Origin of the sequence: Nocardia sp. CY15, assembly GCF_009829295.1 — a bacterium.
Lineage (GTDB): Bacteria > Actinomycetota > Actinomycetes > Mycobacteriales > Mycobacteriaceae > Nocardia > Nocardia sputi.
In genome coordinates this window covers 1-163,707 of the sequence record NZ_VUOT01000019.1, presented here as the reverse complement: position 1 = coordinate 163,707, position 163,707 = coordinate 1, and the positions used below count along the sequence as shown (strand labels likewise).

Annotated in this window: 107 protein-coding genes, 1 pseudogene and 1 riboswitch; of the genes and pseudogenes, 57 read left to right on the top strand and 51 right to left on the bottom strand. The window is 67.1% G+C overall.

The features are described from left to right. From GVY39_RS20865 to GVY39_RS20850, 4 genes are all read right to left on the bottom strand, one after another. Nucleotides 1-8,266 (bottom strand): type I polyketide synthase (locus GVY39_RS20865; protein ID WP_159926906.1); only part of this gene is annotated, 8,266 nt, incomplete at its 3' end. A gap of 58 nt (nucleotides 8,267-8,324) precedes the next feature. Next, nucleotides 8,325-25,064, bottom strand: coding sequence for a type I polyketide synthase (locus tag GVY39_RS20860; protein WP_159927093.1), 16,740 nt, complete (start codon nucleotides 25,062-25,064; stop codon nucleotides 8,325-8,327). Nucleotides 25,065-26,816: 1,752 nt separating this feature from the next. Next, nucleotides 26,817-27,983, bottom strand: a complete 1,167-nt coding sequence (locus GVY39_RS20855) for an alpha/beta fold hydrolase (RefSeq protein ID WP_159926908.1) — start codon at nucleotides 27,981-27,983, stop codon at nucleotides 26,817-26,819. Nucleotides 27,984-28,031: 48 nt separating this feature from the next. After that, on the bottom strand, nucleotides 28,032-29,813 hold the full coding sequence (locus GVY39_RS20850; RefSeq protein WP_159926910.1) for a gamma-glutamyltransferase family protein: 1,782 nt from the start codon (nucleotides 29,811-29,813) through the stop codon (nucleotides 28,032-28,034). 373 nt (nucleotides 29,814-30,186) lie between these two features. Here GVY39_RS20850 and GVY39_RS35005 point away from each other — a divergent pair, with 373 nt between their 5' ends. Further along, a complete protein-coding gene (locus GVY39_RS35005) occupies nucleotides 30,187-30,321 on the top strand; it encodes a hypothetical protein (protein ID WP_255466234.1) in 135 nt (44 codons plus the stop codon). Nucleotides 30,322-30,468: 147 nt separating this feature from the next. On the opposite strand, the gene GVY39_RS35310 is transcribed toward GVY39_RS35005, so the two are convergent. Both GVY39_RS35310 and GVY39_RS20840 read right to left on the bottom strand, forming a co-directional pair. Then, nucleotides 30,469-30,741, bottom strand: coding sequence for a hypothetical protein (locus GVY39_RS35310; RefSeq protein ID WP_369412164.1), 273 nt, complete (start codon nucleotides 30,739-30,741; stop codon nucleotides 30,469-30,471). Further along, nucleotides 30,738-32,147 carry a serine/threonine-protein kinase gene (locus tag GVY39_RS20840; protein ID WP_369412165.1) on the bottom strand — a complete coding sequence of 470 codons (1,410 nt, stop codon included), beginning with the start codon at nucleotides 32,145-32,147 and terminating at the stop codon, nucleotides 30,738-30,740. Before GVY39_RS20840 ends, GVY39_RS35310 begins: the two co-directional genes overlap by 4 nt. Before the next feature lie 506 nt (nucleotides 32,148-32,653). Between GVY39_RS20840 and GVY39_RS20835 the strand changes: the two genes are divergently transcribed. Together GVY39_RS20835 and GVY39_RS20830 are read left to right on the top strand one after the other, a co-directional pair. Continuing rightward, nucleotides 32,654-33,256, top strand: coding sequence for a TetR/AcrR family transcriptional regulator (locus tag GVY39_RS20835; RefSeq protein WP_159926912.1), 603 nt, complete (start codon nucleotides 32,654-32,656; stop codon nucleotides 33,254-33,256). Next, nucleotides 33,253-34,125, top strand: a complete 873-nt coding sequence (locus GVY39_RS20830) for a phytanoyl-CoA dioxygenase family protein (protein WP_159926914.1) — start codon at nucleotides 33,253-33,255, stop codon at nucleotides 34,123-34,125. Before GVY39_RS20835 ends, GVY39_RS20830 begins: the two co-directional genes overlap by 4 nt. Nucleotides 34,126-34,264: 139 nt before the next feature. On the opposite strand, the gene GVY39_RS20825 is transcribed toward GVY39_RS20830, so the two are convergent. Continuing rightward, nucleotides 34,265-34,468 carry a hypothetical protein gene (locus tag GVY39_RS20825; protein WP_159926916.1) on the bottom strand — a complete coding sequence of 68 codons (204 nt, stop codon included), beginning with the start codon at nucleotides 34,466-34,468 and terminating at the stop codon, nucleotides 34,265-34,267. Between the two features lie 259 nt (nucleotides 34,469-34,727). After that, nucleotides 34,728-35,762 carry a DUF6492 family protein gene (locus GVY39_RS20820; RefSeq protein ID WP_159926918.1) on the bottom strand — a complete coding sequence of 345 codons (1,035 nt, stop codon included), beginning with the start codon at nucleotides 35,760-35,762 and terminating at the stop codon, nucleotides 34,728-34,730. A 452-nt stretch (nucleotides 35,763-36,214) separates the two neighbouring features. Here GVY39_RS20820 and GVY39_RS20815 point away from each other — a divergent pair, with 452 nt between their 5' ends. From GVY39_RS20815 to rfbD, 4 genes are all read left to right on the top strand, one after another. After that, nucleotides 36,215-37,519, top strand: coding sequence for a serine hydrolase (locus tag GVY39_RS20815; protein ID WP_159926920.1), 1,305 nt, complete (start codon nucleotides 36,215-36,217; stop codon nucleotides 37,517-37,519). 260 nt (nucleotides 37,520-37,779) lie between these two features. Then, complete coding sequence (locus GVY39_RS34505) at nucleotides 37,780-39,009, top strand: glycosyltransferase (RefSeq protein ID WP_159926922.1); 1,230 nt, start codon at nucleotides 37,780-37,782, stop codon at nucleotides 39,007-39,009. A gap of 1 nt (nucleotide 39,010) precedes the next feature. Then, the gene (rfbH, locus tag GVY39_RS20805) at nucleotides 39,011-40,354 is read left to right on the top strand and encodes a lipopolysaccharide biosynthesis protein RfbH (protein WP_223522041.1); all 1,344 of its coding nucleotides are present in this window, start codon (nucleotides 39,011-39,013) and stop codon (nucleotides 40,352-40,354) included. Beyond that, the gene (gene rfbD, locus GVY39_RS20800) at nucleotides 40,351-41,220 is read left to right on the top strand and encodes a dTDP-4-dehydrorhamnose reductase (RefSeq protein ID WP_159926926.1); all 870 of its coding nucleotides are present in this window, start codon (nucleotides 40,351-40,353) and stop codon (nucleotides 41,218-41,220) included. Before rfbH ends, rfbD begins: the two co-directional genes overlap by 4 nt. Before the next feature lie 20 nt (nucleotides 41,221-41,240). Here the strand turns inward: rfbD and GVY39_RS20795 are convergent, their stop codons facing one another. Next, a complete protein-coding gene (locus GVY39_RS20795; RefSeq protein ID WP_159926928.1) occupies nucleotides 41,241-42,941 on the bottom strand; it encodes a putative PEP-binding protein in 1,701 nt (566 codons plus the stop codon). Nucleotides 42,942-43,086: 145 nt separating this feature from the next. Here GVY39_RS20795 and GVY39_RS20790 point away from each other — a divergent pair, with 145 nt between their 5' ends. The 11 genes from GVY39_RS20790 (at nucleotide 43,087) to GVY39_RS20740 (ending at nucleotide 57,863) form a co-directional block, all read left to right on the top strand. Beyond that, a complete protein-coding gene (locus GVY39_RS20790) occupies nucleotides 43,087-43,854 on the top strand; it encodes a DeoR/GlpR family DNA-binding transcription regulator (protein WP_159926930.1) in 768 nt (255 codons plus the stop codon). Beyond that, on the top strand, nucleotides 43,851-44,801 hold the full coding sequence (pfkB, locus tag GVY39_RS20785) for a 1-phosphofructokinase (RefSeq protein WP_159926932.1): 951 nt from the start codon (nucleotides 43,851-43,853) through the stop codon (nucleotides 44,799-44,801). The genes GVY39_RS20790 and pfkB overlap by 4 nt, the downstream gene beginning before the upstream one ends. Before the next feature lie 11 nt (nucleotides 44,802-44,812). Continuing rightward, nucleotides 44,813-46,843, top strand: a complete 2,031-nt coding sequence (locus GVY39_RS20780; RefSeq protein WP_236565568.1) for a fructose-specific PTS transporter subunit EIIC — start codon at nucleotides 44,813-44,815, stop codon at nucleotides 46,841-46,843. Between the two features lie 26 nt (nucleotides 46,844-46,869). Continuing rightward, nucleotides 46,870-47,127 carry an HPr family phosphocarrier protein gene (locus GVY39_RS20775; RefSeq protein ID WP_159926936.1) on the top strand — a complete coding sequence of 86 codons (258 nt, stop codon included), beginning with the start codon at nucleotides 46,870-46,872 and terminating at the stop codon, nucleotides 47,125-47,127. A 370-nt stretch (nucleotides 47,128-47,497) separates the two neighbouring features. After that, complete coding sequence (locus tag GVY39_RS20770) at nucleotides 47,498-48,589, top strand: hypothetical protein (RefSeq protein WP_159926938.1); 1,092 nt, start codon at nucleotides 47,498-47,500, stop codon at nucleotides 48,587-48,589. Further along, nucleotides 48,583-51,720: a TIR domain-containing protein gene (locus GVY39_RS20765; protein WP_159926940.1), complete on the top strand. Its 3,138-nt coding sequence runs from the start codon at nucleotides 48,583-48,585 to the stop codon at nucleotides 51,718-51,720. Before GVY39_RS20770 ends, GVY39_RS20765 begins: the two co-directional genes overlap by 7 nt. 893 nt (nucleotides 51,721-52,613) lie before the next feature. Beyond that, nucleotides 52,614-53,174 carry a choice-of-anchor K domain-containing protein gene (locus GVY39_RS20760; protein ID WP_159926942.1) on the top strand — a complete coding sequence of 187 codons (561 nt, stop codon included), beginning with the start codon at nucleotides 52,614-52,616 and terminating at the stop codon, nucleotides 53,172-53,174. A 233-nt stretch (nucleotides 53,175-53,407) separates the two neighbouring features. Continuing rightward, nucleotides 53,408-53,627, top strand: a riboswitch (cobalamin riboswitch). A 109-nt stretch (nucleotides 53,628-53,736) separates the two neighbouring features. Further along, on the top strand, nucleotides 53,737-54,789 hold the full coding sequence (locus GVY39_RS20755) for an iron ABC transporter permease (RefSeq protein WP_159926944.1): 1,053 nt from the start codon (nucleotides 53,737-53,739) through the stop codon (nucleotides 54,787-54,789). Continuing rightward, nucleotides 54,789-55,559: an ABC transporter ATP-binding protein gene (locus GVY39_RS20750; RefSeq protein WP_159926946.1), complete on the top strand. Its 771-nt coding sequence runs from the start codon at nucleotides 54,789-54,791 to the stop codon at nucleotides 55,557-55,559. Before GVY39_RS20755 ends, GVY39_RS20750 begins: the two co-directional genes overlap by 1 nt. After that, entirely contained in the window at nucleotides 55,560-56,570 is a 1,011-nt protein-coding gene (locus GVY39_RS20745; protein WP_159926948.1) for an ABC transporter substrate-binding protein, read from the top strand. A gap of 378 nt (nucleotides 56,571-56,948) precedes the next feature. Next, nucleotides 56,949-57,863, top strand: coding sequence for a D-alanyl-D-alanine carboxypeptidase family protein (locus tag GVY39_RS20740; RefSeq protein ID WP_201295289.1), 915 nt, complete (start codon nucleotides 56,949-56,951; stop codon nucleotides 57,861-57,863). 211 nt (nucleotides 57,864-58,074) lie between these two features. On the opposite strand, the gene GVY39_RS20735 is transcribed toward GVY39_RS20740, so the two are convergent. Continuing rightward, nucleotides 58,075-58,797 carry a TetR/AcrR family transcriptional regulator gene (locus GVY39_RS20735; protein WP_159926950.1) on the bottom strand — a complete coding sequence of 241 codons (723 nt, stop codon included), beginning with the start codon at nucleotides 58,795-58,797 and terminating at the stop codon, nucleotides 58,075-58,077. Nucleotides 58,798-58,965: 168 nt separating this feature from the next. Here GVY39_RS20735 and GVY39_RS20730 point away from each other — a divergent pair, with 168 nt between their 5' ends. The 3 genes from GVY39_RS20730 to GVY39_RS20720 all read left to right on the top strand — a co-directional run bounded on the left by GVY39_RS20730 (nucleotide 58,966) and on the right by GVY39_RS20720 (nucleotide 61,406). Next, nucleotides 58,966-59,625, top strand: coding sequence for a DUF2306 domain-containing protein (locus GVY39_RS20730; protein WP_159926952.1), 660 nt, complete (start codon nucleotides 58,966-58,968; stop codon nucleotides 59,623-59,625). 293 nt (nucleotides 59,626-59,918) lie between these two features. Beyond that, the gene (locus GVY39_RS20725) at nucleotides 59,919-60,551 is read left to right on the top strand and encodes a TetR/AcrR family transcriptional regulator (protein ID WP_236565569.1); all 633 of its coding nucleotides are present in this window, start codon (nucleotides 59,919-59,921) and stop codon (nucleotides 60,549-60,551) included. Nucleotides 60,552-60,605: 54 nt separating this feature from the next. Next, complete coding sequence (locus GVY39_RS20720) at nucleotides 60,606-61,406, top strand: SDR family oxidoreductase (RefSeq protein ID WP_159926956.1); 801 nt, start codon at nucleotides 60,606-60,608, stop codon at nucleotides 61,404-61,406. A gap of 242 nt (nucleotides 61,407-61,648) precedes the next feature. Here GVY39_RS20720 and GVY39_RS20715 read toward each other — a convergent pair whose 3' ends face one another. After that, a complete protein-coding gene (locus GVY39_RS20715) occupies nucleotides 61,649-62,080 on the bottom strand; it encodes a DoxX family protein (protein ID WP_159926958.1) in 432 nt (143 codons plus the stop codon). 1,621 nt (nucleotides 62,081-63,701) lie between these two features. Between GVY39_RS20715 and GVY39_RS20705 the strand changes: the two genes are divergently transcribed. The 5 genes from GVY39_RS20705 (at nucleotide 63,702) to GVY39_RS20685 (ending at nucleotide 69,551) form a co-directional block, all read left to right on the top strand. Next, the gene (locus GVY39_RS20705; protein ID WP_159926962.1) at nucleotides 63,702-64,811 is read left to right on the top strand and encodes a hypothetical protein; all 1,110 of its coding nucleotides are present in this window, start codon (nucleotides 63,702-63,704) and stop codon (nucleotides 64,809-64,811) included. A gap of 382 nt (nucleotides 64,812-65,193) precedes the next feature. After that, complete coding sequence (locus GVY39_RS20700; RefSeq protein WP_159926964.1) at nucleotides 65,194-66,684, top strand: NAD(P)/FAD-dependent oxidoreductase; 1,491 nt, start codon at nucleotides 65,194-65,196, stop codon at nucleotides 66,682-66,684. 54 nt (nucleotides 66,685-66,738) lie between these two features. Continuing rightward, on the top strand, nucleotides 66,739-67,386 hold the full coding sequence (locus GVY39_RS20695) for a hypothetical protein (RefSeq protein ID WP_159926966.1): 648 nt from the start codon (nucleotides 66,739-66,741) through the stop codon (nucleotides 67,384-67,386). 432 nt (nucleotides 67,387-67,818) lie between these two features. Then, nucleotides 67,819-69,108, top strand: coding sequence for a cytochrome P450 (locus GVY39_RS20690; protein ID WP_159926968.1), 1,290 nt, complete (start codon nucleotides 67,819-67,821; stop codon nucleotides 69,106-69,108). Between the two features lie 80 nt (nucleotides 69,109-69,188). Then, nucleotides 69,189-69,551: a hypothetical protein gene (locus tag GVY39_RS20685; RefSeq protein WP_159926970.1), complete on the top strand. Its 363-nt coding sequence runs from the start codon at nucleotides 69,189-69,191 to the stop codon at nucleotides 69,549-69,551. 26 nt (nucleotides 69,552-69,577) lie between these two features. On the opposite strand, the gene GVY39_RS20680 is transcribed toward GVY39_RS20685, so the two are convergent. Beyond that, the gene (locus tag GVY39_RS20680; RefSeq protein WP_159926972.1) at nucleotides 69,578-70,576 is read right to left on the bottom strand and encodes a YafY family protein; all 999 of its coding nucleotides are present in this window, start codon (nucleotides 70,574-70,576) and stop codon (nucleotides 69,578-69,580) included. A gap of 111 nt (nucleotides 70,577-70,687) precedes the next feature. Here GVY39_RS20680 and GVY39_RS20675 point away from each other — a divergent pair, with 111 nt between their 5' ends. The 3 genes from GVY39_RS20675 (at nucleotide 70,688) to GVY39_RS20665 (ending at nucleotide 73,025) form a co-directional block, all read left to right on the top strand. Continuing rightward, nucleotides 70,688-71,155, top strand: a complete 468-nt coding sequence (locus GVY39_RS20675; RefSeq protein ID WP_159926974.1) for a VOC family protein — start codon at nucleotides 70,688-70,690, stop codon at nucleotides 71,153-71,155. Between the two features lie 432 nt (nucleotides 71,156-71,587). Further along, nucleotides 71,588-72,214, top strand: coding sequence for a hypothetical protein (locus GVY39_RS20670; RefSeq protein WP_159926976.1), 627 nt, complete (start codon nucleotides 71,588-71,590; stop codon nucleotides 72,212-72,214). A 109-nt stretch (nucleotides 72,215-72,323) separates the two neighbouring features. Next, the gene (locus tag GVY39_RS20665; RefSeq protein WP_159926978.1) at nucleotides 72,324-73,025 is read left to right on the top strand and encodes an alpha/beta fold hydrolase; all 702 of its coding nucleotides are present in this window, start codon (nucleotides 72,324-72,326) and stop codon (nucleotides 73,023-73,025) included. A gap of 14 nt (nucleotides 73,026-73,039) precedes the next feature. On the opposite strand, the gene GVY39_RS20660 is transcribed toward GVY39_RS20665, so the two are convergent. The 5 genes from GVY39_RS20660 to GVY39_RS20640 form a co-directional block, all read right to left on the bottom strand. Beyond that, nucleotides 73,040-73,519 carry a hypothetical protein gene (locus GVY39_RS20660; RefSeq protein ID WP_236565570.1) on the bottom strand — a complete coding sequence of 160 codons (480 nt, stop codon included), beginning with the start codon at nucleotides 73,517-73,519 and terminating at the stop codon, nucleotides 73,040-73,042. 36 nt (nucleotides 73,520-73,555) lie between these two features. Then, on the bottom strand, nucleotides 73,556-74,011 hold the full coding sequence (locus GVY39_RS20655) for a hypothetical protein (RefSeq protein ID WP_159926980.1): 456 nt from the start codon (nucleotides 74,009-74,011) through the stop codon (nucleotides 73,556-73,558). A gap of 272 nt (nucleotides 74,012-74,283) precedes the next feature. Beyond that, nucleotides 74,284-74,826 carry an HPP family protein gene (locus tag GVY39_RS20650; protein ID WP_159926991.1) on the bottom strand — a complete coding sequence of 181 codons (543 nt, stop codon included), beginning with the start codon at nucleotides 74,824-74,826 and terminating at the stop codon, nucleotides 74,284-74,286. Between the two features lie 220 nt (nucleotides 74,827-75,046). Next, complete coding sequence (locus GVY39_RS20645) at nucleotides 75,047-76,570, bottom strand: CdaR family transcriptional regulator (protein ID WP_159926993.1); 1,524 nt, start codon at nucleotides 76,568-76,570, stop codon at nucleotides 75,047-75,049. 151 nt (nucleotides 76,571-76,721) lie between these two features. After that, on the bottom strand, nucleotides 76,722-77,105 hold the full coding sequence (locus GVY39_RS20640; RefSeq protein WP_159927097.1) for a DUF488 domain-containing protein: 384 nt from the start codon (nucleotides 77,103-77,105) through the stop codon (nucleotides 76,722-76,724). 162 nt (nucleotides 77,106-77,267) lie between these two features. Between GVY39_RS20640 and GVY39_RS35000 the strand changes: the two genes are divergently transcribed. Further along, nucleotides 77,268-77,393 carry a hypothetical protein gene (locus tag GVY39_RS35000; protein WP_255466229.1) on the top strand — a complete coding sequence of 42 codons (126 nt, stop codon included), beginning with the start codon at nucleotides 77,268-77,270 and terminating at the stop codon, nucleotides 77,391-77,393. Between the two features lie 43 nt (nucleotides 77,394-77,436). Here the strand turns inward: GVY39_RS35000 and GVY39_RS20635 are convergent, their stop codons facing one another. Next, nucleotides 77,437-78,468, bottom strand: a complete 1,032-nt coding sequence (locus GVY39_RS20635) for an NADP-dependent oxidoreductase (protein ID WP_159926995.1) — start codon at nucleotides 78,466-78,468, stop codon at nucleotides 77,437-77,439. 9 nt (nucleotides 78,469-78,477) lie between these two features. Between GVY39_RS20635 and GVY39_RS35305 the strand changes: the two genes are divergently transcribed. Beyond that, a complete protein-coding gene (locus GVY39_RS35305; protein WP_370523809.1) occupies nucleotides 78,478-78,738 on the top strand; it encodes a cupin domain-containing protein in 261 nt (86 codons plus the stop codon). A 76-nt stretch (nucleotides 78,739-78,814) separates the two neighbouring features. On the opposite strand, the gene GVY39_RS20625 is transcribed toward GVY39_RS35305, so the two are convergent. Further along, entirely contained in the window at nucleotides 78,815-79,405 is a 591-nt protein-coding gene (locus GVY39_RS20625) for a TetR/AcrR family transcriptional regulator (protein ID WP_159926997.1), read from the bottom strand. Between the two features lie 182 nt (nucleotides 79,406-79,587). Here GVY39_RS20625 and GVY39_RS20620 point away from each other — a divergent pair, with 182 nt between their 5' ends. Further along, nucleotides 79,588-79,989 carry a DUF6463 family protein gene (locus tag GVY39_RS20620; protein WP_201295290.1) on the top strand — a complete coding sequence of 134 codons (402 nt, stop codon included), beginning with the start codon at nucleotides 79,588-79,590 and terminating at the stop codon, nucleotides 79,987-79,989. Between the two features lie 20 nt (nucleotides 79,990-80,009). Here the strand turns inward: GVY39_RS20620 and GVY39_RS20615 are convergent, their stop codons facing one another. Then, on the bottom strand, nucleotides 80,010-81,041 hold the full coding sequence (locus GVY39_RS20615) for an alpha/beta fold hydrolase (protein WP_159927001.1): 1,032 nt from the start codon (nucleotides 81,039-81,041) through the stop codon (nucleotides 80,010-80,012). Between GVY39_RS20615 and GVY39_RS20610 the strand changes: the two genes are divergently transcribed. Continuing rightward, nucleotides 81,021-81,713: a TetR/AcrR family transcriptional regulator gene (locus GVY39_RS20610; RefSeq protein WP_159927003.1), complete on the top strand. Its 693-nt coding sequence runs from the start codon at nucleotides 81,021-81,023 to the stop codon at nucleotides 81,711-81,713. The two genes, GVY39_RS20615 and GVY39_RS20610, sit on opposite strands and share 21 nt — an antisense overlap. 18 nt (nucleotides 81,714-81,731) lie before the next feature. Here the strand turns inward: GVY39_RS20610 and GVY39_RS20605 are convergent, their stop codons facing one another. Then, nucleotides 81,732-81,968: a hypothetical protein gene (locus tag GVY39_RS20605; protein ID WP_159927005.1), complete on the bottom strand. Its 237-nt coding sequence runs from the start codon at nucleotides 81,966-81,968 to the stop codon at nucleotides 81,732-81,734. Nucleotides 81,969-82,260: 292 nt separating this feature from the next. Between GVY39_RS20605 and GVY39_RS20595 the strand changes: the two genes are divergently transcribed. Then, nucleotides 82,261-82,491 (top strand): DUF6400 family protein, encoded by a 231-nt coding sequence (locus GVY39_RS20595; protein ID WP_159927009.1) that lies wholly within the window; start codon nucleotides 82,261-82,263, stop codon nucleotides 82,489-82,491. 217 nt (nucleotides 82,492-82,708) lie between these two features. Here GVY39_RS20595 and GVY39_RS20590 read toward each other — a convergent pair whose 3' ends face one another. Further along, nucleotides 82,709-82,987, bottom strand: a complete 279-nt coding sequence (locus tag GVY39_RS20590) for a hypothetical protein (protein WP_159927011.1) — start codon at nucleotides 82,985-82,987, stop codon at nucleotides 82,709-82,711. A 68-nt stretch (nucleotides 82,988-83,055) separates the two neighbouring features. Here GVY39_RS20590 and GVY39_RS20585 point away from each other — a divergent pair, with 68 nt between their 5' ends. Beyond that, nucleotides 83,056-83,460 carry a VOC family protein gene (locus GVY39_RS20585; protein WP_159927013.1) on the top strand — a complete coding sequence of 135 codons (405 nt, stop codon included), beginning with the start codon at nucleotides 83,056-83,058 and terminating at the stop codon, nucleotides 83,458-83,460. 62 nt (nucleotides 83,461-83,522) lie between these two features. On the opposite strand, the gene GVY39_RS20580 is transcribed toward GVY39_RS20585, so the two are convergent. Continuing rightward, the gene (locus GVY39_RS20580; RefSeq protein WP_159927015.1) at nucleotides 83,523-84,122 is read right to left on the bottom strand and encodes a TetR/AcrR family transcriptional regulator; all 600 of its coding nucleotides are present in this window, start codon (nucleotides 84,120-84,122) and stop codon (nucleotides 83,523-83,525) included. Between the two features lie 55 nt (nucleotides 84,123-84,177). On the opposite strand from GVY39_RS20580, the gene GVY39_RS20575 reads away from it, so the two are divergent. Next, on the top strand, nucleotides 84,178-85,539 hold the full coding sequence (locus tag GVY39_RS20575) for an FAD-dependent oxidoreductase (RefSeq protein WP_159927017.1): 1,362 nt from the start codon (nucleotides 84,178-84,180) through the stop codon (nucleotides 85,537-85,539). Between the two features lie 198 nt (nucleotides 85,540-85,737). Here GVY39_RS20575 and GVY39_RS20570 read toward each other — a convergent pair whose 3' ends face one another. Continuing rightward, nucleotides 85,738-86,139, bottom strand: a complete 402-nt coding sequence (locus tag GVY39_RS20570; RefSeq protein WP_159927019.1) for a nuclear transport factor 2 family protein — start codon at nucleotides 86,137-86,139, stop codon at nucleotides 85,738-85,740. Nucleotides 86,140-86,447: 308 nt separating this feature from the next. Here GVY39_RS20570 and GVY39_RS20565 point away from each other — a divergent pair, with 308 nt between their 5' ends. Both GVY39_RS20565 and GVY39_RS20560 read left to right on the top strand, forming a co-directional pair. Then, nucleotides 86,448-87,101, top strand: a complete 654-nt coding sequence (locus GVY39_RS20565; RefSeq protein WP_159927021.1) for a hypothetical protein — start codon at nucleotides 86,448-86,450, stop codon at nucleotides 87,099-87,101. Nucleotides 87,102-87,104: 3 nt separating this feature from the next. Further along, nucleotides 87,105-87,470: a hypothetical protein gene (locus GVY39_RS20560; RefSeq protein ID WP_159927023.1), complete on the top strand. Its 366-nt coding sequence runs from the start codon at nucleotides 87,105-87,107 to the stop codon at nucleotides 87,468-87,470. Nucleotides 87,471-87,631: 161 nt separating this feature from the next. Here the strand turns inward: GVY39_RS20560 and GVY39_RS20555 are convergent, their stop codons facing one another. From GVY39_RS20555 to GVY39_RS20545, 3 genes and pseudogenes are all read right to left on the bottom strand, one after another. Then, the gene (locus GVY39_RS20555) at nucleotides 87,632-87,835 is read right to left on the bottom strand and encodes a cold-shock protein (RefSeq protein ID WP_040871014.1); all 204 of its coding nucleotides are present in this window, start codon (nucleotides 87,833-87,835) and stop codon (nucleotides 87,632-87,634) included. Nucleotides 87,836-88,046: 211 nt separating this feature from the next. Further along, nucleotides 88,047-88,442: pseudogene (locus tag GVY39_RS20550) on the bottom strand (phosphotransferase family protein); the annotation flags it as partial. Between the two features lie 34 nt (nucleotides 88,443-88,476). After that, nucleotides 88,477-89,130, bottom strand: a complete 654-nt coding sequence (locus GVY39_RS20545; protein ID WP_159927025.1) for a TetR/AcrR family transcriptional regulator — start codon at nucleotides 89,128-89,130, stop codon at nucleotides 88,477-88,479. Nucleotides 89,131-89,275: 145 nt separating this feature from the next. Here GVY39_RS20545 and GVY39_RS20540 point away from each other — a divergent pair, with 145 nt between their 5' ends. The 3 genes from GVY39_RS20540 to GVY39_RS20530 all read left to right on the top strand — a co-directional run bounded on the left by GVY39_RS20540 (nucleotide 89,276) and on the right by GVY39_RS20530 (nucleotide 92,373). Then, nucleotides 89,276-89,704 carry a DUF4345 domain-containing protein gene (locus tag GVY39_RS20540; RefSeq protein ID WP_159927027.1) on the top strand — a complete coding sequence of 143 codons (429 nt, stop codon included), beginning with the start codon at nucleotides 89,276-89,278 and terminating at the stop codon, nucleotides 89,702-89,704. A 176-nt stretch (nucleotides 89,705-89,880) separates the two neighbouring features. After that, the gene (locus GVY39_RS20535; protein WP_159927029.1) at nucleotides 89,881-91,209 is read left to right on the top strand and encodes a cytochrome P450; all 1,329 of its coding nucleotides are present in this window, start codon (nucleotides 89,881-89,883) and stop codon (nucleotides 91,207-91,209) included. Nucleotides 91,210-91,542: 333 nt separating this feature from the next. Further along, nucleotides 91,543-92,373, top strand: a complete 831-nt coding sequence (locus tag GVY39_RS20530; protein ID WP_159927031.1) for an LLM class F420-dependent oxidoreductase — start codon at nucleotides 91,543-91,545, stop codon at nucleotides 92,371-92,373. A gap of 83 nt (nucleotides 92,374-92,456) precedes the next feature. On the opposite strand, the gene GVY39_RS20525 is transcribed toward GVY39_RS20530, so the two are convergent. From GVY39_RS20525 to GVY39_RS33970, 4 genes are all read right to left on the bottom strand, one after another. Then, nucleotides 92,457-93,182, bottom strand: a complete 726-nt coding sequence (locus GVY39_RS20525) for an aldehyde dehydrogenase family protein (RefSeq protein WP_236565571.1) — start codon at nucleotides 93,180-93,182, stop codon at nucleotides 92,457-92,459. Between the two features lie 82 nt (nucleotides 93,183-93,264). Further along, nucleotides 93,265-93,381 (bottom strand): aldehyde dehydrogenase family protein, encoded by a 117-nt coding sequence (locus GVY39_RS34495; protein ID WP_223514945.1) that lies wholly within the window; start codon nucleotides 93,379-93,381, stop codon nucleotides 93,265-93,267. A gap of 211 nt (nucleotides 93,382-93,592) precedes the next feature. Next, the gene (locus tag GVY39_RS20520) at nucleotides 93,593-93,868 is read right to left on the bottom strand and encodes an H-type lectin domain-containing protein (protein WP_159927033.1); all 276 of its coding nucleotides are present in this window, start codon (nucleotides 93,866-93,868) and stop codon (nucleotides 93,593-93,595) included. An 826-nt stretch (nucleotides 93,869-94,694) separates the two neighbouring features. Then, nucleotides 94,695-95,159 (bottom strand): hypothetical protein, encoded by a 465-nt coding sequence (locus GVY39_RS33970; RefSeq protein ID WP_201295291.1) that lies wholly within the window; start codon nucleotides 95,157-95,159, stop codon nucleotides 94,695-94,697. Between GVY39_RS33970 and GVY39_RS20515 the strand changes: the two genes are divergently transcribed. Beyond that, nucleotides 95,158-95,970, top strand: a complete 813-nt coding sequence (locus tag GVY39_RS20515; RefSeq protein WP_201295292.1) for an alpha/beta hydrolase — start codon at nucleotides 95,158-95,160, stop codon at nucleotides 95,968-95,970. The two genes, GVY39_RS33970 and GVY39_RS20515, sit on opposite strands and share 2 nt — an antisense overlap. A 1,029-nt stretch (nucleotides 95,971-96,999) precedes the next feature. Further along, nucleotides 97,000-97,377 (top strand): hypothetical protein, encoded by a 378-nt coding sequence (locus GVY39_RS20510; protein ID WP_159927037.1) that lies wholly within the window; start codon nucleotides 97,000-97,002, stop codon nucleotides 97,375-97,377. A gap of 561 nt (nucleotides 97,378-97,938) precedes the next feature. Here the strand turns inward: GVY39_RS20510 and GVY39_RS20505 are convergent. The 9 genes from GVY39_RS20505 to GVY39_RS20465 all read right to left on the bottom strand — a co-directional run bounded on the left by GVY39_RS20505 (nucleotide 97,939) and on the right by GVY39_RS20465 (nucleotide 116,480). Continuing rightward, the gene (locus GVY39_RS20505) at nucleotides 97,939-98,922 is read right to left on the bottom strand and encodes a fused (3R)-hydroxyacyl-ACP dehydratase subunits HadA/HadB (protein ID WP_159927039.1); all 984 of its coding nucleotides are present in this window, start codon (nucleotides 98,920-98,922) and stop codon (nucleotides 97,939-97,941) included. 17 nt (nucleotides 98,923-98,939) lie between these two features. Further along, complete coding sequence (locus GVY39_RS20500) at nucleotides 98,940-100,061, bottom strand: class I SAM-dependent methyltransferase (protein WP_159927041.1); 1,122 nt, start codon at nucleotides 100,059-100,061, stop codon at nucleotides 98,940-98,942. Beyond that, on the bottom strand, nucleotides 100,058-101,449 hold the full coding sequence (locus GVY39_RS20495) for an FAD-binding oxidoreductase (RefSeq protein ID WP_159927043.1): 1,392 nt from the start codon (nucleotides 101,447-101,449) through the stop codon (nucleotides 100,058-100,060). Before GVY39_RS20495 ends, GVY39_RS20500 begins: the two co-directional genes overlap by 4 nt. Further along, entirely contained in the window at nucleotides 101,446-102,789 is a 1,344-nt protein-coding gene (locus GVY39_RS20490; RefSeq protein WP_201295293.1) for a trans-aconitate 2-methyltransferase, read from the bottom strand. Before GVY39_RS20490 ends, GVY39_RS20495 begins: the two co-directional genes overlap by 4 nt. After that, nucleotides 102,786-103,991, bottom strand: coding sequence for a 3-hydroxy-9,10-secoandrosta-1,3,5(10)-triene-9,17-dione monooxygenase oxygenase subunit (gene hsaA / locus GVY39_RS20485; protein ID WP_159927045.1), 1,206 nt, complete (start codon nucleotides 103,989-103,991; stop codon nucleotides 102,786-102,788). The genes GVY39_RS20490 and hsaA overlap by 4 nt, the downstream gene beginning before the upstream one ends. Before the next feature lie 73 nt (nucleotides 103,992-104,064). Beyond that, nucleotides 104,065-104,787: a trans-aconitate 2-methyltransferase gene (locus GVY39_RS20480; RefSeq protein WP_159927047.1), complete on the bottom strand. Its 723-nt coding sequence runs from the start codon at nucleotides 104,785-104,787 to the stop codon at nucleotides 104,065-104,067. Next, nucleotides 104,784-112,082 (bottom strand): type I polyketide synthase, encoded by a 7,299-nt coding sequence (locus GVY39_RS20475; RefSeq protein WP_159927049.1) that lies wholly within the window; start codon nucleotides 112,080-112,082, stop codon nucleotides 104,784-104,786. Before GVY39_RS20475 ends, GVY39_RS20480 begins: the two co-directional genes overlap by 4 nt. Then, nucleotides 112,079-112,576: an OsmC family protein gene (locus tag GVY39_RS20470; RefSeq protein WP_159927051.1), complete on the bottom strand. Its 498-nt coding sequence runs from the start codon at nucleotides 112,574-112,576 to the stop codon at nucleotides 112,079-112,081. Before GVY39_RS20470 ends, GVY39_RS20475 begins: the two co-directional genes overlap by 4 nt. Continuing rightward, nucleotides 112,563-116,480 (bottom strand): non-ribosomal peptide synthetase, encoded by a 3,918-nt coding sequence (locus GVY39_RS20465; RefSeq protein WP_159927053.1) that lies wholly within the window; start codon nucleotides 116,478-116,480, stop codon nucleotides 112,563-112,565. Before GVY39_RS20465 ends, GVY39_RS20470 begins: the two co-directional genes overlap by 14 nt. Nucleotides 116,481-116,526: 46 nt before the next feature. Between GVY39_RS20465 and GVY39_RS20460 the strand changes: the two genes are divergently transcribed. The 5 genes from GVY39_RS20460 (at nucleotide 116,527) to GVY39_RS20440 (ending at nucleotide 122,060) form a co-directional block, all read left to right on the top strand. After that, complete coding sequence (locus GVY39_RS20460; protein WP_159927055.1) at nucleotides 116,527-117,618, top strand: aldo/keto reductase; 1,092 nt, start codon at nucleotides 116,527-116,529, stop codon at nucleotides 117,616-117,618. A gap of 57 nt (nucleotides 117,619-117,675) precedes the next feature. Next, nucleotides 117,676-118,290, top strand: a complete 615-nt coding sequence (locus tag GVY39_RS20455; protein WP_159927057.1) for a class I SAM-dependent methyltransferase — start codon at nucleotides 117,676-117,678, stop codon at nucleotides 118,288-118,290. A gap of 193 nt (nucleotides 118,291-118,483) precedes the next feature. Continuing rightward, a complete protein-coding gene (locus GVY39_RS20450; protein WP_370523808.1) occupies nucleotides 118,484-119,485 on the top strand; it encodes a permease in 1,002 nt (333 codons plus the stop codon). Further along, nucleotides 119,482-120,246, top strand: a complete 765-nt coding sequence (locus GVY39_RS20445; protein ID WP_159927059.1) for a TIGR03943 family protein — start codon at nucleotides 119,482-119,484, stop codon at nucleotides 120,244-120,246. Before GVY39_RS20450 ends, GVY39_RS20445 begins: the two co-directional genes overlap by 4 nt. A 209-nt stretch (nucleotides 120,247-120,455) precedes the next feature. After that, complete coding sequence (locus tag GVY39_RS20440) at nucleotides 120,456-122,060, top strand: phosphatase PAP2 family protein (RefSeq protein ID WP_159927061.1); 1,605 nt, start codon at nucleotides 120,456-120,458, stop codon at nucleotides 122,058-122,060. Between the two features lie 438 nt (nucleotides 122,061-122,498). Here GVY39_RS20440 and GVY39_RS20435 read toward each other — a convergent pair whose 3' ends face one another. The 4 genes from GVY39_RS20435 to GVY39_RS20420 all read right to left on the bottom strand — a co-directional run bounded on the left by GVY39_RS20435 (nucleotide 122,499) and on the right by GVY39_RS20420 (nucleotide 144,334). After that, nucleotides 122,499-123,767: a hypothetical protein gene (locus tag GVY39_RS20435; protein WP_159927063.1), complete on the bottom strand. Its 1,269-nt coding sequence runs from the start codon at nucleotides 123,765-123,767 to the stop codon at nucleotides 122,499-122,501. Nucleotides 123,768-124,016: 249 nt separating this feature from the next. Next, nucleotides 124,017-141,281 (bottom strand): helix-turn-helix domain-containing protein, encoded by a 17,265-nt coding sequence (locus GVY39_RS20430; RefSeq protein ID WP_159927065.1) that lies wholly within the window; start codon nucleotides 141,279-141,281, stop codon nucleotides 124,017-124,019. 9 nt (nucleotides 141,282-141,290) lie between these two features. Then, on the bottom strand, nucleotides 141,291-142,922 hold the full coding sequence (locus tag GVY39_RS20425) for a WXG100 family type VII secretion target (RefSeq protein WP_159927067.1): 1,632 nt from the start codon (nucleotides 142,920-142,922) through the stop codon (nucleotides 141,291-141,293). Between the two features lie 17 nt (nucleotides 142,923-142,939). Beyond that, nucleotides 142,940-144,334, bottom strand: a complete 1,395-nt coding sequence (locus tag GVY39_RS20420; RefSeq protein ID WP_236565572.1) for a hypothetical protein — start codon at nucleotides 144,332-144,334, stop codon at nucleotides 142,940-142,942. A 651-nt stretch (nucleotides 144,335-144,985) separates the two neighbouring features. On the opposite strand from GVY39_RS20420, the gene GVY39_RS20415 reads away from it, so the two are divergent. The 3 genes from GVY39_RS20415 to GVY39_RS20405 all read left to right on the top strand — a co-directional run bounded on the left by GVY39_RS20415 (nucleotide 144,986) and on the right by GVY39_RS20405 (nucleotide 148,035). Then, nucleotides 144,986-145,999 (top strand): acyl-CoA desaturase, encoded by a 1,014-nt coding sequence (locus tag GVY39_RS20415; protein ID WP_236565573.1) that lies wholly within the window; start codon nucleotides 144,986-144,988, stop codon nucleotides 145,997-145,999. A gap of 165 nt (nucleotides 146,000-146,164) precedes the next feature. Further along, nucleotides 146,165-146,620 (top strand): hypothetical protein, encoded by a 456-nt coding sequence (locus GVY39_RS20410; protein ID WP_159927071.1) that lies wholly within the window; start codon nucleotides 146,165-146,167, stop codon nucleotides 146,618-146,620. Further along, nucleotides 146,617-148,035, top strand: a complete 1,419-nt coding sequence (locus tag GVY39_RS20405; protein ID WP_159927073.1) for a M48 family metalloprotease — start codon at nucleotides 146,617-146,619, stop codon at nucleotides 148,033-148,035. Before GVY39_RS20410 ends, GVY39_RS20405 begins: the two co-directional genes overlap by 4 nt. Nucleotides 148,036-148,119: 84 nt before the next feature. On the opposite strand, the gene GVY39_RS20400 is transcribed toward GVY39_RS20405, so the two are convergent. The 4 genes from GVY39_RS20400 to GVY39_RS20385 form a co-directional block, all read right to left on the bottom strand. Continuing rightward, a complete protein-coding gene (locus GVY39_RS20400; protein WP_159927107.1) occupies nucleotides 148,120-149,652 on the bottom strand; it encodes an esterase-like activity of phytase family protein in 1,533 nt (510 codons plus the stop codon). A gap of 220 nt (nucleotides 149,653-149,872) precedes the next feature. Further along, nucleotides 149,873-151,294, bottom strand: coding sequence for a glyceraldehyde-3-phosphate dehydrogenase (locus tag GVY39_RS20395; protein WP_370523810.1), 1,422 nt, complete (start codon nucleotides 151,292-151,294; stop codon nucleotides 149,873-149,875). Between the two features lie 350 nt (nucleotides 151,295-151,644). Next, entirely contained in the window at nucleotides 151,645-152,724 is a 1,080-nt protein-coding gene (locus GVY39_RS20390) for a saccharopine dehydrogenase NADP-binding domain-containing protein (RefSeq protein WP_236565574.1), read from the bottom strand. A 96-nt stretch (nucleotides 152,725-152,820) separates the two neighbouring features. Next, entirely contained in the window at nucleotides 152,821-153,540 is a 720-nt protein-coding gene (locus tag GVY39_RS20385) for a MerR family transcriptional regulator (protein ID WP_159927109.1), read from the bottom strand. A gap of 113 nt (nucleotides 153,541-153,653) precedes the next feature. Here GVY39_RS20385 and GVY39_RS20380 point away from each other — a divergent pair, with 113 nt between their 5' ends. Beyond that, entirely contained in the window at nucleotides 153,654-154,871 is a 1,218-nt protein-coding gene (locus GVY39_RS20380; RefSeq protein ID WP_159927077.1) for an erythromycin esterase family protein, read from the top strand. A gap of 81 nt (nucleotides 154,872-154,952) precedes the next feature. Here GVY39_RS20380 and GVY39_RS20375 read toward each other — a convergent pair whose 3' ends face one another. Together GVY39_RS20375 and GVY39_RS20370 are read right to left on the bottom strand one after the other, a co-directional pair. Next, on the bottom strand, nucleotides 154,953-155,579 hold the full coding sequence (locus tag GVY39_RS20375; RefSeq protein ID WP_159927079.1) for a glyoxalase: 627 nt from the start codon (nucleotides 155,577-155,579) through the stop codon (nucleotides 154,953-154,955). 143 nt (nucleotides 155,580-155,722) lie between these two features. Beyond that, nucleotides 155,723-158,176, bottom strand: coding sequence for an FHA domain-containing protein (locus GVY39_RS20370; RefSeq protein ID WP_159927081.1), 2,454 nt, complete (start codon nucleotides 158,174-158,176; stop codon nucleotides 155,723-155,725). A 617-nt stretch (nucleotides 158,177-158,793) separates the two neighbouring features. Here GVY39_RS20370 and GVY39_RS20365 point away from each other — a divergent pair. The 5 genes from GVY39_RS20365 to GVY39_RS20345 all read left to right on the top strand — a co-directional run bounded on the left by GVY39_RS20365 (nucleotide 158,794) and on the right by GVY39_RS20345 (nucleotide 163,452). Then, nucleotides 158,794-159,711, top strand: a complete 918-nt coding sequence (locus GVY39_RS20365; protein ID WP_201295294.1) for a DMT family transporter — start codon at nucleotides 158,794-158,796, stop codon at nucleotides 159,709-159,711. A gap of 232 nt (nucleotides 159,712-159,943) precedes the next feature. Beyond that, nucleotides 159,944-161,134 (top strand): NAD(P)/FAD-dependent oxidoreductase, encoded by a 1,191-nt coding sequence (locus tag GVY39_RS20360; protein WP_159927083.1) that lies wholly within the window; start codon nucleotides 159,944-159,946, stop codon nucleotides 161,132-161,134. Nucleotides 161,135-161,144: 10 nt separating this feature from the next. Beyond that, the gene (locus tag GVY39_RS20355) at nucleotides 161,145-162,083 is read left to right on the top strand and encodes a sigma-70 family RNA polymerase sigma factor (RefSeq protein WP_159927085.1); all 939 of its coding nucleotides are present in this window, start codon (nucleotides 161,145-161,147) and stop codon (nucleotides 162,081-162,083) included. A 196-nt stretch (nucleotides 162,084-162,279) separates the two neighbouring features. Beyond that, on the top strand, nucleotides 162,280-162,978 hold the full coding sequence (locus tag GVY39_RS20350; protein ID WP_159927087.1) for a YafY family protein: 699 nt from the start codon (nucleotides 162,280-162,282) through the stop codon (nucleotides 162,976-162,978). 93 nt (nucleotides 162,979-163,071) lie between these two features. After that, the gene (locus GVY39_RS20345) at nucleotides 163,072-163,452 is read left to right on the top strand and encodes a VOC family protein (RefSeq protein ID WP_159927089.1); all 381 of its coding nucleotides are present in this window, start codon (nucleotides 163,072-163,074) and stop codon (nucleotides 163,450-163,452) included. 123 nt (nucleotides 163,453-163,575) lie between these two features. On the opposite strand, the gene GVY39_RS20340 is transcribed toward GVY39_RS20345, so the two are convergent. Beyond that, a partial coding sequence (locus tag GVY39_RS20340) for an integrase core domain-containing protein (RefSeq protein ID WP_159927091.1) occupies nucleotides 163,576-163,707 on the bottom strand: 132 nt, incomplete at its 5' end.

Below are 163,707 nucleotides of genomic sequence, written 5' to 3'. Positions count from 1 at the left end.
GATCGGCCACCACCACCGACCCCACACCCGTCACAAACCCGAAAACCCGATCACCAGGCACCAACCCCGACACACCCGCACCCACCTCCACCACCACACCAGCACCCTCCACACCCAACACAGCGTCGGGCTGCGGATACATGCCCAGGGCGATCAGGGCATCGCGGAAATTGAGACCGGCCGCCCGCAGGGCCACCCGGACCTCGCCGGGGGCCAGGGCCCGCAATGCCTCCGTCGTCTCGACCAGCGTCAGGTTGTCGCCGGTCAGGGTGCCCCTGCCATGGTGGGTCAGTGCCCACGCCGGAGCCCGCATCGCCACACTCGCGTTCCCGATGTCGTCGGCGGCCCGTCGCAGGCGCGGGACGTGCGCGATACCACGACGGACGGCGAACTGGGGTTCGGCGCTTGTAGTCATCGCGAGGCCGACACCGTGCCGGTAACCGGCCCAATCGTCGACGTCGACGAGGAGGATCCGGTCCGGATGCTCGCTCTGGGCGGTGCGCAGCAACCCCCACGCCGCACCCGCGGACAGATCCACCGGCTCGCCGGGATGCACCGCTACGGCCCGCCGGGTGACCACGACGATCGGGTCCTCCCGATCCAGCAGCCGCTGCACCCGCGTGGTCACCGCGGTCACCACATCACGTGCCACTCCCGGCAGAGCGCGGTCGGCGGCCTCATCGAGCCGGATCACCGTCGCCACCCGCCCCGCGATCGTCACTGTCTCGCCGTCCTCGGCTTCACCCCAGACCGCGTTGGCCGGGGCTGCATCTTCCGGCTCGGGCGACGCGACCCACTCCACCAGGTAGCCGAGTCCCTCGCTCCGCGGCCGGGAACGTCCGAGTGCCTCCACCGGGATCGGGCGCATAGTCAACGCGCCCACCTCGGCCACCGGCATGCCGGAGGTATCGGTGAGGGTCACCGCGATCCGAGGTCCTGCGCCCGTGGACCCGGACACAGCCGCGTGGACCCGCAGCGCGGTCGCTCCCGTCGCATACAACCTGACGTTCTCCCAGGAGAACGGCACCGCGACCGTCCCCTCCGGCGCGTCGGATGCGAGCCCACCAAGCAGAACCGAATGCAGCGCCGCGTCCAGCAGCGCCGGATGCAGTGCGAATTCGGCGATCCCGGCGCGGCCCGGTTCCGGCAGCGTCACTTCGGCGAAGACTTCGCCGTCACCGCGCCACAGGGCGGTCAGCCCCTGGAACACAGGGCCGTATTCGTAGCCACGCTCGGCCAGTTCCGCGTAAACACCGGCGATATCGACCGCGGCCACACCGGCCGGTGGGCGCACGGCCACGACCGAGGCCACAGCCGCATCCGTTTCGGCGGTGATCGTGGCGGCGGCGTGCCGGACCCACCGCGGTGAGTTCCCGTCCGAGATCCGGTCGGCCGGACCGCGCTCGGCGCGAGATGCGGCCTCCTCCGTTCGTGAGTACACCCACACCCGGCGGGTGCGTGACTCGTCCGGAGCGCCGGCCACCACCCGTAGCTCGACGGTCCCCGACGACGGCACCACCAGGGGCGCCTCGAGCACCAGTTCCGACAACCACATGCATTCGACCACCGCGCCGACATGCAGGACGAGTTCCACGAAGGCGGCGCCGGGAAGCAAGGCCACACCCGCGACAGCGTGATCGGACAGCCACGGATATGCCGCCCGCGACAGCCTGCCGGTGAACACCGCCTCGTCGGTGTCCGGCAACCGCACCATCGCCGCCAGCAACGGATGCGCCACCTCATCCAGGCCCGACTGCCGGATATCCGGCGCACCGCCGGGCACCAGCCAATGCCGCCTGTGCTCGAAGGCGTAACGCGGCAGATCCACCCGGGTCGCGACGGGCGCCAATACCGGCGCCGCCACGTCGATACCGGCACAATAGGCGCGCGCCAGCGCGAGCGAGAGCTGTTCCAGCCCCCCGTGTTCGCGTTTCAAGGTGCCGAGGACGGCCACACGGCCGGACCCGCCAAGGGCGTCCGCCGTCAGCTCGATCCCGACCGTCAGCACCGGGTGCGGGCTGACCTCGATGAAGGCGTTCACACCCGCGCGTTGCAGCGTTTCGACCGCCTCGGCGAACCGGACGGGCTCGCGCAGGCCGCGATACCAATAGGCGGCGTCCAGCATCGCGGTGTCGACGTAGTCCGCGGACACGGTCGAGAAGAACGGCACCGACCCGGGTACCGGCGCGACCGGAGCCAGCTCCGCCAGGACCCGATCGCGGATGGACTCCACCGCGGCCGAATGCGACGCGTAGTCCACCGGGATCCGTTTCGCCCACACGCCGTCGGTCGCGCAGGCCGCCAGGAATTCCTCCACGGCCGCCGTCTCCCCCGACACCACGGTTTGCCCCGGCCCGTTCACCGCCGCCACGGACAATCGGTCCCCGAACCGGGTCAACCGATCCGCGACCGCGTCCGCAGCCAACCCGACCGACACCATGCCGCCGGCTCCCGCCAGTTCCTCGGCCACGATCCGGGACCGGACGGCGACCACACGCGCACCGTCGGCGAGTGAAAGCCCGCCCGCGACCACGGCCGCCGCGATCTCACCCTGCGAGTGCCCCACGACCGCCGCGGGCTCCACCCCGCTCGCCCGCCACACTCGCGCCAGCGACACCAGCACCGCGAAAAGCGCGGGCTGCACCACATCCACCCGGTCCAACGATGCCGCGCCCGGCTCCCCCCGCAGCACCGAGGTCAACGACCAGTTCACGAACGGCGCCAGCGCCGCCTCGCATTCCGCGATCGAGCCGGCGAAAACCTGGTTCGCGGCGAGCAGTTCGGCGCCCATCGCAGGCCACTGGCTGCCCTGACCCGGGAACACGAACGCCACCCGCCGCGGCGCGGCCCGGCCGGTGACCACGAGATCGCTCTCGGCGGTCGCGGGTCCGGCCAAACTCGCGAGCCCGGACCGCAGATCATCGAGTTCGCGCCCGAGGACCGCGGCGCGATATTCCAGCTGCGCGCGGTGGCGCAGCAGTGTGTGCGCCACATCCGCCACGTTCACGTCGTCCCGCGCGGTCAGCCATTCGGTGAGCCGAACGGCCTGCGCTCGCAGGGCTGCCGGGGTGCGCGCGGATACGGTCCACGTCCGGACACCCCGATCACGATCACCCGGCTCGGCCGCGGGGCGGGGTCTTTCGGCCGGACCCGTCGGCGCCTCTTCCAGGATGAGGTGCGCGTTCGTCCCGCTCATCCCGAACGACGACACCCCGGCACGACGTACCCGGCCGCCGGCCGGCCAGGGCTCCGGCTCGCTCAACAGCCGCACCGAGCCCGCCGACCAGTCCACATGCGGGCTCGGCGCGGCGAGATGCAATGACTTCGGCAGGGTTTCGTGCCGCAACGCCTGCACCATCTTGATCACACCACCGACACCCGCGGCCGCGACGGCGTGACCGATATTGGATTTCACCGATCCGATGCGCAGCGGTTCCGCCCGCTCGGCGCCGTATGCGGCGATGAGCGCCTGCGCTTCGATCGGATCGCCCAGGGCGGTACCGGTGCCGTGCGCCTCGACCGCGTCCACATCCGTCGGCGTCAACCCCGCGTCGGCCAGCGCCGCCGCGATCACCCGTTCCTGCGACGGACCGTTCGGCGCGGTCAGGCCGTTGCTCGCACCGTCCTGGTTGATCGCGCTACCGCGCACGACCGCCAGTACCGGGTGCCCGAGGCGACGGGCGTCTGCGAGGCGTTCGACGACGAGCACGCCGACACCCTCGGACCAGGTCACGCCGTCGGCCGCGGCGGAGAACGGCTTGCACCGCGCATCCGCGGCCAAGCCCCGCTGGCGCGCGAAGTCGACGTACAGCGCCGGACTCGCCGAGATACTGACCCCACCGGCCAGCGCCAGGGAGGTCTCGCCCTGACGGAGTGCCTGACAGGCCAGATGGATGGCTACCAGCGAGGAGGAGCAGGCGGTATCGACCGTGACCGCCGGACCTTCCAGCCCGAAGGCGTAGGCCACGCGGCCGGAGATCACGCTGTGCGACGTCCCCGTCAGCCGGAAACCTTCGTACTCCCCCGTCACGCCCTCCGCGTAGCCCGAGGCGCAGGCGCCGACGTACACGCCGGTGTCCGTACCGCGTAGCGCGGCAGGGTCGAGGCCCGCGTCCTCCAGCGCCTCCCAGGCGACCTCCAGCATCAGCCGTTGCTGCGGATCCATCGCCGCCGCCTCACGCGGCCCGATCCCGAAGAACCCGGCGTCGAAATCCGCCGCGGCGGCCAGGAATCCGCCTTCCCGGATATAGACCGTGCCAGGCTCATCCGGATCGGGATGCAACAGCCGCTCCAGATCCCACCCCCGGTCCTCGGGAAACGGCGTGATCACGTCGCTTCCGGACGCGACGAGACGCCACATGTCCTCGGCCGACCCGACACCGCCGGGGAAACGGCAGCCGATCCCGACGATGGCGATCGGCTCGTCGGATCGAGCACGGCGCACGGTGCGCGGCCCGGCGAGATCCACCCCTTCGAGCCGGGCGCGCACCAGCCGCGCCACCGCGGTGGGCGTCGGGTAGTCGAACATCAGCGTCGCGGGCAGGGCCAGCCCGGTGGCAGTGACCAGCCGGTCGCGCAACTGAACTCCGCTCAGCGAGTCGAATCCGAACGCCGTGAACGGCAGATCGGCGGGAACGGCCTCGGCCGACTCGTAACCGAGTACCGCCGCGGCCTGCTCGGCGACGACTTTCAACACCAGCGCGTCGCGCTCCGGCTCCGGGACGGCGAACAGCCGCGGCGCCAGCGGCCCCTCCACCGCGGCACGCCTGCGGCGGGCGGGAACAACGGGCGCAGCCGCGGCCGCCGCCGACTGCGGCTCGTCCACCATCCGATCGACACTGCGAAGCCGCAGCGACCCGATCATGAGCACCGGGTCGCCGTCCGGGGACATTGCCGTCACGCGCATGGTGTCGTCACCGAGACGCTCGATCCGCACCCGTGCGGCGGCGACCCCGTTGCGGTACAGCCGAACGCCGCTGAACGACAACGGCATCGCGGTCCGGGTGGGCGAGTCGTCGGCCAGTAGATCCGTCGCGGCGTGCGCCATGGCGTCGAGCAGCGCGGGATGGATACCGAACCGGCCCTGATCGCCCACCGCCTCATCGAGCGACACCTCGGCGAACACTTCGCCGCCTCGCAGCCACGACGCCGTGACTCCCTGGAACGCCACGCCGTAGCCGAGCCCACGACCAGCCAGCCGGTCGTATAGTTCTTCGGCGGCCAACGGCTCGGCTCCGATGGGGGGCCACTCGACGCCCGGCGGGACGGGGAGCTCATCGCGGTCTCCGGCAAGCATCCCTTGCGCGCACCGCGACCATTCCACAGCGGCGTGGTCGTCCTCGGTGGCCGGGCGGGCGTGGACGGTGAACGCCCGCCGCCCGCTCTCGCCGGCCGCCGCCACGCGCAACTGGATCGCCCACGGCAGGTTAGCGGGCAGCGGCGTCTCGACCCGCAGTTCCTCGACCTCCGCGGCGCCCACCCAGACGCCCACGCTCAACGCGGCCTCGAGCCATACCGCCGCGGGGACCGCGGGCGCCCCGAAGACGACATGATCCGCCAGCCAGCGGTGTGTGTCGGGGGCCAGCAGCCCGGTGAACAGCCATTCGTCGCGCTCCGCCACCGCCACGGCGGCGCCCAGAATCGGATGGGCGGGCGCGATCAGCCCGGCGCGGCGCATATCCGCCGCACCCGCGCCGGAGCCGGCCTCCGGCGTCCAGCAACGGCGGCGCTGAAACGCGTAGACCGGCAGGTCCACTCGCGCGGCGGGCGGGGCCAACTCCGCCGCCAGCGCGTCGATACCCGCACAGTAGGCCCGGGCCCATGCCGCGGCGAACTCCTCGGGTCCACCGTGACCACGCCGCAGGGTCCCGCACACCGCCACCCGATCGGCCGCGCCCAGTGCCGCAGCCACCAGTTCGATCGCCGAGGCGACCACCGGATGCGGACTCGTCTCCACGAACGCGGTCATCTCCGCGCTCAGCAACGCCTCGATCGCCTCGGCGAAGCGCACCTGCTCGCGCAACCCGCGATACCAGTACGCCGCGTCCAGCCCGGCCGTGTCCACGAACTCGGCCGTCACCGTCGAGAGAAACGGAATATCGCCGGTTTTCGGCCGGATCGGAGCCAGATCGGCCAGCACCCGGCCGCGAATCCGTTCCACCGCCGCCGAGTGCGACGCATAGTCCACCGGAATACGTTTCGCCCAGATCCCCTCGGCCGCGCAATCGGCGAGGAATTGCTCGATCGCGTCGGCCGCCCCGGACACCACGGTCTGGCCGGGGGCATTCACCGCCGCCACCGACAACCGGCCACCGAAGGCCGCCAGCCGGTCCGCGACCGCGTCGCCAGGCAAGCCGACCGACGCCATACCGCCCGATCCCGCCAGCAGTTCCGCGACCGCGCGTGACCGCAAGGCCACCACGCGCGCCCCGTCCTCGAGCGACAATCCACCGGCCACCACCGCGGCGGCGATCTCGCCCTGGGAATGCCCCACCACGGCGGACGGTCGCACCCCGGCGGCCTGCCACCGCCGTGCCAGCGATACCAGCATCGCGAACAGGACCGGCTGCACCACATCCACGCGATCCAACGAGGCGGCGCCCGGTGTCCCCCGCAGCACCTCGGTCAACGACCAGTCCACGAACGGCGCCAGCGCCGCCTCGCAGTCCGCGATCGATGCCGCGAAGACCTCGTCCGACACCAGCAGTTCCGCGCCCATTCCCACCCATTGGCTGCCCTGGCCCGGGAACACGAACACCACCCGGCGCGCGGCGGCCCGGCCGGACATCACAGTTGGATCGCCGAGCGCCGGCGCCGGTTCGGTCAGGGCGGCGAGCCCTGCGCTCATCCGATCGGCGCCGGACCCCACGACCGCTGCCCGCCACTCCAACGGAGTCCGGGTATGGGCGAGCGAGTACGCCACCTCGGCGACACCGGCTTGCGGGCCGTCCGCCAGCCACTCGCGCAAACGAACAGCCTGCTCCCGCAAGGCTTCTCGGCTCCGAGCCGACAGAACCCACACTGCGGGCCGTGGCTCGCCGCTGGTGCCGGCCACCTCGACGGCAGCCGTGGCAGGCGCCTGCTCGAGGATTACGTGCGCGTTCGTTCCGCCCATGCCGAACGACGAGACACCGGCCCGGCGAGGCACATCGTCTGCCCATGGCTGCGTGCTGGTCTGCACCCGGAGCCTCAGGTCTTCCAGCGGGATCCGGGGATTGGGATTGCGGAAGTTCAAGCTGGGCGCCAGCTGTCCGTGCCGCAGGCACAGTGCGGTCTTGATCAAACCCGCGATTCCCGCGGCGCCTTCCAGATGCCCGATATTGGTTTTGACCGACCCCACGGCGAGCGGCTCACCCGCCGGACGGCCCGCCCCGTATGTTTCGCCCAGAGCTGCCGCCTCCACCGGGTCGCCCGCGGGCGTACCGGTGCCGTGCAGCTCCACGTACTGCACCGATGAGCCGTCGATCCGGGCCGCCGTCAGAGCGGCCCGGATGACGGCGGCCTGGGTAGCGGCGCTGGGTGCGCTCAACACCTGCCGCTCGTTGCCGTTGTTGACGGCGCTGCCGCGGATCACGGCGTAGATCCGGTGTCCCGCCGCGATCGCACGCGCCACCGGCTCGAGCACGATCATGCCGCCGCCTTCGCCGCGTACGGTGCCGTCGGCCCGGTCATCGAAGGTGTGGCATTTCCCCGTCGCCGAATGCGCGCCGAACTGTTCGTACCGTTCACCACTCAACGGAGACAGGATGAGATTCAACCCGCCTGCCACGGCCACATCGCAATCACCGGCGCGGACCGACTCGCAGGCCAGGTGCACCGCGACCAAGGACGAGGACTGCCCGCTGTCGACGACCAAGCTCGGTCCGGTGAACCCGTAGTAATTCGAGATTCGGTTAGCGGTAACTCCTCGACCGACCGCCCACAGCGAATGCCGACCGATGCTGGATTTTCCTCGTGACGCGACAATTTCGGCGAAATCGGTGCCGGTGCAACCCAAGAACACGCCTGCTCGCGTCCCCGCGCGGTCGCCGAATCCGGCGTCTTCCAACGCTTCCCAGCTCAGTTCGAGGCCGAGTAGCTGTTGGGGATCGAGCGAATGCGCTTCGTTCGGCGGCACGCCGAAGAAGTCGGCGTCGAATTCTGTTGCCGAATCGAGGAATCCCGCCGTCTCATCGATTCCGGGGCGGTCGGCGGGAGCCGATCCGACGGCATCGCGGCCCTCGCGCAGCAATCGCCAGAAGTGCTCGAGGTCGGAAGCTCCTGGCATCCTGCACGACATTCCGACAATGGCGATATCACTCGCTGGTTCAACCATGGGAATTCCTCTATCTCGCTTCTTCGATGCCAGGCGTCACGATCGTGCTCGACTCGGCGTCGCCGAGTTCGGCGAGCCAGTGCCGTATCTCGTCCGCCGCCGCGGACGACGCCGCTCCGATGATCGAGAAATGGTCCGCCTCGATTTCGACCGTCTTGCCGGCGTGCAGCCACGCGGGCGCCAGTTCGGCGATATCATCCAGCCCGGGCAGCGGTGTCGATGCCCGCAGATCGAACGTCGGCGCGGTGATCGACACGGGTTGCCGTTCGTCGAATATCTGCGCGTACTTCGCCATGGCGACCAAGCCATGATCACCGATCTCGGTGACCTCGTGGTCTAGGTCGAGCACGGAGCCGACCGCACTCGCGAGGACCCGATGGTTGTGCTCAGCATCGTCGGGCGAATAGGAGTCGAGCAAGATCACCCCCGCAGGCCCGCGCCCGCTCCGCTCGAGGCGATGTGCCAGCGCCTGCGCGATCACACCGCCCGCCGAATAGCCGACGAGAACGATCGGCTGCCGGTCGCCGACCTCTGCCACGGCCATCGCCAGACAGTCCAGCAACGCATCCCATGAGCCGGGCAGCGGTTCCCCAGGCTGGGTCCCGGGAAGGCGCAGCGCGGCAATCGTGCGGTCGGCACCGAGCTCGCGCGCCAGCCGACCGAACTGATGCGGTCCGGTACCGACCACGAACGACGGCACGCAGATCAGCGCGGGCCGGGATGTGCCCCTGCTCAATGGGATGAGAGTCGGCCGCACGAGCACCTCATCGGCGGTCGCGAACGTGTCGGCGAGCTTGGCGCTCTCCAGTAGCAGCGGTATCGCGGCGCCGACTCGACCGCGCCGGTGCGCTGCCAGAACCAGATCGGTGAGCGCACCCCGGATCCCGGAATCCATACGCGGCACGGTGTGTGTGCCCACCGTGGTGTGCATGGTTTCGGCTATCCGGGCGGAAAGATAGTCGGCCAGTGCCCGAGCGGTGGGGTGATCGAAGACAACGGCGGAAGGCAGCGACAAACCGGTGGACTTGGCGAGCCGGTTTCGGAACTCGACTCCCGCCAGCGAATCGAAACCCAACTCGGTGAACGGAGCCCCTGGATCGATCGCCTCGGCGGAGGCGTGCCCCAATACCGCGGCTGCCTGCTCACGCACCACCGCCAGCGCGACCTCATCGCGCTCGCCGACCGACGCCGACGCCAGCCGCCTCACCAGCGACCCGCTGTCCCCACGCGCGGGCTCCGGCACCGACACCAGCGAACTGAGCACCGTAGGCAGCACACCCATCTCCGCTTGCTCCGCCAATCCCGCCGCATCGAATTCGGCACCGACCACCAGGGCTGAGTCCGCGACCATTGCCGCGTCGAACATCGACAGCCCGGTCGCCTTGCCGAGCGGGCGAACGCCCAACCGCCGCAATCGCATCAATCCGGCCGCACCCAGGTCTCCGGTCATCCCGCTGCTCGCGTTCCACGGGCCCCAGGCCACCGACACACCCGGCATGCCCGCCGCCCGCCGGAGTTCAACCAGCGCGTCGGCGAACGCATTCGCCGCAGCGTAATTGCCTTGTCCCGGCGAACCGGTCACCCCGGCGACCGACGTGAACACTACGAACGCGGAGAGATCTGAATCGCCGGTCAATTCGTGCAACAACCACGCCCCGTCCGCTTTCGGACGGAACACCCGATCCACTTGCCCAGCGGTCAAGGTCTCGACGGTGCCGTCATCCACTACGCCCGCCGCATGGACGATTCCGGACAACGGGAATTCCGACGGGATTTCCGCCAGTACCGCCTCGAGGCCATCCCGATCCGCCACATCGCACGCCGCCACGTCGATCACAGCGTCAAGCGCCGACAGCTCCGCGACCAACTCTGCTACGCCCTCGGCGTCGCGGCCCCGCCGCGATACCAGCAACATCCGGCGCACTCCGTGTTCTGTCACCAAATGCCGCGCCACGAGCGCACCCAACCCGCCGGTGCCCCCGGTCACCATCACCGTCCCCGCCCCGAACGACATGCCGGCCGGAACCGGCTGTGTCGAGGCGCGACCGCTCGTATCGCTGAGTGCTGACCGCCGGCGCAACCGCGGCGCCAGCAAGCGAGCATTTCGTACCGCCACTTGGGGCTCTCTGGTGGCCATGACCGCCGACACCATCCCGGCGTCGATCTCGCTGTCGCGATCGAGGAGCACGATTCGGCCAGGGTGCTCCGCTTGCGCGCTGCGCAGCAACCCCGCCGCCGCCGCGGAGACCAGATCGGGCGACTCCCCTGACAGGCCTGACGCGTTCCGCGTCACCACGATCAGCCGTGTCTCGGCGAGCCGCGATTCCGACAGCCACGACCGCAGCAGCTCCAGGGTCTCTTGCACGATCCGCCGACTTGCCTGTGCGAGATTCCCGACGCCCGATTCGTCGCCGTCGATCACCCAGACGACTGATCCAGCACGGTCATCGGCAGCCGCCAGTTCGCGCACGCCGGCGAACCGATGATCGATCCCCGTCACGCTCCCGGCGCCGAGCACCGCCATCGATTCCACCGGCCCGGCAGGCCCTGGGGTCACCGGCACCCACTCGATGCCATACAGCGACGACGAATCACCACCCGGACGAATACGGTCCACTGTGCGCCGCTCGACGGGATGCACCACCACGGAGTCCGCGCTCACCACCAGTTCGCCGAACTCATCTACCACATCCATCCGAATCCGATGGCTGCCGAGCAGCGCGGCGCGAAGTCGGACCGGCCGAGAACCTGCCCGCGACAACCGCACACCGCTGAACGACACCGGCAACGGAACCCGGCCCGCGTGGACGTCCTCCATGATGAAGTCGACCCCAGGATGCAGGCACGCGTCGAACAACGCCGGATGGATCCCGAACCCTGTCGCCTGCCCAGCCGTCGCCTCGTCCAACGACACCTCGGCGAACATCTCCTCCCCTCGCCGCCACACCGTGCGCACACCACGGAACGCCGGACCGTATTCCATTCCCAAACTGGCGATCCGTCGATACAGAGCCTGCACATCGAGTTCCTCCGCACCCGCGGGCGGCCATACCGGCTCATCCCATTTCGACGCGGTGCCCGCTGTCGAGAGGGGAGCCAGCACACCGCGAGCGTGCGGTACCCACGCGTCGGCACCCTCGATTCGCTCGGCCCCGGAATAGATCGTGAAGCGTCGTCGCCCATCCGGGTCGGCCCCCCCGACGCCGACCTGCAGATCGACAGCGCGGTCCCCGATGCCCAGCGGAATGTCCAGCAGCAGTTCCTCGACGATTTCCACACCCAGCCGCGCACCAATCACCGATGCCAACTCCAGATATGTCGTCGCTGGCACCACCACGGTCCCGAACACGACATGATCGGCGATCCACCGATGACGGGCGTCCGACAGCTTTCCGGTGAACAGCCACTCGTCCTTGCCTGCCACCGGCACCGCATCGATCAGGATCGGATGCTCGACATTGCCCACCGCAATCGAACGGGGCGTGTCCAGCCAATAACGCTGACGCTGGAAGGCGTAGGACGGCAACGGAACTCGAGCAACAGAGCTGCCCGCGAACAACGACGCCCAGTCCACATCCATCCCGGCCATGTGAAGCTGAGCCAGAAACGTCACGAACCAGGCCGCCTCGTCGAACCCGCGCCGACCCGCCGGTGACACCAGCCATCCGGCCGTGCCATCGCCGTCGTCGCTCAGGCATTGGTGGGTCATGGCCGTCAGCACAGCGTCGGGTCCTACTTCGAGGATTCGGCGAACACCCAGGTCGGCGAGCGACCGGATTGCGGGTGCGAACCGCACCGCGGCACGAACCTGTCCGACCCAGTACGCGGAATCGGTGTACGCGTCGCCCACGGCGCCGGTCGTATTCGACACGATCGGCAGCAGCGGCTCCCGGTAGGTCATCTTGTCGGCGACCGCGCTGAACTCGGCCAGCATCGGGTCCATGCGCGCGGAATGAAACGCATGGCTCGTCCGCAACCGCGACGTCTTGACTCCCTCGTCGGACAACCGCCACTGTGCCTCCGCTACGGCGTCCGCGTCACCGGACAACACCACCGAGGACGGACCGTTCACGGCCGCCACCGACAACCGATCCCCATATGCCGCCGCGATCTCGACGGCGCGCTGCTCGGTTACGGCTGCTGCGAGCATTGCGCCGCCCTCCGGCAACGCCCCCATCAACCGACCCCGCGCCGCCACCAACACACACGCATCCGCAAGCGACCACACCCCCGCCACATACGCCGCCACCAGCTCACCGATCGAATGCCCAACCAACACATCCGGAGCGATCCCGAACGACTCCACCAACCGGAACAACGCCACCTCGAACGCGAACAACGCCGGCTGCGTGAACTCCGTCCGATCCAACACCCCCACCGGATCAGCGAACATCACTTCCCGCAGCGACCTGCCCAACAGCGGATCGAACTCCGCACACACCTCATCCAATGCCGCCGCGAAAACCGGAAATGCCCGATAGAGTCCCGCCCCCATCCCCACCCGCTGTGCACCCTGACCCGTGAAAAGAAACGCTGTTCGACCTTTGACCGGCACACCGGACACCACCGACGACGACACCGACCCTGACGCCAGATCCGCCAACCCGGCCAGCAACTGCTCCCGATCGCGGCCGACCACCGCGCCACGCCAGTCCAACTGCGCACGTGTGCCGACCAACGAACGCGCGACGGCGCGCGCATCAGCATCAGGACGCTCGATCAGCCAGGTCCGCAACCGAGCCGCCTGGGCCCGCAAGGCTGCCTCGGATTTCGCCGACACCAGCCAGGCCACCGGATCATCAGCCGCGGGCGCGGGGGCCTCTGGCGACGACTCTTCCTGCCGCGCGAGCGTCGGCGCTTCCTCCAAGATCACGTGCGCATTGGTGCCACTGATCCCGAACGACGACACCCCCGCCCGGCGCACCCGCTTCCCCGCAGGCCAGGGTTCCGCCGCGGTCAGCACCCGCACCGACCCCGCCGACCAATCCACATGTGGCGAGAGCGCATCCACATGCAACGTCTTCGGCAACATCTCATGCCGCAACGCCTGCACGACCTTGATCACGCCCCCGACACCCGAAGCCGCGACCGTGTGCCCGATGTTCGACTTCAACGACCCGATCCTCAGCGGCTCCGCACGCCCTTGCCCGTACGCGGAGATCAATGCCTGCGCCTCGATCGGATCACCCAGCGGCGTGCCTGTGCCGTGCGCCTCCACCGCGTCCACATCAGTCGGATCCAGCCCAGCCGCCGCCAGTGCCGCCGCGATCACACGCTCCTGCGACGGACCGTTCGGCGCGGTCAAACCGTTGCTGGCACCGTCCTGATTCACCGCCGAACCTCGAACAACAGCCAGCACATCATGATTCAACCGCCGCGCATCCGACAACCGCTCCAACACCAGCACACCCACACCCTCGGCCCACCCCACACCGTCCGCCGAGGCCGCGAACGCTTTGCACCGCCCATCGGGCGACAAACCCCTCTGGCGCGCAAAGTCCACGTACAGCTCCGGGCTACCCGAGATCGAGACACCGGCTGCCAGCGCAAGCGACGTCTCACCCTGGCGTAGCGCCTGGGCCGCCAGATGCAGCGCCACCAGTGAGGACGAGCATGCGGTGTCCACCGTCATCGCCGGTCCCTGCAAGCCGAACACGTAGGCGACACGGCCGGAGATCACGCTGTCCGAATTGCCGGTCATCCGAAAACCTTCGTGTTCGCCGACCACCCGCTCGACATACCCGGACGGAGTCGCACCGACGAACACACCGGTATCGCCGCCGCGCAGCGATACCGGATCGATACCCGCGTCTTCCAAGGCCTCCCATGCGGCCTCCAGCATCAGCCGCTGCTGCGGATCCATTGCCCTCGCCTCGCGGGGGCTGATGCCGAAGAAACCGGCGTCGAAAGCGCCCGCGTCGGTCAAGAATCCGCCTTCCCGGACGTACGTGGTTCCGGGCTTGTCCGGGTCCGGGTGGAACAGCCGCTCGAGGTCCCAGCCCCGGTCCGAGGGGAATGGTGTGATCGCATCCCTGCCGGACGCCACCAAATCCCACAGCTGGTCCGCGGATCCGACGCCGCCGGGATAACGACAGCTCATCCCGACGATGGCGATCGGCTCGTCGGTCCGTACTCGGCGCACGATCTTCGTCGTGCGTCGTTCGGCGCCGGGCGAGTTCCCGAGCTTGGAGACAATGAACGTCGCCACGGCCTTGGCAGTTGGATAGTCGAAGACAAGGGTGGACGGCAGTTGCAATCCCGTGGCCTTCGCGAGCCGATTACGGAACTCGACACCGGCCAACGAGTCGAAACCCAGTTCCGTGAACGGAATCTCCGCACTGATCATGTCCCCCGACTCGTGTCCGAGGCTGGCGGCGACGTGATTCCGAACAACGCCGAGCACGACGTCCGCGCGGTCGGAGTCGGGTGTGACAGCCAGCCGCTGCGCCAACGACGTCACGCTTGCGGACCGTTGCGGCACGGTGACCAGGGAGCTGAGCGTTCTGGGCAGTGCTCCGGAGGCCGCCTGTACGGTGAGTGCCGCCGTGTCGAAACGCACGCCCACAATCGTCGAGAGACCGGCGGACACGGCGGTTTCGAGCAGCGACATCCCGTAGGAGTCGTCGAGGGGGATCAGACCTTCCCGTCGAATTCGCGCGAAGTCCGCCTCCGTGAGGGTGCTCGTCATACCGCTGGTACCGCGCCAGGGCCCCCACGCAACGGAGGTCGCGGGCAGACCGATGCGGTGCCGATGCTGGGCCAGGGCGTCGAGGAATGTGTTCGCCGCCGCGTAGTTGGCCTGGCCCGGGCTCCCGATCGTGCCCGCGATCGAGGAGTAGAGCACGAACATCGACAGATCGAGATCCTTCGTGGCCTCGTGCAGATTCCATGCCGCGTCGACCTTGGGCCGCAACACTGTCGCCAACTGCCGCGGGGTCAGGTCGGCGAGCAGACCGTCGGCCAGTACGCCCGCTGCGTGGACAACGCCGGTCAGCGGATACTCCGCCGGGATCGCCGACAGCAGCCCGTCGAGCGCCACCCGGTCGGCCACGTCGCAGACGACTACGTCCACCTGTGCGCCGAGCGCGGTCAGTTCGGCCGCGAGATCGGCGATACCTGGCGCGGTCAGGCCGCGCCTACCTGCCAGCAGCAGCCTCCGCACGCCGTGCTCGACGACAAGATGCCGAGCCGCCACCGCCCCAAGCCCGCCGGTGCCGCCGGTGATCAACACCGTGCCATCGGACCGGACCCACGACGCGATGGTGGGTTCGTTTTTGCCGGTGTCTCGACCGCGACGGCTCAACCGCGGCGCATACGGCACGCCACCGCGCAGTGCCACCTGAGATTCGTCCGTGATGCCCAGAGCCGCGACGACGCCGTCGCGGTAGTCGTCCCAGAGGTCCACGTCGACGATCGTGATCCGGCCAGGGTTCTCGTTCTGGCCGCTCCGCAGCAGACCCCACACTGCCGCGCCGGCAAGATCCACCGGTTCACCGGCGTTGACAGCGACCGCATGCCTGGTCACCACGACGACCGATTCGTGCCGTGCCAGGAGTTCGGTCACCCGCGCCGCCGCATCGACAAGCCGGTCGTGAACCGAACCCGGCACGTCCGCATCCGCAGGAATGCCCTCGAGTCGGATGACGGCAAGCGACCTACCGCCGACCGTCACTGTCTCGCACTCGTCGGTGCTCACCCATTGCTCATCCGCTGTTCGATCGCCCGTGCCGAAATCACCGCGCTTCGGCACGGGCAACGAGACCCAGCGGAGTTGGTAGATCTCGCGGCCCGCGACGGCAGCACCAGAAGCGCCCAGCGTCCCGATCGGGATCGGACGCATGGTCAATGCCGAGACGTGACAGACCGGCACGCCGCCGGAGTCGGTGAGCGTCGCCGTGATCCGCTGATTGTCGTCTCCGGGAGAGCTCGACTCGGCCGCGGCCAACCGGACCCGCACCGACCTGGCTCCGACGGCGTGCATATCCACGTTCTCCCACGAATAGGGCACACGGATCTCGCCCGCACCGGGCGGCTCGATCAATCCGGATACGGCTACCGCATGCAGTGCCGCATCCAACAGCGCCGGGTGTATCCCGAACCGGTCCGACAAGTGCTCCAGCTCCGGTAGATTCGCCTCCGCGAACACCTCGTCGCCACGCCGCCACAGCGCGGTCAATCCTTGGAACCACGGCCCGTGCGCGTAGCCGCGTGCGGCCAGATCCGTGTAGATATCGCCGATATCCACCGGCAGGGCTCCGACCGGTGGCCAACTCTCCGTCATCACCGCCTGTCCGATCTCGGACGACGGTGATTGCGCGACAAGAGTTCCCGTCGCATGGCGAACCCACTCCGCCTGCCCCGGCCCGCTGTCACGTTGCGGGCGCGAATACACCGACACAACCCGTGCGCCCGCATCATCGTGCCCGGTCGCCATCACCCGCAGCTCGACCGCGCCGTCCGGCGGCACGGCCAGTGGCGCAGTCACCACCAGATCGGCCAGTCGCGGACTATCGGTCATCGCCCCGACGTGCAGCGCCAACTCGACGAACGCCGTACCGGGCAGCAGCACCGTCCCGCCGATCACGTGATCGGCCACCCACGGCTGACTCGACAACGACAACCGGCCCGTCAGCACGACCCCCGCGGAGTCCGGCAGCCAGACGGCCGCACTCAACAGCGGATGCTCCACGACATCCAGGCCCGAGGCCCGGACATCTCCCGCGCCTACGGCATCCAGCCAAAAACGTTGACGCTGAAAGGCATACGTTGGCAACGAGACCCGCATCGCATCCCGGCCTGCGAACAACGGCGCCCAGTCCACGTCTATCCCCGCGTTGTGTGCGTGCGCCAGGAATGCCAGGAAGTGCGTCACCTCATCGATACCGCGCCGGCTCGCCGCCGCCACGACGGACCGGGACCCGACCTCCTCGGGCAGGCACTGCCGGGTCATCGCTGTCAGCACCGCATCGGGGCCGACCTCGAAGAACTTTCGGACACCCAGGTCCACCAGCGTGTCGACCCCCGGCGCGTAGCGGACGGTGTCGCGGACGTGACCGGCCCAGTACAGGGAGTCGGCGAGCGCCTCGCCTCCGACGACACCGAACACGTTCGACACCACCGGCAACAGCGGGCTCCCGTACTCCAGGCCGGCGGCCATCGCCTCGAATTCCGGCAGCATCGGTTCCATCAATGCCGAGTGGAACGCGTGGCTGACCCGCAGCCGCGACGTCTTGATCCCCTCCCCGGCCAGCGCTGTTTCCAGCTCGGCGACGGCCGCTTCGGTACCGGAGATCACGATCGCCGCGGGCCCGTTCACCGCCGCGATAGACAGTCGGCCGCGATGTCCGGCGATGGCGGCGGCGGCCCGCTCCTCGGAGATCGCGGCGGCCAGCATGGCGCCCCCGGCCGGCAACGCGCCCATCAGCCTGCCGCGCGCGGCCACCACAGCGCACGCGTGGGCGGCCGACCACATCCCCGCCACATACGCGGCGACCAGTTCCCCGATCGAGTGCCCGATGAGCACATCCGGGGTGATCCCGAAGGACTCGATCAGCCGCACCATCGCCCCCTCGTAGGCGAACAACGCGGGCTGGGTGTACTCCGTGCGGTGCAGGAGATCCACGCCCGCGGCACCGAAGACGATGTCCTTCAGCGATATTCCGGGCGCCGGGAATTCCAGCAGGCCGTCGAACTCGGCGCACAGTTCGTCGAACGCCGACGCGAAGACCGGGAACGCCGCGTACAGCCCGGCGCCCATACCGACCCGCTGCGCCCCCTGCCCGGTGAACAAGAACGCGATCCTCCCGCCGACGGGGCGGCCCTCGGCCACTCCCGGCGACGCCGCACCGATCGCCAGATCCGCCAGCCCGGCCAGCATCGCCTCGCGGTCACCCGCGACCACCGCCGCGCGCCGATCGAATCGGGCCCGCGTCGTCAGTAGCGAATGGGCCACGTCCACCGGGTCGGCGTCGGGCCGGGCCTCGATCCACTCGTGCAATCGAGCCGCTTGTGCTCGCAGCCCCGTCTCGGTTTTCGCCGAAATCAGCAGTGGAATCCCCGGCGCGGCGGGCGGCGTGCCGACCGATTTCCGCGCCGACGCGCTCTGCGGGGCCGAAGGCGCTTCCTCCACGATGACATGGGCATTCGTGCCACTGATCCCGAACGCGGACACACCGGCCCGACGCACTCGCTCGACCGAGCCCGACCAGGGCCGCTGTTCGGTCAGCAACCGCACTGCCCCCGCCGACCAGTCCACGTGCGGCGATGGAGCGTCCACATGCAACGTCTTCGGCAGCATCTCGTGCCGCAACGCCTGCACCATCTTGATCACGCCACCGATGCCGGCGGCGGCCTGGGCATGCCCGATATTCGACTTCAACGACCCCACCCACAGCGGCTCGGTACGGCCCTGCCCGTAGGCGGCCATCAGCGCCTGCGCTTCGATCGGGTCACCCAGCGGTGTGCCCGTGCCGTGGGCCTCCACGGCGTCCACGTCCTCGGGAGCCAGCCCGGCGCCGGCCAGCGCCGCCGCGATCACCCGTTCCTGCGACGGACCGTTCGGGGCGGTGAGACCGTTCGACGCCCCGTCTTGATTCACCGCCGAACCCCGGATGACCGCGAGCACGTCGTGACCCAGCCGGCGCGCGTCCGACAGCCGCTCCAGCACCAGCACACCCACGCCTTCGGCCCAGCCGACACCATCGGCGGAAGCCGAGAAGGCCTTGCACCGTCCGTCCCGCGAAAGCCCACGCTGCCGCGAGAACTCGACGAACATGAACGGTGTCGACATCACCTGGGCGCCACTGGCCAGCACCAGCGAACTCTCCCCTTGGCGCAGCGCCTGACAAGCCAGATGGATAGCCACCAGCGAGGAGGAGCAGGCGGTGTCGACCGTGACGGCTGGGCCCTCGAATCCGAATGTGTAGGCCACGCGACCGGACAGCACGCTACTCGTCGACCCGGTACCGATATAGCCTTCGGTCACCGGACCCGCGGCCTTGGCGATCTCCTCGTAGTCCTGATACGAGACCCCGGTGAACACGCCGGTGTCACTGCCCCGCAGTGACGACGGATCGATACCGGCGTGCTCCAGGGCTTCCCACGAAGCCTCCAGCAGCAACCGTTGCTGTGGATCCATCGCGGCCGCCTCGCGCGGACCGATCCCGAAGAAGCCCGCGTCGAAATCCGCCATGCCGGAGAGGAACCCACCTCGGTCCAGATAGGAGGTTCCCGGGTGGTCGGGGTCGGGATCGAACAGCCGCTCGAGATCCCAGCCGCGATCGGCGGGGAACTCGCCGATCGCGTCCGCGCCGGAAGCCACCAGCTCCCACAGGCCATCCGGCGAGGCGATACCGCCCGGATACCGGCAGCTCATCCCGACGATCGCGATCGGCTCATCGGTCCGGATCCGGCGCGCCATCCGCGCGGGCCGCCCCGCCTCGGTCTCCGTCGCCTCGCCCACCCGCGAGTGCACGAATGCCGCCACCGCCGCGGCGGTCGGGTGATCGAAGACCAGCGTCGAGGGCAGTTGTAGGCCGGTGGCCGCGGCCAGCCGGTTGCGGAACTCGACCCCCGCCAGAGAGTCGAACCCGATCTCGCTGAACGGCGCGGTGGGGTCGATGGCATCGCCGGAGATGTGCCCGAGCACGCCTGCGACCTGCTCGCGTACGACGTCCAGCACAATTGCCGCGCGCTCCGGCGCCGGGGCCGCGGCCAGCCGGCGCGCCAACGTCGCGCCCGTGTCGGCCACCCGCCGCACCGGCACCGGGACGATCGAGTGCAGTATTCGCGGCAGGGCGCCTTCGCGCGCTTGGACTGCCAGGGCCTCGGTGTCGAACTCGGTCGCGACGACGACGGGCACCGGCGCGGCAACCGCGCGATCGAACAACTCCAAACCATCGGCCGTCTCCAGCGGCCGCACGCCCAGCCGGCCCATCCGTGCCAGCGCAGCGTCCTCCAGGCCGCTGGTCATGCCGCTGCTCTGGTTCCACGATCCCCACGCGATCGATACCGCGGGCAGGCCCGACGCCCGGCGCTCGGACGCAAGCGCGTCCAGAAACGCGTTCGCCGCGGCGTAGTTGCCTTGGCCGGGCGCGCCAACCACACCGGCGACGGACGAGAACAGGACGAAGGCGGAGAGTTCCCGATCACAGGTCAGCTCGTGTAGATGCCATGCGGCGTCCGCCTTCGACGCCAGCACCCGGTCGAGCCGGTCGGCGGACATGTTCTCGATGGTGGCGTCGTCCAGAACGCCCGCGGAATGGATCACCGCACTCGGCGCGAAGTCGCCGGGCAGTTCGGCGAGCAGCGCCTCCAGCGCGGCACGGTCGCTGACATCGCAGGCCGCCACCCGCACCTGCGCGCCCGCATCAGTGAGTTCGCTGACCAGCGCGGCCACCCCGTCTGCGCGGTCACCCCGGCGTGACACCAGCACCAGGCGTCGCACACCGTGCGCCGCGACGACGTGGCGGGCGACCTCGGCCCCCAGACCGCTTGTGCCACCGGTGATCAGAACCGCGCCTGCTCCGAACACCTCGGCCTCGACCGTCACCGCCGCGTGCTGTCTGCGCAGCCGCGGGACCCGCAGCGCACCGCCGCGCCAGGCCAGCCGCGGCTCGTCCGAGCCCGCCGCCGCTGTGATGGCCTCGATCGTCGGATCCTGCCCCGTGGCAGCGTCGAGCAGCACGAACCGGCCCGGATATTCGGCCTGGGCACTGCGGACCAGCCCGCCCACCGCGGCACCCGCCACGTCCGAAGTTTCACCCGGCAACTCGAGGGAGTCTCTGGTCAGGATCACCAGCCGGGTATCGCGCAGGCGTTCCTCGGCTTGCCACGCCTGCAACAACTCCAGCGCCGACCGCACCCAGAGATGTGTCCGTGAAGGCGTATCGCCGACGACCCGACCGTCCCCGCCCGGCGACCAGACGGCGATCTCGGGCGGCGTGTGGTCGCCGAGAAGATCGGCCGGTTCCGCAACGCGGCGAGCGGTTCCTGCGACACGCGCGTCACCGAGCAGCGCGACCGTCGCGGCCATCCCGCCCGCGACCGCGGGCACCTGCACCCATTCGAGATCCGACAGGGATGCACGGCGACGGGTTCCACGGTCGAGCGCCTTGGCATCCACGGGGCGCGCGGTGAGCGCTTCGATGCTCAGCACGGGCGCACCGGTGTCGTCGAGGGCGGCCACCCGGATTCGTCCGGCTCCGGACCGTTCCAGACGCACTCGTACGGCGGTCGCCCCGCCGCGGTACAGCCGCACCCCGGCGAACGAGAACGGCAGCGGCAGCCTGCCTGCGGGCATTTCCTGCGCGAGCTCGGTGATCGCGGCATGGAATGAGGCGTCCAGCAGGGCGGGATGGATCCCGAAAGCCGGTGCGGGCTCGCCGGATGCGGCCGGGACCGCCACTTCGGCGAACACGTCTTCGCCGTCGCGCCAAGCCGACGTCACGCCCTGGAACATCGGACCGTAATCGAACCCCAGGTGCGCCAACTGGTCGTACAGGCTGTCGACCGGCACCGGTTCGGCCTCCGTCGGCGGCCATTGCGCACCCTCCGCCGAGATCGGCCATGCCGATTCGACCCACGCAGGCACACGCTCCGCTGCGGGGGCGAGGACTCCGTTGGCATGCGGCACCCACTCCCCCGCATCCGCATCTCCGTTCCCGACCGCGCGTGAATGGATAACGAACCGGCGCGCACCCGCCTCGTCGGCGGGTCCGGCGGTCAACTGGATATCGATCGCGGCGTCGTCGGTGAGCGGCAGCGGCGCTGCCAGCAACAGTTCGTCGACGAACTCGGTGCCGAGCCGGGCACCAGCGGTCAGCGCCATTTCCACGAAGGCGGTGCCCGGTAGCAGCACCGACCCGAAGGCGACGTGGTCGGCCAGCCACGGGTGCGTCCGCAACGACAGTCGGCCGGTGAACAGCCATTCGTCCCGCCCCGCCAACGGCACGGCGCCGGTGAGCATCGGATGGTCCGATGAGTTGAGCGACGCCTCGATCCCGAGTGGTTCCAACCAGTACCGCTGGCGTTGGAACGCATACGTAGGCAACGACACGCGGGCCGGTGTCCGGCCCGCGAACAGCGGGCGCCAGTCGACCTCGACACCGGCGATGTGGGCTTGCGCGAGCATAGTGACGTATTGCGTCACCTCGTCGGCCGAACGACGGGACGCTGCGGCCACGATCGATTCGGCCTCGGCCTCGGGGTGTCCGGCCAGGCATCGCCGTGCCGTCGCCGCCAGCACCGCGTCGGGGCCGACCTCGACGAAGCGGCGGACCCCGGCGGCCACCAGAGCGTCCACCCCCGGCGCGAACCGTACGCAACCGCGCAGTTGCTCGACCCAGTAGTCCGGATCGATGAGCGTGTCTTCCGCGAACACGCCAGAGACATTGGACACCACAGCGACCGTGGCCTTCCGGTACGTCAATCGCTGCGCGATGGCGCGGAATTCGGCCAGCATCGGATCCATCCGCGCGGAATGGAACGCATGGCTGACGCGCAGCCGTGAGGTCTTGACCCCCTCCTCGGACAGCTGGCGCTCGACCTGCCCGACGGCGTCCTCGTCGCCGGAGAACACCACCGACAACGGACCGTTCACGGCCGCCACCGACAACCGGTCCCCTAAGTCAGCCGTGATCTCGACGGCTCGCTGTTCGGTCACCGCCGCGGCGAGCATGGCGCCGCCTTCGGGCAGCGCCCCCATCAGCCGCCCCCGCGCCGCCACCAACGCACACGCGTCAGCCGTCGACCACACACCCGCGACATACGCCGCGACCAACTCACCGATCGAATGGCCGATCAGCACATCCGGGACGACTCCGAACGACTCCATGAGCCGGAACAACGCCACTTCGTAGGCGAACAGCGCAGGCTGGGTGTACTCGGTGCGGTGTAACAGATCCTCGCCCGCCGCCCCCAGAACAGCGTCCTTCAACGAAATCCCGGACCCCAGCGCGCGATCGAACTCGGCACACAATTCGTCGAACGCCGCCGCGAACACCGGGAACGCCGCGTACAACTCCGCCCCCATACCGACACGCTGCGCACCCTGACCGGTGAACATGAACGCCGTCTTCCCCGGTCCCGCCACACCTTCGAGCACGCCGCCGGAGGCACCGGTCGCCAGGTCCGCCAACCCGGCCAGCAAGTGCTCCCGATCGCGGCCGACGACGACGGCGCGCCGGTTCCAGTGCGCCCTCGTCTCTATCAGCGCGGCCGCCACGCTCCACGAGTCGGCCTCCGGATGCTCGAGCAGCCACCCGTGCAATCGCTGCGCCTGGGCACGAAGCGCCTCGTCGGTTTTCGCCGACACCAGTAACGGAACGACGTTTGCGGCGCAGGCTGGGCCGCCGTCGCTGTCCGCCGTGCCGTCGTCGGAGACCGCTGGGCCAGGTGCTTCCTCCACGATGACGTGCGCGTTCGTCCCACTGATCCCGAACGACGACACACCCGCCCGACGCACCCGCTCCCCCGCGGGCCAGGGCTCCGCCTCGGTCAACAACCGCACCGAACCCGCCGACCAATCCACATGCGGCGACGGAGCGTCCACATGCAGCGTCTTCGGCAACATCCCGTGCCGCAGCGCCTGCACCATCTTGATCACACCGCCCACACCGGCCGCTGCCTGCGAATGGCCGATATTCGATTTCAGGGAACCGATCCGCAAAGGTTCGTCCCGCTGCTGTCCGTAAGCGGCGATGAGCGCCTGCGCCTCGATCGGATCACCCAGTGACGTCCCCGTCCCGTGCGCCTCCACAACGTCCACATCCGCCGCGGCCAACCCCGCGGCCGCCAGTGCCGCCGCGATCACACGTTCCTGCGACGGACCATTGGGAGCGGTCAAACCATTGCTCGCCCCATCCTGATTCAGCGCCGAACCCCGGATCACCGCCAGCACCTCGTGACCCGACCGCCGGGCATCCGACAAACGCTCCAGCACCAGCACACCCACGCCCTCGGCCCAGCCCACCCCGTCGGCCGAGGCCGCGAACGCCTTACAGCGACCGTCTCGCGACAACCCCCGCTGCCGGGAGAACTCGATGAACAGGAACGGCGTCGACATCACCGTGACACCGCCGGCCAGCACGAGCGACGTCTCACCACGACGCAACGCCTGGCAGGCCAGGTGGATGGCCACCAGCGACGACGAGCACGCTGTGTCCACCGACACGGCGGGGCCTTCCAGCCCCAGCGTGTAGGCCACCCGGCCGGACACCACGCTGCCCGTCGAACCGATACCCGCATAGCCCTCCGCGGTCGGTCCGGCTGCCCTGGCGGTGTGCTCGTAGTCCTCGTACATCACACCGGCGAACACGCCGGTATCGGTGCCACGCAGGGAGGTCGGGGCGATACCGGCGTTCTCCAAGGCCTCCCAGGAAGCCTCCAGCAGCAGCCGCTGTTGCGGGTCCGTCGCCGCCGCTTCCCGAGGTCCGATGCCGAAGAAACCCGCATCGAAATCACCGGCATTACGCAGGAAGCCGCCCTCTCGCGTGTACACCTTTCCGAACCGGTCCGGGTCCGGGTCGAACAGCCCCTCGAGGTCCCAGCCCCGGTCCGGCGGGAACTCGCCGACGGCGTCCACCTCCGCCGCGACCAGATCCCACAACTGCTCCGGCGACCCGACACCGCCCGGATAACGGCAGCTCATCCCGACGATCGCGATCGGCTCGTCGATCTTCTCCCGCAACCGGGTCAGGTCGTCGCGAGTCGTCATGAGCTCGACGGTGACCTTCTTCAAGTACTCCAACATGCGGTCGGACGAGTCACCAGCGCTTGAGTCCACGTTTCACATCCCGGGTATCGCAGGGTCGACAAAGAAACCCGGCGCGCGAACAGCGCGGCGCGGGTTGGTGAGAACTACCGCGTCATTCGGTCAGGTATCGGTGACGAAGTGGCCGGTCGAGGCGCAGGCGAGCAGCCCGATACCGCACACGCCAGGGCCGTGGCCCTGGGACCGGCTCGGAAGAAGAAGCCCGCATCGGCCGACGCGACCCGGGATCCGGCGGCGCCGGATCGCGCAGCGGCTCGGCGCCACCGGAGGCGGGGGGTACGAGGCCGCTCCGAACGCGGTGACTTCGGACGCCGGCCGCGCCCGGTGGATAGCGATCCGACCGGGCGATTCCGCAGGAGAATGTTTCGCGGCGGTTATCGAGACGGACATCTCGACGCTACCTGCACTGACGGGAAAGCCGACACTGTAGAGCGCTCTATGTACCACGACCTTTTATCAGTGGCGAGCGTGCAGTTTCCCATTGCTGAGAAGACGAAACCAAAGCTCATGCGCAATCTTTCTTCCGCGAGCAAAGTGACAGGACGATCGTCCAGTCGCGTGCTGACGATTAGCCTGCCAGCCGCTCCGGCTTCCCGCAAGTGATACGCATACCGCTCTTTGCTCGGCAGTTTCGGTGCGACTCCACCGAGCCGCCGAACGGCGAATCGGACCCGGTCTCACAGTGCGGAACGGACGGCGCGAACACTCGGCGCCGAACATCTTTACGCATTGTCATGCGAGAACGCATGCTTAAGTATGCTTATGAGCCTCATCAGCAAACCCCACCCGAGACCTACACTGCCGCTGCGGATCCCGCACAGACCCCGCACCGCAACCGCCCGAAGCACACGGGAACGACTCTGGAACCGCGCCGCTCAGGGCCGTAACAACGACGTTGCCGACAATCGACGCGGCCCCCGCTTCCGGCGAAAGGCTTCATGCTCGGTCCCCGCTGCATAATCTCCAATCGAATCCCCGCAGAACACCCCGACGGCATGGCAAGCGCGTACGCCCGTTACCGGAAACTATTGGTGAACAAAATATGCGGCCGAGGCCCGAATCGTTTAAGTGCGGCGAAGATTCTTTCGCGGCCACAATGGAAGAAGTCCCAGGTTGTGCGCACTACTTGCGCTTCGTCGGCACGCCTGCCTGGCATAGAGATATCGTTCAGCGTTGCGTGAACAAAAGTCTCAGTCGCCCTCGGCGGATGTCGCCCGAAGGGCGAACGGTGGCCACGGTGGGATTCGGCAACTGACGGAGGGCGTTCCGGCGACCGAGCGACAGCGGTCAGGTCAGCGCGCGTGACGCTGCTCCTGCCTGCCCGCAGGCAATCGTTCCTGTCTTCGCCGGGCCGTACGGCGGATCGTTGCCGCGGCGGCGGTGTGGCAGCACACAGACCGCTCCCGCCGTCGATATGGTCGCCAATGTCCATGGCTGTGCCGCGGCGTATACGAGCCGGGGGGCGAACCCGGCGATGGGTGCGCGGCTCGTTCAACCGCTTCTCTGTGCAGAAGGATCTCGAATAGCCCTATTCGTCGCCATCACCGCGGAATCACCGACCCGCGTGGCAGCGTAGGTGGGAGGCCGCGATCTGTGAGACGCGGCGGCAGCATCCGCGGCGGGGCGCGCGACGGTCGCGTCCGAACTGGCCGAGCGGCTGTCCGGCCGAGGTGCGGGCAGCTCTCTACTCATCCAGGCTTGTCACACGAAACAGCCGTTGGACGCCTTGCCTCAATGGGGCGGCAGAACGTCGGCAAGGAATGCATTCGCGTCGGAACGAGCGTGCTGCAAGAGTGTGAAATGGGTGGCCGGTGGATAGAACAGCAGTCGGCTGTCGGCGCCGCCTTGCTCGAGTTGCTGCTGTAGCAGCATTGTGGTCGGCATCGGCTGCACGGTGTCCACGCCGCCTTGCAGGAGCAGCAGCGGCTGACGGTATCCGGTCGTAGGTACCGCCATGTAGTCGCGTAGCGCTGTGATCAACGCCGGATCGGACAACGGCTTGGAAAACAGATCGCCGAAGGGGCGGCCCGCGACAGCGTCCCCCGCTGACCGCAAGCATCCTTCACCGGCCTCGGCGAGGGCGAGCACCTGTTTTCCCCGGTCGCTCAGGTAGTCGGTGACGCGTAGATCCGGGCGCACGTGATCGAGGCCGGCCATGATCATCAAGACCCTGATCTGCAGCCCCTCGGGAAGCGGCACCCGCAGGCCGGGGCCGGAGAGCGTGGCGATCAGGTCCTCGTAGTTGCTCGTCGGGGCGTAGGCCACCGTGCCGCGTAGGTCGAGTTCGGGAGCGTAGATCGGTGACAATCGCGCCGCGAGTAGTGCCGAATGCCCCCCGATGGAATGCCCGGCCAGCACGTACGAGTTCGATAGCCCGCGGTCGTGGGCGCGCCCGGCCCGGACGATGTCGAGCACCGCGTGCCCGGCAGCGCGCCCGGCTAGGTATTCGTAGTGTCCTGGTGCGCCGAGCCCGATGTAATCCGTGGCCGTCACCGCGTAGCCCTGTGCCAGGTAGGCAGACAGCTGCGGCGTTTCATCGAAAGTATCCGCGATCCCACCCATGAGATTGGGTGCGCAGCCTTGCGCGATACCGCTGGTGGAATGCCCCCATGACACCACTCGCCAACCGCCTGGAGGGGGATTCCCCGCAGGCAGGTAGATGTTTCCGGCACTGATCTGGGGTTCACCGTTCTGACCGGTGGTTCGGTAGACGAGCCGATACCCTTTGCCGGCCGACGGAATCAGCTCGGCTTCCATCAGCGGTCGGAACGACGTTATCGTTCCCGGCCCGGCAGCGGGCAGTGCATCGGCTGCTGACAATCCGGTCACCGGTACCAGCGATACGGCTGCAAGTACCGTCACGATCACGCGCCGCACGGGCAACGTCCTTCTAGACATGGAGTCTCCTGAGTGAGTGGGTCGCGAGAGAAAAGTTCGGATGGTGTTTCAGCCGCCGGCCGCGTAGCCCTGCATCCCGCGAGGATTGGCGGCCGCCGAGAGCACGTTTGTCTCGGGGTCACGAGCGACAGCGCAGAGACGTCCCTCCGACCAGGCGTCGCCCACGGTGATCCGGTGGCCACGCCGGCGCAGCTCGGTGCGGATTTCGGCGCTGATCCGCGATTCCATCGTCACCGCTCCCGGATTCATCGAACGCGGATAGAACGAGCCAGGGAAACTGTCCTGATGCCAATTCGGTGCGTCGACAGCACCCTGCAGGTCCAAACGGCCACGGACGTTGTCGCGCATGACGACCTCCAGGAAGAAATGCAGGCTCCATTGGTCCTGCTGATCGCCGCCGGGGGTGCCGAAAGCCAAGATGGGCTCTCCGTCGCGTAACGCCATGGACGGGCTGAGCGTGGTCCGAGGGCGGCGGCCTGGCGCGAGAGAGTTCGGTAGGCCAGGTTCCAGCCAAGCCATTTGCAACCGAGTACCGAGTGGGAATCCGAGTTCCTGCACGATCGGATTCGACTGCAACCAGCCGCCGCTGGGAGTAGCGGCGATCATGTTGCCCCAGCGGTCCACGACGTCGAGGTGGCAGGTGTCGCCACGGACGGTGCCTGTCGCGGCTACCGTCGGCTCCCCCGTCCCTGCAGGAAAACGGTCCGGCACAGCGGAAACGGCATACTCGCTCACCCTCGGCGGCCGGCCGTCCGGGCTTCCGGGCCGCAGCTGGTGGGACGCGTCCGGACTGATCGTCGCTCGGCGCTCCGCGTTGTATGCGGGCGACAACAACGCCTCCAGGGACATATCCGTGCAGTCGCCGTACCAAGCCTCTCGGTCCGCCATCGCGAGCTTCGAGCCCTCGATCAGGGTGTGGTAGTAATCGGCCGTGCCGTGGTCCATCTGTTCTGGCAGCAGGGCCAGCTGTTGCAGGAACACCGGGCCCTGGCTCCAGAGACCGGGCTTGGCGATCGTCCAGCCGTTCCAGGTGTAGGTGGCCGGATCTTCGTAGGTCGCAACGTAGTGCACAAGGTCGCTGCCGTTCAAGGTGCCGGTGTGCCGCTCACCCGAAGTGTCCATGGTGGGCTGTGCGGCGGCGGCGGTCAGCGCTTCGGCGATGAATCCCTCCCGCCATGTACGTCGCGCGGTTTCTATCTGGGCCTCGCGGTCCGCATGTGCGGCCTCGGCTTCGGCGATCAAACGCCGCCAGGTTCGTGCCAGGGCCGGGTTCTTCAGCAACTGTCCCGGTGCGGGCGGCTTTCCTCCTCGCAGGTACACCGCCGCCGAGGTGGTCCACTCGGACTCGAAGAGGTTCTGCATCGCAGACAAGGTGCCCCAGACATCCTCGAGCACCGGATGCCCACGCTCGGCGTACCAGATGGCATGGGCCAGTACGTCCGACAGCCGCTTCGTGCCGTAGTCGCGAAGCAGCAGCATCCAGGCATCGAAGGCACCCGGCACCGCCGCGGCCAGCGGTCCGGTTCCGGGTACGAGATCCAGGCCCAGATCGGTGTAGTGCTCGATCGTCGCGCCCATCGGTGCGGGCCCTTGGCCGCACAGTACCTGCGGTGCCCGTCCCGCCGGCGCGAGGATGATCGGAACTTCCCCCGCCGGCCCGTTGAGGTGCGGCTCGACCACGTGCAGTACGAACGCCGCGGCTACCGCGGCGTCGAAGGCGTTACCGCCGTCCTCGAGTATCGCCATCGCGGCCGCCGAGGCGATCCAGTGAGTGGACGAGACCATGCCGAAGGTGCCCTGCAGTGTGGGGCGCGTGGTGAATCTGCCCATTGTGATCCTTCAGAGGAGTTGGTCGTACGAGGTCCTGGGGAATCGAGAACTGATGGGTGGATACGCTGCGTCCGCTCGATCGGTTGGGCGGCGCTCATGAGGTGCTGACCGCGAGGATTTCGCGAGCAGCGCGTTGCCCGGAGTCGACCGCGCCGTCGATGTTCCGGCCCAGCGGGTTGCCGTTCCGGTGCCGGCCCAGTGCAGCGGGCCGGTCGGCCGAGACAGCTGCGATCCGGAGCGCGTCAATGTCGACGGGGTAGTGAAATCTCCGTCGCAGCCGCGAGTCCCCACCACGATGACGTCTGCGAGGTTCGACATTCGCATACATCCAACATCTCAGATACATGATGTATGTGAATGTAGTCTTGTCTGCGTGACTGTCAAGGGACGACGGGCTGAATACACCGAAGCCACCCGGGCCGCCCTCATGGAGACGGGCCGTCGGCTGTTCATAGAACAGCGGTACTCCGAACTCTCCGCCGACGAGATCGCTCCGCTGCCCGCCTGACGCGAGGCGCTGTGAACCACCACTTCGGCGGCAAGCAAGGACTGTTCGAAGCCGTGTTCTGTACGTGCCAGTTCCCTACGCCGTACAGCCGAGTAGGATCTGCGATCGACCGAGCAGCCAGCCGGAAGATGGCGCGGAAACGGGGGTTCAGCCGACCGGGAGTTTCATCACCGGATGGGGGCCCAGGTCGGTGACGTAAACGTTGTCCGCATTGTCGACCGCCACACCCTGGGGATCTTTGAGTCCGGTGAATGGCAACATGGTCGGCTCCGACGCGCCCGGCGCCAACCTCAACACCCGCTCGGTGCCCAATTCTGTGACGTACAGGTTGCCCGCCTTGTCGACCGCCACACCCTGGGGATCTTTGAGCTCGGTGAATGGCAACGTGGCCGGCTCCGACGCACCCACTGCCAACTTCAACACCCGATTGTTACCCCGGTCGGCGACGTATACGTCTCCCGCCGGGTGACCGCCACACCCTGGGGATTCTTCAGGCCGGTGAACGGCAGCGAGGTCGGCTCCGACGCACCCGCCGCCAATTTCACCACCCGATTGTTACTTGTGTCGGTGACGTAAACGTTGCCCGCATCATCGACTGCCACATCCTGCGGGTTCCTCAGGCCGGTGAACGGCAGCGGCGTCGGCTCCGACGCACCCGCCGCCAATTTCACCACCCGATCGTTACCCATATCGGTGACGTAAACGTTGCCCGCATCATCGACCGCCACACCGGTGGGCAGGGTGACGCCGGTGAACGGCAGCGGAGTCGGTGACGAGTAGGCGGGGGCGAAAGCTGTGGGTGGGGGCGAGTCGCCGCCAGCTGATTCCCGCTGGACACCGACGATGACAGCTACGGCGGTCAACACCGTAACCGCGACCGCGGCGGCGAGCAGCATGGCTGTCTTGCGAGACAATCTGATCCGCCGCTCATCTCGGGCGGCCACGCCCCCTGTGCTGCTGGCCGGGGGATCACCCACCGCGGCGCAGGCCGCCGCGGCCAGCTCGCGCACGGTCTGGTAGCGATCATCGGGATTTTTGGCCATACCCTTGGCAATAACCGCATCGAACGCAGTCGGTACATCGGGTGCAGTGGCGCTGGGACGCGGCGGCGGGCTGTTCATGTGTTGGGCGATCACACCCTGCATCCCCAATGCGCTCGCGAACGGCGGCCGGCCGGTCAGGCACTCGTGCAGTACGCATGTCAACGCGTACACGTCCACTCGCGCATCGGCCTTGACCTCCGCGCTGATCTCTTCCGGCGCCATGTAGGCGACGGTGCCGATGGTCTGGCCGACCGTGGTGAGGGTGCGGTCGTCGGCGGCACGGGCGATCCCGAAATCGATCAGCGAGGCGAACTCATCGCCTCCCAGCAGGATGTTGGAGGGTTTGACGTCGCGGTGGACCAGCCCGGCGTCGTGGGCCGCCTGCAGCGCGCCGGCCACCTGTGCGATGATCGCCACTGCCCGACGCGGCGGCAAGGCCCCTTCTCGCCTGATCACCGTGCGCAGGTCGGTGCCCTCGATCAAGCGCATATTCAGATAGAGCCGACCGTCGATATCGCCGAAGTCATGGATGGGGATCACATGCGGCTCGGTCAACTGCGCCACCGCCCGGCACTCCCGGCGGAACCGCTCGCGAAGCTCCTCGTCCTCGGCGAAGCGTTCAGGCAGCACCTTGAGCGCCACCACCCGGTTGGTCAGCGAATCGTGCGCCCGCCACACCTGGCCCATGCCGCCCTGACCCAGCAGCGACAGAAGCCGATAGCGTCCGAACGCCTCTGCTGGCCCTCGAGTGGCATCCCCGCCACCTAGTACCGTGTCATTCATTGTGCCGTCCCATGGCCACCCGACTGGCAAACGGTGAACTCGATTTTTCCAACTCCCGCCCGAGCGGATGCCTCACACTGGTTGATTCAGCCAGGCCAGACAGTCGAGAGCCGGCGCTATGGCGGGGCGAATTCCCAGCCATGCTCGTGCCGACAAGTACGCGGCTGGGCACTACCCGCCACCGGTGCGAGTACGCAGAGCGTGCCCAGAAATCCGCCGACAACCCTGTCGCAAATTCAGTGTACCCCGGACCCATACCGCCGAATTCGTGCTGTGGCAACGACTCGACGACGACCGGGACGGTAAATACACAGGTGTAACTCCCGGCCCGCGTTTCCGAACAGCCTTCGCGGAACTACTTCGGGAACGATTCGGAACTTGATCCGGGATGGTCACGCTCGGCGGGGCCTCCCCCTGCGCTGTGGTTCCGCGTCCTGGGAAGGGGAACGGCCTCGATGGACCATCGAGGGTTGCAATTTGAGTTGAACTCAACTTACCATTCGATCATGGGCAAGACCGCACGCGGAAGCGCCGCTCGCCAGAACCTGCTTCAGGCAGCCGCGGATGAGCTGAGCGAGACCGGGGAGTTGGAAGTCGCGGCGGTGGCACGCCGCGCCGGTGTCAGCACCGGGCTCCCGTACCGGTATTTCGGGACCCGCACCGGACTGCTGATCGCGGTGCTCGAGTCGTTCTACGACCGGCTCTGCGATGCCGCGGCGCTGCGTGAGTACCCCGAATCCAATTGGGCGGCACGGGAACAGCACCGCATCCGGGACTGGGTGGCTTTTCTCTACGGCGAGCCGCTGTCCCCGATCGTGCTCGGCGGTCTGGTCGGCGACGGCGAGGTCGCGGCTGCGCACACCGCGCGGCTGAGCATGCTCATCGAACTCGGCGCCCGCAACATGGCGCGCGCCCAGCACCACGGCGAGATCCCCGCCGATCGTGATCCGGAGTATCTGGCCGCCGCCACCCTCGGCGGCACCAACGCCGTGGTGTCGGTCGCGCTCACGCGCACCCCCCGTCCGACTCCGGAGTCCGTCATCGCTCAGCTCTGGGCCTTCGTCTCCGGAGCAGTCGGACTCACCGACAAGAGAGGACACACACCATGAACCACGAACCCGCCCCTACCGGCACTGTCACCGAACTCGAGGACCTCGGCACCGACCTGGCGGGGCGGCACAAGGCCACCGAAAGCGGCGGTGCCACGGTCGATCCGGCGGTGGTCGATGCCGACATGGCCGCCCTCGAACGCGACGGCTACGTCATCCTCGAAGACCTCATCAGCACCGAGGACTGTGCACGTATCCGCGAGTCCGCCGCAGAACTGCTCGATCACACCGGCCGCAACATCTTCGAAGGGCAACGCACCCAACGCCTCTACAGCGTGCTGGAGAAAACCCGCGACTGCGACCGCCTCGTCGACCATCCGCGGGTGCTGGCCCTGCTCGACAGACTGTTCCTACCGAATTACCTGCTGTCCCAGCTACAAGTCATCAACATCCTGCCAGGCGAGAACGCGCAGCTGCTGCACCACGACGATGGGTTCTATCCGCTGCCTCGGCCCCGCCCGCCGGTCGGGGCGGCCACCGTGTGGGCTATCGACCCCTTCACCCGAACCAACGGCGCCACTGTCGTCATCCCCGGCAGCCACCTGTGGGCCGACCGGCGGCCCACAGCCTCCGACTCGATCGTCAGCGTCGAGATGGCACCAGGGTCGTGCGTGTTCTTCCTCGGCACTCTCTGGCACGGCGGCGGCGCCAACCGCTCCGCACATCCACGACTGGCCGTGACCGCCCAGTACTGCGAACCCTGGCTGCGACCCCAGGAAGCCTTCACCCTGTCCACCAGCCGTGACTGCGCCCGCACCGTCTCCGAAGACATCCGCCGCATGCTCGGCTACAGCATCCACCCACCCTTCATCGGCCAAGTCAACGGCATGCACCCCAAACGCCTACTCGAAACATCTCGAACTCGATGACGGGGTTGCCACCACTGTCCCGTCCGGGCATAGGGGTATTCCCCCTCGAGAAGGCGGCGCTTGCTCGGGTCGCGGTCACCTGTGGCTCCGATGACGACGATGACGTCGCCACCGAACCGGTCGAGCCGGACGACAGCGCTCAGCGACGGACGCGCCGCCAGCTCCGGGAGCGGCCCCCGGTACCGGCGCGCGCGCTGGTACCGAATCCCGCGAGGTGCAGGGTGATCAACAACAGTCCGAGGGTGACGAAGGTACCGCCGGTAATGGCCTCACCGAAGGTGGCATCCGCCAGATCGAAAATGAGCGCGAGACCGAATGCTACGGCTGCGGCGATGGCGAGCATGAGAACCTCCTGATGTCCGTCGGAAACGATGACACCCGAGCAAGTCATCGAGTTCCTCTGATGCGCATACCCGCAAACCGCGTCAACACACAGTTTTGACGCGATCGGCCGACACAACCTGCTACGACCTGAGCTATCCGTGCCAGAAGCCACGGTGCCACGCAGGCCGATCCCACTCGGGCGCACACCACCCTCGACCGCGACGGGCTCGCGCGCGTTGAGGCCCGGTTCGCGTCCTCGCGTTCGAAGTTGCCGAGAATCAGGCCGAATCAAGCACCGTCACAGCATCGGTGTCCAGTACTTCGGCGCGCCCCAGAGGCAGGGTTGCAGCGGCGATGTGAAGGTCGCCTTGGTTCAGGTCGAGCATCAGCGCCCCGAGGGTTGTTTGCAGCCGGACGCGCAACTGGTCGGGTATGTAGTCCATGGTGGCAATCCGTTTGCGATAGTTGAGGAAACTGTGGCATCCGATCGCCTTGATTCCCGCCCGGCGGGCGCTGGCGACAGCGTCGGCCAATGTCCACGATGCGTTTTCGGCGGGCTGGACGATGTCGATGGCGTCGAGGTGTCGTGACCGGATCTGTTCAGGGAAGAACTTCGCTGCGAAGTGGCGGTAGAGAACATATTCCGAAGCACCGGTCCATTTGGTGTGTTCAATCGTCGCCAGGAATGCCTTCCAGAACGGTCGCTCATGCTGATTCTCGACTCGCCGAGTCAGATCCGTCAGGATTTTCCTGTCGAATACCATGTGATGTTGCATTCCGCTGTATGGGTCGACCGGCCGCCACTCGGCAAGCAGCCGGGTCGCTGCGGTGATCGCGGAGTGGCGGGCGGGGATGGCATGTTGACGGGTGCCGAGGCGCCAATGCAGTGGATAACCAAGTGCCAGACAGGATGTGCCATCGCCTTCGACGAACACGACATCGTCGACGAGCGTGTAGTCCGCGTCGAGGACCAGGAGGTGCTGGACCGTACTCGGCAGGATGCGGAAGCAGTTCAGTTTGATCAACTGCTGGCAGTACCAGGACGAATTGTCGTGATCACCGCCTGCCGCGCGCAGGGTCGCCTCGATCGAGGCCGGTGTCGGCGAGACCCCTTCCTCATCGATCCACTGCAGCACGTGGTCGGTCCGCACCTGGACGCGGAGTCGCGCGGACCCGACGACATTCACCGATCGGATCGGATTACGGCAGTGTGTTCTCAGTCCCGTGAGACAGGCATCGAGGCTGGTCAAATCCTTGGCCGCTACCGGGATCATGACGTCGATCGCCGGCAGGTACACAGTTTCGGTGGTCACGTTCAGGCTCTCCCTGGCTGATCGTCGCCGGTAACTATAGCCAGGATTCGTGGGTTGGCGGTCTGGTCGATGAAGATGTTGGTGATGGTCAGAGTGCTCGCCGCTCGTTCTCGCCGATCATGTCGTGGAAGCGGAGCGCCTCCAGATCGCGTACAGCCGAGGGGTTGGCGTGAACAAGCGCCATCGGAGCAGGTTCGCGAGCACGGACACCTCGCGTGCTCGCGGTCGGGACCGCAGTAGGCGTCCACCGCATATCAGTGGCCGATACGGCCGGGGTCGCAACGGATACTTCCACGTCGTCCAGCACGGGCGGCTGCGGTGACGGCGCGGGTCCGCCCCCCTGCAAGTAGGGGCACCCAAGGTGGTAACCGGGGGTGAGGTGGGGGCGATGAGCCAGGTGGAGTTCGTCGAGAGCGGAGGCCGGCGTGGGTCGAGGTATGAGAAGCATTGCGATGGCCGCCATTACGGTGGCCACGTCGATGCTCGGGGTCGGTGCACCGGTGATGGCGCAGGCCGAGCCGGACGGGCTGAGGCATTGCGCGGTCAGCAGTGGACGGGTCCCCGACACGGCGACACCGGAGGAGGTCGGACTCGATTCGGCGGCGCTGCGCCAGGCGGTGGCCCTCGCGGCGGATTCGACGCGCACGACGCTGCAGATCTTCCGGAACAATTGCCTGATCGCGACCGGTCCCGACAACGCACGGGCCGCCGGTGTGCCGTGGAATCTATGGAGCAGCACCAAGAGTGTGGTTTCGATGGTGGCCGGGATCGCGGTGGACGAGCAGCGGCTGCGGCTCGATGACCCGATCGGCGCCTATCTGCCGCCCGAGCTCGGTGATGCCGGACATCGCGCGATCACGGTGCGGAATCTGCTCATCGAATCCAGCGGCATGCGGGTGGCGGTGGCCTCCGAGGGCATCACCGGGCTGGCGCAAATCGACCCGAATGTGGTCGCGCAGGCGTTGGCGATGCCGATCGATCAACAGCAGGGCACCGAGTGGCGCTACAGTCAGCGCGCTGTCGATCTGCTCGTATACGTCATCCAACGTGCGGTCGGCGAGGACTTCCAGACCTACGCTCAGCGAAAGCTATTCGATCCGTTGGGCATTCCGCCGACCGACTACTTCTGGGGGCGTGACCGTAGCGGAAACACCTATGGCTACGCGCATCTCCTGCTGCCACCGGACGATTTCGCCAAGCTCGGCCTCCTGCTCACCAATCGCGGCCAGTGGGGCGGTCATCAAATCATTTCGGGAGACTATCTCGCGCAGGCCGGCCGGCCCACCCCGACGAACCCCTGCTACGGCTTCCTGTTCGTCGTGAACGGGCCGGACTGCGCCAATTACTTTCCTGGTCTGCCGCCGGATGCGATGCAGATGTCGGGGATGATGCGCCAGGACAACTTCGTCGTGCCGAGCCTCGGATTGATGGTCAGCTGGACCGGCGTCACGGTTCCGGGCAGCGCGTTGAGTTTCCCGCACGACGTACTGCGTGCCGTCGGCTCCGCCTTCCGGCAACCCCGCATACCCGCCGCGGCACCCTACGAACAGCAGGCGAATACCCAACTGTCGGATCCGATGATGTCGAATCCGGACGCGACCCTCGCCGCACTCGGTATCGGCCCGATGGCCTACCCGGGCTGCAACCCGCTGTCCTGCCTGGGCAAGCCCATGTCCACGCCGCTCGCGAATTGGCCACCGGGCTGCTTCATCCTCGCCTGCGTCGGCCCGCACCCGGCAACTCCTGGAATTCGGTAGCGGCGCAACATGTTCACACTGGGCCGCCGAGACCGAGGGATTGATGATGCAGCCCGAGCCGGTCGGCGTCGTGTTGCGTGAGTTGCGCACCGACGACACCGAGATGGACCCCGCCCCTTCCCTGCCCCGGCTGTCTTGGTGCTGATGCTGACGTGGAGCCGCCGCAGTGGGAAGAAGGCACCATCCGAGCGGAAACCGTCGCTGATCCAGTTCCGTGGAAACGCGTACGTCGTTGAGCCCCAATGTGTCACGCTGCGGACATGGCTTTCTCGCGGGCAGATCGCATGCGCGTGCTGGTGACCGTCAACCAGTTCGAATCCCACTTTCGGGGGCTGGTCACACTGGCCGACGCGCTGAGCAGGCACGGCCACGATGTCCGCGTTGCGGCACCCCAGAAGTGGGCGGCCTGGCTGCACAGCAACTACGGCGTCGATACCGTAGACGTGGGAATACGGTGGGCCGACCGCGAGTTCGATGCAGCGATTTTCGGGTGTCTGCTCGACCGGGACATAGACGCGTTCGACCGGATGTACATGACGGAGTTCCTCGGTGATCGTATCGCCTTGCGTGTCGCGGAAGACGTACTGGACCTGTCCCAACGGTGGCGGCCTGATGTCGTCTTGCACGAGTGCTCGGAGTTCGGCGGTTACCTGGCCGCGGAGGTGCTCGAAATACCCCACGTCACGGTGGACATCGGCCCGCTGCAGCTTGTGCGAAACCTCCACGAAGACCTGATCCGACCCGCTTTGACCACGCAACGGGCCAAACTCGGGCTTCCGGAAGAACCGCCGACGCCAGGAATCCTGCGACATCTCACGGTCTCCCTGACGCCGAGAGAATTCAATAACGCCGATCTCGACACCCCATTGGTCCGTTACCGGCACGAACCACCGGTACGGCACAATGATCAACTGCTCCCGGAGGTGTTCACCTCGATGCCTGGCGATAGGCCGATCGTTTACCTCTCGCTAGGATCGATCGGCCCCTTCTCACCGCGGTTCAGGGATCGAATGACCGAGATCTACGGGGAGGTCTTCGCGGCTTTGGCCGAGCTCCGGTGTACCGCGGTCGTCTCGCTGCCGTCGCTGTATCAGGACAGATTCCGATCGCTACCAGCACACATCCATGTCCTGCCGTACGTCCCGCAGTCCCTCGTATTGGCGAATGTGGACCTGTTCATCACACACGGTGGATTGAATTCGATGCGCGACACGATAACCTACGGAGTCCCGCAGCTGGTACTTCCCTTCTTCGCCGATCATCCCGGAAATGCACGACGCTGCGAAATCCTCGGCACCGGCATCCACCTCGATCCCATGACCGTCACCGCCTCCGATGTTCTCACTGCCTGCCGGCAAATCCTCGACGACCCCACCTACCAGCAGGCCGCGCGAGCGCTCAAGCGGCATATGTGGGCACTGCCGCCACAATCCGCATTTACCGAAGACCTCAGAGACCTCGTTCCAGGCTTCTCGCACCGGGAGAAATAGAGTGAACGATAGAGACGATCTGATCACGATTATCCGACGGTTCCACAATTCGCAGACCGAGAATCACTTCGTCGCGGGCGTCACCGAGATCCAATCATCCGGCGCCTGCCTCGACGACGACGACAGGGTCGCCGTCCTCGAGGCCGCGCTGGATATGCGTATCGCGGCGGGAATCCTGGCACATCGATTCGAAAGAGAATTCGCCAGAAAAATGGGTCTCCGCAAGGCGCGACTCACCAACTCCGGCTCTTCGGCGAACCTGCTCGCGGTCACCGCATTGACCGCCCCGGAACTGGGCGACTCCCGGCTGTGCCCCGGGGATGAGGTGATCACGGCTGCCGCCGGCTTCCCGACGACAGTGAACCCGATCCTGCAAAACGGGTTGAAACCGGTATTCGTGGATATCGATCCCGCCACATACAACACGACACCTGAGGCCGTGGAGGAGGCAATCGGCCCGAGAACCCGTGCCGTGGTACTGGCACACACACTCGGTAACCCGTTTGCGGTGGCGGAGATCTCCGCGTTGTGCGCGGAGCACGGCATGTTCCTGATCGAAGACAATTGCGATGCAGTCGGCTCGACATACCGGTCACGAGTTACCGGCACCTTCGGCGATCTGGCCACCGTCAGCTTCTACCCGGCACATCATTTGACCACAGGTGAGGGCGGATGTGTGCTGACCAACGACCTGACCACAGCACGCGTCGTGAAGTCTCTGCGCGATTGGGGACGCGACTGCTGGTGTGAGCCGGGCGAAAGCAACAGATGCGGGAAGAGGTTCACCCAGCAGCTGGGCTGCCTTCCCTACGGATACGACCACAAGTACATCTATTCGCATATCGGCTACAACCTGAAGACAACAGATATCCAGGCTGCGCTCGGGCTCTCCCAGCTGGCCAGACTGGACGATTTCTGCTCCCGTCGGCGTCACAACTGGCGTCGGCTTCGCGAAGGCCTGGATGGGATCGACCATCTCCGCCTGCCGGAACCGACCCTCGGTAGCGATCCGAGCTGGTTCGGATTCGCCCTCACGGTGCTGCCGGACGCGCCTTTCGGCCGCATCGACATCGTCAACTTCCTCGAACACCGCAAAATCGCGACCCGTGGCCTCTTCGCCGGAAATCTCCTCCGCCATCCGGCGTACTCGAACATCGAGTGCCGAATATCCGGCAGCTTGGCGGCCAGCGACTACGTCGCCGACAACACCTTCTGGATAGGCGTGTACCCCGGAATAACCGACGAGATGACCGACTACATGGTCGCCTCGATCCGAGAGTACGTTTCGGGCTACCGAGACTCCCCGGTCCGGCTCGTGCCGATCTCCCGCGAGGACAAGCGGTGAACAGGTTGGTGGTCACCGGTGCCGACGGACTGCTCGGCAGTGGGATAACAAGGGCGACGAGCCCGTTTCGTCGCGCTGATCGACAGGTGCTCGGGTTCGGATCGAAAGAACTCGACATCACCGACGCAACAGCGGTGAACGACACCGTCGGCCCCGGCGATGTCGTCATCAACTGCGCGGCCTACACCGGCGTAGATGCCGCCGAGATCGAAGCCGATAAAGCGTTCGCGGTCAACGCGGTCGGCCCGGGACTGCTGGCCCGAGCCTGCGCGAAGAGTGGAGCGCGACTACTGCACATCTCGACCGCCTACGTCTTCGACGGGGCGGCGTCGAGTCCATGGGAAACCTGGTCGCCGACCGTCCCGTCGAGCGTGTACGGAAGATCCAAGTTGGCAGGTGAGGAGGCCGCCCGAGCAGCGTTGCCCGATGTGCGGATCGTCCGCACCATGTGGCTGTACTCGGGGACCGATCGGGATTTCCCGGCCGCACTCGTGCGGAGATGCTCCCGAGGCGAGCGCGTCGCGGTCGTCACCGACCAGATCGCGTCCCCCACCTACGTCGACGATCTCGTGTCCGCACTGTTCGACCTCGTCGCGCACCCGAATCCACCGCACCTGCTCCACGCGACCGGAGGCGGCGCCGCATCCAAATACCGATTCGCTCGTGCGGTCGTCGAAGCGGCGGGACTCGATGCGGATCTGTTGCGGCCTTGCCGGACATCGGAATTCCGAGATGCCGCAACCCGGCCGCGGAATGCCGTTCTGTCGAACGCATCGTGGATCGGAAGCGGCCTTACGCCCCTACCCCACTGGCGTGACGGACTCCGTCGCGCTATCAGAGCTGCAGTTCGTGACGTCCGGTCGTGAACGGTCGGAATCTTCGATCGTCAGGCGCCGGGCGCCCAGCCGAGGAACGCTCGCACGGCCGCACGAGCAGCGGCCGGGTCGGAAGCCGCCAGCGCGGCGGTCGCGGCGCGCTCGCACTGCTCACGGGTCACCTCGGCCAGGCCCGCGCCCACCGCGGCGACCGCGCCCGCTGCCATGGACAGCGATCCGACGCCGAAGCCGACCAGCACGCATGCCAAGGCCGGATCCGCCGCGGCTTCACCGCACACCCCTACGGGCTTGCCGAGGCGCTGACCCGCAGCCGCCGTGCGCGCGACGAGAGCCAGCACCGCCGGTTGCCACGGATCGGTGAGGGCGGCCAGTGCGGGAGACATCCGGTCGGCCGCCATTGTGTATTGCGCGAGGTCATTGGTGCCGACGGAGAGGAAATCGACGTGGCGCAGAATCGCCTCCGCCGTGAGCGCGGCGGCGGGCACCTCGATCATCGCGCCGGGGATCAGCCCCCGGCCGCGCACCTTCTCGGCGAAGGATTCCGCTTCGGCCGCGGTCGAGATCATCGGCGCCATCACCCAGGGCACCGGCGAACGGCCGGCGGCGGCTTGCGAGATCGCGTCGAGTTGCCGGTCGAGGATTCCGGCGTCGCGCGCGGCAATGCGGATACCCCGTACCCCGAGCGCGGGATTGGCCTCGTCGGCATGGTCGGCGAATCGTAGCGGCTTGTCCGATCCGGCGTCCAGGGTCCGGATCACCACCTTGGCGCCGGCGTACGCGTCGAACACCTCGCGGTAGATGCGCTCTTGCTCTGCTACCGCGGGCTCGGTTTCGCGGTCCAGGAAGCACAATTCGGTGCGGAACAGGCCGACGCCTTCGGCCGGTGTTCGGCGCGCGGCCTGCGCGCCTGGGCCATCTTGGACGTTGACCAGTACTTCCACCCGGTGACCGTCCGCGGTTGCGCCCGGCCCGGTCCAGGCGGCGTCTCGGGCCGTCCGGGCACGGAACCGCTCGACCGCGCGTGCCGCAACCTCGGGATCGGGATCGATGACTACGCGCCCGGACGAGCCGTCCAGCAGGACGGGCGTACCCGCCGCGATTGCGTCGAGACCGGCCACCGCGACGACACAAGGAATGCCGAGTTGCCGCGCGATGATCGCCGTGTGGCTGGTAGGCCCGCCGAATGACGTCGCCAAGCCGATGATGAGCGAGGGGTCGAGGCCCGCCGCATCCGCGGGCGCGAGGTCGTCGGCGAGCAGGATCGAGGGCTCTGTCGGCACCGGGATGCCTGGTTCGGGCGCGCCGGCCAGTTCGGCGACGACCCGATCGCAGACGTCCCGGAGGTCTGTCACGCGTTCGGCCATCAGCCCGCCGAGCTTGATGAACATCTCGGCGAACTGGTCGGTGGCCGCGACCGCCGCCGCACGCGCCGGTGTGCCGGCCGCGATCAGCTTCTGCGCCACACCGAGCCAGCCGCGGTCGGTGGCCATCGCGGCGTTCGCGGCGAGGACTTCCGCGGCGGCGCCGCCGGCCCGGGCCGCTCGTCCCCGCAAACGGTCCGCGACCGTGGCCGCTGCCGCCAGGAACGCCGCTTGCTCGGATGCCCGACCGGGCTCGGGAATCGAATCAGTCGACTCCGCAACGCGTAGACGGGCACCCGGCCGGACAGCGGGCGCACATGCTACCCCGGAGACCGCCGGTGTGCCGCACAGTACTAACGATTCCATTTCTACCTGCAAAGATCCCGTCATCCGTCGCCTACCTCCACACCTGAACCGGCGAGCCCGATTCCCTGCCCATCCGATCTTCGATGTGATCCAGACTACGCCATGCGATTGACAAAGCAACACATTCAGATATAAAACAACATAAACAAACATCGAACCGGGAGGTCGGATGTACGCCGAGGAACGGCAGCAGGCGATCGCGACGCTGGTCGGGCAACGAGGGCGCGTGTCGGTCACCGAGCTGTCCGATCAATACGGCGTCACGACCGAGACAGTCCGGCGCGATCTCGCGGTCCTGGACCGGATGGGCTTGGTCAGGCGTGTGCACGGCGGCGCGGTGCCTGCCGCGGCGCTGACCGCGATCGAGCTCGGCACCGGCGAACGCGAGCACAGCCGCGCGGCGGAGAAAGACCGCATCGCCAAAGCGGCGTTGGAATTCCTGCCGCCCACCGGTGGCAGTGTCCTGTTCGACGCGGGCACCACCACCGCGCGGATCGCCGCACTGCTGCCGACCGACCGCGAGCTGGTAGCGGTCACCAATTCGGTGCCGATCGCGGCCCGCCTCAGCGGGCACGCCGCGGTGCGGTTGCACCTGCTCGGCGGACGCGTCCGCGGCGTCACCCAGGCCGCCGTCGGCCCGGAGACCCAGCGCATGCTCGCCGAACTGCGGGTCGATGTCTGCTTTCTCGGGGCCAACGCGCTCACCACCTCGCACGGCCTGTCCACCCCGGACATCGATGAGGCCGCGGTCAAGCGAGCCATGGTGGCCAGCGCGCACCGCGTCGTCGTGGTCGCCGACTCCACCAAGGTCGGCCGCGAGGATCTGGTGCGATTCGCGGAGGTCGAGGACGTCGACGCCCTGGTCACCGACACCGGCGTGCCGGATTCGGTGCGCAGCGAGCTCAGCGCCTCCGGCCTCGAGGTGGTCACGGCATGATCGTCACGCTGACCGCCAACCCCAGCATCGACCGCACCGTAACCCTCACCGAGGCGTTGCGCCGGGGCGCGGTGCACCGCGCCGCCACCGTGAGCTCGCATCCCGGCGGTAAGGGCGTCAACGTGTCGAGAGTGGTCGCCGCGGCGGGCCGCGCGACCGTGGCCGTGCTGCCCGGCAACACCGGAGATCCGCTGCTGCGGCAGCTGAGCGACGCGGGCATCGCCTACCGGGCTGTTCCGATGCCCGGGACGGCGCGGACCAATCTCACGATCGCGGAAACCGATGGGACCACGACGAAGATCAACGAACCCGGTCCCCCGCTGACCACTGCCTGCGCTGCTGCCCTTGCCGAGACGCTCGAGGACCTCGCCCATGCCGCGTCCTGGGTGGTGCTGTCGGGCTCGCTGCCTCCGGGAGTGCCCCCCGACTGGTACGTCGCATTGCTCCGGCGGCTGCGCGGCATTCCGGTGGCGCTCGACGCCTCGGATGCGCCGCTGCGGGCGGTCGCCGCCACCTTCGGCTCCCACCCGCCGAGGTTGCTGAAACCGAACACCGAGGAACTCGGTCAGCTCACCGGTGCCGACCCCGCCGAACTGGAGGATCCGGTGGCCGCCGCACGCGCCGCCGCGACGCTGGTCGAGCGGGGCGTCGAGACGGTCCTCGCGACGCTCGGCAAGGCGGGCGCCGTCTTGGTCACCCCCGGCGGCGCCTGGTACGCGCCCGCGCCGAGCGTGACACCGCGCAGCACGGTCGGTGCGGGGGATTCGGCCTTGGCCGGCTACCTGCTCGCCGACTCGGACGGCGCCGGGCCCACCGAACGGTTGCGCCGCGCAGTCGCCTACGGCAGCGCCGCCGCCGCACTTCCCGGCACCGGCGTACCCGGGCCACACGACATCGACCTCGCCGCCGTCTGCGTCACGGCGCTGGACGCCCTGCACAACACCTGAAGGAGGCCATGGTGGCCGACTCGATCATCTCCGAGGATCTGATCACCCTCGACGCCGATCTCGGCGCCGCCAAGGAGACGGTGATCGCCGCACTCGCCGAGCGCTTGGCCGGAACCGGCCGTGCGCGAGACGCCGCGGCACTGCGCGACGCGGCGCTCGCCCGGGAAGCCCAGTCCGCGACCGGACTTCCCGGTGGGATCGCGATTCCGCACTGCCGCGCCGCGACCGTCACCGAAGCCTCTCTCGCGTTCGCCCGGCTCGCCCCGCGAGTCGATTTCGGCGCCCCGGACGGTCCGGCCGACCTCGTCTTCCTGATCGCCGCGCCGGAAGGCGCGGGGGCCGAGCACATGAAACTGCTGTCCAGCCTGGCGCGTGCGCTGGTGAAGCCGGAGTTCGTCGCTGACCTGCGTGCGGCGGCGACGCCCGCAGACATCGTGGCCCTGGTCGAGGGTGTCCTCGAAGCTCCCGCTACCACTACCACCTCGCGCAGCAGCATCGCCGCGGAGAACGCGAGTGCGGGCGTGGCACCCGGGCATGAGGAACCGGCTGCCGGGCGCACCATCGTGGCGGTCACCGCCTGCCCGACCGGAATCGCGCACACCTACATGGCCGCCGATGCCCTGGTCGCCGCGGGCGAACGCGCCGGTGTCACCGTGCACGTGGAAACACAGGGGTCCAGCGGCAGCACTCCCCTCGGCGAGGAGGTCATCGCGGCCGCCGCCGCGGTGGTCTTCGCCACCGACGTCGGCGTGCGCGGGCGCGACCGGTTCGCGGGCAAGCCCGTCGTGGCTTCCGGGGTCAAACGGGCGATCAACGAGCCGGATGCGATGATCGCCGATGCGCTGCGTACCGCGGACGATCCCGGTGCAGCCACCGTCACCGGCCGCGCACCCGACGAAAAGCCTTTCTCCGCAGCGAGATCCGAAACCCTCGGCTGGGGCACCCGCCTGCGCCAAATCCTGCTGACCGGCGTCAGCTACATGATCCCGTTCGTCGCGGCGGGCGGCCTGCTCATCGCGCTCGGCTTCCTGCTCGGAGGCTACGAGATCGCCGACAACGCCAAGACCATAGTGCTGGACAACTCGCTGACGGCGTTGCCCGATGGCGGACTGGCCACCTATCTCGGCGCGGTGATGTTCCAACTCGGCTCTCTCGCATTCGGCTTCCTGGTGCCCGCGCTGTCGGGCTACATCGCCTTCGCCATCGCCGACCGCCCCGGCCTCGCACCGGGATTCACCGCGGGAGCCGTCGCGGTGTTCGTCGGGGCCGGATTCCTCGGCGGTTTGGTCGGCGGACTGATCGCCGGGTTCGCGGCGCTGTGGATCGCGCGCTTCGCGGTCCCGCAGTGGGCCAGGGGTCTGATGCCGGTGGTGGTGATCCCGCTGTTCGCGTCACTGATCGTCGGCGCGGCCATGTTCATCGTGCTCGGCAAGCCGCTCGCCGCGGTGACCAGCGGACTCACCAGCTGGCTCAACGGGCTGTCCGGCACGTCCGCGATCACGCTCGGAGTCATGCTCGGCCTGATGATGTGCTTCGATCTCGGCGGACCGGTCAACAAGGCCGCTTATTCCTTCGCCGTCGCCGGACTGGCCGTCACCGATATCGCGTCACTGCGCATCATGGCCGCGGTGATGGCCGCGGGCATGGTGCCGCCGCTGGCCATGGCGCTGGCCACCACGATCAGACCCCGGCTGTTCACCACCGCCGAACGCGAAAACGGCAAAGCCGCGTGGCTGCTGGGGGCGTCGTTCATCTCCGAGGGCGCTATTCCGTTCGCGGCCGCCGACCCGCTGCGGGTCATACCTTCCATGATGACGGGAGGCGCCGTCACCGGGGCGCTGATCATGGCCACCGGAACCACGCTCAGCGCACCGCACGGCGGCATTTTCGTCTTCTTCGCGGTGGGGCACATCCTGTGGTTCCTCACCGCCCTCGCCGCGGGCACGCTCGTCGGCGCGGTCTGCGTCACGGTCGCCAAAGAACTGGTCCGCACGCGGACCGCCGTACCGTCTCCGTCCCCCTCCACCGTTACCGCTGGATAATCGTCCCCAGAGAAGGAGTCCCCGCCATGCTGCAAACAACCGTCGAGGTCGGCTCGTCCATCGGCCTGCACGCCCGTCCCGCCAACATCATCGCCGAAGCTGTCCAAGCCGCGGGCGTTCCCGTCACCCTCTCGCTCGCCGGCGGCGATCCGGTCGACGCGGGATCGGCGCTGATGATCATGACCCTCGGCGCCACACAGGGCACCCCGGTCGTGATCACCAGCGACGACCAAGCCGCGCTGGACAAGGTCGCCGCACTGGTGGCCGCCGATCTCGATACCTGAGCGGCACCACGATCGACGAAGTGATCTCGTCGCCCGGTAGGAATCGTCGACAGTTCGGGGCTCTTGGACAGAACTTCGCAACCAGAATTCGGAATCCGCTTCCCACCCTTTGAGCCACCTCGTGATGGTGAATCCACTCTCGAACCATCCGTGACGTATTCCGGGACAGACAAGAATCGGGTCCGAAACGGGTACCGGGTCTTGTTCAGCCCGAATGACGCGACTCATCGCTGCTGCAACGTCTTTCGTGCAATCATTCGGTGATCGAGTCGCGGCGGCGTCGGCCGCGATCACTTCGACACCGATGGGGGCGGGAGTGCGTTCTTTTCTTCGCGTTTCGCTGCGGCCGCTGTTCGTGATACTCGTTATGGTGGCGGTGCTACCCGCCTGCGGCAGCGACCGCAACTTCGGCACGGCGACCAGCGCAGGCCAAGGCTTCGCGATTCTCAGCACCGATTCCGGTCTCGCCATCACCGATGGCATCGGCGCTCGGACATTGACGTCTTTCGCTCCCAAAGACGGGAACTGGAACGGCGCAGCTGCCGCCTGGCGCGACCGCGGCACTGCGTTCGTGGTGTCCGGCAACGTGATCGGCATCGTCGACGCAACGGGTGAGCGCCGTACCGCACCCTGCATGGACTGCCGCGGCGTCGCGCTCGCGGGCGACATCGCGATCACCGCGCGAGCGAACTACCGGGCCGGGGACGGCTTCGACCTCGTCGAATTCGACGGCAGCCTCGGCGAGATCCGTTCCACACCGTCGGCTCGACTGAACGAACGCTGGCTCGGCATACGCACCGACGAGGACTCCCGGCCGCCGGACGTGCTGGCGGCGACGGACGAGCACATCTACCTGACCTACGCCTCACGGCTCGGCGGTGCGCGCCGGGGACCTCAGGTCGTCGCGCGATATTCCCGCGCCGGGCAGTTGCTGAGCTACTTGATGATCGACGGAAAAACCTTCGACGCCGAGGTCTCGCCCGACCAGCGCTATCTGGCGCTCACCGCGGGCGGATCCGGCGGAGCCTGTATCACCATCGCCCATCTTCGCGTGGTCGATCTCGCGGAGATGCGCGAACTGGACACCTACCCCGATCGCCCATTGGCCCGCATGACGTCCTCGGGCACGTTGTCCGATCCGTGGTTCTACATCGACAGTCTGCGCTGGGCCGACGGCAAGGTCGTGGTCACCGGCCAGGTGCACGCACCACCGCGCGACGAGACGTGCGATCCGGCACCGCAGTCCTGGATCCGTACGTACGACGTCCGGACCCAAACGTTCACAGACGCACTGGCCGAATCCGACCGCGCGTCGCAGGTGATCGGACCGACGTGCGGCGACACGATCGGCTACACGGGCGCCGACGACAAGCGGTCGGTTGTCGTGGTCTCCGGCGGCGTCCGTAAAGAGTTCCCCAAGTCCGCGGTGCTGGCCGCCACCTCCGGGAGTCTGTCGTGCTGAACGAAACGCCCACGCCGACAGACGAATCACGACCGCGGTTCGACGCGTTCATCTCCTATCGAGCGCAGACCTCGAGCAAGGCCGCGCACCAGTTGCAGCGCGCGCTCGTCGCCTTGTCGAAACGGCATCGTCCCGACGGCGATCTCATTTCTTTGTTCTTGGACACCCAGTCCCTCATCGCGGGCAAGCTCAGCGGGGAGATCAAGAACGCGCTGAAGAATTCCCGCTGCCTGATCGTCCTACTCGGTCCGGACACTTACAAGTCTCCGTGGGTGGATCTCGAGATCCGGCATTGGCTGGACAACGGGGGCGACGTGTCCCGCCTGTTCCTCGTGCGGCACGACCCGTCGGTAGATCTGAAGTGGGATGACGCGCGCAACGATTTCGCCGAACCACGATTCCTGCCGTCGGCGCTGGCGAAGCGGTTCCCCGAGGAGCAGAAGTGGGTCGAATTGCAGAGTTCTCTGACGGGAACCGACGAGACCGCGCTGGTGGGCTTGTACGCACCGATCGCGGGGATACGTCCCGAGGACCTGCTGCTCGCCGAGGCGAACTTCCAGCAGCGCCGCCAGCGACAGACGAGGGCGATCGTGTCGGCGCTGAGTATTCTGCTGGTGATGGCGCTCGTCGCGGCCACCATGGCGTTCTCCAATTGGCGTAGCTCCGAGAGCAATCGTGCGCGCGCGGACCGAGAGGCCGTGCAGGCCAGAGCAGAAGCGAACGCGGCGCAAGCGCTGCTCGCCGCCGGGGACTCCGCAGCACGCGGCATCCGGCTGGGCGTCGAAGCCGCGCAACTCTCCTCGAGCACCAGCGTCCGAGCCGCATTGCTCGCCGTCGCGGATTCCAGTGCCGTACTGCAGCACGCGTTCGAGTTCCCGCGTGCGGACGCCGGCTATCCCGGCACGGGTGTCGCCTTCTCACACGACGGTTCGCACCTTTTCGCCTGGGGGCATGCTCCGGACGACGACGATTCGTATCTGGTCCAGTGGGACCTGGAGACCGGGCGGCAACTGTTCGCGACGCGGCTGCGTGTACCGAACCTCAGTGGGATCGCCTCGGTCGGATCCCGCTGGGCCGCCGGTTGTAGCGACGCGGGTCCACTGATCATCTCGTTGGCCACCCGGGAGGCCCGAAGGCTGGACGCCGCCTGGTCGCGTTCCTGGTCGTGCACACTGCACACGTTCGCCGGTGGCCTCCTCGTCACCACGCAGGAGAAGGGCGGATCGCAAGGCATTTCGTATTTCGCCAACCATGGGGGCGAAACGACCGAACTGGCGGGCATGCCCAGCGTCGCCGTACGGCCCGAGGATCCGGCGGCCGTCGTCGCTGGTGCGGGCGGCATCGCCGTAGTGCGCGCCGACGGCGTGCATCGGCTCGGCGATCAGCCGGTGCGCACGGTTGATGTGCTGGACAACTCGGGCGGTTTCGCCGTTCGCGCGGACGATCGGCGCTGGCTCCTCGGGCGCCCCGACCAGGACGGATACCAACTCACCGAAGTGAGGGCGAGCCCGGAAGCGGTCGACTCCGCACCAAGGCTCACTCTGTCCGGACTCACCGGTGAACTCGCCGAAGTAGCGGCGGACGGCACGGTGTTCATGCCCGGCACCCCCGGTTCTGTCCGCATCGAGAGCCGGGCGCGCGAGGAGCGGTTCTTCCACTCCACACGGATCCGGCCTGTCGAGGACGGTTTCGTCGTCGTATTCCGGGATGGCGCCTCGGTTGTCTGGCCGCCCGGCGAAGTGTCGTACCCGCCGCTGGTCAAAGACATGCCTCGCGACACCTGGCGGGCGCTGCCCTCGGGGTGGAGCCAGGGCGCGGGCCGAGCCGGGGAAGATGCCGTCCTCGGCGCCTGCGCGAACGGTGAACAGGTATACCTCACCGGCGGCACGCAATCCACGGCCGTCTGGGCCGTGGACGCCAACCGCCTCGCACGCAGGTTCAACGGTTTCGCCACCTCCGGTCCGGCCTGCGGTGTCGTCTCCGTCGACGAGGGGCTCCGATTCTCCGCCCACGGCGATGGCGCGGCCGGAAATACTGTTCTCCGAAAAAGCTCGGCATACGACGGGCTGGCGCTGAGCACCGACGAGTCGAAAATCGCGGTCGTTCAAGCCGAGTTGCCGATCGAAGTGCTCTCGAGTAAGGGCGCCTCCAACCAACCCTGGGGGATGCGGCAGATGCCCCTGCCCGAGACGACGACCGCGCTGGGCGCGCTCCGCGTGATCAAAGGATACGACCATGTGCGGATAGTGCGGCCCGACGGCAAGGTACAGAACTGGCGCGACGAGAAGGCGGGCACTGTGCTCGCCGTGCACCCCGCGGGCAAGGAGATTCTCGCCGATTTCCTCGGGCCGGGAACCCGTGCGATCCTGATCACCGAGACCGGAAAAATCGGCGACGCCGACAACTTCTGCGCCGTGCGACCTGCGAAGTACGTTCCGGCTCCGGGTTTCCAGACATCCAAGAAGTCGGCCCGACAGGCGCTGCTGGTAGCCGCGGGGCCACGTGGCACGATCGACTGCCACAGCGGAAAACTCGTGGACGCGATCCCGCCCGACCGAGTCGTCGACTACGGCATCGACGACGACCGCGGCCGCATCCTCTGGCGCGACGAAGCAGGACGACTGCAGATCACCGGATGGGACGGCGATTCCTCCGACGTCCGCACCACGCCCGCACCCGTGGAGGTCAGCAGGCCGGGCGCGCGCGTCTCGGTGTCGGACTCGCTGATCGCGGGAATCGCCGAAGGCGAGGGGCTGCTGCGCATCTACCGGTCCGCCTCCGGCGGCTGGCAACAGCAGACGACTATTCCCGTGACAGTGCAACGTATCGTCGGCCTCGCCCTGGCCGATCACGGCACCCTCGCAGTCGTGGTGGCCGAGGATTCGACCTTCGAGATCTTCGACATCGCGACCGGTCGCCGCCTCATGACCAGTCGCCAATCAATAGACACCACCATGCATCCGCAAAGAATCGCGCTGTACGAATCGGATGGCTTCATCACCATCCTGCTGTATCGAAAGGATGAGTTGACTTCGCAGCGCGCCGTCGAGATCCCGATCACGGTTCCGCTGCTGATCGACCAGCTGTGTACCGCGTACTCGGCGCCTGCTTGCTCCGGTGCTGGAGGGTGAGGATGAACTCCGACATAGACGTCTTCCTGTCCTACGCGCGCAAGGCAGATGAGGACATCGCTCCCGCACTGCAACAAGGCCTGGAGACGCCCGGCCAAACCATGGAGCAGCGCCCCGCGGGTATTCCGCGACCGTACCGAGCCCTCCGCCCGCACTATCTGACCAGCTTTCGCCGACCTCGTGAGTCTTGTTCGCGCCACCGCAACGGGCGTCAGTCGCGGTATATCGCTACGTGAGCGCCGGCGGCGGTTCCGATGCTGAAAGGACCTGCACACGCGGCCGCGCCATGACCTGATGGACTGAACGAACCGCTCCATGAGCCGCTGTAAGGACCGAAGGCCATCAACGGGAAGGCATTCGGCACACCGTGCAAGCCGAAGCAGTCGACGATCAGGGCGTACTCCCTGCCGGCCGGGGCGTCGTGATCATGACATGTCGCCGTCGCACTGGTCAGCTCCCGCGTGATGACGCAGTCCTGTGGCGCGGCCTGAGCCGTCCCGGAACCGGCTACCGCCGCAACGCCCAGACCCAGCACCGCGGCGGCCGCAACTCGTGCGGTGGCGACTATCGGTCTTCTCATTCGAATCCCTCTCGGTGGAGATCGCTCCAAGCGTGGTCCGGCGACTTTCGGTTTCCTGCACGAGGTTGTTACGACGGACCGACTCGCCGACTACCGCGATCAGGGCCGGACCGGTCGCAGCGCAGGATGTGGGTCCAGACCGTTGCCCGGCGGACGGGCAACGGGACGTTGCGGGTCGGTTGCCTTGCCTGCCGACGAGTAGCGTTGACTCGCAGACGATTTCGATGACAAGTTGCCTCCGTGGAGGGATGATGGAGTCTCGTTGGATAGACAGATCATCCGGTGAGATCCGGGTCCAGGGAGGGTTTCTGTCGTGGGCAAAGTCAGCACCAAAGGGGAATGGACGCGTGTCAGCGTCGACGAGACACAGTTCGAAGGTCTGAGAAAACCTGGCGTCGCATCCAGCAGCGGCATCAGATCCAGCATCAGGTGGGGCAGCGCGCAGGACAGCGAGAAGAGCGGTTATGACTTCACGGGTCTCACCGACGTCGATGCCCGCCTGGACGGCAAGGATTTCAATCTCGGCATCTTCGCGCACTACAACCGCCGAATCCACCTCGAGCACACGCAGTTCCGGGTGTACCTGAAGGTCACGGTGGACTTCCAGGACGAGGGGTTCGACCACACCTTCACACTGCGTTTCCGCCATAACGAGACGGCCAACCAGCCTGGCGACGTGTCCGACGTGGTCAAACTGCCCGTAGTCCACGAGAACGACATCGTGTACATCGACGACACCGAATACAAGGTGTCGATCACGGGTTTCTTGGATCAGACCGGGCAGGTGATCCCGCAGTTCCAGAATCCCGAGGGCAGAACCAAAAGAGTCTGGCTCGTTGCCCGGTTCGAGCCGACGGATGAGCCGGGCTCCTGACCCCAGCACCGATCCCGCCGACGCAGGACCTCACCGCCGTGCGGCGAAAACAGGCACGGCGGTCCGGCTCAGCAGGGGCTACGAGCGCGTGAACCGGCCCGCCATTCTCGCGCGCAGCGACCGGACACGGGTAGCCGAGCACCCGACCGGAGTTCGGATGCACAGCCCAGCGCCCGCGGCGCGCGCTCCGGGCCGGTAATCGAGGCGACGGCGTCCCGCGGGCGGCTCGAATGCTACTGTGACCGAGCGCTGGTTGCCGCTCGTCCCCCGGACGGGCGGCTCGTAAGAGGGAATCCGGTGGGAATCCGGAGCTGCCCCGCAGCGGTATGTGGAAACGACCGCGGTCATCAGCACTGGGCTCCGAGCCCGGGAAGCGACCGCCAGTAGGCGAGGCCGAAGGTTCCGGTGTCACGTCCACGAGCCCGAAGACCTGCCCGCGTGGCCGAGCCGATGGCGCGGCCTTCTGTCGACTCCGAGGGAGCGGTTGACGAGGTATGGGTCCTGTGGTGCTCGCCTGCCCGCGCACATCCGATTTCGAGACGGTGTGGGTAGAGCTGGACCGATGAGAAGTGTCGAGAGGCGCCGGCTGTCGGTCGCCGTGCTGGTCCCCAGCCTGATCACGGCGCTGGCAGTGGCCTGCGTGCTCGCTCTGGCGCTGGGCGCGGCTCATATCCCCTGGCGTGACACGGTCTGGTTCCTCTGGGCCGAACTCACCGGCGGGACGGTGGTCGCCGCCGACGTCGCCAACTATCGGATCGTCGTCGATTCCCGGCTGCCCCGCGTACTCTTGGCGGCCCTGGTCGGAGCCGGTCTCGGCGGGGTCGGACTGCTCGTACAGGCTATGGTCCGCAACGCGCTCGCCGACCCATACGTCCTCGGGATCTCCTCGGGTGCGTCGGTGGGCGCTACCGCAGTCGTACTCTTCGGGGTCTTCGGCGCGCTCGGTATCTACGCGCTGTCGACCGCCGCCTTCGCCGGGGCGCTGGGCGCCACGGTGCTCGTCTATCTGATGGCGCGTTCGGCCTCTGGGCTGGTGCCGCTGCGCCTGGTGCTCACCGGTACCGCCATCGGCTACGGCTTCTCCGCGGCGACGACGGTGCTGGTATTCCTTGCCCCGCACGGGGATGCCGCCCGTTCCGTGATGTTCTGGCTGCTCGGGAGTCTGGCCGGGACAACCTGGCGAATGGTGCCACTGGTCGCCGGGGTTGCGGCGATCGGACTGGCGGTCATCGCCGTGTACGCGCGACACCTCGACGCACTGTCGATGGGAGACGAGGTCGGCGCCGCTCTCGGGATGAACGCCTCCCGGTTCCGGCTGCTCCTGTTCGTCGTCTCCGCCGCGATGACGGGATGTTTCGTTGCGGTTTGCGGGGCGATCGGCTTCGTCGGACTGGTGGTTCCGCATATCGCCAGACTGCTGGTGGGCGCCGGCCACCGGCGCCTCACCATCGTGACACCGCTACTGGGCGCCGTGTTCCTGGTGACCGCGGACCTGTTGGCGCGGACACTCTTACCACCGCAGGAGTTACCCCTGGGCGCGATCACCGCGGCGGTGGGGGTTCCCGTGTTCGTTCTGTTGATGCGACGCCGCGGCGCACTGGTGGAGCACGGCTGATGCGGGTCGACTACGAGAATGTCACGGTCGAGTTCGACGGCACGACGGTCGTCGAGGCGGTGACCTTGGCCGCCGCGCCAGGAGAGTTCATCGGCATCGTGGGCCCGAACGGCAGCGGTAAGTCCACCCTGCTGCGTTGCCTCTACCGCGCACTGTCGCCGACGACGGGACGAGTCCTGGTCGGCAGTACGGATATCGCGGCGATCAGCATGCGCGAGAACGCCCGTCAGGTAGCGGCGCTCACCCAGGATACGACTACTCCGTTCGACTTCACCGCCGCCGAGGTCGTCGCCACCGGACGACTACCGCATACCGCGCTGCTGCGGGGCACGCACCGACGCGACCGGGGGATCTGTTCCGCGGCGATGGCGACGGCCGATATCGGGCATCTCGCGTCGCGCGGATTCCTGTCGCTGTCGGGCGGTGAGCGCCAGCGTGTTCTGATCGCGCGGGCGCTTGCCCAGCAGCCGCGCGTTCTGGTCCTGGACGAGCCGACCAATCACCTCGATGTCCATCACCAGTACAGCGTTCTGTCCGCGGCGCGAGATCTGGGCATCACCGTGGTGGCGGCGCTGCACGACCTCAATCTGGCCGCCCAGCACTGCGACCGGATCTTCGTCCTGCACGCGGGCCGGCTCGTGTGTTCGGGCCCCCCGAACGAGGTGATCACCACCGAGGTGATCACCCGTTGGTTCTCGATCGGCGGCCATATCGTCAGCCACCCCCGGCTGGGCGTCCCGCAGATCATCTTCGACCAGAAGGAACGATAGATGAGGTCATCCCCGGTGATCACGGCAATTGCTGTCACGTGCGTACTCGTCACGGCAGCTTGCGGCGCCGAGGTGCAGCAGGCCCCGAGGAACGTGAGCGGTCAGTCGGTGACGGTCACCAACTGCGGCGCTCCGCTCACCGTCGACGGTGTCCCCGAGCGGGTGATCACCAACGACACGGGGATCACCGAGATGATGTTGGCCCTCGGTTTGGCCGATCGGCTGGTCGGCTACACCAGCTACCCCGGTAAGGAACGCGACATCGCCACCTCACCGTGGCAGGCCGACTTCGAACGCGTGCCGCCGCTCGGTGACGCCTTCACCCGCGAAGTCGTCCAGGCCGCCGCCCCCGATTTCGTCTTCGCCGGCTGGAACTACGGATTCAAGGAGTCCACGGGTATGACCCCGGAATGGGTGCGGTCGATCGGGGCGGTGCCGTACCAGTTGACCGAGGCATGCCGACAGCCCGGAACGAATCGCCGCGGGGTTATGGAACCGCTCGACGCCCTGTACACAGACCTGACCAACCTGGGCGAGATCTTCGATGTGCGCGAGAAGGCGGGCGAACTGGTCTCCCGATACCAGGAACAGGTCGCCGTAGCCGCCGACAGTGCACCGGCCGGACAGCAACCGGTCCGGGTCTTCCTGTTCGACAGCGCGACACCGGAACCGTTCACCTCGGGCCGTACCGCCGCACCGTCGCAGATCATCCGCGAAGCGGGTGGCGCCAATATCTTCGACGATTTGAACGATTCGTGGACCACGACCTCGTGGGAGGCCGCGGCACAGCGGGATCCGCAGGCGATCGTGATCGTCGACTACGGCGCGGGCCCGGAGAACTCGGTGCAAGCGAAGATCGAGCAATTGCGCGCCCATCCGCTGATGGCCGGAACAGCGGCTGTCCGCGAGAACAACATCATCGCGTTGCCCTACGCCGCGTTGGTCGAAAGTCCACGCAACCCCCAGGCCGTCGTCACAATAGCCGGGTTCCTCCGTTCCAAAGGATACTGAGCATCGCTGATCACTTGTACCCGGCAGCGGCGTACAGCTTTCCGGGCGGAATTCTCCGATCGGACGTGATGATCACGCCGCAACCGATGAACATCGTGCAGGTTGCGTCATCGAAACCGACCCTGCCGTCACCGCCGCTGGATTCGGCTGAGCCCTGATCACCTCGGTGCTGACCGAGATCGGGCCGGTCCACATCGAGGCACCCCGAGACACGAACTCGTCGTTCGATCCGGTGATGCCGCTGGGCGAGCGGTCGCCGCGAGAGGTGCCGGGCGCAGAGCATCCTTGATTAGCTAACTGCATGCTGTACTGGAGCAACGCCATAATGCAGACGGTGAAATCCCGCTGATCGGCAGAGACACACGGCAGAATGCGGCTATGCACACATTTGCTAGATTGTTGCAGGCCACTGTCGCCGGAGCGCTGGTCGTGGTAGCCGGTCATGGAGTCGCGCCCGCGCCTGCCGCGAGCGAGACCCATATTCAATTACCCTGGCCGACCCCTGAGCCGGAGGCAGTGCAGGCGTCGGGAGCAGCGCTGGCAGAGGGAATCACCGGCACGGTGCTGTGGTCGCGACAGCCGAACATCCCGGTCCCGATAGCCAGTATCACCAAGGTGATGACGGCACTGGTAGTGATCAACTCCGGCGACCTCGACCGGGGCATTACCGTGCCGCAGGAGATCATCGCCTACTGCACCAAGTACGACGGAAGCAACGCGGGCCTGGTCCCCGGTGAAGTGCTCACCGCGCGACAACTCCTGTACGCGATGCTGCTGCCGTCCGGCTGCGACGCCGCCTATACCCTTGCCGAGGCCTACGGGCCCGGCCAAGACGGCTTCCTCGCCAGAATGAACGACACCGCGCGTCACATGCGCTTGGCAGGGACACATTTCACCGACCCCAGCGGGCTGCCCGCCCCCACCGACCACTCCACCTACTCCACACCAGCGGACCTGGTGGCCCTCGGCCTGCGCGCGATGAGCACGCCAGTGTTCCGAGAGATCGTCGGGTCGAAGAGCTATCACCTGCCCGCAGGCCCGAACAACCGGGCACACCTCTGGCAGACCACGAATCTGCTGCTGCGCGACTATCCCGGCACCATCGGCATCAAAACCGGATACACCGACGCCGCGGGAACCTGCCTGCTGTTCGAAACGGTCAGGGCGGGAATACCGCTGATCGGTGTAGTCCTGCACAGCTCGCCCGACAGCGACGTCGCCGCCAAGAACGACGCCGAGCGCATGCTGAACTGGGCCTACGACCCGATCCTGAGCCTGCTGCCGATCGATTGACACCGAACGCGGCAGACCGGCCAACCGCACCGCACACCAGAATGATTCGCCGCGACAAATACGACCGGGTGGCGCCACGAGGGACCCGCACGCCACGAGCACCTGGGTGATCGAAATTCGCAATCAGATGTCACCCAGGTTCTCGATCTGAATCAACCCGAGGGTGTGCCTGGCCATGATCACCGCCTGGCGCGAGTCCGCGGTGTTCGAATCAGGCCAGATAGGCGGCGATGCCGTCGAGCAGCTTGCCGAGGCCGAACTCGAACACGCCCCCGGCGACGGCACGCGTACCAGGGTCGCCGCCTGCTCCTGCGGTCAGAATGGCCATCAGTGCCGGGTACCGCGCGGGCTGCCCGTAGCGCTGGACCATCTCCGGGTCGAGTATGGGGCCGACGTACCCCGCTGCCCCGCGGCCCAGTGCCGGGTCGATCTCCAGGCGCGCAACACCGCTGACGAAAGCGTTGACGGAGAAGACTACATCGCCGATGGCCTCCGGTGGCAGCGCGGTATCGAGGAGAGCGCTCATCGCGGCCTCTCCCCATGCGGCCTCATTCGGGCCCATCCAGCGATTGCTCGCACCGACCGCCAATATCCAAGGGTGGCGTAGATACATCTCACGGGTTCGGCGCGCCCAGTGTTCGAGAGCTGCCCGCCAGTCACCCATGGGCAGGTCGAGCCGTTCGGCCATGGCTGTATCGAGCATGAGGGCGACGAGGTCGTCCTTGCTCGGCACATGCCGGTACAGCGACATGGTGGCCGAGCCGAGTTCGGTGGCGACCCGTTGCATCGACAGCGCGCCGATCCCGTCCGCGTCCGCGATGGCGATGGCCGCCTCGACGATGCGATCCAGGGTCAACGCCGGCCGTCGGCCGCGGCCGGAACGTTCAGTGCCCGACCACAGCAGTCGCGCCACGCGCGGTAGTTCCTCGGCCACTTCGCTCCTCACGCCTTCGTATTGCGTATGCACTACGCTATTGCGTATAAACTACGCAATAGTATCGTCCTCGCGATCTACGGGTGGTCCACTATGGCAATACCGACTAGTCCTCCGAAATCACCTGCGCCGAAACCACATCGGCGATCATGGTGGCAGCGCCCCTGGATGGGGCCGCTGCTGGTACTGACGTTCGCCTTCGTCGCTTTCTCCCTGCCGCCATATCTGACGCTGGATCCGACCCGGTCGCGGGTCCCCGACCCGGGATTCGCGCCGCACTACCCACTGCTCGTCGTGCACGTAGTGTGTGGGTCGATCGCCATCCTCGTTTGCGGATTCCAGGTCTGGCCGTGGTTTCGGCGCAAGCATCCCGTTTCACATCGGCGGTTGGGTCGCTGGTACGTCATCGCCGGTGTGCTACCCGCAGGGCTCGCCGGACTGGTGATCGGTGCGACCAGCCCCTTCGGTCCGGTCGCCCGGGTCGGCAACGTCATGCTTGCGACGTTGTGGCTCATCACCACCCTCACCGGCTGGCGCATGGCCCGGCGCCGCCGATTCGCCGAGCATCGCCGCTGGATGATCCGCAGCTTCGCGCTCACCCTGTCCATCATGCTCAACCGGGTACTCGGCGTAGCGCTGCTGCTCATCCTGAGTCCCCAGCTGAACAGCACCTTTCATGGCGACGAGGAGCTACTCACGCAGACGATCGCAGGCATCGGCACTTGGCTCGGTTGGACGCTGTCACTGCTGACCGCCGAATGGTGGATCGAACGCGGACAGCGGGTGCAGAAGACCCGACCCGCGCCCGAAAGAGCTCGAGCCATGTGAATTGCCGCGACGAACACGTCCGCAAGCTGGTTTCGGAGCTCCGGCCGGTTATCTGATCATGCGCGGGAGTGGCTGTCCTACAGGAGCTCTCACAATGCGGCGTTCTGGCGCTGTGCCGAATGGGCGGGTAAAGTGATCGTTGTACTCTAGCTCGAGCACCCCCGATGCGGCGGCACCACACACAGCAGGAGGAACAGGATGTTCGTCTCCGAAGACCTGATCGCAGCCGGTGGACAGCCAGGTTGGAAGTCGATGGCCCGCAACTCGCAGAGCCGGTCATGACGAGCCCCGATGTGGCCGTGGTGCGCCCCTTGCGGCCGGATAAGCGGGCTTCCATCTTGCGGGGAGCACGTACGGTGTTCTGCCGCGACGGCTACACCCGCGCCTCCATCGACGCCATCGCAGGCGAGTCCGCGGTGTCGACGCGCACTATCTATAAGCACTTCGCCGATAAGAAGCAGCTGTTCACCGCGGTGATTGTCGATAGTGCCGCGCATGCCCGTACCAGTCGATGTGCTGCGATCGATCACCATCTGGGCAACGTCGGGGATGTCGAGGCGGACCTGATCGCACTCGGCCGCGCCTTCGTCGTCGGTGGCGACGAGGATCATTTCGCGCTCGTCCGCCAAATCCGCGCCGAGGCAGACCATATCCCGGGCGAGATACTCGATGCCTGGCTCGACACCGGCCCTCGGCCGGTCCATGCCGCGCTGGCCCGGAGGTTCTCCGAGCTCGCCGCACGGGGGCTGCTCGAACTCGACGACCCCGAACGCGCAGCCGTCCACTTCGTTCTACTAGCCGCGGGTGAGGCCAACAACCGGACCTTCTGGGGCGCCATAGATGCCGAACCCGGGGACATCGACGCCAGCGTGACCGCAGGCGTCCAAGCCTTCCTTCGCGCCTATCGACCCGGTCCCAGTTGCTGAACCATTCGATCAAGCCGATCGCCGATGTCGTCGACGGCACGGAAGGACTCGATCATGTCCCCTGTGCAACTGGATTCCGCCACGGTGCTGCTGACCGGCGCCACCGGCGGTCTCGGGCACGCGGTAGCGCGTGAACTCGCCGTCCACGGCTGTGATCTCGTGCTGACCGGCCGCCGCGCCGAAGCGTTGGCCGCGCTCGCCGCCGAGCTCGACGCGACCGTGATTCCCGCGGATCTATCGGAGCCAGACGAACTGTCACGCCTGCTCGCCCAGGCTGGGCCGGTGGATGTTCTCATCGCCAATGCCGGTCTACCGGCAGGAGGCCACATACTGGACTTCGCCGCCGCCGATCTCGACCGCGTCCTCGATGTCAATCTGCGTGCGCCGATTCTGCTCGCCCGCGATCTCGCCGAGCGAATGCGCATGCGGGGCGCGGGACACATCGTCTTCATGGGGTCGGTCGCCGGCCTGCTGCCCGCACCGCGGGTCAGCCTCTACAACGCCACCAAATTCGGCCTTCGCGGCTTCGCCCTCGCCCTGCGGCACGATCTTCGCGATGCCGAGATCGGCGTGTCCATCATCGAGCCCGGGTTCGTCCGAGATGCGGGGATGTTCGCCGATAGCGGCAGTCGACTCCCACCCGGAATGCGCACGGTCACGCCCGAGCAAGTCGCCCGCGCTGTTATCCGGGCCGTCCAGGAGGACATCGACGAAATCGTCGTCGCTCCCATCGAAACACGCATACTCGCCACTGTCGGATGCATCGCGCCCGGGCTGGTAGCACCCATCCATCGCCTCATAGATTCCGAACGCCTCGGAAACGACCTCGGTAGCCGATTGCATCACAAGGCTTGATCCATACCCTGCATGGACCCAACCCGTTTCATTTCCATGGCATACGACGCACCGGATAACTGTCGGCTGCGGAGTACGCCGACGCGACGACGGCCACCTGGTGCGGCGCCGGGCCGGGGCGCCGCGGACCAGATGGCCGCTGGATCGATCGCCGCCAACCCGACGGGCGATCGATCCGAGAACGCACGAGCGGCGATCGGTGGGTGTGCCACCGATCGCCGGTCGTTCTCATGGATTCATCATCACGACAGCGAGTTAGGCAGATCGGTAATGGTGGCGCGGCGCTGGTAGGCGATCCAGGCGAAGATCGCGGCGAGCACCAGCGGGAAGATCGCCATCGAGGGCTTGTCGGCGATGAAAGCCTGCGTCCCGGCGGCGAGCACGGTGAGAACGGACAGACCCGCGGCGGCCAGGGCGCACAGCCGTGGCACCATCAGCCCGATACCGCCGGCGATCTCCACGACTCCGATGAATATGAGCAGCCCGAGGGGGATGGTCAGATTCTCGGGGGCGTTTTCTGTCAGGGTGTTCGGTATAACGAGCTTCGGTCCGCCGGAGGCGATGATGAAGAACAGGCCGAGCAGGATCTGCAGAGTCCACAGGACGCGGTTGCGGATCTTGCCGGGACGGTCGGTGACGTCGTCGGAGAAGGTGGCGGAGTTGGCGGTGGTCATTTCTGGTCCTTCTGGTCGGTCGCGCCGGGTTGGTAGCACGTTCAACAGATAGGACGGAGCACCGTCGGAGGACTCATCGCTGTCCGCGAGGATTTATTCGGAACCGCTGAACGGTCCCCGGCTCGATCCGGGAGATCCCTATCACCCAGACGCTGCGCTGATCCGCGCACGAGCCGCACGACCTTACCTACCGATGTGGGTGGGGCCATTCGCTATCCTCGGTCGACACACTGGTCGGTGCCGGTGGCTAACCAAACTCGGCCGACAGAGAGCCTGCCTGGCTGGAGCAGAACGAATGGCCGCCACCGATGACCGGCCCAGGGTGAGGCTGGTCACCCACTGCCGCCGCTGACTGCTGTCGCCGCAATCGGTCGCCCAAGGGATCGGACCGGCCTGCGCGATCGGTGAACGTGCCGAACTTCGCGCCGCCGCATCACAGCATCCGCATGAGCTGACCCTGTTCACCGTCGCCGCGTGAGGTCATTTCAATCCGCCCTACCCGTCTACGGATGAGGACACTGCATCGAGTCTCGCGACGGCGCGGGCCTGGCTCCGGTGCTCACTGGTCACCCACTGAGGCAGAATGCGAGCGTGAGCGACGCAATCAACAATGGGATCAGACATCAGCTCGGCCAGCGGTTCGTGGTGCCGACGGGTGCGGTGTCCTTCATCGGCTAGTAGCTTGATGTCGGAGCGGGAAGTGCCAGGACGGGAATCCTTGCCAGAGCCCGGCGGGAAGAGTTCGACGCGATGGAACGGATACGCAGGAAGCTGGAAGAAGGCATGAACGCTGTCGAGACCCCGGGGTCAGGAGACGGCACGTCGAAGGTCACCCGGCTGCCGCGTCGCCCGCGGCGTGTGACGGAAGAGGCCGGCGAGCGTCCTCACAAGACCTGGCGTTCGGAAGGCGGCTCCGTCTATGACCCTGCACCGACCAAGCCTGTTCTGCGATCGGAACTGCAGCGGGAGACCGGGTGGTGGCCGGTCCACCCTGGCGCGGTGCACCGCGCCGTCCCCGAGGACGATCCGGGCAGTGCCGAGCCAGATGAGAATGTCGTCGATCTCGACGCGTTGCGGCGGAAACGAGCCGGTGGCGATGCTCCGGCCGTCGGAATCCGGCGCATGGCCAAACCGCGCCGAATCGGGAATAGTGCAGGCGCGAGATCAAGCACCGAAGGTGAGCCCGACAGTGTTCGCAGCGGTGATCCCGATCCCCCACGGGTGGATGGACCTGCTATGCCACACTGACTCTGACTCTCCGCAAGACCGTCCCCCCGATACTCACACATGATCACGATGCCGTATACGAGTGCGCCCATACCGAATCCGAGACGGACGCGGCGGCTGAACCTGTTCGTGCCGAGGGCTGTTGCCGTGAAAAGGTCACCGTGACGAGTGCACCGATGAGTGGAAAGGCAACTGTTTCTGCGCCCGGATGGCCGAAGCTCCGCCGACCGGGCCCCAGGCATCCACCTTCAGCTCTCACAGGTTTCCGCAAGCGACACCGCCCCGCACCGTACGTGTAACGAAACAAGCTGTGTAGCAATAGTGTTGGGCATGGCAACCGTAGGCCGGTTGGGTAGGCTGCACAACTACCGGACAGTGATCGGAAGGGCCACGGATGACCAGATACGCGCATTATGTCGGCAGCCTGCCCGCGGAACTGATGACCGGCGATCGCGCCGTGCTGCAATGGTTCGCCGACCGGAGCGAGGACCGGCCCGTCACCGCGGTGCCCTGTGACCTCGACCCGGACTGGATCCTCGAGTATCTGATCGGGCGCGGGAAACATGACGTCTTCGAAGTCGTCCACTCGGGTGACTACACCGACTACAGCGACTTCCCCAGCTATGGCCTGCGTTCCGGCCGCACGTTGGAGCCGCGACATGTGTCGATGGACCGGGTAGGGCGGATCGGTGAAGTCGTCTCCGCTTTCGAATCGATGCAGCGTGACCGACCGGAGCTGGCCGCGACGAAAGTTCAGATAAGCCAGCCGAACCCGCTGGACCTCGCCTTGTTCGTATTCGCGGGCGCGGCCGTGTCCGCCGGGTTGCCCGTCGGGAAGGCTCTGCGGCGCTCCAATCTCGTCGTCGACGCGCTCCGTCATCTGCCGGTGTTCACCGAAGCGGTGCTGCAAGAGATGACCGAAGTCATCGAACGGCACGGCGAGCATGTTCTCTGGCAACTGGAGTCGCCCATCGCGCTGTTGAGCATGGTCAAAGCCGAGCAAATGCATGCGCAGTGGTCACTCGGCTGGCTCGTCGCGCGGCAGCTCGCCAGCTTCCTCGGCCGGATGCACCAGATCGGGGCGGATACCATCGTGCACCTGTGTTACGGCGACTACCAGCACAAAAGCCTGTTGAGCCCGCGCACGCTGGCACCGGCGGTTAAGCTGCTCAATCAGACCGCGCGACTATCTAGCAAACAGGGGACGCCACTGCCCCCCGTGCACATTCCGTGCGCATACGGCGCCGAACCGGCACCGCTGGACCCCCGCTTCTACGCACCCTTGCGCAAGCTCGACCCCGCCTGGCGGTTGATCGCCGGTGTCGTTTCGCCGGACTCCGCCGAGAACAGCGCCGGCGCGCTTGCTCTCTTCGAGAAGGCCGCGGCGAGGACCGCTTACGGTGTCGCCACCGCATGTGGGCTCGGCCGTTGCAGTGTCGACTCCGCGCACAAGGCAGCCGCGACCACCGTCGCGATAGCCGACACCGACGACATGCATCGCTAGAAGTTGCTCGAATAGGATGCAGCGGAACGCATTGGATAGCCCGTCCGCTTCCGGCAGCGATCAGTCCAGCGCATCCGAGCTCCGAAGCCTTGCGCGAGGCCGGTATTCGACGCCCGTCCATCGCAACTTCTGACCATCGCGATGGTGGGGCGAGCGATGGAAGCCGTACCACGTACACCATAGGTCCCGGCTGACAACGGTTTTCACGTTCCATACCACATGCCCCGACCTCCTTTGCTACAGTAAATATCGTGTTCCGCTCCGGTCTGGCTAACCGGCGGCAACACTTACTCCGGGTTTGCCTACGGCCGTGGCCCCCGGAGTCGGTCCAGTTCCCGACGCGGGCGCATTATCCGTTCTCAGCAGTTCCAGGGAGTTTGCTATGGGGTACAATCCGCATGTTCTGGTAATAGGTGGAGGCCCTGCCGGTTCGACCACGGCAGCCCTGCTCGCGCGAGCCGGCATTCGCGTAACCCTTCTGGAAAAGGAGAGCTTCCCGCGGTATCACATCGGGGAGTCCCTTCTGGCGTCGTGCTTGTCGACACTGCGCCTTTCCGGCGCCTATGACGAGGTCGCCGCGCACGGTTTCCAGGTGAAGCGGGGCGGAGTCTTTCTGTGGCAGAACGATACCTGGCTATTGGACTGGTCCAGGCTCGTGGACGCGGACGCTTGGTCATGGCAGGTCGACCGCGCGGCATTCGACGACATCCTGCTGCGCAACGCGGCAAAACAGGGCGCCGAGGTAATCGAGCAGGCCACCGTGACAAACGTGCTGTTCGACGGCGACCGCCCGACAGCCGTCGAATGGACCGGGCCCGATGACGACCAGACCCGCACAACCGAATTCGATTTTCTCGTCGACGCATCCGGTCGAGCGGGTTTGCTGGCCAAGCGGCACTTCGATATGCGCAAGCAGCACAAGGCATTCCGAAACACCGCGATCTGGTCCTACTGGACCGGCGCCCGCCTGCATCCGGACAGCCCGGAAGGCGCGATCAACGTCGTATCCACCCCCGAGGGTGGCTGGATCTGGCACATCCCTTTGTCGGACGGCCGTTTCAGCGTGGGCTATGTGATTTCCAAGCGCCAGTTCGTTGCGAAGCGGCGTGAACACGAATCACTGGAGTCGTACTACCTCGATGTCATCGGAGGCAGTGCCCAGCTCAGCGAGTTGCTCGAGGGAGCCCAGCAGGTCGACAGCGTCCGGGCGGAGCAAGACTACTCCTACGTCGCCGATCGCTTCTGCGGTCCGGGTTACGCCATTGTCGGTGACGCGGCGTGCTTCCTCGATCCGTTGTTGTCCACCGGCGTGCATTTGGCGACCTACGGAGCGCTGACCGCATCCGCGGCCATTGCGACCACCTTGCGGGGGGAAATGAGCGAGTCCGAGGCACTCGGATTCTTCGACTACACCTATCGCCGAGCGTACTGGCGCTTCCTGATCCTGGTTTCGCGAATGTACGAGCAGTACGTCGGGTCCGAAGAATATTTCACACATGCCAGCAGCCTCACCGAGGCGCACGATGGCGACACCCCGCAGGAGTCGTTCACCAGGATCATCGCCGGACTCACCGATGTCGACGAGTCGGCGGGAGAACAGCAACGCACCGATACCGACACCATCGTCACCGAGGCCGAACATCTCGACGACGAGGCAGCCGCGGTGAACATCAAATACATGGGCCATTTGGATATGTCTCCGGTGTGGAATATCTGGCGCGATCCGCTCGGGGCCGACACCGTCATGGGTGAGGTGCGTATCACGACCGAACCGGTACTCGGATTGACCAGCAAACCCCGCACCGCCGCGGAGCAGGAGGCCATAGCTCGCCCATTCACTCCACCGAAGGACACCGACGTCACCCCGGTTTAGTCCCGGCTCTCGACACGGATCTCCAGTGATAATCACTGCGCGGAGCCGACGATTGTGACGATCATTCGATCCCTCCCCGAACCACCGGGCGATGCAACGGCCGGTGGTTCGGGCTTCCGGACCAACAGGGCCGAGATCGGACGGTTCGGCCATCCGCTCACCAGGATGCTGCTGGCCAGCGACGGCTCCACGATGCCGGTCCTCGAGGCGATACTCAGGACGGACCTCCAGGTTCATGTGATCCGTCAAGACGCTATGGCGGCCAGTAGGCTGCCCACCACCGTCACCGATGTATTGCAGGTGTCCGGGACCGACCGCGTCATCGTCCGCCGCTCGCGCCTGATCGACTCCGACATGGTGGCCGTATCCGCCAACCATGTCGTGATCGTCCCTGGGCCCGCGGCTGCCTACGGAGTTGGCGATGTCCGCACGCCGATCGGTTACGCCCTGATTTCTCGTGGAATACCCCAGCGGCGTCACATACTACGGGCGGGCTTGACGAGATGGCCGGACGGCCGCCTCTGTGCAGCGAAGGCATACGTCATCGTGACGGCCGATCGGCCGCTCTGCTACATACGAGAATCATTCAACCCCAACGTGATCCCACCCGACCACTCCTACACCACCGACAGCGATCTGCGGTGGGCCGACGAGCCGGAACGCGTGGAATCCGAACCTACCGACCTCCGGCAGCGCGACTAGCGGCTCACTCCGGCTCTGCCACAGGGCTCCCCTGGCCCGGCAGAGTCGATCCTCGGCGCAACGTGGTCAGCGCGCGAGTCGCCCGGTGCTGGACGGCAGGTAGCGGAAGGCTGTAGTAGCTTCGAACCCGTCAACGACAAGAGGACTGATGAATCAAGGTACCGCCGTGGTGTTTTCATGGTTCTGACCCAGCACAGCGCTCAGCGCCGTCGCGGTCTGCCGTGGGCTACTCGAAACAGTACCGGTCGGCCGCCGACACACCGGCGCACGAACAGTCGCCTACGACGGAACCCTGGAGCGGTCTGGTGGGGCACGGCGCCAGACCTGGCACCCGGCACACTCTGACCTTCCTCGTTACACCTCATCGAGGCACGAGTCCGCGCTCATCGATCACTCTCGTCGAAATCCTGTCCATCATCTGGAGTCACGTCTTTGACCACACCACAGTTCCCGACATCCGCACCGCATACCGCATCGACCGGAACGTGCCCCGTCCAGCACGGCTCCGCCGGCAGCGATGACCGCCGAGTTCCGCTGTATACCCCGCAGTTCGTCGCCGACCCGCATCCCGCTTACCGCCAGATGCGTCGTCAGTACGGTTCGCTCGTTCCCGTCGAGCTGGCACCGGGTGTGCCCGCGACGTTGGTGATCGCGTATCGGACGGCGGTGCGGATCCTCAACGACCCGGATCACTTTCCCGCTGATCCACGAACCTGGCAGAAAACCATTCCGGACAACTCTCCGGTCCGGCCGATGATGGAGTGGTACCCGGCAGCGCGATACAACACCGGAGACGCACATATCCGCTATCGGCAGGCATCCGTCTCGAGCATCGACGGGATCGACACCCACGGGCTGCGTCCCACTGTCGAGAAACTCGCCATCCCGCTGATCAACACCTTCTGCGAGGCCGGTTCCGCCGACCTGGTGTCCCAATACGCTTTTCCCCTCGTCCTCGGGATCCTCAACGACATGGTCGGCTGCCCCACCGAGATCGGGCAGCGGGTCGCGACCGGCATGGCCGCGCGCTTCGATACGGTCAACCCCGCCCAGGGCATGAAGATGGTCAAAGAGGCCCTGATGGAGCTGATACAGCTCAAACGGCGCCAGCCCGGCGACGACGCCACCTCGCGGCTGGCACATCATCCGGCCGACCTCAACGACGTGGAGATCTTCGCCCAACTGATGAGCTTCTACGGCGCGGGCTTCGAAGCGCAGCGCAACCTGATCACCAACACCCTGCTGCTGATGATCACCGACGACCGGTTCCGCTTCGGCGACGTCCTCGGCCGAAACCTGTCCACCACCGACGCCCTCGACGAGGTCCTGTTCAACGACCCGCCGATGGCGAACTTCTGCACCACCTACCCGCGGCAGCCGATCATGATCGACGATGTCTGGCTGCCGGCAGACCAGCCGGTCGTCATCAGTCTCGCCGCGTGCAACAACGACCCCGACATCCACGGGACCGACGAGCCCGGCAGCAGCCGCATCGGCAATCGCTCGCATCTGGCATGGAGTACCGGCCCGCACGCCTGCCCTGCTAAATCCATCGCCTACCCGACTGTCCAGAACGCTATCGACCAACTGCTCGACGCCCTCCCCGAAATGGAACTCGCTGTGCCTGCCGACCAGCTGGTCTGGCGGCCGGGTCCGTTCCACCGCGCGATGACGGCAATGCCGGTCGTTTTCCCGAAGTCCCCGCCGCTGACCTATGTGTAGCAAGTGTCGAACCGCATGGTTGGCATGGAGTGCGCGCTCGAGCACCTGTACAAGAGTGCGTCAAGGCCAGGTGGGGCGTGGTGAGTGAGTCACATTCGCATCTGTTCGACGACAAGTTCGGCAAGTTCCAGCGGTGGCAAGTTAGTCCGTGGGGTCGGCTGCGGTATACAACCGCAGCCGTCAACCTGACCGCCCATCTACCCGCTGGCGCGCTGGAGATCCTCGACGCGGGCGGCGGCAACGGCCTCGACGCGCTCGAACTCGCCGCCCAGGGCCATCACGTCACGATCGCCGGCACCTCCGACCGGTCCCTCGCCGAAGCACGCGCCGCGGCCAAGCACCGTGGCTTGGAAGATCATGTCACCACCCGGCGCACACGACCTGGACACCCTCGGTCACGCGTTCTCTGCGGCACCGGGACGGCCCCGGTGCCGGACCGATGAGTAGAACCGGGCAGGCTCACGTAGAGTCAGCCCAGACGTGCGGCACGGCCTGCGCGACGGGATAGATCGGCGAATGCGTCACGCAGTCCATCCGGGCCGACGACCTCGATCTCGGTGCCGAAGCGCGCTACTGTCGCCGCGAGCGCGGGCCAGGACCAGGAACCGAGCAGCAGCCTGGTTCGGGCAGGGCCGAGTTCCTCGACGACACCGTCGCCGGCGAACGGGGCCACCTGTGCGATGGGGAGGTCGAGGACAACCTCGCCGCGGCATGGCCAGGTATTCGCACTGTCGGAGCCTTTGAACCGCGCGGACAAGAACGCGGCGATATCGCCGCCGGGCACCGGCCGGGGCGCGAACCGCGGCCCGTTGGGCACCCGAAGTGTCATCCGGTCGACGCGGTAGACCCGCCACTCCCCACGTTCTGAGGCCCATCCGATGAGGTACCAGCGCAGACTGCGGACCACCAGGTGGTGTGGTTGGATTCGGCGGGGCGCCCGCGGACCGGTGTCATTCGGCTGTGTCGGTGACCGGTAGTCGAACCGCACCTCCTCTCGGGAGCGGACAGCGGCACTCAACGCGAGCAGCACCTGGGTGTCGACCCGGGGAGCGGCCGCGGGCCCGGCCGATTCGCCCACCGTGATCTCGAGGGCATCGACGCGCTGCCGCAAGCGGGAAGGCAGCAGCTGGCGTACGGTCGCCAGCGCTCGTGCGGCTGCCTCTTCGATGCCCGCGCCGGTCGCGGCCGCGTTGCGCAACGCCACGGCGAGCGCGACCGCTTGCTCGTCGTCGAACAATAGCGGCGGCAGTTCGCTGCCCGCCGCGAGACGGTAACCACCGTCGGGCCCCTTGACCGCCCGGACGGGGTAACCGATCTCGCGCAAGCGGTCGACATCGCGACGCACCGTACGTTCACTGACGCCCAGCCTCTCGGCCAGCAGACTGCCCGGCCAATCGCGGCGGACCTGGAGCAAAGACAGCAGCGAGAGCAGGCGGCGGGAGGTCACCGTCGAGGAGGCGGTCGGCATGTGGCCAGACTGCCATGAATAGCGGACGTTCCCTGGCCGGTACTGGTGACAACGTTGCTCTCGTCGCCGGAAGTCGCCGGTGACGGAATCCCTTGCGAAGGACGGATCACCATGTCGGTAAACGCTGTTGCCCACCTGAACTTCCACGGGCTGGCCCGTGCTGCCCTGGAGTTCTACCAGTCGGTGTTCGGCGGGCAGACCACTCTCGCCACTTATGCGGACTTCGGGATGCCCACCGACTCGCCCGACGCAGGCAAAGTGGTCTTCGGCCAGGTCGTCGCCGACGACGGCTTCCGGGTCATGGCCTACGACGTGCCCGGCGAGCACGCTCCAACCGCCCTCGGCGTGCCCGCCACCCGCCGCGAGAACGGCACCACCATCACCGAGGAGCCGTTCTTCCTGTCCGTTCGCGGCGAGACCGTCGAGGAGGTCGGCGCACTGTGGGAACGCCTTGCGGACGGCGCCACGGTTATCGAGGAGTTCGGCCCGGCCCAGTGGGCACCCGCCTTCGGGATGCTGCGCGATCGCTTCGGTATCACCTGGATCCTCGACGTCACGGCTGAGTACGCGCAGTCCTGACTCCCCCTCACCGACTTCTCCGGGGTGCGACCGAATCCGGTCGCACCGTGCCCCCTCATCCCGACCGACCGCCGACCGCGAACCGGGACTGTAGGGAGATAGATCCCCAGCTGCCGTGGTGAGAGAAGTTCGGTGCTGGTTGTGAAGAGTGCCCTGTGATGGCCAGCGAATTTCTCACCTCGACGGAAATGAAGTGTTCGGCGGCCGCCGGATGACGTTCGAACACAGGTGTATCGAATGAAACGCCGACAGCGGCACGGTCACCACAGAAGGCGGCCGGATGCGCAGGATCAATTCGACCCAGGCGTTCTTCCGCGCCCGCACCACCTCCGATCACCGGAGGCCAACTGTGGACCCCTGCGCGCTTTCGTGCGTATCGCGGTGGACAAAGGGTAGGCGGTATAAGCACCTACTTCGACGAATGGAGGCGTCATGAGGGACGTCGACGACAATGTTTCCGCAGGCCGCGGCCACCCGGTCCGAATTCCACGTAGCCGGGGAGCCCTCGGCGGGCTCGCGGTGCTGCTCCTGGGCGTCTGGGGTGCGCTGATCCCGTTCCTCGGCCCCTACTTCGATTTCGCGTTCACTCCGGACGAGCCATGGGTGTGGACGTCGGCGCGAGGGTGGCTCCAAGTACTGCCTGGCGTCGCCGCGATCATCGGCGGATTGCTCATGTTGGTAAGCCGCAACCGTATCGTGGCGAGTTTCGGCGGGTGGCTGGCAGTGGCGGCGGGCGTGTGGTTCGTGATCGGGCCCGTCCTTGCTGAGCCGCTGCGCATCGGGGATGTCGGTGACCCTGTCGCCACCTCCGACCTGAAGCGCGCCGTACTCCAACTGACCTATTTCCACGGTCTCGGTGCGCTGATCCTGTTCTTCGCGGCGACCTCACTCGGCCGATTGTCGGTGCGTAGCGCCCGCGATATCGCCTTCACGCGACGCGAAGCCGATGCCAGAGCCGCCGCCGTAACAGACAGTCAGCGCCGCATAGCCGACGCGCCAGGACTCGAGAAACCCGGGCCGATGCCGCAGCGGGGTCGTGGCCGAACAAGCCCAGGTTAGACGGCGGCTGAACAAACCCGTCCCGGGCGCAACAGGTCCTCGCTCTGCTCGCTCACGGGGTGCCTGCGCGCACCGACGAGTTCCCGCGCTTCCGGCAGTCATAACCGTCATGACAGCTTTCGCTCTCATCCACGGTGCCGGCGGGAGCGCTTTCGACTGGCATCTGCTCGAAGCAGAACTCCGCAACCGCGGGCACGACGCGGTCGCGGTGGATCTGCCGATGTCCGACCCCCAGGCCGGGCTCTGGGACTACGCCGACGCCGTCGTCCAGGTAACCGGCGGACGCCGGCCTCTCGTGGTGGTGGCCCACTCCTGGGGCGGTTTCGTCGGTCCCCTGGTCGGCGTGCGCGCCGGAGCCGCCGCGCTTGTGCTGGTGACCGCCATGATTCCGAGCCCGGGCGAGATGCCGGACGCCTGGTGGGAACGCAGCGGCAAACCATCGTCCGGCAGCGATGACGACTACGAGCTCTACTTTCACGATGTCCCTCGCGAACTGGCCCAGCGGGTACTGGCCCACGACGGCGCGCTCGCGGAGAAGATCAGCATGGACCGAGCGGGGCGAGAGCCATGGCCGTTGTCCGCCTGGCCGGACATTCCGACGAGATACCTGCTCTGCCGCGACGACCGTTTCTTCACCCCCGACTTCGCGCGCCGCCACGTGAAGGAGCGGCTGGGCATCACCCCGGACGAGATGCCCGGTAGCCACATGGTGATGTTGTCGCGCCCGGACGAGCTGGCCGACTATCTGGTGCAGGTTCTTCCAGTGCCTCGTAATCGGCGCTCGTCGCATACCCGCAGAGAGGATATGTGAAGCCACGCACCGCATCAGACGAAGTCTCGAGGACTCCGTCGCTGCCAGTTCTGGGAGTACACCCGCTTGCGAACCGTCCGGGGGTCGGCCTGCGGATATTCGAGTTCGTACGCGTCGAGCTGGGCGTCGAGCACGAATTCTTCGGGGGTGCAACGTAATACGGTATGGGTGGTGACTTCGGTGCGCCAATCGTCGCGCTCCAGCCTGCGTAGCGTGCGGGTCTCGCCCCGGACCGAGGTGACGTCGTTGCCACGGAAGCTGAACCATTCGGTAGTGGCGCGACGCACGATGGTGCCGGTGTCGTCGAGCGAGATGGTGCCCTGGTCGTTCTCGATCTCGAGGGTCGATACGCCGCTCGCCAGATCCCGTTCGACCTTCCAGTGGTGTTTACCGGGTTCGATATGCGTGGCGGGCGCCTCGGGCGCGGCTTCGGGCGGATCGAACGGGCGCAGCCGGTCATCGTCCTCGCGGGGCGGCCGGTGCGGCAAGGTCAACGCGCTGCGACCGGTCGTAATGGTCAGCAGGTCATGTCAACCGCCTGCGATGGTTTCCCGTTCGGCCGACAGGTCGCGTCGCGGTGTTCGGGAGGCTGCGCGAGGCCGCTGTCCGCGCATCGGGCGAGAACCGGCGAAGGCAGGCAGATGCTGTCGGCAATTCAGGCACCACTGTGAAGTGGGGATGGTCTGCAGCAGGTGGATCGAGATCTCGGCGTGGCAGCCGCGGCAGCGACCGTAACGGCCTGTGGCGATGAGCGTAAGGGTTTCATCGATATCGGCCAAAGCTTGTCGTGCTGCCGCGGCCAATTCGGTAGTGACCTCATGCCTGGCCGTATCAGCCGCGTTGGTGGGCGTGGCGGCGCGGTCGATTTCGGCTTCGAGTTCGGCCAGCTGCTGCAGGCGGAAGCGGCGTTGCTGGTTCAGTGCGGCTCGTAGTGCGGGTAGGTGGTCGGTAAGGCGTGCGGGTGAGACGGGGTGTGCACGGGTCATCCTGATCTCCAGGGTTGGTGGTTGGAATGGTTCGAGATGCGGTCAGGTGAGAAGGGATGGGCCGCCCTGCCAGCGGCCCCTGTACGACCACCTCCATGCCATCCGAATAATCGCTGACAAGGCCAGGATCGTTTACGTGGAACGGCCGCGCTTATCCGTCTGAGACAATCCTGGCTGTGCTACTTGTCCGATTCCCCCACTCGTTTTCTCGGGCGTTTCGCCAGTACACCAGCAAGGGAAGTGTCACAGCCCGTGGATGGCGGTCGACTCGATCAGTGCACAGGTGTGGTCGCGATGGTCGCGGTGCGGGTGCCGGGGACAGTGCGGGTCAGGGCGATGGCGATGCGCCGTTCGGGTTCGTCGGCGAACCGGCCGGAGATGCTGGCGTCGCCTCCGTGGACGGTGACATGCCACCGTCGTGCGCCGGTGTATTGATCGAGGAGGTTCTGTGCACCGGCCGTGAGTGCGTCGTCGGGGGTGAGCATGATTCGCAACGCGTCGCCACGGCTGAACATACCGACCACGCGGCCGTCGGCATCGACGACGGGCAGACTGCGCAGTCCGCGCGTGACAAGCCTGCTCATGACCTCGGCCAGTGCCGCGGTGGCGGGGACCGAGACCGCTGGTGTGGTCATGACTTCATCGACCGTGTCGTCGAGTTCACCGGCCCGCAGGAGGTCACCGCTGGTGAGTACCCCGGTGAGGCGATCGTCTTGGTCGAGAACGGGCAGCGCCGCGTAGCCCAGTTCGGCGAGCAGCAGCGCCGCCTCGCATGCCGTGTTGTCGTGCCGGACGGTGATGATGGGTCTTTGCATGACCTCGCATACCTGCGTGTTCCTCACTTCGGTTCCGCTCCGTTCAACTAACTAGGTACCGGATCGACGCAAGAGGGCAGATCCTTCGCTGGCCTGCCCTTGTCTCACTGCTCCTACCTGCGATTTCTGGGCAACTCCATGATGACGTGACTGTCGCGGCGATCGGTTGAGCGGATTCGACAATCGAGGCGTCGGGATTTGTGGCGATGGCACAGCCCGGTCAGTCGTTGTCGGTGACGGCGAGCTCAATCATCATGGCGAGTCGTTTGCGGGGGTCGTCCAAGTCGAGATTGGTCACCTCTGCCATCTTGCGCAGCCGGTTACGGACGGTGTTCTCGTGCACCCCGAGGTGCGCGCCCGCCTCGGTGGGGTCGCCCTGCGCCTGCAACCACGCGCGCAGCGTTGGCACATACTGGGTGGAGTTCGTGCTGTCATGGCGCCGCAACTCCGACACCGGCCCCCGTGCGGGGGTCCGTCCAGAGAGCCCTGCGGTGCGCAGCCGTTGGAGCAGAATTTCGTCCCATGACTCGTCATAGGCAGGAGGTGTCGCAGCCGCGGAGTGGGTCTCGTGCAGCGCCAGGCATTCGTCGGCCTCTTGACGCGCCGACGCCAACTCCGTGGCGCGGGCGACACCGCTGATTCCGGCCGACACCGTCATCTGCGCCGGCAGTGCAACCTGCAGCTCGCTTATCCAGTGGCGTACCGTGTCCGCCTGGTCGGCGGGCAGCACGGTGTAGATGGTGTCGCCGACCAGGGCGCTGCGGCTGGACCGGGACCAGCCGAATCCGGTTGTCGCTCGCTCGAAGATCAACAGCAGCGCGGCGTGCTGTTCCTCCGCGATCCGAGCCCGCAGCGCGATCACCCGCAAACCCTCCGGCGCCAACCCCAGCCTGCTGGCCACTGTCGTCGCGTCCGCGTCGCCCTCCAGCAAACGGATCACGAGGTCGGATTCCACCTGACGTTCCAGGTCCGCGCTGGCCCGCGACCGCAACAGGTGCAGGGCCACCGTCCGCGCGCCGTCGGCCAAGGCCCTGCGTCGAGCCCCGTGCAACGGTGCCGGGCACGACACCCAGACCGACCCCAGCAGTTGCCGTCCCACACGCACGGCCACGACCATCCGCCCCGTCACCCCACGCTCTGCCTGCGCGGGGACGAACAAGGGTTCCTCCGAGGTCGCCAAATGTACGAAGACACCGCGCGCATCGAACACCGACCGTAACCACGACGGCATCTCCCGGCCCAGAATCGTCTCTACCCGTGCCGGGTCGAGGTGCTGCTGCGGCCTGGAATATGCCAGCACCCGAGACAGGCGATCCTCGATCGTGACCGCACCTCCGACGGCGTCGGCGAGACTGTCGGCCAAGGCGAACAAATCGGTCGGGCCGCGACCGGCCTCGGTCTCGCGTCCTTCCAGCACCAACCCGTAGACCACCGCAGCCACCTCGCTCCAGTCCACCGCAGGGTCGACCACCATCACCGCCACACCGTTGATCTCCGGCTCGGCCTCGGCCTCCTCACCCCCACGGATGAGCGCGACAACAGCCCGCGCCGACACTGCCCAGGCCACCACCTCCGACATCGAGCGGGCTCCGATGCCCAACAGCACATCGCCGATTTCCGTGGGGTCGTGATCGGCGCCGTGGATCACCACGCTGCGCAATGGGGTGGATCGGGGAACCGAACCCAATCGCAGGCGAATTCCATAACCACCCAGTACGTTGGCCAACCGGTCCAATGTCACCATGAGCCGCTCCGATGCGGAACCGCGGGCGCAGCGCGATCGAGCGCCCGACGCGGTCGGCAGCAGGTCGTGGACGAGGAAACCGGACCGGCCGACCGGTGCGTCGGGATGAACACCGGCGCGAGCCGGTGTCGGCGGCTTTTGTAGTGGTGGGTCACTTTTCGGGCGATCTGTTCGGTTGTTCGACGAGTTCGGCGAGTACGGCCGCTTCGCTGATGTCGGTGTTCTTGGTGCCTGTGAGCAGCGTGAGTTTGCTTTGGTCGGCCAGTTCGCGCAGGTGGGTGAGAGCGGCGGCGCGGTCGGGTTGGGTCAGTTCGTCGCGGTAGCGGCGGGCGAATTCATCGAAGCGTTCCGGGTCGTGGCCGTACCACCTGCGCAGTTCGGTGGAGGGAGCGATCTGTTTACACCACTCGTCGAGATGGGCTCTGGTTTTGCTGACACCGCGGGGCCAGAGCCGGTCCACGAGCACGCGCGTGCCGTCCTGCGCGGTTGGGTCGTCATAGATTCTGCGGATTTGCACAGTGCGTCGAGTCGTCATCATCGACTCCCGGTTCATCGCTGCTTTCCTGCGTAGGACAGCCCCGCGGCCGGTCCGGGGCCTTGCCACATGTCGAACGCTACGCCTGATGTGGGACCTGGACCGGTGAGATCGCGTATTCGACTGTGTCAACCGACGAGCGGAAACCTGTGGGAGCTGAAGGTGGACGCTTGGCCGGTCGGCGGAGCTTCGGCCATTACGAACATGTTCTCCCGCCGGGCCCGCCTCGGATTCGGCATGGACGCTGCCTACGGGATCGCGATCCTGCTGGCCGCGATGTCGGGCTGAGTCGCCCGGTGGCGGGGGGGCGATGACCGCCCGTTCTCCGGTGTCACCGGACCCGCACGAGTTGCTTGCCGATGTTGGTTCCCTGAAACAGGCCACGCAGGGCCGACGGTGCGGATTCGAGGCCCTCGACGACACTCTCGGCGATGACGATCTTGCCCTCGGCGTGCCAGCCGGACAGCTTGCCGAATGCCTCGGGAAAGCGATCGAGGTAGTCGAGGAAGATGAACCCTTCCATGCGAGCACGCTTCACCGTCAGCGCAAGGTAATTACATGGTCCGGTCGCGGGAAGGTGCGCGGTGTAACCCGTGGCGATACCACCGCACAGCACCACGCGAGCCTTCATCGCGAGATTCATCAGCCCGTCATCCAGGATGGGGCCACCCACGCTGTCGAAGAACACATCGATTCCTTCGGGAGCGGCCGCCGCCAGGCGTACGCGCACGTCCTCGTTCTTGTAGTCGATGGCGACGTCGAGGCCTGCCTGGTCGGTGAGCCACGCGCACTTGTCCGGCCCGCCCGCGATTCCGATCACCCTGCAGCCCAATGCTTTCGCGATCTGGCCGGCGACGGAGCCGGTGGCGCCCGCTGCGGCTGTGACCACCACCGTGTCGCCCTCGCCTGCACGGCCGATATCGATCATGCCGAAGTAGGCGGTCAATCCGTTCACCCCGAACAGGCTCAACATCAGCTTGGGATCGACGCCGTCGGGCACGATGTTCAACCCGAAGAGCCCTTGTTCCGAGGCCAGAACGTAGTTCTGCCAGCCGACCATCCCCGCGACCCAGGTCCCGACCGGGTAGTCCGGGTTGTTCGACACGACGACCTCGCCTACGCCGCTGCCGCGCATCACCGTGTCGAGCGGCACGGGATCGATGTAATTCTCGCCGTCGTTGAGCCAGCTCCGCTGCGTCGGGTCGATGCCGAGCCAATGGACCCGCACGAGCGCGTCCGATGGGCCGAGCTCGGGAACAGGTGATCGCAGCAGCTCGAAGTCGTTGTCGCCCACCATGCCTACGGGTCGGCGGCGCAGTACCCATTGGCGGTTGTCGAGTTCGATGTCGACGGAGGAAGCCATGATCCGAGTGTGCCAGTCCACGCGTTCAAGATGATCATTCCCGCGCGATCGGAACCGCTGGAACCGACACCGCAGACGCACGAAGGCTTCGAATGGCTGTACGTGCTCAACGGTCGGTTGCGGCTCGTGCTCGGCGAGCGCGACCTGACGTTGCCACCCGGTGAGGCGGCCGAAAGGGAGTGCGCTCGCACGTACGCGCCGACCCCGACCGGTGAACCGACCGACTTCCTGCAGCGAGTCCCTTCGCACGTCCGAACCCGCCCACTCTGATCTCGACCTGGGCGTCGGCTATCGGTGAACTACGACGGCGGCCGGTGAGGCCGAGATTCATCGGCGAGATCTGACGTCACTGATGAGCGTGCCCCGCCGACGGAGCGAGCACCTCCGGCTGGTGGGCGAGGACGAGTTCGGCGGCGTCGGCGATGACCTGGGCGCGGCTGCGGTCGGGGTGGTCGGCGGCGAGGAAGGCGCTACCGATCGCCAGGCAGAAGGCGAGCAGGGCGCGGGCCTCGACCTCGTCGGGGTCGGAGCAGAAGGTACCGATCATCTCTCGTGCCAGCCGCATGCGCTTGTTGTCCACGCGGCGCATACGCTCAGCGATAGCTTGGTCCCGCCGGGCCCAGTCGCGCAGCGCCAAGTCGACCGAGCGCACCTGGTCAGCCGACTGCAGAAACCTGTCGACCAGCCAAGCCTTGTCGCGCGCGCCACCCTCTTGCTCCACCCGGTCGATCTCCGCGTCGACGCTCTGACGCTCCCAGGTGTCCAGCATCTCCTCCAGCAGCGCCTCCCGATCGGTGAAGTAGCCGTAAAAGCCGCCCCTGGTCACGCCGAGCCGCTTGGCCAGGGCGTCGACCCGCACGGCTTCCACCCCGCCCTCGGCGAGTGCTCGCAAGCCCTCTTCGACCCATTTCTCACGCGGCGTGCGCAACGCGCCCATTCCGTGTCTCTCCTCCCAGGGGTTGTGCAGTACTGCATAACGTGTCTAATCTCGAGTTATACACCACTGTATAACCTGAGGAGCCGACCTGAGACCGTGATGCGGGCGTCGTCCAGGTCGAGACACTGTCGCGCGGATGAACCCGCATGCCACGCGACTCCAGAAGAGAGCGGAGAGATCCCATGATCAAGTGGGCTGGTTGGCTTATCACCTTGTGCGGAGTCGGACACACGTTGGGCGCACTGGCGCAGACTGTCCCCCACTACGCCGGGGACTGGTTCAGCTGGGCATTGTGGGAGAAGCAGAACAACGACCCGATCGCGATGAGCCACACTACCGCCGCGTTCTGGTACTCGGCCTTCAGTTTCGGCCCGCCACTGATCATGGTCGGCCTGATCGTGATGTGGCTCAACCGCCATAGGATCACCCCGCCACTGTTCATCACGTGGAGCGTTGCGTGCTGGACCCTGATCACCGCCGTTCTCTCCGGGCCCTCACCCCTGCTGCTCCTCCTGATCGCGTCCGTCCTGCTGCTGGTCGGCGCCCGCCGCGTCGGCCCCGTGAAGGCGATGACAGCGTCGTGAGGGCAGGCATGGCTGGGGGTTCACGCTCGGATTTGGTCGTGGTGGGCGACGAAGTCGAGGAAGCGGGGAATTATCTGCTCGGGATCGGCCCACAGCAGATCGTGTCCGATGCCAGGGTAGATTTCGGCTTCGGCCGACGGCATGTGGTTGCGGGCGCGCGCCGCCCCTAGCTGCGGGTCGCTGACGACGGTGTCGGCGCCGAAGAGCACCAGGCTCGGTGCGGTGATGGCGGCAAGCTGTTCGTCGGTGAACGGGCGGTCCCACGGCATGCCGGACCGGAACTTCACCGTTGCCATGACGAGTGCGAACTCCTCGTCGGTGAAGTTCAGGCCCGGCATCAGCCACTTGTTGAACTTGCGCATCCGCTCAGGAGTCGGCCGCGCACCCACCACAAGGAATTTGAACAGCAGACTCCAGCGCGGCTTGGCGAAGGTCGCACCACTGGGCTCGAACATGGTCAGACTGGCCAGGCGATCGCAACGGTGCACGGCGATGGCACCGGCCAGCCAGGCGCCCAGGGAGTTCCCGGCCAGATGGATCCGATCCTCACCGAGTCCGTCGAGCACCTCGACCATCCAGGTCGCGATATCTGCCGTGTCGCGCACGGGTGCGGTCTGCACACAGCGTCCCGCCCACCCGATCACGTCCGGGGTGTACACGACACGCTCGCGCGCCAGATCCTCGATGAAGTTGAGCCATATCTGCCCGTTACCCCCGATGCCCGGCAGCAGCATGATCGGTGCACCGTCCCCGTTTCCGGATTTGCGTACTCGCGTGGTGCCGAAAGATGTTCCCACTTCGATATCGGTCGAGGGCACAGGCCATTTCGCAGCCACGGTGTCATAGGCGCGCAGGAAGGTCGCTCTCGCTTCCTCGCTGGTGAATCGCCCGATCCTCGGCATGAGCCTCCCCTTCGGTCCACTTATACGGTACGACCGTACCATCATGATGGTATGACCATAACACATATGCGGTATGCTCATACCATCAAATTCGGGGGTCATCGGATACAAGAGGAAGGCGTAGGTCTCGTGCCGCGACTGGTCGACCATGAAGTGCGGAGACGCCAGATCACCGACGCCGTGCGCCGAGTAATCGTCGTCGGCGGCCTCGAAGCGGTGACCTTCCAATCGGTCGCCGCCGAGGCCGGATTCTCGATACGGCTGGTGCAGTACTACTTCGGAAGCAAGAGCGAATTCCTGCTGGCGACCCACCGATCGGTGATGGAAGACGCCGGCGCCCGATTCACGCAACGGTGGTCCACGCTCGGCCAGGACGCCGCACCCCGCGAAGCGATCCGCGCGGTCCTGACCGAACTGCTACCCCTGGACGGGCAACGCCGGGAAGAAGCCATCGTGCTCGGCGCTTTCGGCACCGCGGCGATCACCGGCGGTGGCATCACCGCGGAAGAAACCTTCGCCGCGCCTCGCGCACTGGTCACGATCGTCGCCGACCAGCTCTGTCGAGCCCAAGACGGCCACGGCGTAGGCCCCTGCCGCGCGGATCTCGACGCCGAACTCATCCTCATGGCAATCGGTGGACTCGCCCAAAGCATGCTCCAGGGCTACAGCACCGCTCAGTCCGCGACCCGACTCGTCGACCACCTCCTCGACCATGTACTGGGCCCGACTGCAGCGGCCACTCTCGGCGATGACGAGAGCTCCGCGGCCGCAACCCGCATCGCGTGCGATATCTCGCCCGAATGTGATTCCCCACCTGCCTGAAGTCACCGCATCGAGAGATCACCTCGTTTCAGCGCTATAGCGCGCGGCCGCGTCGGCAACCGGGGCAGGGCGGCCGAGACGGACCATGGCGCGGTAGAGCGCGCCATGGCTGGGCGCCGGGGGCAGTGGCGGCGGTTCGGTGCCGGGAGTGCTGAATGCGCGCAGCATGTAGGCGACAAGTCGTTGCCAGGTGTCGGGCGCTGCGTCGCCGGTGGCGGCGATGACGCCGGCGTTGGCCATGAGCAGCATGACCATGTCCTGGTCGGTGAGCTCGCGGCTGAGCCGTCCGGCATCCTGGGCGCGCGCGATCAGGGCTCACCATGACCTTTCCCCCGCCAAACCCCTCGAAGCCCGCCGCGCCCAGGCCTACATCGGCTTCCTGAAAGGCCGCAATGACGGCACCAGCAGGAGAAGGCTCGAGCGCCATCACGCTGAGGCATTGTGACGAAGTCCGACCGTGGAACGTGATGTACGTCATTGCCCGCGGAGGCGTGGTTGGGCATCGTCGTCAGTTCGTTTTGGAAAGAACCTGGCTGGAGATGCCCGAATGGCCGACCTCGATTTTGCTTACGACCTCACTCTGGACGAGGTACGACGGCGCAGCGCCGTCGTCGCGGCGCTCGGTGACGACTGGGATCCGGTGGCGGCGCTCGCCGAGGAAAATCTCGCGTACGACATGCTGTACTCGAATCTCGACGATGAGCAGCAGCGGATCTACGAGGAACTCGTCCGAGCCGGGATCCTGCCGGATCGGGCGACAGGTTGTGTTGCCGACTGATCTCACCGCCGAGCACGAACCATCCGCTCTGCCGAATACACGATGACTATCTGGCGGCTGAGTTGTAGATCGCGCTTGTAGCAGTCGGCGACCGGACTGCGGGACGTTGTCGTCGATGTCGAAGGCGAGCTGGCGGCGGAGCCGCAGAGGTGATTTCGAATCGAAACTCACGGCGCGGGATATTGCCGTGGGTTTCGTCGTTCCGCGCGCCGGGTGATCAGACGCAGATAGGACGCCAGATCGTGCCGCAGAAGAAACGGTTCAGAGCGGCAGAACCGCTGGAAATCTCGCTGTTGCCGATCGCATGGGGCTCGACCGGGGCCTCAGCCTGCGCGGGAGCGACGGACATCAGCACCGCCCCGGCCAGCAGTGCACCCGCGACGATGTGGCGATTGACTAGAGCGCCCGGACGCCGCCCGTTACAAGCCTCCGGCAATCGGCCTGTCACCCCTTCGAGGTGCAGTTCACCAGTGCGCCAAAGGTTGTCGATCCCCATGACCGCTTGGCCGTGTCAACCAGGGAAGCCGCTGTTCGGAACAGACGCGCACGCGTAGTCTCGCGCGCATGTCCTGCAGGATCACCGAACTGGTCATCGACTGTGCCGACCCACAACGGCTGGCAGACTTCTGGTGCGGAGTGCTCGGCTATGTCGAACTCGGCTGGGAGGGCGAAGACCACCTGGAGATCGGCCCGCCCGGAACCGGCTTCGGCGGGCCGCAGCCCACACTGGTGTTCGGTCGCAGCACCGAACCGAAACGCGGGAAACTGCCGCTGCACCTCGACGTGAGCCCCATCGACCGCGATCAGGACGCGGAACTGGAGCGGCTGCTCGCCGCGGGTGCGCGGAAGGTAGACATCGGCCAGCCCGGCGCCGCAACGTGGCACGTACTGGCCGACCCGGAGGGGAACGAATTCTGCTTGCTCCGGCGCCGGGTCGAGGCAGTGGAGAGCCACCCCAACCCACGGTGATGCCGCGCAGTTCGCTTCCGGCACACGAACATTGCCACCGGACGAAACACCGGAATCTTTCGTTATTCGGCCGCGCGACGTAGCGAGCCGATCATGCCGAGGGCGATCTCGCCCGCGTCACGGCGCACCTGATCGTCGGTGGTTTCGGCGAGGCTCCAGGCCAGTTCGGTGAGCAGACCGTAGATGGCGCGGACCGTGAGTTCGGGCGATCGAGGTGCGAAGACGCCGGCTCGGATCAGCTCGTCGACCAGGCCGCGGATCAGGCCGACCATGTACCGCTCATCGAGTTCGCGCCATCGATCCCAGCCCAGGGCGAACGGCCCTTCCTGCAGCACGATGCGCTGATAGGACACGTCGGCGCATTCGTCTAGAAACACTGTCAGGGCGCGAACTGCAGTGTCCCAGGGGTCGCCGGGCGCACCGAGCGCCTTCGTCAAACGTTCGGTCAGCTCTTGTTCGACCTGCTCGAACACTGCCTCGAACAAGCCCTGCTTACCGCTGAAGTGGTGGTATACGGCCCCGCGAGTCAGTCGGGCGGCCCGTGCGATCTCGTCGGCGGACAGTTCCCCGTACCGCCGTTCGATGAACAGCCTGCGGCCCGCCTCCAGCAGGGCGGATCGAGTGGCTTCAGCGTATTCCGCACGTCGTCCCTTGACAGTCACGGCAACAAGACTACCTTCACATACATCATGTATCTTAGATGTTAGGTGTATGCAAATGTCGGATCTCAAAGATGTGATCGTGGTGGGGGCCGGGGCGGCCGGGCTGACAGCGGCCCGCGCCCTCACGGCGGCCGGACGCGATGTCGTGGTGTTGGAGGCCCGCGAGCGCGTAGGCGGACGAACCCGCAACGTGGACATACCGGACAGCGACACGTACGTGGAAGTCGGCGGGATGTGGGTCGGCCCCGGCCAGGATCGGGTGCTGGCATTGCTGAGCGAACTCGGGTTCGCCACATACCCGACGCACGATCACGGCGCGAACATCGGCGACTTCGGCGGTCGCGTCCACAGCTACCGGGGCCGGATACCCCGGCTGAATCCACTGGTGCTCGCCGACATCGGACTCACCCAACTACGACTGGATCGTTCGGCTCGACGAGTACCCCTGCAAGCACCGTGGACGGCGCCTCATGCGCGCGAACTGGACGGTCAGACCTTCGACACCTGGTTGCGCAAGCACTCGCACACCGCCACCGGGCGCGCGTTCTTCCGGCTGGTGACCGAGGCGGTCTGGTGCGCCGAACCGGAAGAGATGTCGGCGCTGTGGGCGCAGTTCTACATTCATTCGGGCGGCGGCGTCGACTCTTTGATCAATACGACCGGCGGTGCGCAGCAGGACCGGGTCGTCGGCGGCACCCAGCGACTGTCGATCGCCATTGCCGAGGAGCTGGGTGACCGGATCGTTCTCGATGCCGCGGTGACCGAGATCGACTGGAGCGACGACGAGGTGCGGGTGCGGGCCGGGCGGCGGCAGTGGCGGGCCCGGCACGCGATCATCGCGGTCCCGCCGCCGCTGGTGCACCGGATCCGTTTCACGCCGGATCTGCCCGCCGCTCGCGCCCAACTGCTGCAACGTCTGCCGATGGGCTGGACGATCAAGGTCAACGTCGTCTACGACGAGCCGTTCTGGCGCGCACGAGGCCTGTCCGGCCAGGCCAACAGCGACCGGCTCGCACTCGGCACGGTCTTCGATGCCAGTCCGCCCAGCGCCGCCCCTGCGGTCTTGGTCGGCTTCCTCGAAGCCACCCATGCCCAAGCCGCGGCTCGCCTGGCGCCGAAAGAACGCCGCGACGCGGTACTCGACGACCTGGCAGCATATTTCGGCCCGAAAGCGCGCCATCCGGCCCACTACATCGAACAGGACTGGGCCGCGGAAACCTACAGCCGCGGTTGTTACGGCGCCTTCGCGACCCCATCGACGTTGACCCGCTTCGGACCGGAATTGCGCCGCCCGACCGGATCGCTGCACTGGGCCGGCACCGAAACCGCGACTCGCTGGGCCGGATACATCGACGGGGCGGTCGAATCCGGACAACGCGCGGCGCGTGAAATCCTCACGCCGACCAATCTCCGCTGAAGGGTCGACAATCCACTAAGGCATGCCGGCGACCTGTCTGGAGCTGGTTACGCCGAAGTTCGACACCGTTGAGGCGGCGGTACCGGCTGCCGCACATCGCACGCTGCTGCAGCGGCTGGCCCGGACTGCGGCAGGCAGGGCGATGTTCGCGCGGCAATTGAGGCAGGCGGATGGCGCCTCTCGACGCTCAGTCGCGGCCTAATTCACGATCCTGCATGCCCGGGCCAGCGCGAGACTGTCCTCGTAGGGAATGTATCGGGTGATTCGGCCATCGAGGACCGTCATGTGAAAGGCGAACGGTGATACGAACATTTCCCCGGTGGCCCGTACGCGCTGACGCATGTGACCCAGCGCGACGGCATCGGCCCCCTCGACGATGATCCGGTTCACCGTCAATTGCTCTGCCTCCAGGTACCCCGGCAGGTCACGGAAGAATGCAGCGGCTTCCTCCCGGGTGCTGCGGCGCCCGGTCCACGGCACCTCGTCGGCGCCATAGATGCTCCAGTCGACCTGATCGGCGAACATCTCGCCGAGCCGATCGAACTCACCGGCGCGGGCACACCGGAAGAACTCTTCGATGACCGCCCGAGTCTCACTCACGGTCGCACTCCTATCGGTAACTCGCTTGTGCTTGCCGCCTGTCTCGCCGGGGTGGATAGCCGCGTGCATGAGCTGATGCACTGCCGGACAAGAGCCCACCGACAGGCCTGTGTAGCTCTCTCGCTCCCGACCCTTCGTCGATGGGCAGCGGTCGTGCCACATCGTCACGTTGACATATTTTGGATAGATTAGTACAAAACGAGGGGTTGCTACTCGCCACGGTTGGCGAGCCGCTGGGATTCCGCTTCGGTCACCGGCCCCTGCGCTGTGGTGAGCAGTTCGCGAGCCCAGTCTCTAGCATTCGGGGTATGCGCCACAGCCGCTGGCTTCCGATCCTGATATGCCTGGCCGTGCTCGGCACCAGCGGATGTCTCGGCGCGGTTGATCGCGCGGACTTCGAGCAGCGGATACGCGCACGCGGAGGCGGACTCGTCAACACACTGACCCGCGATGCCATCGCCGCACTCACCGAGCGACTGGGCACCGTTGACCCGCAAGCGAACGTCATCCTCCTCACCGCACCGAACTCGACCCAGTTCCGGCTGGTCCTGCACAATCAGCCGAATCAAGTGACACGGTTCCTCACCGAACGCGACGACCTGGCCACACGCGAACCAACTCTTCGCCTGCGGATCCGCCATCCGGGCCGATCCAGGCAACTCGACGACTATTCGTTCACCCTCGGCGCACTCGGTCCCGCACAGCCGGCGCGGGTTTCGGCATTCGACGACCTCGACAGCGAGGCTTTCAACCTCAGCGAGGTGACCGGTCTATCGCAGATCGAGGACATCGTCGACACCGCCCGCACCCGGAGCGGACTACCCGACGGGCAGGTGAACGTGATTGTGGTGAGCCGTTTCGGCAGCGAGATACGGATAGTCACCAATGTGGTGTCGCCACGGTCGGAGATGCTTGCCGAGTTCGACAGCGCCGGAAGCTTTCTGCGAATGCGGCAGGTGTAGGCGGTGGTCCGACTCCTGGTAGCCGCAGCCTCGACCGGTGTCGCCGCCGGCGCCCTCACCATGGTGGTCCCGGTAGCGATCTGGCCCGGCGAAGCCACCTTGACCGCACCCCTTTTCTGTTCGCCCGTGACGGAGCCGATGGTCGTCTCGGACACCACGCACGATTCGGAGGGCACGTCGGTCAATTACACCCTGTACTGCGTGGGGGAACGCGGCGCGATCACCGACGAGGGCTTCGCGCTGCCGATGCTGGCACTCTTCGGAGCACACGCCGTATTGCTGACCACGCTGGTGTTGCTGACCAAACTCTGGAGACGGTCACGACCCGATCCGGCCACGCAGTCACCCGTCGGTCCGATCGAATATTGAACCGCCCCTGGCGTGAAGTGTCCCGCGCTGGTATCGGCGCTCTCCCCTGACCGAAGACGACCCAGCACGCCCGGCCAGGCGCAGGTGAACGCGAGGACGCGGGTCCGGCCGGGAAAACAAGAAAACCCGCGCCGTGGCGCGGGTTTCCGGTTTGTCAGCTCCTAGATGGCGCGGACGCTCTGAGCCTGCGGGCCCTTCTGGCCCTGCCCGATCTCGAACTCGACACGCTGACCCTCGTCGAGGGACTTGAACCCGGAGCCGGAAATCTCGGAGTAGTGGACGAAAACGTCGGGACCGCCACCGTCTTGCGCGATGAACCCGAAGCCCTTTTCGCCGTTAAACCACTTCACACTGCCTTGCGTCATGTACTTTGCGTTACTTTCTGTAGTAAGCCGAGCGATCACTTCAACAGCCCGTGCTCACCGACAAGCATGCCACATCCCACGGCCCATCAACATCTGGGGTGAGGCAGCACACGCCGGCGACGCCACCGAAGGTCGGGGGTCGTGGTCGATCCCGCCATCCGGGCTCGACGGCGAATTCGTCGCTTCAAGGGCCTGTGACCTGCCCGCCTGCTCCCGGGGCGTGGGTATCCTCGGTCCAGCCCTCGAGCGCCCAGGCGAGGTCGAGTTCGGGATCGCCGATCGTGCCCATTTCCCAGTCCACGATCGCCGCGAGCCGCGCCGGAGTGCCGTGGCGATACATGACGTTCGCCCACTGGTAGTCCCCGTGCATCACGCCGGGTACGAAATCCAGGGGCCGATGGGCGCGCAGCCATCCGGTGGCGGTGTCCATGCCCTCGACGTCCCGGCCCTTGACGCGCTCGAACATGGCGGTCCAGCGTCGCACCCGCCGGTCGTGGAAGCCGTCCGGCTTGCCGAGGTCCTGCAGTCCGCGCGCCCGCCAGTCGACTTTCGACCAGAGGGCGATTCCTTCGACGAGCTGATAGGCGAGTTCAGCTTTGGCCCGCGGGGTCGCTGCCGGCCGGATCACGCCACACCGCCCGTCATGAGGAATCCCCACCCCTGGACGTGTTTCGACGAGCGTGAACACGTGAGCTCGGCGCTGAGAGGGGGAAGTCCGGACCGAGAATGGGATGCAGCGCGCCCAGTAGCGCGCCGACGCTGATCTCGAGCATTTCGGCGCGAGTGTAGTGCTGGTTCTCCAACCATTCGACGGTCAGCACGCGGACGAAGGTGAGCCAGCTCGTGAGGATCGACGATATCTGCGCTCGGACGGTTCCTTCGACACCCAGCGTATCCAGTAGTCGACGACGCACTTCGGCGAGTTCACCCGCGATGAGGGCTTGGATGGTCGGATCACGACCGAGTACGCGATTGGCCGCGAGCACGCCATTGGCGTTCGCCTCGAAATAGTCGAAGTGAGTATCCAGCGCGGCGGCCAATTGCTCGGTGAGCGGACCTTCGGTATCGAGGCGCGTTGCGACCAGCAGTTGGTCTACAGCCTGCTGGTAAACGCCGACGAAGAGGTCGCGTTTGCTCGGAAAATGACGGTAGAGCAGCGCCCGCGACACCCCAGCCGCCGCTGCGACGTCTTCCATCAGTACCGCATCGTAAGGACGTTCGGCGAACAGACGCGCACCGGCGTCGACCAACACCTGACGGCGCTCATCGGGAGACAGTCGGCGGCGGGTGCTCATACCCCGACACTTTAGTTGACGCACGTCTACCAAGCACCGTAGGCTAGCTTAGTAGACACACGTCTACTAAGCTTGCGGTCGGCGGTCAGAGCATGAAAGTAGTTGGCCCCCTGCCTCATTCGTCACGCTCTGCGGGAGGAACAACATGGCTACGGCACTCAAATGGCTGTCTATGATGATGGGGGTCGCCTGCGTCGCGATCGGCATCCTTCATCTCGCCCTCGGCATCCACGCCGTCCCGGACATGGAGCACTCCGGTGTCACCACCGACAGCCTCAGCCGCTTCTTCGGCGCGATCTTCCTCGGCTATGGCGTCGGCTGGATCTGGGCTGCCCGCCGATCTCCGATCTCCGCGGTCGTCATCCGCTGGCTTGCGGGCATCTTCCTACTCGGCGCCGTCGGCCGCTTCATCTCCGTAGCCGTCTACGGCTGGCCGCACTGGTTTCAAATCGTGCTCACCGCCATCGAAGTAGTCCTGCCCCCCGTGTACTTCTGGCTGGCCACGGCCGACGAAAAGCGCACGGCGTCAACATCACAACTGCACCCCTGTCTCGAACCGGCAGCGAGGTCCTGAACGAAGTAAGGAAACCAGCATTCGCGCGGTGATGCTTCCGATCGCTCGCGCGCAAGCTCGTTACCGGCACGTCGACCGGTTCTCCTGTGCCAGGCGGTGGCAGGCGCTCGTCGCCTATTGCCACTGCCGGGATTTCAGGTTTGCGAGTCGCCGAGTGACGGGTCGAGGATGGCCACATGTCGCATGCCCCGATATCCCTGCGTGAACTCCCCCGGCTACGCACCCGCCACATCGCGCAGATCGGTGGACTGATGCGCCCCGGCACGCACCGTTCTCCGTTGCTCGAATTCGGCGAACGGTTCGTCGTCTCGCCGCCAGGATTTCCGGCCATGCTGGTCACCTACGACATGGATGATGTGCGCGAACTGTTCGCCAACCATGACGACTTCTCGGTCGGGCAGGTGCTCAGCCGCTTCTCCAGCCACGACTTGATGTTCGGCAAACAGACGTTGATCTTCCTCGACGGTGACGAACATCGCCGCGAACGTCAGCTGTTCGCGCCGCCGTTCCAGAGCAAGGCACTCCGGTCGTACGAAGATCTCATGGTGGAGGTGGTCCAGCGGGAACTGCCGACCTGGCCGGTCGGTGAACCGTTCGAGTTCCTCAAGGTCGGTTACGACCTGGCCATCGGCGTGCTGCTCGGCGTCGTCTTCGGTGACGTGGCCGCGGCACGCAAGGACCGGCTGAAGCAGGCGGTGAGCCGGTGGTTCGGGGAAATCGAGAGTCGCGGTTTTCTCGCCGTCACCTTGCTCACCCCGCTGGTCGGTGGCTATACGCTGCCCTACCCGCCGCTCAGCCGCCGCCAGTCCGAGGTCGACGCCGTCATCATCGAGGAAATCGCCGCGCGCCGGGCCACGTCCGGCGACAAGGACGGCCGGAAGGATGTGCTGTCCCGGTATGTCGGCACCGAACTCGACCAGCACGACGACGCCGCGTTGGCCCGCAACATGCGTGGCATCCTGCTGGGCGCCTACGAGACCACCGCGATCACGCTCGGCTGGATCGCCGCCATGCTGGCCGTTCACCCGGCGGCCCGGGCCGAGCTCGACGCAGCCGTCGACGCCGGCGACGGCACCCGGCTCGACACATACCTCGACGCCGTGGTCGCCGAGACGATGCGGATCCGCCCGGTGTCACCGTTCACCGGACGGCGCGCACTGCGCGACACCGTGGTCAACGGTGTCCACGTCCCCAAGGGCGCCATCGTCATAGTCCCGATTCTGCTCATCCACGAATCACCCCGGCACTACCCGGACCCGATGCTCTTCCGCCCCGAACGCTTCCTCGACAAGCCACCCAACGGCCGCACCTGGCTGACCTTCGGCGCCGGCGCCCATCGCTGCCTGGGAGCCCAATTCGCGCTGGCGGAAGCACGCATCCTCTTCCGCACCATCCTCGAGCATCGCCGCATCGGCGCGGCCACCGGTCCCGTCGAACCTCCCCGTCGCTATCACACCGGCCTCAGCCCCGCCCACAACGCCCGGATCACCCTACTTCCTCGCTGACACACGCACGGGGCAGGAGGATTCGCCGTCGCCGATGGTTCGGAGAGAATAAGCGGGCCTGAAGGGCCTAATGGTCCAAGAGCTGCGAATCCCACCCCGGTTCGGCTGCCTCGACCGCCGCCACGCTACTCGACGCCGCTGGAATGGGTGCTTGCTCGCTGCGGACAGCGGTGTCATCCGTGATCGCTGCCACCAATGGGGATCGCCGCTGGCCGGGCCCGAAACCGTCGGCGTGCCGCTACGCCGCGGCGTCGCTGTGATCAACCGGGCTGGCACAGTGGAATCAGCAGCGGTATCCGGACAGACAACGGCAACAGAAAGGTTCGCACGTTTATGGCGATCGACGGTCTCGGACGGTACGGAGTATGGCGCGGTTACCTGGGATTCACTCCCGAGGAGGCCGCTGAACTGGAGAAGCTCGGATACAGCGCGCTGTGGCTCGGTGGGTCGCCGCCCGCTGACCTGCCGGTGGTCGAATCCTTGCTCGAGGCGACGGAGACGCTCGTCGTCGCCACCAGCATCGTGAATATCTGGACGGCCCCGGCGAACGCGGTCGCCGAATCGTTCCACCGGATCGACCAGCGCTTCCCCGGTCGTTTCCTGCTCGGTATCGGCGCGGGTCATCCGGAAGCCAACAAGCCGTACCGGAAACCCTACGAGGCGCTGGTGCAATACCTCGACGAACTCGACGGGTCCGGAGTCCCGAAGGACCGGATGGCGCTGGCCGCCCTCGGGCCGAAGGTGCTGGAACTCTCGCGCACGCGCACCGCGGGCGCGCTGCCGTATCTGACCACGCCGGAGCACACCGCGCAGGCGCGCCGGATCCTGGGATCCGCCCTGCTGGTCGCCGAGCAGAAACTCGTGCTCGACGACGACCCGCAGCGGGCACGCGAGGTCGGCAGGCAGATGGTGGATATGTACCTGGGCCTGCGCAACTACGTCTCGAACCTGCGGCGTCTCGGCTTCTCCGAAGAGGACGTGACCAAACCGGGCAGTGACCGTCTCATCGATGTGCTCACAGTGCACGGCAGCCCGGTCGAGGTCACCGGGCACCTTGTCGAGCATCTGAAGGCGGGTGCCGACCACGTCGCGTTGCAGGCGTTGGGCGAGGACTATCTCGGATCCCTGCGCCAACTCGCGCCGCTGTTGACGGCGACCGACTGAATCACCGCGGGTGCGTCGGTACGCCCTTCGACGCTGCGTAAGGCGATATGTTCGAGCGCCGCCGGTTCCGCCACCGGAAGAGGTCACTTCGACTCGCCGCTGCTACGCGCGGAGGTCGTGCGGGGAGGTGAGGCCCAGAATCCGGTGCAGCTCTTCATGACGCGGCCGCATGACGGTTCGAAACGTCTCCGTGGTCGGGGCTGGGCCGGCGTCGGGATCGATCGCGAGCATCGCGCGTTCCTTGAATGCCGCGCCCGCCAGACTGATTGGTGCTGGGCCGGGTGCAGGTGGTCGGCCGCGTCCGGCGGGTGCGGGCCCCAGTACACCGTCGCCGATCCGTCGGCGTGCGGGTAGTCGCGCGCGCGACCGCCCTGGGCCACAGTGAGGTGTTCCGAAGCGTTGGATGCCAGCACGTGCGGGTTCACCTCACGGATGATCGCGGCGGGTTCGCTGCCCGGTTCGAGGACGACCGCGCCGAGGACTTCCCGTCCGCGCATGCCACTGGGATCCGGAATCGACACCACCACATCCCATCCCATGGCGCGGACTTCGAACAGCCAGCCACCGGTGTGACGCACGACCTCCGCGGCGGAGCCGCCGACCACCAGCAGGCGATAGCGCAATCCGTACCGACGGAAGTGCACGTCACAGCCGGTCGGCATGCCCGTGCCGCCGACGGCCGGATGCGCGCCTTCGCGGATTCCGGTGTCGATGTAGTCGCGCACCCGGGCCTGCTGGCGCCGGGACACCAGCGGGCCGATGTCGGTCGTCTCGTCGAAGGGGTCACCCACGCGCAGGGCCCGCACCATCTCGCCGAGTGCCTGGACGTACTCGTGATACCGGCTGCGTGGCAGCAGGATCCGGCCTGCACGACGCAGGCCTGACCACCGTTCATGACACTTTGTCCACACCTGGGTGAGCGACGAGGTACGCACCGATGTCGCGGTCGCCGGGCAGGATGCTGACCACTCCCGGCGGGATACCGGTGTGCTGCAACAGTTCGGCCATGAGGTAGGCATTCGGTTTCCTATGACCGAAGCAGACCGCGCATCCTCATGGTGAGCGTGGCCGGTCCGAATCGATCCGCGATCACCCGCTGTCGGGTGGCAGAACATCGTGTCCGCAAAGGCATGAACGCGAACAGTCCACGGAGGCACTCCGTGGACTGTCGCGTATCGAACTCACTCCGATCGACTACCTGCCTGCGGGCAGGGGCAGGCTACTGCGCGTCGCCGAACGCCAGCCAATCGACATTTACGCTGTACAGTACGGTGTCGCCCCACGCCTTGACGACCAGGTCGAAACCCTGGCCCGTAACGTTTTCCGCTTCGACTGTCACCCGAGAATTGGCGCCGTTTCCTATGTCGACCATAGAAAGCCCCACCGTGACTTCCGGTGGCGCGATGAATGATTTGGCGAATGTGATGGGCTCTCGCCATTCACGCCATCCGGTGCCGCTCGTGAGGCCCCATCCCGACGAGACCAGGTAACCCACATAGGATCTACCACTTCGAAGTGGTTGGGGGTGGTCTCGTTCACCGTGAGAGTGAAATAATCGTTCTGGTCGATGTTCGTGCCGCTACCCGGCGTAGGCGCCACGGTGAAGGTGTGCTGCCCGGCGGCCGCCGGGATGAGGACCGGGACCAGCGACTTGTGTGAGCTGGCTTCGTTCGTGAAGACCGACGCGGTGGCGATGACAGTCCCGTCCATCAGCAAATCGACGCTGACTTTTCCGGCGCTACCGCGCCATCCCGAGCCCGCGAACTGTATGTAGAGAGTCCCCCCGTTACTGGTCATCGTCTGACTGAAAGAAGACTGGGCGTTATTTACCACAGGCGTGATTTGCATGGTTCCTACTCCCCTGAACGCGACTGTATACCCGCATATCCCCCGGCGAGGGAATGCGTAGTCATCAAAACGCTTGTAGAACCTGGATCATGCGTGCAACAAAGAAAAGCCGAACCAGCACTCGAGTGGCCACCGACTTCGGTGGAGGAATCCCCGGCTACAAGAATAGCGCGAACATCGCTGCCGCACAGCAGGTTTCACAATATCGCCGAAACGCCTATCACCCTCCGGCTCCGGGAAGGAAACGCACGCCCACCGTGGGCCGACGGCCGAGCGGCCGCCCACGGTTGGACGAGCGGCTTCCAGCCGGAGTTCGAGAGCGCGAGAAGAGGGAGGGAACCCGTGACGCGCGCGGTGGCTGCGGTCAATGAGTTCGGTGACCGCCTCGCGACAACGCTGAGCCGTGTAGCTTCGCCGGACACTTGACACCACTCCATCTGTAGCACTACGTTGAGATCACTTCAGTTGCAGTACTACGACTGGGGCGGCAGATGTTCGAACTCAGCTTCTGCCTCACCGCAGGCCAGGGTCTCCACCGGTTCACGAAAGGCACGACCGACATGCGAAAGCAGCACGGCACCCACCCGATTCGAAACAACCAGCAGCGTTTCGTGGCTCGCCCCGTGCCTCCGCGGGGTGCCGCCACCGCCCAGAATGGATGGCCCCGGCACGGCAGGCGCGGAGCCAGGTAGCGCCTCGGCGGGACAGCCCACCGCACCCCGGTGATCCGGGCCCGGCGACACGAAACGGATCACAGCGGGAAGGGAATTGTCCCGCCGAACAAGTTGGCCCTGGGATCCGGCAAGGCCCAGTCGTGCCATGAAATATTTCGACGAGGCCGGGACCCCGGCCGGGAAGACATGGTCTGAGATGCCTGACGTGAACATCTGGAGTGAAGAGTTCGGCGCCGTGACGGATGCGCCGATCCTGTTGATCATGGGATCGATGTCCCAGGGCATCCTGTGGCCGGACGAGTTCGTCGATCGCCTCGTCGCCGGAGGACGCCGGGTGATCCGGTACGACCACCGTGACACCGGTATGTCGGACGCCGTCGACTTCGCGGCGCAGCCGTACACGTGGGACGACATCAAAAACGACGTGTACCGCGTCATGGACGCGCACGGTCTGGAGAGCGCGCACCTGGTAGCCCACTCGGCGGGCGGACTACTCGCCCAGTTCGTCGCGGTGGAGCGGCCGGAGCGCGTGCGCTCGCTGACCGTCATCGGCTCCTCACCACTCGGCGGCGACGAAGGTAAGGTGCTCATGCGGGCCCTGACCGGACAGCCACAGCCAGAGGGGAGCCTGCCCGAGCCCACGCCGGAGTTCGCGTCCTTCTACCGAGCGCTGATAGCCGGCCCACCGCCGGAGGACCGGCGCGCCCGGATCAACGGCATGATCGCCGAGCAGCGCTTGCTGCACGGCACGGGACTGCCGTTCGACGAGGACGCGGCGCGTCGGCTCCAGGAACGGATCTACGACCGCGCCCGCGACCTGTCCACGGTGGCCAACCACCGACTGGCCGCGGCGGCCGACCCGGACTTCGAGCCGGTGGGCGTGCTGCACCAGGTGAAGGCGCCCACGCTGGTCATCGAGGGCAGCCACGAACCGGCCAAGCCCGGCCATGGCGCGATCATCGCCGAGCAGATCCCGGGGGCGCGGCTGATGATCGTGGCGGGCATGGGCCACACGCTGCCGCCGGAAGTGCACGAGGAGCTGGCCGCCGCCATCCTCGCGCATACATCGGAGTGACGTCTGCTCGAGCCTCCCACCGCACCAGCGGGTTACGCGAATTGCAGTCGCGGCGGACAGCGGCTGATCGTCGCGGCTGAGCTCGCAGACCCGACAACGAATCGTCACTGTCGGCCACTACTGGCGCAGCGCAGACACGGAGAATTCGACATGCGTCCGCTCAACGGTGGGTTCGTGAATACCGCTGTAGCGGTTGGGCATCACTATGCAGTACAGGCCGCCGGTCTCGTTGGTCATGCAGTAGACCGGTCGTGTCGATTCTGGGCCCCTCCCGATTCACGCTGGTCACCGATGTGCTGGATTGTGATCTGCTGCGGGTCTTCTGACGGCGCCGGCCCTGTGTTCTCATCCCATGGATGCCACGCCGGCATGCCTCCCCCGATACCGGCGGCCAGGATCGCGGTCGCCAACAGGCCGTAGCCGGACCGGGATCTCGTCGCATTCGCCTGCTGCCGAGGCGGAGCGGGCTGCGGTACAGGGGTATTCGGGTTCGACATGCCAGACAGTCAACATCATCGTGTCCCCAGTCGGATAGACCGAGCGGAGCTGCTGGTCAACCGGTAATCGAACGGACCCAGCCCGGGACTGCTGCGGATCGGATCCACCGCCGAAAGCGGGTCATCGGTCGCGGCGCACGACTGTTTGTTCCTCCCGCCTCCGCGCGCTCACACATCGGCGATCGGGTTCTGATGGCCGGTGGCCGCGATGACGCCGATACCACGCCGGTATCGGAGCGACGGCGCGGGACAGCACCCGACATGACCGCCGGATCGCCGTCATTCCAGAGGACACCCAGCGCGGTCGGCGGCTCGGGTCGCGCCTTGCCGAGAGGAAACTCGGATCCGAGATCCCCTACACCCCACGCCGATACGCGAGTCATCGAAGAATCAACCGAATTAGATAGGTCAATCCGAGTCCGGAATGAAGATCAAATTGTGTTACCTGGGCACAATATTTTGTTAGCCCATTATTAACGGTGATTATTGACACAATAAGAGAAGTAGATTTGCTGGTTTCTTTTTCTTAACGTTGCTGGTGCGCGCCGTGATGGCGCTGTTATCCATCTGTGGAAAGGAAGCTCCGTACATGTTCTCTCGTAAGATCCTGGTCGCCGCCGGCGCCGTCTCCGCCGCCGCCCTATTCTTCGGCCCGGTCGCGGTGGCCTCCGCCACCGGCTCCGCCGCCGCGGGCTCCGCTGCCACCGGCTCTGCCACCACTGGCTCCGCAGGCCTGGCCTCGGGTTCGGCCGATGGCGGCTCCTCCACGGGTTCGGCCGGCTCGTCTTCCGGTTCCGCCATGCTCGACTCCGGAAGCTCGGCCGTCGACGGCGGCACCTCCGCCATCGTCAACATCATCGATGCGATCACCGGCGTCAGAGATCTGACCCAGCCTCAGCCCGCCGCCTGATTCGGACTCGTAGAGCCTCGGCATCTACGCTATTGCAGCGGATTTGCCAGAATCGAAACTCAGAACACATTATTGAAGTAACCGATGCGGATGAGCTCTGACATCAACGGCTTCGGATTACCCGACACCACCACGACACTGGCGCAACCCGAAGTCAATCCTCATCTGTAACCGGCGGCAATCGAATTCGGCCCTCAGCCGGAACTGAGCCATGGATGGCAAGTGCCGGCGCGCCGCCGCCCTCACCGCGACGTCTTGACAGCAGTACCCGGAGTCCGCCGCGTCGGCGGCAGCCGACGCGCGCACCAGCGCGACCACGCCGCTGCCGTGCGAGCACGAGGACCAGCACTGCAGGAGATAGTTTCGGTGGGGGCGTCGGCCGCCGATCGGCGGGAGTATCGCGGCGAATCCCTGACACGGCGGGGTCGAATCCCGGCATGATCCGGATCGGCGCGACCGGCGCGCTGCCAGCGTTCTCCTTCGAACCGATTCCGCGTCCAGCTCCCTCTAGAGGCAGCTCGGCGACCGTGTCGAGTACCGCATGGTCGCTGGACCATTCGGTCAGCGCGTATCAGCGTGCACGGTCGCCGAGGCGAGGCCGAAGACGGAGGTGTCGGCGCTGCGGGCGGTCAGAGATATCGCGGCCCGCCGGGTGGCCGGATCGACAGATCGGACCGCGCCGTCGAACGTGATCTCGGCGGGCCGATGGGCGGCGATGAGAACCGGCGTGGCGAACTGTACGTAATAGTTGATGACGCTGTCGGGGACACCGAGCCATTCGGTCAAGCAGGCCGCACCGAGTCCCATCGTCAGCATCCCATGGGCAGCGACCGCGTCCAGGCTTGCGTGCCGGGCTGCGGCGTCGTGCCAGTGGATGGGGTTGATGTCGCCGGAGACACCGGCGTAGTGAACGAGTTCGCCCCGGGAGAGCCTCACCGTGCGAGGCGGGAAGCGCTGCCCCACCGTAAGCTCCGGAACGGCGATGTGCCGGTCGGGCCGCGCCGCGAGCGGCTCGGCGATCCACTCTGAAATCTCCGCCTGTGATGACGTCGGCACGCGGTCGATCAGGTCCAGCATGGCGAGCGCTTCCACGGTCGGCGAGGTGTCGTGGTGGCGGCCGGCGAGAGTGGTGTGCACGGTCTGCACCACGGCATCCGTCTGATCGCGAATGGTCATGGTGACGGCGATCAGGTCGCCGCCCGGCGTGGGTCGGCGGGAGTCCACGGTGATCTCGTGTGTCAGCCGATCGCCGGCGGCCACCGGGCGATGGCAGTGGATGTCCTGCTCTACGTGAAGCAGATGCGCCGGATCGTAGCCGTTGAGTGCGGCGCGCATGAGCGCCCGTTGCGCGAGGGAGCCAACCGCGGAGGCGAAGGTGATCGGGGCGAGCAGTCCGGAGTAGCCGAGTTCGCGGGCCGCGCCGTCGTCCCAGTGGGCGGGATGGAAATCCTGGACAGCGCGGGCGAAGTCCCGAATTTTCTCCCGCCCGACCTCGTAGTGATCGGCGGCGGTGTATCGACGGCCGACGCTGGGGTGCGGGTGCATGGCGAAGCCTCCTCGGGTCAACGGGATGTCCGCGCGGCGAAGATCCGTTGCCCGTGCGCGGCCAACGGCTGATCCGGACCGGGCAGCACCAGCCACGGAGGCAGATCCGCCGCGACGAGTTCGGACCGCCATTGGGACTCCGTCAAGAAGATGCGGTCGGTTCCCGCCCGCACATCGTCGTGGCCGGGTCGGACGCCGCCAGGTCGGGGAGACATCAGGAAGTGCATGGACGTCAGCAACTGGAAGTGTTCACGACACGACTCGATGACGACGAGCCGGCCGCCCGGGCGCAGCAGCTCGCGCAGCCGCCGCAACGCCACGCCGCAGCGGTGGGCATTGTGCAGCACATTCGCGGCCAGGATGATGTCGACCGACTGTGGCGGCGGAAGCTCGGCATTCAGGTCGACCAGGTCGAACCGCAGCCAGGGATAGTGCGAGAAGCGGGTTCGGGCGGCGTCGAGGAAGAACGACGACACATCGGTGAAGTGATATTCGACGGGCATTCCGTCCAGCATCGGTAGCAGGTCGGCGGTGGTACCGCCGACGCCGGCGCCCAGTTCCAGGATGCGCACGGGGTGGCGGTCGATGGCCAATGCGTCCACCGCGCGGGTGACGATCGCACCGGCGGCGGCGTTCAGGTACCGGTTGACCGGATTGTCTCGGTATGCGGCCTCGGCGGTGAGCAGGTCCCCGTCCGGAAACAGCAGTTCCTGAGCGAGCACCTTGTCCTGTAACAGCTCGAGGGCTTGCCGGTTGGCGGCCGTGAAGAACCGCGCGAGTTGTCCGGAGAACCCGAGATCGGCGCAGACCTGGTCGAGATCTGCGCGCACCGGTGTGGCAGCCGCCTGAAGCGATGAAAATTTCTGATCCGCGTCGTATTTCAGCACTCCGCGCGAGGTGAGCAGGCCGAGCCAGCGACGCAGCAGCCAGCGATGCCGCGGCGCGACTTCGAGCGTGGACGCGAGGTCGTCCTCGGAACGCGCCACACCACCGTACAAAGCCGGTCGCAGCGCCGCGGCCATGGCCCGCAACCCGAACAGATCGAGGTCATCGCGCGCGGACAGGCACTGCCGCGCATCGAAGTCCGCGACGGCGTTCGAGGCGCGTGCGGCGATTTCGAACGTCTCGTCGGTGGTCATCGCGGACCGTCCAGCGGCGGGATGTTGTGATTGCAGCGGAACAGGTTGTCGGGATCATAGGTGGCCTTGAGCCGCTGCAGCCGCGGGTAGGAATCGGGATGATAGGCGCGGCGCACCCGTTCCGCGGACGCGGTGTCGTCGAGGATGCCGATATAGGGCCCGCCCGCGGAACAACCCTGGAGCGCGGCCACGACCTCGGCGATCCACCGGCGTGAAGGATCCAGGTCGGTTCCGGCGGGACCGCCGGAGAACATAACGGCGTGGTAGGCGGCGTCGTGGTAGCCGAACGCGGTCGCGGCCACCGGCACGCGCCGAAGCGCGCCGCCGAGTTGATGGACCGAGACGAGCGAATACGGGGTCGGCATCCGCCCCGCGAGATCGATGAGTGCCTCGATGGCGTCGTCATCGAACGCGCGCAGCCACTCGGTGCCGGTGGCAGTGCCGTGGCCTTCGTGAAAGGCCTGCTCTGTATTGCGTTGCAGCTCGGGGTATTCCAGCGGACGGATGAGGTCGAGCTCGGGTTCGCCCAGGCGCTTCAGCCTCGCCAATTCCGTCCGAGCACGGTCGCGCGGCCCGAAATAGGCGACGGTGACCGCCGCCATCGGCGGTCCTTCGGGGGCGGTGGGGGGCCAGTGCAGCAAGGTGGCGCGCAGCGCCAACTCGTCCGGGGATTCGGCACAGAGCTCGCGGAACTCGCGGAAGACTCTGCGCCCCTCCTCGAGCCGGAACAGCAGTGTGCCCGCGTGCATCGAGCCGATCGGATGCAGCTCGAACTCCAGAGCCACGACGATCCCGAAATTGCCGCCACCGCCGCGCAGCGCCCACAGCAGGTCGGGGTGATGGTCGGGAGTGGCGTGCACCAGCCGGCCGTCGGCCAGCACGACCTGCGCGGAGCGCACACTGTCGCAGGTGAACCCGGCCATACGCTGCAACCAGCCGCTGCCGCCGCACAGAGTGGACCCGATCACGCCGACGGTCGACACGTCCGCTCCGGTCACGGCCAAACCGTGCCGATGACAGGCACGGTCGAATTCCGCCCAGGTGACGCCCGCTCCGACAGTGGCGCGGCGGGCGATGGGGTCGACGGTGATCGTCCGCAGTCCCGACAGATCGAGCAGCAGGGAGCCGTCGGCCGCCGCGTGCCGCGCGACTTCGTGTCCGCCGCCGCGCACCGATACAGCCAGCTGGTGCCGCTGCGCCGTCGTCACGGCGGCCCGCACATCGGGCACCCGGGCGCACCGCACGACGGCCACCGGACGTTGGTCGACAGCCGTATTCCAGCGCTGCCGGGCCCGGTCGTAGCCTGGATCGCCCGGCGCCAGGACGGCGCCCCGGCATGCCGTGCGCAAGTCGGCGAGGTAGTCGGTGGTCGGTCGTGTGGTGGTCATACGGCGGCGAACTCCTCGGAGACGACGATGGGAGGGTGTGCCGTGGCGGACAGCAGTTCGAGGTAGTCGGTCAGGACCTCCGGCATCCGGCGGCGCAGGTAGCGGGTGAACGGGTCGTTGCAGGCGGCGCGCGGCGGGTCGGCGCGTACGGCCTCCAGGTCCATCTGATGTTCCGGGCGGCCGACCGCGAGGAACCGGCCGTCCGCCGAGTCGAGCAGGACCGCGCACTCCGGCGGCAGTGCGGCCGCGAGCGCAGCGGGGGTGACGGCGTCCGTGGCGTCGCGATCGAACAGCGCGTTCGGGATACCGGCGACCACGGTCGCGTCCCGCCGTACCGTCTCGGCGAGCGCGGCAATCCGGTCGGTGGTGTCGCGAGCGGGCAGATCACGCCATGGGACGATGCGGCTGGGGCCGGGTGCGGGCGCGTCGACGGTCAGCACCACGTCGTAGCGGTAGCGGGTCAGCTCGGTGTCGGCCCGCATCGGCTTCGCGTAGCAGGCGACCCGCACCGATCGGGGGTGCCGCCGAGCGATTCGAGCGAAAACCCGGGGATCGCACAGGAGCTCTTCGTCGGCGTCCAGCCGTGCGGCCGCCCGTCGCGCCAGGTCGTCGGCGCGCAGCCCCGGAGTGCGGGCCTGTTCCAACCAGAGAGCGAAGTCCTGAGCGTTGGCGAGGTTACGGATGTCTCCGACGACGACGGTGCCCCCGGGTGCGACCATGTCGAGTGCGTCATCGAGTACGGCGGTGAGATAGCGCTCGTCCGGAAAGCACTGCGTCACGCTGTTGAGCACCACGCAGTCCGGTCGCCCGGTCGGCTCGAGTCGGCGCAACGCCGTCCGCACCCGGTCGCCGGCGAGTTCGTGTGCGGCGGCCCGCAGTACCGCCACTCTCGGAAGCCCGCGTGCGCGCAGCCTCTCCACTACGGGTTCGGCCGGATCGAGCCCGAGGTAGCCGCGTGTCGACGAGTGCAGGCGGTGGACGAGAAGACCACTGCCGCAACCGACTTCGAGAACGATTCCGGGGCGGGCGCGCCGCACCAGTCCGACAGCGTGGTCGATCCACTCCAGCATGTGCTCGCTGGGGAACGCCGCACCGGTATCGGAGGCGCGCCAACCGGAAAGGTCGAGATCATCGCCGTGGCGCAGTTCTTCCGACGAGTACACGTACTCGTATACGTGCCGCCAGTGCTCGAGATACTCGGTGAGCAGTTCCCCGGGAACGGGCCGCACCGTGACGGCCGCGGCGGCGGGCCGCACCACGACCACGTCGCGGTGCCCGTCCCGTCGTGCCGAGTCCACCCACGGGTGCCGGTCGAGCATGGAGACCAGCTGATCGGTCACGGGTTCCGCGCCTCCGATACCGCGGCGAGCTCGGCCGCGGCGAACATGCGGTACACGCGTTCCGGGTCGTTGGCCGCGTGCGCTCGCCCGCCGTGCACATCACGCCAGAAACGCTGTACGGCACTGTCCGGCCGCAAGGCGCGACCGCCGGAGTTCTCGAACAGCCGGTCCATGGCGGCCACGGCGCGCTCGGTACCGCGCACCTGGTCGCGACGCAGCCGCAACCGGTCGCGCGGTCCGATGGGTTTCTCGGCCTCCGCCAGCACGTACAGTTCGTCGATATTGTGCGTGAGCTGCCGCCACGCCGCATCGATCTCCGTGGCGGCCACGGCGATCCGCTCCAGTGTGGCCGGATCGTGGCGGAACGCGTCGCCGCTGTAGCCGGTGTCTTTGCGGGCGTCGCCGGGTAGGGCGGCGCGCACGCGGTCGCGTTGCTGTTCGAGGTGTGCGCGGTAGCCGCCGCGCGCCATGCCGACGATGGCGGCGGTGATGGCGCTGGTGTGCAGGCAACCGAACGGAATCCGGTACAGCGCGCCGTCGTTGACCTGCTGACCTGGTGTGCGGCAGGCGGTCACCGCGTCGGCGCCGAGCACCCGGTGCGCGGGCACGAACACCTCGTCGACATGGATATCGTTGCTTCCGGTGCCGCGCAGACCGATCGCCTGCCACACGTCGGTGACCGTGTAGTCGTCGGCGGGCACCAGGAAGGTGCACGAATCGACCGGTTCGCCGTCGACGACGACCTTCGCGCCCAGTAACGCCCAGCGGGCGTGGTCGCAGCCGGAGGCGAATCCCCAGGCGCCGCTGAGCCGATAGCCGCCCTCGACGGGAACGGCGGTGCCGGTCATGGCGTACGAGGAGCAGATGAAAGTGTCGGTGTCGGTACCCCACACTTCGTCCTGGGCGCGGCTGTCGAACAGCGCAATATTCCAGGGGGATACGCCGAGCACGGACGCGACCCATCCGGTGGAGCCGCACGCCGAGGACAGCTCGGCTACCGCCGTGTAGAAGACGGCGGGGTGTGCTTCGTGTCCGCCGTAGCGCCGCGGGCGCAGCAGGCCGAAGAACCCCGTGGCGGTGAGTTCGGTGAGGGACTCCACCGGGATCCGCCGAGCGTGTTCGGTGTCCGGGGCACGTTTGCTCAGCGTCGGCAGCAGTGCACCGACCGCGGCGAGTACCGCGGTGGTGGCGTCGTCGGTCATTGCGTTGTCCTCCATAGCGGGTCGGGTGGTCCAGGAAGCGGGCGTCGGCCGCACCAGCGGCTGCGGTGAATCGTCAGCGGGTGAAGCGCAACAGTCCGGTCGCCGGGTCGGCGTCGGCAGGCCGCAGCCCGGCCGCACGGGCCTCGGCCGTGAGCCGGTCGGCGTCGGCAGGCCAGACATGGTGTTCGGTGCGTACCTCCTGCACCAGCCGGTCGCCCTGGTAGGTGCGATAGGTCATCCGCCAGATCAAGGAGTCCGCGTCCACCGGGTCGGCCCGGCTCCAGCCCTCGTAACGCAGGTCACCGGCGCGGGCGGTGGTGTAGCGCCGTTCCGCTGAGGGTTCGACGCGACCGGGACGCTGCACTTCCACCACGGCGTCACCGCCCGGGACCAGTGCGTCCGCGATGGCCGCCCACACCCGCGGACGGGTGGCGGCGTCGAAGTGCCCGATCACCCCGAGAGCGACCACCGCCGCACACCGCGCGGGCAGTCGGGTATCCAGGAAACCCGTAGGCAGTACGGTGATTCGCTCACGCAGGTCCTTGCGGGCCGCCAGTCTCGACAGCAGTACCGCGCGCATCGCGGCGGCCGGTTCCACCGCCACGATCCGCGCGTCGGGTAGCGCGTCGGCGACCAGCATGGTGGACAGTCCGGTGCCCGCCCCGACATCGGCGACCGGTCCGGCGATGGTGTCCACCCCGGCGAGCAGTTTGGTCAGCACCGGTTCCACTCCGGCCACATACGGTGTGGCCATGAGGTCGTAGAACTCCGCCGCGGCGGCGTAGTCGTCGGTCACGGCTTCTCCGAATCATCAAGGCTCGCAAGCAGTTCCGACACCAGATGAGCGACCGTGACGACCGCGGGCGGTCGCAGCAGGGCATAGTGATGCGCGGCGACGGGCCGGGAATCGATCACGACGTCGGTATGCGCGGCCCATCCGAGGTCCGAGAGATCGCCGCAGTCGTCGACTCCCATGCCGACCCCGGAATTGTGCGGCGCGGGCAACTCGGCCCGCACCAACAGCATGTCGAGTCCAGCACCGTCGAGATCACCGGTCTGGTGCGCGCCGAGCGCGCGCAGATGACGCCGGAAGACGTCCTCCTTGAGCCGCTGATCGGCGGGAGCGCCGCGTTCGACGAGGCCCGCGTCCGCGAGTCGGCGCCGCACCTCGGCGCGCTGCAGGTCATCCGGCGCCCGGTCGAAGTCGGGTCCGAACATGCCGGTGTCGATATCCAATTCGAGGAACGCCGCCAGCGATCCGAGATAACGCGTCCAGAAGCCGCGCCCGTCGACATGGTGAATGCGGTCGGCGATATTCGAGTCGAGCAGGACCAGCGCCTCCACGGTCTCACCGGCCGCGCGCAGCCGCCGGGCCACCTCGTGTGCGATGATCCCGCCCATCGACCAGCCGCCGATGCGGTACGGACCGGCGGGCTGGTGAGCCCGCACCACGCCCTCGTACACCCGTGCCAGTTCGGCGATCGTCTCCGGACCGGGCGCGCCGACCAGTTCCGGGTCCTGGATGCCGATGATCGGTGCGCGGGTATCGAGTGTCCGGGCCAGATCGACGTAACAGAGTACGTCGCCACCGGTCGGGTGGATCAGGAACAGTGGTCGGCCGGTGCCGTCGCGCAGCGGGACCAGGCAGTCGCGTGGAAGCGGCTGTTCCGGAGCCTCCTGGCGCGCGGCGGTGGCGACCGCGGCCAGGGTCGGGTCGGCGAGGAACTCCCGCGGCGTCACCACCAGGCCGAGTTCCCCGCGCAGGCGGTTGAGCATCCTGATGGCGAGTACGGAATCTCCCCCGGCGGTGAAGAAGTCGGTACCACGGTCGATATCGAGCGGGGCGTCCACCATCCGCTCCCACAGTTCGGCGATGGCACGCTCGGTGGCGGTGGCGGGCGGGCCGCTCACCGTGGCGGGACTCGGCGCACCTGCCGTGGGCGCGGGCTTCTCGGTGTCGGGCAACTCGACCGTCGCCGTCCAGGTCTCGGGCCGGTCCACGAGCGCGGTGACGGTATCGCACACCTCCGCGAACAGGGTGTCGAGCACGCCCGGCGGGAACAGTTCCGCGACGGCGTCCAGATTCACCGCCACCGAATCGTCCCAGTCCCACTGGAACACCTGCATGTCCAGGGCCACCTGCGGCGTGCGCACGCGCTGGTAGAAGTCGCGTACTCCGACCGTGTCGGGGGTGCCGCCCGGCGGATGCAGCCCGAGGGTGCTGTGGAAGACGACCGGGGCCTGGGGGGCGGTGTCGCGCCGGCGCCGGGCCAGTTCCCGCACCACCTCCACGCCGGTGACCTGTCCGTGGTCGAGCATGGTGGCGGTAGCCTCCTGCACATGCCGTGCGGCGGTCAGGAACGTCGGCCGGACGGGCAGGGCGATATCGAGCAGCACCGTGCCCGCGTAGGGGCCGATGGCGTGATCGAGATCGCGAGGCAGGTGTAACCGGTTGAGATACAGCACATTCAGCAGGAACCGGCGGTGCCCGGCCAACCGGGCCAGCGCCAATGCCCAGCAGGTGGCGAACGCGGCGGTCGGGGTGATGTTGTACTCGGCACAGCGATCGCGTAGGACCGCCATGCGCTCGCCGGTCACCCGGAATTCGCGACGCTCCAGAGTGTCGGGGCGCACTTGGTCGAACGGCATCGCCAAGGGCAGCGCCGGGGCGGGCGGCAGATCGTCGATCCGTTCCCACCACCAGTCTCGCTGTGCCTGCCATTCGGGTTCGTCACGCTGCCGGGAGACGGTCTCCACGTAGTCGCCGAAGTGGGCGGTGAGCGCTGGCAACACGGTATTCGGGTCGTCGAGGTAGGTGAACAGCTCGGTGAACATCAACTGGACGGACCATCCGTCGGCCACGAGCAGACTGCACACGATATGCAGGCTCACTTCGTCGCCCGGAAGCCGGGCGGCGGTGATGGTGAACGGCCACGGATCCATTCGCGGGCCGGTGCGCTGTAGTTCGGCGCGGATGGCGGCGAGCCGCCGATCGATCTCACCGGCGTCGGCGCTCCGCAGGTCGAGGTGGGTGATGGGGAGAGTGGCCAATCGGGGGTCGTCGGCGAGCAGCACCTGCTGGGTGCCGTCCGGCAGGAAGATCGCCCGCAGCATGGGTTGGCGTTCCACCTGCCGCCGCACCACCGTGTCGAGAACCGTGGGGTCGATGCCCGTGAGCCGGAAGTCGACATAGTTGTGCGCTGAGTCGTAACTCAGTGCGTATCCGTGCTGCTGTCCCACCCAATACGCCTGCTGCAGCGGAGTGAGCGGGAACGGTGCGGTGGGGTCGGCCTGCCGTGTCAGTTCGACGGCGGTTACCGCGATACCGGTGCGACGTTCGTCGATCAGCGCGATGAGGTCGGCGAACGAGAGATCCCCTACCAGTTCCGCCACGGGCACAGCGACGCCTAGTCGCTGGCGCACCATGGTGGCCATGCGCACCGCCAGCACCGAATCGCCGCCCAGGCCCACGAATGTGGAGTCGGGCCGTACGACACCGGCGTCGAGGTTGAGCACCTGGGTCCAGATGGCGGCCACGGCGTCGGTGACGTCCTCGTCCCCCTCTGCCCGGCTCATCGCGGCGTCCGGGGCGGTCCACGCCTCCGGAGCCGCGGCGAGGCGGCGCAGCCACTCCACATAGGAGGTGAACGCCGTATCCGCGGCCGCGGAATCGAGGACGGTTTCGAGGACATCCCACTGCAGTTGCAGACCGCCGGCGTGGACGAATGCCTGGTGGTCGAGCCACACCTGCGGGGTCTGGCTCACCCCGTGCACGATCGGGCCCGCCCACTCCAGGTCCGGGGCGCCGCCGACCAGTTGGGCGACATCGAGCGCACTGGTGAACACCACCGGCAGCAGCCTGCGCTGCCCGGTGCGGGTGGACAGTTCGGCGAGCAGATCCAGCGCGGAGTACTCGCGGTGGTCGATGTCATCGAAGAGGCGCCGTTGGGTCTGCGCGGCCCGTTCGGCGAAGGTTCCTCCGGCGGTGCGGTCCACCTCATGGGCGAGCAGCGTGGTGAAATCGCCAATCGCGGAGTCTATGCCTGGCAGGGCCACCGGCCGGTCGACCAGGGTCAGCGACAGGGTGAACCGGTCGTCGCCGGACCAGGCGGCGAGCACGTCCGCATAGGCGGTGAGCAGGACCGCCGAGGGCGTGACACCGTGATCGGCGGCCAACCGCCGCAGCTGCTGCCATTCCTCGGGTGCGAGCCGGGCATCGCGGCGGCCGAACCACGGCTGGGCCTGGGTGCGGGTGTGTGTAGGCAGGTCGGGCGGACCGGCCAGGTCCTCCATCCGGCTGTGCCAATAGTCGATCGCCCGCCGCCGGGCCGCGGAGTCCGAGCGGGACTCGGTGTATGCCACGTAGTCGGCGAACCGGGTCGGCAGCGGCGGCAATTCGGCCGTCGGGTCGGTGTAGAGCAGACGCAGGTCGCGGTCGAGGACCAGGAAACTCCCGGCGTCACAGATGAGGGCGTCGATTCCGAGGAACAGCCGGGTGGTGGTGTCGTCCAGTACCGCGGCACGCACATCGAACAGCGGCCAGCGGTCGGGACGGTGCACCCGATGAGACAGCCGCCGCCGCAACTCGGTGAGGGTGTCCTCGCGCGCCTGGCCTGCGGAGGTGGTGAGGTCGTGGCGACGAATCCGGAACTCCGGCACCTCGGCGAGGATCTGGTTGTGTCCGTCCTCGGTGATGACGGCGCGCAGCATCTCGTGTCGCCGGATCGCCAGGTTCCACGCCTGCTCGTAGCGTTCCAGATCCAGTTTGTCGCAATCGTATTCGAGATAGATGTGACAGGACACGTCGCTCAGGCCGAACGCGCCCGATCGGCCCACCCAGTACGCGTGCTGTACCCGGGTCAGCGGGAATACGGCGGGATCCGCCTCGACGACCGGTATCTCGTCCCGACGAACGGGTTGGATGGCGGCGGCGGGAGACGCGGACGAATCGACGCTCGCCGCGGGCATCGGCGGGCGGCGATCTCGCAGCAGTGTGGCGAAGGCGGCCACGGTGGAGTGCGAGAGCAGTTCGCGCATGCGGATATCGGTGCGCTCCCGCTCGTTGAGGATGTCCAACATGCGCGTCGCCAGCATGGAGGTTCCGCCGAGCGCGAAGAAGTCGGCTTCGGCGTCGTCGACCTGCTCGCCCAGCGTGTCCGCCCAGAGGGCGGCGATCGTCTCCTCTTCCGGAACGGCGAACCGCGGGGGTTCGTCGGGACGTTCCGTAATGTCGTTCGGCGCCGTAGCAACGAGAGCACCGTTGGACAGCGCGGGTGCGGCGAACGACGCGACCGGCTCGAAGACCGCCGCCGGGGACTCGGTCGGTGCGCTCACCACCGATACGAGCTCCGGTCGCACCTCTGGTACGAGCTCGGAACGCACCTCTGGTTCGACGACGGTCGCGAACCCGTTCGTCTCCGCAACGCGATCGGATACCACGAGATCCGATTCGGCCGGTGGCACTTCGCCGACGGCAGGCGGATCGATCCAGATCCGGCGGCGCTGGAAGGGGTGGACGGGCAGGCGGACACGCCGGCGACGGCGGTGCAGGGCCGCCACATCGATATCCGCACCGCCGCACCAGAGGTGGCCTACGGCGGTGAGCAGCGCGGCACGGTCGGCGGTGGCGCCCTCCGTCCGCTCCTCGGCCTCGGGCAGGGTGCTCAGCGCGGCGGTGAGGCCCTCGGGTGCGTTGCGGCGCGCGAGCGTGGCGAGGGTGCTGCCCGGCCCTACCTGGACGAGGGTGGTCGGGGCCGCCGCCGTCGCGGTCCGCAAGGCAGAGGCGAAGAGTACCGGTTCACGCAGGTGCCGCGCCCAGTGCTCGGCGTCCAGGGATCGGGTCCTGCGGCCGGTGAGAGTGCTGTAGAGCGGCAGAGCAGCCGGTGCGACCGGGACGCTCGCCGCCGCGGCGCGCAGCGGCGGGACCGCGGCCGCCACGGCAGGCGAGTGCAGGGCCGCTGCGACGTGCAGTCTGCTCGAGCGGATTCCGGCTCGACCGAGGGCGGCCGCGAACGCCTCGACAGCCGTGGCGGGTCCGGAGACCACACAGGCATCCGGGCCGTTGACCGCTGCCAACGCTATCTCCGGGTAGCGTGCCAGCGCCGCGCGCGCGTCCTCCTCGGCGAGTGGGACCGCCAGCATCGCGCCAGGCGCGGCATCGGCCAGCGCCGCCGATCGAACCGCCACCAGGCGCGCGGCGTCGGGCAGGCTGAGTACTCCCGCGACCACCGCGGCCGCGTACTCGCCGAGGCTGTGGCCGATGACACCGTCGGGTTCGATGCCGTAGCCGCGCAGAGTCGCCGCGGTGGCGAGCGACACCGCGAACAGGGCAGGCTGCCCGTAGCGCACGTCGTCGACGTCCTGCTGCGGGGCGTGGCCAGTGACGATTTCGCGGATGTCGTAGTCGAGTAGGGGGTTCAGCGCTTCGGCGCAGTCGTCGATGCAGGCTGTGAACACCGGCTCGTCGCGGTAGAGCCCGGCACCCATCCCCGAATACTGCGCACCCGCTCCCGGGAAGGCGAAGACGATGTCCGATCGCCTCGGCGGTACCTGTGCGAGGGCGATCGGGCGCGGGCCCGGGTCCTGAGCGGTCAATAGTGCGGTGGCACGCCATCCGGAGTCCGAATGCCGGCCGCTCGAGACGGTGTAGGCGTAGTCGGCCCTCGCGTCGGCCGTCACGACGGTCGCGGCCTGCGCGAGTTGGTCTCGGCATCCGGACTCCGCTGCGGCCGAGATCAACAGCAGTTGTGCGCGCAGGTCGGGATCGGGGTCGTTCGACTCACCGTGCGGGGGCGCCTGTTCGAGCAGCACGTGGCAGTTGGTGCCGCCGATGCCGATCGAGCTCACCCCGGCGATCCTGGTGCCGTCGCGCTCCGGCCAGTCCCGGGTGTGCTCGACGGCCTCGAACAGCCCGCGCCTGCGTTCCAGATCAGGATGGGCGGGACGCGCGTGCAGGGTTGCCGGGATGCGGCGATGCCACAGAGCGAGTGCGGTTTTGATCAGCGACGCGATTCCGGCCGCGCTGTTGGTGTGGCCGATATTGCTCTTCACCGAGCCCAAGGCGATCGGCTCGGGCGCCGTGCGGTCGGCGAAGACCGCGGTCAGCGCCGACAGTTCGATCTGGTCGCCGAGGGCGGTCGCCGTGCCGTGTGCCTCGATCAGGTCGACGGCGTCGATCCCGATATCGGCCACGGCGAGCGCCTCGCTGATCGCACGCGCGTGCCCGGCCGCCGATGGGGCGGTGAAACCGGCCTTACCGCCACCGTCGTGGTTCAGCGCGCTGCCGCGCAGCACCGCGTAGATCGGGTCGCCGTCGGCCAGCGCGTCCGCGAGCCGCCGCAGGACCACCATGCCCACGCCCTGGCTGTGCACCATGCCGGTCGCGTCCGCCCCGAACGACCGGGTATGCCCGTCGGCGGAGAAGATCGCATCGGGCACGTGCAGGTAGCCGCGGCCCTGCGGGACGATCAGTGACGCACCGCCTGCCAGCGCCGCGTCGCACTCCTCCGACAGGAGTGCCTGCGCGGCCAGGTGTACCGCGACCAGCGAGGTAGCGCAGGCGGCCTGCACCGCTACCGCGGGGCCGGTGAGGTCGAGCCGGTAGGCGATCTGCTGGGGGAAGTAGTCGGTGAGCGTGCCCGTTTCCGCCTGCAGCCGACCGAGCGGATCCCGCTGCGCGCCTTGGCGGTAGGCGATGAGGTTGTGCTCCAGATAGTCGCTGTGCGAGGCCCCGGTGAACACGCCGACCGCGTCCAGTCCGGTGCCACCGCGGTGCCCGGCGTCGCCGAGGGCGTCCCACGCGCATTCCAGCAGCAGCCGCAGCTGCGGATCCATCAGGGCGGCATCGCGTGCGACGATGCCGAAATGCTCCGGGTCGAATCGGTCCTGTCCGTCGATGACCGCCCCGACCGGCACATAGTTGCGGTGCTCGCGCAGTTCGGCGGGTACCCCGCTCGCGGCGAGCTCCGCGTCGTCGAACCGGGTCAGACCTTCCCGGCCCGAGGCGATCAGGTCCCAGTAGGCGGCCAGGTCCGGTGCGCCCGGGAATCTACAGGCCATCCCGACGATGGCGACGGCATTGTCGTCGTTCACGATTCGATCTCCAATTCCGAGTCCACCGCCAGGTGGCCCCGCATCATGGCCAGCACCGGACAGGACGCCTCCACGAGCTGGTGCAGCTCGCGATACCGGGCCGCTTCGTGCGGGCCGCCCACCCGGGCACGGACCCGGATACGACCCGGTTGCACCGGCTCGGCGAGCCCGAAGACGGGCCCGAGGTCCACGTCGGCGTCGACGTCCACCGACAGCGAATGGACAGCGATACCCAGCCGTGCCGCGTGGAAGCGGTACGTGACCGCCTGACAGGTGCCCAGTGCGGCCAGCGCCATCCCGATCGGGTCGGGACCGGCGTCGCCGCCGCCCGCGGCCACGGGTTCGTCGACCACGAGGGTGTGCTTGCCGATGCGCACCCGCATCTCGGTGGGTGTATCCGGACGGTGTTCGGTACGGACGGTGAACCGCTGTCTGCGGTCGGCCGCGCGGCTCGCGGCGGTGCGCAGCCGGAACACGGTGTCAGCGAACGACATCCGCGAGCCTCGCTTTCGATCGGTGGGCGCGTCGACGGTGGCCGCGCGCTATGGCGTCGGTGAGATCGATCGACACGGCGCCGGATTCGCGGGTCGAGGTCTCCTGATCGGTGTGGTCGACGATCCAGTCCGTCAACCGCCGGACGGTGCCGAGCCGGAAGATGTCCGGCACGGTGAGCACCGAAGTGAGGTGCCGCAGCTTGCGATGGGCCCGGACCAGGGTCAGGGAGGTGGCGCCGAGATCGTTGAACGGGGTGGTCGCCGCGATACCTGGGCCGAGCAGGTCGGTGAAGACCTCGACGACCGCGGATTCGATCCGCGCGCGGGTGGCCGTGATGGTCGGCATCGCAGCGGTGAGGACGAGCTCGGCCGCGTCGCCGTAGTGCGCCTCGGCGACGAGGCCGCGGGCCGTGGCCGCCGTATGCAGACGACCGACCCACTCGGCGGCGTTGTTCTCGGTGACGCCGTCGAGGGGTTGCGCACGCAGTGTCAACGTCAGTCCCAGCGCCTCGGCTTGTCGCGCCGCGTGCAGCAGCCAGTCGTCGGCCGGTGTGCTCGCCTGTTCCTCCGCCGCAACCGATGTCTCGGCGAGATCGCCGGCTGTGGCGGCCGTCCCCAGGGCGGGCGCTGGAGCGGCCACCGGGGCGATTCGGCCGAGGTCCGGTCGTCCGTTTTCGGTCGGAAGTCCATTGATCGCCGGGCTGTATTCGGCCGGTGCGGTGGTTCCCGTCTCGGCTTCCTCGCGAGGGAACGGGTTCGGCAATCGGGAATGGTCGACCTTGCCGTTGGATGTCAACGGCACGGCGTCCAGAAGCACCCACCGGGACGGCACCATGTACTGCGGCAGGTGACGCGCCGCGTGGGTGGTGAGTTCCGCGGTGTCCGCCGGTGAGTCACCGGCCACCACGTAGACCACGAGCTGCGGCCGGTCGTCCGCCCCCGGTACCGCCGCCGCCACACACCGGCGCACGGCTGGATGCCGGTGGAGTACGGCCTCGATCTCCCCGAGTTCGATGCGGTGGCCGCGGACCTTGACTTGCCGGTCGACGCGGCCGAGGAACTCGATGGCGCCGTCGGGCCGCCACTTGCCCAGGTCACCGGTGCGGTACAGCCGGTCTCCCAGCCGGTCGTGCCGGATGAAACGTCGGGCGGTCTGCTCGTCGTCCCCGACATACCCGCGTGCCAGACCAGCCCCTCCGATGTGCAGTTCACCCGGTACGCCGACCGGACAGGGCAGGCCGTCCTCGTCGAGCACGAGGAAGAACTGCTCGCGCAGCGCCCTGCCGTACGGGATGCTGGTCCACTCGGGACGCACTTCCTGAACGGGATGGCAGATCGACCAGATGGCGGCTTCGGTCGCGCCGCCCAGACTGATCACGCGCACCTGCTCACCGATCACCGCGCGCAGCCGACCGGGCAGCGACAGCGGAATCCAGTCACCCGACAGCAGCAGCACGCGCAGCGACCGCAGCCGCGCGGCCGCCGCCGGGTCGGCCTCGGCGTATTCGACGAGCATCTCCGCGAGCGCGGGGGCCGTGTTCCACACCGTCACCCGGTGAGCGGCGACGAGTTCGCACCAGTGGCCCGGATCGCGCAACCGGTCGGCGTCCGGGAGTACCAGCGCCCCTCCCGCGCCGAGCACGCCGAAGATGTCGTAGACGGACAGATCGAAACTCAGCGCCGACAGCGCGAGCACCCGATCGCCCGGACCGATGCCGAAGCGATCGTTGATGTCGTCGATCGTGGTGCGGGCGGCGCGGTGCTCGACGGCCACCCCCTTGGGTTCACCGGTCGATCCAGAGGTGAAGATGACGTAGGCCAGGTCGTCGTCCGCGGTGGCGATCGGCTCGCCGACGCTGACGGCACCGCCAGGAGCGTCGAGCGGGTGCGCGATGACGTTTTCCGGCAGCTCCACACCGGGTACGGCGAGAGCATGTCCGATCCCGGCGCGGCGACAGACCGAGGCAATGCGGGAGGCGGGCCATTCCGGCTCGATCGGGACGAATGTCGCTCCAGCCCAGAGAATCCCGTAGACGGCGACGATCTGATCCGCAGATTTGGGAGCGAGCACCGCCACTCGATCGCGCGGTCGGACACCGGCCGCGATCAGCCGCCCGGCGATGGCGCGCGCCCGTGTAGACACCTCGCTGTGCGTGAGCAGTCCTGCGGTGGAGAGCACAGCCGCGGACTCCGGCCGCTCGGCCACCTGGTGGCGCTGCAGGTCCGTGAGCAACCCCGCACCGAGTCCGGATGGAAGCGGTCGCACCGTCTCGAAATACGGATTCCAACCCAGTTCCGCGGTGTCCCAGGCGGTCCCGTCCTGGGCCAGCCGCCGCAGCAGGCGGGCGTGGGCGGCGAGCATCCGATCCACGAACTCGGGCGGGAAGACTTCCTCGACGGCATCCCACGCCAGCCGCAATCCCCCGGCCTCGTCCCAGACGATGTGGTCGAGGGTCACCTGCGGTGTCTGCGAGACTCCGAACACCTCGTCGCCCAACCAGCCCGCGGCCGGGCCGTCGGCCTGCCCGAGACCGACCCCGCTGGTGAACACCACCGGGTAACGCGGCGCGAGGTCGGCGGTCTGCTCGCGCTGCACCTCGACGCCGCTGTAGGAGCGGTGTTCCAGGTCGGCCCAGAACCGCGTGTTGACGCGGCGAGCGTAGTCGGCGAACCCGAGCCAATCGCCCGGGTTCGGGGCCGGCATCTCGACCAGCGCGGTGGTGCTGAAATCCCCGACGACGCCCTCGTTGTCCCCGCCTTCGTCGGATCGGTCGAACAGGGTGGCGTTGAGGCAGAACGCGTCGGTGGCTCCCCACCGCGACAAGGTGAGTCCGAAAGCCGCGAGCAGCACCGCGGTAGGGCTGAGGCCACGCTGCGCGGCGCGAGAGCCGAGAGCCGTCCAGTGTTCCGGTGCGAGCCGCGCCTCGTGGCGCCGGAATCGGGCGGTGCGAATCGTTTCGGGTGCGACCGCATAGGGCAGCCGAGGGCCGGGCGGCAGGCCGGCCAGCCGCTCCTGCCAGTAGGCGCGATCCCGTTCCCGGCGGCCCACCTCGGCCGCCCGGCGGGCGCGCACGATACTGAGGAACGAGGTCGGCGGCGGTGGCAGCGCCGCGTCTGGATCGGCGACCAACTCACCCCACTCCCGCATGAGCTGAATCCAGCTCGCCATATCCAGCACGATGATGTCGAATCCGACGAACAGCCGCAGCGCGCCGGACGGCAGAAGCGCGGCGTGGATGTCGAACAACGGTCCTGTCGCGGTATCGCGCACCTGATGTGACTTCTCGTGGCGCAGCCGCGCCAAGGTCGCGGCGGCATCGCCTGCGGCATCCCGCAGGTCGGTGACCTCGATGCGGTAGCGCCGCCCCGGCGGCAGTACCCGTTGACGGCCGTCGTCGGTCACGATGGCCCGCAGCATGTCGTGGCGGGCAACCACCGTGTTCCACGCCGTCTCCAGCGCGCCGACTTCGGCCCGCGCGTCGGCTGCCACGAATCGTTCCGGATCGCGGTCGAATTCGAAGTAGTAGAACGTGGCCACCCCCCCGAGCGGCATGCCGGCCTCGCGGCCCACCCAGTAGGACGCCTGGATGGGGGTCAGTTCTTCTTCGACGACGATCTCGGACGCCGCGACGGGCGGCGTCGGCGAGACGGTCTCTCGACGCGTCGAATCGACTGATTCCCTGCGCTTTTCGATCTCCGCGACCAACGAGTCGAGCGTGGCTCCGACGAAGGCTTCCAGTGGCACGCGCACCCCGGTGCGTTCGGCCAGACGCAGGTGCAGACGGGCGGCGAGAAAGGAATCCAGCCCGTGTTCCTGCAAGGGGCGCTGTGCGTCGATCCCGCCCGCATCGATTCCGAGAACCGTTGCGGCGCAACGCCGAACTTCTGTATCGATTGTCGCCATCTCCAGCCCTTGCTCGGCAAACTCAGCGGGCCTACACTAGACGATAATGACAACGTTTTTCAACAACGCGTCCTCCAACGATGCCCTGGACTGCTACCGGCTGCTGGGACGGTCGGGCCTGCGTGTATCACCGATGGCCTTGGGCACCATGACCTTCGGAACCGACTGGGGATGGGGCGCCGACAAGAACGAGGCTCGGCGCATCTTCGACGCCTACGTCACACGCGGCGGCAACTTCCTCGACACGGCAGGCAATTACACCAACGGCAACGCCGAGAAATGGCTCGGCGAGTTCGCCGCGGCCGACCGCGAGGCTCTGGTCCTGTCCACCAAGTACACCCTGCTGCGACGGCTCACCGATCCGAATTCCGGCGGCAACCATCGCAAGAACATGGTCGCCTCGGTCGAGGCGAGCCTACGCCGCCTGGGCACCGACTATCTCGACCTGCTGTACCTGCACATGTGGGACGGCCTCACGCCGCCCGAAGAGATCCTGCGCGCGATGGACGATCTGGTGCGCGCGGGCAAAGTGCTGTACCTCGGCATTTCGAACACCCCCGTCTGGCAGATCGCACGCATGCAGACGATGGCCGACTTGCGGGGATGGACGCCGCTCATCGCGGTTCAACTGGAGTACAACCTGACCGAACGCACGGCCGAACACGACATGCTGCCGATGGCCCGCGAAATGGGCCTCGGCGTGGTTGCCTGGTCGCCACTGGCGGGAGGCGTGCTCGCCGGTAAGTACACCGATGCGGATCTCCCGTCGGATGCGCGGCGTCCGGTGGTGGGAACCACCCGCAAAGACCTGATCGTCGCCAACGACGGTCTCACCGAACGGTCGCTGACCATCGCCGAGACCGTACGCCAGGTGGCCCGGCAACTCGGCCGGTCGCCGGCGCAGGTGGCCCTCGCCTGGCTGCTGCGCCAACCTGGCCTAACCGCACCCGTTCTCGGTGCCCGAACTCGCGCGCAGCTCGAGGACAACCTCGACGCCTTGGACCTCGCCTTCGACGACCACCATCTCGAGCGCCTCAGCAATGCGTCCGCCATCACGCCGGGATATCCGCACACCGTACTGGCTCGCCCATTGGCTCACCGCAGCGTGCACGGAGACATGCGGATTCAGCTGAGCTGAGCTGAGCTGAGCTCCCACAGCTGAACCACCTTCGGACGATCACGACAGGAATTCGCCTTGGCTCTTTTCGATCTGTTCACCGACCGACTGCTGCGCAGACCTCGCGGACCGCTGGCACGGTTGATGTGGCGGGACATGAAATCCCATCACCCGATCTTCCGCGACACGCTGGCAGAGCTTCACCTCACCGACAACGACCACCTCCTCGAGGTGGGCTGCGGAGGCGGCACTTTCGCCGCTAGTGCGCTGGAAACCGGTTGCCGCGTAACAGCCGTGGATCACAGCGCCGATATGGTGGCGCTCACCAGGTCGAGGAACGAAACCGCCGTCCGAGAGGGCAGGCTCGAGGTCATCGAGGCCGCGGCGGAAGCATTGCCCCTGCCGGACGGACACTTCAGCAGCGCGACCGCGATGAACATCCTGTTCTTCGTCGAGGCGCCCGCCATGCTGTCCGAACTGCACCGAGTCCTCGCACCGAACGGTCGCTTGGTCCTGCACACCGTCGCGCCCGATCCCCCACGGTCGCTCATGCCACCGCCGGTCGCCAAGCGCGCCCGCTTCCACTCCGACGCCGAACTCGTCGCCATGCTCGAAGAAGCCGGCCTGCGTGAGCCGAAAATCCGACGCGTAGACGGCGTTTTCCAAATCGCCACCGCCACGCGGCCGGCCTGATCGGCACGGGCGGGCGCGCACCATGGACGCGTACGCCCCGCCCCTGCGGACCTCCCTCCGCCGCCCCACACGCGGGTTCCATTGGAAGCGACGACCGCGATCCTGTTCGGATGACGGTCACGGGAACGAAGCCGTTCCTCATCGATCAGGGTCGGTCGACGGGTTCGGCGGCTCGTGCTGACAGGATGTGAGCGTGCTCGCGCAGAACACTCCGACGTCGATTCGGACGAAAGTGCCCTCGACGTACGCACTGGTCGCGCTGATCGCCCTCGGGCTGGTCATGCAGGCGCCGCTGGTGCGCGCGGTCGGTGCGTCGGCACGGTTGCAGACCGCGGTGACGATATTCTCCGGCGTCTTCGTGCAGGCGGTGCCTTTTCTGGTACTCGGCGTACTGGTCAGTGGTGGCATCGCGGCGTTCGTCTCCCCTGCCGTGCTGCGAAAGGTGCTGCCCCGCAACGAGCCCGCGGCGATCGGCGTAGCCGGGCTGGCGGGCATGGCGTTGCCTGGATGTGAGTGCGGTGTCGTGCCGGTGGCGCGACGGTTGACCGATCAGGGCGCGCCGGGCTCGGTAGCGCTGGCTTTCATGCTGTCCGCGCCCGCGACCAACCCGGTCGTGCTGATCTCCACCGCGGTGGCTTTTCCCGGCGAGCCGGGTATGGTCGCGGCGCGGTTCACCGGTTCGCTGGCCACCGCTGTCGCGATGGGCTTCATCTGGTCGATGTTCGGCCGTCCGGCGTGGCTGTTGCCGAGGGCCGGGCATGGTCACTGCGTGGCGGGCCGCACCCGCTGGGAGGTCTTCACCGAGGCCGCGCGCCACGATCTACTACAGGCCAGCGCTTTTCTCGTACTCGGCGCGGGGGCGGCCGCCGCGCTCCATGTGCTGGTCCCGCCCTCCTGGTTTGAACATCTGGCCGGCCAGATGGTGATAGCCATCATTGTTCTGGCCGTCTTGGCGATCGTGCTGGCGCTGTGCTCGGAGGCCGACGCGTTCGTCGCTGCGAGCATGTCGACGCTGCCGTTGCTGCCGCGGCTGGTGTTCCTGGTGGTCGGGCCCGCGGTCGATGTGAAACTGTTCGCCATGCAGGCGGGTACGTTCGGACGAGCGTTCGCGATGCGATTCGCGCCGGTGACGTTCGTGGTGGCCGTGGTGTGCGGCGCCCTCGCCGGATATGTCTTTCTCGGAGGTGCCCGGTGAGACGGGAGACCCAGAATCTGCTGTTGCTGCTGATCGGCGGCGCGGTCTTGTGTATCGCGCTCGATGGCTCCTACCTGCGCTACGTGAAACCCGGCCTCTATCCGTTCCTGCTGATCAGCGGCGCGGGTTTCATTCTGCTCGGGCTGATCGCGATCGTGCGCGACATCCGGCGCGGCGCGGCCACCTCGAGCGACGAGCACGACCATGGGCACGGCACCGGCCGGGCCCATTGGCTCCTGCTGCTTCCGGCCGCCGCACTGCTGCTGATCGCCCCGCCCGCGCTGGGCGCCGACGCCGCCGTGACGAGCCCTCGGGTACAGGTCGTGGCCGGCGATTCGCCCTCGGCGCAACCGGAGCGATGGCCGTTTCCGCCCCTGCCGACGGATCCCGCACCGACGTTGCGGGTTGTCGATCTGGTGGATCGGGCGCTGTTCGACTCGAACCGCTCCCTGGACGGCCGAGAGGTGACCATCAGCGGATTCGCGATGCGGCCGGTCGATCTCGGGCAACGGCCTTCCGACACCACCGACACAGATCTCGCGCGAGTGGTCATCACCTGCTGCGTCGCCGATGCCCGCTATGTAGTCGTGCACCTTACGGGGATGCCGGAAGTGATCGAGGACGACACGTGGCTCGAGGTCCGCGGCTTCGTCGAACCGGACAGCGCCCAGCATGATCCCGACTTCACACCAACTCTCCGCGTCACCGACTATCAGCGGATCCCAGCTCCGGATCACACATACGAACGCAGTCGCCAGTGATCCGCGGTCGCTGCTTTCAGCCACCCACGAGGGCCGAGTTCGTCGCCGGACATCGGCTGGGCTGTCGACCGTGACCTTCCGGATTGATTGCGACCGCTCGTTTCGGGAACCCGTGGACAACGAATCATCCAGACCCGGAGGTTCTCTGGTGACCTGTCGCGGGTCTTCGCTGCACGGCGAGGTCTCGCACGATCGCAGGAGGTGTTGCGTTGTCTGTCGACCGCCACGACGAGGATGCCGCGACGGGCGCCGACCGCCCTGGCGGCCCGGCCCCTCGGAGTGAGGCCGCGGCCGCCGAACGATTCGCCATCCGCAGTGCCGCGGCGTTGTTGGGCGCTGTGGCCGTCGGTCTCGGGTTCGGTGTGCTTACAGCGCTGGTCCGGGCGCGGTGGGAACCGATGCAGAGCGCGGATCAGGCGGTCACCGACAGCCTGGTCTCCGTGGCAGCGGAGCACAGGATTCTGCGGAACGTACTCACCGGCATCACCGATCTCGGCGGGACCGGCACGCTGGTCCTTGTGCTCGCCGTCTGCGGGCTCTGGCTGCTCATTCGTCGTCTCCCCCGCCTTGCTGTCTACGTGGTGGTGACAGGCGCGGGTGGGTTGATCCTCAACCCGATCGTCAAAGAGCTTGTCGCCCGGCTGCGTCCGGTGGTGGAGACTCCCCTCTACAGCACAGACGGGTGGAGCTTCCCCAGCGGACACGCGATGAGTTCACTGGTGTGCTACGGCGTTGTCCTGCTGGTTTTCGCACCGATCCTGCCGGCGGGCCCACGCCGTGCGGTGGCCGTGTTCGCGGTCCTCATGGTGGCGGCCGTCGGCGTCAGCCGGATAGCGCTGGGCGTGCACTACCTCACCGACGTCCTCGCGGGCTGGCTGCTCGGGTCGCTGTGGCTCGTGCTGGCCACCGTCGCGTTCCACCGATGGCGTGGCGACGCCCGAATCGGCGACGCGGGCCCGCTGCCGGGTGACGTACCGCCGGCCGAGGAAGACGACTTGCGGCCGGTCCCGCTGCGGCATGCGCCCACCCTTCCCCACCCGTGGCGAGGAATCGGCGAACTCGCGGTCGCGTGGGTGCTGCTCGTCGGAGGGCTCGTCGGAATCGGCATGCTGGTGCGCGCCCCGGAAGCCGAAAACCCGGTCCCGCGGTGGGATCACAGCATCGTGGCGACGCTTGCCGAGCACCGTAACCCTACGCTCACCTCCATCCTCGGCGTGTTCGGCGAACTCGGTAATACCACCGCGGTCATCACGGTCGCCCTGATCGTCGCCGCGCTGGCGGTGGGCGTCCTCCGCAGCTGGCGCCCGGCGTTGTTCCTCGGTATCGCGCTGTCGGGTGAGATCACGCTGTTTCTCACCACCGCCGCGATCGTCGACCGCGACCGCCCCCAGGTCCCACACCTCAACCCCGACCTGCCACCCACCGCCAGCTTCCCTTCCGGGCACGTCGCCGCCTCGCTGACGCTTTACTCAGCCACCGCCGCACTCCTGTGGGCCACCACCCGCGGACGAGGGCATCGGCTCCTGTCCGTCACCATCATCGCGATCCCCACGCTGGTGGGCGTGCAGCGAATCTACGCCGGTGCGCACTACCCCACCGACATCATCGGCGCGGTCCTGCTGGCATCGATATGGACAGCGATCGCCTGGTGGGTCGTCGAACCCGTCGAGACCTCTGGTCAGTCGGCGGCTCTGGGCAGCACCGCACGAAACTTTCCGTTCCGCAACGCGTCACCGGCCACGGCAAGGATTTCCCGCGCGTCGTCGACACCGATCCGCAAGAGATCAGCCGCCGACGACACCGAAACGCCCTGAAGTAACACACATGGATCAGATCTGCCGCAACATCGGGCTCCGACACATCCGCCAACGCCGCCCGGATGATATCGGCTACATCGAATTCCTCCGGCCGAAACACATCATCGACATCATCGGTTCTGCTGGCGGTCTCAGCGACATCACGAGACCTGCTTGTCGAACCCTGACCGACTGTGTTGGGCGTGGACGCCGGTAAGGCTACTGATCTGGCCATCTGGTCCCGTCTTTGCTGGTGCGCGGCCGACCGTCCGCAGGCGTCATCTGTGTGTATCGAGCGACACTCTGAGTGACCACCTCGGCTTCCTGCCCTCGCATCTCGAACCAGCGGCGGAACCGATCCTGCTGCGACATCGGCGAACCGGCGTCCGCTCGGTTGCGCACCGAATCAGCGGAAAGCCCATCCGCGTCGGCGGGCTCGGGCGGTCGACTGCCGATCTAGCCATCGGGAAGGCCCTGCTGATACATGGCGAAGTGTACCCGCTTGATTTCCGGCCGTTGAAGTGTCGTAACGTAATGGTGGATGACCCATTGCGGTGTGCCGACAATGGCACCGTTGATTTCCGCGTCGGCGAATCCGACGGCAATGGCCTCGGGGTAATTGAGTTCGGTCTTGGTCGAATCTTCGAAGGCGAACGAGGGCAAGCGACTACGCCATTCCACGTAACTCTCGGTCAAGCCGTACAGCTCCAGCTTTCCGTGGGCGGCGATCAATACTGCGGCGAGCTTTTTGCTGAGTTCATAATTGGTGGCCTGATCGATGGCGTGGGCGAATTCGTGGCAGACATCGTCTGCGTATATCTGAGCGCTGCTCGGATGCATGCCGTTCAGGCGACGGAAGTCGCTGTCAGCGAGAGTCAGCATCCGATCGGCCGCATGCGGCAAACTGAATGTAAGTATGGTTTGGAAGAGGGCAGGGTCATTCTCCACATACTCGCGGATGGCGATGGCGCGCGCTCCTGCCACGAAATCGATTTCGAGTACGCGGATGTTGGTCGTGAGCTTGCGGAATCCGGGAGCGTACCGATACTTGACGAGCAGGTCATCCAATTTGTCCAGGATTTCCCCGACCGTATCCGCCGGGATGTGGGGACTGACGAGCCCGGACAGCTCGATATAGGGGTGATCGAGCTCGAAATTCGCGACCAGTCTGGTCTTGGCCTGTGCCTCCTCGTCGAGCCCGGCCATCCGCAGTGGATGCTCGGCGTGCTGCGCCACCTCGCGCAACGCGGACATAGCCGCCATCTGCGTATCGAGCACTGTCCTCGAGATCGACGGGGGAAATGGTATCTGTGCCAGCGAATCCCCGACGGACTTCACCAGCCGTCCGATCTCGACGATGTCTTGCCGACCAAGGTGATGGTCCTGCCACACTCTGCGGCCACCGACGTCGCGGACGAAAGCGGCGGCGAAGGGGCTCGGCTTGCCGGTGATCGCCGCGAAGAGGCCCAGCAGGTCGACTGCCCGAGGGTTGTTGCGTGCCCCCTCGAGCACGAAGTCCCGGTAGAGGACATGGTATGGATCCTGTCGATCCAGCAACACGTCGGCGATCGGCGCGCCCATGGCCCGGCCGATCTTCGCTTTGGTCCACTCCGCCATTGCCTGGTCAGCATCGTCGTAGATCTCCCTGAGGACCTGTGTCTCCTTCTTGTCGTCGAAGGTCAGCAACTCGATCGTGACTCCCGGACGTCCCTGCATCGCCTGCATTCGCTTCACACTGGGTGCCTGCGCGACCTTGTCGATTTCGGTTCCGAGGCTTGCGGTTTCGTCGTCAGGAGGTCGATTGCCTATGAAATCAGGAGGGCGCGCGGAGCTCGGCTCATCGGTGCCGGATCCCGCTGCCGACTTCGGAAAGAACTGTTGCGAAAACTCGATCGACGTCGCTTGTTCCGGAGATGCGCTGTCGGTCGGTCGGGACCATGAAGTGATACCCGACGGCCGGGGCGATGGGTGGAATCAGCCTGGTGACCACGGCGTCGACTTCTCCGCGTTATTCGGTCCGGCATCACCTGGCTGATCCTGCGGCCGGTTCCCTATGAGCCCAGATGTGCGATCGCCTTCCTCTGGAGACGAACCGCCCGACTGTTCCGGTGTCTCGAATCGGCCGAAGTTCGCGGTGATGTATCCGTCGAGTTCCATCCACGTGGTGGTCAGCTGGATCAGCCGGGCGAACCGCACATGATCGAGCAGCGCGTTCAGGAGGCGACCAGTCGGGGTTTCCTCCATCGAGGCGGCGAGGCGTTCGAGTGCCTGTGGTAGGTCCATACCCGCATTCGCCGCCACGCCGGAGCTGGTGGCAGAGCGACCGAGCATGTCGTCGAGATCTCGTGTGCGCTGTGTGCGCCGTTCGGCATTCGAGTTGTTGAGCGCGTTGTCCGGTGTTCCTTCGAGTGCCAGTGTCGTGGCACGTTGGAGATCATCTTCCAGCCGGAGGCTGCGACCGATCCACGGACCGAGCGCCGTCGACAGCTGCTGCCCGCCACTGCTGAGCAGTCGGTGCCATTCCGGCTGGGTGAGCGCGGTCAACCGCCTGTGCAGCAGGTTGAGCACTTCGCTCAGCTGTGTCATCACCAGACCGGGGTTCGTCCCGGTCAGCGTGGCAATCGTCGCGGCCGACGCTTTCCGGGCGTGCTGCCATGCCTCGATGGCCGCGGCCTCCGCACCGCGTACGGGTGGCTCCTCGCCGAATCGCTGCGCAGCCGCGCGTAACTGCGCTGCGGCGTCCGCGCGGTTGCGCGCCAAATCAGCGGAAAGCCCCGCCGCGTCGGCGGAGTCGGATGGCCGACTGCCGATGAACCCGCCGGGCCGGTCCGCGCCGGGCCGGGTGATGGTTTCGTCGAACAACGTGGGAGGCTCGTAAGCGAGGCCGTCAACGAGACGGATCCCCAGCATTCGCACCCGCAGCCGCCCATCGTTCAGCTCGACCGCCAGCGAGCCGGTGTGCTTCAGACCACCCCACCGTCGTGATGCGCGCCCGACCGCTGCGGATACCGCCGAACCCACTTGATCCGCACCGAAATCTTCTGCCAGCCCCGCCAACTGCGCGGGGTCTACGTGAACGATGCTTTTTCGATCTCCCCACAGATGAACCAACCAAGAATCCGTTTCACCTGCCCGACCCCGCCACTCGAACGTGCCGAACCCTTTACCCAGCAACTCCGATTCCAGGGCCCTACGGGCACGCACCACCGTAGATCCCGACAGCGCTCCGGAGACCGTGAAACCTTTGTCGCTGCCCCTGCTCGACAAAAGCAACTTCACGCTGTCGCCATCCGCCGCCGCTATACCGTAGTTCACCAGGCACGCAGCGATATCGAGCAGTCCAGCGGGGGGCTCGACCGAGGCGGCGTCCAATCCGAGGAAACTCAGCGACTCCGCGAGAGAAGCACGAATTAGCGAGGTAGGCGTATCCGGTCCGAACACTACCGACGAACGCCGTATCGGATCATTGGGATCGGCTGCCGAATCCGTTGGACGACTGCCGATGTAGCCAGCGGGACCGCGTTGCTCGGAAGCCGATCGCTCGAGGTGTTCCGGCTTGATTTCCGGTGATTGGAGTGTCGTAACGTAACGGTGGATGACCCATTGCGGCGTGCCGACGATAAGTCCGTTGATCTCCGCGTCCGCAAATCCTACCGCAATGGCCTCGCGGAAATCGAGTCTGGTCTTGGTCGAATCTTCGAAGGCGAACCAGGGCAAGCGACTACGCCATTCCACGTAACTCTCGGTCAAGCCGTACAGCTCCAGCTTTCCGTGGGCGTCGATCAGTACGCTAGAAAGATTATCGCTGAGTTCATAGTTCGCGGCTTGGTCGATCGCGTGGGCGAATTCGTGGCAGACATCGTCTGCATATATTTGCGCACTGCTCGGATGAGATCCGGATTGGCGACGACGATCGCTGTCAGCGACAGTTTTCTCACGATCGGCCGCATACTGCAAGCTGAATGTCAATTTAGTTCGGGCGGGGGAAAGCTTGCCAGTCTCGAGATTCTTCATCTGCTGACTCGAAGCGGTGGCGCGCGCTCCTGCCACGAAATCGATTTCGAGTACGCGGATGTTGGTCATGAGCTTGCGGAATCCGGGAGCGTACCGATACTTGACGAGCAGGTCATCCAATTTGTCCAGGATTTCCCCGACCGTATCCGCCGGGATGTGGGGACTGACGAGCCCGGACAGCTCGATATAGGGGTGATCGAGCTCGAAATTCGCGACCAGTCTGGTCTTGGCCTGTGCCTCCTCGTCGAGCCCGGCCATCCGCAGTGGATGCTCGGCGTGCTGCGCCACCTCGCGCAACGCGGACATAGCCGCCATCTGCGTATCGAGCACTGTCCTCGAGATCGACGGGGGAAATGGTATCTGTGCCAGCGAATCCCCGACGGACTTCACCAGCCGTCCGATCTCGACGATGTCTTGCCGACCAAGGTGATGGTCCTGCCACACTCTGCGGCCACCGACGTCGCGGACGAAAGCGGCGGCGAAGGGGCTCGGCTTGCCGGTGATCGCCGCGAAGAGGCCCAGCAGGTCGACTGCGCGAGGGTTGTTGCGTGCCCCCTCGGTCACGTAATCCCGGTAGAGGACATGGTATGCCGGTGGATCCAGGCGCACCTCAGCGATCGGCGCACCAATCGCCTGGCCTATTACCGCTTTGGTCCACTCCGCCATGGCCTGGCCGACGTCGTCGTAGGTCTCCCGCAGGACATGTGTGTCGTCCTCGAAGGTCAGCAACTCGATCGTGACTCCCGGACGTCCCTGCATCGTCTGGATTCGCTTCACATCGGGTGTCTCCGCGACCTTGTCGGTTTCGAATCGCAGGCTTGTGGTTTCCTCCGTACCCGACGGCTCGGGGCGATCGGTGGCATCGGCCGGGCCGGACTTTGAACGCCGGGTCGGATCGTTCGAATCGGCTGCTGAATCCGATGGACGGCTGCCGATGTAGCCATCGGGACCGTCTTGCCCGGAAACCGATCGCCCGAGGTGTTGTTCGAAGGTGTGAACTACCTGGGCGGTGTCGGGGTGCCATTCGGCACCGTCGGATTCGGCCACCCATCGGTTCATGCGCTGATGGAACTCGGCGAATACGGGGGCGACTCGATCGGGTTCGGGGCCTGGGTCGGGGTCACGATATCGGACGATCGTTTGGTCGCCTTGCCGGTATACGGCAACCTCGAGATTGCCGGGTTCGTGGCGAAGGGGGCCGAGGATCAGCGGTACTCGCACCTCGTCGGCGCTGTGTGTCGTTCCGCCGCGAACAGGCTTTATCCAGAAACCGTCGTCATAGGCAGCGAACATCGACTCGATGCTTCCCAGGAAGCCGAGCGGCTCCATGGTGAACAGCGCCGACACCGGTGTCGAATCGTGGCGCCACAGTTTGCCCTGGCTCGCGTTGTCGAAGTTGGTGTCATCGAGACGGAGCCCGCCACGTGTCAGCGCATCACGCAGTTGGGCGGTACCCATGGGATCGAAGATTTCGTCCACCCGATAGGGACGTACCGGATCGTCCAGCCGTCCGTTCTGGTCGGTGAACAATGTGCCCCAGCCGGCCAGCTCGTCCCCCATAGCCGACATCAGGTGAAGCAGGGAATTGTGGTCGATCGCGGCCAGGAAGCGGCCCCACTGATCCATCACGAAGGAAACACCATCCGATCCGGTCCGCAGTAGCTCTGACGAGGGACCGGTCGATTTGATGAAATCCCCTCCGTGCATAGCGAAAGCCAGAGCTTCGATAACGGGGAAAATGTCTTCGTCGTAGGCCCCGACCAAATACTCGGACGCGATGGGGTAGGCGGTGTAGGTCGGTCGGATAGATCTCGGTGTTTCGGAGCCGTGCCGGGCGAGGGCACCGAGGTCGAGCACGATTCGCTCGATCGTCTGCGGTAGCAGCGGATCGTGGTCGAGGCCACGCATGGCGCTGGATCGCATAGCCGGAGCGACCGCGCCGTCGGCGGACGCGATTGCCGCGTGGATATCCAGGCGCAGTTGAAACAGCGACAGCCCTGCCTCGGTGGCTGGCCGAGTCGACCCCAGGCGAACCACCGCCGCCGCGACGGCGTGGTCCAGCTCGCGAAGCCGGTTGATCGCCTCGTCGGTGTCGTGGCTGCGGGTCAGATAGTACATCGCCGCCCGGTAGGCGTTCGGAATATATCGGCCGCCGGCGTCGCCGAAGATCCGGTCCGAGCCGGTGAGCGCCGCAGCGAATTCGGTTGCTTGCGCAGGCAGCGCACGCAGCGACTGGATCAGCTCTTCGTCCCAGCCGTTGTCGCGTCCCGCGAGGAGGCACTCGTCGGCAACCCGTGCCCAGTCGGAGCCGTCGACGAAGCGCGCCGCCCCGAGTTCGGCGACTGCGCGCAATCGCTCCGGGAATCGGGTCAGTACATCGAGATCGTGGGTATAGGACGCCGACCGCGTGTCGGCCAGGTGGAGCGCTCCGATTACCTCGAATACATTGGTCGCCGCGTCGGCCGCGGCGAGCAGCGATCCGGAACCACCGGCGGCGCTTCGATGCAACTGTTCGATCACCAATACGGTCTGCACTCGTGCCGTGGCGATGGCTGCTTCCAGCGCGGGCGATTGTCCGCGATGCACGTCCGCGATATGCGCCGAAGCCTCGGTCTGGGCGCGGGTAAGGAAGGTTCGCAGGCCGTGATCGGACAGCTGAGTTGCCCACTCGGCGAGTTCTTCTCGCGTCGCGTGGACCGGATCGGGCCTGGTGGGTTCATCGCGCGTGGTGAGATCCTCGGCGGGCTGCTGCCGGTCACCTGGTTCGGGCGTGAAACCCGTCGGACGGCTGCCGATATGATCGTTCGGCCTGTTTTGCGCGGTGGGTGTCGAGCGGGCGGGCGGCGTCGAAGATTCGGACGCCGCGGGTATCGGTAATCCGCTTTCGGCGACCTCCGCGCGCAGGAGTGCGAGAGCTTTCGTCGTTCTCGTCCACATCTCGCCAACGTCCATCCTGAGCGTTTCGCGCATCCGGACGGAACCGGTTACGCCCCAGACCGCGAGGCGCATTCCCGCCGCGGTGGTCTGCCGCACGAAATCCTCGGACAGCAGTGGGTACGGGATGGCGACACCGGTAGCCCCCGCACGGTGCGCATCATCGAGGATGGCGTCGATCTTCTCGGCGCCCGGCCGCAGGGCGCGAGCCATCCAACCGGTGGCGACACGCATCCCCTTGCCTGCCACCGTCAGCATGTTGACCATCGCCACACGCTGCCAGTCCGGCGCCAGCTCAGCGGCTGCCGTCAATACCCTCCTGTCGAACGCGTGCAGCTCGCCTCGTATGCCGTGCCGCTTCAACGTGGCCGCGATCTCCGCCACCTTCGCCCTGACCTCCGACTCGGACCAGGCGGGTCCTGCGGGTACCTCCACCGACAGCGCCGCATCCTCGAAGGCCGCCGACCGGCACAAAACGTCGAGGGCAGCCATATCCGCGGCAGCCCGGCCCACCTCCACGACGATCGCGTTCACCCCGATACCCAGGGCGTCAGTACACGCGCGCCCGGCGTCCGCGAGCCCGCCTTTGCCGAGTTGCACCGCGAGCTTCGGCCCAACCCGCACGTCGGACGAAGCCGCTGCCGCACCGGCTGCCTCGACCGGACCCGGCCGCAGCCCACCGCCCCCATCGGCCGCCACTCCCGCAGGTCGCCGCAGGTCGCTGTGGGATGGATGACCGCCCGGTGCTGGGAGTGCCGCGTCCAATTGCGGCGCACGGCGATCACGGGCCGCGTCGACCACCCTCGCCAGGACGCGATGCATCGCCGTCGGATTGTGCACAGTAGGTCGGTGCTGCTCCGTGGGCACCTCATCACCTCGTCCGGCGAGGCACCACGCTACGTGCCGCAACGACTCCGTGGGTTGTGCGGCACCGACCAACGAATACTGCAGGTACTCGCCGTGCCCGTCGAACGGAGCCAGCGAATAGGGGAACCCGCGTTCGGCACGCACTCGCGTCGCATTGGTGTCGGTGGCCGGATCGGTCCCCAGCCCCAATGGCCCGTCACCGAGCAAGCGGCCACGCGCATCGGGCGCATCCCCGCCGAAACCGGTGACCGGGTCGTCGGACTGGGCCAGCACCCAAGTATTGCGACAGCTGGCGTCCGTAGCGCTGTCGAACCGTAGCCCACGCCCGGGCGAGCCCACGACCACGCCGTATTGGAATACACCGTCCAACCGGCCTCCGACACCGCCCTCGGCAACGACCGGGGTCCCATAGCTGTAACCGAGCTTGGACATTCTCGCGCTGATCACCGCACGCAAAGCCAGCACGTCGCGTGCGAACAGCCTGCCACCGGCCTCTGCCAGTTCGGGCCTGGAGGCCCACGCTTCCTTGTTGTTGGCGGGCGCTTCGTAACCGATCCAGCACACCACGGCGACTTTGGTGGAACGATCCGCCCGCACCAATTCCTCGTAGAGATTTCGCGCACTCGCCAGGCGGGTCGGCGCCGACTGTAGCCGTGTGTCGACACCGTCCACGTACCAGACCACATGTTCGGCTTCCTCGAGCCGGCAGTTGCCGATGACGAACGTGCCGGATCCGTTGCCTCCGAACGCCTCCGGGTCCAACGCCACCGTGGTCACGACCGGCGGAGGGATGTCGCGGTGCACTGTGACCGAACGGGCGAGTGCCTCTTCGACCGCGTACAGGTTCCTGAAGACCTGGCGCTCGATTCGACTCGCGTTCTTCCTGCCTTTCGCACGGATAGCGGAGGCGGTGGCATATCGCCGGTAGTCGTTCGCGTAGTTCGCCACCTCGAACGGAAGTCCCGGGGCCTTGCCCACGACCTGGGGGTGGATCGCCACGATCGCGCGCTGCTCGTCACGATGCAGCGAGTTCCACCACCGTTTGTTGTCGACCGCGAGTCGACCGGCCCTCGTGAAGTCGTCCGGCAGACCCCGATGCAGCAGGACTTCGGGCCCCGCACCCGGGCCGCCACGCTTCTGTATCGCGCTCCGGGCGAGAGCGGCGTCGCTGCCGGTCTCGCTCAGTGTGGGCACGCCGCTGTGCGGATCACGCGGCAGGATGTCGGCATAGACGGACTCGCTCTGCACATCGACGGCGCGTTCGATACATTCCGCGAAGCGGAGCCGTCCATTCTGCACGGGATCATGGCGCGCGACCCGGTCCGCGCGACCGGCCAGGATGCGGCCCATATTGTCCAGCGACTCCGTCGGCGCCTTGGTGCGATCGTCGACATACAAAAGGAATTCGTCATCGATCGGCTTACCCTCCTCGAACGGCTCCTTCTCGTATCTCTGCGCTCTGTCACGCATGTCCTTGAGCACGACGTTCGTACGTCCCGCATCGCCGGTGGGGAACCGGCACGCGAACCGCACGCCTGGCAGAGCCTTCCCTTTCTCTAGGGTGCTCGCGCGGGATTCGATCCCGTAGTACACGTCGGTGGACGATGCGATGCCCGTCAGCGCGTCACCCATCGTCTTCAGATTCGACTCGCCGCAGACCACCACCGTGCCGAAAGTACGGGCGGCCCAGTCGTGCGCCAGAGCCTTCTTCGCGGGTCGACCGCCGTTGCCGTGTACAACCAACTGGCGTTCCGGGCGGTCCGCCGGATGCGGCGCTGAGCCCGTGGCCACGTCAGCGGACAGCGCCGCCATATCGCCGGCCAGGCGGTGACCGTCGGTCCCGGACCACACCACAACCCTGACCGGGCGCTCCGGGTTCTCCCGCACCGAGACCTCATAATGGTTGCACGCCAACTGCATTCGCTGATCGAGGCGGCGCAGATCACGGTCGGTGCCGTCTACGTGCCAGGCCTCCGCGACGGGCTCTCCACTGCCGAACGAGATCACGATCGAGCCGGCACCCGAATCATCGGTATCGAACCGCTCGAGCAGCACGGTCGGCGCCGGGACTCCTGGCGTCTCGATCGTCGCGGCCCGCTGACCCGCACGGATCAACAAATCCTCGACGTTCAGCAGATATTCCCGCAGCTCCCGCTCGCGACCGGTCAGCCGGGTCGTCGCCGCGCGCTCAAGTGTGGACCGCGCTTTCGCGAAAGCCCAGCGATTGGCCTCGTCGCGCACACCGCTGGGGAATCCGCCTGCCTTGCCGACGAATTCCGGCCACACCCGCGCCAGCGCTCGCAGTTCCTCCACGCCGAGGTTACGAGTCAGACGCGCGTTCCGGGCCGCGTGCTCGGCACATTCTTCAGCGGCGGCCGCCGCGCGTTTCGCGGTGGATCGCCGCCATCGGTACACCAGATCGTCGGGGCTCGTCCCGGCACCCCAATGCTCACGCAATACCCGATCGGCCCGCATGCGCATCGCGGCATCGGGCGGGGTGTAGGTGGGCAGCCCAGCGCGCTCGTCGACCGGGCCGATGAGATCGGCGGGGGCTCCGGCCCGCCCCGACGTGTCGTCCAAGGGCCGGCTGCCGATGAATCCGTCAGGCCCGCCGCTTCGTGGCCCGTCGGCCCGCGCTGCGGCTTCCCAGTCGGGATAGAAGCGACTCATGAACGCCGTGGCGATATCGCCCGGTGCGTCCAGTCCGGCGAGCAGGCGCAGCGCGTAATCCGGGTTCATGCCGAACTCGCCCCGGGGGTTCTCCGCGCGTTCTTTCTGGCTCAAACCGGTCAGGCCCACACTTGCGCGCGCGGCCAACTCCGTGCGTGACAGTCCCTTACTCGTGCGAGCGGCAATGATCCAGTCCTTGGGATGGCGGAACCGGTCGGACCGGGGATCAGGAAACTCGCCGTGTTCGTCCGGGAAGTACTCGCGCAGTACTGACTCCGCCACTTCGGCGGGAGCGCCCAGACCTTCCAGCAGACGCACCGCCATATCCCGCGTGATCGTCACCCCACGCTCCAGCGAACCGATATATGTCGCCGAATTCGGCACGCCCATGCGAGCGGCCAATTGGGCCTGAGTCAGTCCGCGAGCAAGGCGAGCATCCTTCGACCACCGCCGGAACGGCTCGGTGCCGTTCGGGGTCGGCCACGCCGCTGGAGCCGACCCGTCGGGTTGCTCGATCAACGCCTCCGGGACCGTGTGCCGCGCCCACGGCGTCGGCCTGCCTGCGGCCTCACCCGGGCTGGGCGGTCTGCTCCCGATGAATTCGCCCGGTCCGGTAGTGTCCTCACCCGGCACGGAATCGCCGGGCGACGCCGGTGGAATCGGCGGTTGATCCGGCTCCGTCCTCGCTGTGCTCCACGGCGTGGGCCGGTTCTGCTCGCTCGCGGTGACGTCGGACGACGGCCGGCTGCCGATGGGACCGTCGAGTCCGTGCGGTCGGGTGCGCTGTTCCTGCTGGTCGGGTGCTCTATCCGGCTGGTCGCTCCGAGTCCACCGGGTACGTTCGCTCCGCGGTTTCTCCGCGTCACCGACCGGCGGGCGCCGGTCAGTGACAATCAGCCGTTCGATGGCAAGAGCGGATGTCGAGTGGTAACCCTGCCGCGTTGTGCCGTGCAGATCGAGGGTCTCGAATTGCCGCCCGTGCTCGGTGGTCAATGGAACGACGAGTCGATCCGTGTACGTCCCGTCCTCGGCCATCCGCCGTTTGATCTCGTCCTGGGCCTGCCGGATCAACCTTTTTGTACGGTCGTACTCCCCGTGGAGGACGCGAGTGTCAGGGTCCGCTGCGATGCGTTCTGGTAGCTCGATGACGTGCCGGTCGATCCAAGCCTCCTCGTACCCGGCGCGGCGAAAGGCGTCGCGGATCGGCTCGGCAATCGGTCGCACGTTTCGTTCCCCAGTGTCGGGGTCGATGATCAGACGCTGCTCCTGAGGGACCTGCAGATTGCTGTAGCAAGGAATGATGTAGGCGTCGTCGAGAGGGTAGGCGTAACTGGGATTCCCGTCCAAAGGACGGAATGTGGCGTCGCTGGCCAGATGAGCCTCGTCCGGTGCGGTCGTCTTGGCCTCGTTGCGTATCGGCGTTGTCTTCGTGATCGCGCCGAGTGGCATAACGACGATCGCGCCGAGCGGGTCAGGCAGTACAGTGCCGTTTCCGGTTGCGAGTGTGCGGCGGAGTCCGGCGTATCCGACATACATGTTGAAGTTTTCCGTCCCCTGCCAGTTCCCCGGCTTGATGAAATGCACCCCGAGGGAATGGCCGGCCGTGGTGTTGATGATCTCGTCGTGTGCGCCGGACCGGATCATGCCCGCTGTGGCGATTGCCCGAATGTTCGGGGTGAAGTGCAGGTACAGTGTGTCGGCCGGATCCACGAAGGTGCTGAGATCCGATCGGTGCTCCGCCGACTTATCCACTACTCGGGTGTACAGATCGGGGGCAGTCTGGGGAATGCCCACTGTGGTGCGCACGCGGGCTACGGTCTCCTCCAAGGCCCTGACGCGCCGAGCCTCCTGATCGCGGAACACGAAACCCCGCATCGAGGATTCGGCGAATATGCCGACCGCGGACTGTTCGACCATCCTCAGTGCGTCATCAACGATCACGGCGATGTGCCGGGGCGCGGCAATGGCGGCTACTGCTTCGACTACATCGTCTCTGGTACGCAGACCTCGGGCGATCTCCGATAGCAGCGGCGCCAGCCCGTCGCCCGGGATATCGTGCCATCCAGCGCTGATATTCCGACGCGCCGCCGATATTTTGGACCGCATCGAATCGATGTCGTCGAGCAAACCCTGGACCGTCCGACGCGACCCGCGCTCAAAGAGCACCTCTGCCGCGTGGTCGAGCTGACCTCGAATTCCGCGCTGCAAACGCCGCATCGCGTCATCGACTCGGAAGGCGTCCACCCGATGCGAATCCAGTTCCGCGAGCCGAACCCGGGCCGCGGTGTGTAACGCCTGGGCATAACGATTTCTCGCCCCGGGAAGCAACGCGGCGAGTCCACCGTGCTTGGCCGGCATTATCTCGTTCAGTACTCGAATATCTCGATCGTCCAGACGCGGCTTCGCGGTAACCTGACGCAGGGTCGCGATCATCTGGTCACGCCGTCCCTCTGGAGTTTCGGCGTATGCGGCCAACTGCTGGTCCAAGAATGTATTCAGTTCATCGCGGACACCGGTCAGAGACACCATGTCTACCGTTCCGGATTCACCGACCAATGCCGCGAGCACGTGCTCCAATTCGCACACCTGATCGGTGATCCGGTCGACTGCCTGATCGCGTTCGGTCAGGGCATCCGACAGTGCGTCCGCATGCTCTTGGGTGAGCAGAAGCTGCTCGGGAACGAGAGCAGGCCCCGCCATCTGCTCATCGGTGAGATCCCCCGCGTCCGCACCGCCCCCGGGATGGACCGGAGCGCCATCGCGCATCGCCACGAACGTCTCGAGCGTCGCCAGACCGTCTCCGACCTCGGCCCCGGTCCTGGCATGAACCTCCGCCCGCGTGGTCCGGAAATCCAGCGGCGCAGTACCGGCCGACCATGTCGACTCGCGGTCGCGTCCCGCTGGGGGCCTGCTGCCGACGCGGCCTTGCATGGAGCCCGCATCCGTGCCGCGACTTTCCGGATCGTCGTGCGGCATCGCCGAACCGGAGTCGACGTTCAACGACTGCGTGTCCGGTTCTGTCGTATCGGCCGGGACGGAGCTGTCCGGTGACGGGCCGTCGCCGGGCGGGCGAGCGCCGGCGAGCGCGAACATCTTCCGCCGCAGCGGTGGGGCACGGCTCGACCAGAGCGATGGCGGAGGAAGTCCTGGGTCCCGGGAGGCGACAGCAGAGCGCTGTGTTGCGGAAAGGCGGGCGAGGGGTTGGCCCTTGTTGTCGAACTCGATGGCGAAAACGGCGCGATCGGCCTCCTTCAGTCGGTCGATGAACGCTTGCTGCTCACGCCGCCATTGCTGGAACGGGACTGCCTTGTTCAGCAGCGCGGGCCGACCTGCCAGATCTGCCGGAGTGATCGGAGTCTCTCCGGGGGCGGCCGCGATGTCCAAGACGACCAGGTTCGGGGCATCTGCTCGGTCACTGTCGTTGACCAGCAGCACCAGGTGGCTTTCGACTTCCCCCTTGTTCATCCACCTATAGACCAGCGCCTGGCTACCCCCGGGACGATCTTTCAGCGATTCGGCGGCCGCGTCCAGCGACCCGAATGCCCGGAAGGCGCCGCCGAAGGCCCGCTCGGTGTCTTCTTCGTCGTGGCCCCGCAGTGGCATGTCGTCCGGCAGATGGTAGGCGTGCTCGCTGTCGGGGTACAGCACCCGCATCATCGTCACGCCGTTGTTGACGCAGCTCTTCGGGCTGCGCTGGTGGATGGCGACGGCGAGGTCGAGCAGGGCGGTGACGGCCAGGTAGGTGGAGGCGGCGAGCACGAGGAGTTCGGTGGCCGGGTCGTCGGCGGTTTCGGTGGGGGCGAGCAGGCGGGCGACCGCGTCGGCGAGCCCGTCGCGGGCGGTGGCGGTGTTCACCTCGGTGGCGGGAACGTCCAGCAGGTCCGCCAGCTCTTTGCGGGCGGTGTCGACGGCGGCACCGACTTGGCGCACGCCCTCCGCGCCTGCGACCTGAGCGGGTTCCCAGCCGAGTTCGGCGGCCAGCCGATTGCGCTGGGGCATCAGATGATTCAGTGCCTGCTCGTCGCTGAGGGTGTCCGCCCGCATCACCACCGCGGGCGCGGCGTGGTCGAGGTGCTGGTTCAGCGCTTCCACAGCGGCGGATGAGACGCCTGCTCGTTCCAGCAGTCGGCTCAGCGGGTCGTCGTCATCGTCGGTGTCGAACATGGCCGCGGCCGCCTGGACCGATGCGGGAATCCCCAGCCACCCGGCCAGCCGCGCGAACCGGTCCCCCCGCAGGTGCGGTTGGACGGCGTCAGGCCCGACGTGCACCGCCTCCATCACGACGCGGTCCTTGTCCGCCCCGGCGTGGCCGGTGTCCGACCTGGTCCGGCCAGGGTCTGCCCCGGTCGGGTCAACGCCCGCCGCAGCATGGGCAGTGCCCGGCCCGGTGTGGAGGAGGTCCGCAGCGACGGTGGACTGGGGCGAGGTGGCGGCGAGATCTTCTGCGGCCGGGGGCGCGTGGGCTTGGTTGGCGCGGCGCATCGCACGCTGCAGATACGTGCGGTCGGCCGCGTCGTTCTGCAAGGGGGTGGTCAGGCTGCGCATCTCCCGCTCGGCCGCGGCGACATCGGCCGCGGTGGCCGCGACCTTCGTCCGCGCCGCCTGCACGGACTTCTGCGGTTGCGCCGCATCCGGGTCACCTACCTGACGGACGGTTTCGGTGTATTCGGCGGTGGCCTCGGCGTGCTTGGCCACCGCGGCCCGGTAGTGGGTGACCGCGACCCGCGCACCCTGCTGTTGCGCCTCGCTGTAGAGGCGGTCGGACGCGGCGACGTTGAAACAGAAGCTGCCGTTGCGGCCGTTGCGGCCCGCGCGCGCCGACCACTGATGGTCCTCGTCCGGATTGGTCGGCGAACGCCCCAGCATGTGCGCGTGTACCCCGCCCAGCTCATTGACCTCGTCGCTGATCGACACGTCGAAACCCCGGCCGAGCATTCCCGTGCCGACAGTCACCGCGCCCCGGACACCCGCGGTGTCCTTGACCGACAGCAGGTGTTCCTCGGCGGCGTTGTTGTCGCGGTGCTCGGCGAACCACCGGGCATCGATCGAATTGTGCTCCACGCCCGCCTTGGTCAGCATCAGCGAGAATTTCCGAGCCAGATCGTTGAACGGGCAGATCACCAGCACCGGCCGCCCCGCTGCCTGCAACTGCCGCACCCGGCCCACCGCATCCCGCAATTTCTCCGGCTCGGTGAGGAATATCCGATCCTGCTCCCCCGCCAGTTTCGACCGGCCGAAGTCTTCCACCTTCGCCAAACCACCCTCGACAGGGAAGTTCTCCTTGATCTCCGCCGCGGTCCGCTCCAGCGTGCCCGACATCAGATGCAGATGTTCGTACCTGCCGAGGACGTCCTCCACGGTCACCTGTTTCGATCCCGTCCCATCGGAATACACCGGGGCACCGAACATCGCTTCCACCATTTTGTGGCGGCCTCCGAACCACCGGCTCTCGGTGCCGATCTTCGGATCGCTTCGCGGCTTCCCGTACTCGTCGAGAATCTGTACCTTCTTCTCGGAATCCTCTCCGAAGATCTGGAAATCCCGATCCAGTTTCAACCGGCCCGCCTTGACGTCCAGGAAGGCACGGGCCATCTCGGTTTCCTCGGCGGTGAATTTCCGTCCGGCGTAGCTTTCCCACAACCGGCTCACCGTGTCCAGGCACTGCTCGGGTTGTTCGCGCAGCAATCGCGCCGTCAGCGTCCGTGCCGCCCCGACCTCCACCGCCGACAGCGCCCGTACGGCCCCGGCCTCCTCCACTGTCAGCGGCCCATCGTGGAGTGCCTCTTCCAGATGCATCGACAGGTCCTTCGCCGCGGTGATTCGGCTGCGCAAGACGGCTTTCAAGAAGTCACGCACCCGGTGCACCCCGGCGGCCTCCACCTCCGAGGCGATCTCCCGCTGCCCCTCGGACTGGTAGTGCACCGTCTGGTTGTGCACCAGCACCGCGTCCGCCTCATCGATGGTCGCGGTTTTCCCCGGGGGCGGCCGGTCGAACAGCTCGGCGGTCGCACGCTCGTCGTAGGTCATGTAGTAGACAGTCGGGCGTTGCGTCTCGCCCGGCGGGTCGTGCGGATCCCAGCGCGCCACCTCATACCCGAGACCGCGCAGCATCGGCGCGAATTCCCGCACCCCCTCGTTGGCCAGCACCTCGGTCGTGGTGATCACATGATGCACCCGCACCGACTTACCGCTCGCGGCCTCCACCGGCTCTCCACGCGACAACTGCCGCAACGTATCCAGCGCACCGACCATGGACTTGCCCTGCCCCGTGCCCATCTGACGCATGAAGCCGTGCTCGCCGAGCAGGAACGCCTTGATCTGATTCCACCGCGGCGTCTTCCCGGTTCCCTCGCGCACCGCGTCGATGTACCGCAGCAGCGATTCCGCCCGATCGCCGTGCTCCATCGCGTGCCTGCGCTGCTCCCACGACTCACCGGCCAGCTCCTCCTGCCGCAACCGATAGACCGCCAGCGCTTTCTTCGCCGCCGCCTTGAACTGAGCCTGCTGCTCGGCGGTGAGGTCCCGCTTCGTCGCCGGATCTGCCGAAGGCAACCCCACCAACTCCTGCGCCAGCTCCCCCACCGGGCGGTCGGGTGCGTCGTGCACGGATGGGCGATCGTCGGCGGGCGCCGCATCCGCGGAGTGTTCCACCGGCGGCTCGTGCGCCGACGGTATGTCCGTCTGCTTCGGCGCCGTGACCCGCGCCGGGCCCTCATCGCCCGCACTGTGAGGACCGGCATCGCCCACCTCCACCGGAGGATCGACCTTCGCCGATTTCGGCCCCGGCCGCGAAACCGCCGGCTCGTGCCCAGCCGCACCGTCGCCGGCCGGAGCCCAGACATTCCGGCCACGACCGGTCACATGCGCGTCGCCCTCGCCGTGATCTCCCGATTGCCGCGGCCCCGAATCGGAGTGGTCGCCCCCCGCGCTCGACAGGACCGCACCGGAAGCCAAGCCACGCCCAGCCTGCGCACCAGCACCAGCGCCAGCACCGTGTGCGCCGCCACCGGGCTGCCCATTGCCACCACTAGCACCGTGCGCGCCCCCACCGGCCTGCCCATTGCCGGCCTGCGCACCGCCGCCACTATCGGCCTGCCCGCCGTCCCTGGTCTGCGATATCCCGGCGCTACCAGCCTGCGCACCGCCGTCGTTGTGCATATCACCGCCATGCGCACCGTCATCGCCGCGCGCACGGTCACCGGTCTGCACAGGGCCACTACCGCCCTGCGCATCCCCACCGGTCTGCAAACCGCGACCGGAGGGTTCATCAGCACCCGCAGGAGGGTCTACACCGCGCGCACGATCGCCGACCCGGTCTGCGGCTGCCCGGTCACCCTGCCGTGCGGGCGAGTTGGAGTCTCCTGGTTGCCCGGCCGTCCCCGCCTGACCATTCGCGTGGGCATCCGAAGCCGGAGCCCGCTCACCTGATCCCGAATCGGCGAGGTGCCGCAAGCGGTCTCCCGCCTCGTCGGGCTCGTGCTGTCCATCGCCCGTCGCTCCCGGCGGCCTCGACGAAACCGAGTTCTCTTCAGCCTGCGATGCTCCGGCGCCCGTAGCGGGGCCGGGTGAGGCCGGGTTCGCGGGCTGCGGGGTGATGCCGCCGGTGTTGTCAACCGGAGCTGGTGGAGCGGGCACCAGCGATTTCGTCCCCTGAGGAGCCCCCGTCAGCCGCATCACGGCATCCTTGCTCAGACTCACCGTCGAAGGATCCGGAGGCACGTGGGCCACGCTGCCATCGACCACTTTTCCCACGGGGGAACCGAGATCCGAGTGGCCCCCTCTGTGGACATCCACGACTCCGGCGAATCCGCCGCTGAGCAGCGACGCTAAAACGTCTTCGTAGTGTTCCGGCCAGCCCGTGATCAATGCCGCCGCACCGAGACCGGAGACCGCACCCGCGACGCCCTGCACCAGCCCAAGCGCCCAGCGGCTGGTCTCCAGACGGGGAAACACCTTCGGGGCGACCATGCCCGCGGCAATGCCGCCCAACGCACCGCCGGCACCCGATACTCCTGCGGCGGCGACGGACTTCAGGTCGATACCCCTCGGGTTCTCCCCGTTCGGGCCCTTGACGGTCGAATTCCGGTCTCCGGAGGCGACTTGCGCAAGCTGGACCCCGAGATCCACACCGGCGGGCAGCGCGGCGGCCGTGCCGACCGTCACCGCGAACCGGGCCGGCCCCAACGCCGACAGTCGGGCCGCCGTGCTCGCCGCGCCCACCTTGTAGGCCTGCTCGAGGCCCGCGCGCATCAGCGCGACCCTGCCCCGGCCCTCGACCAGCATCGACTCCACAACCGGAGCCGCCGCAACCTGAGCGGCCGGACCGGCCGCGGCGGCTGCCGACAGCGTCCTGAAGATGCGCCAGGCCAACTCGACGCCGAACGCGAACATCACACACAGCGTCTTCTCCGCATCGTTGGCGGCCGCGTGTGCTTGATCGGCCAAGGCCAGCGCTTCCTCCCGCAGCCTGGCCGCGCCCTCCCGGTGCAGATCCAATATCTCGCGCACTCGGTCACCCAGCGCGCCGAGCGAATCCTCCTCTGCCAGAAGAGTTTGTGCGTCGTCCGCATGACCGTTCATGGCGGCGGCCTTCGCCCGCAACTCCGCGGCCATCCACCGCATCCCGGACACGTCGGCGCGCGGCAGGTCTCCCCCGAAGACCACCAGTTCGATCGGGCGCCGCACCACGGTGGGCAAACCCTCGAACAGGGTACGCAGCTCCACGACCGGGTTCAGCGACCACGACCCGTCCACCGGCACGGCCTACCCCCGCTGCGACGTCGCGTCGACAAGCACCGCGTGCAGTGCTCGCGCCTGGCGGCTCGCCTCCTCGCCGCGCACCACGACATCGGCGAACGCGGCGCCGAGGGCCCGGCAAACGTCGAACCCGCCCGCGTCCGCGACGTCCCCGGCCAACTCGGCACGCCAGCGCCGGTAACCGCTTACCACCTCGGCGAACGTGCTGTTCGGTTCCGCCTCCAGATGCAGGTACGTCGCGATCAGGACACGCTGTGCCCGCTTGCGTGCGAGACCGCCGCCGGCGGAGTCGAGCGCCCGGCCGAATTCGCAGAGCGTTGCCAGGTAGATCTCCCGCTCCAGCGACTCGGCGTCGGACTGCGCCGTTCCGGTCGCTCCCCCCGACTCCTGCGCGGTCCGCTGGTCGAGGGTTATCGACCGACCGGCGCCCATGCCCCGCGTATGGCGTGGTTCGAGACTCCACCACACCGGCCCCGATTCGGCGTCGACCTCCGCCACAGCGACGAAATCGACAGCGACGACCGGGTAGTCGGTGAGCACTCGGTCCACAGCGGCCACGAATCCTCGTATGGCCGGCACCTGCAATCCGGGGGCATCGAATCCGTCCACCCGCACGTCGTGGTGTTCGGCGAGCGTCCGCGCCAGCCAGCCGATCACGGGATGGGTACCCGGGCGCGCGCCGGAGCGACCCCGATCACGCCCGTGCGGCGATTCGTCGGCGGGCTTCTGCGTGCGCGGCGGAGCAGCGAACCGAGGACCAGGGGGCCTCGGATCCGCACCGGAGGGTGGTCCGGCCGTTCTAGGCGGCTGCCCGGACCACGGAGTGTCCGGCCGTCCCACACCGCCCGGCGGGCCGACCCGTGCCTGCTGCCCGGCTGGGGCACGGGGTGAATCCCGGGTGGCGGCCAGGGGGAACACCGCGGAGGCCGGCGGACGGCGCGAGGAGTCTTCGGCAGGCTTTCCGGGGTTGACGCTGACCGGTCCGCCTACTCTCGGGGCCGCCTCTCGGCGCGCTGCCCGATCCGAGGGATCTCGTTGCGGACCGCCCTCCGGTTTGGAGCGCCCCCCGGACGGGTCCGGTGTCCGTGTTCCGCTGGAGGCGGGTTGTTCGGTGGGCTCGGCCCGGTGCGTGGGAGACGCCGGGTTCGTAGGTGACGACAGGTTCGTGGGATAAGCCGGGTTCGTGGGATAGGCCGGGTCTGCCCCTGCCGGAGAGGTCGCCGCGGGATCGGACGTCACGGGTGGCTGTGCGCCCGCGGGCGAGGTCGTGCCCACGCTGCCAACGGACAGTGGAGGCGCCGGTTCGCCGATCGGGTCCGGGTTGGCGGCAGTAGCGCCGACCCGGCCGGCGCCGTATCTGTCCTGTGCTTCGAACTGGCCTGCGACGTCCACTATTCCGGCGGCCGTGCTGTGCAGGCTCTCCCGCATTGCCCGAAGGTTTGCCAGCAACTGGTCGGCATGCGGCTTGAACTCCTTGGCGAACGCGACACCCAGATCATCGTCGCCCCAACTGCCTTCGGCGTGCGCGAGGGAATCGCGCAGGCCCGCGTAAGTTTGTCCCACGCGGTCCCCGAGATCGGCCAGCCGCGCTCCTCGATTCCGCAGACGATCCGGATCCAGCCGAACTTCACCGTTCACGTCGTGATCCCCTCCGGTCAGGCGCGGCCGTTGCCACGCAGCCGGAACCGGCGCTCGAAACCGGCGACGAACACCGACAACGGCACCGACGTGGTCGAGCGCTCCACCACGCCGTCGTCGGCGACATAGAAGACCGCGCGGTCCAAAGCGATCTTGCCGTCCGGAACCGGCGAACGGACTACCCAGCCCACGCTGATGCGATCGGCCCGCAACGACGACAGCGGGTATCCCGCAGTGTCATAGCCCTCTCGTCGAATGTGCTCCCGCACGACGTCGAGCGCATCCGCTGCGCCGATCCCCTCGGCGTGGTCGGCGTCCAGATCCGCGAGAACGAATTGGAACATCGCACCATCGATGTCGGTGCCGTCACCGTCACCGAAGACCTGCACGATCGCCTCACGAGTCACCGCACCGGCCTGCGCGGCCGACACCAGCATCTCGGCCGCATCCGGTGTACCACCCGACCGGTCCTCCAGCAGGTCGCCGACAACGCCCGCCACGGTGCCGACCGTCCACACCGCGGGCAGCGCCGGCGCGCACTCCGATATCGGCGCGGACCCACCCCGATACCATCGGCCGGCCTCCCACCAGTAACAGAATGACAGCAAACCGGTTGCCACCCGCGGATTCAGCACCGGGTCGGCGACCCAACCCGGGGCTCCTGCGAATAATTCCGGCATCGCCGCACCCGAGTTGTACGCGGCGTCCAGGGCCGGCGCATCCCACACGCCACCCGACAGCACGGCCCGGTCACCAGGCAGTAGCGTCAACGTCGAACCGCTGCGTCCCGCACCTTCGAAAATGCCCACCGACGGACCGATCCGCGGCCCCTGCCCCGCCCCGACCGCTACGAAGGCTGCTGCCAGCACCGCCCACCGGGCCCACAACACGGCCAACTCCGGCAGTTCGTTGTCCACGGCGACCGCGCGCAAACCCGCACGCTGGTCCGCGCGCATCGCGTCGGCGGCGGCGCGCGGCGACCGCGTCCGACGTTCGCCGCGACCGAGATAGGCCGCCAGCCACACCGGCAGCCGATCCCGCGGATAGCGTTCCAAGTCGGCGAGATAGGCATCCGGTGCGAACAATTGCTCGCCGGGGAACGGCGCCGCGCCGTGATCGGCAGCGGCCTCGACACCGTCCCCGTCGATGCGCACCAGCAACCGCCACCACGGCCCGGCATGCCCCCCTGCCGACACCTGCCGATGTCGGCGTACCGAATCCCACACGGCGTCCGGCACCGGGCACCGGAACGACCGGATACCGTCATCGGCCACCAGCGACGCCGATTCGGCGACCACGGTCATCGCGAACCATGCCTCCAGCCGCCGCCACCCGGGCGGGGCCGCCGCACGCAGCCCATCCGCGATCCGATCGGTCAACCCGGCAAGATCCTCATCCCCGACCTGTGGCACGGCACTCTCCGTGGTCCGGGGACGACAGACACGCCGAAGCCACACAGGCGCCAACGCGCGACCTCGACCGCGAGCAGTTCACGAGCAGTCCCTACAAATCGCCTGAATCGGTTCGGCCTCAGGATCTGAAATCTCCCGGAAATAGAAACTTGCACACTTTACGCCCCAGCGCTATAACGAAATGCACCAATACGGCGACCTGCCTGCCCTGCGACCTATCGCGACGACAATTTGAGACCTCCTCGCACTTAATGCATCACACTTGCCGGCGTATCAAGCCGATCTAGCGTCGGCCACTTCGGTGAGCCAGCCACCACAGACGGTGAGCGTGCCACCCGTGGCGGCGATCTCGGGCAGCCGCTACCGTCGATGCAGCGCAATCGTTACGCAGATGTGTCGGCAGACGGCACGGCAGTTCACTTTGCGGTGGTCCAGTCGCGGCAGTATGTTGCGACCGACACTGACAACAGGATGCGCAGGCAACCCGTGGTAATCGAAAGTTCTACCGGCCGGGTGGCGCCGACATCCGCTGCCACAGCGAGCGCGGTCGTCGCGTTGGACCGCGCTACTCCAAGGGCGCAGCCATTCTCTTCGTCGACCGCACAGCCCCGGGGACACCGACCGGCCCGGGGCAGCGACTACGCGGTCTTGTTGCGCCGTGCACGGCAGGCGGGGCTGCTGGATCGGCGGTTGGGGTACTACGCCTGGAGGAGCGCGGTCACCGCGCTGGCGTTCGCTGCCGGGTGGGCGGCGTTCTTCCTCATCGGGAACTCGTGGTGGCAGCTTGGGGTTGCCGCGTTCTTGGCGGTGGTGTTCGCCCAGATCGCCTTCCTCGGTCATGATGCCGGGCACCGACAGATCTTCGGCGGCAGGCGGGCCAACTACCTGTTCGGTGCGATCGCGGGCAATCTCGGTATCGGGCTGAGCATCGGCTGGTGGACCAGTAACCACAACCGGCACCACGCTCACCCCAACACCGAGGGCTCGGATCCCGATGTGATGGGAGTACTGGCCTTTTCCGGCGATCGAGCACGGACCGGAAAAGGCATCCGGGGATTCGTCTTCCGATACCAAGCCTGGCTGTTCTTTCCGTTGCTGTTCCTCGAGGCGGGCAGTCTGCACTACGCGAGTGTCCGGGCGGTGCTGCGCTGGGCGATACCGAACCGCGCCTTGGAGGCCGTGCTGCTGGCCGCGCACACCGCCGGGTACCTCGCCGCGGTGTTCCTGGTCCTGTCGCCGGGCAAAGCGGTGGCCTTCATCGCTGTGCAGCAAGGCCTGTTCGGGTTCTACATGGGATGCACCTTCGCGCCCAACCACAAGGGAATGGAAGTACTGGCCGAAGGCGACTCGACCGACTTCCTGCGCCGGCAAGTGCTCACGTCCCGCAATGTAGGCGGTGGCCGCCTCATCGACGTAGCCATGGGCGGTCTGAATTACCAGATCGAGCACCATCTGTTCCCGTCCATGCCGCGAGCCAACCTGCACCGAGCCCAGCCGCTTGTCGAAGATTTCTGCCGCGAGCTCGAGTTGCCCTACTGCCAGACCAGCCTGCTCGACTCCTACCGCCGAGCGCTGAGCCACCTGCACACCGTCGGTCGGCACGCCCGCCCACTCCCGCCCGCTGTCGAGCAGGGAAAAGAGCTCGGTTCCACCAGATCCGGGTGAAGCGCGACTAGAGAGGGGCGGCGCGCCACCAACCCCGCGTAGGCCGGTAGGCGCAGCGTCTGTGATTCGATGCGGGCATTCGTGAGGGGCCGCACGTGATGCGTCCGATCGGTACTATCGCAGCTTCGGCCAACTCGAGGGTAGGGGGTGCTCATGGTCACGACGGTGCGTCAAATCGTATGGGATGTCGTAAGAAGCAAGGTTCCGGAAGAGCGGTGGCTACTGGAGAACCTGGATTCCTTGGACGGTGAGCAGGTGAGCCGTTCGCTGCGCCGCGCCGGTGCGCGACGGCGGGGACCGCTACGCTTCGGGCTTCCCGATGTCGCGCCGTTCGTACTTCCGCTGGTCTGGATGGTGGTCGAACAACTTTCCGACCATGCGACCGGAAGGGCGGTCGATGCTGCCACGGCCAAGGTCGGTACTCGTCTGCGGGCCATGATCGGGAGGCGGCGAGCAGCGGAACCTACTGTGCCTCCCGTGGATTCGGAGACGTTGCGGCGCGTGCGCAGCCAGGTCGTCGACGGCGCGCTCGCGCGCGGGTTCGACCGCGTCCGGGCCGACGAGCTGGCTGAGGAGGTGGTCGCCCGGCTCCGGGCGATCGAGCCGGATACCGGACAGTGACCACGGACGCCGACGGTGCGCGCGGGCACCGCGGCTTTCTCTCCTGGGGTACTCGGCGCCGTTGTGTGCTGCTGCTGGCAGTGGTCCCTGCGTGGTCGCTCATGCTGGTCACCCGGATGCTGCTGGCAGTACGGGGTGAAGCCGCCTACCGCCGCTGTTTGGATGCCGCCGGATTCGATCCTGCCAACCCATGGCACCTCGCGATGCTGCGACTTCCCGCCGGATTCGGCCGGTATTCCCACTGTTTTCCGGCAACCGTGTCCCAGGCGGTGCGGCCTGCGCTCTGGTGGACCGCCGCAGTGCTGATCGTGGCATTGGTCATCTACCGGATCGGGCCGCTGTGGGCCCGACGTACGGCGCTGGGGACGATCCCCACGCAGTTGCGGGCCACGGTCGACGACCTCGTCGAGATCGCCGGACTCACCTCGCGTCCACCGAGGTTCGTTGTCGCGATCTTCGATTCCAGCCGGGATGCGGTCACCTTGCGCCGTGCGGGCCGTCCGACGATCTGCCTCGGCGCGGGTCTGGTCAAGGAGGGGTTGCGCAGGACCGGACAGCGTAGGCAAGAGCGGCAGCCCGACATTTTCCGGGCGGTGGTGCTGCATGAACTGGCGCACGTCCACAACCGGGACGTCTTGATCGGATACGGTGCGCGTGCCCTGTGGTTGGCGTTTGTGATCGGTGTCGCCGTACCGTCCGCGGCAGTGCATCTGTGGTTGTCGACCGGCTTGGTCGCGGCGGGTACATACTCCCGGCATTGGCCGACCGGTGCTGTGAACCCGCTGCGCGAGTTGGCCCTTCTCGGATCACTGATCGTAACGGGCCATTTGATCTACGCGGGACTGCAACGCACTCGGGAGCAGGTAGCCGACCACGATGCCCGCGTATGGGGAGCCGACCCCGCGGTGTGGGCGGTGCTCCAGCGCGGCACCGACGAACTGGCGCAGATCCGTCGCGCCGGCCGACTGTATCCCCTGCGCCGGACCGATGGAGGGATTCGCCGCCCGATCGCACTCATCGCTGGGGTCATGGCCGGGCTCGTCACCCGCCTCGCCGAGAGCTGGCAGACTCATCCGATGAGCGCCCGGAGATGCCGGTGGTTGGCGGAATCCGGGTTCATCGATGACAACCACGGCAAGATCCTGCCCAGCTTCCTCGCAGTAGGAGCGTGCACGCTGACCGCGACCGGGATGAATCGCGTCTGGCCCGGCATCGAAGGCGTCCTACGCATCGTATTGATTACCTTGGTCGCGCTGACGCTCGCGGTATTGTTCTCGCTGAGCGACGGGATCTCCAAGGGAAAGTTCCATCAGTGGAGACACTCCTCCCCTCGTGGCCGTCACGATCTCGCCGACTTCGCGGACCCTGACCCGTTCGAATTCCCATGGCGGCAACCGGATGAGGACAACAGATGATTCTCCTGGGTTCGACCGCTGCAATGCCGATCGACTACTGCCGAATCCGTCCGACGCGCGTGCTGCGATTGCCGTCTGTGCTGTCTACTTCACGGTGATCGTGACTGTCTGCGTCCGTGTCTCGGCGGGCAGCTCGGTGGTGTCGATCATCAGCACCTCACCCGAGGCCTGCACGCCGTTGGCCAGGAGCTTCGGCTTCAGCCCGAACGGCGGTCGGTCACCGGTGCGGGCCTCGATGCCGAAATCGCTGTCAGCGGCAATGTAAAGGGTTTTGCCGCCGTCACGGGTGGCGACACCTTCGATCTTGTCGTGGCCGAAGAATAGGCCGTCCGCGTTCAGACCGTCCAGCAGACCGCCGAGATCCAGAGCGGACTTCTTGACGACCGGAGAAATGCCCGCCTTCCGCAGCGTGGCGACGCCGTCGGCGGTGGGCACGGCACCGACGAGGAGTTCCAACGGCTTTCCGCCGACCAGCAGGCCCAGCTCCGTATCGTATTGCGCGCCTTGAATCTCCGACTGCGGGCCGACATCGGTGGCGCCGGTGATGTCTATCGTCCAGAGCTTTTTGTTCGCTTTGGGTGTTTTGTTGCCATCGCGCTCGTCGACCACAAAAGTGGTGTTGCTCAGCGCCGTGATCTCGGAGACCACGAGTTTCTGCTTCGGCTCCTCGAGCGGATACACGAATTCTTTGACGTCCCGGGTCTTCAGATCCACGGTGACGATCCGGGTCATGGGCACCTCACGCGCCGACGCGACACCCGGCTCGCTGAGTGCGCTCTGCACGATGCCGACCAGCGTGCTGCCATCCGGGGTGACGGTGAGCCCCTCCATCCCCTGGTTGGGAGTGCGCAGCGAAAGTTCCGCGGGCAGGCCCCGTCCCGGCGCCAGCCGTTCGAGCTCGGTGCCGTTGGCGTCGAAGTGCACGATGAACGGCCCGTACTCGTCGGACACCCAGAAGCTGCCGTCGGGCATAGCGACCAAGCCCTCGCTGTCGATGCCGTGATCGGTGGGCGGCAGGATGGCGCCGTTGAGGTCGCGGATGGTCTCGCCGGTGCCGGCGGAGATATCGACCAAGCCGTTGAACGGTTGACCCGCCGAGTTCTTCAAAGCGATGGCGCTTACCAGCACCGCCTTGGTGCCGACCATCTTGAACTTCGCGATGGTGGGCGTGAAAGTGGGTACGGGCGTGAGCTTCTCGCTCTTGCCCTGGCCGTCGACGTTCGGACCGCGGTCGGTGAGACCGTAGAATTCGTCGGTCGATCCGGGTACCGGGGTGAACGCCGACCCGTACCCGCTGCCCTGCAAGCTCACCCCGCCGAAGTCGCCGAGCGGCGGGATATCGGTGGTGAACAGCTTCACGGCGTCGGTGGTGGTCACGGTGATGCTGTCGGGCCCGGTGTACCCGGCAGCCGGCGTGTACACCACCGCCCCATCGGTGCGATGGGTGATCGTGCCGTGCCGCGGATCGGCGATCTCGACCGCGGCGCTGCCGCCGGTCTCGGCCAGCAGATCGTCCAGTGAGATCACCAGGGGCTCATCCCTGGTGGCGGTGAAGTCCGCCTCCGAACTCGACGACGAGCAAGCGGACAGAACGGCGGTCGCGCACACGGCCACCATGACGAGTGCGCTTCGGGTTCTGCGGTGCGTTCGCACCGGTGATGCGTACCGTCCGCGCCTGGCCACCAGTTGGCATCGAGCCGAACGTGCGCCGTCGATCCTCACAACCATTCGATCATTCTGCCGTGGCACCAGCCTCGACGCGCATGCCACCGGCAACGACTTCCCGATCGCGCCGCCCCTGCCGGCGGAGCAGGGGCGTGCCGACCGGGATCCCGGGCTACCGCGCGTCGGTCGCAGTCAGCACATGCGCGTTCGTTGCTCGGACCTGCGGGTAGGTCGGGTACTCGATGCCGGAAATGTACTGCACCGTCCGCACCACCTGGCACGAGTAGCCGAATTCGTTGTCGTACCAGACATACAGGATCGCGGTGTCATCCTCGACGATCGTGGCATTGGCATCGATGATCGACGCTGCGCGCGATCCGATGAAATCGCTGGAAACGACGTCCGTGGCGGCGGTGTAGTCGAGGTTGCGGCTCAGCGGCCCGGCGAGCGAAACCTGACGCAGGTAGGTGAGCACATCGCTTTTCGTCGTCGGCCGCGCGAGTTGCAGGTTCAGAATCGCGACCGAGACGTCGGGGGTGGGAACACGAATCGAATTGCCGGTGATCTTGGCCTTGAAATCCGGCATGGCCTTCGCGACCGCGGACGCCGCACCGGTTTCGGTGAGCACCAGATTGAACGGCGCGGACCGGCCCCGACGGTCCGCCTTGTGATAATTGTCCAGCAGGTTCTGGTCGTTGGTGAACGAGTGCACCGTCTCGACGTGCCCTCGGATGATGCCGTACTCGTCATCCATGGCCTTGAGCGGCGGGACGATCGCGTTGGTCGTGCACGAGGCGCACGAGAAGATCCGCTGCGACAGATCCAGGCTGCGGTGATTGACGCCGTGCACGATATTCGGAACGTCACCCTTGCCTGGCGCGGTGAGAACGACCTTCGCGATGCCGGGGCGCAGGTGCTGCGACAGCCCGTCACGATCGCGCCACCTACCGGTGTTGTCGATCAGGATCGCGTCCTTGATCCCGTACGCGGTGTAGTCGATCGTCGTCGGATCATCGCTGTAGATGAACTTGATGACGTTCCCGTTCGCGGTGATCGTGTCGTTGCCGGTATCGACCTTGATCGTGCCGTTGAAGTGGCCGTGAACCGAGTCCCTGCGAAGCAGCGACGCACGCTTGGCCAGATCGTCCTCGCCTCCTTTGCGCACCACCACCGCACGCAGGTTCAGCCCGTTGCCGGATCCGGCCTTCTCGATGAGCAGACGAGTGACCAGACGACCGATGCGGCCGAAGCCATAGAGGACGACGTCCCTCGGGCCCGGTGACCGAGCCTTGTTGCCGTTGGTCACCTCGGCCAGCACCGACTCGGTGAACTCGCGGATCGAGAGTCCGCGATCATCAGCGCGATAGGTCGTGACCAACTGACCGAGGTCGATCTTGCACGGCCCCAGATCCAGCTCGCTGAGCACCTGCAAGAAAGGAAGGGTCTGGTCCACCGACAGCTCTTCGCCCTCGATCTGCCTCGCGAAGCGGTGCGTCCGCAGGATGCTGATCACCGATTTGTTCACCAGCGACCGGCTGTGCAGCAGGATCGTCACGCCTTTCCCCCGGTACAACGTGCCGATGATGGGAATCATCGCCTCCGCGGCGGCTTCCTGGGCATTCCAGCGGTCAAGTTGTTCGGTCGTCAACGCAGGTCCTCGGATTTCCCTCGATTGTTCGCGGTTTCGATGCTAATGAGGGCGGCGATATCACCGAGGCCGGATACCCACTCGTGAGATCACCAGGTCGGCGACACCGTCGCTCCGGCGGGTGTAGGAATGACTATCTCGAACAGCCACGACAAAGCCTTGCTCGTGCGGCGCGACGAAGCCGAGACGCTCGAAACCATGGGTGTGCGGCTCTATGCCGATCACGATATGACCGGCGGCAAGCTGAGCGCGAAAACTGAGCGGTCCGCGGTGATCACAGTAGCGGCCGGGAACCCCTACCGGCTGAACCCCGCATTGGCCGCACCGGCAGTGAGCGCATCCAAGCCGAACGCGTCGACCGGACCGAGCGCACCGGTGCCGAGCAGGCCGCCGTCGAGGGCGGTCTGCGCACCCCAGCCGAGGATCGCGGCAGTGAAGTCGTAGGGGTCGACACCGCCCAGTGTGACCGACGTCAGCACGCGGCCGGTGTCGTCGAATGTCTCGGCAACCGCCCAGGAGCAGTGCGGGCCCGTGCGTCCTGCCCCGGGCCGCCGGTCGATCCGTTCACGACACGTTCCAGCACACCCTCGGCCAGTTGTTTCACCGGCTCCACTCGTGCGACGGCGCCGGTGAGTAACGAGCCGGCCTGCAGGCCGCGAGCGACCGCAGTCGGCAGTCCGAGATATACGTCGACCTCCCCCAGCCGCGGGTAGGCGCGGCTCAGTGCGAGGTGTTCGGATCCGGGAATCGATACCCCCGTGCGCGAGCGACCGGCGACGTCGAAGGTGCGAATCCGTGAGCCGGTCCGCTCGGGCACGACCAGGCCGCCCGCGGAGGGCGAAGCCGCGCTCGAACAGCATCCCTGCCATGGACGCGCGGGTGCCGCCGCTGGTGCCGGGGCCGGCGATGAAGTAGCCGATGTCCACGCGGACCGCCTCCGGCGCTTCGCGCAAGGCGAGACCGGCAGCCAGGTTGCCGGGCACGAAATCGAAACCGAACGCGGTCAGCAGGGCCACTCCTGCCTTGCGCGCCTCGTTGTCGCGGTCGAACACTTCGCGGATGAACGGGCCTTCCCCGGTGGAGTCGAAGTAGTGTGCGCCCGCCGCCACTGCCGCCGCCAGCGCGGGTCCGCCGTATCGCAGGAACGGCCCTACCGTCGTCACCAGCACGTCGCCTCGGCCCAGAAGCAACCGTACCGAGGCGGGGTCGGTCACGTCGGAGACCGCGGTCTCCGCGCCGCCGAGGTCGGCGGCCAGTTTCCCGAGGACAGTGGCATTGCGGGCAGCCAGCACGGGGGCGGCGCCACGGGCGATCAAGGCTTCGGCGGTCAGGCGACCGGTGTACCCGGTGGCGCCGAACAACACGATCTTCGGCATTGGCAGTCACCTACCGTTCTGTTCATCGATACGCGAATAAGCTCACCCCGCCTGCCATGGGCATACCAGCACTGTAGCGGTGCAGGATAAACGTTTTCACACTGTCGCCGCTCGCCCCTGCTGTGCCTGATCGAGCATGGTGATGTAGGTATCGAGCTGCGCCGCGCCGGTGAGAAGGTCGCGGCTACGCGTGGTCAGCCGGTCCTGCCAGGAGTCGAGGAATGCGCTCAACGCGTTCGCCCCGCCCGCCTCGCGCAGCGAATCGATGAATTGCGCGACCTGGGACAGCAGGTAACCGCCTCGGCGCAGCTGTCGTGCGATCTCGGCGTCGCGCACACAGTCGGGTCCGTATTCTCGGTAACCCGTTGCCCGGTCGCGTTCGGGGCGCAGGATGCCGTGGGTCTCCCAGGCGCGCAGCGTCGCAGGGTGCACGCCGAGCCGCCGGGCGAGTTCCCCCACGCTCAGCGGCCGACCCTGGACAGGGGTCGGCATCGCGGTGGACAGGCTGCCCAGTGCCGTTGCGACCTCGGTGCGGGTGTCACGTTCGGTGAGCAGCGCGACGTGGGCGGCGTCGATGAGCCGGTAGGCGGACTCGGTGTCGCCGCGGTTGGTGGCGCGCATGATCTCCATTGCCTGCTGGTGCCCGTGGCCACGGCGTAACGCGAGGAAGGCGCGTAGGGACTGCGCGTGCAAGGGCGTATAGCGCCGGTAGCCGGTCTGGCTGCGCTCGGTCGGCGGGAGTATGCCCGCATCGTCGTAGTTGCGGATCGCCTGTGCGGACAACCCGTGTTCCCGGGCGAGGTCGATGGGTCTCAGCTTGCATCTCCGATTGAGGCTTTGATCTCTAGATGGCAGGTAAACGTGTCAGAAGTTTCACTCGCATCTTCAACGATACCGTCAAAGGCAGTGCCTAGTCGAAAGAAGTGCTCATGTCCACTGCCGCATTACCGCGCACCCTCGGCCGCCAACTCGACGACCCGGCCGACCTGGGCCGTGCCATCGATGAATTTCTCGCCGCGCGAACCGAGCCGCCGATTCTGCTCGCCCTCGGGGAACCGACGCACGGGATCGAGGCGTTCCCGTTGTTGCGCAACGAAATCCTCGGCCATCTCGTCGCACGGGGGTACCGGTCGATCGCGCTGGAGACCGACGTCTTCGCCGCGTCGGTTGTCGATGACTACGTGGCCGGGGGTCCGGCGGAGATCGACACGGTGCTCGCGACCGGGTTCAGCCACGGCTTCGGCGCCGTGCCGGGCAACCGCGAACTCGTCGAATGGCTCCGCGCGCACAACGCCGGTCGCGCGCCGCAGGATCGAGTTCGCTTCTATGGCTTCGACGCGCCGGTGGAGTACTCCGGTGCGCCGAGCCCGCGACGCACACTGACCTCGGCCGTCGACTACCTTCCCGTGCCGCTGCGGCCAGATTCAGTCCACGACCTCGACGCACTGCTCGGCGAGGATGCCGACTGGTCGAACCGGGCGGCCATGTTCGACCCGGCGGCGTCCATCGGCGGATCCGATCGCGCTCGCGCCCTGCGTATCGTCGCCGACGATGTCGCCTGCGCGCTGCGTCGCGCGGCACCCGGCCTTCGTCCCGCCGACCCGACCGGCTACGACCACGCCGTCGCGCACGCGCGCACCGCCCAAGGCCTGCTGCGCTATCACGCGGCCATGGCCGGCCCCGCCCCCGATCGCATCGCGACCATGCTCAGCCTGCGCGCGGAGATGATGGCCGATAACCTGCTCGCGATCGCGGCCCGAGAGCAGTGCCGCGGCCCGAGCCTGGTCTTCGCGCACAACGCGCACCTGCGGCGCGCGCACTCCCACACGCTGATCAGCGAAGACGAGGCGAACTGGTGCGGCGCCGGCGCGCTCGTCGGGCTCGCCCTCGGCGAGCGCTACATGTTCCTGGCAACCGACGCCGGCCTCCACAGCGCTCCGGGCACCCTCCAGGGTGTGTTGGCCGAGGCGACCACCCGCCGCGCACTGTTCCCGGCACCGGCCCTGCGCGCCGCGCTTGCCCCGTCGATCGGCACAAGCGAACCGATCGTGCCCGGCCATATCCCACTCGACCCCGAAGACTTGGACGGCGCCGACGCGGTCATCTTCGTCACCGATACCGACGGAAAGCGGCATCAGTACTGGTAGCAGCACTCGATGCGGCAGAGCGGCCGGTTGGCGGGGACCACCGCATGGGCGTCTGCGCCCCACGGAGATACGGTGCTCACGTCAGACCACGGCCTCCCAGGCGAACCCGTCCGGGTCGGCGAAGGCACCGATGTCGCTGCCGATGACGATCCGATGCGACCCGGTGCCCTCTGGGGAGACGCCGGCGTCCTTGGCGGCGGCGCGACGCCCGTAGAGCGCCAGCTTGACCGACGACGAGGCGGCGAACTCGACGTATTTACTCCCGAAGCTCTTCGCCACGGTCAGGCCGCGATCGATGTAGAACTGTTTGGTCGTTTTGACGTTGTCGACCCCGAGCAGAATCACGAAATCATCGATTTCCCTGGTCGCCGGGCCGGTGTCCTTCTTCGACGACGTCGCGACCTTCCAGATCGCCCCGTCCGGCGCCTGGACGACGCCGCCGTAGCCCCAGAAACTCTTCTTGGCCTGCTTCAGCGTCGTCGCTCCGGCGTCCACAGCGGTGCCGATGAGGCCGTCGACGGTGCTCGGCTGAGACACCACGAGCGAGAGGATGAAGCCACGGAACCCGTTCGTCGGCGTCTCCGAGGCGCGCACCCGCACCTTGTCGCCGAGACCGAACGCGGCGGCGTAGAAGTCCGCGGCGGCGGCGGGATCGGGCATCTCGAGGATGACGGACTCGATGGTGGGCTGCTTGACGGTGGTATCCATGGCGATGACGCTAATTGCTGCTCGGTGACCCGCGCTTCTCGATTCCTGACCGGTCTGGCCTGCCGCCGACCGCACGCGGTACCGAACCGCCGCAGGCCGCTGACGATATGGCGTCGCGAGGTTGCCGGAGTCGGAGTCGTGCGTCAGAGCCTGGCCGGGCGGGCACCGCGGCGCTGTGGACGCAGCTGGTACAGGCGATACCAAGCCAGCGCGAGGAAGAGGACCCCTAAACCGGCCACCACTCCCATGTCGACCAGCCACGTGCCGAGGGTGTGTTTCCACAGCGGGTCGGGCGCTCCCGAGTGCGGTGAGAGAGTGTCGAGGTCGAGAGTGGCGGCTCCCGCGCCGTAGCCCCAACGAGACGGCGATAGATAGGACAGTTGCCCTAGGACGGGTGTGCCGGGAAGCCGCACCATCCCGCCCGTGAGCACCAGCTGCGCCATCGAGAGCACGATCAGCAGCGGCAGTGTCTTCTCCGAGGTGTTCACCGACACCGACACCAGCAAGCCCAGTGCCAGTGACGCGATGCCGAGTAACGCCATCACCAAGATCAGCTCCAGCTCCACCGACGTGAACACCCCTTTGGGCGGCATGCTCACACCAATAGTGCCGATCATGACCAACACCGCCGCTTGGAGGGTGGTGATCACGCTCAGGACCAGGAGTTTCGACATCAGATAGACCCCAGCCGACAGTCCGGCCGCACGTTCTCTGCGGTAGATCGTCTGCTCTTTGACGATTTCGCGAATCGAGTTGCCGGTGCCGACGAAGCATGCGGCGAATGCCAGGATCATAAGCTTCGTCGGGGCATCGACGTTGGATCCCGGCGCCCCGATGAACCCTTCCCCGGACGGCACCAGGGCGATCAAGCCGCCCAAGAGCAGTGGCATCGCGCCGAGAAGCGCCAGATAGCTTCGGTCCGAGGCGATCACAGCCAGATATCGCCGGCACAACGTACTGAGCTGGCTGAGCTTCGACTGCGGCGCGGGCGGCGGGGCTGGCGGACGCACTTCCACCGGCCCGACCTCGTCGGTCAGCCCGACCGCCACGTAGTTCTCGAAGCGTGGCGAAGCCCGGAATTCAGCGGCCCAGTCGCGGTCGTCCTCGCGGTCGAACGCCTGGAACACCTCAGCCCAGGTGCGCTTTCCGAACTGCTGCAACCCCTCCGCCGGAGGCCCGTAATAGGCCAGCCGACCGCCGGGCACAAGGACCAGCAGGCGGTCGCAGAAATCGAGATTCGCAACGCTGTGCGTGACGACGATGACGGTCCGCCCGTCGTGGGCCAGCTCGGACAGCATTTCCATGACCGTCTTGTCCAGGCCCGGGTCGAGCCCGGAGGTCGGTTCATCGAGGAACAGCAGGGACGGTTTGGTCAGCAGTTCCAGTGCGACGCTCACACGTTTGCGCTGCCCGCCCGAGAGCTTGTCGATACGGGTATCGGCATGCTTCGACAAACCCAATTCGTCCAGCACCTCGTCGACCCGCTGCTCGCGCTCCTCGCTGCGTGTATCACCCGGGAAGCGCAATTCAGCCGCGTAGAGCAGCGCCCGCCGCGTCGGAAGCTGATTATGCAGGATGTCTTCCTGCGGGACCAACCCGATCCGGTGCCGCAGCTCGTCGTAATCGGTGTACAGGTCGCGTCCGTCGTAGCGGACCGTCCCCTCCGTCGCGGGCCGCAACCCGGTGACCGCGCCGAGCAGTGTCGACTTGCCCGCCCCACTGGGCCCGATGACGCCCACGAGCGAGCGCTCCGGGATCGGGAAGCTCACGTCGTCGAGGAGCACCTTGCCTTCCGGTGTCCGCACGATGAGGTTCTGCACCGAGACCGACACGTCGCCGGTATCGACAAACTTGCGCAGTTCGTCGCCGACCAGACGGAAAGCGGTGTGGCCCATGCCGATCAAGTCGGATTCGGACAAGTCTGCGGCGTCGACCCTGGAGCCGTTGACATAGGTGCCGTTGTGGCTGTCGAGATCGACGATCCGGTATCTGCCCGGGCCGACCGTGCGCAGCTCGGCATGATGACGGGAAACCATGAGGTCGTGCACGGCGATGTCGTTGTCGGCCGCGCGTCCGATCCGGAGGGTGGGCGAAGTGATACGGACTACCGCGTCCGCAGGGGCCACCGGTGGCGCCGATCGCGAAACTCGCCGCGGCAGGCCCGGCTGGAACTTCGTGGCCGTCGCATCCTCATCGAGGTTGTATCCGGGATCGGGGACGACCATCGTGTCGCCCTCACCATCGCCACCCGAGTCGTGGGTGGGTAGCCCCTCCACGGAACAGGCCAACTGCTCACCGTCCACGGCGTGACCGAGCTGGAACGTCTCGTCGTGGTCGATCACCATCCGGTCGACCCGGTGACCGTCGAAGAATGTTCCGTTGAGGCTACCCGCGTCCTCGATTTTCCAACCCTCCACACCCCGCTCCAGAACGGCGTGCAAGGAAGATACACGCGGATCGCTCACCACGATATCGGCTTCTGGATCGCGGCCGATATTATATGCGCCCCCGGCGCGGAGCCGATAGACGCGTTCTCTCGTCTGCACCACAAGAACCGGTGCCTCGGGTAATTCCGTGGAGGACGGTTCATACGCCATAACGGGAGTATACGACCGTTCGGCGGTGCCGCCGCAATAGTCCGTAACCCGACATCCCGTCGGCGGTGCCCGACCGTCTCCGGCACGGCTCACCGTCGCACCCTGCTGACCAGCGGAATCCCGTCAGTCCAGTGAATAGTAAATTACATCGTTCCGAGAAATGCGACAGCGAATCCAACTGCATTCAGCAGCTCGACCAAGGGAACCGCAGTGAAATCGACAATCCCCGCGGATCGGGCCGATGCGGTTGTCCGATGCGGTATCGAGGCCGAATGCTGCCTTGTTGTTTTCCATGGGGACTGAACTGTTACATTTCAGGTCGGTGATGGCGGTAGCCACGCGACGATGTGGATCCTGCCGGCACCCATAACAATTCCGTAGAAATTCTGCGGTATTCCGTACACCGCGCCCCCGTCGGCACCGGCGCTTTCGCGGCCCGACGCGCCCATGACGCGCCTTCTACGCGGACGATGCCGGGCGACCAGCGCATCCGGCCCGACGGGCGCCGAGCCGCCGATCAAGACAAGTAACGGATCGTTAGCGGAAAGCCTCGATAGGTCCTCGGTAGAGCGCCGCGCGGCCCGTCCCCCGCCTGTGCACCGGAGTAATCTACCGGAGTGTCGTCCTCACAGGTCGCCATTGTCTTCGCCCTCTGCGCGGCCCTGTGTATAGCGCTCGGGGCGGTGATCCGCCAGCGTGCCGCCGCGCGAACGGCCGGTGCGCCCGACTCGGTCGCGGCCATGGGCGATCTGCTCCGCACCTCCGAATGGTGGCTGGGGACCCTGGTCGGCGCCGGTGGATTCGCCTTCCAGGCCGCCGCTCTGGGTAGGGGTGCGCTGATGCTGGTGCAACCGCTGTTGGTGCTGTCGCTGCTGTTCGCTCTGCCGATGGGTGCGTGGCTCAACGGGCGCACGGTGTCGGCCCGCGAGTGGGCATGGGCGCTGGCGCTGACCGCCGCGGTCGCGATTCTGGTGGTGGTCGGCGACCCCAAGCCCGGCCAGTCGCACGCGGAGGCGTGGCACTGGGTGCTCGTGGGGCTCATCGGCGTTCCGTTGTTCACCGCCGCGTTGCTCGGTGCCCGCGCTTGGCCGGGGCCGCGTCGGGCGGTACTGCTCGGCCTGTGCTCCGGTGCACTCTTCGGGCTCGCCGCCGTGCTCATCAAGGGCGTGACCGCAACCGCAGGCCGCGGCACGAACGCGGTGCTCCTCTCGGCCGAGACATACGCATTGATCGTCGTCGGCCTCACCGCCACGGTGATGCAGCAATACTCGTATCGGGCCGGAAGCCTGCACGCATCGTTTCCGGCGGCGACGGTCGTCGAACCGATAGTGGTCGGCGCCCTCGGATTCCTGGCGCTCGGCGAGTACCTGGATGTGAATGTCGAACTGGTCGCGGTGCTGGTAGTCGCGTTCGTGACCGTGGTCGTCGCGACGGTGGCGCTCGCGCGCCACAAAGGCGTCGACCCCGTTCCAGACCATCACGACACCGCGCCACAGTGGGACGTACCGGCTGAGTTCCGCAGCGACAGCTCATAACCGCCGGAAGGGCGACCGCCACGGCTCTGCCGATGACCGAGCACGCCACCGACCCCCACAGGGTCACCCTGGTCGACTTCGGCTGTTCGATCTAAGACTGCGGATCGCTGGGTTCGGAATGGAGGTCGTTCGCTGAGCGAGGGTCGGAGGTGACCCACGTCACCGGTCGATGCTGTCAGGAATTCGGGGGCTGTCTCGTTCAGGGAGCACGCGAACCAGACAGGAGCGAACCATGAAGCACCGCATCGTCGTCCTCGGGGCGGGATACGCCGGAACCTTCTCCGCGGGATATCTGGCCCGCCAACTCCACCCCGACGACTTCGAGATCACCGTCCTCAACGCCGAACCCGATTTCGTCGAGCGGCTGCGCCTGCATCAGCTCGCCGCCGGGCAGGAACTTCGCCACCGGCCGCTGACGGAGGTGTTCGCGGGCACCGACATCCGGCTACGAGTGGCGCGGGTAACCGACCTCGACGTCGAGCACCGGACAGTCACTGTCGCCGACGACCAAGGCGTCGACCGGCTCGGATACGACACTCTCCTCTACACGCTGGGCAGCACCGCCGCCGACCACGACATTCCGGGCGTCCACGAGCACGCCTTCCACGTGGCCGCGCGGCCGGCCGCTCTACGCCTGCGCGCACGCTTGGACGAGCTGGGCGGGGACGGGAAGGTGCTGGTGGTCGGCGGCAACCTGACCGCGATCGAGGCCGCCACCGAGTTCGCCGAATCCCGTCCAGGACTTCGGATCGACCTCGTCACCAGCGGTGAACTGGGCGGCTGGCTGAGCGCGAAGGCCCGTGGTCACCTGCTGCGTGCCTTCGACCGGTTCGGCATCACAGTTCACGAGCACAGCACGATCGTGCGCGTCGAGCAGGGGGCGGCGGTCGCCGCGGACGGCACCACTTTCGCCTCCGACGCGATCGTGTGGGCCGCCGGGTTCGCAGTCCACCCGATCGCCGCCGCAAGCGGTCTCGCGGTGGAACCCAACGGTCAGATCACGGTCGACCGTCAGATGCGGTCGGTCTCGCACCCGAATCTCTACGCTGCCGGTGACAGCGTCTGCGCCATCGCAGAGAACGGTCGGCCGTTGCCGATGTCCTGCGCTTCCGCGGGGCCCACCAGCAAGGGGGCGATCTCCGGGATCATCGAAGACCTGACCGGGCGCAAGATCAAGCCGGCCTCGCTGACTTACGTCGGCAACCACATCAGTCTCGGCCGCAGGGACGCGATCTTCCAGCTCGTCGACGGGGATGCGCAATCCAAGCCGGGTGCCCTGCTCGGCAGGAAGGCCGCGCGTGTCAAGTCGGCGATTCTCGGGACCGCCGCCTGGAGCCTGAGCCACCCGACCGTCGGAAAGCTGAGTCACAAGTACCGCTCGGCCACCACTGGAGAGCATTCGCCCGACGTGGTCGCCGCATAGAGTCGTGCTCATGGACACTGCCACCGTGGCGCGTTTCGAGGCCAGCCGGAACCGGCTGGCCTCGCTCGCCTACCGCCTGCTCGGCTCGGCCGCCGACGCCGAGGACACGGTGCAGGACGCGTTCCTGCGGTGGCAGGCCGTCGACCGCGAGTGCGTCGAGGTGCCCGAGGCATGGCTGACCAAGATCGTCACCAACCTGGCGCTCGACCGTCTCCGTTCGGCGAAGGTGCGGCGCGAACGCGCGGTCGGCGCCTGGCTGCCCGAACCGCTGCTCGACGGCGACCCGATGCTGGGCCCGGCCGATACCGTCGAGCAGCGCGAATCGGTGACCTTGGCCGTGCTGACGCTCATGGAGCGCCTCTCGCCGGTAGAGCGGGCCGTGTACGTTCTGCGTGAGGCGTTCTCCTACAGCCATGCCGAGATAGCCGAGATCCTCGACATCACCGAATCGGCGAGCCAACAGCACGCCCACCGGGCCCGGCGCCGCATCACCGCCGAGCGCAACTCCCGCGAGATCGACCGTGCCTCCGCGCGTCGAATCGCCGAGACTTTCGTCGCTGCCGCCTCCTCGGGCCGGACCGAACGGCTGGTCGCGCTGCTGACCGACGACGCGACCGGCATCTCCGACGGCGCCGCGGGACTGGCCGAAACGCTGATCCGGTACTCGACTCCGCAGCGGCTCGCCGACGCGGTGCGGGCCGGCTTCAGACCGTCCGCGGCCAAGCGGAGACTCGCCGGTGGCTCCCCGTCGATCCATGCCGCTATGGTCAACGGCTGCCCGGCCATGTTGTTCGCGCTGGACGACCGGGTCCTCGGTGTCGCGATCCTGGAGATCCGTGACGACAAGATCGCAGGCGTGTGCGGCATCGCCGCCCCGCGCCGACTCGGCCGCCTCACCGAGGAATGGCAGCGGCAGGAGCATGACGTCCCGCTGATCGAATCGTGGTAACCGGCTGTCCGACACCCGATCTCACGTTCGTCCGTCGGTTCCCGTCGAGCCATTCGACGAGCACCGCGGCCTGCCCGTGCTCGGCGTTCCCGATGCCGATGCGCACGCCAAGGGCCTCCTCCAAACGGACGCACGGAGTTCGACATCGCTCGGCCGGTGGGCGGTAGGTGTCGGTGGGCGGCGCTACGGTGACGGTGTGAACCGGACGGATCGGCTGTACGCGATAGTCGAAGAGCTGCGGGCGATCTCGCCGCGACTGCGCAGCGCGCGCGAGTTGGCCGCGCGGTACGAGGTGAGCATCCGGACGATCGAGCGGGATATCTGCGCGCTGCAGCAGGCCGGTATCCCGATCTATGCCGATGTCGGCAGGCGCGGCGGGTACGCGCTGGACAAAAGCATGTCCTTGCCGCCGCTGAATCTCACGCCCGCGGAGACCGTCGCGCTGGCGGTCGCGCTGGCCCGCCATCGCGGGGGCCCGTTCGAGCGGGCGGGCCGCAGTGCGCTGCGCAAGATCGTGGCGGTGCTGCCGGAACGCGACGCGGTGGCAGCCCGAGATCTCGCCGCGCGGATCCGATTGCTGTCGGTCGACGCACAGCAGGATCGCGAGATCCCGGCGGTGATCGAACGGGCCATCGAGGTCGGCAGGGTGCTGCGGATCGGCTATCTCGACCGGTTCGGCGCACGCACCGAACGCGAGGTCGAGCCGTTCGCGCTGGTGAACGGGACCAACGGCTGGTACCTGGCGGCTTGGTGCCGGCTACGCGGCAGTGCGCGCTGTTTCCGGTTGGACCGGATCGGTTCGGCGGTGACGACCGAACTGCCCGCGCCGCACCGCCCGTTCGACGGTTCGGCCTGGGACATTCCGGATTCCGGACTCCGGGTCGTCGCCTGGTAGAACCGATTCGAAAACACCGACAGGGGGATGTCGCCTCGGCGGGAGATCGTGTTCCGGCAAGACCACACGACCCCGAGAATCCGGAGACGATCGATGAGCACTCCCCCGTACAACACGGTGACCTGGTTCCAGGTAGGCAGCGACGAGCCCGAGCAGATCAAGGAGTTCTACGGCAAGCTGTTCGGCTGGTCCTACAGCCCGTACCCGAACAGCGACGACGGCTATGAACTGATTCACTACCCTGGCAGCGAGGCACCGAGCGGCGGTATCGCGCACACCCCGGACAGCGCGGCCAATCACGCCACCTTCCTGGTGGTCGTCGAGGATGTCGCGGCCACCGTGGCGGCGGCTGAGGCCCTGGGCGCCAAGGTGCTGACTGCGCCCGTCATGAGCGCGGACGGTCTGGTATCGGCCGATCTGCTGGACACCTCCGGCAATCATTTCGGCGTGTTCAGCCCCGCCCCCGCGGCGTGAGCGAACGGTGAACTCGTCTCCCGGCGCATCGCCGACGATGCGCCGGGAGGCCGACCGACGATTGGGCCGACGGCCGGATGCGAGCCCCGAATCCGCATGGCCGCGACGAAGGCGGAGGGAGGCCTAGCTGTACTGCCCAGGGAGGTTGGTCAACCGGCTGATGGGTGTCTGGCGGCCGATGGCGGTGTGTTGCCGGTGGTGATTATAGGTGTGCAACCAGGCTGGTAGGGCGGCTCGTCGGGCTTGTTCTGACCG

What these genes read in the sequence shown, in the direction of transcription:
- GVY39_RS20860 (WP_159927093.1), bottom strand. Translation starts at nt 25,064, where the DNA reads ATGTTGGAGTACTTGAAGAAGGTCACCGTCGAGCTCATGACGACTCGC.
- GVY39_RS20855 (WP_159926908.1), bottom strand. Translation starts at nt 27,983, where the DNA reads ATGTCTAGAAGGACGTTGCCCGTGCGGCGCGTGATCGTGACGGTACTT.
- GVY39_RS20850 (WP_159926910.1), bottom strand. Translation starts at nt 29,813, where the DNA reads ATGGGCAGATTCACCACGCGCCCCACACTGCAGGGCACCTTCGGCATG.
- GVY39_RS20840 (WP_369412165.1), bottom strand. Translation starts at nt 32,147, where the DNA reads ATGAATGACACGGTACTAGGTGGCGGGGATGCCACTCGAGGGCCAGCA.
- GVY39_RS20835 (WP_159926912.1), top strand. Translation starts at nt 32,654, where the DNA reads ATGGGCAAGACCGCACGCGGAAGCGCCGCTCGCCAGAACCTGCTTCAG.
- GVY39_RS20830 (WP_159926914.1), top strand. Translation starts at nt 33,253, where the DNA reads ATGAACCACGAACCCGCCCCTACCGGCACTGTCACCGAACTCGAGGAC.
- GVY39_RS20825 (WP_159926916.1), bottom strand. Translation starts at nt 34,468, where the DNA reads ATGCTCGCCATCGCCGCAGCCGTAGCATTCGGTCTCGCGCTCATTTTC.
- GVY39_RS20815 (WP_159926920.1), top strand. Translation starts at nt 36,215, where the DNA reads ATGGCCGCCATTACGGTGGCCACGTCGATGCTCGGGGTCGGTGCACCG.
- GVY39_RS34505 (WP_159926922.1), top strand. Translation starts at nt 37,780, where the DNA reads ATGGCTTTCTCGCGGGCAGATCGCATGCGCGTGCTGGTGACCGTCAAC.
- GVY39_RS20795 (WP_159926928.1), bottom strand. Translation starts at nt 42,941, where the DNA reads ATGACGGGATCTTTGCAGGTAGAAATGGAATCGTTAGTACTGTGCGGC.
- GVY39_RS20790 (WP_159926930.1), top strand. Translation starts at nt 43,087, where the DNA reads ATGTACGCCGAGGAACGGCAGCAGGCGATCGCGACGCTGGTCGGGCAA.
- pfkB (WP_159926932.1), top strand. Translation starts at nt 43,851, where the DNA reads ATGATCGTCACGCTGACCGCCAACCCCAGCATCGACCGCACCGTAACC.
- GVY39_RS20775 (WP_159926936.1), top strand. Translation starts at nt 46,870, where the DNA reads ATGCTGCAAACAACCGTCGAGGTCGGCTCGTCCATCGGCCTGCACGCC.
- GVY39_RS20755 (WP_159926944.1), top strand. Translation starts at nt 53,737, where the DNA reads ATGAGAAGTGTCGAGAGGCGCCGGCTGTCGGTCGCCGTGCTGGTCCCC.
- GVY39_RS20750 (WP_159926946.1), top strand. Translation starts at nt 54,789, where the DNA reads ATGCGGGTCGACTACGAGAATGTCACGGTCGAGTTCGACGGCACGACG.
- GVY39_RS20745 (WP_159926948.1), top strand. Translation starts at nt 55,560, where the DNA reads ATGAGGTCATCCCCGGTGATCACGGCAATTGCTGTCACGTGCGTACTC.
- GVY39_RS20740 (WP_201295289.1), top strand. Translation starts at nt 56,949, where the DNA reads ATGCACACATTTGCTAGATTGTTGCAGGCCACTGTCGCCGGAGCGCTG.
- GVY39_RS20730 (WP_159926952.1), top strand. Translation starts at nt 58,966, where the DNA reads ATGGGGCCGCTGCTGGTACTGACGTTCGCCTTCGTCGCTTTCTCCCTG.
- GVY39_RS20720 (WP_159926956.1), top strand. Translation starts at nt 60,606, where the DNA reads ATGTCCCCTGTGCAACTGGATTCCGCCACGGTGCTGCTGACCGGCGCC.
- GVY39_RS20715 (WP_159926958.1), bottom strand. Translation starts at nt 62,080, where the DNA reads ATGACCACCGCCAACTCCGCCACCTTCTCCGACGACGTCACCGACCGT.
- GVY39_RS20705 (WP_159926962.1), top strand. Translation starts at nt 63,702, where the DNA reads ATGACCAGATACGCGCATTATGTCGGCAGCCTGCCCGCGGAACTGATG.
- GVY39_RS20700 (WP_159926964.1), top strand. Translation starts at nt 65,194, where the DNA reads ATGGGGTACAATCCGCATGTTCTGGTAATAGGTGGAGGCCCTGCCGGT.
- GVY39_RS20680 (WP_159926972.1), bottom strand. Translation starts at nt 70,576, where the DNA reads ATGCCGACCGCCTCCTCGACGGTGACCTCCCGCCGCCTGCTCTCGCTG.
- GVY39_RS20675 (WP_159926974.1), top strand. Translation starts at nt 70,688, where the DNA reads ATGTCGGTAAACGCTGTTGCCCACCTGAACTTCCACGGGCTGGCCCGT.
- GVY39_RS20670 (WP_159926976.1), top strand. Translation starts at nt 71,588, where the DNA reads ATGAGGGACGTCGACGACAATGTTTCCGCAGGCCGCGGCCACCCGGTC.
- GVY39_RS20665 (WP_159926978.1), top strand. Translation starts at nt 72,324, where the DNA reads ATGACAGCTTTCGCTCTCATCCACGGTGCCGGCGGGAGCGCTTTCGAC.
- GVY39_RS20655 (WP_159926980.1), bottom strand. Translation starts at nt 74,011, where the DNA reads ATGACCCGTGCACACCCCGTCTCACCCGCACGCCTTACCGACCACCTA.
- GVY39_RS20650 (WP_159926991.1), bottom strand. Translation starts at nt 74,826, where the DNA reads ATGCAAAGACCCATCATCACCGTCCGGCACGACAACACGGCATGCGAG.
- GVY39_RS20645 (WP_159926993.1), bottom strand. Translation starts at nt 76,570, where the DNA reads ATGGTGACATTGGACCGGTTGGCCAACGTACTGGGTGGTTATGGAATT.
- GVY39_RS20640 (WP_159927097.1), bottom strand. Translation starts at nt 77,105, where the DNA reads ATGACGACTCGACGCACTGTGCAAATCCGCAGAATCTATGACGACCCA.
- GVY39_RS20635 (WP_159926995.1), bottom strand. Translation starts at nt 78,468, where the DNA reads ATGGCTTCCTCCGTCGACATCGAACTCGACAACCGCCAATGGGTACTG.
- GVY39_RS20625 (WP_159926997.1), bottom strand. Translation starts at nt 79,405, where the DNA reads ATGGGCGCGTTGCGCACGCCGCGTGAGAAATGGGTCGAAGAGGGCTTG.
- GVY39_RS20620 (WP_201295290.1), top strand. Translation starts at nt 79,588, where the DNA reads ATGATCAAGTGGGCTGGTTGGCTTATCACCTTGTGCGGAGTCGGACAC.
- GVY39_RS20615 (WP_159927001.1), bottom strand. Translation starts at nt 81,041, where the DNA reads ATGGTCGACCAGTCGCGGCACGAGACCTACGCCTTCCTCTTGTATCCG.
- GVY39_RS20605 (WP_159927005.1), bottom strand. Translation starts at nt 81,968, where the DNA reads ATGGTCATGCTGCTCATGGCCAACGCCGGCGTCATCGCCGCCACCGGC.
- GVY39_RS20595 (WP_159927009.1), top strand. Translation starts at nt 82,261, where the DNA reads ATGGCCGACCTCGATTTTGCTTACGACCTCACTCTGGACGAGGTACGA.
- GVY39_RS20590 (WP_159927011.1), bottom strand. Translation starts at nt 82,987, where the DNA reads ATGGGGATCGACAACCTTTGGCGCACTGGTGAACTGCACCTCGAAGGG.
- GVY39_RS20585 (WP_159927013.1), top strand. Translation starts at nt 83,056, where the DNA reads ATGTCCTGCAGGATCACCGAACTGGTCATCGACTGTGCCGACCCACAA.
- GVY39_RS20575 (WP_159927017.1), top strand. Translation starts at nt 84,178, where the DNA reads ATGTCGGATCTCAAAGATGTGATCGTGGTGGGGGCCGGGGCGGCCGGG.
- GVY39_RS20565 (WP_159927021.1), top strand. Translation starts at nt 86,448, where the DNA reads ATGCGCCACAGCCGCTGGCTTCCGATCCTGATATGCCTGGCCGTGCTC.
- GVY39_RS20555 (WP_040871014.1), bottom strand. Translation starts at nt 87,835, where the DNA reads ATGACGCAAGGCAGTGTGAAGTGGTTTAACGGCGAAAAGGGCTTCGGG.
- GVY39_RS20545 (WP_159927025.1), bottom strand. Translation starts at nt 89,130, where the DNA reads ATGAGCACCCGCCGCCGACTGTCTCCCGATGAGCGCCGTCAGGTGTTG.
- GVY39_RS20540 (WP_159927027.1), top strand. Translation starts at nt 89,276, where the DNA reads ATGGCTACGGCACTCAAATGGCTGTCTATGATGATGGGGGTCGCCTGC.
- GVY39_RS20535 (WP_159927029.1), top strand. Translation starts at nt 89,881, where the DNA reads ATGTCGCATGCCCCGATATCCCTGCGTGAACTCCCCCGGCTACGCACC.
- GVY39_RS20530 (WP_159927031.1), top strand. Translation starts at nt 91,543, where the DNA reads ATGGCGATCGACGGTCTCGGACGGTACGGAGTATGGCGCGGTTACCTG.
- GVY39_RS20525 (WP_236565571.1), bottom strand. Translation starts at nt 93,182, where the DNA reads ATGGTGCGGGCCCTGCGCGTGGGTGACCCCTTCGACGAGACGACCGAC.
- GVY39_RS34495 (WP_223514945.1), bottom strand. Translation starts at nt 93,381, where the DNA reads ATGGCCGAACTGTTGCAGCACACCGGTATCCCGCCGGGAGTGGTCAGC.
- GVY39_RS20515 (WP_201295292.1), top strand. Translation starts at nt 95,158, where the DNA reads ATGGGATCGATGTCCCAGGGCATCCTGTGGCCGGACGAGTTCGTCGAT.
- GVY39_RS33970 (WP_201295291.1), bottom strand. Translation starts at nt 95,159, where the DNA reads ATGATCAACAGGATCGGCGCATCCGTCACGGCGCCGAACTCTTCACTC.
- GVY39_RS20505 (WP_159927039.1), bottom strand. Translation starts at nt 98,922, where the DNA reads ATGCACCCGCACCCCAGCGTCGGCCGTCGATACACCGCCGCCGATCAC.
- GVY39_RS20500 (WP_159927041.1), bottom strand. Translation starts at nt 100,061, where the DNA reads ATGACCACCGACGAGACGTTCGAAATCGCCGCACGCGCCTCGAACGCC.
- GVY39_RS20495 (WP_159927043.1), bottom strand. Translation starts at nt 101,449, where the DNA reads ATGACCACCACACGACCGACCACCGACTACCTCGCCGACTTGCGCACG.
- hsaA (WP_159927045.1), bottom strand. Translation starts at nt 103,991, where the DNA reads ATGACCGACGACGCCACCACCGCGGTACTCGCCGCGGTCGGTGCACTG.
- GVY39_RS20470 (WP_159927051.1), bottom strand. Translation starts at nt 112,576, where the DNA reads ATGTCGTTCGCTGACACCGTGTTCCGGCTGCGCACCGCCGCGAGCCGC.
- GVY39_RS20465 (WP_159927053.1), bottom strand. Translation starts at nt 116,480, where the DNA reads ATGGCGACAATCGATACAGAAGTTCGGCGTTGCGCCGCAACGGTTCTC.
- GVY39_RS20460 (WP_159927055.1), top strand. Translation starts at nt 116,527, where the DNA reads ATGACAACGTTTTTCAACAACGCGTCCTCCAACGATGCCCTGGACTGC.
- GVY39_RS20435 (WP_159927063.1), bottom strand. Translation starts at nt 123,767, where the DNA reads ATGCAGGCGATGCAGGGACGTCCGGGAGTCACGATCGAGTTGCTGACC.
- GVY39_RS20400 (WP_159927107.1), bottom strand. Translation starts at nt 149,652, where the DNA reads ATGGTGGCCGTGTGCGCGACCGCCGTTCTGTCCGCTTGCTCGTCGTCG.
- GVY39_RS20395 (WP_370523810.1), bottom strand. Translation starts at nt 151,294, where the DNA reads ATGATTCCCATCATCGGCACGTTGTACCGGGGGAAAGGCGTGACGATC.
- GVY39_RS20390 (WP_236565574.1), bottom strand. Translation starts at nt 152,724, where the DNA reads ATGCCGAAGATCGTGTTGTTCGGCGCCACCGGGTACACCGGTCGCCTG.
- GVY39_RS20380 (WP_159927077.1), top strand. Translation starts at nt 153,654, where the DNA reads ATGTCCACTGCCGCATTACCGCGCACCCTCGGCCGCCAACTCGACGAC.
- GVY39_RS20375 (WP_159927079.1), bottom strand. Translation starts at nt 155,579, where the DNA reads ATGGATACCACCGTCAAGCAGCCCACCATCGAGTCCGTCATCCTCGAG.
- GVY39_RS20370 (WP_159927081.1), bottom strand. Translation starts at nt 158,176, where the DNA reads ATGGCGTATGAACCGTCCTCCACGGAATTACCCGAGGCACCGGTTCTT.
- GVY39_RS20360 (WP_159927083.1), top strand. Translation starts at nt 159,944, where the DNA reads ATGAAGCACCGCATCGTCGTCCTCGGGGCGGGATACGCCGGAACCTTC.
- GVY39_RS20355 (WP_159927085.1), top strand. Translation starts at nt 161,145, where the DNA reads ATGGACACTGCCACCGTGGCGCGTTTCGAGGCCAGCCGGAACCGGCTG.
- GVY39_RS20345 (WP_159927089.1), top strand. Translation starts at nt 163,072, where the DNA reads ATGAGCACTCCCCCGTACAACACGGTGACCTGGTTCCAGGTAGGCAGC.